Annotated in this window: 173 protein-coding genes, 6 tRNA genes and 5 pseudogenes; 104 read left to right on the top strand and 80 right to left on the bottom strand. The window is 72.7% G+C overall.

Annotated features, from left to right (window positions below; translation table 11 throughout):
* Nucleotides 1-291: 291 nt before the first annotated feature.
* The 3 genes from ABZW32_RS04130 to ABZW32_RS04120 all read left to right on the top strand — a co-directional run bounded on the left by ABZW32_RS04130 (nucleotide 292) and on the right by ABZW32_RS04120 (nucleotide 3,553).
* Nucleotides 292-1,587 (top strand): glutamate-5-semialdehyde dehydrogenase, encoded by a 1,296-nt coding sequence (locus ABZW32_RS04130; protein ID WP_356210837.1) that lies wholly within the window; start codon nucleotides 292-294, stop codon nucleotides 1,585-1,587.
* A 77-nt stretch (nucleotides 1,588-1,664) separates the two neighbouring features.
* Nucleotides 1,665-2,204, top strand: coding sequence for a hypothetical protein (locus ABZW32_RS04125; RefSeq protein WP_356210834.1), 540 nt, complete (start codon nucleotides 1,665-1,667; stop codon nucleotides 2,202-2,204).
* A 68-nt stretch (nucleotides 2,205-2,272) separates the two neighbouring features.
* Nucleotides 2,273-3,553, top strand: coding sequence for a hypothetical protein (locus ABZW32_RS04120; RefSeq protein ID WP_356210832.1), 1,281 nt, complete (start codon nucleotides 2,273-2,275; stop codon nucleotides 3,551-3,553).
* Here ABZW32_RS04120 and ABZW32_RS04115 read toward each other — a convergent pair.
* Nucleotides 3,537-4,640: a M48 family metallopeptidase gene (locus tag ABZW32_RS04115; protein ID WP_356210830.1), complete on the bottom strand. Its 1,104-nt coding sequence runs from the start codon at nucleotides 4,638-4,640 to the stop codon at nucleotides 3,537-3,539. The two genes, ABZW32_RS04120 and ABZW32_RS04115, sit on opposite strands and share 17 nt — an antisense overlap.
* A 139-nt stretch (nucleotides 4,641-4,779) precedes the next feature.
* Between ABZW32_RS04115 and ABZW32_RS04110 the strand changes: the two genes are divergently transcribed.
* From ABZW32_RS04110 to ABZW32_RS04045, 14 genes and pseudogenes are all read left to right on the top strand, one after another.
* Nucleotides 4,780-4,947, top strand: coding sequence for a hypothetical protein (locus tag ABZW32_RS04110; protein ID WP_356210828.1), 168 nt, complete (start codon nucleotides 4,780-4,782; stop codon nucleotides 4,945-4,947).
* Between the two features lie 62 nt (nucleotides 4,948-5,009).
* Nucleotides 5,010-5,627 carry a nicotinate-nucleotide adenylyltransferase gene (gene nadD, locus ABZW32_RS04105; RefSeq protein ID WP_030229675.1) on the top strand — a complete coding sequence of 206 codons (618 nt, stop codon included), beginning with the start codon at nucleotides 5,010-5,012 and terminating at the stop codon, nucleotides 5,625-5,627.
* Between the two features lie 24 nt (nucleotides 5,628-5,651).
* Nucleotides 5,652-7,385 carry an LCP family protein gene (locus ABZW32_RS04100; protein ID WP_356210825.1) on the top strand — a complete coding sequence of 578 codons (1,734 nt, stop codon included), beginning with the start codon at nucleotides 5,652-5,654 and terminating at the stop codon, nucleotides 7,383-7,385.
* A 141-nt stretch (nucleotides 7,386-7,526) separates the two neighbouring features.
* The gene (gene rsfS, locus ABZW32_RS04095; RefSeq protein ID WP_030008628.1) at nucleotides 7,527-7,973 is read left to right on the top strand and encodes a ribosome silencing factor; all 447 of its coding nucleotides are present in this window, start codon (nucleotides 7,527-7,529) and stop codon (nucleotides 7,971-7,973) included.
* Complete coding sequence (locus ABZW32_RS04090; protein ID WP_356210867.1) at nucleotides 7,970-8,626, top strand: histidine phosphatase family protein; 657 nt, start codon at nucleotides 7,970-7,972, stop codon at nucleotides 8,624-8,626. The genes rsfS and ABZW32_RS04090 overlap by 4 nt, the downstream gene beginning before the upstream one ends.
* A 113-nt stretch (nucleotides 8,627-8,739) precedes the next feature.
* Nucleotides 8,740-8,812, top strand: a tRNA-Ala gene (locus ABZW32_RS04085).
* A 144-nt stretch (nucleotides 8,813-8,956) separates the two neighbouring features.
* Nucleotides 8,957-9,190 carry a hypothetical protein gene (locus ABZW32_RS04080; RefSeq protein ID WP_030229679.1) on the top strand — a complete coding sequence of 78 codons (234 nt, stop codon included), beginning with the start codon at nucleotides 8,957-8,959 and terminating at the stop codon, nucleotides 9,188-9,190.
* A 146-nt stretch (nucleotides 9,191-9,336) separates the two neighbouring features.
* Nucleotides 9,337-9,409: transfer RNA gene (locus ABZW32_RS04075), tRNA-Ala, on the top strand.
* 258 nt (nucleotides 9,410-9,667) lie between these two features.
* The gene (gene leuS, locus ABZW32_RS04070; protein WP_356210822.1) at nucleotides 9,668-12,541 is read left to right on the top strand and encodes a leucine--tRNA ligase; all 2,874 of its coding nucleotides are present in this window, start codon (nucleotides 9,668-9,670) and stop codon (nucleotides 12,539-12,541) included.
* Between the two features lie 122 nt (nucleotides 12,542-12,663).
* Nucleotides 12,664-13,395, top strand: a complete 732-nt coding sequence (locus ABZW32_RS04065) for a hypothetical protein (RefSeq protein ID WP_356210819.1) — start codon at nucleotides 12,664-12,666, stop codon at nucleotides 13,393-13,395.
* 61 nt (nucleotides 13,396-13,456) lie between these two features.
* Complete coding sequence (locus ABZW32_RS04060; RefSeq protein WP_356210816.1) at nucleotides 13,457-14,302, top strand: DegV family protein; 846 nt, start codon at nucleotides 13,457-13,459, stop codon at nucleotides 14,300-14,302.
* A 734-nt stretch (nucleotides 14,303-15,036) separates the two neighbouring features.
* Entirely contained in the window at nucleotides 15,037-15,873 is an 837-nt protein-coding gene (locus tag ABZW32_RS04055; RefSeq protein WP_356210814.1) for a ComEA family DNA-binding protein, read from the top strand.
* 26 nt (nucleotides 15,874-15,899) lie between these two features.
* A pseudogene (locus ABZW32_RS04050) lies at nucleotides 15,900-18,278 on the top strand (ComEC/Rec2 family competence protein); the annotation flags it as partial.
* A 157-nt stretch (nucleotides 18,279-18,435) separates the two neighbouring features.
* Nucleotides 18,436-19,296, top strand: coding sequence for a YceI family protein (locus tag ABZW32_RS04045; RefSeq protein ID WP_356210864.1), 861 nt, complete (start codon nucleotides 18,436-18,438; stop codon nucleotides 19,294-19,296).
* Between the two features lie 8 nt (nucleotides 19,297-19,304).
* Here the strand turns inward: ABZW32_RS04045 and ABZW32_RS04040 are convergent, their stop codons facing one another.
* On the bottom strand, nucleotides 19,305-19,547 hold the full coding sequence (locus tag ABZW32_RS04040) for a hypothetical protein (protein ID WP_356210812.1): 243 nt from the start codon (nucleotides 19,545-19,547) through the stop codon (nucleotides 19,305-19,307).
* A gap of 61 nt (nucleotides 19,548-19,608) precedes the next feature.
* On the opposite strand from ABZW32_RS04040, the gene holA reads away from it, so the two are divergent.
* Nucleotides 19,609-20,601 carry a DNA polymerase III subunit delta gene (holA, locus tag ABZW32_RS04035; RefSeq protein ID WP_356210810.1) on the top strand — a complete coding sequence of 331 codons (993 nt, stop codon included), beginning with the start codon at nucleotides 19,609-19,611 and terminating at the stop codon, nucleotides 20,599-20,601.
* 298 nt (nucleotides 20,602-20,899) lie between these two features.
* Here the strand turns inward: holA and ABZW32_RS04030 are convergent, their stop codons facing one another.
* Both ABZW32_RS04030 and rpsT read right to left on the bottom strand, forming a co-directional pair.
* Nucleotides 20,900-21,700, bottom strand: a complete 801-nt coding sequence (locus tag ABZW32_RS04030; RefSeq protein ID WP_356210808.1) for a hypothetical protein — start codon at nucleotides 21,698-21,700, stop codon at nucleotides 20,900-20,902.
* A 265-nt stretch (nucleotides 21,701-21,965) separates the two neighbouring features.
* A complete protein-coding gene (gene rpsT / locus ABZW32_RS04025; protein WP_052871690.1) occupies nucleotides 21,966-22,232 on the bottom strand; it encodes a 30S ribosomal protein S20 in 267 nt (88 codons plus the stop codon).
* A 250-nt stretch (nucleotides 22,233-22,482) separates the two neighbouring features.
* Here rpsT and lepA point away from each other — a divergent pair, with 250 nt between their 5' ends.
* From lepA to ABZW32_RS04005, 4 genes are all read left to right on the top strand, one after another.
* On the top strand, nucleotides 22,483-24,348 hold the full coding sequence (gene lepA / locus ABZW32_RS04020; protein WP_356210805.1) for a translation elongation factor 4: 1,866 nt from the start codon (nucleotides 22,483-22,485) through the stop codon (nucleotides 24,346-24,348).
* Nucleotides 24,349-24,638: 290 nt separating this feature from the next.
* Nucleotides 24,639-26,531 carry an AMP-dependent synthetase/ligase gene (locus ABZW32_RS04015; protein ID WP_356210802.1) on the top strand — a complete coding sequence of 631 codons (1,893 nt, stop codon included), beginning with the start codon at nucleotides 24,639-24,641 and terminating at the stop codon, nucleotides 26,529-26,531.
* A 56-nt stretch (nucleotides 26,532-26,587) separates the two neighbouring features.
* Nucleotides 26,588-27,820, top strand: a complete 1,233-nt coding sequence (hemW, locus tag ABZW32_RS04010) for a radical SAM family heme chaperone HemW (RefSeq protein ID WP_356210800.1) — start codon at nucleotides 26,588-26,590, stop codon at nucleotides 27,818-27,820.
* 124 nt (nucleotides 27,821-27,944) lie between these two features.
* Nucleotides 27,945-28,475: a Uma2 family endonuclease gene (locus ABZW32_RS04005; RefSeq protein WP_356210797.1), complete on the top strand. Its 531-nt coding sequence runs from the start codon at nucleotides 27,945-27,947 to the stop codon at nucleotides 28,473-28,475.
* Between the two features lie 5 nt (nucleotides 28,476-28,480).
* Here ABZW32_RS04005 and ABZW32_RS04000 read toward each other — a convergent pair whose 3' ends face one another.
* Nucleotides 28,481-29,281 (bottom strand): DUF3097 domain-containing protein, encoded by an 801-nt coding sequence (locus ABZW32_RS04000; protein WP_356210795.1) that lies wholly within the window; start codon nucleotides 29,279-29,281, stop codon nucleotides 28,481-28,483.
* A 28-nt stretch (nucleotides 29,282-29,309) separates the two neighbouring features.
* A complete protein-coding gene (locus tag ABZW32_RS03995; RefSeq protein ID WP_356210792.1) occupies nucleotides 29,310-30,041 on the bottom strand; it encodes an MBL fold metallo-hydrolase in 732 nt (243 codons plus the stop codon).
* 199 nt (nucleotides 30,042-30,240) lie between these two features.
* Between ABZW32_RS03995 and hrcA the strand changes: the two genes are divergently transcribed.
* The 13 genes and pseudogenes from hrcA (at nucleotide 30,241) to ABZW32_RS03930 (ending at nucleotide 41,935) form a co-directional block, all read left to right on the top strand.
* Entirely contained in the window at nucleotides 30,241-31,257 is a 1,017-nt protein-coding gene (gene hrcA, locus ABZW32_RS03990) for a heat-inducible transcriptional repressor HrcA (RefSeq protein WP_030226948.1), read from the top strand.
* Entirely contained in the window at nucleotides 31,258-32,397 is a 1,140-nt protein-coding gene (dnaJ, locus tag ABZW32_RS03985) for a molecular chaperone DnaJ (protein ID WP_356210790.1), read from the top strand. It abuts the gene before it with no gap.
* A gap of 145 nt (nucleotides 32,398-32,542) precedes the next feature.
* Entirely contained in the window at nucleotides 32,543-33,634 is a 1,092-nt protein-coding gene (locus ABZW32_RS03980; RefSeq protein WP_356210787.1) for a nitronate monooxygenase, read from the top strand.
* A complete protein-coding gene (locus ABZW32_RS03975) occupies nucleotides 33,631-34,374 on the top strand; it encodes a 16S rRNA (uracil(1498)-N(3))-methyltransferase (protein WP_356210785.1) in 744 nt (247 codons plus the stop codon). The genes ABZW32_RS03980 and ABZW32_RS03975 overlap by 4 nt, the downstream gene beginning before the upstream one ends.
* Nucleotides 34,375-34,557: 183 nt before the next feature.
* Nucleotides 34,558-34,917, top strand: a complete 360-nt coding sequence (locus ABZW32_RS03970; RefSeq protein WP_356210783.1) for a histidine triad nucleotide-binding protein — start codon at nucleotides 34,558-34,560, stop codon at nucleotides 34,915-34,917.
* 3 nt (nucleotides 34,918-34,920) lie between these two features.
* Complete coding sequence (locus ABZW32_RS03965) at nucleotides 34,921-35,826, top strand: ribonuclease Z (RefSeq protein WP_356210781.1); 906 nt, start codon at nucleotides 34,921-34,923, stop codon at nucleotides 35,824-35,826.
* Nucleotides 35,827-36,021: 195 nt separating this feature from the next.
* Complete coding sequence (locus ABZW32_RS03960; protein WP_356210779.1) at nucleotides 36,022-37,122, top strand: PfkB family carbohydrate kinase; 1,101 nt, start codon at nucleotides 36,022-36,024, stop codon at nucleotides 37,120-37,122.
* Nucleotides 37,123-37,247: 125 nt separating this feature from the next.
* The gene (locus ABZW32_RS03955; protein ID WP_356210776.1) at nucleotides 37,248-38,285 is read left to right on the top strand and encodes a PhoH family protein; all 1,038 of its coding nucleotides are present in this window, start codon (nucleotides 37,248-37,250) and stop codon (nucleotides 38,283-38,285) included.
* 13 nt (nucleotides 38,286-38,298) lie between these two features.
* A complete protein-coding gene (ybeY, locus tag ABZW32_RS03950; RefSeq protein ID WP_356210774.1) occupies nucleotides 38,299-38,796 on the top strand; it encodes an rRNA maturation RNase YbeY in 498 nt (165 codons plus the stop codon).
* The gene (locus tag ABZW32_RS03945) at nucleotides 38,793-40,100 is read left to right on the top strand and encodes a hemolysin family protein (RefSeq protein ID WP_356210771.1); all 1,308 of its coding nucleotides are present in this window, start codon (nucleotides 38,793-38,795) and stop codon (nucleotides 40,098-40,100) included. The genes ybeY and ABZW32_RS03945 overlap by 4 nt, the downstream gene beginning before the upstream one ends.
* A complete protein-coding gene (locus ABZW32_RS03940) occupies nucleotides 40,097-40,450 on the top strand; it encodes an MmcQ/YjbR family DNA-binding protein (protein WP_356210768.1) in 354 nt (117 codons plus the stop codon). Before ABZW32_RS03945 ends, ABZW32_RS03940 begins: the two co-directional genes overlap by 4 nt.
* Nucleotides 40,451-40,507: 57 nt before the next feature.
* Nucleotides 40,508-40,873 (top strand): cytidine deaminase, encoded by a 366-nt coding sequence (locus ABZW32_RS03935; protein WP_356210766.1) that lies wholly within the window; start codon nucleotides 40,508-40,510, stop codon nucleotides 40,871-40,873.
* Between the two features lie 55 nt (nucleotides 40,874-40,928).
* A pseudogene (locus ABZW32_RS03930) lies at nucleotides 40,929-41,935 on the top strand (aminoglycoside phosphotransferase family protein).
* Here the strand turns inward: ABZW32_RS03930 and ABZW32_RS03925 are convergent.
* On the bottom strand, nucleotides 41,916-43,289 hold the full coding sequence (locus ABZW32_RS03925; protein ID WP_356210763.1) for an MFS transporter: 1,374 nt from the start codon (nucleotides 43,287-43,289) through the stop codon (nucleotides 41,916-41,918). The pseudogene ABZW32_RS03930 and the gene ABZW32_RS03925 sit on opposite strands and share 20 nt — an antisense overlap.
* A gap of 19 nt (nucleotides 43,290-43,308) precedes the next feature.
* On the opposite strand from ABZW32_RS03925, the gene ABZW32_RS03920 reads away from it, so the two are divergent.
* From ABZW32_RS03920 to era, 3 genes are all read left to right on the top strand, one after another.
* Complete coding sequence (locus tag ABZW32_RS03920) at nucleotides 43,309-44,382, top strand: helix-turn-helix domain-containing protein (protein ID WP_356210760.1); 1,074 nt, start codon at nucleotides 43,309-43,311, stop codon at nucleotides 44,380-44,382.
* 120 nt (nucleotides 44,383-44,502) lie between these two features.
* On the top strand, nucleotides 44,503-45,786 hold the full coding sequence (locus ABZW32_RS03915; RefSeq protein ID WP_356210862.1) for a beta-xylosidase: 1,284 nt from the start codon (nucleotides 44,503-44,505) through the stop codon (nucleotides 45,784-45,786).
* A gap of 935 nt (nucleotides 45,787-46,721) precedes the next feature.
* Nucleotides 46,722-47,663, top strand: a complete 942-nt coding sequence (gene era, locus ABZW32_RS03910; RefSeq protein WP_030226987.1) for a GTPase Era — start codon at nucleotides 46,722-46,724, stop codon at nucleotides 47,661-47,663.
* A gap of 15 nt (nucleotides 47,664-47,678) precedes the next feature.
* Here era and ABZW32_RS03905 read toward each other — a convergent pair whose 3' ends face one another.
* The 4 genes from ABZW32_RS03905 to ABZW32_RS03890 form a co-directional block, all read right to left on the bottom strand.
* Nucleotides 47,679-48,356: a class I SAM-dependent methyltransferase gene (locus ABZW32_RS03905; protein WP_356210758.1), complete on the bottom strand. Its 678-nt coding sequence runs from the start codon at nucleotides 48,354-48,356 to the stop codon at nucleotides 47,679-47,681.
* Nucleotides 48,357-48,530: 174 nt separating this feature from the next.
* Nucleotides 48,531-49,349 carry a GNAT family N-acetyltransferase gene (locus tag ABZW32_RS03900; RefSeq protein WP_356210756.1) on the bottom strand — a complete coding sequence of 273 codons (819 nt, stop codon included), beginning with the start codon at nucleotides 49,347-49,349 and terminating at the stop codon, nucleotides 48,531-48,533.
* Nucleotides 49,350-49,428: 79 nt separating this feature from the next.
* Nucleotides 49,429-49,701, bottom strand: coding sequence for a protealysin inhibitor emfourin (locus ABZW32_RS03895; protein ID WP_266838926.1), 273 nt, complete (start codon nucleotides 49,699-49,701; stop codon nucleotides 49,429-49,431).
* Between the two features lie 28 nt (nucleotides 49,702-49,729).
* Entirely contained in the window at nucleotides 49,730-50,809 is a 1,080-nt protein-coding gene (locus ABZW32_RS03890; protein WP_356210859.1) for a M4 family metallopeptidase, read from the bottom strand.
* A 365-nt stretch (nucleotides 50,810-51,174) separates the two neighbouring features.
* Here ABZW32_RS03890 and leuA point away from each other — a divergent pair, with 365 nt between their 5' ends.
* On the top strand, nucleotides 51,175-52,938 hold the full coding sequence (gene leuA, locus ABZW32_RS03885; protein WP_356210753.1) for a 2-isopropylmalate synthase: 1,764 nt from the start codon (nucleotides 51,175-51,177) through the stop codon (nucleotides 52,936-52,938).
* Between the two features lie 87 nt (nucleotides 52,939-53,025).
* On the opposite strand, the gene ABZW32_RS03880 is transcribed toward leuA, so the two are convergent.
* Complete coding sequence (locus ABZW32_RS03880) at nucleotides 53,026-53,784, bottom strand: SDR family NAD(P)-dependent oxidoreductase (protein ID WP_356210750.1); 759 nt, start codon at nucleotides 53,782-53,784, stop codon at nucleotides 53,026-53,028.
* Nucleotides 53,785-53,964: 180 nt separating this feature from the next.
* On the opposite strand from ABZW32_RS03880, the gene ABZW32_RS03875 reads away from it, so the two are divergent.
* The 5 genes from ABZW32_RS03875 (at nucleotide 53,965) to ABZW32_RS03855 (ending at nucleotide 58,980) form a co-directional block, all read left to right on the top strand.
* Nucleotides 53,965-54,660 carry a TerB family tellurite resistance protein gene (locus ABZW32_RS03875; RefSeq protein WP_356210748.1) on the top strand — a complete coding sequence of 232 codons (696 nt, stop codon included), beginning with the start codon at nucleotides 53,965-53,967 and terminating at the stop codon, nucleotides 54,658-54,660.
* A gap of 607 nt (nucleotides 54,661-55,267) precedes the next feature.
* A complete protein-coding gene (locus ABZW32_RS03870) occupies nucleotides 55,268-56,755 on the top strand; it encodes a nucleobase:cation symporter-2 family protein (protein WP_356210745.1) in 1,488 nt (495 codons plus the stop codon).
* A gap of 94 nt (nucleotides 56,756-56,849) precedes the next feature.
* The gene (recO, locus tag ABZW32_RS03865) at nucleotides 56,850-57,596 is read left to right on the top strand and encodes a DNA repair protein RecO (protein ID WP_030227013.1); all 747 of its coding nucleotides are present in this window, start codon (nucleotides 56,850-56,852) and stop codon (nucleotides 57,594-57,596) included.
* An 11-nt stretch (nucleotides 57,597-57,607) separates the two neighbouring features.
* Complete coding sequence (locus ABZW32_RS03860) at nucleotides 57,608-58,429, top strand: isoprenyl transferase (RefSeq protein ID WP_356210742.1); 822 nt, start codon at nucleotides 57,608-57,610, stop codon at nucleotides 58,427-58,429.
* A gap of 23 nt (nucleotides 58,430-58,452) precedes the next feature.
* The gene (locus ABZW32_RS03855) at nucleotides 58,453-58,980 is read left to right on the top strand and encodes a YcxB family protein (RefSeq protein ID WP_356210739.1); all 528 of its coding nucleotides are present in this window, start codon (nucleotides 58,453-58,455) and stop codon (nucleotides 58,978-58,980) included.
* Here the strand turns inward: ABZW32_RS03855 and ABZW32_RS03850 are convergent.
* Genes ABZW32_RS03850 through ABZW32_RS03835 form a run of 4 tightly spaced genes read right to left on the bottom strand, consistent with a single transcriptional unit; the run spans nucleotide 58,977 to nucleotide 62,133 of the window.
* Nucleotides 58,977-59,417 (bottom strand): transcriptional repressor, encoded by a 441-nt coding sequence (locus tag ABZW32_RS03850; RefSeq protein ID WP_356210737.1) that lies wholly within the window; start codon nucleotides 59,415-59,417, stop codon nucleotides 58,977-58,979. The two genes, ABZW32_RS03855 and ABZW32_RS03850, sit on opposite strands and share 4 nt — an antisense overlap.
* A 51-nt stretch (nucleotides 59,418-59,468) precedes the next feature.
* Nucleotides 59,469-60,332 (bottom strand): metal ABC transporter permease, encoded by an 864-nt coding sequence (locus ABZW32_RS03845; protein ID WP_356210735.1) that lies wholly within the window; start codon nucleotides 60,330-60,332, stop codon nucleotides 59,469-59,471.
* Nucleotides 60,332-61,123, bottom strand: coding sequence for a metal ABC transporter ATP-binding protein (locus ABZW32_RS03840; protein ID WP_356210733.1), 792 nt, complete (start codon nucleotides 61,121-61,123; stop codon nucleotides 60,332-60,334). The genes ABZW32_RS03845 and ABZW32_RS03840 overlap by 1 nt, the downstream gene beginning before the upstream one ends.
* A 23-nt stretch (nucleotides 61,124-61,146) precedes the next feature.
* Entirely contained in the window at nucleotides 61,147-62,133 is a 987-nt protein-coding gene (locus tag ABZW32_RS03835; RefSeq protein ID WP_356210730.1) for a metal ABC transporter substrate-binding protein, read from the bottom strand.
* A gap of 154 nt (nucleotides 62,134-62,287) precedes the next feature.
* On the opposite strand from ABZW32_RS03835, the gene ABZW32_RS03830 reads away from it, so the two are divergent.
* Nucleotides 62,288-63,670 carry a glycine--tRNA ligase gene (locus tag ABZW32_RS03830; RefSeq protein ID WP_356210728.1) on the top strand — a complete coding sequence of 461 codons (1,383 nt, stop codon included), beginning with the start codon at nucleotides 62,288-62,290 and terminating at the stop codon, nucleotides 63,668-63,670.
* Between the two features lie 81 nt (nucleotides 63,671-63,751).
* Here ABZW32_RS03830 and ABZW32_RS03825 read toward each other — a convergent pair whose 3' ends face one another.
* From ABZW32_RS03825 to ABZW32_RS03810, 4 genes are all read right to left on the bottom strand, one after another.
* Entirely contained in the window at nucleotides 63,752-64,492 is a 741-nt protein-coding gene (locus ABZW32_RS03825; RefSeq protein WP_356210725.1) for a VC0807 family protein, read from the bottom strand.
* 157 nt (nucleotides 64,493-64,649) lie between these two features.
* Complete coding sequence (locus ABZW32_RS03820; protein WP_356210722.1) at nucleotides 64,650-65,243, bottom strand: TetR family transcriptional regulator; 594 nt, start codon at nucleotides 65,241-65,243, stop codon at nucleotides 64,650-64,652.
* 21 nt (nucleotides 65,244-65,264) lie between these two features.
* Entirely contained in the window at nucleotides 65,265-66,317 is a 1,053-nt protein-coding gene (locus ABZW32_RS03815) for an aldo/keto reductase (protein ID WP_356210720.1), read from the bottom strand.
* 91 nt (nucleotides 66,318-66,408) lie between these two features.
* Nucleotides 66,409-67,857: an MFS transporter gene (locus tag ABZW32_RS03810; protein WP_356210718.1), complete on the bottom strand. Its 1,449-nt coding sequence runs from the start codon at nucleotides 67,855-67,857 to the stop codon at nucleotides 66,409-66,411.
* A gap of 52 nt (nucleotides 67,858-67,909) precedes the next feature.
* On the opposite strand from ABZW32_RS03810, the gene dusB reads away from it, so the two are divergent.
* The 4 genes from dusB (at nucleotide 67,910) to ABZW32_RS03790 (ending at nucleotide 74,123) form a co-directional block, all read left to right on the top strand.
* A complete protein-coding gene (gene dusB / locus ABZW32_RS03805) occupies nucleotides 67,910-69,052 on the top strand; it encodes a tRNA dihydrouridine synthase DusB (protein ID WP_356210715.1) in 1,143 nt (380 codons plus the stop codon).
* Nucleotides 69,053-69,418: 366 nt separating this feature from the next.
* Nucleotides 69,419-72,127 (top strand): pyruvate, phosphate dikinase, encoded by a 2,709-nt coding sequence (ppdK, locus tag ABZW32_RS03800; RefSeq protein WP_356210713.1) that lies wholly within the window; start codon nucleotides 69,419-69,421, stop codon nucleotides 72,125-72,127.
* 423 nt (nucleotides 72,128-72,550) lie between these two features.
* A complete protein-coding gene (locus tag ABZW32_RS03795) occupies nucleotides 72,551-73,579 on the top strand; it encodes a winged helix-turn-helix domain-containing protein (RefSeq protein ID WP_356210710.1) in 1,029 nt (342 codons plus the stop codon).
* A gap of 139 nt (nucleotides 73,580-73,718) precedes the next feature.
* A complete protein-coding gene (locus ABZW32_RS03790; RefSeq protein ID WP_356210707.1) occupies nucleotides 73,719-74,123 on the top strand; it encodes a VOC family protein in 405 nt (134 codons plus the stop codon).
* 6 nt (nucleotides 74,124-74,129) lie between these two features.
* Here ABZW32_RS03790 and nirD read toward each other — a convergent pair whose 3' ends face one another.
* The 3 genes and pseudogenes from nirD to ABZW32_RS03775 all read right to left on the bottom strand — a co-directional run.
* A complete protein-coding gene (gene nirD / locus ABZW32_RS03785) occupies nucleotides 74,130-74,462 on the bottom strand; it encodes a nitrite reductase small subunit NirD (protein WP_356210705.1) in 333 nt (110 codons plus the stop codon).
* Nucleotides 74,459-76,984, bottom strand: coding sequence for a nitrite reductase large subunit NirB (gene nirB, locus ABZW32_RS03780; RefSeq protein ID WP_356210703.1), 2,526 nt, complete (start codon nucleotides 76,982-76,984; stop codon nucleotides 74,459-74,461). Before nirB ends, nirD begins: the two co-directional genes overlap by 4 nt.
* Nucleotide 76,985: 1 nt before the next feature.
* Nucleotides 76,986-77,114 (bottom strand): annotated as a pseudogene (locus ABZW32_RS03775) (NAD(P)/FAD-dependent oxidoreductase); the annotation flags it as partial.
* Nucleotides 77,115-77,379: 265 nt separating this feature from the next.
* Here ABZW32_RS03775 and ABZW32_RS03770 point away from each other — a divergent pair.
* Together ABZW32_RS03770 and ABZW32_RS03765 are read left to right on the top strand one after the other, a co-directional pair.
* On the top strand, nucleotides 77,380-78,675 hold the full coding sequence (locus ABZW32_RS03770) for a ferredoxin reductase family protein (RefSeq protein ID WP_356210701.1): 1,296 nt from the start codon (nucleotides 77,380-77,382) through the stop codon (nucleotides 78,673-78,675).
* Between the two features lie 448 nt (nucleotides 78,676-79,123).
* Complete coding sequence (locus ABZW32_RS03765) at nucleotides 79,124-79,900, top strand: TSUP family transporter (RefSeq protein ID WP_356210699.1); 777 nt, start codon at nucleotides 79,124-79,126, stop codon at nucleotides 79,898-79,900.
* 10 nt (nucleotides 79,901-79,910) lie between these two features.
* On the opposite strand, the gene ABZW32_RS03760 is transcribed toward ABZW32_RS03765, so the two are convergent.
* The 4 genes from ABZW32_RS03760 to ABZW32_RS03745 all read right to left on the bottom strand — a co-directional run bounded on the left by ABZW32_RS03760 (nucleotide 79,911) and on the right by ABZW32_RS03745 (nucleotide 83,525).
* The gene (locus ABZW32_RS03760) at nucleotides 79,911-80,579 is read right to left on the bottom strand and encodes a class F sortase (protein WP_356210697.1); all 669 of its coding nucleotides are present in this window, start codon (nucleotides 80,577-80,579) and stop codon (nucleotides 79,911-79,913) included.
* Nucleotides 80,580-80,736: 157 nt separating this feature from the next.
* Nucleotides 80,737-81,279 carry a hypothetical protein gene (locus tag ABZW32_RS03755; RefSeq protein ID WP_356210694.1) on the bottom strand — a complete coding sequence of 181 codons (543 nt, stop codon included), beginning with the start codon at nucleotides 81,277-81,279 and terminating at the stop codon, nucleotides 80,737-80,739.
* A 177-nt stretch (nucleotides 81,280-81,456) separates the two neighbouring features.
* Nucleotides 81,457-82,824, bottom strand: a complete 1,368-nt coding sequence (locus ABZW32_RS03750; protein ID WP_356210692.1) for a HAMP domain-containing sensor histidine kinase — start codon at nucleotides 82,822-82,824, stop codon at nucleotides 81,457-81,459.
* Nucleotides 82,821-83,525: a hypothetical protein gene (locus ABZW32_RS03745; protein ID WP_356210691.1), complete on the bottom strand. Its 705-nt coding sequence runs from the start codon at nucleotides 83,523-83,525 to the stop codon at nucleotides 82,821-82,823. The genes ABZW32_RS03750 and ABZW32_RS03745 overlap by 4 nt, the downstream gene beginning before the upstream one ends.
* Nucleotides 83,526-83,694: 169 nt before the next feature.
* On the opposite strand from ABZW32_RS03745, the gene ABZW32_RS03740 reads away from it, so the two are divergent.
* Entirely contained in the window at nucleotides 83,695-84,144 is a 450-nt protein-coding gene (locus ABZW32_RS03740; protein ID WP_356210689.1) for a gamma-glutamylcyclotransferase family protein, read from the top strand.
* A gap of 30 nt (nucleotides 84,145-84,174) precedes the next feature.
* Here ABZW32_RS03740 and dnaG read toward each other — a convergent pair whose 3' ends face one another.
* From dnaG to ABZW32_RS03720, 4 genes are all read right to left on the bottom strand, one after another.
* Entirely contained in the window at nucleotides 84,175-86,082 is a 1,908-nt protein-coding gene (gene dnaG, locus ABZW32_RS03735; protein WP_356210686.1) for a DNA primase, read from the bottom strand.
* Nucleotides 86,083-86,116: 34 nt separating this feature from the next.
* A complete protein-coding gene (locus ABZW32_RS03730) occupies nucleotides 86,117-87,391 on the bottom strand; it encodes an FAD-dependent oxidoreductase (RefSeq protein WP_356210684.1) in 1,275 nt (424 codons plus the stop codon).
* 93 nt (nucleotides 87,392-87,484) lie between these two features.
* Nucleotides 87,485-88,810 carry a deoxyguanosinetriphosphate triphosphohydrolase gene (locus ABZW32_RS03725; RefSeq protein WP_356210681.1) on the bottom strand — a complete coding sequence of 442 codons (1,326 nt, stop codon included), beginning with the start codon at nucleotides 88,808-88,810 and terminating at the stop codon, nucleotides 87,485-87,487.
* Between the two features lie 56 nt (nucleotides 88,811-88,866).
* Nucleotides 88,867-89,601, bottom strand: a complete 735-nt coding sequence (locus ABZW32_RS03720) for a sirohydrochlorin chelatase (RefSeq protein ID WP_356210678.1) — start codon at nucleotides 89,599-89,601, stop codon at nucleotides 88,867-88,869.
* A gap of 562 nt (nucleotides 89,602-90,163) precedes the next feature.
* Here ABZW32_RS03720 and ABZW32_RS03715 point away from each other — a divergent pair.
* The 5 genes and pseudogenes from ABZW32_RS03715 to ABZW32_RS03695 all read left to right on the top strand — a co-directional run bounded on the left by ABZW32_RS03715 (nucleotide 90,164) and on the right by ABZW32_RS03695 (nucleotide 93,410).
* The gene (locus tag ABZW32_RS03715) at nucleotides 90,164-90,850 is read left to right on the top strand and encodes an ElyC/SanA/YdcF family protein (RefSeq protein ID WP_356210857.1); all 687 of its coding nucleotides are present in this window, start codon (nucleotides 90,164-90,166) and stop codon (nucleotides 90,848-90,850) included.
* A 61-nt stretch (nucleotides 90,851-90,911) separates the two neighbouring features.
* Nucleotides 90,912-91,682, top strand: a complete 771-nt coding sequence (locus ABZW32_RS03710; protein ID WP_356210676.1) for a glucose 1-dehydrogenase — start codon at nucleotides 90,912-90,914, stop codon at nucleotides 91,680-91,682.
* Nucleotides 91,683-91,752: 70 nt separating this feature from the next.
* Complete coding sequence (locus ABZW32_RS03705) at nucleotides 91,753-92,106, top strand: hypothetical protein (protein ID WP_356210674.1); 354 nt, start codon at nucleotides 91,753-91,755, stop codon at nucleotides 92,104-92,106.
* Between the two features lie 45 nt (nucleotides 92,107-92,151).
* Nucleotides 92,152-92,387, top strand: a pseudogene (locus tag ABZW32_RS03700) (nitrite reductase); the annotation flags it as partial.
* Between the two features lie 333 nt (nucleotides 92,388-92,720).
* Entirely contained in the window at nucleotides 92,721-93,410 is a 690-nt protein-coding gene (locus ABZW32_RS03695; protein ID WP_356210855.1) for a DUF6445 family protein, read from the top strand.
* Here the strand turns inward: ABZW32_RS03695 and ABZW32_RS03690 are convergent.
* Nucleotides 93,407-94,051 carry a hypothetical protein gene (locus tag ABZW32_RS03690; protein ID WP_356210671.1) on the bottom strand — a complete coding sequence of 215 codons (645 nt, stop codon included), beginning with the start codon at nucleotides 94,049-94,051 and terminating at the stop codon, nucleotides 93,407-93,409. The genes ABZW32_RS03695 and ABZW32_RS03690 overlap by 4 nt on opposite strands.
* A 301-nt stretch (nucleotides 94,052-94,352) precedes the next feature.
* Between ABZW32_RS03690 and ABZW32_RS03685 the strand changes: the two genes are divergently transcribed.
* On the top strand, nucleotides 94,353-95,408 hold the full coding sequence (locus ABZW32_RS03685; protein WP_356210852.1) for an RNA polymerase sigma factor: 1,056 nt from the start codon (nucleotides 94,353-94,355) through the stop codon (nucleotides 95,406-95,408).
* A 63-nt stretch (nucleotides 95,409-95,471) separates the two neighbouring features.
* On the opposite strand, the gene ABZW32_RS03680 is transcribed toward ABZW32_RS03685, so the two are convergent.
* From ABZW32_RS03680 to ABZW32_RS03665, 4 genes are all read right to left on the bottom strand, one after another.
* A complete protein-coding gene (locus ABZW32_RS03680) occupies nucleotides 95,472-97,394 on the bottom strand; it encodes an ABC transporter ATP-binding protein (protein ID WP_356210668.1) in 1,923 nt (640 codons plus the stop codon).
* Nucleotides 97,391-99,124 (bottom strand): ABC transporter ATP-binding protein, encoded by a 1,734-nt coding sequence (locus ABZW32_RS03675; RefSeq protein WP_356210666.1) that lies wholly within the window; start codon nucleotides 99,122-99,124, stop codon nucleotides 97,391-97,393. Before ABZW32_RS03675 ends, ABZW32_RS03680 begins: the two co-directional genes overlap by 4 nt.
* Before the next feature lie 231 nt (nucleotides 99,125-99,355).
* Complete coding sequence (locus ABZW32_RS03670) at nucleotides 99,356-100,801, bottom strand: FGGY family carbohydrate kinase (RefSeq protein ID WP_356210663.1); 1,446 nt, start codon at nucleotides 100,799-100,801, stop codon at nucleotides 99,356-99,358.
* A 52-nt stretch (nucleotides 100,802-100,853) separates the two neighbouring features.
* A complete protein-coding gene (locus ABZW32_RS03665; RefSeq protein ID WP_356210660.1) occupies nucleotides 100,854-101,156 on the bottom strand; it encodes a YtxH domain-containing protein in 303 nt (100 codons plus the stop codon).
* Nucleotides 101,157-101,301: 145 nt separating this feature from the next.
* On the opposite strand from ABZW32_RS03665, the gene ABZW32_RS03660 reads away from it, so the two are divergent.
* From ABZW32_RS03660 to ABZW32_RS03650, 3 genes are all read left to right on the top strand, one after another.
* Nucleotides 101,302-101,374: transfer RNA gene (locus ABZW32_RS03660), tRNA-Asn, on the top strand.
* Nucleotides 101,375-101,379: 5 nt separating this feature from the next.
* A tRNA-Asn gene (locus ABZW32_RS03655) sits at nucleotides 101,380-101,452 on the top strand.
* A 184-nt stretch (nucleotides 101,453-101,636) separates the two neighbouring features.
* Nucleotides 101,637-101,710, top strand: a tRNA-Ile gene (locus tag ABZW32_RS03650).
* An 88-nt stretch (nucleotides 101,711-101,798) separates the two neighbouring features.
* Here ABZW32_RS03650 and ABZW32_RS03645 read toward each other — a convergent pair.
* Nucleotides 101,799-102,104 carry a hypothetical protein gene (locus ABZW32_RS03645; RefSeq protein WP_356210658.1) on the bottom strand — a complete coding sequence of 102 codons (306 nt, stop codon included), beginning with the start codon at nucleotides 102,102-102,104 and terminating at the stop codon, nucleotides 101,799-101,801.
* A gap of 269 nt (nucleotides 102,105-102,373) precedes the next feature.
* On the opposite strand from ABZW32_RS03645, the gene ABZW32_RS03640 reads away from it, so the two are divergent.
* A complete protein-coding gene (locus ABZW32_RS03640; protein WP_356210656.1) occupies nucleotides 102,374-103,360 on the top strand; it encodes a helix-turn-helix transcriptional regulator in 987 nt (328 codons plus the stop codon).
* Between the two features lie 88 nt (nucleotides 103,361-103,448).
* On the opposite strand, the gene ABZW32_RS03635 is transcribed toward ABZW32_RS03640, so the two are convergent.
* Nucleotides 103,449-104,663: a glutamate--cysteine ligase gene (locus ABZW32_RS03635; RefSeq protein ID WP_356210653.1), complete on the bottom strand. Its 1,215-nt coding sequence runs from the start codon at nucleotides 104,661-104,663 to the stop codon at nucleotides 103,449-103,451.
* Nucleotides 104,664-104,876: 213 nt separating this feature from the next.
* On the opposite strand from ABZW32_RS03635, the gene ABZW32_RS03630 reads away from it, so the two are divergent.
* Both ABZW32_RS03630 and ABZW32_RS03625 read left to right on the top strand, forming a co-directional pair.
* Complete coding sequence (locus tag ABZW32_RS03630) at nucleotides 104,877-106,130, top strand: MFS transporter (protein ID WP_356210651.1); 1,254 nt, start codon at nucleotides 104,877-104,879, stop codon at nucleotides 106,128-106,130.
* Between the two features lie 214 nt (nucleotides 106,131-106,344).
* Complete coding sequence (locus tag ABZW32_RS03625; RefSeq protein WP_356210648.1) at nucleotides 106,345-107,412, top strand: esterase-like activity of phytase family protein; 1,068 nt, start codon at nucleotides 106,345-106,347, stop codon at nucleotides 107,410-107,412.
* Here the strand turns inward: ABZW32_RS03625 and ABZW32_RS03620 are convergent.
* Together ABZW32_RS03620 and ABZW32_RS03615 are read right to left on the bottom strand one after the other, a co-directional pair.
* A complete protein-coding gene (locus tag ABZW32_RS03620) occupies nucleotides 107,409-108,761 on the bottom strand; it encodes a carboxyl transferase domain-containing protein (protein ID WP_356210646.1) in 1,353 nt (450 codons plus the stop codon). The genes ABZW32_RS03625 and ABZW32_RS03620 overlap by 4 nt on opposite strands.
* A gap of 17 nt (nucleotides 108,762-108,778) precedes the next feature.
* Entirely contained in the window at nucleotides 108,779-109,468 is a 690-nt protein-coding gene (locus ABZW32_RS03615) for a LysE family transporter (RefSeq protein WP_356210644.1), read from the bottom strand.
* A gap of 70 nt (nucleotides 109,469-109,538) precedes the next feature.
* Here ABZW32_RS03615 and ABZW32_RS03610 point away from each other — a divergent pair, with 70 nt between their 5' ends.
* Both ABZW32_RS03610 and ABZW32_RS03605 read left to right on the top strand, forming a co-directional pair.
* Complete coding sequence (locus tag ABZW32_RS03610) at nucleotides 109,539-109,979, top strand: Lrp/AsnC family transcriptional regulator (protein ID WP_356210642.1); 441 nt, start codon at nucleotides 109,539-109,541, stop codon at nucleotides 109,977-109,979.
* Nucleotides 109,980-110,173: 194 nt separating this feature from the next.
* Entirely contained in the window at nucleotides 110,174-111,283 is a 1,110-nt protein-coding gene (locus ABZW32_RS03605) for a CorA family divalent cation transporter (protein WP_356210640.1), read from the top strand.
* Here ABZW32_RS03605 and ABZW32_RS03600 read toward each other — a convergent pair.
* Both ABZW32_RS03600 and ABZW32_RS03595 read right to left on the bottom strand, forming a co-directional pair.
* Nucleotides 111,280-112,896 carry a GAF domain-containing protein gene (locus ABZW32_RS03600; RefSeq protein WP_356210637.1) on the bottom strand — a complete coding sequence of 539 codons (1,617 nt, stop codon included), beginning with the start codon at nucleotides 112,894-112,896 and terminating at the stop codon, nucleotides 111,280-111,282. The two genes, ABZW32_RS03605 and ABZW32_RS03600, sit on opposite strands and share 4 nt — an antisense overlap.
* A complete protein-coding gene (locus ABZW32_RS03595) occupies nucleotides 112,893-113,930 on the bottom strand; it encodes a rod shape-determining protein (RefSeq protein ID WP_356210634.1) in 1,038 nt (345 codons plus the stop codon). The genes ABZW32_RS03600 and ABZW32_RS03595 overlap by 4 nt, the downstream gene beginning before the upstream one ends.
* Nucleotides 113,931-114,151: 221 nt before the next feature.
* Between ABZW32_RS03595 and ABZW32_RS03590 the strand changes: the two genes are divergently transcribed.
* On the top strand, nucleotides 114,152-114,850 hold the full coding sequence (locus ABZW32_RS03590) for a triacylglycerol lipase (protein ID WP_356210631.1): 699 nt from the start codon (nucleotides 114,152-114,154) through the stop codon (nucleotides 114,848-114,850).
* Nucleotides 114,851-114,881: 31 nt separating this feature from the next.
* Here ABZW32_RS03590 and ABZW32_RS03585 read toward each other — a convergent pair whose 3' ends face one another.
* A complete protein-coding gene (locus ABZW32_RS03585) occupies nucleotides 114,882-115,475 on the bottom strand; it encodes a hypothetical protein (RefSeq protein WP_356210628.1) in 594 nt (197 codons plus the stop codon).
* Between the two features lie 78 nt (nucleotides 115,476-115,553).
* On the opposite strand from ABZW32_RS03585, the gene ABZW32_RS03580 reads away from it, so the two are divergent.
* Nucleotides 115,554-116,270, top strand: a complete 717-nt coding sequence (locus ABZW32_RS03580; RefSeq protein ID WP_356210626.1) for a hypothetical protein — start codon at nucleotides 115,554-115,556, stop codon at nucleotides 116,268-116,270.
* 32 nt (nucleotides 116,271-116,302) lie between these two features.
* Here ABZW32_RS03580 and ABZW32_RS03575 read toward each other — a convergent pair whose 3' ends face one another.
* Nucleotides 116,303-116,725: a MarR family transcriptional regulator gene (locus ABZW32_RS03575; protein ID WP_356210624.1), complete on the bottom strand. Its 423-nt coding sequence runs from the start codon at nucleotides 116,723-116,725 to the stop codon at nucleotides 116,303-116,305.
* A 108-nt stretch (nucleotides 116,726-116,833) separates the two neighbouring features.
* Here ABZW32_RS03575 and ABZW32_RS03570 point away from each other — a divergent pair, with 108 nt between their 5' ends.
* The 3 genes from ABZW32_RS03570 to ABZW32_RS03560 all read left to right on the top strand — a co-directional run bounded on the left by ABZW32_RS03570 (nucleotide 116,834) and on the right by ABZW32_RS03560 (nucleotide 119,461).
* A complete protein-coding gene (locus ABZW32_RS03570; RefSeq protein WP_356210622.1) occupies nucleotides 116,834-117,856 on the top strand; it encodes an NADP-dependent oxidoreductase in 1,023 nt (340 codons plus the stop codon).
* Between the two features lie 64 nt (nucleotides 117,857-117,920).
* Nucleotides 117,921-118,346 (top strand): organic hydroperoxide resistance protein, encoded by a 426-nt coding sequence (locus ABZW32_RS03565; protein ID WP_356210619.1) that lies wholly within the window; start codon nucleotides 117,921-117,923, stop codon nucleotides 118,344-118,346.
* A gap of 86 nt (nucleotides 118,347-118,432) precedes the next feature.
* A complete protein-coding gene (locus tag ABZW32_RS03560) occupies nucleotides 118,433-119,461 on the top strand; it encodes an EI24 domain-containing protein (protein ID WP_356210616.1) in 1,029 nt (342 codons plus the stop codon).
* Nucleotides 119,462-119,478: 17 nt separating this feature from the next.
* On the opposite strand, the gene ABZW32_RS03555 is transcribed toward ABZW32_RS03560, so the two are convergent.
* The gene (locus tag ABZW32_RS03555; RefSeq protein ID WP_356210613.1) at nucleotides 119,479-120,378 is read right to left on the bottom strand and encodes an NAD(P)-binding domain-containing protein; all 900 of its coding nucleotides are present in this window, start codon (nucleotides 120,376-120,378) and stop codon (nucleotides 119,479-119,481) included.
* A 147-nt stretch (nucleotides 120,379-120,525) separates the two neighbouring features.
* On the opposite strand from ABZW32_RS03555, the gene ABZW32_RS03550 reads away from it, so the two are divergent.
* Nucleotides 120,526-120,813, top strand: a complete 288-nt coding sequence (locus ABZW32_RS03550; RefSeq protein ID WP_356210610.1) for a helix-turn-helix domain-containing protein — start codon at nucleotides 120,526-120,528, stop codon at nucleotides 120,811-120,813.
* Nucleotides 120,814-120,820: 7 nt separating this feature from the next.
* Here ABZW32_RS03550 and ABZW32_RS03545 read toward each other — a convergent pair whose 3' ends face one another.
* The 3 genes from ABZW32_RS03545 to ABZW32_RS03535 form a co-directional block, all read right to left on the bottom strand.
* Nucleotides 120,821-121,537, bottom strand: a complete 717-nt coding sequence (locus ABZW32_RS03545) for a carbon-nitrogen hydrolase family protein (protein WP_356210608.1) — start codon at nucleotides 121,535-121,537, stop codon at nucleotides 120,821-120,823.
* 32 nt (nucleotides 121,538-121,569) lie between these two features.
* The gene (locus ABZW32_RS03540; RefSeq protein ID WP_356210606.1) at nucleotides 121,570-122,766 is read right to left on the bottom strand and encodes a low temperature requirement protein A; all 1,197 of its coding nucleotides are present in this window, start codon (nucleotides 122,764-122,766) and stop codon (nucleotides 121,570-121,572) included.
* Nucleotides 122,767-122,829: 63 nt separating this feature from the next.
* Complete coding sequence (locus tag ABZW32_RS03535; RefSeq protein ID WP_356210603.1) at nucleotides 122,830-123,405, bottom strand: TetR/AcrR family transcriptional regulator; 576 nt, start codon at nucleotides 123,403-123,405, stop codon at nucleotides 122,830-122,832.
* Nucleotides 123,406-123,546: 141 nt separating this feature from the next.
* Here ABZW32_RS03535 and ABZW32_RS03530 point away from each other — a divergent pair, with 141 nt between their 5' ends.
* Entirely contained in the window at nucleotides 123,547-125,997 is a 2,451-nt protein-coding gene (locus ABZW32_RS03530; protein ID WP_356210600.1) for a glycoside hydrolase family 3 C-terminal domain-containing protein, read from the top strand.
* A gap of 180 nt (nucleotides 125,998-126,177) precedes the next feature.
* Here the strand turns inward: ABZW32_RS03530 and ABZW32_RS03525 are convergent, their stop codons facing one another.
* The gene (locus tag ABZW32_RS03525) at nucleotides 126,178-127,077 is read right to left on the bottom strand and encodes an SGNH/GDSL hydrolase family protein (RefSeq protein ID WP_356210597.1); all 900 of its coding nucleotides are present in this window, start codon (nucleotides 127,075-127,077) and stop codon (nucleotides 126,178-126,180) included.
* A 250-nt stretch (nucleotides 127,078-127,327) separates the two neighbouring features.
* On the opposite strand from ABZW32_RS03525, the gene ABZW32_RS03520 reads away from it, so the two are divergent.
* Nucleotides 127,328-127,822: a DUF3145 domain-containing protein gene (locus ABZW32_RS03520; protein WP_030160508.1), complete on the top strand. Its 495-nt coding sequence runs from the start codon at nucleotides 127,328-127,330 to the stop codon at nucleotides 127,820-127,822.
* 79 nt (nucleotides 127,823-127,901) lie between these two features.
* Here ABZW32_RS03520 and fabF read toward each other — a convergent pair whose 3' ends face one another.
* The 5 genes from fabF to ABZW32_RS03495 all read right to left on the bottom strand — a co-directional run bounded on the left by fabF (nucleotide 127,902) and on the right by ABZW32_RS03495 (nucleotide 132,797).
* On the bottom strand, nucleotides 127,902-129,170 hold the full coding sequence (gene fabF / locus ABZW32_RS03515; RefSeq protein WP_356210595.1) for a beta-ketoacyl-ACP synthase II: 1,269 nt from the start codon (nucleotides 129,168-129,170) through the stop codon (nucleotides 127,902-127,904).
* Between the two features lie 79 nt (nucleotides 129,171-129,249).
* Nucleotides 129,250-129,498, bottom strand: a complete 249-nt coding sequence (locus ABZW32_RS03510; RefSeq protein ID WP_150519766.1) for an acyl carrier protein — start codon at nucleotides 129,496-129,498, stop codon at nucleotides 129,250-129,252.
* Between the two features lie 57 nt (nucleotides 129,499-129,555).
* A complete protein-coding gene (locus ABZW32_RS03505) occupies nucleotides 129,556-130,560 on the bottom strand; it encodes a ketoacyl-ACP synthase III (RefSeq protein ID WP_356210592.1) in 1,005 nt (334 codons plus the stop codon).
* A gap of 18 nt (nucleotides 130,561-130,578) precedes the next feature.
* Nucleotides 130,579-131,496, bottom strand: coding sequence for an ACP S-malonyltransferase (locus ABZW32_RS03500; RefSeq protein ID WP_356210589.1), 918 nt, complete (start codon nucleotides 131,494-131,496; stop codon nucleotides 130,579-130,581).
* 89 nt (nucleotides 131,497-131,585) lie between these two features.
* Nucleotides 131,586-132,797, bottom strand: a complete 1,212-nt coding sequence (locus ABZW32_RS03495; RefSeq protein WP_356210586.1) for a helix-turn-helix domain-containing protein — start codon at nucleotides 132,795-132,797, stop codon at nucleotides 131,586-131,588.
* A gap of 81 nt (nucleotides 132,798-132,878) precedes the next feature.
* Here ABZW32_RS03495 and ABZW32_RS03490 point away from each other — a divergent pair, with 81 nt between their 5' ends.
* Complete coding sequence (locus ABZW32_RS03490) at nucleotides 132,879-133,538, top strand: pirin family protein (protein WP_356210583.1); 660 nt, start codon at nucleotides 132,879-132,881, stop codon at nucleotides 133,536-133,538.
* Between the two features lie 192 nt (nucleotides 133,539-133,730).
* On the opposite strand, the gene ABZW32_RS03485 is transcribed toward ABZW32_RS03490, so the two are convergent.
* A complete protein-coding gene (locus ABZW32_RS03485) occupies nucleotides 133,731-134,552 on the bottom strand; it encodes a serine hydrolase domain-containing protein (protein WP_356210850.1) in 822 nt (273 codons plus the stop codon).
* Nucleotides 134,553-134,631: 79 nt separating this feature from the next.
* On the opposite strand from ABZW32_RS03485, the gene ABZW32_RS03480 reads away from it, so the two are divergent.
* Together ABZW32_RS03480 and ABZW32_RS03475 are read left to right on the top strand one after the other, a co-directional pair.
* Nucleotides 134,632-135,039: a MerR family transcriptional regulator gene (locus ABZW32_RS03480; RefSeq protein WP_356210580.1), complete on the top strand. Its 408-nt coding sequence runs from the start codon at nucleotides 134,632-134,634 to the stop codon at nucleotides 135,037-135,039.
* Nucleotides 135,036-136,058, top strand: coding sequence for an aldo/keto reductase (locus ABZW32_RS03475; RefSeq protein ID WP_356210578.1), 1,023 nt, complete (start codon nucleotides 135,036-135,038; stop codon nucleotides 136,056-136,058). The genes ABZW32_RS03480 and ABZW32_RS03475 overlap by 4 nt, the downstream gene beginning before the upstream one ends.
* 80 nt (nucleotides 136,059-136,138) lie before the next feature.
* On the opposite strand, the gene ABZW32_RS03470 is transcribed toward ABZW32_RS03475, so the two are convergent.
* The 3 genes from ABZW32_RS03470 to ABZW32_RS03460 form a co-directional block, all read right to left on the bottom strand.
* Nucleotides 136,139-136,996, bottom strand: coding sequence for a DUF4429 domain-containing protein (locus ABZW32_RS03470; RefSeq protein ID WP_356210575.1), 858 nt, complete (start codon nucleotides 136,994-136,996; stop codon nucleotides 136,139-136,141).
* A 95-nt stretch (nucleotides 136,997-137,091) separates the two neighbouring features.
* Complete coding sequence (locus ABZW32_RS03465; RefSeq protein ID WP_356210848.1) at nucleotides 137,092-138,261, bottom strand: alpha/beta hydrolase; 1,170 nt, start codon at nucleotides 138,259-138,261, stop codon at nucleotides 137,092-137,094.
* 211 nt (nucleotides 138,262-138,472) lie between these two features.
* Nucleotides 138,473-139,177, bottom strand: coding sequence for a TetR family transcriptional regulator (locus tag ABZW32_RS03460; RefSeq protein WP_356210573.1), 705 nt, complete (start codon nucleotides 139,175-139,177; stop codon nucleotides 138,473-138,475).
* A 117-nt stretch (nucleotides 139,178-139,294) separates the two neighbouring features.
* On the opposite strand from ABZW32_RS03460, the gene ABZW32_RS03455 reads away from it, so the two are divergent.
* Nucleotides 139,295-140,887 carry an MFS transporter gene (locus ABZW32_RS03455; RefSeq protein ID WP_356210572.1) on the top strand — a complete coding sequence of 531 codons (1,593 nt, stop codon included), beginning with the start codon at nucleotides 139,295-139,297 and terminating at the stop codon, nucleotides 140,885-140,887.
* A gap of 199 nt (nucleotides 140,888-141,086) precedes the next feature.
* A complete protein-coding gene (locus ABZW32_RS03450; RefSeq protein WP_356210569.1) occupies nucleotides 141,087-141,467 on the top strand; it encodes a peptidase inhibitor family I36 protein in 381 nt (126 codons plus the stop codon).
* Here the strand turns inward: ABZW32_RS03450 and ABZW32_RS03445 are convergent.
* Both ABZW32_RS03445 and aceE read right to left on the bottom strand, forming a co-directional pair.
* Entirely contained in the window at nucleotides 141,448-142,296 is an 849-nt protein-coding gene (locus ABZW32_RS03445; RefSeq protein WP_356210567.1) for a potassium channel family protein, read from the bottom strand. The genes ABZW32_RS03450 and ABZW32_RS03445 overlap by 20 nt on opposite strands.
* A gap of 122 nt (nucleotides 142,297-142,418) precedes the next feature.
* Entirely contained in the window at nucleotides 142,419-145,151 is a 2,733-nt protein-coding gene (gene aceE / locus ABZW32_RS03440) for a pyruvate dehydrogenase (acetyl-transferring), homodimeric type (protein ID WP_356210565.1), read from the bottom strand.
* 437 nt (nucleotides 145,152-145,588) lie between these two features.
* Here aceE and ABZW32_RS03435 point away from each other — a divergent pair, with 437 nt between their 5' ends.
* The 6 genes from ABZW32_RS03435 (at nucleotide 145,589) to ABZW32_RS03410 (ending at nucleotide 150,086) form a co-directional block, all read left to right on the top strand.
* Nucleotides 145,589-146,014: a DUF3052 domain-containing protein gene (locus tag ABZW32_RS03435; protein ID WP_030009300.1), complete on the top strand. Its 426-nt coding sequence runs from the start codon at nucleotides 145,589-145,591 to the stop codon at nucleotides 146,012-146,014.
* A gap of 151 nt (nucleotides 146,015-146,165) precedes the next feature.
* A complete protein-coding gene (locus ABZW32_RS03430) occupies nucleotides 146,166-146,624 on the top strand; it encodes a peroxiredoxin (RefSeq protein ID WP_356210562.1) in 459 nt (152 codons plus the stop codon).
* A gap of 129 nt (nucleotides 146,625-146,753) precedes the next feature.
* Entirely contained in the window at nucleotides 146,754-147,329 is a 576-nt protein-coding gene (locus ABZW32_RS03425) for a TerD family protein (RefSeq protein ID WP_030160471.1), read from the top strand.
* 135 nt (nucleotides 147,330-147,464) lie between these two features.
* On the top strand, nucleotides 147,465-148,040 hold the full coding sequence (locus ABZW32_RS03420) for a TerD family protein (protein ID WP_030227215.1): 576 nt from the start codon (nucleotides 147,465-147,467) through the stop codon (nucleotides 148,038-148,040).
* A gap of 25 nt (nucleotides 148,041-148,065) precedes the next feature.
* Complete coding sequence (locus ABZW32_RS03415) at nucleotides 148,066-149,202, top strand: DUF475 domain-containing protein (protein WP_356210558.1); 1,137 nt, start codon at nucleotides 148,066-148,068, stop codon at nucleotides 149,200-149,202.
* Nucleotides 149,203-149,345: 143 nt separating this feature from the next.
* The gene (locus tag ABZW32_RS03410; protein ID WP_356210556.1) at nucleotides 149,346-150,086 is read left to right on the top strand and encodes a Tellurium resistance; all 741 of its coding nucleotides are present in this window, start codon (nucleotides 149,346-149,348) and stop codon (nucleotides 150,084-150,086) included.
* A 28-nt stretch (nucleotides 150,087-150,114) separates the two neighbouring features.
* Here the strand turns inward: ABZW32_RS03410 and ABZW32_RS03405 are convergent, their stop codons facing one another.
* Nucleotides 150,115-150,948, bottom strand: a complete 834-nt coding sequence (locus ABZW32_RS03405; RefSeq protein WP_356210554.1) for a TerD family protein — start codon at nucleotides 150,946-150,948, stop codon at nucleotides 150,115-150,117.
* Between the two features lie 194 nt (nucleotides 150,949-151,142).
* Here ABZW32_RS03405 and ABZW32_RS03400 point away from each other — a divergent pair, with 194 nt between their 5' ends.
* The 4 genes from ABZW32_RS03400 (at nucleotide 151,143) to ABZW32_RS03385 (ending at nucleotide 156,422) form a co-directional block, all read left to right on the top strand.
* Nucleotides 151,143-152,318, top strand: coding sequence for an HpcH/HpaI aldolase/citrate lyase family protein (locus ABZW32_RS03400; RefSeq protein ID WP_356210846.1), 1,176 nt, complete (start codon nucleotides 151,143-151,145; stop codon nucleotides 152,316-152,318).
* A gap of 86 nt (nucleotides 152,319-152,404) precedes the next feature.
* Complete coding sequence (locus tag ABZW32_RS03395; protein ID WP_356210844.1) at nucleotides 152,405-154,948, top strand: phosphoribosyltransferase; 2,544 nt, start codon at nucleotides 152,405-152,407, stop codon at nucleotides 154,946-154,948.
* Nucleotides 154,945-155,766 (top strand): HAD family hydrolase, encoded by an 822-nt coding sequence (locus ABZW32_RS03390; protein ID WP_356210552.1) that lies wholly within the window; start codon nucleotides 154,945-154,947, stop codon nucleotides 155,764-155,766. The genes ABZW32_RS03395 and ABZW32_RS03390 overlap by 4 nt, the downstream gene beginning before the upstream one ends.
* Entirely contained in the window at nucleotides 155,763-156,422 is a 660-nt protein-coding gene (locus tag ABZW32_RS03385) for a class I SAM-dependent methyltransferase (protein WP_356210551.1), read from the top strand. Before ABZW32_RS03390 ends, ABZW32_RS03385 begins: the two co-directional genes overlap by 4 nt.
* 33 nt (nucleotides 156,423-156,455) lie before the next feature.
* On the opposite strand, the gene ABZW32_RS03380 is transcribed toward ABZW32_RS03385, so the two are convergent.
* The 3 genes from ABZW32_RS03380 to ABZW32_RS03370 form a co-directional block, all read right to left on the bottom strand.
* The gene (locus ABZW32_RS03380; RefSeq protein WP_356210549.1) at nucleotides 156,456-156,680 is read right to left on the bottom strand and encodes a zinc ribbon domain-containing protein; all 225 of its coding nucleotides are present in this window, start codon (nucleotides 156,678-156,680) and stop codon (nucleotides 156,456-156,458) included.
* Nucleotides 156,681-156,689: 9 nt separating this feature from the next.
* On the bottom strand, nucleotides 156,690-157,238 hold the full coding sequence (locus ABZW32_RS03375) for a DUF4383 domain-containing protein (protein ID WP_356210546.1): 549 nt from the start codon (nucleotides 157,236-157,238) through the stop codon (nucleotides 156,690-156,692).
* 404 nt (nucleotides 157,239-157,642) lie between these two features.
* Entirely contained in the window at nucleotides 157,643-158,887 is a 1,245-nt protein-coding gene (locus tag ABZW32_RS03370) for a hypothetical protein (protein WP_356210544.1), read from the bottom strand.
* Between the two features lie 105 nt (nucleotides 158,888-158,992).
* Between ABZW32_RS03370 and ABZW32_RS03365 the strand changes: the two genes are divergently transcribed.
* Nucleotides 158,993-159,067: transfer RNA gene (locus ABZW32_RS03365), tRNA-Val, on the top strand.
* 427 nt (nucleotides 159,068-159,494) lie between these two features.
* Here the strand turns inward: ABZW32_RS03365 and ABZW32_RS03360 are convergent.
* The 3 genes from ABZW32_RS03360 to ABZW32_RS03350 all read right to left on the bottom strand — a co-directional run bounded on the left by ABZW32_RS03360 (nucleotide 159,495) and on the right by ABZW32_RS03350 (nucleotide 160,857).
* Complete coding sequence (locus tag ABZW32_RS03360; protein ID WP_356210841.1) at nucleotides 159,495-159,809, bottom strand: hypothetical protein; 315 nt, start codon at nucleotides 159,807-159,809, stop codon at nucleotides 159,495-159,497.
* Nucleotides 159,810-159,988: 179 nt separating this feature from the next.
* A complete protein-coding gene (locus ABZW32_RS03355; RefSeq protein ID WP_356210542.1) occupies nucleotides 159,989-160,255 on the bottom strand; it encodes a hypothetical protein in 267 nt (88 codons plus the stop codon).
* Between the two features lie 278 nt (nucleotides 160,256-160,533).
* Nucleotides 160,534-160,857 (bottom strand): DUF6415 family natural product biosynthesis protein, encoded by a 324-nt coding sequence (locus tag ABZW32_RS03350; RefSeq protein WP_356210539.1) that lies wholly within the window; start codon nucleotides 160,855-160,857, stop codon nucleotides 160,534-160,536.
* Here ABZW32_RS03350 and ABZW32_RS03345 point away from each other — a divergent pair.
* The 5 genes from ABZW32_RS03345 to ABZW32_RS03325 all read left to right on the top strand — a co-directional run bounded on the left by ABZW32_RS03345 (nucleotide 160,812) and on the right by ABZW32_RS03325 (nucleotide 163,510).
* Nucleotides 160,812-161,411: a helix-turn-helix transcriptional regulator gene (locus ABZW32_RS03345; RefSeq protein ID WP_356210536.1), complete on the top strand. Its 600-nt coding sequence runs from the start codon at nucleotides 160,812-160,814 to the stop codon at nucleotides 161,409-161,411. The two genes, ABZW32_RS03350 and ABZW32_RS03345, sit on opposite strands and share 46 nt — an antisense overlap.
* A gap of 168 nt (nucleotides 161,412-161,579) precedes the next feature.
* The gene (locus ABZW32_RS03340) at nucleotides 161,580-162,215 is read left to right on the top strand and encodes a hypothetical protein (RefSeq protein ID WP_356210533.1); all 636 of its coding nucleotides are present in this window, start codon (nucleotides 161,580-161,582) and stop codon (nucleotides 162,213-162,215) included.
* The gene (locus tag ABZW32_RS03335; RefSeq protein WP_356210531.1) at nucleotides 162,181-162,627 is read left to right on the top strand and encodes a GNAT family N-acetyltransferase; all 447 of its coding nucleotides are present in this window, start codon (nucleotides 162,181-162,183) and stop codon (nucleotides 162,625-162,627) included. The genes ABZW32_RS03340 and ABZW32_RS03335 overlap by 35 nt, the downstream gene beginning before the upstream one ends.
* A gap of 62 nt (nucleotides 162,628-162,689) precedes the next feature.
* Nucleotides 162,690-163,070, top strand: a complete 381-nt coding sequence (locus ABZW32_RS03330) for a DUF6221 family protein (RefSeq protein WP_356210528.1) — start codon at nucleotides 162,690-162,692, stop codon at nucleotides 163,068-163,070.
* A 149-nt stretch (nucleotides 163,071-163,219) separates the two neighbouring features.
* Entirely contained in the window at nucleotides 163,220-163,510 is a 291-nt protein-coding gene (locus ABZW32_RS03325; protein WP_356210525.1) for a hypothetical protein, read from the top strand.
* Between the two features lie 246 nt (nucleotides 163,511-163,756).
* On the opposite strand, the gene ABZW32_RS03320 is transcribed toward ABZW32_RS03325, so the two are convergent.
* On the bottom strand, nucleotides 163,757-164,158 hold the full coding sequence (locus ABZW32_RS03320) for a hypothetical protein (RefSeq protein WP_356210522.1): 402 nt from the start codon (nucleotides 164,156-164,158) through the stop codon (nucleotides 163,757-163,759).
* Between the two features lie 364 nt (nucleotides 164,159-164,522).
* Between ABZW32_RS03320 and ABZW32_RS03315 the strand changes: the two genes are divergently transcribed.
* On the top strand, nucleotides 164,523-165,176 hold the full coding sequence (locus tag ABZW32_RS03315; protein ID WP_356210519.1) for a hypothetical protein: 654 nt from the start codon (nucleotides 164,523-164,525) through the stop codon (nucleotides 165,174-165,176).
* Nucleotides 165,177-165,183: 7 nt separating this feature from the next.
* The gene (locus ABZW32_RS03310; protein ID WP_280917534.1) at nucleotides 165,184-165,408 is read left to right on the top strand and encodes a DUF2277 domain-containing protein; all 225 of its coding nucleotides are present in this window, start codon (nucleotides 165,184-165,186) and stop codon (nucleotides 165,406-165,408) included.
* A 25-nt stretch (nucleotides 165,409-165,433) separates the two neighbouring features.
* On the opposite strand, the gene ABZW32_RS03305 is transcribed toward ABZW32_RS03310, so the two are convergent.
* The 5 genes from ABZW32_RS03305 to ABZW32_RS03285 form a co-directional block, all read right to left on the bottom strand.
* Nucleotides 165,434-165,928 (bottom strand): hypothetical protein, encoded by a 495-nt coding sequence (locus tag ABZW32_RS03305; protein WP_356210516.1) that lies wholly within the window; start codon nucleotides 165,926-165,928, stop codon nucleotides 165,434-165,436.
* Between the two features lie 150 nt (nucleotides 165,929-166,078).
* Complete coding sequence (locus ABZW32_RS03300) at nucleotides 166,079-167,089, bottom strand: sigma-70 family RNA polymerase sigma factor (RefSeq protein WP_356210513.1); 1,011 nt, start codon at nucleotides 167,087-167,089, stop codon at nucleotides 166,079-166,081.
* A gap of 9 nt (nucleotides 167,090-167,098) precedes the next feature.
* Complete coding sequence (locus ABZW32_RS03295) at nucleotides 167,099-167,710, bottom strand: VTT domain-containing protein (RefSeq protein WP_356210510.1); 612 nt, start codon at nucleotides 167,708-167,710, stop codon at nucleotides 167,099-167,101.
* 146 nt (nucleotides 167,711-167,856) lie between these two features.
* A complete protein-coding gene (locus tag ABZW32_RS03290; RefSeq protein ID WP_356210507.1) occupies nucleotides 167,857-169,539 on the bottom strand; it encodes an alkaline phosphatase D family protein in 1,683 nt (560 codons plus the stop codon).
* A gap of 97 nt (nucleotides 169,540-169,636) precedes the next feature.
* Nucleotides 169,637-170,311, bottom strand: coding sequence for an HNH endonuclease family protein (locus ABZW32_RS03285; RefSeq protein WP_356210504.1), 675 nt, complete (start codon nucleotides 170,309-170,311; stop codon nucleotides 169,637-169,639).
* A gap of 486 nt (nucleotides 170,312-170,797) precedes the next feature.
* Here ABZW32_RS03285 and ABZW32_RS03280 point away from each other — a divergent pair, with 486 nt between their 5' ends.
* Together ABZW32_RS03280 and ABZW32_RS03275 are read left to right on the top strand one after the other, a co-directional pair.
* Nucleotides 170,798-171,379 carry a TMEM165/GDT1 family protein gene (locus ABZW32_RS03280; RefSeq protein WP_356210501.1) on the top strand — a complete coding sequence of 194 codons (582 nt, stop codon included), beginning with the start codon at nucleotides 170,798-170,800 and terminating at the stop codon, nucleotides 171,377-171,379.
* 162 nt (nucleotides 171,380-171,541) lie between these two features.
* A complete protein-coding gene (locus tag ABZW32_RS03275) occupies nucleotides 171,542-172,063 on the top strand; it encodes a DinB family protein (RefSeq protein ID WP_356210839.1) in 522 nt (173 codons plus the stop codon).
* Nucleotides 172,064-172,543: 480 nt separating this feature from the next.
* On the opposite strand, the gene ABZW32_RS03270 is transcribed toward ABZW32_RS03275, so the two are convergent.
* The gene (locus tag ABZW32_RS03270) at nucleotides 172,544-173,227 is read right to left on the bottom strand and encodes an HAD-IA family hydrolase (protein WP_356210499.1); all 684 of its coding nucleotides are present in this window, start codon (nucleotides 173,225-173,227) and stop codon (nucleotides 172,544-172,546) included.
* 132 nt (nucleotides 173,228-173,359) lie between these two features.
* Nucleotides 173,360-174,238, bottom strand: coding sequence for a peptidoglycan-binding domain-containing protein (locus ABZW32_RS03265; protein ID WP_356210496.1), 879 nt, complete (start codon nucleotides 174,236-174,238; stop codon nucleotides 173,360-173,362).
* A gap of 930 nt (nucleotides 174,239-175,168) precedes the next feature.
* Here ABZW32_RS03265 and ABZW32_RS03260 point away from each other — a divergent pair.
* A complete protein-coding gene (locus tag ABZW32_RS03260; RefSeq protein ID WP_356210494.1) occupies nucleotides 175,169-177,220 on the top strand; it encodes an MDR family MFS transporter in 2,052 nt (683 codons plus the stop codon).
* A 46-nt stretch (nucleotides 177,221-177,266) separates the two neighbouring features.
* Here the strand turns inward: ABZW32_RS03260 and ABZW32_RS03255 are convergent, their stop codons facing one another.
* Nucleotides 177,267-177,782, bottom strand: coding sequence for a GNAT family N-acetyltransferase (locus ABZW32_RS03255; RefSeq protein WP_356210492.1), 516 nt, complete (start codon nucleotides 177,780-177,782; stop codon nucleotides 177,267-177,269).
* 121 nt (nucleotides 177,783-177,903) lie between these two features.
* Here ABZW32_RS03255 and ABZW32_RS03250 point away from each other — a divergent pair, with 121 nt between their 5' ends.
* Nucleotides 177,904-178,299 carry a nuclear transport factor 2 family protein gene (locus ABZW32_RS03250; RefSeq protein WP_356210489.1) on the top strand — a complete coding sequence of 132 codons (396 nt, stop codon included), beginning with the start codon at nucleotides 177,904-177,906 and terminating at the stop codon, nucleotides 178,297-178,299.
* Nucleotides 178,300-178,470: 171 nt separating this feature from the next.
* Here ABZW32_RS03250 and ABZW32_RS03245 read toward each other — a convergent pair whose 3' ends face one another.
* Entirely contained in the window at nucleotides 178,471-178,836 is a 366-nt protein-coding gene (locus tag ABZW32_RS03245) for an antibiotic biosynthesis monooxygenase (RefSeq protein ID WP_356210486.1), read from the bottom strand.
* Nucleotides 178,837-179,069: 233 nt separating this feature from the next.
* Here ABZW32_RS03245 and ABZW32_RS03240 point away from each other — a divergent pair, with 233 nt between their 5' ends.
* The gene (locus ABZW32_RS03240) at nucleotides 179,070-181,130 is read left to right on the top strand and encodes a bifunctional glycosyltransferase 87/phosphatase PAP2 family protein (protein ID WP_356210483.1); all 2,061 of its coding nucleotides are present in this window, start codon (nucleotides 179,070-179,072) and stop codon (nucleotides 181,128-181,130) included.
* On the opposite strand, the gene ABZW32_RS03235 is transcribed toward ABZW32_RS03240, so the two are convergent.
* Nucleotides 181,098-182,102 carry a helix-turn-helix domain-containing protein gene (locus tag ABZW32_RS03235; protein WP_356210481.1) on the bottom strand — a complete coding sequence of 335 codons (1,005 nt, stop codon included), beginning with the start codon at nucleotides 182,100-182,102 and terminating at the stop codon, nucleotides 181,098-181,100. The genes ABZW32_RS03240 and ABZW32_RS03235 overlap by 33 nt on opposite strands.
* A 110-nt stretch (nucleotides 182,103-182,212) precedes the next feature.
* Between ABZW32_RS03235 and ABZW32_RS03230 the strand changes: the two genes are divergently transcribed.
* Nucleotides 182,213-182,740 (top strand): PaaI family thioesterase, encoded by a 528-nt coding sequence (locus ABZW32_RS03230; protein WP_356210479.1) that lies wholly within the window; start codon nucleotides 182,213-182,215, stop codon nucleotides 182,738-182,740.
* Between the two features lie 313 nt (nucleotides 182,741-183,053).
* Here ABZW32_RS03230 and ABZW32_RS03225 read toward each other — a convergent pair whose 3' ends face one another.
* Nucleotides 183,054-184,298, bottom strand: a complete 1,245-nt coding sequence (locus ABZW32_RS03225) for a cytochrome P450 (protein WP_356210476.1) — start codon at nucleotides 184,296-184,298, stop codon at nucleotides 183,054-183,056.
* Nucleotides 184,299-184,578: 280 nt separating this feature from the next.
* Between ABZW32_RS03225 and ABZW32_RS03220 the strand changes: the two genes are divergently transcribed.
* On the top strand, nucleotides 184,579-185,748 hold the full coding sequence (locus ABZW32_RS03220) for a steroid 3-ketoacyl-CoA thiolase (RefSeq protein ID WP_030227290.1): 1,170 nt from the start codon (nucleotides 184,579-184,581) through the stop codon (nucleotides 185,746-185,748).
* A gap of 138 nt (nucleotides 185,749-185,886) precedes the next feature.
* On the opposite strand, the pseudogene ABZW32_RS03215 reads toward ABZW32_RS03220, so the two are convergent.
* Nucleotides 185,887-185,973 (bottom strand): annotated as a pseudogene (locus tag ABZW32_RS03215) (lytic transglycosylase domain-containing protein); the annotation flags it as partial.

The raw sequence follows: 185,973 nt of genomic DNA, 5'->3' as shown, positions 1-185,973 counted from the left end.
GATTGCCCTGCGGGCAATCCAGCCCCGCCGGGCGGAAATCCAGCCCCGCCGGCGTTTGAGGCGCGGGGGTCCGGGGGCGGAGCCCCCGAAGGGTCCGGGCGGAGCCCGGGGAACGGTGGAAGGGCGGGTAGGGGACCCAGCCCCGCGCAGCGGCAACGCACCCGCACCCGACGGCCGACCCCCGGCCACGGACACCACCCCCGCCCCGACACACGGAGCCCGCCAGGGCGCCCCGTCTCGGGGGATGGAACCGCGGCCGCGCCCCGCCGCCCGGGGACTACCCTGGGCCGCATGACCTCGCTCGACGACGCCACCGCCACCGCGACCGCCACCTCCCCCGTCCTCGCCACCGCGCGAGCGGCCCGCACCGCCGCCGCGGCGATCGCCCCACTCCCGCGGTCCGCCAAGGACGCGGCCCTGCTGGCGATCGCGGACGCGCTGGAGGCCCGTACGGCCGAGATCGTCACCGCCAACGCCGTCGACACCGACAAGGCCCGCGCCGCCGGCACCAGTGAGACCGTCATCGACCGCCTCACCCTCACCCCCGAGCGCGTCGCCGCCATCGCCTCCGACGTCCGCGACGTCGCGGCCCTCCCCGACCCCGTCGGCGAGGTCGTCCGCGGCTCGACCCTCCCCAACGGCATCGACCTCCGCCAGATCCGCGTCCCCCTCGGCGTCGTCGGCATCATCTACGAGGCCCGCCCCAACGTCACCGTCGACGCCGCCGCCCTCTGCCTGAAGTCCGGCAACGCCGTGCTCCTGCGCGGCAGTTCCTCCGCGTACGCCTCCAACGTGGCCCTGGTCGGCATCCTCCGCGACGCGATCGAGAGCGCCGGCCTGCCCGCCGACGCGATCCAGCTCGTCCCCGGCGAGTCCCGCGACTCCGTCCGCGAGCTGATGCGCGCCCGCGGCCTCGTCGACGTGCTCATCCCGCGCGGCGGCGCCTCCCTCATCAAGACCGTCGTCGAGGAGTCCACCGTTCCGGTCATCGAGACCGGTACCGGAAACTGCCACGTCTACGTCGACGCCCAGGCCGACCTCGCCATGGCCGTGGACATCCTCGTCAACTCCAAGGCCCAGCGGCCCTCCGTCTGCAACTCGGCCGAGACCCTCCTCGTGCACCGCGACATCGCCGCGGCCTTCCTCCCGCTCGCGCTGGACGCCCTCGCGGACGCCGGGGTGACCGTGCACGGAGACGCCGAGGTGCTCTCGTACGCGGAGGAGTCCAAGGTCACCGCCCTCCCCGCGACCGACGAGGACTGGGCCGAGGAGTACCTGTCCTACGACATCGCCGCCGCCGTCGTGGACTCCCTCGACGACGCCGTCGCCCACATCCGCCGCTGGACCTCCGGCCACACCGAGGCGATCGTCACCACCTCGCAGGCCGCCGCGCGCCGCTTCACCCAGCTGGTCGACTCCACCACGGTCGCCGTGAACGCCTCCACCCGCTTCACCGACGGTGGTCAGTTCGGTTTCGGCGCCGAGATCGGCATCTCCACCCAGAAGCTGCACGCCCGGGGCCCGATGGGTCTCCCGGAGCTCACCTCCACCAAGTACATCGTCACCGGCGACGGTCACGTCAGGTAACCGGCCCCCCAACGCGGTGTGGCCGGATTCCGGCTTACACCCTGCCCAAAGCAGCCCCCCAGGTCTACGCTGGTCCCGTGCCGGACGACGTGGGGGGCAAGCCGTTCCCGGACGACGGGGAGCCCGACGACGACCGCGGAGGCGCGGATCAGGACTTCGCCTCCGTGGTGTTCGACGAGGACTTCGTCCGGAACGCCGAGATCCATGAACCGAGCGCGGCCGAGCGCCAGCGCGCCGCCGACCGGGCGCGCGCCGATGCCGAGGCCGCCCGCGTCGCCGGAGGCTGGGCCGGCGAGGACGACTACGGCCATCCCGACGGGTACGGGATCGACGACCCCGGATGGGAGCCCGGCCACTACGGCTACGGCTACGCGGAAGGCCCGTACGGGGCCTACGGCGGCAGCCTGCGCCCCTACCGCGGCCGGTCGCCCTGGCTGCGCCCCGTCGCCTGGGTGCTCGCCGTCGTGATGGGGCTCGGCATGGTCGCCCTGGCCTTCAGCGCGGTCTACCGCAGCGCCGCCGGCGAGGCGGACCCCGCACCCGCCCCCGCCAGTACGCCGCTCGGGGAAGTCACCGGGGTCGGCGCGTTTACGTACCCCGTCGGCCGCCAACCCTGAAGGTACGACCCCGCTCGCCCGTTCCGGAGCTGGGGGCTTCTCTGTAGCGGGGACAGCGGGGAGAAGCGATGGCCGTTCCAGGAGATCCACCAGGCGGCACCCCCGAGGGCATCGGCGAGGGTGACGACGAACTGCGCCCGGACGAGTACCGGTCGGTGGTGTTCGACGAGGACTTCGTCCGCGCTGCCCGGCTCCAGGAGTTCTCCGCCCGGGAACGCATGGGCGAGCACGCCCGGGCCGTCCGCAGCCGGTCCATCTGGTCCGGCGCCGGCTCCGGACACGGCAACGGCACCCCGGGACGCGGCGCCCGGCAGGGCATGCTGCTCGTGCTGCTCATCGCCACGGCCTTCGCGGTCGCCGTCTACATGGGCCTGCGCAACCCCTACGTCCCCCCGGCGGGTGGCAACACCGAGCCGCTGAGCAGTACCGTCGTCCCCCTGGCACCGGCCGCGGCCGTACCGGGGGGCCTGCCCGCGGACCTCTACGCGAACGGCCCCGCGGCCGAGTACCGGGTCGGGGCGGCCGGGATCACCATGCCGGCCGCGCGCCGCACCCACCACTTCACCGAGAGCCAGGTCGTCGCCGCCCTGTCCATCGCCAAGGACTACCTGGTGCAGTCCTCGCTCGACCCGGACGTGCTCGCCGGCAACGCCTCCCGGCCCGTGCGGGTCCTGCTGGACCCCGGCCAGCTCGCGCAGTTCGACGAGAGCATGGCCTCGCCCTCCGGCGACGGCCGGCACGCCGTCACCGGCTGGCTGGTGCGCTTCGACCCGCACACGGCCGTCGTGGCCGACTCCCGCGTCCGGGTCAACGGCACCCTCGCCTACGAGGAGGTGGGCCCGGAGGTGCTGGAGGTCACCAGCGACCACACTTTCGTGTACGCCGTCCGCCCGGCCACCGGCCCGCCGACCGCCGCCGACGGAGCCTCGCTGTTCACCGTCCGCCGCGAGTTGCGGATGCGCTTCGACCGGGAGGACCTCACGACGGGCCGGACCGAGCTGGTGTCGGCGTACGTGATGGCCGGGCCGCAGGACTGCGCCACCGAGCCCGCGGAGGGCTTCCGCCCGCTGCCGGCCGGAGCCGGTCCCACCACCGTGGGCCCGCCCGCGAGCGACCCGTACGCCAGCGGCCACCCGAGGCGGACCGCCGGGCTCTGCGGCGTCCTGGCCCAGCCCCCGGCGAGCCCGGACCCGGCGACCCGTGATCCCGGGTCCCAGGACCCGACGACCCAGGCCCCCGCGGCGCCGACGAACCAGGCCCCCGCGAGCCCGGCCGCGCTGCGCCCCGCGCCCGAGACCAGGGACCCGGCGCCGCCGGGGGAGGCGGCCTCCGTCAGCCCTGGTCCGTAGCCCCGCCGGAGCCCTTGGCGTCCTTGCCCCCGGAGTCGCCGGATCCGGCGGTCCCGCCGCCCCCCGAGGCCCCGGTGAACCGGTCGCGCAGCTTGCCGCCGAGGTCGCCCGCGCCGCCCGCTATGTCGCCGACCAGCTTCATCAGCGGATCCTTGCTGCCGCGCACGGAGTCCGCGTAGTGGGAGGCGGACTGGCGGAAGGAATCGGTCACCGAGGTGTCCTTGTCCTCCTCGCGCCGCGGGTAGTGGCCGTCCATGATCCGCTGGTAGTCCCGGTTCTGGGACCACTTCTTCAGCTCGGCCGCCCGGACCGTGGTGAAGGGGTGCGTCCGCGGCAGCATGTTGAGGATCTTCAGGACGGAGTCGCGCAGGTCCCCGCCCGCCTCGTACTCCTCCGCCTGGGCGAGGAAGGCGTCCACGTTCATCTCGTGCAGGTGGTTCCCGCCGGCGAGCTTCATCAGACCCCGCATCGAGGCGTTGAGGTCCTGCCCCACCAGCAGTCCGGCCCGGTCCGCCGACAGCTCCGACTTGCGGAACCACTCCCGCAGCGCGGTCACGATCGCCGTGATCGCGACGGTCCCCAGCGGGATCCACGCCACCTTCAGGGCCAGGTTCGTCAGGAACAGCAGGACCGTGCGGTACACGGCGTGCCCGGACAGTGCGTGGCCCACCTCGTGGCCGATCACCGCCCGCATCTCCTCCTCGTCGAGCAGCTCCACGAGCGCCGTCGTCACGACGATGATCGGCTCGTCCAGCCCGATGCACATGGCGTTGGGCCGGGGGTCCTGCTGCACGTACATCAGCGGGACCTGCTCCAGGTCCAGGATGTAACAGGCGTCGCGCAGCATCTCGTGCAGGTGGGGGAACTGGGTCTCGCCCACGCGCACCGAGTCCGACAGGAACAGCAGGCGCAGGCTGCGCTCCGGGAGCAGTCCGCTCAGGGCCTTGAACACCGTGTCGAAACCGCTCAGCCTGCGCAGCGCCACCAGTGCCGAGCGGTCCGCGGGGTGCTCGTACGCCCGCGAGGAAATGCCCGGGAACCTCCTGCGGTTGCGTGCCGGTCCCTTGTCGAATCCGATGTCCGTCATAGCGCCCTCCCCCTCGATCGGCCCTGCTGCCTCACGTCCATACTCTCCAACGCCTGAGTCGGCGTGAGGGTGCCCCGGGCCCCCGCATACGATGTGAGCGAAGTCTCCGCCCGCTCCCGACTCGATAGGTACTTGCCTGATGAGCCTTGCCACCACCGCCCACAACCTGGTCGTTCTCGCTGCGGAGGGCGGCGAGCAGCACGGCGGCAACCACGACAGCCTGAGCCCCTACCTGACCGGCGGCGGCGCGTTCTTCATCCTGCTGCTGATGCTGTGGGTGACCACCCGCCTCAACCGCGACCGCTAGACCCGGCTCGGTTCCGGTCCGGCCGCCGTGGACGTGCCACCGGGCCAGTAGGCTCTGCGCTCATGGGAGAGCAGGAAGTGCCTACGGGCCCGGTCAAGCGCCGGCTCGGCGTCATGGGCGGGACGTTCGACCCGATCCACCACGGACACCTGGTGGCCGCCAGTGAAGTGGCCGCCCTTTTCCACCTCGACGAGGTGGTCTTCGTGCCGACGGGCGAGCCGTGGCAGAAGTCGCAGCGGGCCGTGTCCCCCGCGGAGGACCGCTACCTGATGACGGTCATCGCGACGGCCTCGAACCCGCAGTTCTCGGTGAGCCGCATCGACATCGACCGCGGCGGTCCGACGTACACGATCGACACCCTGCGGGACCTGAGCGCGCTCAACGCGGACGCCGACCTCTTCTTCATCACCGGCGCCGACGCCCTCGCTCAGATCCTGACTTGGCGCAACGCCGACGAGCTGTTCTCGCTCGCCCACTTCATCGGAGTGACCCGGCCCGGCCACGTGCTCACCGACGACGGCCTGCCCGAGGGCGGGGTCTCGCTGGTCGAGGTACCCGCGCTGGCGATCTCCTCCACCGACTGCCGCGCGCGCGTCGCGCAGGGCGATCCCGTCTGGTACCTGGTGCCGGACGGTGTGGTGCGCTACATCGACAAGCGTGAGCTGTACCGGGGAGCCTGAGCTTCCGGAGAGAGGGGCCCCGCGGTGAACGACCCACAGGAGCCGTACGACCCGTACGCCGGCCGACAGCAGCTCATCGGCTACGACCCCTACGGCAGACCGGTATACGACCAGGTACCCGCGCAGTCCGTCCAGCCGGCCCCGCCGCGGTACGAGCAGCAGTACGAGCAGGCGTACGGGCAGACGTACGACCCCTCGTACGGGCAGTCGTACGACCAGGGGGTGCAGGGACAGCAGCAGTATCACGTGCCGCAACAGGAGTACCCCCAGTCTCCCCAGCCCCAGTCTCAGCCCCAGGCAGCCCCGCCCCAGGACCCCTCCTTCGGGTACGACACCCGGCAGGACCGGCAGTGGATCCCGCAGCAGCACACCGAGCCGGGCGCCCAGCAGGCCCAGCAGACCCACCAGGCTCCCCAGGCCCAAGGGCGCCCCGAGCCGCAGTCCGTGCCCGCGCCGCGCCGGGAGGCCGCCGCGGGCCCGGACCCGGAGCCCGCCGCCGGCTACCGCACCGAGCAGTTCGCCTTCATCGACCAGCAGGACGAGGAGTCCGAGGACGTCATCGACTGGCTCGCCTTCACGGAGAGCCGCACCGAGCGCCGCGAGGAGGCCCGCCGCCGCGGCCGCAACCGGGTGGTCGCGCTGATCGTCGTCCTGGCCCTCTTCGCCGTCTGCGGCCTCGGCTACCTCTGGTACGCGGGCAAACTGCCCTTCCTCGACGGCCCCGGGAAGAAGAAGGCCGCCGCGGCCGCCACCGGGGCGCAGAAGCGCGACATGATCGTCGTCCACCTGCGCAACACCAAGCGTGGCGGCAGCTCGACCGTCCTCCTCGTGGACAACGTCACCGCGAAGCAGGGCTCCACCGTCCTGCTCCCCAACACCCTCGGCGTGGCCAAGGAGGACGGCACCGCAACCTCCCTCGGCAAGTCGGTCGAGGACGGCAGCCTCGGCACCCGCGAGGCCCTCGACACCGTGCTCGGCACCCACATCGGCGGCACCTGGCGCCTGGACACGCCCTTCCTGGAACGCCTCGTCGATCTGGTCGGCGGCATCGAGGTGGACACGGACACCCCGGTCCCGGCAGACGACCAGGCCAAGGCACCCGCCGTGGGCCAGGGCCCCAAACAGTCCCTGACCGGCGCGATGGCCGTCGCGTACGCCACCCACCGGGCCCAGGGCGAGCCGGAGGCCAAGCAGCTGGAGCGCACCGGCAAGGTGCTGTACGCCGTCCTGCGCAAGATCCCCGGCGACCCGAAGGCGGCGGCCACGACCGTCGAGAGCATGGGCCAGATCCTGGACCCGGGACTGGACGCGCAGAGCCTCGGCGCCCTGCTGTCGCGCATCGGCGAGCACGCCAAGGTGGGCGCCTACCGCACCGAGGTGCTCTCGGTGAAGCCGGACGGAGGCCTCACCGACGACGCCAACAAGCGGGTCGTCAAGGAGCTCCTCGGCGGCTCCTTCACGGCCGCCCAGCCCGGCGCCGCCCCCCGAGTGGGCCTCAAGGACGCCACCGGTGACGAGAAGGCGCAGGTCGCGGCGAAGGCGGCCCTGCTCAACGGCGGCTACGCCTTCGTGGACGGCGGCAAGGCCGACCGGACGGCTCCCGCCTCGCAGGTCACCTACCAGGACGACGCGCAGCGGGACCGGGCCGTCGGCGTCGCCAAGACGCTGGGGCTGCCGGAGACGGCGGTGAAGAAGGCCGAGAACGCGGTAAACGCGGACATCGTGGTGACGCTGGGCAAGGACTACAAGCCGTCCTGAGCCCGCCCGACGCGGCCGTGGTACCGCCCCTGCCCCGGCCCTGACCTGGTGCTCCGCCCGCGCGGAACGTGACGCGCGGGCGGTGTCGGCGGTACATGAGACCCTTGTAAGGATCTGCCCGCCAACCCGAAAGCATGGCCAGTGACCGCCACGGACCGCTCCATCGAGCTCATCACCGCCGCCGCCCAGGCCGCGGCCGACCGGCTCGCGCACGACATCATCGCGTACGACGTCAGCGACGTGCTGTCGATCACCGATGCCTTCCTGCTCGCCTCCGCGCCCAACGACCGCCAGGTCAAGTCGATCGTGGACGAGATCGAGGAGCGGCTGCTCAAGGAGCTCGGCGCCAAGCCGGTGCGCCGCGAAGGCGACCGCGACGCCCGCTGGATCCTGCTCGACTACGTCGACATCGTCGTGCACGTCCAGCACAGCGAGGAGCGCGTCTTCTACGCGCTGGAGCGCCTGTGGAAGGACTGCCCCGAGATCGAGCTCCCCGAGGACGCCAAGCTCACCATCGGCAAGGCCGAGGAGCACGCCAAGCTGCGCGAGGCGGCGGGCGACGACGAGCTGGACGGTGATCTGTTCTGAGCACGGCCGAAGCGGGCAGGTCCGGCAGGAAGATCGTCCTCTGGCGGCACGGCCAGACCTCGTGGAACCTGGAGCGCCGCTTCCAGGGCTCCACGGACATCGAGCTGACCGAGACCGGTGTGGCGCAGGCGCGCCGCGCCGCCCGGCTGCTCGCCTCCCTGCGGCCCGACGCCATCGTGGCCTCCGACCTGAGCCGGGCCTCCGCCACGGCGGCCGAGCTGGCCGCCGTCACGGGCCTGCCGGTGGAGCACGACCAGGCGCTGCGCGAGACGTACGCTGGCGAGTGGCAGGGGCTCACCCACGAGGAGATCCTCGACAAGTACGGCGAGCAGTACGCCGCGTGGAAGCGCGGCGAGCCCGTCCGCCGGGGCGGCGGCGAGCTGGAGACCGAGGTGGCCGACCGCGCCGCCCCGGTGGTCCTGCGTCACGCCGATCAACTCCCGGAGGGCGGCACCCTCGTCGTCGTCAGCCACGGCGGCACCATCCGTACGACGATCGGCCGTCTGCTGGGCCTGGAGGCGCACTACTGGGAGGGCCTCGGCGGGCTCTCCAACTGCTGCTGGTCCGTCCTCGGCGAGGGCGCGCGCGGCTGGCGCCTGATGGAGCACAACGCCGGCACGCTGCCGGAGCCGGTCCTCGGCGACGACGACTGAGGGCCGCCGGGGGGCGCCTCGGACCCGGATTTCACTTTCCGGCTGGTCACAGGCTAGAGTTCTTCTTGTTCGCAGCGAAGAACACCGGAAACGGGGGAAGCGCAGCGGAGAGCGGGGCTATAGCTCAGTTGGTAGAGCGCCTGCATGGCATGCAGGAGGTCAGGAGTTCAATTCTCCTTAGCTCCACAGTGAAGGATCCCGTCCCCAACAGGGGGCGGGATCCTTGCGTTTGTTCCCTTTGCGCTTGCTGACCCGGCCGGTACGGGCATGGCAGAATCGGACGGCCGGAGGGGGACACGACGGCCCGACGCGGGAGGGAGTCGCTGACGGATGGGTGCACACCGGCGGCGGTGCGACTGGTGCGACAACGGCACGCCGATCGTGCGGGACATGGACCCGGTCAATCCCGACTACCAGTACTGGTGCGAGGAATGCGCGCGGGCGCTGATCATAAAAGGCGACCCGATCGAGACGTACCGGGAGCTGGAGGGCGAGCCGATCTACGGCCGGCTGCTCGACGAGCACTGCACGCTGAAGCGGTTCTACCAGTTCGCGCGCGCGTGACACGGTAAGTCAGGATGATCCGGATCAAATCGGACATGGCTCGGGTTCCACGGAAACCGATTTTTGGACCAGGGCCATGACCGTGTAATGTTTGGGACGTCGCCAAGGGGAACCGGAAACGGGAAGCCGGGCGGCAGGCAAGACAAGGGGCTATAGCTCAGTTGGTAGAGCGCCTGCATGGCATGCAGGAGGTCAGGAGTTCAATTCTCCTTAGCTCCACAGTGAGGAAGCGGGTCACCCGGATCGGGTGGCCCGCTTCTCGTTGTGCCCGTTGTGCGGAACGGCAGAGCGTCCGCGGGAGGCGCTGCGGTACCCTGACGCCATGCGTGCCGTACGCCTTCTGCTTACCGAGCCGCGCTGATCAGTACCGACCCCTTCGAGCGAGTCGGCATCGGCGCGGCGTCCCCTCCTGTGCGAGGGGTTTTTTCGTTTGGGCGGGCAGAGACGGCAGAGACGATCGATGGAGCTTCAGGAATCATGAGCGAGACGAACACCCCGGCCCCCGAGGCGGCCGAGGCGCACCGTTACACGGCTGCCATGGCCGCCGACATCGAGGCACGCTGGCAGGACGTATGGGACGCGGAAGGCACCTACGAGGCGCCGAACCCGACCGGCGACCTGGCCGGTGACCCGGCGGTCGTCGCGCGCCCCAAGAAGTTCATCATGGACATGTTCCCGTACCCCTCCGGTGCGGGCCTGCACGTCGGCCACCCGCTCGGGTACATCGCCACCGACGTCTTCGCGCGCCACCAGCGGATGTCCGGCCACAACGTCCTGCACACCCTGGGCTTCGACGCCTTCGGCCTGCCGGCCGAGCAGTACGCCGTGCAGACCGGCACGCACCCGCGGGTCTCGACCGAGGCGAACATCGAGAACATGAAGGTCCAGCTGCGCCGGCTGGGCCTGGGCCACGACAAGCGCCGGTCGTTCGCGACGATCGACCCCGAGTACTACAAGTGGACCCAGTGGATCTTCCTGCAGATCTACAACTCCTACTACGACACCGACGCGAAGAAGGCCCGGCCGATCTCCGAGCTGGTCGCCGCCTTCGAGAACGGCACCCGTGAGGTCCCCGGCGGCCGCGCCTGGGCGGGTCTGACCGCCGGCGAGCGCGCCGACGTCCTGAACGGCTTCCGGCTGGCCTACGCCTCCGACGCGCCCGTCAACTGGTGCCCCGGGCTGGGCACCGTACTGGCCAACGAGGAGGTCACCGCGGACGGCCGGTCCGAGCGCGGCAACTTCCCAGTCTTCAAGGCCAAGCTGAGCCAGTGGAACATGCGGATCACGGCGTACGCCGACCGCCTGCTGGACGACCTGGACGCGCTGGACTGGCCCGAGGCCATCAAGCTGCAGCAGCGCAACTGGATCGGGCGCAGCGAGGGCGCGCGCGTCGACTTCGCCGTCGGCGACGCCGGTGCGATCACCGTGTTCACGACCCGCCCCGACACCCTGTTCGGCGCGACGTACATGGTGCTGGCGCCCGAGCACGAGCTGGTCTCCTCGATCGTCCCGGCGGCCTGGCCCGAGGGCACGCACCCCGTGTGGACCGGCGGCCACGCCACCCCGGCCGGGGCCGTCGACGCGTACCGCAAGCAGGCGGCGTCGAAGTCCGACGTCGAGCGGCAGGCCGAGGCCAAGGACAAGACCGGTGTCTTCACCGGCGCGTACGCGACCAACCCGGTCAGCGGCGAGCAGGTCCCGGTCTTCATCGCCGACTACGTGCTGATGGGCTACGGCACCGGCGCGATCATGGCCGTTCCGGCGCACGACAGCCGCGACTTCGAGTTCGCGCGCGCCTTCGAGCTGCCGATCCGCTGCGTCGTCGAGCCCACCGACGGCCGGGGCACCGACCCGGCCGAGTGGGACGAGGCGTTCGTCTCCTACGACGCGAAGCTGGTGAACTCGGCGGGCGAGGGCATCTCCCTGGACGGCCTGGGCGTCGTCGAGGCGAAGGCCGCGATCACCGACTGGCTGGCGGAGCGCTCCATCGGCGAGGGCACCGTCAACTTCCGCCTGCGCGACTGGCTGTTCAGCCGCCAGCGCTACTGGGGCGAGCCCTTCCCGATCGTCTACGACGAGGACGGCGTCGCGCACCCGCTGCCCGAGTCGATGCTGCCGCTGGAGCTGCCGGAGGTCGAGGACTACTCGCCGCGCACCTTCGAGCCCGACGACGCCGCGTCCCAGCCGGAGACGCCGCTGTCGCGCAACGAGGCGTGGGTCCACGTGGACCTGGACCTGGGCGACGGCGCGGGCGTCAAGCGCTACCGGCGCGAGACCAACACCATGCCGAACTGGGCCGGCTCCTGCTGGTACGAGCTGCGCTACCTGGACCCGAACAACGCGTCGGCGCTGGTGGACCCGGAGATCGAGCAGTACTGGATGGGGCCGCGCGAGGGCGCGCCGCACGGTGGCGTCGACCTGTACGTCGGCGGTGCCGAGCACGCGGTGCTGCACCTGCTGTACGCGCGGTTCTGGTCCAAGGTCCTGTTCGACCTGGGCCACGTCTCCTCGGCCGAGCCGTTCCACAAGCTGTTCAACCAGGGCATGATCCAGGCCTACGCCTACACGGACGCGCGCGGCGTGTACGTGCCGGCGGCCGAGGTCGAGGAGCGCGACGGCGGCTACTTCTACCAGGGCGAGCCCGTCAGGCGCGAGCACGGCAAGATGGGCAAGTCCCTGAAGAACGCCGTCACGCCCGACGAGATCTGCGAGGAGTACGGCGCGGACACCCTGCGCCTGTACGAGATGGCGATGGGCCCGCTCGACGTCTCGCGCCCGTGGGACACGCGCGCCGTGGTCGGCCAGTACCGGCTGCTGCAGCGCCTGTGGCGCAACGTCGTCGACGAGGAGAGCGGCGCGGTCACCGTCGTGGACGCCGAGCCGGGCGAGGACACCCTGCGCGCCCTGCACAAGGCGATCGACGGAGTCGGCGGCGACATGGCGGGCCTGCGGTTCAACACCGCCATCGCCAAGATCACCGAGCTGAACAACACCCTGACGAAGGCGGGCCGGCCGCTGGAGCGCTCGGTCGCCGAGCGGCTGGTGCTGCTGGTCGCCCCGCTGGCGCCGCACATCGCGGAGGAGCTGTGGCGCCGGCTGGGCCACACCGACTCGGTGGTCCACCAGGACTTCCCGGTCGCGGACCCGGCGTACGTCGTGGACGAGACCGTCACCTGCGTGGTGCAGGTCAAGGGCAAGGTCAAGGCGCGTCTGGAGGTGCCGCCGGCCATCTCGGACGCCGACCTGGAGCAGCTGGCGGTCACGGACGCGGCCGTCGTGGCGGCCCTGGGCGGCGCCGAGATCCGCAAGGTGATCGTGCGCGCGCCGAAGCTGGTGAACATCGTCATCTGAGCCGAGTGGACCCCCGGCATGGGGGAGATCCCGTACGGGCAGGTTGGGGGTTCGTTTGGAACCCCCGACCTGCCCGTGGCGTTTACGGTGGAAGGGGAAGCACGCGGCGGAAGGGAACCCTCATGGAGGCGGGCGCTTTGATCATCTTTGCCCTGTTGGTGCTGTTCGCCTTTCTGGGGCTGGGCGTGTGGGCCACCGTGAAGGTGGTCGGCGCGGCGAAGCGCGGCGTGGACCGGACGATCACCCAGGCCCGCCGCACCGTCGAGGACACCACCCTGAAGGCCAAGAGCCTCGGTCAGGTCGGGGTCCCGGGGGCCCTGGCGCAGCTGCGGCTGGACCTGCGGACCTCGATGCGGGCCACGCAGCAGGCGCTGTACCAGGGGGTGCAGACGGACAGCTCGCTGAAGGAGTCGATCGGGCTCTTCGAACGGCTGAGCGCGCACGGCCACGAGCTCGACGAGGAGCTGAAGCGGCTGGAGCAGGAGCCGGACCGGCGGAGGATCGCCGACGGCCTTCCCGATCTGCGGGAACGCACCGCGAAGATCAAACAGGCCTCGGACTCGCTGCGGTGGGCCGCGCGGGACCGGGCCCGCCGGTTCGCGGAGGACGACCTCACGGCCCTGTCGGAGCAGATCGAGATGGAGTCGGGGGCGCTGCGGGACTGGTCCCGGGAGTCGGTGGACGACCTGGCGGCAGCGGCGGAGGCCGCGGCGCAAGCCGGCGGGACCGCCGGAGGAGCTGCTGCCGGTGGCGGTGCCCCGGCCGCCGGGCCGCGCCCGGCGGCGCTGAACCCCTCCACCCCGGCGACGCACTACCCCTGGCAGAAGACGCCCAGGCCGGAGGCCACCACCTGAAGGGAGGGGCGGGCGAGGGCCGGGCTGCCGGATGCACCGCTGTGGCGGTAACCTCCGGCTCATGTCCCGCCATGTCGCGATCGTCACCGATTCCACGGCCTATCTGCCCCCACCGGCGATGGCGCGGCACGGAATCACCGCAGTCCCCCTGACCGTGGTCCTGGGGGACGAGGCCCTCGAAGAGGGCACGGAGATCTCGGCCCGCAGCCTCGCCGTGGCCCTCCAGAAGCGCCGGCCGGTGACCACCTCCCGCCCGGGCCCGGAGGAGTTCGTACGGGCCTACCGGGCGGCCGCGGACGCCGGTGCGACGGGCATCGTGAGCCTGCACCTGTCCGCCGAGTTCTCGGGCACCTACGACGCCGCCGTGGTCGCGGCCAGGACGGCCCCCGTTCCGGTCCGCGTCGTCGACACCGGGATGGTCGCGATGGCCCTCGGCTTCTGCGCCCTCGCCGCGGCGGAGGCGGCCGACGCGGGGGGTTCCGTCGACGAGGCCGTGGCCGCGGCCGAGAAGAGGGCCGGGGAGATGGCGGCCTACTTCTACGTGGACACCCTCGACTACCTGCGCCGGGGCGGCCGGATCGGGGCCGCGCAGGCCCTCCTCGGGTCGGCGCTGGCCGTCAAGCCGCTGCTGACGCTGGACGGCGGGCGGATCGAGATGCTGGAGAAGGTGCGGACGGCCTCCAAGGCCATCGCACGCCTGGAGGAGCTGGCGGTCGAGCGGGCCGGGACGCGCAGCGTCGACGTCGCCGTGCACCACCTCGCGGCCCCGGAGCGGGCCGAGAAGCTCGCCCAGCGGCTCCGCGAGCGCATTCCGGGCCTGGTCGAGCTGCACGTCAGCGAGGTCGGAGCGGTGATCGGCGCGCACACCGGGCCGGGGCTGCTGGCGGCGGTCGTATCGCCCCGCTGATCACCGGAACGGGTGGCGCAGTTTTCCACAACGGGCGCTCCGTCCACCGGAATCGGTGGCTCCGAACGGCGATCGGGGATCGGTCCTAGCGTCGTGGCATGACTCTTCGCATGCGTGCCCCGCGCGGTTCCGGGGCTTCTGAAGTGGTGGTCGGTCACGACGCTGCCCTGCGGGGCGGGGGTGGCACGGATGGCACGGGTGGTGCTCGTGGCGGGGGTGCCGGGCCCGGGCGGGGCCGTGGCTCCGACGGCCGGTTCCGCGACCGGCGCCGGGTCCGGTCGCGGAACCGGCCGGACCCCGAGGTGGTCCGGCGCCGGGCGCGGGCCGTACTGGCGGGCGCCGCGCCGCCGACGGGGCGGGGGATGGGGGCGGAGCCGTCTCTGGAGCCGGGGGCGGCGTCGGGGGTCGGGGTGCTGCCGGAGCCGGAGCCGGAGCCGGAGCCGGAGTCGGGGCTCGGAGTGGAGCCGCCGCCGGGGCTCGGGGCCGGAGGGCTGCCGGAGCCGGAGCTGCGCATGCGGGTGGGGCCGTCTCGGGCGTCGGGGGCCGGGGCCGGGGTGGAGGGGCGGGGGTGGGTGGCCGGTCCGCCGGCGGACGCGGAGCCGTGGCTGGGTGCCTATCCCCGGGCCTGGCCCGAGGTGGCGGGGCCGGAGGGGTCGGTGGAGCCCGTCGCGCCGCTGGTCGGGGCTGTGGGGCCCGGGGGGACCGGTGCGGCCGGGGTACCGGGGGTGCCTCGGGTGCGCAGAGTTCCTCTCGCGGCCGCGGGGCGGTCGGTGCCCGGGGCGCCCGTCGGGCGGGGGATGCCCGGGAGGCTGGACGGGGCGGTCGGGCCCGCGGAGCCGGCCGTCGGGGCGGCGGAGGGGCTCGGCACCCCGGCCGGGCCCCGGGGGGCCGTCGCGGGGGCCCGGTGGCCGGCGGTGCGGGAGCGGATGCCGGTGTGGGTGCAGGCCCGGTGCGGGATGGAGCCGCGTACGGTGGCCGCCGTCGCCGTCGTGCTGGTCGCGGCGCTCGGATTCGCCGCCCAGCAGTACTGGTCCGGGCGCCCGCGGCCGGTGACGGCCCCCTCGGTGCTCGCCCCGCCGTCCGTACCGTCCTTGCCGTCCTCTCCGCCCTCGGCCGCGGGGGCCCCGGCCGTCGGCGCGGGGGCGCGGATCGTGGTGGACGTCGGCGGTGGGGTCCGGGAACCGGGGGTGCGGCGGCTGCCCGGCGGCTCGCGGGTGGAGGACGCACTGGCCGCGGCCGGCGGAGTGGTGCCCGGCACCGACACCACCGGGCTCAACCGCGCCCGGATCCTGGTGGACGGCGAGCAGGTGCTGGTGGGGGCCACCGCGCAGCCGGGTCAGGGCGGCCCGGGAAGTGCGGGGGGCGCCGGACCGGGCCCCGGACCGCTGAGCCTGGCCAGTGCCACCGTCGAGCAGTTGGACGGGCTGCCCGGGGTCGGCCCCGTGCTCGCCCGGCACATCGTCGACTTCCGCACCGCCCGGGGCGGCTTCCGCACCGTCGAGGACCTCCGGCAGGTCGACGGCATCGGCGAGCACCGGTTCGCCGACCTGCGCGAGCTGGTGCGGCCGTGAGCACCCCGGAGCGGGCTGGTGCAGCCGTGAGCGGCCCGGAGCGGCGTGGGGCCGCGGCGGTGGACCTGCGGCTGGCGGGGCCGGCGGTGGCCGCCTGGGGAGCGATCGCCCTCGCGCTCGGGCTGCCCGGGGCGTGGACCGCCGCCGGGGCGGGGCTCGCGGTGGCCGTGGCGGGGGTGCTGCTGCTGGCGGCCTCCCGCCGGCCGCAGCCGCTGTGGCGGGTCGGTACGGCCGCGGCCGCCGCGCTGCTGTGCGCGGCCGCCGGGGCGGGGGTGGCCGGGCTGGAACGGGCCGAGGCGCGGGCGGGGCCCGTGGCCGGGCTGGCCCGGGAGCACGCCCGGGTCCTCGTGGAGCTCACCGTCGGCTCGGACCCCCGCGCCACCCTGGGCGGGAGCGGGCCGCCCGGGGTGGTCCTGGACGCGGTGGTGACCCGGGTGACCGGGCCCGACGGGGTGACGACCCGGGTCGGGACGCCGGTGCGGGTACTGGCCGGGCACCCGGGATGGGCCGCGCTGCAACCCTCGACCCGGGTGACGGTGGCCGCCCGGCTGGCCCCGGCGCGGGACGGGGAGCGGGCCGTGGCGCTGCTGCGACCGGCCGTCGCCGCCCCGCCCTCGGTGAGCGGTGGTCCCGGTGCGGCGCAGCGCCTCGCGGGGAGTCTGCGGGCCGGGCTGCGGGAGGCCACCGAAGGGCTTCCCGCCGACGCGCGGGCCCTGCTGCCGGGGCTGGTGGTCGGCGACACCTCCCGGGTGCCGCCCGACCTGCACGCGGCGTTCGAAGCCACCGATCTGCTGCACCTGCTGGCCGTCTCCGGGTCCAACCTGACCGTGGTGCTGTACCTGCTCATCGGGTCCCCGGCCCGCGCGCAGCAGGCCGAGCGGAGCGGGCTCGCGCCACGGCTGGGGCTGTCGCTGCGGACCACGGCCCTGGGCGGGGCCGCGCTGACGTCGGCGTTCGTGGTGGTGTGCCGGCCCGAGCCGAGCGTGCTGAGGGCCGCCGCCTGCGGGGCGGTGACCCTGCTCGCCCTCGCCACCGGACGGCGCAGGTCCCTGATCCCGGCGCTGGCCGCGGCCGTGGTGCTGCTGGTGCTGTACGACCCGTGGCTGGCGCGCAGCTACGGTTTCCTGCTCTCGGTGCTCGCCACCGGGGCGCTGCTCACCCTCGGGCCGAGGTGGGGCGAGGCCCTGCGACGGCGGGGGATGCGGCCGAGGCTCGCCGACGCCCTCGGAGCCGCCGCCGCGGCGCAGGCGGTGTGCGCGCCGGTGGTGGTCGTGCTCTCCGCCCGGGTGAGCCTCGTCGCGGTGCCCTGCAACCTGTTGGCGGAGCTGGCGGCGGGGCCGGCCACGGTGCTCGGCTTCGCGGTCCTCGCCGTGGCCCCGCTGTCCCTGCCCGCGGCGAAGGCGCTCGCCTGGTGCGCGGGGGTCCCGGCGGGGTGGATCGCGGGCGTGGCGCGGGCGGGGTCCCGGCTGCCGGGGGCGGAGCTGCCCTGGCCCGGCGGGCTCGGCGGGGGGCTGCTCCTGGGCGTCGTCACGGCGGCGGTCGTCGGGCTCGGAGCCCGCTACGGACGACGGCGCGGGGTCCGGGCCGGCCTGGTGGTGCTGCTGCTGGTCGCGGTGGTGCGGCCGCCGCTGCCGACCCGGGTGCTGACCGGCTGGCCGCCGCCGGACTGGACCTACGTGCAGTGCGCGGTGGGGCAGGGGGACGCCGCCGTCCTCTCCGCCGGTCCGGGTACGGCCGTCGTCGTGGACGCCGGTCCGGAGCCCGGCCCGGTGGACTCCTGTCTGCGGGCCCTGGGTGTGAGACGCGTCCCACTGCTCCTGCTGACGCACTTTCACGCCGACCACGTGGGAGGGCTTTCCGGAGTGCTGCGGGGCCGCTCCGTCGGTGTGATCGAAACCACCGCCCTGCAGGAGCCGGCCGCACAGGCGGCCGTGGTCCGGCGCACCGCGGCGGCCGCCCGGGTACCCGTCGTCGCGACGGCGGCGGGGGAGCGGCGCAGGGCCGGGCCGCTGGAATGGCAGGTGTTGTGGCCGTCGGCTTCCGGACCGCCCCCGGACGGCCCCAACGACGCGAGCGTGGTCCTGCTGGTGCGCACGTCGGGCCTGACGCTGCTGCTGCCGGGAGACCTCGAACCACCCGCCCAGCAGGCCCTCTTGAGGGCGCACCCGGAACTGGGCCCGGTGGACGTGCTCAAGGTGGCCCACCACGGCTCGGCGCACCAGGACCCCGGTCTGCAGGACCGGATCCGGCCACGACTCGCGATCGTCCCCGTCGGCGCGGGCAACCGCTACGGACACCCCGCACCGGGTACGCTCGCGCAACTGAGGGCCCGTGGGACGACCGTGCTGCGCACCGATCGGGACGGCTCCGTGGCCGTCGCCGGAAGCGGCTCGGGGATGCGAGCGTTTCCGGCCGGACGGCGCCGGAACCGGCGTGGTCATACCGGGCGCGACCGCTCTGTTTGCCCACAACCCGACAGCATGATCGAATGCGTCTTCGCCAGAACGGTCCAAGTCCACACAGCACGGGGGTGCATCAGCCATGTTCGGTCGCAGACGGGGGATGGAGACAGCCGGGAGCGCCGGCTCACACACATCCGCGACCCTTTCACTGCCGCCCACGGCGCGGTTGTTGAGCTGCAGGGTCCTCGACACGGTCCACCAGCCCATCCGCCAGGCCAAGTTCGAGGTCACCGACCCGATCGGTCGACGGGTCGTCGGTGGGGAGACGGATCCCTACGGCGGGTTCGCGGCGGCCGTGCCGGAGGGGGAGTACCGGCTCTCGGTCACCGCGGAGGGGTACGCGCCGTTCCACGGCGCCACGCTGGTGGGGGACCCGGCGCAGCCCGGTACCGCGGAGATCATCCTGGACGCGGTGGAGCCGCCGCTGCTGCCGCAGCCCGGCCACTGGGAGCTCGACCCGACGCACTCCTCGATCGGTTTCACGGCCCGGCACATCGGCTTCGCGAGGATCCACGGCCGGTTCACCACCTTCGCCGGCGCGGTGCGGATAGCCGAGCGCATGGAGGACTCCTCCATGCACGTCATCATCGACGCGGCGAGCATCGACACGGGTCTGCGGATGCGGGACGACCACCTGCGCTCCGCCGACTTCCTCGACGCCGCCCGGTACCCGACGGTCGAGTTCTACAGCGAGCGGTTCATCCACCGCAGCGGCAGCCGCTGGGCGGTCGCGGGAGCCCTGACGCTGCACGGTGTCAGCCGCTCCGTGACCCTCGACACCCAATACCTGGGCAACGGCACGGGACTGGAGGGCGAACCGCGCGCGGCCTGCCGTGCCACGGCCGAACTGCACCGCGAGGACTTCAGCCTGAACTGGCAGTCGATCCTGGCGCAGGGGATCGCGGCGATCGGCTCCAGCGTGGAAGTGGAGCTGGACGTGCAGATCGTCCACAAGGCGTAGGGCCCGTCCTACGGGGCTTCCAGCCAGCCCTCGTACTCGGCGGCGAGCTCGTCGAGCGAGGCCGCCTCCAGCCGTTCCTGCGGGTCCTCGACGACCACCAGCCACTGGGCGTCCTCGGCGTCGTCCTCGCCGGCGAGGGCGTCGCGGACCAGTTGGGGCTCCTCGGGCAGGCCGAAGCGGTCGACGGCCTCCTGGGCCACCTCCTCGGCGGAGTCGCGGTCGGGCAGGACCAGTACGTGTCGCTCGTTCACCCGACCATTCTCGGGCACCGGGCGCGGGGCACTGTCGGTGCGGCGTGGGATGCTGGGGGCGATGGCCACCAGGAAGAACTCCACCGACGAACCGCTTGCCCCGCTCACCCTCGCGGTGGGGCAGGAGGACCTGCTCCTCGACCGCGCCGTGCGGGACGTCGTGACGGCGGCCCGCACGGCCGACGCCGACACCGATGTGCGGGACCTCACGTCCGATCAGCTCCAGCCCGGCACGCTGGCGGAGCTGACGAGCCCCTCGCTGTTCTCCGAGCGCAAGGTCCTGATCGTCCGCAACGCGCAGGACCTGGGCGCGGACACGGTGAAGGAGGTCAAGGCCTACCTCGCCGCGCCGTACGAGGAGATCGCCCTGGTCCTCCTGCACGCCGGCGGGGTCAAGGGCAAGGGCCTGCTGGACGCGGCCCGCAAGGCCGGGGCCCGGGAGATCGCCTGCCCGAAGATGACGAAGGCGGCGGACCGGCTGTCGTTCGTGCGGGGCGAGTTCCGCGCGCTTGGGCGCTCCGCGACCCCGGAGGCCTGCCAGACCCTGGTCGACGCGATCGGCAGCGACCTGCGGGAGCTGGCGAGCGCCGCCGCGCAGCTGTGCGCGGACGTCGAGGGCACCATCGACGAGGCGGTGGTCGGCCGCTACTACACGGGCCGGGCCGAGGCCTCCAGCTTCACGGTCGCCGACCGTGCGGTCGAGGGGAGGGCCGCCGAGGCCCTGGAGGCCCTGCGCTGGTCGCTGTCCACGGGAGTGGCTCCGGTGCTGATCACCAGCGCGCTGGCCCAGGCGGTCCGGGCGATCGGGAAGCTCGCCTCCGCCCCGCGCGGTGCCCGTCCGGGCGACCTCGCGCGGGACCTGGGCATGCCGCCGTGGAAGATCGACCGGGTCCGCCAGCAGATGCGGGGCTGGTCGGCGGACGCCGTCTCGGACGCCCTGCGCGCCGTGGCCGCGGCCGACGCGGGGGTCAAGGGCGGCGGGGACGACCCCGAGTACGCCCTGGAGAAGGCCGTCGTGGCCGTGGCCCGCGCCGCCCGCCCCCAACGCCGCTAGCCCGAACCCCTCGGCCGCAGCCCCGCCGCTCGGCCCCGGCCAGACCGACCCAGCCAAGCCGGGCCGCCCAAGCCGGGTTGAGCCGTGCCGTGCCAAGCCGCCGAGCCCCGAGCCGGGCTGAGCTGTGCCGCGCCGAGCCGGGCCGCCCGAGCCGGGCCAAGCCGCCGAGCCCCGAGCCGGGCTGGGCTGGGCCGCGCCGAGCCGGGCCGAGCTGCGTCGGGCCGAGCGGTGCCGCGCCGGGCAGGGCCGCGCAAGCCGGGTTGAGCCGAGCCGCCCGGGCCGGGCATGGTCGGTGGTGTCAGGAGTGGGCGGGGCGGCGGCCGGTCAGTTTCTGCCAGACGTCGCACTGTGCCTCCCATGCGGCGACGGCCCGCAGCAGGCGGGGGTCCGCCCGCTGGGTCTCGCCGAGGGCCGTGGCCTCCAGGTGGGCCTGCTCCCGCTGTGCGGCCGTGTCGGACTCCAGTTGCCGGAGCTCGGTGTCGATCTCGGCGGTGCGTTCCCGCGCCGACTCCCGGAAGGCCCTGTCCGCCAGCACCTGGTTGTGGATCCGGTCGCGGAAGTGCCGGACCGCCGTCTCGCGGTGGTCGGCCCGCGGGAACGTCGCGGTGCGATGGGTGCCGTCCTGCCGGGTGACGTGCAGGAAGAGGTGCTCGCGGGCGTCCGAGAAGCCGATGGCGAGGTCGGTCAGCGGCAGCGTCTCGTCGATCCCGGCGGGAGCCTCCTCCCCTTCGGGGGCCTCCTTCATGAACACCAGTACGTGCTCGTGCAGCCGCAGCTGCCCCACGCGGGGCCCCACGGCAGCGCCCCAACCCGGCCGCAGCAACCGCTGCCGCTCCGCCTCCAGCGTCCGGGCCCGCTGCCGGCCCCGCTGCTCGATCTCCTCGACGTGTTCCCGCGCCCGCGCCAGGTGCCGCCGCTGCTCGCCCTCCACGGCCCGCCGGTTCACGCGGGTGCGGTGCAGGGCCTCCCGCTGGTCGCGGTGCGCGGCGGCGAAGGCGTAGCGCCATTCGCTCGCGCGGCACGGGTACAGGCGCAGCCGCCGCAGCGCCCAGAACGCTCCGAATCCCAGGACCACGAGCACGATGAGCACGGCGTTCAAGGTCCGCCCTTCTCCCGGGGGCCAGGTCGCCAGCAGTGTCCCAGAGGGCCGGAGCGCGGTGAAGGGGGTCGGGCGGAAATGCCGACGGCCCACCCGGTGGGGCCGGGCGGGCCGTTCGTCACCCGGTCGGTGACCGGGGGTGGTGCTGTGAAGATGCTTGCGCCGCACCCGCGTGGCGAACGCAGGCCGCGTGCGGCGCGGTGTGCCGGTGAGGGAGCGGGAGAGAGGGCCCGCTGGGTCCCTACCGGCGATTCACATCAGGAGCTCAGCCCTGGAGGGAGGCAACCTTGGAGGCCAGCGCCGACTTCTTGTTGGCGGCGGCGTTCTTGTGGATGACACCCTTCGAGACAGCCTTGTCGAGCGCACGCGCGGCGGCACGGGAAGCCACGGTGGCCTTCTCGACGTCACCGGCGACGACGGCCTCGCGGGCCTTGCGGATCGCGGTCTTGAGCGAGGACTTGACGGCCTTGTTGCGCAGGCGCGCCTTCTCGTTCGTCTTGTTCCGCTTGATCTGGGACTTGATGTTCGCCACGAAAGAGCCTTTTCAGGTTCAGAGTTTGATCTTCGGATTGTGTCCCGACAGCTGAGAGGGCATACGAGACACAGCTGCCCAGGCTACCAGGCGCGCTCCGACCGGCCCAAACCGAGCGCACTGCCCCGTCCATGGGACCATGGGAGCCTGCGTACAGATCCGACATCGCGCCGACGAAGCCGAAGGCGACGAGATCCGACCTTCGCGGAAGAGACCGCTTCCGACCGCGCCCCGAGAATCAGGACACTGCGTGCCCGCGATCCCCAGCCACGTGCCCGAGCCGAGCCGTACCGACCCGGCGCTGATCCGCAACTTCTGCATCATCGCGCACATCGACCACGGCAAGTCGACGCTCGCCGACCGGATGCTCCAGCTCACCGGTGTCGTCGACCAGCGGCAGATGCGCGCTCAGTACCTCGACCGCATGGACATCGAGCGTGAGCGCGGCATCACGATCAAGTCGCAGGCGGTCCGTCTGCCCTGGGCTCCCACCGAGGGTGCGGGCAAGGGCAGCACGCACATCCTGAACATGATCGACACCCCCGGTCACGTCGACTTCACCTACGAGGTCTCGCGCTCCCTCGCGGCCTGCGAGGGCACGGTCCTGCTGGTGGACGCCGCCCAGGGCATCGAGGCCCAGACCCTCGCCAACCTGTACCTGGCGATGGAGAACGACCTCGCGATCGTCCCGGTCCTCAACAAGATCGACCTGCCGGCGGCCCAGCCGGAGAAGTTCGCCGAGGAGCTCGCGAACCTGGTCGGCTGCCAGCCCGAGGACGTCCTGCGGGTCTCGGCGAAGACCGGTCTCGGCGTCGACGCCCTGCTCGACAAGGTCGTCGCCACCGTCCCGGCCCCGGTCGGCGTCAAGGACGCCCCGGCCCGCGCGATGATCTTCGACTCGGTCTACGACTCGTACCGCGGCGTCGTGACCTACGTCCGTGTCGTCGACGGCCAGCTCAACAAGCGCGAGCGCATCCGGATGATGTCCACCGGCGCCACGCACGAGCTGCTGGAGATCGGCGTCTCCTCCCCGGAGATGACCCCCTCCGACGGCCTCGGCGTCGGCGAGGTGGGTTACCTCATCACCGGCGTGAAGGACGTCCGCCAGTCCAAGGTCGGTGACACCATCACCAGCCTGCACAACGGCGCGACCGAGGCCCTCGGCGGCTACAAGGACCCGCGGCCGATGGTCTTCTCCGGCCTCTACCCGCTCGACGGCTCGGACTACCCGGACCTGCGCGAGGCGCTGGACAAGCTCCAGCTCAACGACGCCGCGCTGGTCTACGAGCCCGAGACCTCGGCGGCCCTCGGCTTCGGCTTCCGCGTCGGCTTCCTCGGCCTGCTCCACCTGGACGTGGTCCGCGAGCGCCTGGAGCGCGAGTTCGGCCTCGACCTGATCGCGACCGCGCCCAACGTGGTCTACCGGGTGGTCATGGAGGACGGCAAGGAAGTCACCGTCACCAACCCGAGCGAGTTCCCCGAGGGCAAGATCTCGGACGTGTTCGAGCCCGTCGTGCGCGCCACGATCCTCGCGCCCAGCGAGTTCATCGGCGCGATCATGGAGCTCTGCCAGACCCGCCGCGGCACCCTGCTCGGCATGGACTACCTCTCCGAGGACCGGGTCGAGATCCGCTACACCCTCCCCCTCGCGGAGATCGTCTTCGACTTCTTCGACCAGCTGAAGTCCAAGACGCGCGGCTACGCCTCGCTGGACTACGAGCCCACCGGCGAGCAGTCCTCCAGCCTGGTCAAGGTCGACATCCTGCTGCACGGCGACAAGGTCGACGCCTTCTCCGCCGTCACGCACAAGGACGCCGCCTACGCCTACGGCGTGCGCCTCGTCGCCAAGCTGCGCGAGCTCATCCCGCGGCAGGCGTTCGAGGTGCCGATCCAGGCGGCCATCGGCTCGCGCGTCATCGCCCGCGAGACCATCCGCGCCATCCGCAAGGACGTCCTCGCCAAGTGCTACGGCGGTGACATCTCCCGTAAGCGGAAGCTGCTGGAGAAGCAGAAGGAAGGCAAGAAGCGGATGAAGATGGTCGGCTCCGTGGAGGTCCCGCAGGAGGCCTTCATCGCCGTCCTCTCCAGCGACGAGTCCGGCGGCAAGAAGAAGTAACCGGCCGGTAACCGACAGCGGTCGGCGGCGGCCGTGCCAAGCGGTCGCCAAGGGCGGGTCAAGAACCACCCTCGCCCCAAGTCGGACGAATGGGCCCACATGCGCACGCATGGGGGCCCTTTTCGTTATGAAGCGGCCGCTCGGAGGCTCTTACGCGCCGGGCGCACGGCCTCTACGCTGATCACTGCTCGATGGTTACTCGCCAGTTTCAAAAGCTGCCAGCACCACCCGCCCGTCCCAAAGCGCCCCCACGCCCACGCCCTGCCGCGTGGACCGGTCCGGAGGATGTCGTGAGCGACACACAGACCTTGATCGAGAACCGCCCGCCCACCGTGGCGGCCCTCTTCCTTGACCGCGTCGCCGCCACACCGAACGCGGAGGCCTACCGCTTCCCGGTGCCCGCCGCCGGCCCCGAGGGCGGTCCGGACGACTGGAAGTCGCTGAGCTGGGGACAGGCGGCCGAGCGGGTCTTCGCCATCGCGGCGGGCCTGATCTCCCTGGGCCTGCGCCCGGAGGAGCGGGTCGCGCTCGCCTCCAACACCCGGGTCGAGTGGATCCTGTCCGACCTCGGTGTGATGTGCGCGGGCGGCGCGGTCACCACGATCTACCCCAGCACCAACGCCGAGGAGTCCTCGTACATCCTCGCGGACTCCGAGAGCCGGGTGCTGATCGCCGAGGACGCCAAGCAGCTCGCCAAGGCCCGCGAGCGCCGTGCCGGCCTGCCGAACCTCGCCCACGTGGTGGTCCTGGAGGCGGCCGACGCCGTAGGCGCCGACGGCGACCCCGAGGGCTGGGTCCTCTCCCTCGCCGACCTGGAGGCGCTCGGCAACGAGCACCTGGCCAAGCACCCCGAGGCGGTCAAGGAGCGGATCGCGGCCATCACCGCCGACCAGCTCGCCACCCTCATCTACACCTCCGGCACCACCGGCCGCCCCAAGGGCGTCCGCCTGCCGCACGACAACTGGTCGTACATGGCCAAGGCCACCGTGGCCACGGGCATGATCCACTCGGACGACGTCCAGTACCTGTGGCTGCCGCTGGCCCACGTCTTCGGCAAGGTGCTGACCTCCGGGCAGATCGAGGTCGGGCACGTCACCGCGGTCGACGGCCGGATCGACAAGATCATCGAGAACCTGCCGGTGGTCCAGCCGACGTACATGGCGGCCGTGCCGCGCATCTTCGAGAAGGTCTACAACGGCGTGGCCGCCAAGGCGCGGGCCGGCGGAGGGGCCAAGTACAAGATCTTCCGGTGGTCGGTCGGCGTCGCCCGCGAGTACGCCAAGGTCACCCAGGACAACTTCCGCCGCACGGGCCAGGCCACCGCCCCCTTCGGCCTCGCCACCAAGCACAAGATCGCCGACGCGCTCGTCTACTCCAAGCTCCGCGAGGCCTTCGGCGGCAAGCTGCGCGCCGCCGTCTCCGGCGCCTCCGCGCTCGCCCCCGAGATCGGCTACTTCTTCTCCGGCGCGGGCATCCACATCCTGGAGGGCTACGGCCTGACGGAGTCCAGCGCGGCCTCCTTCGTCAACCCCGGCGAGGCCTACCGCACCGGCACCGTCGGCAAGCCACTGCCCGGCACCGAGGTCCGCATCGCCGACGACGGCGAGGTCCTGCTGCGCGGCCCCGGCATCATGCAGGGCTACCACGGGCAGCCCGACAAGACCGCCGAGGTGCTGGAGAGCGACGGCTGGCTGCACACCGGCGACATCGGCGAGCTGTCCCCCGACGGGTACCTGCGCATCACCGACCGCAAGAAGGACCTGATCAAGACCTCGGGCGGCAAGTACGTCGCCCCGGCGGAGATCGAGGGCCACTTCAAGGCGATCTGCCCGTACGTGTCGACCGTCGTCGTGCACGGCGCCGACCGGAACTTCTGCTCGGCCCTGATCGCCCTCGACGAGCCGGCGATCCTCGGCTGGGCCGCCGAGAACGGCCTGGAGGGCAGGACGTACGCCGAGGTCCTGGCCGCGGCGGAGACCGACCGCCTGATCGAGACCTACGTCCAGACCCTGAACGAGGGCCTCCAGCGCTGGCAGACGATCAAGAAGTTCCGGATCCTCCCGCGCGACCTGGACGTCGAGCACGGCGATCTGACGCCCAGCCTCAAGCTGAAGCGCCCGGTCGTCGAGCGTGAGTTCAAGCACCTCATCGACGAGATGTACGCGGGCTCCCGGGAGGCCTGACCGGCGCCCCGCCCGACGCGGGAAACGACCTTGGGGCAGTGCGGGACAATGGGCCCATGCCTTCCGCACTGCCCGACGGTGAACCCATGCCCGAAGACGGCTCGCTGCCGTCGCACGCCCTGGCGGGTGCCGGGGACCGGCCCCTCGGGTTCTACCTGCACGTCCCGTACTGCGCCACGCGCTGCGGGTACTGCGACTTCAACACGTACACGGCCACCGAGCTGCGGGGGACCGGCGGGGTGCTCGCCTCCCGGGAGAACTACGCCGACACCCTGATCGACGAGGTCCGCCTGGCCCGCAAGGTGCTCGGGGACGACCCCCGGGCCGTGCGGACCGTCTTCGTCGGCGGCGGCACGCCCACCCTGCTGCCCGCCCGGGACCTCGTCCGCATGCTCGCCGCGATCCGCGACGAGTTCGGGCTGGCCGAGGACGCCGAGATCACCACCGAGGCCAACCCGGAGTCCGTGGACCCGCGCTACCTCGCCGAGCTCCGCGAGGGCGGCTTCAACCGGATCTCCTTCGGCATGCAGAGCGCGAAGCAGCACGTCCTGAAGGTGCTCGACCGCACCCACACCCCCGGCCGCCCCGAGGCCTGCGTCGCGGAGGCCCGCGCGGCGGGCTTCGAGCACGTCAACCTGGACCTGATCTACGGCACGCCGGGGGAGACGGACCAGGACTGGCGCGACTCCCTGGCCGCGGCCATCGGCGCCGGACCCGACCACGTCAGCGCCTACGCCCTGATCGTCGAGGAGGGCACGCAGCTGGCCCGCCGGATCCGCCGCGGCGAGGTCCCGATGACCGACGACGACGTCCACGCCGACCGCTACCTGATCGCGGACTCCGTCATGGCGGAGGCCGGGTACTCCTGGTACGAGGTGTCGAACTGGGCCACGACCGAAGCCGGCCGCTGCCTGCACAACGAGCTGTACTGGCGCGGGGCCGACTGGTGGGGCGCGGGCCCCGGCGCCCACTCGCACGTCGGCGGGGTGCGGTGGTGGAACGTGAAGCACCCCGGCGCCTACGCGGCGGCCCTGGCGGAGGGCCGCTCCCCCGGCGCGGGGCGCGAGCTGCTGTCCGCGGAGGACCGGCGCGTGGAGCGGATCCTGCTGGAGCTGCGCCTCGTCGACGGCGTCCCGCTGTCCCTGCTGGCCCCGGCGGGCCTGGCGGCCGCCGGGAAGGCACTGGCGGACGGGCTGCTGGAAGCCGGCCCGTACGAGGCCGGTCGCGCGGTGCTGACCCTGCGCGGGCGGCTGCTGGCCGACGCGGTGGTGCGGGACCTGGTGGACTGATCACTCCCCGGAGTGAATCGCTGCGGATCCGGGCGGGAGCGGCCTAGCCTGTGAGTAGCTTTCTGTCGCAACCCCGGCGGCAGAAGTGGAGGGCACGGAGATGACCGCTGTGGACGATCGCCGGATGACCGAGTACTTCGAGAGCTTCGAGGCTCCCGAGGGGGTCAAGGTCGAGCTCCTCAGGGGGGAAATCGTGATGATGGCGGGGCCTGACGTGGTCCACAACCTGATCGTCATGTTCGTGCAGCGGCAGATCCCCACGGATCGCTGGTACCCGCTCCAGACGCAGGACGTGGATATCCCGGCGGAATCGTCTGAGCCGCAGCCGGACCTCGTCGTCCTGCCGATCGAGGCAGCGCCGGAGTCCGGTCGTCTCTTGCCTGCGGGCGCCTTGGCAATGGTGGTCGAGGTCGTCTCCAAGACCAGCAAGTTGCGCGATCACGTGACGAAGCGCTCCATCTACGCGGCTGGCCGCATCCCCACCTACCTGATCATCGACCCTTTCCAGGCCAAGTGTGTGGTGCTTACTGAACCCTTCGGCGTTGGGGACGAGGCCAACTACCGCAACGAGTGGACCGGCAAGTTCGGTGAGCCGGTCCCGCTCGACGACCTCGGGGTCACGCTCGACACCACCGAGTTCGGAACTCTCCAGTAGCCCGTTCAGGGTCCCGTGACGAAGTCGATCAGCTCCTCCACCCGCCCCAGCAGCGTCGGCTCCAGGTCCCGGTAGGACGAGACGCGGGACAGGACGTGCTGCCACGCGGCCCCGGTGTTCTCCGGCCAGCCCAGGGCCCGGCAGACGCCCGTCTTCCAGTCCTGGCCGCGCGGCACCTCGGGCCACGCCCGGATGCCCAGCGCGGACGGCTTCACCGCCTGCCACACGTCCACGTACGGGTGACCCACCACCAGCACGTCCGGGGAGGTCACCGACGCCGCGATCCGGGACTCCTTCGACCCCGGCACCAGGTGGTCCACCAGGACGCCGAGGCGGGCGTCCGGCCCCGGGGCGAACTCCGCCACCACGGCCACGAGGTCGTCGATCCCCTCCAGGTACTCCACCACCACGCCCTCGATGCGCAGGTCGTCACCCCAGACCCGCTCCACCAGCTCGGCGTCGTGGCGGCCCTCCACGTAGATCCGTCCGGCCCGCGCCACCCGGGCCCGCGCCCCCGGGACGGCCAGCGAGCCCGAGGCCGTACGGGCGGGCGCGGCGGGCGCCCTCGACGGGCGGACCAGGGTCACCACGGCGCCGTCCAGCACGAAGCCGCGCGGTTCCAGGGGGAAGACCCGGCGCTTGCCGAAGCGGTCCTCCAGGGTCACCGTGCCCGCCTCGCACGCCACCACCGCGCCGCAGAAGTCGGTGCCCGCCACCTCGACCACCAGATCGGGGTCCGCGGCCACCTCCGGCACGGCCTTGGCACGCTTCCACTGCGGGGTCAGGTCGGGGGAGTACTCGCGCATCCGGCCGACACTAGGAGAGCCGCCGCCGTCAGCTCCGCGACACGCCGAACAGGTCCGCCAGTGTGTCGCGTTGGGCACGCACGAAGCCGGCCCCGACCACCGCACCGTGACCCGGCACGTACAGCGCGTCGTCACCGCCCAGCGCGAGCAGGCGGTCCAGGGCGGCGGGCCACTGCCCGGGCACCGCGTCCGAGCCGGCCTGCGGCTCGCCCGACTCCTCCACCAGGTCCCCGCAGAACACCACCTCCCGCTCGCCCGGCACCAGGACCGTCAGATCGTGCTGCGAGTGCGCGGGCCCGACGTTGGCCAGCAGTACCTGTACGCCGCCCAGCTCCAGCGTCCACTCGCCCGACACCAGGTGCTCCGGCGCCCGCAGCAGGCCCGCCGCCTCGGCCGCCTCCGCCCCGTCCAGGCCGTGGCCGACCGCGCTCGCGCGCAGCTCCTCACGGCCGCCGGGGGTCGCCAGGAGCCGGTCGAGGCCGACCGCACCGTAGAACCGGGCGCCCTCGAAGGCCGGGCCGCCCAGCACGTGGTCGAAATGTCCGTGCGTGAATGCGATATGGGTCACGCGCCGACCCGTCAGCCGCTCCGCCTCGGCCCGCACCACGGCGCCCTCGCGCACACAGGATCCGGGGTCGATCAGGAGCACCGACTCGTCCCCCACCACCAGTCCCACCGTGCAGTCCCACACCGGGAGCCGCCGCCGGCCGGTCCGTCCGGTCAGCCGTTCCCAGCCCGCCTCTTCCCAACGTACGTCCATGGGGCGACGCTACCCTGGCGGGCCGCCCTTGCCCCCGGCGTACCACCCGGCCGTACACTGACCGGGGGATCTCTGGCACTCGGGCGCCCGGAGTGCCAAACGAGGCCCGGGGGCGGACGCCGGCGGGCCGGCCGGCCGACCCCCAGGACCGACCGACCGACGACCGACCGACGACCGACCGCATCCGGAGGTGTGCGCGATGCTCAGTGAACGCAGGCTCGAAGTGCTGCGCGCCATCGTCCAGGACTACGTCGGGACGGAGGAGCCGGTCGGTTCCAAGGCCCTCACCGAGCGCCACCGCCTCGGCGTCTCGCCCGCCACCGTGCGCAACGACATGGCCGTGCTGGAGGAGGAGGGCTACATCGCGCAGCCCCACACCAGCGCCGGCCGGATCCCCACCGACAAGGGCTACCGCCTCTTCGTCGACAAGCTGGCGGGGGTCAAGCCGCTGTCGACGCCCGAGCGGCGGGCCATCCAGAACTTCCTCGACGGCGCCGTCGACCTCGACGACGTGGTCGGCCGCACGGTGCGGCTGCTCGCGCAGCTCACCCGGCAGGTCGCCGTCGTCCAGTACCCCTCGCTGACCCGCTCCACCGTCCGCCACGTCGAGCTGCTGTCGCTGGCCCCGGCCCGGCTGATGCTCGTACTGATCACGGACACCGGGCGGGTCGAGCAGCGGCTCGTCGACACCCAGACGCCCTTCGGCGAGACCTCGCTCGCCGACCTGCGGGCGCGGCTGAACAGCCGGGTCGTCGGCCGTCGGTTCACCGACGTGCCGCAGCTCGTGCAGGACCTTCCGGAGTCGTTCGAGATCGACGACCGGGCGACCGTCAAGGCCGTCCTGGCGACCCTTCTCGAAACGCTGGCCGAGGAGGCGGAGGAGCGGCTGATGATCGGCGGCACCGCCAACCTCACTCGCTTCGGACATGATTTCCCCCTGACGATCAGGCCGGTGCTCGAAGCACTCGAGGAGCACGTCGTGCTCCTCAAGCTGCTGGGCGAGGCCGGGGAGTCGGGGATGGCCGTACGGATCGGGCACGAGAACGCCTACGAGGGACTCAACTCCACGTCGGTCGTGTCCGTCGGCTACGGTTCGGGCGGCGAAGCAGTCGCCAAACTCGGCGTGGTCGGACCGACCCGCATGGACTACCCCGGAACGATGGGAGCGGTACGCGCAGTGGCACGTTACGTCGGACAGATCCTGGCGGAGTCGTAAGTGGCCACGGACTACTACGCCGTACTCGGCGTGCGCCGCGACGCATCCCAGGACGAGATCAAGAAGGCATTCCGGCGGCTCGCGCGCGAGCTGCACCCGGACGTCAATCCCGATCCCAAGACGCAAGAGCGCTTCAAGGAGATCAACGCCGCCTACGAGGTCCTCTCGGACCCGCAGAAGAAGCAGGTCTACGACCTCGGCGGCGACCCGCTGTCCTCCTCGGGCGGGGGCGGCGGCGCGGGCGGCTTCGGCGCGGGTGGCTTCGGCAACTTCTCGGACATCATGGACGCCTTCTTCGGCCAGTCCCAGCAGCGCGGCCCGCGCTCGCGGACCCGCCGGGGCCAGGACGCCATGATCCGCCTCGACCTGGAACTGGACGAGGCCGCCTTCGGCACGACCAAGGACATCCAGGTCGACACGGCCGTCGTCTGCACCACCTGCTCGGGCGAGGGCGCCGCCCCCGGCACCTCCGCGCAGACCTGTGACATGTGCCGCGGCCGCGGTGAGGTCTCGCAGGTCACCCGGTCCTTCCTGGGCCAGGTCATGACCTCGCGGCCCTGCCCGCAGTGCCAGGGCTTCGGCACCGTGGTCCCGACCCCGTGCCCCGAGTGCGCGGGCGACGGCCGGGTCCGCTCCCGCCGCAGCCTGACGGTCAAGATCCCCGCCGGTGTCGAGAACGGCACCCGCATCCAGCTCGCGGGCGAGGGCGAGGTCGGCCCCGGCGGCGGCCCCGCCGGCGACCTGTACGTGGAGATCCACGAGCTGCCGCACCCGACCTTCCAGCGGCGCGGGGACGACCTGCACTGCACGGTCACCATCCCCATGACGGCGGCGGCCCTGGGCACCAAGTGCCCGCTGGAGACGCTGGACGGCATGGAGGAGATCGACATCCGGCCCGGCACCCAGTCCGGCCAGGCGATCCCGCTGCACGGGCGCGGCGTCACGCACCTGCGCGGCGGCGGGCGCGGCGACCTGATCGTCCACGTCGAGGTCACCACCCCCGGCAAGCTGGACCCCCAGCAGGAGGACCTGCTGCGCCAGCTCGCGAAGCTGCGCGGCGAGGAGCGCCCGATGGGCCAGTTCGCCCCCGGCCAGCAGGGGCTGTTCAGCCGCCTGAAGGACGCGTTCAACGGCCGCTGACCGGCCCGCGACAGCACGCAGGAGCCCGGCCCGGGGACACCCCGGACCGGGCTCCGCGCTTTCCCCGCGGTGGAAGGGAAGTGGACTATGCCAGGCGAATTGCCGTGATTCGGCGCGGTGCGCCGGACGTGGCACGATGCAGTCCATGTCCTCCGCGCCGAACGGTCTCCCCCGGTACCCGATCGTGCAGGCTCCCATGGCGGGCGGCGCCTCCTGCCCGCCGCTCGCCGCCGCCGTGTGCGAGGCCGGCGGGCTCGGTTTCCTGGCCGGCGGCTACAAGACCGCCGACGGCATGTACCAGGAGATCAAGCAGCTCCGCGGGCTCACCCGGCGTCCCTTCGGAGTGAGCCTCTTCCTGCCGCAGACCGGATACGTCGACCCGGCCGCCGTCGAGGCCTACCGCGGCCAGCTGGCCGGCGAGGCGAGCTGGTACGAGGTCTCGCTCGCGGAAGAGGACATCATCGGCACCTGCGACGACGGCTACGAGGCCAAGCTGGCGATCCTGCTGGAGGACCCGGTCCCGGTCGTCTCCTTCGTCTTCGGCTGCCCGGCGCCCACCGTGATCGCGCGCCTGCGCGCCGTCGGTACGCACACCGTCGTCACCGTGACCTCGGTCGACGAGGCCCGCGCCGCCCAGGAGGCGGGCGCCGACGCCCTGTGCGTCCAGGGGGTCGAGGCCGGCGGACACCAGGGCACCTTCCGCGACGACCCGCAGACCGACGGCACGGCGGCCGTCGGCCTGCTCGCCCTGGTGGCGCAGGTGCGCGAGGCCGTGGCCCTGCCGATCACCGCGGCCGGCGGGCTGATGCGCGGGGCGCAGATCGCGGCGGTGCTCGCGGCGGGCGCGGAGGCGGCGCAGCTCGGCACGGCCTTCCTGGTGTGTCCGGAGTCCGGGGCGCACCCCCTGCACAAGAAGGCGCTGACGGACCCGCTGTTCGGCCACACGGAACTGACCCGGGCCTTCTCCGGCCGTCCCGCCCGGGGCCTGGTCAACCGCTTCGTGCGGGAGCACGGGCCGTACGCCCCTTCCGCGTACCCCCAGATCCACCACATGACCTCGGGGCTGCGCAAGGCCGCCGCCGCGGCCGGGGACCCGCAGGGCATGTCCCTGTGGGCCGGGCAGGGGCACCGGCTGGCGCGGGCGCTGCCCGCCGGGGAGCTGGTGGAGGTGCTGGCGGCCGAACTGGCCCAGGCGCAGAGTGCGTTGAAGGTGTTGCAGATGAGGAGAGCGTCATGACGGCCCCCGTGTTCGTGGTCGAAGAGGTCCCCGCGGGGCCGGAGTTCGTGCTGGACGGCCCCGAGGGGCGGCACGCGGTGTCGGTGAAGCGGCTCGAACCGGGCGAGGAACTCGTCCTCACGGACGGCCGCGGCCGCTGGGCCGACGCCGTGGTGAAGGCGGCCGAGGGCAAGGACCGGCTGGTCGTCTCCGTCTCGGGGGTCGCGCAGGAGCCCGAACCCGCCGTGCGGATCACGGTGGTGCAGGCACTGCCCAAGGGTGACCGGGGCGAGGTCGCCGTCGAGACGATGACGGAGACCGGCGTCGACGCCATCGTGCCGTGGCAGGCCTCGCGGTGCATCACCCAGTGGCGGGGCGAGCGCGGGGCGAAGTCCCTGGCCAAGTGGCGTGCCACCGCACGGGAGTCGGGCAAGCAGTCGCGCCGGGTGCGGTTCCCCGAGGTGGCCGAGGCGCTGTCCACCAAGCAGGTGGCCGCGCTGCTGGCGGAGGCCGACCTGGCGATGGTGCTCCACGAGGACCGCGAGGCCGCCTCCGAGGCCCTGGCGACGGCGGAGCTGCCGGAGTCCGGCTCGGTGGTGCTGGTGGTCGGCCCCGAGGGAGGGGTGTCCCCGGAGGAACTCGCGGCCTTCGCGCAGGCGGGCGCCCGCCCGTACCGGCTCGGCCGCTCCGTGCTGCGCACGTCCACGGCGGGCACGGCGGCGACCGCGGTCCTGCTGGCGCGCACGGGGCGCTGGGCGTAGGGCGTAGGGCGGGTGCCGCCGGACCCGGCCGGGTCCTGCCGGGCCCCGCCCGGGGTCGCCGGACCCGGCCGGGGTCCTGCCGGACCCCGGCCCGGGGTCGCCGGGCGGGGTGCCGGGCGATCCGTGGCCGGGGCGCGGGCGGTTACGATGCCCCGACCGATCCACCTCACGGGAGGCGCAGCCATGGCCGGGGAACCGCAGGCGGACTGCCTGTTCTGCAAGATCGTCGCGGGGAGCATCCCGGCGACCGTGGTCCGCGAGACCGAGACGACCGTCGCCTTCCGGGACATCAACCCGCAGGCGCCGACGCACGTCCTGGTCATCCCGAAGGTCCACTACCCCGACGCCGCCTCCCTCGCGGCGGCCGAGCCGGGCGTCGCCGCCGACGTGCTGTGCGAGGCCGGGCGGATCGCCTCGGACGAGAAGGTCGACGGCCACGGCTACCGGATCGTCTTCAACACCGGCGCCGGCGCCGGCCAGACCGTCTTCCACGCGCACGCCCACGTCCTGGGCGGCCGCGGCCTCCAGTGGCCCCCCGGATAGACCGTGTCCGTACGAGAGTTCGTGGTCCTGGGCACCGCCAGCCAGGTTCCCACCCGTCAGCGCAACCACAACGGCTACCTGCTGCGCTGGGACGGCGAGGGCATCCTCTTCGACCCGGGCGAGGGCACGCAGCGCCAGATGCTGCGGGCCGGGGTCGCCGCGCACGACATCAACCGGATCTGCGTCACGCACTTCCACGGCGACCACAGCCTCGGGCTGGCCGGGGTGATCCAGCGGATCAACCTCGACCAGGTCCCGCACCCGGTGACCGCGCACTACCCGGCCTCGGGGCAGAAGTTCTTCGACCGGCTCCGGTACGCGACCGCCTACCGGGAGACCGTACGGCTCCGGGAGGAGCCGGTGGAGCGCGACGGGACGCTGGCGGGCGGGCCCCCGTACGTCCTGGAGGCCCGGCGGCTCTCGCACCCGGTGGAGTCCTTCGGCTACCGGGTTACCGAGCCGGACGGGCGCCGGATGGTGCCGGAGCTGCTCGCGCGGCACGGGATCAAGGGGCCCGACGTGGGCCGGATCCAGCGCGAGGGACGCCTCGGCGCGGTCACCCTCGACGAGGTCAGCGAGCACCGGGCGGGGCAGCGGTTCGCCTTCGTCATGGACACCCGGCTGTGTTCCGGGGTGGAGGAGCTGGCCGAGGGCTGCGACATGCTGGTCATCGAGTCGACCTTCCTCGACGCCGACGTCCGGCTGGCCACCGACCACGGGCACCTGACCGCCGGCCAGGCGGCGGGGGTGGCGCGGGACGCGGGTGTGCGGCACCTGGTGCTGACGCACTTCTCCCAGCGGTACTCCGACCCGTCGGAGTTCGAACGCGAGGCCCGCGCGGCGGGCTTCGAGGGGGAGCTGACGATCGCGGCGGACCTGGTGCGGGTCCCGGTGCCGAAGCGCCCCTGAGCCCTGTCGTCAAAGGGCCCCGACACCGGTGCTCAGGTGGAGCGGGAGGTTCCGGGGCGGGGAGAAGAGCGTTCTGTGGGTGAGGTGCGTCACACTGGGTTTCGGCCCTGCCCGTCACGGGCAGGGCTGGCAGCTTTCCACCCGTGAACCCGCAAGCAGAAACGACACTTCAGACACCTCAACGGGGAGCACACCGTGACCAGTCGGGACAGCCGCACCAACCGCCCGGGCAAGCTGGATCCTCTGGGGCCCTTGCGCGACCCCCAAGAGCCGGGCTGCGACGTCTTCCTGACCGGCACGGTCTTCCTCGACATCATCTTCACCGGACTCGACTCGGCACCCGTGCGCGGCACGGAGTCCTGGGCGCGCGGCATGGGCTCCAGCCCCGGCGGCGTGGCCAACATGGCCACCGCCCTGGCCCGGCTCGGCCTGCGCACCTCGCTGGCCGCCGCGTTCGGCGACGACCACTACGGCGAGTACTGCTGGGACGCCCTCGAACAGGGCGAGGGCATCGACCTGGCGATGTCGCGGACCGTACCCGGCTGGCACAGCCCCGTCACGGTCTCGATGGCCTACGAGGGCGAGCGCACGATGGTCTCCCACGGCCACGAGGCCCCGCCCCCCACCGGCCCCGGGCCCTTCCCCTGGTGTCCCCCGAAGGCCCGCGCGGCGGTGGCCTCGCTGGCGGCGGGCCCCGGCGAGGGATGGGTCGCCGAAGCGGCCCGCCGCGGCTCGCGGATCTTCGCGGACGTGGGCTGGGACGACACCGGCCGCTGGGACCTGGGGGCCCTGCCCGACCTCTCCCACTGCGAGGCCTTCCTGCCCAACGCGGGCGAGGCGATGCGCTACACCCGCACCGAGTGTCCGCGCGCCGCGGCCCGGGCCCTGGCGGAGAGGGTGCCGGTCGCGGTGGTGACCATGGGGGCAGAGGGCTCGTACGCGGTGGACAGCCGCACCGGGGAGACGGCCGAGGTCCCCGCGATCACGGTCGACGCCCTGGACCCGACGGGAGCCGGGGACGTGTACGTCGCCGGGTTCGTCACCGGCAGCCTGGCGGGCTGGCCGCTGGCGGACCGGCTCGCCTTCGCCGGACTGACCGCCGCCCTCTCGGTACAGGAGTTCGGAGGCTCCCTCTCGGCCCCGGGATGGCCCGAGGTGGCCCACTGGTGGCGCACCGCCCCGGAGCCCCTGCGAGGCCGCTACGGCTTCCTCGACGCCCTCGTGCCGCCGGGCGCCAGCCCGTCCCCGCGCCGCCGGGCCGTGCCCACGATCGGCTTCCGCCACCCGGTCCAGTAGCCGCCGCGGCCGGACCGGAAAACCCCTCGGGGATGCCCGGGGGTGGACGTACCCTTGGTACTCCGGAGGTCGACGATCGGCGCGGCCCCTCAGCGGGAGGTATGCGCAGGCCACAGTGCCGGCCCATGACTCAGACACCGACAGCCCAGACCCCCGCGCCGGGCCAGGCGCGAGCCCACTTCACCGTACCGGCGACGCACCCGATGGTGACGGTGCTCGGCTCGGGCGACGCGCTGCTGCGCGTGATCGAGAAGGCTTTCCCGAAGGCCGACATCCATGTTCGGGGCAATCAGGTCAGCGCGATCGGACCGGCGGTGGAAGTAGCCCTGATCCAGCGCCTGTTCGACGAGATGATGCTCGTGCTGCGCACCGGGCAGTCGATGACGGAGGACGCAGTGGAACGCTCGATCGCCATGCTCAAGGCGAACGGCACCGGTGGCGGCGAGGCGGAGACCCCGGCCGAGGTGCTCACCCAGAACATCCTCTCCAGCCGGGGGCGCACCATCCGCCCCAAGACCCTCAATCAGAAGCGGTACGTCGACGCGATCGACAAGAACACGATCGTCTTCGGCATCGGCCCCGCCGGTACCGGCAAGACCTACCTCGCCATGGCGAAGGCGGTCCAGGCCCTGCAGTCCAAGCAGGTCAGCCGGATCATCCTGACCCGCCCCGCCGTCGAGGCGGGCGAGCGCCTCGGCTTCCTCCCGGGCACCCTCTTCGACAAGATCGACCCGTACCTGCGTCCGCTCTACGACGCCCTGCACGACATGATCGACCCGGACTCGATCCCCCGCCTCATGGCCGCGGGCACCATCGAGGTGGCGCCCCTGGCATACATGAGGGGCCGCACCCTTAATGAGGCCTTCGTCGTGCTCGACGAGGCGCAGAACACCACCACCGAGCAGATGAAGATGTTCCTCACCCGGCTCGGCTTCGATTCCAAGATCGTGATCACGGGTGACGTCACGCAGGTCGACCTGCCCGGCGGGGCCCGGAGCGGGCTGCGGCAGGTGCAGGACATCCTGGAGGGGGTGCCGGACATCCACTTCTCGCGGCTCACGTCCGAGGATGTCGTCCGCCACAAGCTGGTCGGCCGTATCGTCGACGCGTACGAGAAGTACGACGACGCCCATCCGGCCCCGAACGGCCACCAGCGGAAGTAGAGCTCAGCGCACCATGTCGATCGACGTCAACAACGAGTCCGGAACCGAGGTCGACGAGCAGGCGATCCTCGACATCGCCCGCTACGCGCTCACCCGGATGAGGATCCACCCGCTGTCCGAGCTCTCCGTCATCGTCATCGACGAGGACGCGATGGAGCAGCTCCACATCCAGTGGATGGACCTGCCCGGTCCGACCGACGTCATGTCCTTCCCGATGGACGAGCTCCGTCCGCCGTCGAAGGACGACGAGGAGCCCCCGCAGGGGCTCCTCGGTGACATCGTGCTGTGCCCCGAGGTCGCGAAGAAGCAGGGCGAGGACGCCCCGACGCAGCACTCCATGGACGAGGAGCTCCAGCTCCTGACCGTCCACGGGGTGCTGCACCTGCTCGGCTACGACCACGAGGAGCCGGACGAGAAGGCCGAGATGTTCGGCCTCCAGGCGGCCATCGTCGACGGCTGGCGCGGTGAGCGCGGCATGACCGGTCCCTCGCCGGCGCCCACCGTCTCGTGACCGCCCCCCAGCTGATCACCGGCGCGGTCCTGCTGGTCGTGGTGGCCTGGTTCGCGGCGTGCGCGGAGTCCGGCATCGCCCGCATCTCCGCCTTCCGCGCCGAACAGGCCGTACGGGAGGGCCGGCGCGGGAGCGCCAAGCTCGCCCAGGTGGCCGGGGACCCGACCCGCTACCTGAACGTGGCGCTGCTGGTCCGGGTGACCTGCGAGATGGCGGCGGGCGTGCTCGTCACGTACGTGTGCCTCGACGCGTTCGGGGAGAACTGGACCGCGCTGCTCGTGGCCATCGGGGTGATGGTCCTCGTGTCCTTCGTGGCGGTGGGGGTGTCCCCGCGCACCATCGGCCGCCAGCACCCGCTGAACACGGCGACCGCCGCGGCCTACGTGCTGGTGCCGCTGGCCCGGGTGATGGGTCCGATCCCGCAGTTGCTGATCCTCATCGGCAACGCGCTCACGCCGGGGAAGGGCTTCCGCAAGGGGCCGTTCGCCTCCGAGGCCGAGCTGCGCGCGATGGTGGACCTCGCGGAGAAGGAGTCGCTGATCCAGGACGAGGAGCGCCGGATGGTGCACCAGGTCTTCGAGCTGGGCGACACCCTCGTGCGCGAGGTGATGGTGCCGCGCACCGATCTGGTGTGCATCGAGCGGTACAAGACGATCCGTCAGGCGACCACGCTCGCCCTGCGGTCGGGCTTCTCGCGGATCCCGGTCACGGGGGAGAACGAGGACGACATCGTCGGCATCGTGTACCTGAAGGACCTCGTCCGCCGGACGCACATCAGCCGTGACGCGGAGAGCGACCTGGTCTCCACGGCGATGCGGCCGGCGGTGTTCGTGCCGGACACGAAGAACGCGGGGGACCTGCTGCGCGAGATGCAGTCGGTGCGCAACCACGTGGCCGTGGTCATCGACGAGTACGGCGGCACCGCGGGCATCGTGACCATCGAGGACATCCTGGAGGAGATCGTCGGTGAGATCACCGACGAGTACGACCGGGAGATCGCGCCCGTGGAGGAGCTGGGCGACGACCGCTACCGGGTCACGGCCCGGCTCGACATCACCGACCTCGGAGAGCTTTTCGGGGTGGAGGCCTTCGACGACGAGGACGTGGAGACGGTCGGCGGGCTGCTGGCGAAGGCGCTGGGGCGGGTTCCGATCGCCGGTGCGTCGTCGGTGGTGGAGCTGCCGGACGGGCGCCCGCTGCGGATGACGGCGGAGTCCCCGGCCGGTCGGCGCAACAAGATCGTGACGGTGCTGGTGGAGCCGGTGCAGCCGGTGGCGGCGGCCGACGAGGAGGAGGGCGGATGACCCCGGCGGAGCTGCGTGCCTTGTGTCTGGAGTTCAACGCGGCGGTCGAGGAGTTCCCCTTCACGCCGGAGACCTCGGTGTTCAAGGTGCTGGGGAAGGTGTTCGCGCTCTCGGCGCTGGACGCCGAGCCGTTGAAGGTCAACCTCAAGTGCGATCCGGAGGAGGCCCTTCGGCTGCGCGCGGAGCATGCGGCGATCGCCCCGGGCTGGCACATGAACAAGCGGCACTGGAACACGCTGACCGTCGCGGAGCTGCCGGACGTGCTGGTGCGGGAGCTGGTCGAGGACTCGTACGACCTGGTCGTGGCGGGTCTGCCGAAGGCGGAGCGGCTGCGGCTCGACCGGCCCTGAGGCGCCTCGGCGGGGTCGTCTCACGGTGGCACCGGGGTGCTCCCTATGCTTTCGACCATGAGCGAGAGCACCGTGGGCACCGGGATCGACCCCGAGGACAGCAAGATCATCACGCTGGCGCGCAGCGCCCGGGCCCGCAACGGGGTCCCGGAGGGTGCGGCGGTCCGCGACGAGACCGGCCGTACGTACGTCGCCGGCACCGTGGAGCTGGAGTCCCTGAAGCTGAGCGCCCTGCAGACGGCGGTCGCCATGGCGGTGGCCAGCGGCGCCCGGTCCCTGGAGGCGGCGGCCGTGGTGAGCGCGGCCGACGCGCCCGCCGAAGCCGACCGCGCCGCGGTCCGCGACCTCGGCGGTCCCGCCACCCCCGTCCTGCTGGCCGGCCCGGACGGCACCCTGAAGTCGACCACGCCCGCCGGGGCCTGACCGCCCACCGGTAATCCGGTGGCCCGGCCCCCGCGGCCGGTGGTGGGATGGCCCGATGGGCGAGGACGTGCGCGAGGCGGTGGACCGGGACGGCCATCCCCGGGGGGTGACCCCCTGGGACCGGGCCCCGTGGCGCGCCGCCGCCCTCGCGTGGGCCGGGGACGCGCTGGCCGCGCACGGCCTGCGGGCGACGGGGGAGCGGCGGGTCCGGCTGCGGCCGTGGTCCGTGCTGGTCCGGATCGCGGTCGAGGCGGTGCCCCCGTCTGGTTCAAGGCGAACCCGCCCGCCAGTGCCTTCGAGGCCGGGCTGACCGAGGCCCTCTCCCGCTGGGCCCCCGCACACGGGCTGCGGCCCCTGGTGGTGGACCCCGCCCGGGGCTGGTCGCTGCTGCCGGACGGCGGACCGCTCTTCCGGGACGTGCTGGACGGCGGCCCCGCCGACCCGCGGGCCTGGGAGGCCCCGCTGGCCCGGTACGCCGAACTCCAGCGGGACCTGACGCCGCGCACCGCGGAGATCGAGGCGCTCGGCGTACCCGCCGCCCGGACCGCCGCACTTCCGGAGGTCTTCGACCGGCTGGTCGCCGCGAACACCGCCCTGGACGAGGACGACCGCCGGGCACTGCGGGACCTGCGGCCCCGGCTCGCCGCCTGGTGCGCCGAGCTCGCCGGCGCGGGCGTCGCGGACTCCCTCGACCACGCGGACCTGCACGAGGGGCAGTTCTTCGCCCCGGCGCCGGGCCGGTTCACCTTCTTCGACTGGGGCGACGCCTCCGTCACCCACCCGTTCTGCGGGCTGCTCGTCCCCCTGCGGGTGGCGCGGGCGCGCTACGGGTCCGGGGTGCTGCCCCGGCTGCGGGACGCCTACCTGGAGCCCTGGGGAGGCGCCGGGGCCGACGCGGCCGGCCTGCGCCGCGCGGCGAGCCTGGCCCTGCGGCTCGGGGCCATCGGGCGGGCCGGGTCCTGGGTCCGGCTCTTCCCCGGGGGCCCGGCCGCCGGGGCCAGCTCGGGGGCCGCCGACAGCGCCCGCTGGCTGCGCGAACTGCTCAACGAGCCACTGCTGTAGCGGCCGGGGCGGTGGTCGCGGTGGTCGCGGCGGGGCGGCGGATGACCATGGCCATCAGGGCGGCCATCGCGCACAGGCCGCCCGCCGCGTACCAGACGAGGTCGTAGGAGCCGAAGGCGTCGCGGGCCACGCCGCCGAGGAAGGCCACCAGCGCCGCGCCCACCTGGTGGGAGGCCAGCACCCAGCCGAAGACGATCGCGCTGTCCTCCCCGTAGTGCTCGCGGCACAGGGCGATGGTGGGCGGGACGGTGGCCACCCAGTCCAGGCCGTAGAAGACGATGAAGAACACCATCGGCGGGTGCACGGACGGCGCCAGCAGCACGGGCAGGAACAGCAGGGACACCCCGCGCAGGGCGTAGTACACGGCCAGCAGGCGGCGGGGTGCGAAGCGGTCGGTGAACCAGCCGGAGGCGATGGTGCCGAGGACGTCGAACACGCCGATCACCGCCAGCAGTCCGGCGGCGGCCGTCACGGGCATCCCGTGGTCGTGGGCGGCGGGCACGAAGTGGGTCTTGACCAGGCCGTTGGTGGAGGCGCCGCAGATCGCGAAGGTGCCCGCGAGCAGCCAGAACGGTCCCGTTCGGGCCGCCTTGAGGAGCACGCCGACGGCCCGCCGCGCCGCGCCGGGGACCGGCGCGGGCTTGTCGGCGTAGGCGCCGCCGTAGGGGGCGAGGCCCACGTCGGCGGGGTGGTCGCGCAGCAGCAGCCAGACGAAGGGGACGACGGACAGGGCCGCGAGGGACACCGTCACGGCGGCCGGGCGCCAGCCGTGGTGCTCCACGAGCCAGGACAGCAGCGGCAGGAAGATCAGCTGTCCGGAGGCGCCCGCTGCGGTCAGGATGCCGGTGACCAGGCCGCGCCGGGCGGTGAACCAGCGGTTGGTCACCGTCGCCGCGAAGGCCAGGGCCATCGAGCCGCTGCCCAGCCCCACGAGCACGCCCCAGTACAGGACCAGCTGCCAGGGCGCGGTCATCCACACGGTGGCCAGGGAGCCGCCGGCTATGACGGTCAGGGCGAGGGCGACGACCCGGCGGATGCCGAAACGGTCCATCAGGGCGGCGGCGAAGGGCGCGGTGAGCCCGTAGAGCGCGAGGTTGACGGAGACCGCGAAGCCGATCGTGCCGCGCGACCAGTCGAACTCCGCGTGCAACGGCTCGATGAGCAGTCCGGGGAGGGAGGCGAAGGCGGCCGCGCCGATGATCGTCACGAAGGCGACGGCCGCGGCGAACCAGGCGCGGTGGATGCGTCCGGCCCGGCGGGGAGCGGGCGTGCGGGTCGTGGAGGGGGGTGCTGTCTGCGTCACGTCGACAGCTTCCGGCCTGCGGGACCCCGGCGACAGTGGCCTGACCGACATGGTTCGCTACGATCGGGCCATGGCCACGGAACGCAGCCCCCGGACCCACCGCGTCGTCGTCCTCGCGCTCGCCGGGCTGCTGCCCTTCGAGCTCGGCATTCCGCACCGGATCTTCGGCCGGGCCTGGGACCCGGCGGGACGGCCCCTGTACACGGTCCTGACCTGCGGGACCGCTCCCGGGCCGGTGCGCACGGACGCCGATTTCGCCATCCACGTGGAACACGGCCCGGAGCTGCTGGCGACGGCCGACACGGTCGTGGTGCCCGCCTCGCACGAGCTGGGGCCGGTGCACTCCGAGGGCCGGCTGACCGAGGAGCTCGCCGCCGCCCTCGCGCACGTCCGGCCCGGCACCCGGATGGTGTCCATCTGTACGGGGGGCTACGTCCTGGCCGCCGCCGGTTACCTGGACGGCCGCCCGGCCACCACCCACTGGGCCTGGGCCGAGCACTTCCAGCGGACGTTCCCGCGGGTGCGGGTGGACGCGGGCGTGCTCTACACCGACGACGGGGACGTGCTGACCTCGGCCGGGGTCGCCGCGGGCATCGACCTGTGCCTGCACATCGTGCGCCGCGACCACGGCGCGGCCGTCGCCAACGACACCGCCCGGCGGACCGTCGTGCCGCCCCACCGGGAGGGCGGACAGGCGCAGTTCGTCGCCCGCCCCGTGCCCGAGCCGCAGCGGGCCAGCACCTCGGCGGCGCGCGCCTGGGTGCTGGACCGGCTGCACGAACCGCTGCGGCTCGGCGACCTCGCCCGGCAGGAGGCCATGTCGGTACGGACCTTCACGCGCCGCTTCCGCGAGGAGTCCGGGGTCAGCCCCGGCGAGTGGATCACCGCCCAGCGGGTGGAGCGGGCCCGGCGGCTGCTGGAGCGCACCGAGCTGCCGATGGAGGCGGTGGCGCGGGAGACGGGCTTCGGCACGGCCCAGTCGCTGCGCAAGCACGTCCAGGCGGCGCTGGGGGTGAGCCCGACGGCCTACCGGCGCACCTTCCGGGCGGCGGAGGCGGCCCCGCGGGCGCCCGGGAAGGCGGCGGCGCCCGACACGGTGCCATATCCTGATGGGCCATCAGTTCGTGCCGGGTCCGTGCATTGACTTCTCCCGCCGCCCGCTCGTGAATGTCCCCCTGTCGGGGCGACGGAACGGGGCGACGGAACGCGGGGGGCTCAGGTGCGAACACGCGCGCGCAGCAGGGGATGGCGGGCGGCCGTCGGCATGGCCGTGCTCGCGGCCGCGAGCGGGGGAGCGCTGGGCGGTCCGGCTGCCGCCGTGGAGGAAACGCCCCCGGGGCAGGTGGAGTTCCCCGCGCACTGCCTGCCGCCCCAGGAAGCCGGTCTGCCGCCCGCCGACGGCCCCACCACGGCCCGGATCACCGTCGACAACCCCGCCCCGCGCGTCGGCGACATCGTGACCGTCACCTACCGGGTGGCCCGGTCCCCGGCCGTGAACCCGCTGCCCGCACCCCTGCCCGCCGACGTCCTCACCCCGGCCGGGACGGTCCTGCTCGGCGGCGCGCAGAGCGGCGAGGTCACCGTGGTCGGCGCCAAGCGCAACGAGCCCGTGCAGATGGGGGCCGCCCTGCCCGCCGTCACCATGACCGGCACCTTCACCGTCACCTCCCCGGGCGCGATCACCCTCGCCCCCGGCACCTACACCCTCCACACCGGCCACCTCCTCGACCTGGACACGGTCTGCGGCGTCACCGGCGCACCCGTCTCGGAGCGCCTCACCGCCACCGCACTGCCCACCGCCAACCTGCGCCGCGTCCTGCTGGGCTCCGGCTACGGAGCCCCGGGCGCCCGGGTCACCGTCACCGGGGCGGGCTTCGCCCCGGGCACCGCCGTGACCGTGACGGGCCGCGCGGGCACCGCCGAGACCGCCGACCGGGTGGCGGCCACCGCGGACGCGCGCGGGGAGGTCACCGCGCTGCTGCCCGTCACGGACCGGGCCACGACGGCGGTGGTGGCGTACGAGGGCGCGGCCTGGTCGGCGGGGCGGGGCACGGGCCCGGCCGCGTACACGGTGGTCGAGCCGGCCGTGACACCGCCCGGCACCCAGCGGCTGACGGCGACCGTCGAGCCGGGCAGCCTCGCCATGACCCAGACGGGTGACGCGGTGACCCTCGGCGCGGTCCCGTACGGGGACGGCGGCGCGGCCCCCGGCCGGATCGGCACGGTCACCGTCAAGGACGCCCGGGGCGGCCCGGCGGGGTGGTCGCTGGTCGGCCGGGTCGGCGACTTCGCGGGCCCCGGCGGCCTGCGCATCCCGGGCGGCTCCCTCTCCTGGACCCCCTCCTGCACGGCCGCGCCGGGCAGCCCCAGCCCCTGCGCGCCGGGCAGCCCGGGCCCGGTCGGCCCGGACGGCGCGGTGCTGGCGTCCACCGCCGACGCCCCCCTGACCGGGGGCACCTTCACCATCGACGCCACCGTCGCCCTGCGGGTCCCCGCCTACACCCCGCCGGGGGCGTACACGGCGGTGCTGACCCTGACCCTGTCGTGATCCGGACCGCGGCCGCCGTCCTGGCCGCGGCGGCGCTCGCCCTGTTCGCGCTGCTGGGGCCCGCCCGGTCGGCGGCCGCCGCCGACAACGGGCAGTGGTCCGTGCTGCCCGCTGCCACCGCCGTCGGGCAGCGCCCGTACTTCTACCTCGCCGCGCCCCCCGGCGGAACCGTCCGGGACACCGTCACCATCGCCAACCGCACCGACCGGCCGCGCACCTTCCGGCTCTACGCCGCCGACGCCCACAACACCGCCCGCGACGGCGGTTTCGCCCTGCGAGGCCCCGACGAGCCGCGCGGCGCCCCCGCGGAGTGGGTGCGGCTGGAGCGGGACCGGGTCACCGTGCCGGCCCGGGGGACGGTGGACGTTGGCTTCGAGCTGAGCGTCCCCGACCGGGCCGAGCCCGGGGACCACCCGGGCGCCCTCGTGGCCCTGGAGGACGCGCCGGCCGCCACCGCGGGCACCGCGGCGGGCATCGGGATCCGGCAGGCCGTCGGGGCCCGGCTCTACCTGCGGGTCGCGGGGCCCACCGCGCCCGCCCTCGCGGTGGAGGACGTACGGGCCGTCGCCCCCGCGGGCGGCGCGGGCACGGAGGTCTCGTACACCCTGCGCAACCTCGGCAACGTCACCCTGCGGCCCCGCGCCGTCCTCACCGCCACCGGGACCCTCGGCCGCCCCCTGCTGCACCGCGCGCTCACGGGCCTGCCCGCCGAGCTGCTGCCCGGTCAGCAGGCCCGCCTCACCACCCGCTGGGACGGACCGCCGCCCCTGGAGTGGACCCGGCTGACGGTGCGCGCCGAAGCCTCCGGGGTGAGCGCCACCGGCGGCGCCGACCACGCCGCGCACCCCCTGCTCGCCCCCGTTCTGGCACTCGCCCTGACCCTCGCGGCGGCGGCCTGGTCGGCGCTGGGAGCGGCATCGGGGAGAATGGCCCGTATGAGCGATCGTTCCCCCGAGCCCACCGCCCCGCACCGCGCGGGCTTCGCCTGTTTCGTCGGCCGCCCCAACGCGGGCAAGTCGACCCTGACCAACGCGCTCGTGGGCACCAAGGTCGCGATCACCTCCAACCGGCCGCAGACCACCCGGCACACCGTCCGCGGCATCGTGCACCGCCCCGACGCCCAGCTGGTCCTGGTCGACACCCCCGGGCTGCACAAGCCGCGCACCCTGCTCGGCGAGCGGCTGAACGACGTCGTGCGCACCACGTGGGCCGAGGTCGACGTCATCGGCTTCTGCCTGCCCGCCGACCAGAAGCTCGGTCCCGGCGACAAGTTCATCGCCAAGGAACTCGCGGCGATCAAGAAGACCCCCAAGATCGCCATCGTGACCAAGACCGACCTGGTCGAGTCGAAGGCCCTCGCCGAGCAGCTCCTGGCCATCCACCAGCTCGGCGCGGAACTCGGCATCGAGTGGGCCGAGATCGTCCCCGTCTCGGCGGTCGGCGACAACCAGGTCCAGCTGCTGGCCGACCTGATCGCCCCGCTGCTGCCCGAGAGCCCCCCGCTCTACCCGGAGGGCGACCTCACCGACGAGCCCGAGATGGTGATGGTCGCGGAGCTGATCCGCGAGGCCGCCCTCGAAGGCGTGCGCGACGAGCTCCCGCACTCCATCGCGGTCGTCGTCGAGGAGATGATCCCGCGCGAGAACCGGCCCGCGGACCGGCCGCTGCTCGACATCCACGCCAACGTCTACATCGAGCGCCCCAGCCAGAAGGGCATCATCATCGGCCCCAAGGGCTCGCGCCTGAAGGAGGTCGGCATGAAGTCGCGCAAGCACATCGAGGCGCTGCTCGGCACCCCGGTCTTCCTCGACCTGCACGTGAAGGTCGCCAAGGACTGGCAGCGCGACCCCAAGCAGCTGCGCAAGCTCGGTTTCTAGCGGCCCGGGCCCGGCCTAGGCCAGGCGCCGGACCTTCACCGCGTTGTCCGTACGGGTCCGGGGCGTGCCGTCCGGCATGTTCTGGACCCGTTCGTGTTCCTCGGCCAGCAGCACCTCCCAGGCCCCCTCGGGCAGCTCCAGCTCCGCCACGACCCGGTCGGGGGTGGGGAAGCGGACCGCGCGCTGGAGCGGGTCCATGGCCGAGGTGTCCTGCCAGGGCGCCCAGCCCGCGTGGCCGGCCACCAGCAGCACCCCGCCGGGGGCCACGGCCGCGGCGGCCGTCCGCAGGATCCGCTCGCGCGGGAACTCCCCGAAGGTGTGCAGGAAGCAGGCGGAGACCAGGTCGAACTCCCCGGCGGGGAAGGACTCGGCCAGGTCGTGCCGCTCCCACCGCACCCGGTCGGCGACCCCGGCCCCGGCGGCGTGCTCGGCCGCCCGCTCCAGGGCCACGCCGGAGATGTCGGTCCCCGTCACCCGCCAGCCGCGCCGGGCCAGCCAGATCGCGTCGCCGCCCTCGCCGCAGCCCAGGTCCAGGGCCCGGCCGGCGGCCAGGTCCGCGGCCTCCCGGACCAGGACGGCGTTGGCGGCGCCGCTCCAGACCCGCTCGCGTTCGCGGTAGCGGCCGTCCCAGTACGCCCGGCCGGAGCCGCTCTCGGGGGTGTGCTGACGGTCGTGCGGCTGGTGGTCGGCCACGGGGCCTCCTCGGTGGTGCCGGCAGGGACACCGGCGATGCTGCGTCCGGCGGGGCCCTGCGGCAAACATCGTTGCCGTTCCGGCAAAAAGACGGCTGCTCCCGCCCGTCGCCCCGCTGACAGGCCGCCCCGTCGCCCCGCTGCCCGTCGCCCCGCCGCTCAGGCGTCCCGCCGTTCAGGCGTCCCGCGCCGCAGGCTCCGCGATCAGGGCCGTGCCCACGCGGCGGAAGCCGGCGCGGCCGTAGATCCGGGCCACGTCCTCGTCGCCGGCCGACAGGAACACGGTCCGGGCACCCCGCTCCAGCGCGTGCGCGACCAGGGCCGCCGTCACCGCGAGGGCCAGCCCCTGGCGGCGGGCGGCGGGCAGCGTGCCGACGCCGACGACCTCGGCGACCCCGCCGACCGGGTTGTACTGGCCGGAGCAGAGCACCACCCCGTCGCGTACCGCCGCGGCCATGCCGGTGCGGCCGTCCGCGAGCATGCCCGAGACGCGGGCCCGGCGGGCCTCGGTCCCCGGGTCCTCCAGCGCCGCCGCCAGCTCGGCGGTCCCGGCCTCGCCCGTGGCCGTCCCCGGAGCGGCGAAGGCCAGCGCGGGCACGGTCACCGCGGCCCTCAGCAGCGGGTCGTCGGCGTCCAGCAGCCGTACCTCCGGGTGCGGAGGCAGGGGTTGCGCAGCCGCGTCCAGCACCATCAGCGGGTGCGCGTGGACGTGCAGCCCGGCCGCTTCCACGGCGGCCCGCAAGGAGGGACTGGTTTCGGCCACCCATTCGAACGCCTCGGGCACTCCCAGCTCCCGCTGCCTCTCCAGCACCTTCCGTACGTCCCCGGCGCGCACGCCGGCGGGGCCGCCGAGTGCGGGCCGCGCGTAGTAGGGCCAGCCCTCGCCCTCCTGGACGAAGAGGGTCAGCGGACCGAAGTCCTCACCCCGCGCGCCGCCCACACGGGGGACGGTGTCGTAGTACCGCTCCAGGGCAGCCAAGATCGTTTCGCTCATCCGGCCATCCAAGCAAAGCCGCCCCGCCCGGTCACCCGCTTTCCGGAGCCCCTCGGTCACCCGCTTTCCGGAGCCCCGTTCAGGCACCCTCCTTCAGCAGCCGCGAGATCAGGCTCCGCTGGGCGTCCGAGAGGTGCGGGTCCTGGCAGGACACCGTCCGCCCGTCCACCGTGATCCGGTACGAGAACCCGTCCCGCACCCCTCCCGCACCCCGGCCGGCCGCCGGGTCGGGCCTCAGTGCCAGCAGGGCCAGTGCCCGCAGCTCGTCCTCGTCGGGCCGGCCCGAGGTGTCCACCTCGGCCCGGCGCTCGATCCCCGCGAAACCGCCCGTCCGCACCACTTCGATCCGCATGCGGCCCTTCATACCCCAGGAGGGCCCGCTACCCCAGGCCGACGGCCGCCCACGCCTTCTGGAGGGCCTGGTGCTCGGCGCCGCCCTCCCCGTAGCGGGCGACGGCCGCCGCCGTGGAGAGCCGGGCGAAGGCCGCGAAGTCCGCCCGCGCCTCCAGCTGCCCGCCCGTGAGGGCGTCGTACCAGATCTGCCCGGCCCGCTCCCAGGCCTTGCCGCCGAGCTCGCTCGCCACGATGTAGAAGGCGTGGTTGGGGATGCCGGAGTTGATGTGGACCCCGCCGTTGTCGCGCGAGGTGGTGACGTAGCCGTCCATCGTGGCCGGCTGCGGGTCCTTGCCGAGCTCGTCGTCGTCGTACGCCGTGCCGGGCGCCTTCATCGAACGCAGCGCGACCCCGGTCACGTTCGGGCCGAGCAGCCCGGCACCGATCAGCCAGTCCGCCTCGTCGGCGTTCTGGCCGAGGGAGTACTGCTTGATCAGGGAGCCGAACACGTCGGACATCGACTCGTTGAGGGCCCCGGACTGGCCGTGGTAGTCGAGGTTGGCCGTGTACTGGGTGACCCCGTGGGTCAGCTCGTGCCCGATGACGTCCACGGACACGGTGAAGTCCAGGAAGAGGTCGCCGTCACCGTCGCCGAAGACCATCTGCTGCCCGTCCCAGAAGGCGTTGTTGTAGTCCTGGCCGTAATGCACGCTCGCGTCCAGGGGGAGCCCCGAGCCGTCGATCGAGCGCCGCCCGTACCCCTTGAGGAAGAGGTCGTACGTGGCGCCCAGCCCGGCGTACGCGCGGTTCACGGTGGCGTCCTTGCTCGGCTCGGCCCCCTCCCCGCGGACCTTCTTCCCGGGCAGCCGGGTGCGGTGCTGGGAGTCGTAGATCGTCCGGTGGGGCCCGTCCGCCGCGGGCGCTTCCGGCGCGGGCGGGGCGATCCCCCGGACGGCGCTGATCCGGCGCCGGGTCCGCAGGGAGGCGTCCAGCTCCAGGGTGCGCTGCGCGGCGTCGGCGCGGGCGGAGTCCGCGGACCGGGCGGCCCGGTCGAGCAGGTGCGGCGGCACGACGGTGCAGAAGACGGGGTGGAGGCGGGCGTGGTCAGGGGTGTGGGAGGCGTCCATGCCGGAAATGTGGCAGTGGGTCACCTCGATGTCACTAGCAGCGACCATGATTCATTCGACTGTCTGAAAGCCGTCATGCCGCGTTGACGGATTCGCCGGACCTCACCGGAGAGACCGAGACGTAACCCACAAAAGGTGCAAAACGGACGTGGGGGTCTTGCATACTGAAACAGGTCCTCGCGATACGGCGCGGCTCGGCTAGGCTCGGCCCATCATGCGTTTCGGGCTGCTTCTCCTTAGCTGCCGCGGCGAGGGTCTGTAGTCGTAGGCCGACCCCCTCCCCGCGGAGTTTGGTGTTGCGGTTTTCACTACCGCCGTCGGCCGTCCCAGCGAACTACACGCGGACACGCGAGGAGCCCAACGCCATGAGCCAGCAGCCTTTTGTCGGTCGCCCCACGCCCATCACCAGCGCGACCCACACCCAGAAGCCCTCCGGGATGCCGATCCACAAGTACGGCCGGTACGAGCAGGTGGACATCCCCGACCGCACCTGGCCGGACGCCCGCGTCACCAAGGCCCCCCGCTGGCTCTCCACCGACCTGCGCGACGGCAACCAGTCGCTGATCGACCCGATGACCCCCGCCCGCAAGCGCGAGATGTTCGACCTGCTGGTGCGCATGGGCTACAAGGAGATCGAGGTCGGCTTCCCCTCCTCCGGCGAGACCGACTTCGCCTTCGTCCGCTCCATCATCGAAGAGGGCGCGATCCCGGACGACGTCACCATCTCCGTACTGACCCAGGCCCGCGAGGACCTGATCGAGCGGACCGTGGAGTCCCTGGTCGGCGCCAAGCGCGCCACCGTGCACCTGTACAACGCCACCGCCCCCACCTTCCGCCGGGTCGTCTTCCGCGGCTCGAAGGAGCAGATCAAGCAGATCGCCGTCGACGGCACCCGCCTGGTCATGGAGTACGCCGAGAAGCTGCTGGGCCCGGAGACCACCTTCGGCTACCAGTACAGCCCGGAGATCTTCACCGACACCGAGCTGGACTTCGCCCTGGAGGTCTGCGAGGCCGTCTGCGACGTCTGGCAGCCGGCCGAGGGCCGCGAGATCATCCTGAACCTGCCCGCCACCGTGGAGCGCTCGACGCCCTCCACCCACGCGGACCGCTTCGAGTGGATGGCCCGCAACCTGACCCGCCGCGAGCACGTCTGCATCTCCGTGCACCCGCACAACGACCGCGGCACCGCCGTCGCCGCCGCCGAGCTGGCCCTGATGGCCGGCGCCGACCGCGTCGAGGGCTGCCTGTTCGGGCAGGGCGAGCGCACCGGCAACGTCGACCTGATCACGCTGGGCATGAACCTGTTCTCCCAGGGCATCGACCCGCAGATCGACTTCTCGCAGATCGACGAGATCCGTCGCACCAGCGAGTACTGCAACCAGATGGAGGTCCACCCGCGCCACCCCTACGCGGGCGACCTGGTCTACACCGCCTTCTCCGGCTCCCACCAGGACGCCATCAAGAAGGGCTTCGACGCCATGGAGGCCGACGCGGCCGCCCGGGGCAAGACCGTCGACGACATCGAGTGGGCGGTCCCGTACCTGCCGATCGACCCGAAGGACGTCGGCCGCTCCTACGAGGCGGTCATCCGCGTCAACTCGCAGTCCGGCAAGGGCGGCATCGCCTACGTCCTGAAGAACGACCACAAGCTGGACCTGCCGCGCCGCATGCAGATCGAGTTCTCGCGGATCATCCAGGCCAAGACCGACGCCGAGGGCGGCGAGGTCACGCCGAAGGCGATCTGGGACGTCTTCTCCGACGAGTACCTGCCCAACCCCGAGAACCCGTGGGGCCGCATCCAGCTGCGCTCCGGCTCGACCGCCACCGACAAGGACGGCACGGACACGCTGACCGTCGAGGCGGTCGTGGACGGCGTGGAGACGGTCCTGAACGGCACCGGCAACGGTCCGATCTCGGCCTTCTTCGACGCGCTGGCCGGCATCGGCGTCGACGCCCGCCTGCTGGACTACACCGAGCACACGATGAGCGAGGGCGCCTCCGCCGTGGCCGCCTCGTACATCGAGTGCGCGATCGACGGCCGCGTCCTGTGGGGCATCGGCATCGACGCCAACACCACCCGCGCCTCCCTGAAGGCGGTCATCTCCGCCGTCAACCGCGCGGGCCGCTGACGCCCGTACGACCCCCGTACGAGAACCCCGCCCCCCGCCGCACGGCAGGGGGAGGGGTTCCGCCGTTCCGGGGAGCCGTACGGGCCCTCAGCGGGCCAGGTAGCCGCCGTCGACCGGGAGCACCGCGCCCGTGACGAAGGACGCCGCGTCCGAGGCGAGGAAAGCGATGACCCGGGCCACCTCCTCCGGCTCGCCGAGCCGGCCCATCGGATGGGCGGCGGTCACCTCGGCCAGGTACTCCGGCCCGCCCGGCTCGTCCGCCAGCGCGATCACCCGCTCCGTGCGGATGGTTCCGGGCGCCACCGCGTTGACGCGGATCCCGTGCGCGGCCCACTCCACCGCCAGGTGCTTGGTCAGCCCGGAGGCCACGAACTTCGCGGGCCCGTAAGCCGCCTGGCGCGCTTGTCCGGCGACGCCCGAGATCGAGGACACGCACACCAGCGCCCCGCCGGGACGGGTCTGCGCGGTCATCGCCTCGATCGCGTACTTGCAGGTCAGGAACATTCCCCGGCCGTCGACGGCCATCACGTGGTCCCAGTCCTCGGGACTGGTCTCGCGTACGTCCGAAAGGGGGAGCACCCCGGCGTTCGCCACGGCGACGTCGAGGCGGCCGTAGGCGCCGACCGCCGCCGCGACCATCGCGCGGTTGGCCCCGGGATCGGACACGTCACCGGTGACGACGGTGATGCTCCGGCCCTCACCGGCCAGTTCCGCGCGCAGGGCCTCCAGGCCGTCGGCGTTGACGTCGGCGGCGGTCAGCCGGGCCCCCGAGCGGGCCAGCAGCAGGGACGTGGCCCGGCCGATGCCGCTCGCGGCACCGGTGACCAGACAGGACTTCTCGTTCATGGCGCCGAGGGTAGGGACTGCGCGAAGGCGCCGGGGGGCGCACACGGCGACGGGGGCGCAACTCGGCCAACTGCGCGCCCCCGCCCGATGTTGTCTTGTCACACGACTGACGCATCCTCACCGATGTGGCTAACATCACGCCAACCCGGCGATGCTGCCGGAAGGTGACGGAGGTGCGACGTGCTGCCAGTTCGGGGTGGGGACGGCCGGAAGCTGACGGCCTGGGGCATCCGTACCACCTGGAGCACCGTGGGCGACGGGGAGTTCTTCTGCCCCGGCTGCGGCGGTGACCGCAACTACCGCCGGCGCACCGGGCGCCGCCGCTTCACCGTGCTCGGAGTGCCGCTGCTGCCGCGCGGGGACGCGGGCCCCGTCGTCGAGTGCCAGGCCTGCCGGGACCGCTTCGACACCGAGGTGCTCGACCACCTCACCACCACCCGCTTCTCCGCGCTGCTGCGCGACGCCGCGCACACGGTCGCCCTCGCGGTGCTGGCGGCCGGCGGCACCTCCTCGCGCAGCGCGCTGGAGGCCGCCGTGGCGGCCGTACGGGCCGCCGGGTTCCAGGACTGCACGGAGGAGCAGCTGGAGTCCATGGTGGAGGCCCTGGCCACCGACGAGGGCCGGCTCGGGCTCTACGAAGGGCCCGAGTGCTGCGGGGCCGCCCTGTCGATAGAGCTCCACGAGGCGCTGGAACCACTGGCTCCGCACCTGGCCGGACCGGGCCGCGCATCGATCCTGCTCCAGGGCGCCCGGATCGCCCTCGCGGACGGGCCGTACATCCCCGCCGAGCGCGAGGTGCTGGCCACCGTCGGTGCCGCGCTGCGCATGGACGCGCAGGAGGTGGCCCGGCTGCTGTCGGCGGTGCGGGCGCCGTAGTCGACGCGCGTACGCCGACCAGGGCCCGGCCGGGGGCAGACCCGGCCGGGCCCCGGTGCGTTCCGGGGCCTGCGCAGGGCCCCGCAGGGGGCCCGCAGCGGGCTCCGGCGGCCCCGGAGGACGTAACGATCCGGCCTCACGGGGGTGAACCGGGGCCCCACGGGATCCGTGCCACGGGGTGGAGGTGCTCCCTCCTCATCCGGCCATCCAGCATGCGGACGGCCGAAATCATGCGCTCCCCTTTGCCACGCGGAAGCCCCTCGCCGACGTCCGGGCACGTCAGAGCCCGTGCGCTTCGCTGCCGCACAGCCGCGGCGGGGTCTTTCGGAGCCCGGGGCCATACCCCCGTCGCCGTGCTCGCACCACTGGTGGAACCTCCAGATCGGATGTCCCGGGACGTCAACACTTTGTAGAAGTCGACGATATGTGTGAGCACTTCCACAGGCGTTCAATTCCGGTCACACGACGAGACACCGCCGGAAACACAGCGGGGCTTCGATCTCCGTGTTCCCCCTGAAACCCCGGCGGACCAACGGGTTAGCGACCCACTCCGACCAGGGACAACCAGCTTCCTCTCAATTACCTACCTTTGAAGGGCAAGGCAGAGATGGCACGTGTCGCCGCCCGGCTTTCCGCCAACGGAGAGCAGAGCTCGCACCCGGTCGACGAGGTGCTCCCCCTCCCCAAGCTCGCGCTGTACGGATTCCAGCACGTACTCGCCTTCTACGCCGGTGCGGTGATCGTCCCGATCATCGTCGGCAGCGCGCTCAAGCTGAGCCCGGAACAGCTCGTCTACCTGATCAACGCGGACCTCTTCACCTGCGGTATCGCCTCGATCATCCAGGCATGGGGCATCGGCAGGGTCGGCGCGCGGCTCCCGCTGATCCAGGGCGTGACCTTCACGGCGGTCTCGCCGATGATCGCCATCGGTCTCGGCGCCGGCGGCGGGACCGCGGCCCTGCTGGTCATCTACGGCGCGGTCATCACGGCCGGTCTGGCCACCTTCGCCTTCGCCTGGCTGCCCGCCAAGGCGTTCCGCGCGGTCATGCGGCTCTTCCCGCCGGTGGTCACCGGCACGGTCATCACGGTCCTCGGCATCGTCCTGATCCCGGTCGGCCTCAAGGACGCGGCCGGCGGCGCCCCGACGATCGCCGACGGCGGCGTCCCGACGCAGCTGGCCTACGCCGGCGGCACCATGCTCTTCATCCTCGTCCTGATGAAGTTCGGCGGACCGTTCCTGCGCAGCATCGGCATCCTGCTCGGCCTGGTCGGCGGTACCTTGGCGGCCTTCCTGCTCGGCGACGCGAAGTTCGCCGGCGTCGGCCAGTCCGACTGGATCGGCGTCACCACGCCCTTCCACTTCGGCGCCCCGAAGTTCGAATGGTTCCCGATCCTCCTCATGCTGATCGTCATGCTGATCACCATGGTCGAGACCACCGGTGACACGTACGCGGTCGGCGACATCGTCGGCAAGGAGGTCGACAGCGAGACCGTGGCCCGCGCCCTGCGCGCCGACGGCGCCGCCACCGCCCTCGGCGGCATCCTGAACTCCTTCCCGTACGTGGCCTTCGCCGAGAACGTCGGCCTGGTGCGGATGACCAAGGTCAAGAGCCGCTTCGTGGTCGTGGCAGCCGGCGCCTTCATGATCGTGCTCGGCCTGATCCCCAAGGCCGCCGCGATCGTCGCCTCCGTCCCGCCGGGCGTCCTCGGCGGCGCCGCCACCGTGATGTTCGGCATGGTCGCCCTGGCCGGTATCCAGACCCTCGCCAAGGTGGACCTGAAGGAGGAGAAGAACGCCCTGATCGTCGGTGTCTCGCTGGCCTTCGCGCTCTTCCCCGCCACGGTTCCGGCCTACTTCGACAAGCACGTCAGCCCGGACGTCTCCTCGCTCCTCAACAGCGGTGTCACCCTCGGTGCCACGGCGGCGATCCTCCTCAACCTGGTCTTCAACGGTCTGGCCGGGGACGACGCCCCGTCCGCCCCGCAGACCGAGCCGGCCACCCCGCCGGTCGAGCTGCCCGCCCAGCCGGTGGCGGCGCCGGCCGGGGCGGAGAAGTCCGTGAAGGCCGACGAGGCCGGGACCACCGCCCCCTGATCCTCCCAAGGGGTGCCGCCCCCGCCCGGACCACGGTCCCGGCGGGGGCGAGCGCTGTCCCCGTACGGGGCCCCGCACAGGTGACAATGGGCGCATGAGCCTGTTCCGCGACGACGGCATCGTGCTGCGCACCCAGAAGCTGGGTGAGGCGGACCGCATCATCACGCTGCTCACCCGCGGTCACGGCCGCGTACGGGCCGTCGCCCGCGGGGTGCGCCGTACGAAGTCCAAGTTCGGCGCCGGGCTGGAACCTTTCTCCCACGCCGACGTGCAGTTCTTCGCCCGCGGCAGCGAGCTGATCGGCCGCAGCCTGCCGCTGTGCACCCAGACCGAGATCATCGCCCCCTACGGCAACGGCATCGTCACCGACTACGCCCGCTACACCGCCGGCACCGCGATGCTGGAGACCGCCGAACGCTTCACCGAGAACGAGGGCGAACCCTCCGTCCAGCAGTACCTGCTGCTGGTCGGCGCCCTGCGCACGCTCGCGCGCGGCGAACACGAACCCCACCTCATCCTCGACGCCTTCCTGCTGCGCTCCCTCGCCGTCAACGGCTACGCGCCCAGCTTCGAGGACTGCGCGAAATGCGGGATCCACGGCCCCAACCGGCACTTCTCCGTAGCCGCGGGCGGGGTCATATGCGCAGACTGCCGCGTCCCCGGCTCCGTCGTACCCTCGTCGGAGGCCATCGCACTGCTCAGCGCACTGCTGACGGGCGACTGGAAACACGCGGACGCCTGCGAGGCGCGCCACGTGCGGGAGGGCAGCGGGCTGGTCTCGGCCTATTTGCACTGGCATCTGGAACGCGGGCTACGCTCCCTGCGTTACGTCGAGAAATAGGAGCTGGGCACATGGCACGACGCGGGATTCTGGGGCGCTCTCGCCGCGAGTACAAGGTTCCCGAGCCGCACCCGTCCGGTGCGCGTCCGCCGAAGATCCCCGGCGAGCTGGTCCCGAACCACGTCGCCGTCGTCATGGACGGCAACGGCCGCTGGGCCAAGGAGCGCGGCCTGCCGCGCACCGAGGGCCACAAGGTGGGCGAGGGCGTCGTGCTCGACGTGCTCAAGGGCTGCCTGGAGATGGGCGTCAAGAACCTGTCCCTGTACGCCTTCTCGACGGAGAACTGGAAGCGCTCGCCCGACGAGGTCCGCTTCCTGATGAACTTCAACCGCGACGTCATCCGCCGCCGCCGCGACGAGATGAACGAGCTCGGCATCCGGATCCGCTGGGTCGGCCGCATGCCGAAGATGTGGAAGTCCGTTGTCCAGGAGCTCCAGATCGCCCAGGAGCAGACCGTCGACAACGACGCGATGACCCTGTACTTCTGCGTGAACTACGGCGGCCGCGCGGAGATCGCCGACGCGGCGCAGGCGATCGCCCGTGACGTGGCCGCCGGCCGGCTGGACCCGTCGAAGGTCAACGAGAAGACCTTCGCGAAGTACATCTACTACCCGGACATGCCGGACGTGGACCTGTTCCTGCGTCCCAGCGGCGAGCAGCGCACCTCCAACTACCTGCTCTGGCAGAGCGCGTACGCCGAGATGGTCTTCCAGGACGTGCTGTGGCCGGACTTCGACCGCCGCAACCTCTGGGCGGCCTGCCTGGAGTACGCCCAGCGCGACCGCCGCTTCGGCGGCGCCGTCCCGAACCAGGCCGAGGGCTCCGCGAGCTGACCCCTCCGTTAGGCTCCGCCGCCATGGACATGACCGAACGGGCGGCGGAGCTCTACTACGACACGACCCGCCGCGACGTGTGGGAACTGCTGCGCTGGCGCGCCCTGAAGGCGCCCGGAGGCCGCAGGCAGCTGCTGCTGTGGCTGGTGGTGCTCCCGCTGGCGCCGCTGCCGCTGATCACGGCCCGGCACGGCTGGGCGGTGGACCCGGCCGCCCTGGCCTCCACCCTCGGGCTGGGGATGGCGCTCGGCACCCTCTGCCTCTGGCTGGAGCGGTGGCGCGCGGCGCGCCGGATGTACCGCTGGGCCGCCGAGTACCCCGAGTACAAGATGGTGGTCACCGAGCTCGGCACGCAGAACCACCGCCCCGACGGGACGGCGGTGGCCTACGGGTGGGACGAGTACACGGGCTGGGCCGAGACCGGGGGCCTGTTCGTCTTCGTGTTCCGCAACGGGGACCTGGGCTGGGTGCCGAAGCGCTGCGCCCTGACCCCCGAGGATCTCGACCGGATCCGATCGTTCTTCGACCGGAACCTGACCCGTTTGGGCTAGGACCGCGACTGGCCGGCCGCCGCGCAGTCGGCGCAGGTGCCGAAGATCTCGACGGTGTGGGCCACGTTCACGTAGCCGTGTTCGGCCGCGATGGCGTCCGCCCACTTCTCGACGGCGGGGCCCTCGACCTCCACCGCCTTGCCGCACTTGCGGCAGACCAGGTGGTGGTGGTGCTCGCCGGTGGAGCAGCGCCGGTACACGGATTCGCCGTCGCTGGTGCGCAGCACGTCGACCTCGCCCGCGTCGGCCAGGGACTGCAGGGTGCGGTACACGGTGGTCAGGCCCACGGAGTCGCCGCGGTGCTTGAGCATGTCGTGCAGCTCCTGGGCGCTGCGGAACTCGTCCACCTCGTCCAGCGCCGCCGCCACTGCGGCCCGCTGCCGGGTGGACCGTCCTCGTACTGGCGCGGTATTCGTCTCGCCAGGCGCAGTCGCCACCGGTTCCTCCTCGTTTCGGCCTCGGCCCATTGTGCCAGGCGGCCGTCCCTCTCAGACTGTCACGTCATTCCGCGTACAGACCTCCTCCGCCGCGCGGGCGGACGCCGCGCGGCGCCGGGCCAGGGGCGCCGAGACGGCCGTCAGGGCCATGAACACCGCGATGGCGAGCAGCACGATCGCGGCGCCGGACGGCGCGTTGAGGTAGTACGTGGCGGTCGTGCCGACCAGGGACACGGTGACGCTGATGCCGATGGCCAGCCCCAGCGTGGCGGCGAAGCCCCGGGTGATCCGCTGCGCGGCCGCGACCGGGATCACCATCATGGCGCTGACCAGCAGCAGTCCCACGATGCGCATGGCGACGGTGACGGTGACGGCGGCGGTGACCGCGATCAGCAGGTTCAGCAGGCGCACCGGCAGGCCCGTGACCTTGGCGAACTCCTCGTCCTGGCAGACGGCGAAGAGCTGACGGCGCAGGCCGAGGGCCACGGCGAGGACGAAGGCGGCGAGCAGCGCCATCGCGGTGACGTCCTCGGGCGCGACGGCGGTGATCGAGCCGAACATGGGGCCCAGGAGCTTGGAGGTGGAGCTGCCGCCGAGGTTCACGATCATCACGCCGCCCGCGAGGCCGCCGTAGAACAGCAGCGACAGGGCGACGTCCCCGCTGGTCCTGCCGCGGGAACGGATCATCTCCATCGCGACGGCGCCGACGACGGCCACGAGGGTGGCCATCCACACCGGGCTGGTGTTGGTGACCAGGCCGAGCGCGACACCGGTCATCGCGACGTGGCCGAGACCGTCGCCCATGATCGCCTGGCGGCGCTGGACCAGGTACGTGCCGATCGCCGGCGCCGTCACGCCGACCAGCGCGGCGGCGATCAGCGCGCGCACCATGAAGGGGTCGTTGAGGAAGCCCATCAGCTCAGCAGTCCCGTCCGCAGGGGTTCGGCGTCGTGCGCCGAGTGGGGGTGTACGTGGTCGTGGCCCGGCAGGGCGTGCTGCCCCACGGCCTCGGGGGGCGGGCCGTCGTGCGTGACGCAGCCGTCGCGCAGTACGACCGCCCGGTCGATCAGGGGTTCCAGGGGGCCCAGCTCGTGCAGGACCAGCAGGACGGTGGTCCCGGCCTCGACCTGCCGGCGTACGGCCTTGGCCAGGACCTCCTGGTTGCCCAGGTCCACGCCGGCCATCGGCTCGTCCATGATCAGGAGTTCGGGTTCGGCGGCGAGCGCCCTGGCTATGAGCACGCGCTGGTGCTGGCCGCCGGAGAGGGCGTTGACCGAGGCGTCGGCGTGGCCCTCCATGTCCACCAGGGACAGGGCGTGCTCGACGGCGGCCTTGTCGGCCTTGCGCAGCATCCCGAAGCGGGTGCGGGTCAGCCGGCCGGAGGTGACGACCTCGCGGACGGTGGCGGGCACGCCTCCGGCGGCGGTGGTGCGCTGGGGGACGTAGCCGATCCGCGACCACTGGCGGAAGCGCTTGAGGTCGGTGCCGAAGAGGGACAGCTCGCCGGCGGTCAGGGGGACCTGGCCGACGACGGCGCGGACGGCCGTGGACTTGCCGGAGCCGTTGGCGCCGAGCAGGGCGACGACCTCACCGCGGCGCACGGTGAGGTCGACCCCGCGCAGCACGGGGCGCGAGCCGAGCGAGGCCGTGGCCCCGCGCAGGGATATGACGGTCCGGTCCGGGTCGTCTTGCCGAGTGGACTGCATGGTGCGCGCCTCCGTTACTGCCATTACTTGCTCCCGAGTGCCTTCTGGAGGTTCTTCAGGTTGGAGCGCATGACCTCGAAGTAGTCGGCGCCCTGGGACGAGTCGGTGATGCCTTCGAGGGGGTCCAGGACATCGGTCTTGAGGCCGGTGTCCCGGGCGAGGGCCTTGGCCGTCTTGTCGCTGGCCAGGGCCTCGAAGAACACGGTCGTCACATTGTCCTTCTTCGCGACGTCCTGGAGTTCCTTCATCCGGGCCGGGCTGGGCTCGGCCTCGGGGTCGACGCCGGCGATGCCCTCCTGGTCCAGGCCGTAGCGCTCGGCGAGGTAGCCGAAGGCGGAGTGCGTGGTGATGAAGGTCTTGGTGGCCGTGTTCTGCAGGCCGTCCTTGAACTCGGTGTCCAGGGCGCCCAGCTTGGCGACGAGTTCGGCGGCGTTCTTGCGGTAGTCGGCCGCGTGGGAGGGGTCGGCCTTCTCCAGCGCGGCGCCGACGCCCTTGGCGATCTCCGCGTACTTGACGGGGTCCAGCCACACGTGGGGGTCGGTGCCGGCCTCGCCGTGGTCGTGCCCGTCGCCCTCGGCCGCGTGGTCGTGATCGTGGTCGTGGTCGTGGCCCTCGTGCCCGGCGGCGGAGTGGGTCTCCAGCTTGGTGAGGGTGGCGGCGTCGACGACGTTCTTCACGCCGGACAGCTCGATGGCCTTGTCCACGGCGGGCTGGAGGGTCTTGAGGTAGAGCACCACGTCGGCGTCGCCCAGCTGCGAGGTCTGCCGGGGGGTGATCTCCAGGTCGTGCGGTTCGACGCCCGGCTTGGTGAGGCCCGTGACCTTCACGTGGTCCTGGCCGATCTGCTCGGCGAGGAACTGCAGCGGGTAGAACGACGCCGTCACACCCAGTCTGCCGCCCTTGGCGTCACCGGTCTCGGAGTTGCCTCCGGAGCAGGCGGTGAGGGCCGTCGCGGCCAGGGCGACGGCACCGGTGAGGGCGGCGGTGGGTATGAGGCGTCGTACGTTCATGACATCCATTTTCATCAAAGATGGAAACGATTGTCAAAAACCCAGGTGAGCGGACTGTCGTCGTCCGTAGAAGGGGTCCCCGATTTGATAGGCGGGGTGCGGGCGCCGGTAACCTAAAGACTTCGCCGTTCGTCCTCGTAATGAAGAGAGCACCGTGGCCGCCGACAAGATCGAAACCATCGTCAGCCTGAGCAAGCGCCGTGGCTTCGTTTTCCCGTGCAGTGACATCTACGGCGGCTCCAGGGCTGCCTGGGACTACGGCCCGCTCGGTGTCGAGCTCAAGGAGAACATCAAGCGCCAGTGGTGGAAGGCCATGGTCACCGGGCGTGAGGACGTCGTCGGCCTCGACTCTTCCGTGATCCTGGCCCCCGAGGTGTGGGTGGCCTCCGGCCACGTCGCGACCTTCTCGGACCCGCTCACCGAGTGCACCTCCTGCCACAAGCGCCAGCGTGCCGACCACCTGGAAGAGGCGTACGAGGCCAAGCACGGCCGCCTGCCCGCCAACGGCCTTGCCGACATCAACTGCCCCAACTGCGGTGTGAAGGGCCAGTTCACCGAGCCCAAGCAGTTCTCCGGCATGCTGGAGACCCACCTCGGCCCGACCCAGGACACCGGCTCCAAGGCGTACCTGCGCCCGGAGACCGCCCAGGGCATCTTCACCAACTTCGCCCACGTGCAGACGACTTCGCGCAAGAAGCCCCCGTTCGGCATCGCGCAGATGGGCAAGTCCTTCCGCAACGAGATCACGCCGGGCAACTTCATCTTCCGCACGCGCGAGTTCGAGCAGATGGAGATGGAGTTCTTCGTCAAGCCGGGCGAGGACGAGCAGTGGCAGGAGTACTGGATGCAGGAGCGGTGGAACTGGTACCGCGACCTCGGCATCCGCGAGGAGAACATCCGCTGGTACGACCACCCGAAGGAGAAGCTCTCCCACTACTCGAAGCGCACCGCCGACATCGAGTACCGCTTCAACTTCGGTGGCAACGAGTTCTCCGAGCTGGAGGGCGTGGCCAACCGCACCGACTTCGACCTCAAGGCGCACTCCGCCGCCTCCGGCCAGGACCTGACGTACTTCGACCAGGAGGCCGGCGAGCGTTACACGCCGTACGTCATCGAGCCGGCGGCCGGTGTGAACCGCGCCATGCTCGCCTTCATGCTCGACGCGTACAACGAGGACGAGGCCCCCAACGCCAAGGGCGTCATGGAGAAGCGCACCGTCATGCGCCTCGACCCGCGCCTGGCGCCCATCAAGGTCGCCGTCCTGCCGCTGTCCCGCAACCCGCAGCTGTCGCCGAAGGCCAAGGGCCTGGCCGCCGACCTGCGCAAGAACTGGAACATCGAGTTCGACGACGCCGGTGCCATCGGCCGCCGCTACCGTCGCCAGGACGAGATCGGTACGCCGTTCTGCGTCACCGTCGACTTCGACACCCTGGACGACAACGCGGTGACCGTGCGCGAGCGCGACACCATGAAGCAGGAGCGCGTCTCCCTGGACCAGATCCAGAGCTACCTCGGCAGCCGCCTGCTCGGCTGCTAGGTCCCGACGCGAGAAAGCCGGTGGCCCGGTGCGCGATCCGCGCACCGGGCCACCGGCTTTCGTGTGCTCCCGCGCGGCGGGTCAGGCCGCGGGGCTCCCTCCGGCCGTCCGCACGGCCGTCGCCCCGGCCCCGGCCTCGGCCGCCGCCTCGGCGGCACGGCGCTCGCCCTCGGCCTGGGAGCGCTTGCCGTAGCGGGCCGTCCACAGCGCCAGGCCGCCCAGGGTCCCGTAGATCATGAACGGGCTGATCGTCACCATGGTCGAGGTGCTCAGGACGAAGGCCAGGGCGACCCGGACCAGGGCCTCGGTGACGTAGGCCACGCCCCAGACCAGGGTCATGCGGCGCATCGTGGTGCGGAAACCCTCGTACTGCCACAGGCCGTTCCACCAGGCGGTGCTCTCCGGGGTGCCGTCCGTGGCGAACTTGCGGCCGAAGTAGAACATCAGCGGGCGCGCCGTGGCCAGGGTCACCAGGCAGAGCAGCCCGAACAGGCCCGTCACGCCCGAGTCCTTGATCAGCAGTGCCCGCGCCGAGTGGGCGCCGACGAGCGAGACGACGGCCGTGATCACCAGGAATACCAGGGTGATCAGGGCGAATTCGTCGAACTTGCGCCGCCAGGCCACGACGATGGCGGTGTCGAGAACCGGCCAGGCGCCACTGACGAGCAGAGCCGCGAACTCGCTCCAGCCGTGGTCGTCGGTGAGTGTGTTGTAGGTGAGGATCGGTGCGACCACGTTGAGAGCGATCGTCAGGATCCAGCTGGCGGCGGCGGCCGCGCCCGAGCGCGCGGGAGGTGCGGGGCGTGAGACGTCGGTGGACAAGGTTCCCCCTGGAACGTACCTGGTGAAGTGTGCGGTAAGGGGACCGTAAAGACATGGCGGGGGCATGTACAAGCGGACTGACGCCAAATGATCACCAAGCTGTCCGGAGGGTCTCATTCCGGATAGTGGGGCTCATCCCGGATGGCACAGTCCCAGGTCAGGCGCGCAGACCCCGGATGATGAGCGAGGTGACAGCCTCGAACTCGGGCACGATCGTCGGCGAGATCCAGTCGGCCGCGTACTGCGGATCGTGGAAGCGCCCGGTGGCGTCGAAGACGGCGCGGGCGGCCGCGGGGACGTCGGGCGCGGCCAGGGTCCCGGCCGCGACGCCCTCGGCGATGATCCGCGCCAGCTGGTCGATGAGCTGGGTCAGGTGGGTGTCGACCACCCCGCTGTTCTCGGCGAGCAGCACGGTGTAGGTGGCGAACAGCTCGGGATCCGCCCCGGCCTTCTGCCGCTTGGCCTCGAAGAGCGCTCCGAGCCATGCCTCCAGCTTGGAGGGGGCCGCCTCGGCCGGAGCCGAGGCGATGCGCTCCAGTGCGACCACGCTCTTGGCGAGCCAGCGGTCCGTGACGGCCTCGCGCAGTGCCGCCTTCGACGGGAAGTGCCGGTACACGCTGCCGTGGCTGACGCCCAGGGCGCGGGCCACGTCCACCACGGTCGCCTTGCCCGGGCCGAAGCGCCGCAGCACCTCCTCGGTCGTTTCGAGGATGCGCTCGGGGGTCAGGGGCTCGGCGGCAGCGGAGGGCATGGGTACGACCGTACCGCCCGCTCAGTGTTCGCTGTCCAGGTGGGCCATCTGGGCTGCCGGGTAGCGGTCGCCGGCCGCCGCTCCCGCCGGGACCGCCGCTTCGATGGCCGCGAGGTCCGCCGGGGTCAGCTCCACCCGCATGGCACCGAGTGCCTCGGCCAGCCGGTCCCGGCGCCGGGCCCCGACCAGCGGCACGATGTCGACGCCCTGGAGCGGGCCCTGGGCGAGCACCCAGGCGATGGCGGTCTGGGCGACGCTCACGCCCTTCTCCGCGGCCACCTTGCGCAGTGCCTCGACCAGATCGAGGTTGCGCTGGAGGTTCTCGCCCTGGAAGCGGGGGCTCATCCCGCGGAAGTCGCCCGGGGCCAGCTCGCGGTCGCGGGAGAAGTGGCCGCTGATCAGGCCGCGGGAGAGCACCCCGTACGCCGTGACCCCGATGCCGAGCTCTCTGGCGGTCGGCAGGATCTCCTCCTCGATGCCGCGGGAGATCAGGGAGTACTCGATCTGGAGGTCGGAGATCGGGGCCACGGCGGCGGCCCGGCGCAGGGTGTCGGCGCCGACCTCGGAGAGGCCGATGTGCCGCACGTGCCCCGCCTGCACGGCCTCGGCGATGGCCCCGACGGTCTCCTCGATCGGGACGTCCGGGTCGACGCGGGCGATCCGGTAGATGTCGATGTGGTCCCGGCCGAGCCGCTGCAGGGAGTAGGCCAGGAAGTTCTTCACGGCCGCGGGCCGGCCGTCGTACCCGGCGAAGCCGCCCTCGACGGTGCGCAGGGCTCCGAACTTGACGCTGGTCAGCGCCGCCTCGCGGGCGGCCGCGGGGGCGGTGCGCAGGGCTTCGTTGATCAGCAGCTCGTTGTGGCCCATGCCGTAGAAGTCGCCGGTGTCGAGCAGCGTGTTCATCCCGGCGGGGGCCGCCTCCAGGAAGGCGTGGACGGTCGCGAGGGACTCGGAGCGGTCGGCCTCGCCGTAGAGGGCGGACATGCCCATGCAGCCCAGTCCCAGGGGGAAGACGGTGGGGCCCGTGGCGCCGAGCGTGCGGGGGGTGGCGGTGGTGTTCTCGTGTGTCGTCATGGAACAACCATGGCATGACGGGTGACAGATTTCAATATCTGTCACCCGTCGGCATGAAGCGGCCGCGGTCCCGCTCCGGTCCTGTGGCCCGTCAGGCCACGGGGGGAGCGGCGGCCGCCGCCGGGCTGAGGGCCGGTTCGAGCTCGCGGGCCGTGCGCCGGGCCGTCGCGTCGGCCCAGGCGCCGGTCGTCGCCGCGCCCACCAGCAGGACCAGCAGCCCGCAGGCCGTGATGATCCACCAGGCGGGCCGGGTGGCCGCCGCGAAGTCCCCGCCGCCCGCCGTCCCGGCCGCCAGCACCGCGCCGATCACCGCGACGCCCAGCGCCCCGCCGGTCTGCCGGCTGGTGGAGGCCACGGCGGCCGCGACCCCCGCCTGGGCGCGCGGCATCCCGGAGATCGCCGTATTGGTGATCGGGGCGTTGACCAGGCCGAAGCCGATGCCGAAGAGCACGTACCCGGCGAACATCAGCGGGGTGGAGCCCTCCGCCGAGAACATCGCGAACAGCAGCCCGCTCGCCCCCATCGCCACCCCCGCGATCAGCAGCGGGAGCCGCGGCCCCCGGGTGGCGACCAGCCGGCCGGCCAGCGGCGCGCACAGGAACGCCGGCACGGCCATCGGCAGCATGTAGAGCCCGGCGTCGAGGGCGCCCAGCCCCCGTACGTCCTGGAGGTAGAGGGTGTTCAGGAAGAGGAACCCGGACAGCGCGGCGAAGGCGCTCACCGCCATCACCGTCGCGCCGCTGAACGGAGCGCTCCGGAAGAACCGGGGGTCGATCAGCGGCTCCGCGCGCCGGGGCTCGTAGACGATCAGCGCGATCAGCGCCGCCACGGTGGCCAGGGCGCAGCCGACGATGACCGGGGAGGTCCAGCCGGCCGCCGGGCCCTCGATGATCCCGTACGTCATCGCGCCGAGCAGGACCATGACCAGCAGCTGGCCCACCGGATCGGACCGGCGGGGGTGCTCGGCCCGGGACTCGGGGAGGTAGCGCAGGGTCAGGGCGAGGGCGAAGAGCCCGACGGGCAGGTTCACCCAGAAGATCGACCGCCAGCCGACGGAGTCCACCAGCAGGCCGCCGATCAGGGGCCCGGCGGCCATGGAGATGCCCACCACCGCGCCCCAGACGCCGATGGCGCGGGCGCGTTCCTTCGGGTCCGTGAACGTGTTGGTGATGATCGACATGGCGACCGGATTGAGCATCGAGCCGCCGACGGCCTGGACCATCCGGAAGGCGATCAGCCATTCGAGGGTGGGGGCGAGCGAGCAGAGCGCCGAGCCCGCGGTGAAGAGCACCAGGCCCGCCGCGAAGACCTTGCGGCGCCCGATCCGGTCGGCCGTGGACCCGGCCAGTATCAGCAGCGAGGCCAGGACCAGGGTGTACGCGTCGATCGTCCACTGCATGCCCGAGACCGAGGCGTGCAGTTCGTGGCGCATCGAAGGGAGCGCGACGTTCAGGACGGTGTTGTCGAGACTGACGATGAGCAGGCTCATGCAGCAGATCGCCAGGACGAGCACGCGCCGCCGATGACTCATGTGATGCATGCCGCCGATAGTACGTCTAACTAACAACAGGGGCATGCGCGACAATGGGGGGATGACCACGCTCCCCCCGCCGCTCGCGATCGGCCCGCACACCGTGCAGCCCCCGGTGGTGCTCGCGCCGATGGCCGGCATCACCAATGCCCCGTTCCGCACCCTCTGTCGCGAGTTCTCGGGCGGCAAGGGGCTGTTCGTGAGCGAGATGATCACGACCCGCGCCCTGGTCGAGCGCAACGAGAAGACCATGCAGCTGATCCACTTCGACGCGACGGAAAAACCGCGCTCGATTCAGCTGTACGGGGTGGACCCGGTGACGGTCGGCAAGGCCGTCCGGATGATCGTCGAAGAGGACCGCGCCGACCACATCGACCTCAACTTCGGCTGCCCGGTCCCCAAGGTCACCCGCAAGGGCGGCGGCTCGGCCCTGCCCTACAAGCGCAACCTGCTGCGCGCGATCCTGCGCGAGGCCGTCGCGGGCGCGGGCGACCTGCCGGTGACGATGAAGATGCGCAAGGGCATCAACGACGACCACCTCACCTACCTCGACGCCGGCCGGATCGCCGTCGAGGAGGGGGTCACCGCCATCGCCCTGCACGGCCGCACCACCGCCCAGCACTACGGCGGGACGGCCGACTGGGAGGCCATCGCGCGCCTCAAGGAGCACGTGCCGGAGATCCCGGTGCTCGGCAACGGCGACATCTGGTGTGCGGAGGACGCCCTGCGCATGGTCCGCGAGACCGGCTGCGACGGCGTGGTGGTGGGGCGCGGCTGCCTCGGGCGGCCGTGGCTGTTCAACGACCTGGTGGCGGCCTTCGAGGGCAGGCCCGAGGACTTCCACAAGCCCGTGCTGCGCGAGGTCGCGGCCACGATGGTCCGGCACGCGCAGCTGCTGGGGGAGTGGATCGGCGACGAGGCGCGCGGGGTGATCGACTTCCGTAAGCACGTGGCCTGGTACCTCAAGGGCTTCGCGGTGGGGTCCGAGATGCGGGGGAAGCTGGCGGTCACGTCCTCCCTGGCCGAACTGGACGCTCATCTGAGCGAGCTCGATCTGGATCAGCCGTGGCCCGAGAGCGCGGACGGTCCGCGCGGCCGGACGTCCGGAAACAACCGGGTTGTCCTGCCCGAGGGCTGGTTGAACGATCCGTACGACTGCGCCGGCGTGAGCGAGGACGCCGAGCTGGACACCTCCGGAGGCTGACAAATCGCCCTCCGTGCGGCGTGATATACGCCACGCATGGGAGGGGTTTCGCTCAGATGAGCACATAAGTCACGGGTAAGACTTTCAAAGGGTGGCACTGGGTGCCACCCTTTGTGCGTTCAAGTCTTGAACGCAAATGTATCGATGATCGCTCATCCGAGCGTGATCAGGCCTCAAAGCCCCCCTCTCCCTTCGGGTTCTGAACGCGGTGACGGGGTTTTCCTTACCCGTGAGTTACTTTCGATCTGGTGGCGCACGGGTGGTTACAGCCGCATGACGGCCAAGTGGACGTACCCAGAAGCCTTCGATCTGGGTATGTTCCTGGCCGTCAGGGCAGCCACCCGAGTCCTCGAGGAGTCGAGACCCGTGTCGGAAAACAAAGATCAGAAGTTCGTCTACGACTTCACCGAGGGCAACCGGGACCTCAAGGACCTTCTCGGCGGCAAGGGAGCCAACCTCGCCGAGATGACCAACCTTGGTCTCCCCGTGCCCCCCGGCTTCACCATCACCACCGAGGCCTGCAAGGTCTACCTGGAGAGCGGCTCGGCCCCGGCCGAGCTGCGCGACGAGGTCGGCGCGCACCTCGCCGCCCTCGAAGCGAAGATGGGCAAGAAGCTCGGTCAGTCGGACGACCCGCTGCTGGTCTCCGTCCGCTCCGGAGCCAAGTTCTCCATGCCGGGCATGATGGACACGGTCCTCAACATCGGCCTCTCGGACGAGTCCGTGGTCGGCCTCGCCGCCCAGGCCGACAACGAGCGCTTCGCGTGGGACTCGTACCGCCGTCTTATCCAGATGTTCGGCAAGACCGTCCTCGGCGTCGAGGGCGAGCTCTTCGAGGACGCCCTCGACGAGGCCAAGGCCGCCAAGAAGGTCACCGTCGACACCGACCTCGACGCCGCCGACCTCAAGAAGCTGGTCAAGGCCTTCAAGAAGATCGTCTCGAAGGAGGCCGGCCGCGAGTTCCCGCAGGACGCCCGCGAGCAGCTCGACCTCGCCGTCGAGGCCGTCTTCAACTCCTGGAACACCGACCGCGCCAAGCTCTACCGCCGCCAGGAGCGCATCCCGAGCGACCTGGGCACCGCGGTCAACATCTGCTCGATGGTCTTCGGCAACCTCGGCCCCGACTCCGGCACCGGCGTCGCCTTCACCCGTGACCCGGCCAGCGGCCACGCGGGCGTCTACGGCGACTACCTGCAGAACGCCCAGGGCGAGGACGTCGTCGCGGGCATCCGCAACACCGTCCCGCTCGCGGACCTGGAGGCCATCGACAAGGCCTCGTACGACCAGCTCATGGCAATCATGACGAAGCTGGAGACCCACTACAAGGACCTCTGCGACATCGAGTTCACCATCGAGCGCGGTCAGCTGTGGATGCTCCAGACCCGGGTCGGCAAGCGCACCGCCGGTGCCGCCTTCCGCATCGCCACGCAGCTCGTGGACCAGGGCCTGATCGACGAGGCCGAGGCGCTCCAGCGCGTCAGCGGCCACCAGCTGGCCCAGCTGATGTTCCCGCGCTTCGATGAGAGCGCGAAGACCACCCTGCTGGGCCGCGGCATCGCCGCCTCCCCGGGCGCGGCGGTCGGCAAGGCCGTCTTCGACTCGTACACGGCCGTCAAGTGGTCCCGTTCCGGCGAGAAGGTCATCCTGATCCGCCGCGAGACCAACCCCGACGACCTCGACGGCATGATCGCCTCCGAGGGCATCCTGACCTCGCGCGGCGGCAAGACCTCGCACGCCGCCGTCGTCGCCCGCGGCATGGGCAAGACCTGCGTCTGCGGCGCCGAGGAGCTCGACGTCGACACCAAGCGCCGCCGCATGACGGTCGGCGAGACGGTCATCGAAGAGGGCGACGTCGTCTCCATCGACGGCTCCACCGGCAAGGTCTACCTCGGTGAGGTACCCGTCGTACCGTCCCCGGTCGTGGAGTACTTCGAGGGCCGCATGCACGCCGGCGCCGACGACGCCGACGAGCTGGTCGCCGCCGTGCACCGGATCATGGCCTACGCGGACCGCGTGCGCCGCCTGCGGGTGCGCGCCAACGCCGACAACGCGGAGGACGCGCTGCGCGCCCGCCGCTTCGGCGCCCAGGGCATCGGCCTGTGCCGCACCGAGCACATGTTCCTCGGCGAGCGCCGCGAGATGGTCGAGCGCCTGATCCTCGCGGACACCGACGAGGAGCGCGAGGGCGCCCTGTCGGCCCTGCTGCCGCTGCAGAAGAAGGACTTCACCGAGCTGTTCGAGGCGATGGACGGACTGCCCGTCACCGTCCGGCTGCTCGACCCGCCGCTGCACGAGTTCCTGCCCGACATCACCGAGCTGTCGGTCCGCGTCGCCCTCGCCGAGTCCCGCAAGGACGCCAACGAGAACGACCTGCGCCTGCTCCAGGCCGTGCACAAGCTGCACGAGCAGAACCCGATGCTGGGTCTGCGCGGCGTCCGCCTCGGCCTGGTCATCCCCGGTCTGTTCGCCATGCAGGTCCGGGCGATCGCCGAGGCCGCGGCCGAGCGCAAGAACGCCAAGGGCGACCCGCGCGTAGAGATCATGATCCCGCTCGTGGGCACCGTCCAGGAGCTGGAGATCGTCCGCGACGAGGCCGACGGGGTCATCGCCGAGGTCGAGGCCGCCACCGGCACCAGCCTCAAGCTGTCGATCGGCACGATGATCGAGCTGCCGCGCGCAGCCCTGACCGCCGGCCAGATCGCCGAGGCCGCGCAGTTCTTCTCCTTCGGTACGAACGACCTGACCCAGACGGTGTGGGGCTTCTCCCGCGACGACGTCGAGGCCAGCTTCTTCACCGCGTACCTGGAGAAGGGCATCTTCGGGGTCTCGCCCTTCGAGACCATCGACAGGGACGGCGTCGGCTCGCTCGTGCGCCACGCGGTCCAGCAGGGCCGGGCCACCCGCCCCGACCTCAAGCTCGGCGTCTGCGGTGAGCACGGCGGCGACCCGGAGTCGGTGCACTTCTTCCACGAGGTGGGCCTCGACTACGTCTCCTGCTCGCCCTTCCGGATCCCGGTGGCGCGCCTGGAGGCCGGCCGCGCCGCCGCCGAGGCGAAGGGCTCCGACAGCCGCTGAGCCCCGCCGGGAGCGGCCTCTGCCGCTCCCCCCTGACCGCGCCCGCCCCCGGTGGCCTGACCTCCGGGGGCGGGCGCGCCTTCATTTCGAAGGCGGCGGCGGAGCCGGGTATCGCCGCATATTCAACGAAGTCTTTACGGCGCCAGGCGGTGGACGGATCCCCACCCGTCCACCGCCTGCCGCCTATCTGCCAGGCACGTCGGCGCTTCCCTGTGCGACCGACCGCCAGGCCCCGCAAAGCCCCCCACGGCCTTCACGGAGCGTTTCGGTCGCACCGGAGTGTGCCTGGCGGAGTACAGGATTTCGCTTGTCACGCCCCTGCCGAAAGGGGTTTCAACTGTGGCCGAAAGGGCGTGGTGACCACGTGTGACGGCATGCATACTCATAGGGCGGGGGGATTGCGGTTGCACAGCTGGGGGTTCGGTGCTTCGTATCCATTTCACTGGAGTGGACCTGGCACGCGTACGGATGGCAGGACGTCCCGATGCGTTGTGGGAAACGATTCTGAGTTTTCACCGCTTAAGAGACCGGCGCGATGTCCGGTTGTTCGGTGAATGGCGTACGGAAACCCGTAGCCGGTTGAATGGTGAAACAAGGCTGCTGGGTGCGCTCATACCCGCGCGCGGCTATTTCCCGGATTTCCTGACCCCCGCCGAGGGGCAGTACGGATGGGACGTGGGCCTCGACGCCCTGCGCGGGCTCCGGCCCGAACGGCTGCGGCGCGAGCTGTCCCTCGTGGGCGCGGGCGCCGGGACGGGCTTCGGGGCGGCCTTCGGGACCCCTACGCCGGCCCGGTTGCGGGAGTTCATCGACGGCGGCACCAAGCACCTGCCCCGGCTCCTGGGCGAGCTGCGGGGCTACCACCGCGCGGCCGTGGAGCCGTACTGGACCCACATCCAGGCCCAGATCGAGGCGGAGCGCGCGGCGCGCGGCCGGGCGCTGCTGGACGGCGGCGCGGACGAGCTGCTCGCCTCGCTGCCGCCGATGCTGCGCTGGCGGGCCCCGGTGCTGGAGTGCGAGTACCCGGTGGACCGGGACGTACGGCTGCGGGGGCGCGGGCTGCTGCTCCAGCCCTCCTTCTTCTGCCGGCGCACCGCGGTGACCCTGCACGACCCGGAGCTGCCGCCCGTGCTCGTCTACCCGGCCGCGGCCCAGCTGGCCTCCTCGACGGCCGGCGGCGAGGCCGCCCGACCCGCGGAGGAACAGCGTCAGCGGACCCTGGGCAAGCTGGTGGGCCACACCCGCTCCGTGGTGCTGCGGGCCATCGGCGACGGGGCGACCACCAGCGAACTGGCCCGTCGGGCCGGGGTCTCCCTGGCGTCGGCGAGCCAGCACGCCTGCGTGATGCGAGAAGCCGGCCTGGTGACCACCCTGCGCCACGGCAACGCCGTCCTGCACACCGTCACCCCCCTGGGCGCGGCCCTCCTCAAGGGGGGAGCCGTGGTGTCCTGAACCGGTGCACACGCCTCTGACCTGCGGTTTCGTGGCGCTGCAAAGAAACTTCGAAAAAGTTTCCCGCGGAGCGATGAGTTCTCCGGAGGCCCGCGGTCTACCTCTCGAAAGCACCACACGAGAGAAGAGGGACACCGAGATGGCCACCATGATCTTCGTCAACCTGCCCGTCAGCGACCTGGAGGCCACCAAGGCGTTCTGGGGCAAGCTCGGTTACTCCTTCAACGCGCAGTTCACCGACGAGAACTGCGCGTCCATGCCCATCACCGAGAGCATCGTCGCGATGTTCCTCACCGAGGCCCGCTACAAGGACTTCACCCACAAGGCCATCGCCGACGCCACCACCACCTCCGAGGTGCTGCTCTGCCTGAGCGCCGAGAGCCGCACCGCGGTCGACGCGCTGGTGGACGGGGCCCTGGCGGCCGGGGCCACCGAGCCCCGGCCCGCCCAGGACCACGGCGTCATGTACGGCCGGGCCTTCGACGACCTCGACGGCCACACCTGGGAGATCATGTGGATGGACCCCTCGATCGTCCAGGGCTGACCCGCGCTACGAGGCCGCGGCGGTCCGCACCGGGTACGTCCGGACCGCCACCTCCTCGTCGTCCAGGCAGCGCCCCGACTCCAGGTCGAAACGCTGCTTGAGCAGCGGCGAGGCCACGAACGGCCGGCCCGCCGCCCAGCCCAGGAGTCCGCGCGACAGGACGTGCGCGCCGGTGAAGGGGTCCTGGTTGCCGATCGCGTACGGGCGCCCGGCGCGGTCGAGGAACACGGCGGCCTGGCTCCCGTCGGGCAGCAGGGCGGCGACCCCCCGCCCCGGGATGAGCGAGGACAGCTCGCACACCGTCAGCCAGCCTTCCGCGACCCGCAGTTCCACACTCATCGGACGGGACCTCCCACGGTCAGGACGGCCAGGTCGGGCTTGACCTGGTCGCGTTCGGGCACGAACTTCACGGTCGGGTCGGGGGTGCCGGGAGCGTTGACGAAGGACACGAACCGGCGCATCCGCTCCGGGTCCCGCAGGGTCTCGGCCCACTCGTCGCGGTAGTGCGCGACGTGGTCGGCCATCAGCGCCTCCAGTTCCGCGCACAGTCCGAGCGAGTCGTGCACGATCACGTCCCGCAGGTGGTCCAGGCCCCCCTCCAGCCGGTCCAGCCAGGTCGACGTGCGCTCCAGCCGGTCCGCGGTGCGGATGTAGAACATCAGGAACCGGTCGATGAGCCGGACCAGTTCGGCGTCCGACAGGTCCTGGGCCAGGAGGTCGGCGTGGCGCGGGACGGCCCCGCCGTTGCCGCCGACGTAGAGGTTCCAGCCGTTCGCCGTCGCGATGATCCCGAAGTCCTTGCTCTGGGCCTCGGCGCACTCGCGGGTGCAGCCCGAGACGGCCGACTTCAGCTTGTGCGGGGCGCGCAGGCCCCGGTAGCGCAGCTCCAGGTCGATGGCCATGCGGACGCTGTCCTGGACCCCGTAGCGGCACCAGGTCTGCCCCACGCAGGACTTCACCGTCCGCAGGGCCTTGCCGTAGGCGTGGCCGGATTCGAATCCGGCGTCGACCAGGCGCGCCCAGATGCGGGGGAGCTGGTCCACGCTCGCGCCGAAGAGGTCGATGCGCTGGCCTCCGGTGATCTTCGTGTAGAGGCCGAAGTCGCGGGCCACCTCGCCGATCACGATCAGCCTGTCGGGGGTGATCTCCCCGCCGGGGATGCGCGGGACGACCGAGTAAGAGCCGTTGCGCTGCAGGTTCGCGAGGAAGTGGTCGTTGGTGTCCTGGAGGGCGGCCTGCTCCCCGTCCAGGACGTAGCCGCTCGCCCCCAGGGTGGGGGCGAGGGAGGCGATGACCGAGCCGACGGCCGGCTTGCACACCTCGCAGCCCTCGCCGCCCCGGGCCTCCTCGCGGCCGTGACCGTCGAGGATCTTCCGGTACGAGGTGAGGCGGCGGGTGCGGACGATCTCGTAGAGCTCGGCGCGGGTGTACGGGAAGCAGCCGCACAGCCCCTTGTCGGCGGCGGCCGGCAGCAGTTGGCCGATCACCTTCAGGCAGCCTCCGCAGCCCGTGCCGGCCTTGGTGCACTTCTTGACCTCGGGCAGGGTCGCACAGGCGGTGATCGCCTTCTTGGTGACGTTGTGGCAGGAGCAGATCACCGCGGTGTCCGGGAGCGAGGCCGGGCCCAGCCGGGTCGCGGGGCCGAGCCCGGCGGGCAGCACCAGCTGCTCCGGGGCGACGGGCGGGACGCTGCCGGTGAGCGGGCGCAGCAGCCCGTACGCGTCGGCGTCGCCGACCAGCACCCCGCCGAGCAGGACCCCGTCCGGGGAGACGACCAGCTTCTTGTAGACGCCGTTGCGCGCGTCGGACCAGACCACGTCCAGGCTGTCGGGCGAGGCTCCGTGCGCGTCGCCGAAGGAGGCCACGTCCACGCCGAGCAGCTTCAGCTTGGTGGACAGGTCGGCCCCGGTGAACTCCCGCTCGCGGCCGAGCAGGTCCTCGGCGGCCGTCTCGGCCATCTCGTAGCCCGGTGCGACCAGGCCGTACACCCGGCCGTCGCAGGCCAGGGCGCATTCTCCGATGGCGTAGACCCGCGGGTCGGAGGTGCGGCAGCGGGAGTCGACCGCGATCCCGCCGCGTTCGCCGACGTCCAGACCGCAGTCGCGGGCGAGCCCGTCGCGGGGGCGGACCCCGGCGGAGAAGACGACGAGCTCGGTGTCGACGGTGGAGCCGTCCGAGAGGCGCATCCCGGTGACCGCGCCGTCCTCGCCCGTCAGCACCTCCTGGGTGCCGACGCCGGTGTGCACGGTCAGTCCCATGGACTCGACGGTCCGCAGCAGGGCGGCGCCGCCGCCCTCGTCCACCTGGACGGGCATCAGCCGGGGCGCGAACTCCACGACGCGGGTGGCGAGTCCGAGGCCCTTGAGGGCCCCGGCCGCCTCCAGGCCGAGCAGGCCGCCGCCGACGACGGCGCCGGCGGTGCGCGTCCTGGCGTACTCCTCGATCGCGAGGAGGTCCTCGATCGTGCGGTACACGAAGCAGCCCGGGGCGTCCTTGCCGGGGACGGGCGGCACGAAGGGGAAGCTGCCGGTCGCCAGGACCAGGGCGTCGTACGGGAACACGCGCCCGGAGCGGGAGGTGACGGTACGGGCGTCCCGGTCGATGCCCTCGGCGGGGTCGTCGAGGTGCAGCGCGATGCCGTGCCGCTCCATGAACCCGTCCGGGACCAGGGACAGGTCCTCGGGGGTGCTGCCGGAGAAGTACGAGGTCAGGTGTACGCGGTCGTAGGCGGGCCGGGGCTCCTCGCAGAGCACGGTGATCCGGTGCGTGGCGGTGGCGCCGCGTTCGGCGAGGGCCTCCAGGTAGCGCTGGCCGACCATGCCGTGGCCGATCAGCACGATCGCGGGCAGGGGCTCGGTCATGTCAGTGGCCTCCGTCGTCGGTGAGCAGGTGGAACAGGTCGTCCGGCGATGCGTCGCCCTCCCGGCCGCGGGCGAGGGCGCCCACGGCGCAGAGCCCGCCCGGCAGCACCCCGCCGACGAGGCGGTGGCCGTCGGCGAGTTCGACCCCGGTGACCCGCCGGGCGGCGCCACCCAGCCGGGCGGCGGGGGCGTCCGGGAGCCCGCCGCCGATCACCGCCACACGCTGTTGCGAGGTCATGGCACGAGCGTGCGGGCCCGCTGTTTCCCCGCCGCATCACCCCTGTTACCCGGGCGGAACGCCGACCTCAGCGCCGGGATTAAGGGCCGGTGAGGCCTTCCTCAAGGCGCCCTTAAAGACCACCGGGAGGGCTCCGGAGGCCCTTAGCGTGGGCGCCATGCGAGATGTGGCGGTGCGGGTCAAGGGCGGGATGCTGGGCGGCGCGGGGCTGGTGGTCCTGCTCTGGGCCGCCCAGGTGCGGCCCTCGGCCCGGCTCGACGCGCTCTTCGCCACCGCCGCGCACCTGACCGGGCTGCTCGCCGGGTACGGGATCCTCGTGCTGCTGTTCCTGATGGCCCGGGTGCCCGCCGTGGAGCACGGCGTCGGCGGCGACCGGCTCGCCCGCTGGCACGCGCTGGGCGGCCGCCACGTGCTCCTCCTCTGCCTCGCGCACGGGATCCTGGCCCTGCTCGGCTACGCCGTGCACGAGGGGGCGGACGTGCTCTCCGCCGGCCGCGGGCTGCTCGGCTACCCCGCGCTGGCGGCCGCCGCGGCCGGGACCGTTCTCCTGGCCGCGGTCGGCGCGACCTCCGCCCGCGCCGTACGCCGCCGCCTCGCGCACGAAACCTGGCGCGGGGTGCACCTGGTCGTGTACCTCGCCGCCGCCCTGGCCTTCGGGCACCAGCTCGCCGGGCCCGATCTGGCGGTGGCCGCCTGGTTCTGGGCCCTGGCCCACTCCCTCGTCGGCGTGCTGCTGGTCTGGTACCGGGCCGTCGTGCCCGTACGGCAGGCCCTGCGGCACGCGCTGCGCGTCGCCGAGGTGCGCGCGGAGGGTCCCGGGGTGGTCTCCGTCGTCGTGCACGGGCGGGACCTCGCGGAGCTGCGGGCCGAGCCGGGACAGTTCCTGCGCTGGCGGTTCCTGCGGCGGGGGCTCTGGTACACGGCGCTGCCCTTCTCGTTGTCCGCGCCGGTCAGCGGCGCCACCCTGCGGATCACCGTCAAGGGGCTCGGCGGGCACTCGCGGCGGATCCGCCGGCTGCGCCCCGGTACGCGGGTCCTCGCCACGGGGCCGTTCGGGGCGCTCACCGCCGCCCGGCGGACGCGGTCCAAGGTGCTGCTGATCGCGGGCGGGGTCGGGATCACCCCGCTGCGGGCCCTGTTCGAGACGCTGCCCGGCGGGCCGGGGGACATCACCCTGCTCTACCGGGCCGGGGCCGAGGAGCAGCTCGTGCTGCGGGACGAGCTGGAGGTCATCGCGGCCCGGCGGCGGGCCGGGCTGCACTACCTGCTCGGACCGTCCGACGGCGCCTACGACCCCCTGGCTCCGAGGGCGCTGACCGCGCTCGTCCCGGACCTGGTGGAGCACGACGTGTACCTGTGCGGGCCGCCCGGGATGGCGGAGGCGACGCGCCGCGCGCTGTTGCGGGCCGGGGTGCCGGCCGGGCGCGTCCACAGCGAGTGCTTCAGCTTCTGACCCGGCGGCGGACGGCTCCCGGCTGCCCGCCCCGGGATTCCGCCCCCGGCTTCCCCCGCATCCCGCGGCTTCCCCCGGCTTTCCGCCGCCGCGTTCCCGATCCGCTTCCGAGAGGTTTCCCGCGCCATGCGCCACCCCCTGCACGTTGCCGTGCCCGTGTCCCACCCGGCCGCCGCCGCCCCCCGCGCCGCCGTCCGGCACCGCAAGCCGCGCCGGGGCTCCGTCCCGCCGGCCGTGTTGGCCGGGCTGGTCCGGGTAGCGCCCGCCCGGCGGCTCGCGGCCGGGCTGGGGCTGGCCGGCGTACTGGTCGCGACCGCGCTGACGGCATGGGTGGAACCTGCTGCTCCGGTGGCTCCGGACCGGGTGCCGGCCGGGCGAAGCTCAACCTTTGCGCAAGTTTCCCGGGATTGATGGAACGTGCATCGAACCAGTCCCTAGGGTCGGGTCCGTGCCTGACATATCAATCACCATGATCATCGTGCTGTGCGTGGCCGCAGCCGCCGCCGGCTGGATCGACGCGGTGGTGGGCGGCGGCGGACTGCTGCTCCTGCCCGCCCTGCTGCTCGGCCTGCCGCACGCCCACCCCGCCACCGTGCTCGGCACCAACAAGGCGGTGGCCATCGTCGGCACCACCGGAGCGGCCGTCACCTACGCGCGCAAGGCCCCGGTCGACGTGAAGCTCGCCGTCCGGATCGGTCTGGCCGCCCTCGCCGGATCGATGGGGGGCGCGGCCCTCGCGGGCGGGATCAGCAAGGACGCGCTGCGTCCGCTGATCATGGGGGTGCTCGTGGTGGTGGCCGCCGTGGTGATCTTCAAGCCCGGTTTCGGCGCCGCCCCCTCCGCCGAGCCCGTCTCCCGGCAACGGGTGCTGCTGGCGATCGGCCTGGCCGGCCTGGGCATCGGCTTCTACGACGGCCTGATCGGGCCCGGCACCGGCACCTTCCTGGTGCTGGCCCTGACCGCCCTGCTCCACCTCGACCTGGTGACCGCCTCCGCCACCGCCAAGATCGTCAACGTGTGCACCAACGCCGGGGCGCTCGCGATGTTCGCGTACCAGGGGATGGTGCTGTGGCAGCTGGCCGCGCTGATGGCGGCCTTCAACCTGGCCGGGGGGATGATCGGCGCCGGGATGGCGCTCAAGAAGGGCAGCGGTTTCGTCCGCGGCGTCCTGCTGACGGTGGTGGGCGCGCTGGTGATCAAGCTGGGCTTCGAACAGTGGGGATGACCGGCGGAGGTCAGTACGTACCGGTGAGGTGCGCGAAGACCACCACGTTGCCCTGGTAGCCCGTGCGCGGCGAGAAACCGCCGCCGCAGGTGATCACCCGCAGCTCCGCGCGCGGCGAGGGGCCGTAGACGCGCGCGTCCGGGAACGCCTTGGCGTCGTAGACCTCGACCGCGTGGACCGTGAAGACGGCCGTGCGTCCGTCCGCGCGGGCCACCTCGATCAGGGCTCCCCGGCGTAGCGCGCCCAGGTGGTAGAAGACTGCCGGGCCGCTGGCGTCGTCGACGTGTCCCGCGATGAGGGCCGTGCCCGTCGCGCCGGGAGTGGTCCCGTCCCGGTACCAGCCCGCGAGGTCGCGGCGGGTCGGCGGGGGCACTTCGAGACCGCCGGCCTGGTCGAGGCCGAGTCCGGTCAGCGGGGCGTCGACGCGGATGGACGGGATCCGGATCCGGGTGGGCGGGGAGCCGGTGAGCGGGGCGATGGCCCCCGGGTAGCGGTCCTGTGCGCTCAGCGCCTCGGCGGGGGAGGGCAGCGGGGGCCCGACGGGCTCACGGGAGCCGCTGGTCACGAGCCAGATGCCGATGCAGGCGGCGATCGCGACCAGCCCGGCGGGACCGCGCCGTCCGGTCGGGCCCGGGCCGGCCGCGGGGCGCCCGCGCGGGCGCCGGAAGCCGCCGTGCATGCGAACCCCCTCGTCGTGCCGTGCCGTTCGTGCCGTTCCGTGGGCTGCCGTTCGCAGGACTGGCCGTCGCCCGGCCCCGCGAACGGGGGGACCTCGCGGGGCGGGCGACGGGGGGCGGTACCGGTCGGACCACGGCCGGGGCCGCGGTGGGCGCCCGTCAGCTCCGCGTGCCGCTCGCCCGGCGACGCAGGAGCCAGGTACCGCCGACGGCGGCCGCGGCCAGGGCGACCGCTCCCGCCGTGATCTTGGCGGGGTCGGTGGTGGTGGTCGTGCCACCGCCCACCCCGGTCTGCACGTGGCCCTGCGGGCCGTGCTCGGTGACCACCAGGTCGCCGGTGGCGAACTTGCCGTTCGCGCAGGTCGCGCCGATGCCGTAGGTGCCCGGCCGGAGGCCGTGGTCGACCCGGAACTGTCCCTCGACCACTTCCTTGTGCGTGCCGGGGGCCAGCTTGAAGCGCCCTCCGCCGACGGTGCTGGCGTCACCCTCGGCGAGGCTGCCGGAGCCGCAGGCCTTGGTGTTCACGGTGACCGTGGCGCCCGGGACGGCGGACTTCGGCCAGACCTCCAGCACGGCGAAGTCCCCGGGCGCGAATCCGGCCATGCCGAGGTCCGCGGCGGCCACCGCTCCGGCGACCGGGCCGGCGAAGGCGACGGCGGTCAGCGCGGTGGCGGTGAGCACGTGGGCGGTGCTGCGGCGCATGGGTACTCCTGGGGACACGGGGTCGTGTTCCGAGGAAAACCGGCCGGTCCGGGGCGCGCCTGCTGAAGCATCGTCAGATTTCCCGCCAGGTGACCCGCGGGACGGGATCCGCGCACGTCAGACCCCTTGGAAGGGCATCAGGGTGCCCCCACCCCGTCCGGGTGACGAGCCCCTTCCTCACACCCGCGGAAGGGTCACCGTGGCTGCCGCGCCCGAGGGGTCCCGGTTCGACAGGGTCACGGCGGCGCCGATCACCTGGGCCTGGCCGAAGGCGATGGTCAGGCCGAGCCCCGTGCCCTGGCCGCGCTCCGCCGCGCCCGTCTTGAACCGCTGCGGGCCCTCCCGCAGCAGGCTCTCGGGGAAGCCCGGCCCGTGGTCCCGTACGGTCACCGAGGCCCCGGACACCGTCACCGTGATCGGCCCGGCTCCGTGCCGGCGGGCGTTGAGCAGCAGGTTCGTCAGGATCCGCTCCAGGCGCCGGGCGTCCGTCCGCACCAGCGCGCCGCCGCCGCGTCCGTCCTCCGTGTCCTGTGTGCCCGTCGCGTCCGTCGCGTCTCTCGCGTCTCTCGTGTCTCTCGTGTCCTTCGTGTCCTCCTCGTCCTCCGTGGCCGACAGCCGTGCGCTCACGCCCGAGCGCCGCGTGATCGAGGCGACCAGCGGCCCCAGCCGGTGCTCCTCCAGCTGCGCCTCCTCCCGGTTCGCGTCGAGCCGGGCCACCTCCAGCAGGTCCTCCGTCAGCGTCCGCAGCGCTCCCACCCGGTCGCGCACCAGCTCCGTCGGCCGTCCGGGAGGCAGCAGCTCGGCCGCCGTGTGCAGACCCGTCAGCGGGGTGCGCAGTTCGTGCGCCACGTCCGCCGTGAACCGCTGCTCCGCCTCCAGTCGCCGCTGCAGGCTCGCCGCCATCGTGTCGACCGCCGAGGACAGCTCGGCGACCTCGTCGCGGCTCCCCGGGACCCCCGAGGCCCCGATCCGCGCGTCCAGGTCGCCCGCGCTGATCCGCCGGGCCGTCTCCGCGGCCGACCGCAGGTCCTTGCTGAGCCGACTGGCCAGCAGCGCCCCGCCCACCGCGGAGAGCGCCACCACCCCGGTCCCGGACGCGATCAGCTGCCCGTCCAGCTCCGCCAGTTCGGCCTGCTCGGCGGTGAGCGCCTGCCGCACCGACAGCACCCGGCCGCCGCCCACCGGCCGCGCCGCCCACACGGCCGGGTGCGGACCGGACAGGTCGAGATAGGTGGTCCGGCGCCCGGCCAGGGCCGCCTCGCGCAGCGCCGTCGGCATGTCGGGGCAGTCGATCCGGGCGTGGGCCTCCCCGACCTTGTCGAAGTCGAGCCGGCCGGTCAGTTCGTAGACCTGCCGTACGCGGATCAGCTGCTCGGTGGCGCTCTTGCGGGCCGCGTCGGCCACCTGGCCCACCCGCGCCTGGTGGATCAGGACGCCGATGGTGGCCGCGGCCAGCGAGCAGCCGACGGCCAGCAGCACGGCGATCTTCCAGCGCAGTCCCGCGGCCCGCAGCAGCCGCCGGCCGCGGGCCGGCAGGACCCTCACCGCGGGGCCCGTCCGTCCGTGCCGGCGCGCTCCGAGGGTCCGGGGGCCTCGGGGCCGCGGCTCGGGCCGGACTTGTTGAAGCGCCGCTCGTCGCTGACCACCGTCATCCGCTCGCCGTCCCAGCGGTAGCGCACGGCCTGCTCGGATCCGTCGTCGGCGGCGATCCGGATCAGCAGGTCCTGGCCCAGGGACTCGACGGCCATCCGCCGCCCGACGGTGAACAGGATGGGGACGATCCGCTCGCCCCGGGCGGTGTAGACGCTCAGCGCGGTCCGCCCGGTCTCGGTGTCGGCGGCGATGAGGAGGTCCTGCTTCCCGTCGCCGGTCACGTCGAGTAGGACGGCCGGGCGGACCCCGGCCCGCCCCGGAGCGTCGATCCTCCCCTTGGCCAGGAACGGCTTCATCCGCTTGTCCGCCCGTACGACGTCCAGCTCGTTCACCGCCGCGAGGCCCTCCGGACCCACCTCGGGCGCGCCCGTCAGGGGTGCCGGGGGCGGCTGCCGGGTACCCGTCGCGACACCCGCGGCCGCGGGCGAGCCCTCGGCCCAGGCCGGCCAGAGCGTCCGCGGCAGCGGCTGGAGGGAGACGGGGGCCACGGGCTCGCCGACGGCCAGTCCGCCGGGTGCGGCGCACCCGCCCAGGGCGAGCGCGGTGGCGGACAGCAGCAGGACGGCCGTGGTGCGGCGGGGTGATCGCGTCATGGGGAGGGAACCGTCGGAGGTGGGGAGGGGGCGGCTTCGACCGTAGTCGGCGACCGTCACGGGGGCCGGGAGATCGTGTAACAGCGGTGCGTACGGTGGTGGTCCGCGCACAGGTCGGGACCTTCGGCCCGGAGCGCGGACTGCCCAGTGTCAGTCGAGGGAGGGCCTTGTGACATCGGTCGATCGGCCGGAATCCGGCGTACTGCCGTTCTTCGTGTACGGGACGCTACGGCCGGGAGAGGTCAACCACGAGCTGTTCCTGCGGGGCCGCACGGCGGCCGAGGAGCCCGCCCGGCTGCCGGACGCGGCGCTCTACGAGGGGCCCGGCTACCCGTACGCCGTCGAGCGACCGGGCTCCGCCATAACCGGGGAGCTGATCACCCCGGTGCCGGGCGCGTACGGGGAACTGCTGGCCGCGCTGGACCTGCTGGAGGAGTACGCGGGCCCGGGCCGCCCCGGGAACGTCTACGACCGGGTCGCCCGCGCGGCCGTCCGCCCCGACGGCACCCGCGTCCGCGCCTGGGTCTACCTGGCGGCGGCCCCGCTGGCCCGGCGCCTCGCCGCGTCGGGCACCGAGATCCCGGGCGGCGACTGGTTCCGCCGAGGCGACCGGGTGTAGCCGCCGGGACGGCCCGGCCGCCGGCTCGGCTCAGAGCCCTTCGGCCCCGCGGTTGCGCAGACGCTGCCCGTACTGCTGCAGGACCCACAGTTCCTGCTGGACCGCCGCGTGCTGCTCCGGCGGGGCCTGCGGGCTCAGGCGGGTCATCGTGCCCTGGATCTCCAGGACGCGGCGGTCCACGGCGCGCAGCCGGACCTGGACCAGCTGGACCCCCGCGTAGATCTCGTCCACCGTCTTGGCGTGGATGGCCTCCACCGCCAGCTCCGTGACCATCGCGCGGACGGTGTCGTTCGGCGCGGCCTCGCGGACCCGGACCAGGTAGTCCTCCGTGCCCTGGGCGGCGCCCCCGGCGTCCTGGATGGCCTGGCGGACCGCGGCGTAGGGCGGGGCCGTGAACTCGTCGATCCCGTACGCGTCGAAGGCGGGGGAGACCAGCGCGGGGCGCTGGAGCGCCAGCTTGAGCAGCTCGCGCTCCGTGCGGTGGGCGGGGCTGCGCAGGTTCAGCGCGGGACCGCCCCGGTCCGCGGCGGGCGGCTGCGCGGGCGGAGCCTCCTGGGGAGGCCGCCCGCCACCGCGGCCCTGCTGCGGCTGGTTGCCGCGCTCACGGGCCCAGCGCGCCAGCTGCGCGACCCGCTTGACGACGAACTGCTCGTCGAGGATGCCCAGCATGCCCGCCAGCTGGACGGCCGACTCGTGCTGGATCGAGAGGTCCTTGATGCTCGCGACGACCGGAGCGGCCTCGGCCAGCGCGGCCGCGCGGCCGGCCGGGTTCTCCAGGTTGTGCCGGCCGACGATGTGCCGCAGGGCGAACTCGAACAGCGGGGTGCGGGAGTCCACCAGCCCGGACACGGCGGCGTCGCCCTGCGCGAGCCGCAGGTCACAGGGGTCCATCCCGCCCGGGGCGATGGTGATGGAGGTCTCCGCGGCGAACTTCTGGTCGTCCTCGAACGCCCGCAGGGCCGCCTTCTGCCCGGCCGCGTCACCGTCGAAGGTGAAGATCACCTCGGCGGTCGCGTTGTCCATCAGCAGCCGGCGCAGGATCTTGATGTGGTCCCCGCCGAAGGCCGTGCCACAGGTGGCGATGGCGGTGGTGACCCCGGCCAGGTGGCAGGCCATGACGTCGGTGTAGCCCTCGACGACCACGGCCCGGGAGGTCTTGGCGATCTCCTTCTTGGCCAGGTCGATGCCGTACAGCACCTGGGACTTCTTGTAGATCGCCGTCTCGGGGGTGTTCAGGTACTTCGGGCCGTTGTCGTCGTCGCGCAGCTTGCGCGCGCCGAAGCCGACGACCTCGCCGCTGATGTCGCGGATCGGCCACATGAGCCGGCCGCGGAACCGGTCGATGGGCTTGCCGCTGCGGCTGTCCTGGGCCAGTCCGGAGAGGATCAGCTCCTTGTCGCTGAAGCCCTTGCCGCGCAGGAACCGGGTCAGGTGGTCCCAGCCGGCCGGGCTGTAGCCCACCCCGAAGTGCTCGGCCGCCGCCTGGTCGAAGCCGCGCTCCGCCAGGAACCGGCGGCCGATCTCCGCCTCGGCCCCGCCGAGCTGCTCCGCGTAGAAGAGGGCGGCGGCCTTGTGGGCCTCGACCAGGCGGATGCGCTCGCCCCGGCCGCTGGTGCCGGCGGTGTAGCCGCCCTCCTCGTACCGCAGGGTGATGCCGGCCTGGCCGGCCAGCCGCTCGACCGCCTCCGAGAAGGAGAGGTGGTCGATCTTCATGATGAAGTCGAGGGTGTCCCCGCCGGCCTGGCAGCCGAAGCAGTGGTAGAAGCCCTTGCTGGGGCTGACCTGGAAGGACGGGGACTTCTCGTCGTGGAAGGGGCACAGGCCCTTGAGGTTGCCGCCGCCGGCGTTGCGCAGCTGGAGGTACTCGGAGACCACGGCGTCGATCGGGACCGCGTCCCGTACCGCCTTCACGTCGTCGTCGTTGATCCGTCCTGCCACGCGTGAAGTCTACGGCCGGGCGCGGACAAACCCGTCAGGCCCCCTGCTCCTTCAGCAGCGAGGGAAGCGGAATCTCCGGGTCCGTGAGCCGGTCGGCCTGCACCGGGCGTCCCGACCTGATCAGGGCCTGGATCTGCTCGGCGACGTCCCACACGTTCACGTTCATGCCGGCCAGCACCCGGCCCTCGGAGAGCCAGAAGGCGATGAACTCCCGCTTGCCCACGTCCCCGCGGATCAGCACCTGGTCGTAGCTCCCGGCCGGGGCGTACCCCGAGTACTCCAGGCCCACGTCGTACTGGTCGGAGAAGAAGTACGGCACCCGGTCGTAGCTGACCTCCTGGCCCAGCATGGCCCGCGCGGCGGCGGGGCCGCCGTTGAGCGCGTTGGCCCAGTGCTCCACCCGCAGCCGGGACCCGATCCACGGGTGGTGCGCGGCGGCCACGTCCCCGGCCGCGTAGATGTCCGGATCGGAGGTGCGCAGCGACTCGTCGACCGCGATCCCGCCGCCGTGCTCCCGGTCGACCAGGGCCAGGCCGGAGGTCTCGGCGAGCGCGGTCCGCGGCGCGGCGCCGATCGCCGCGAGCACCGCGTGCGCCGGGTGCTCCTCGCCGTCCTCCGTCCGCGCGGCCAGCACCATGCCGTCCTGGCCGACGATCTCGGTGAGCCGCGCCCCGAAGTGGAAGCGGACCCCGTGCTCGGCGTGCAGGTCGGTGAAGAGCCGGCCGACCTCCGGGCCCAGCACCGCGTGCAGCGGGGTGGCCAGAGGCTCGACGACGGTGACCTCGGCCCCGTACTCGCGGGCCGCCGCGGCGACCTCCAGGCCGATCCACCCGGCACCCGCGATCAGCAGGTGGCCGTTGTCCCGGCCCAGGGCGGCCAGGACGCCCCGCAGCCGCTCGGCGTGCGCGAGGCGCCGCAGGTGGTGCACGCCGGCCAGGCCCGTCCCCGGGACGTCCAGGCGGCGCGGTTCGGCGCCGGTGGCCAGCAGGAGCTTGTCGTAGTGCAGCAGGGTGCCGTCGCCCAGGCGCACCGTCTTGGCGGCCCGGTCCAGGTGGACGGCGGGCTGGCCAAGGTGCAGTTCGATCTCGGCGGTCGCGTACCAGGACGGCTCGTGGACGAAGACGCTGTCGCGGTCCTCCTTGCCCACCAGGTAGCCCTTGGACAGCGGTGGCCGCTCGTACGGATGCTCGCGCTCGTCCCCGATCAGGATCACCCGCCCCGTGAACCCCTCCGCCCTCAGCGTCTCGGCGGCTTTCGCCCCGGCGAGCCCTCCGCCGACGATGATGAACGTCTGGTGTGCGTCGACCACCTGATGCCTCCTCATAACCTCTTCGTCATATGCGACCACATGCGAGCGTCCCGCACCGAGCCTGCCGCGTGAAGGGGGAATGGCCCGATCGGCTCACCCCCCGGTGCGCTGCCCGCGTCTGGTGAGGCGTGCGTGCAGGGAGCGGGCGGAGGCGTCGGTCAGGCACGCGATCTGGTCGATCACCGCGCGCTTGCGGGCCCTGTCGTCCGGGGCGGCGTCGAAGATCGCCCGGAACTGGGGGTCGAGCCCCTCGGGTGCGCGGGCGCTGAGCGCCTCGGCGAGTTCGGCCAGGACGATGCGCTGGTCCGCGCGCAGTCGCTCCTGCTCGTCGCGCTGTATCACGTACAGGTCGGCGACGGCCTTGAGGACGGCGCATTCGTTGCGTGCCGCGCGCGGCACCACCAGCTCGGCGCCGTAGCGGCTGAGGCGCCCGGAGCCGTACGCCTCACGGGTGGCGCCCTCTGCGGCCAGGCAGAAGCGGCCGACCAGCTGGCTGGTGGCGTCCTTCAGCCGGGCCTGGGCCACGGCCGAGCCGTCGTAGCCGTGTGGCCACCAGTCCTCCTCCATCAAACGGTCGAGCGCCTCGCGCAGTTCCTCGGGTTCGGTGTCGGCCGGGACGTAGCGGCCGATGGCCACCTGCCAGATGGCGTCCCGCTCGGGCTCGGCGAACAGGAGGTTGGGGTCGAGGTGTCCGGCGTGCAGGCCGTCCTCGAAGTCGTGCACCGAGTACGCGACGTCGTCCGACCAGTCCATGACCTGGGCCTCGAAGCACTTGCGGTCGGCGGGCGCGCCGCGGCGCAGCCACTCGAAGACCGGCAGGTCGTCCTCGTAGGCGCCGAACTTCACCGAGCCGGGGTCGGTGGGGTGGTTCCCGCGGGCCCAGGGGTACTTGGTGGCGGCGTCCAGGCAGGCGCGGGTGAGGTTGAGGCCGACGCTGACGGGTTGCCCGCCCGCAGGGTCCGGCACGAACCGCTTGGGCTCCAGCCGGGTCAGCAGGCGCAGCGACTGGGCGTTGCCCTCGAAGCCGCCGCAGTCCTTGGCGAACTCGTTGAGCGCCTCCTCGCCGTTGTGCCCGAAGGGCGGGTGGCCCATGTCGTGGGAGAGGCAGGCCGCCTCGACGAGGTCGGGGTCACAGCCCAGGGCGGCGCCGAGCTCCCGGCCGATCTGCGCGCACTCCAGGGAGTGGGTCAGCCGGGTACGGGGGCTCGCGTCCCACTCGTAGGAACGGGTTCCCGGGGTGACCACCTGGGTCTTCCCGGCGAGCCGGCGCAGGGCGGCCGAGTGCAGCACGCGCGCGCGGTCGCGCTGGAAGGCGGTGCGGCCGGGGCGCTTGTCCGGCTCGGGGGCCCAGCGCTCGGTGGCGGCCGTGTCGTAGGACTCGTAGGACTCGTAGGCGGGGGCGTGCGGGGTGCCTTCCATGCTCAGACGTTAACCGGAGTCACCGACATTCCGAGCAATCCGAACGAACACCGCCTTTATGCGGTGGCCAGTTCGCGCCGGTCGGCCTCGCGGGCGAGGGCCTCGTCGTAGCGCTGGAGGACCAGCCTGGCCAGCGCCGGATGGGCGCCGAGCGGGGCGGACGCCGGACCGGGCGCGGCGGCGGCGCTCGCGGAGGCGAACCGGCCCGGGGCGGCGAAGTACGAGGCCACCGCGATCCGGTGGTGGCCCCGGGCGGTCAGCGCGCGGACGACCTCGCGGACGTCGGGTGTGGCGGAGGTGTTGGCGGAGGCGTAGGCGGGCACCACGGGTATCCCGCCGAGCCGCTCGGACAGCTGGGCGGCGGTGCGCCGGGTGTCGGCGGCGGATTCGGGGTCGCGGGATCCGGCGGCGGCCAGCACGACGGCCGCGCCGTCGGGCCGGCCCGGGTTCCAGCCGGCCTCCAGGAGACGCTCGAACAGGGCCTCGACGAGCAGCGGGTGCGGCCCCAGCGGCGCGGCGACGCGGACCCACAGGTGGGCGGCCCGGGCGGCGGAGGCGGGGAGGTCCCGTTTGACGTGCGTGCCGCGCCCGAGCAGCAGCGGCACGAGCACCGCCTCCCCGGACAGTGCGCGCAGGGTGTCGCCGAGCAGGGGCCGGTTCAGCTCGATGTGGCCGAGGCGGACGTCGAGGCGGGGGCGGAGCTCGCGGACCCGTTCGAGGAGGGCGAGGACGGTGTGCGGGGCGCGCGGGTCGCGGCTGCCGTGGGCCACGGCGACGAGGGTGGGCTGCATGGGTGGGCTCCGTGGTGCCGGGCGCGTGGCGGGCGCAGTCCGCTGAGCTGGCTGCCGAGCTGGTCGGTGATCCGGGACAGCAGCTCGGCCGCGCTGCCGAAGGGGAGGGGAAGGGTTTCGGGAGGGTGCACCGGCTCCGTCATGAACCGATACTGCGCGCCGGAGGTTGCGTGGGCGTTGCGCCGGGGTGACGGGTCGTTTCGGCGCGCTCACTCGCTCATTCGTACGGGTGAAAGCGGGGGCGGGCGGAACTGGCGGGGAGGGGCGGTTCGTCAATCCGTGCGAACGAGGTGTGGAGAGAGGGGGATCGGTCATGGGGAAGCCGGAGCAGGTCACGGGCATGGACGCGGCAGTGGATGCGGACGCGGGCGCGGGCGTGGACGCGGGTGCGGAGGCGGGCGCCGGCATGGGCGCGGGCGGGAACGCGAGCACGGAGACGGGGACGGAGACGGGGACAGGGCCGGGGGCTGGGCCGGGTGCGCATTCGGGTGTGGTGAAGGACGGGGTGGCGGTTGCCGGGCCGCAGCGCGGTGCGGGGTCCGGGGGGTCGCGGGCGGGATGGCTGCGGACGGTGCGGTCGCGGGCGGGATGGCCGCGGACGGTGCGGGCGAGGCGGCGGGCGGTGCGGGTCGTGATGGGGCTGTGCGTGCTGGCGCTGCTGCCCTCGACGTGGACCCACGTGAGCGCGGCCGACCGGCTGCGGACCACCGCCCGGGCGCCCGTGGCGGAGGTCGCCGTGGTGTTCGGGGCCGGGCTGTGGAACGGCCGCCCGACCCCGTACCTGGCCAACCGGCTCGACGTGGCCGTGGAGCTGTACCGCACCGGCAAGGTCAAGGTGGTCCTGGTCACCGGGGACAACAGTCGCCGCGAGTACGACGAGCCCGATGCGATGCGGACCTACCTCACCGCCCACGGGGTCCCCGACGGGCGGGTGGTCAGTGACTACGCCGGCTTCGACACCTGGGACTCCTGCGTGCGCGCCCGGGAGATCTTCGGGGTGCACCGGGCGGTCCTGGTCAGCCAGGGGTTCCACATACACCGGGCCGTGGCCCTGTGCCAGGCCGCGGGCGTGGACGCGTACGGGGTCGGGGTCGACGACGCGCACGACGCCACCTGGTACTACGGCGGGGCCCGCGAGGTGTTCGCCGCGGGCAAGGCGGCGCTGGACGCGGTCCTCCGGCCGGATCCGACGTTCCTCGGGCCCAAGGAGGAGGGGGTGTCGCGGGCCCTGGGCGCTCTGGCAGACTGACGCCACGATCGGCGTATGCCGATTAGTCATATACCTATCTGTCTGGCAGGGGCGTGGAACCGTGGCTGTTGTGGATCTGAGCGGCAAGGTCGTCGTCATCACCGGTGGGGCCCGGGGGCTCGGCGCGGCGGCCGCGCAGGCCGTCGTGGACGGCGGCGGCCGGGTGCTGATCACCGACGTGCTGGAGGCGGAGGGCGCCGAGACCGCGGCGAAGCTCGGCGACGCGGCCCGCTTCCTGCGGCACGACGTGACCAGCGAGGACGACTGGCGGGCGGCCCTGGAGCACGCGGTCGCCGAGTTCGGCCGGATCGACGGGCTCGTCAACAACGCCGGCATCTCCACGGGCCAGTTCCTGGAGCACGAGAGCGTCGAGCACTTCCGCCGGGTCGTCGAGATCAACCTGGTCGGCGTGTTCATCGGGATCAAGGCGGCGATCCCGCTGCTCCGGGCGAACGGCGGTGGCTCCATCGTCAACATCTCCTCCGCGGCCGGACTCACCGGACTCGCGCTCACCGCCGGGTACGGGGCCTCGAAGTGGGGTGTGCGCGGCCTGTCGAAGATCGGCGCGGTCGAGCTCGCCGAGGCGGGGATCCGGGTGAACTCGGTGCACCCGGGCATGACGCTGACCCCGATGACGGCCCCGGTCGGCATCCAGGCCGGCGAGGGCAACTACCCCGGCGCCCCCCTGGGCCGGGTCGGTGTCCCCGAGGAGATCGCCGCCGCCGTCGCCTTCCTGCTCTCGGACGCCGCCGGATACGTGACGGGCGCCGAGCTGGCGGTGGACGGCGGCTGGACGGCCGGCCTGACGGTGAAGTACCTGACGGGCCAGTGACCCCGCGGCCCGGCGCCGCCCGGCGGGAAAGCGCGTGCCCCCGCCGGGGCGCCGGGGTACCGTCCGGCCCGTGGAACAGGAAGCACCCCTCGTACGGGAAGTCCTCCCCGCCCTGACGGCCGAACTCGTCCGTCTCCTGGAGGAGGAGGGCGAACGGGACCTCGCCATCTGCGCCCACGACCTCCGCGTGGTCGGGGCGTGCGGCTGCGCGGACGACTTCTGCCAGAGCATCGTCACCGGCACGCACGTGCAGGGCACCCCCTACGGCCCCGGCTTCCGCAACGTGCCCCTGCTCCCTGACCGGGGCATGCTGATCCTTGACGTCCTCCACGGCCGGATCGAGTACGTCGAGGTCCTGGACCGGCCCGAGTACCGCCTGCCGTCCCCGCCGGACGGTGCTGAGGGGGAGAACCCCGGTCCTTGATGCGGGCGTGCGACCCGTGTAACACCCCCGGCGCAGGCCGGCCGCATGCCCACGCCGGAAGCCGCTTCCGCCGCTCCCGCCACGCACTGCCCGTACGGCGCGCTCCGGTCGAGGAGCGGGCCTACTTCCCCGTCAACCCGGGCACGCAGTACGGCAGGGGCCGCACCGCCCACGCCGTGCTCTCCTCCCGGGTGCGCCCGACCGAACCGCTCGTCCGCACCCACGCCGGGCGGCTCGTCCCGGCCGCCTGGGAGGAGGCCCTCGACGCCGTCGCCGCGGGCTGGCCAACGAGTAGGCGTACGCGCGCGGCAACGTGGGCGGAGGAGACCGGCACCACCACCAGCCCGAGGGCCGCGCCCTGCTGTGCCGCCGCGCCCCACCCCGCTGCCCGGGGTCCGCGGCGACCTGGAGGTGCTGCGCCTCGGGGTGAGCGACGGCACCCCGCTCGCGGTGACCTCCCGCCGGGGACGGGCGGTGGCTCCGGCCCGCGTCGCCGACACCGGCGCGCCGTGTCCGGGAGACCGGTCCGTCCGACCGTGCCGAGACCATCTCTTGCCGCAGTCTTGGCCGACGCTTTGGCGCGGGGTCAAGAGCCCCGAACTACCGTTCCCGCCATGGTATTCCGCCCCCAGCAGCCTCCGGTCTCCCGCGCCCTCCCGGTGCTTCCGTACCGCAAGCCGACCCGCGGCCGCGACTACTGGGTCCTGGACGACGTACTGCCCGACGTGGACGCCGTCCGGGCCCGTTGCCTGGCCAAGGAGGACTGGGTCCAGGGCGCCCCGCACAAGCCCGAGCCCTGGCCGGGGCTGCGGGCCATGCCCGGCCTGGAGCCGCCCGAACTGGCCCGCGTGGAGAGGCTGGTGCGCCAGGCGACCGGCGCCCGGCGGATCTGGCCCGAGAACCCGGAGGGCGCCGGCACCTTCAACCACAACTGCGTCCAGGTCGTCGGCGAGGGCGAGTGCGAGCCCCGCCCGCACACCGACTCCCGCACCCTGTGCCGCTACGCCGCCGTGCTCTACCTCAGCCCCGGCACCCCGAAGGACTGCGGCACCAGCTTCTACCGCCAGAGCCTTCCCGGCGGCGTCCTCGGCGGCAACCAGGTCCTCGCCCCGCACAACAACCTGGTCGACGCCCTGGGCACCCGCTTCGTCCCCGAGGACTCCTTCACCGAGGACGTCCGCGTACCGCACCGCTACAACCGGCTCCTGCTCTACTCCGCCAACCTGATCCACAGCGCGACCGGTTACTGGGGCACGACCCTGGAGGACAAGCGGATGACGGCCGTCTTCTTCTGGATGGCCTAAAGCCCCTCCCCGGCCCGCCCCTCCCCGGCCCGCCCCCCGTCGCCCGGTTCCCGCCCGTCCGTCGGGGCGGCCGGCGGCAGGGCGCTGTCGTACAGCACGAGTTCACGCAGCTCGCACCCGATCTCGTACCCGGCCGCCACCAGTTCCGCGATCAGCGTGTCGCAGGCCGCCGCCGCCCGCGAGGCGCTGCCGCGCACCCGCTGGGTCACGTACCGCTCCTGCTCCGGGCCCGCGCCGCCGGACCCCGGCCGGCCGCCGCAGGCCGTCCACGACAGACGGGCCCCGTGCGGGAGCACCAGCGCTTCCAGTGCCCCGTGGTCGTACCCGGGCGGCAGCAGCAGCCGCAGGTGGTGCTCGTGGTAGCCCCCGCCCGGGCCCGCCGGTTCCGTGCTCCAGGGCACCGTCTCCACCTTGACCCGGACCGGGTCGAAGCCCGCCGCCCGCAGCTGCGGCACCAGCCTCTCGTGACCCGTGCGGTCCGGCAGCGTCAGCATCGACCGGGAGCGGGTCCGGCCCCGTACCGGCGTGATGTGCGTGACCTTCAACTCCCGTGCCCCGGCCCATGATTCGAGCCGGGCCAGCTCCGCCGCGTCCGGACACAGGACCGTCACGTGGGTTTCGTAGGTTCCGTACGAAGACATGATGTCGATCATCTCGGACATGCGTCCGATCCGCATCGGGGTTCCCGGCGGGGGGTAACCATCCGGTCACGCACCGGACTCAGAAAGTGCTCGCACGCCCCTCGTGGCGGCGATGTGTCGTACCCCACACTGAGGTGCGGTGCTTGAGTCCTCGCCAGCCCTGGAGGTCGCCCCCGTGCAGACCCAGACCCTGACCGTGAACGCGAGCCGGCCCGTCGACGACACCGCCGAAGCCAGCGGCACGGCCCGGACCGCCGCCGCTCCCGAGGCCCGAAGGGCGGACGAGGCCGTGGACGAGGCCGTGGACGAAGCGGCGGATCCGGCGGCCGAGGCGGCCGAGGACGGAGCGGCCGAGGACGGAGCGGCCGACGAGGGGCCCGAGGTCCTGGAACTGATCGAGCACGCACCCCCGCCGCGGGCCCGCGGCGCGGAGGGCGGCGGGGCCGGACCCTCCGCGGACCTCTTCCGGCAGTACCTGCGCGAGATCGGCAGGATCCCGCTGCTCACCGCCGCGGAGGAGGTCGACCTCGCACGGCGGGTGGAAGCCGGCCTCTTCGCCGAGGAGAAGCTCGGCGGCGCCGCCGACCTCGACTCCCAGCTCGCCGTGGACCTCGACAGGCTCGTCGTGATGGGCCGGATGGCCAAGCGCCGGCTGATCGAATCGAACCTGCGCCTGGTCGTCTCCGTCGCCAAGCGCTACGTCGGACGCGGCCTCACCATGCTCGACCTGGTCCAGGAGGGAAACCTCGGACTGATCCGGGCCGTCGAGAAGTTCGACTACGCCCGCGGCTACAAGTTCTCCACCTACGCCACATGGTGGATCCGGCAGGCGATGTCACGGGCCCTCGCCGACCAGGCCCGCACCATCCGCGTGCCCGTCCACGTCGTCGAGCTGATCAACCGCGTCGTGCGCGTCCAGCGCCGCATGCTCCAGGAGCGCGGCTACGAACCCACCGCCGAAGAGGTCGCCGTCCACCTGGAGCTGACCCCCGAGCGGGTGCTGGAGGTGCTCCGCCTCGCGCAGGAGCCGGTCTCCCTGCACGCGCCGGTCGGCGAGGAGGACGACGTGGCCCTCGGCGACCTCATCGAGGACGGCGACGCGGCCTCCCCCGTGGAGTCCGCCGCGTTCTTCCTGTTGCGCGAGCACCTGGAAGCCGTGCTGTCGACCCTCGGGGAGCGCGAGCGCAAGGTGGTCCAGCTCCGCTACGGGCTCGCCGACGGGCGGCCGCGCACCCTGGAGGAGATCGGCCGGATCTTCGGCGTGACCCGCGAGCGGATCCGCCAGATCGAGTCCAAGACCCTCAACAAACTGCGCGACCACGCCTTCGCCGACCAGCTGCGCGGCTACCTGGACTGACCGGCCCGCCCGGACGCGCGAAAGGGGGCGCCCCGAGGGGCGCCCCCTTGTGCCGTGCCGCGGCTAGTCGACCTCGGCGACCGCCTGCGCGAACTGCGCCGCGTACAGGCGCGCGTACGCGCCGTCCGAGGCGAGCAGTTCCTCGTGCGTGCCCTGCTCCACGATCGAGCCGTTCTCCATCACCAGGATCACGTCCGCGTCGCGGATCGTGGACAGCCGGTGCGCGATCACGAAGGACGTACGGCCGTGCGCCAGGCGCGCCATCGCCTTCTGGATCAGCACCTCGGTACGGGTGTCCACCGAGCTCGTCGCCTCGTCGAGCACCAGGATCACCGGGTCCGACAGGAACGCCCGCGCGATCGTGATCAGCTGCTTCTCGCCCGCGCTGACGCCCGCGCCCTCGTCGTCCAGCACGGTGTCGTAGCCGTCCGGCAGGGTACGGACGAAGCGGTCGGCGTGCGCCGCCCGCGCGGCCTCCTCGATCTCCGCACGGGTGACCTCGCGCGAGGCGCCGTAGGCGATGTTTTCCGCGATGGTGCCGCCGAACAGCCAGGTGTCCTGGAGCACCATGCCGATCCCGGACCGCAGTTCCTCGCGGGTCATCTTCGCGATGTCCACCCCGTCGAGGGCGATCTCGCCGCCGGTGACCTCGTAGAACCGCATCAGCAGATTGACCAGCGTGGTCTTGCCGGCGCCCGTCGGACCGACGATCGCGACCGTCTGGCCCGGCTCCACGCTGAGCGAGAGGTTCTCGATGAGCGGCTTGTCGGGCTCGTAGCGGAAGGCCACCTTGTCGAGGGTGACCCGGCCGCGCAGCTGCTCCGGACGCTCCGGAACCTCCACGTCGGGCTCCTGCTCCTGCGCGTCCAGCAGCTCGTACACCCGCTCCGCCGAAGCGACGCCCGACTGCACCAGGTTCGCCATCGAGGCCACCTGCGTCAGCGGCATCGAGAACTGGCGCGAGTACTGGATGAAGGCCTGCACGTCACCGATCGACAGGGTGCCCGAAGCCACCCGCAGACCGCCGACCACGGCTATCAGCACGTAGTTGATGTTCGAGATGAAGAACATCACCGGCTGCATGATGCCGCTGACCAGCTGCGCCTTGAAGGAGGCCCGGTAGAGCTCCTCGTTCTGCTCGGCGAAGACCGCCGCCGACTCCTTCTGCCGCCCGAAGACCTTCACCAGCGTGTGGCCGGAGTACATCTCCTCGATGTGGGCGTTCAGCGCGCCGGTGCTCTTCCACTGCGCCACGAACTGCGGCTGCGACTTCTTGCCGATCTTCGCCGCGACGAAGATCGAGACCGGTACGGTCAGCAGCGCGACCAGCGCCAGCAGCGGCGAGATCCAGAACATCATCGTCAGCACGCCGACGATCGTCAGCAGCGAGTTCAGCAGCTGACCCATCGTCTGCTGCAGGGTCTGCCCGACGTTGTCGATGTCGTTCGTCGCCCGGCTGAGCACCTCGCCGCGCTGCTGCTGGTCGAAGTACGACAGCGGCAGCCGCGACAGCTTCGCCTGGAGCTCCTCGCGCATCCGGTACACGGTGCCGTTCATGACGTGGTTCGACAGCCGCGTCGCGACCAGCATGAGCAGCCCCGCCAGCGTGAACACCACCAGCGCCCAGATCGCCACGACCCCGACGGCACCGAAGTCGATGCCCTCGCCCGGGGTGAAGTCGGTGCCGGACAGCATGTCCGCCATCCCGCCCTGACCCCTGGCGCGCAGACCCTCCAGGGCCTGCTCCTTGGATATGCCGGCCGGCATCTGCCGGCCGACGATCCCGGCGAACACCAGGTCGGTGGCCTCGCCGAGGATCTTCGGTCCGACCACCGCGCAGGCCACGCTCGCGAACACGGCCGCGACCATGCCCCAGAGCTTGGCCCGGTCCTGCGCCAGCTGCCGCAGCAGCCGCTTGCCCGACCCCTTGAAGTCCATGGACCTCTGGGCCGGGCCCATCATCATCCGTCCTCCGGGCCCGCTCATGCGGCCTCCGCCTCCGTCAGCTGGGAGAGCACGATCTCCCGGTAGGTCTCATTGCCGGCCATCAGCTCGTGGTGGCGGCCCTCGCCGACCACCTGGCCCTCGTCGAGGACGATGATCCGGTCGGCGTCGCGGATCGTGGAGACCCGCTGCGCCACGATGACCACCGTCGCCTCCTCGGTCTCGCGGGCGAGCGCCGAGCGCAGCGCCGCGTCCGTCGCGTAGTCCAGGGCGGAGAAGGAGTCGTCGAAGAGGTAGATCTCGGGCCGTTGCACCAGGGTGCGGGCGATCGCCAGGCGCTGGCGCTGGCCGCCGGAGACGTTCGTTCCGCCCTGGGTGATGGGCGCGTCGAGCCCGCCCTGCAGCTCGGAGACGAACTCCCTGGCCTGGGCCACCTCCAGGGCGTGCCACAGCTCCTCGTCGCTGGCGTCCGGGCGCCCGTAGCGGAGGTTGGAGGCGACCGTTCCGGAGAACAGGTACGGCTTCTGCGGGACCATGCCGACCGTCTTGGCCAGCAGCTCCGGGTCGAGCCGGCGCACGTCCTCCCCGTCGACCAGCACGTCGCCGCCGGTCGCGTCGAAGAGCCGGGGGACCAGGCCGAGCAGCGTGGACTTGCCGCTGCCGGTGGAGCCGATCACCGCCGTGGTCTCGCCGGGGCGGGCCACCAGGTCCACCCCGCGCAGCACCGGCGCCTCGGCGCCCGGGTAGCGGAAGTCGGCGCCGCGCAGCTCCAGCTGCCCGCGCCGCAGGAGCTTGCGGACCGGCTCGGCCGGCGGGACCACGCTGGACTCGGTGTCCAGGACCTCCTGGATGCGCTCGGCGCAGACCTCGGCACGCGGCACCATCATGAACATGAAGGTGGCCATCATCACGGACATGACGATCTGCATCAGGTAGGCCAGGAAGGCCGTCAGCTGGCCGATCTCCATGCCGTTGCCGTCCACGCGCATCGCGCCGAACCAGATGACGGCCACGCTGGAGATGTTCACGACGACGATGACGGTCGGGAACATCAGCGCCAGCAGCTTGCCCGAGGCGAGCGAGACGCCGGTCAGGTCGGAGTTCGCGGTGCGGAACCGCTCCTCCTCGTAGCCGTCGCGGACGAACGCGCGGATCACGCGGTTGCCGGTGATCTGCTCGCGCAGCACCCGGTTCACGGTGTCGAGGCGGTCCTGCATCTGGCGGAACAGCGGACGGGTCTTGAGGACGATCGCACCGACCGCGAGACCGAGCACGGGCACCACCGCGAGGAGCACGCCCGACAGCTTCACGTCGAGGGAGAGCGCCATGGCGATGCCGCCGATGCACATGATCGGCGCCGAGACCATCAGCGTGAAGGTCATCAGCGCCAGCATCTGGACCTGCTGGACGTCGTTCGTCGTCCGGGTGATCAGCGAGGGTGCGCCGAACTGGCCCAGTTCGCGGGCGGAGAAGCTCTGCACCCGGTCGAAGACGGCGGCGCGGACGTCCCGGCCGAGGGCGGCCGCGGTGCGGGCGCCGTAGTAGACGGCGCCGATGTTGCACACGAGCTGGACGAGGGAGACGCCGAGCATCAGGGCGCCGGAGCGCAGGATGTAACCGGTGTCGCCGTTGACGACACCTCTGTCGATGATGTCCGCGTTGAGGGTGGGCAGGTAGAGGCTCGCGCTGGTCTGCAGCAGTTGCAGCAGCACCAGTACGGTGATCGGTTTCCGGTACGGGCCCAGGTAGGTCCGCAAAAGTCGTATGAGCACGCGCAGGCTCCGGTCGGCATGATCGAGGGGGTTCGGTCCATCTTGTGTCAACCGAAGGGGTGATCCCCACCCGTTTTCGCAAAGCCCGGTCAAAAGGAGTAGGCCACCGCGCACCCCGCGACCTACGCCGCGCCGGGTCCGGGGAAGGGACCCGGCGCGGGGCCGACGGCGCGGCCGAGGCGCTCGTCCGGCGTGCGTCCGGCGCTCGTCCGGCCCGTGCCCGGCCCGCGGCTAGCCCTGGAAGGCGCCCGGGTGGAGCTGCTCGCGCGTCGTCGCGTACTGCTGGCGCACCGCCTGCCAGGCCGCGAGCTCCTCGCCCGGCTCGAAGACCTGCGCCGCCGCGGGCGGCCAGACCGGCGGGGTGTGCGGGGCCAGCGTGCCCTGTCGCACCCCGAGCGCCCAGGCCGCCTGACGTGCGGCGCCGAGCGCCGCGTAGTCCGCGGGCGCGGGGACGACGACCTGCGTGCCGAACAGCCCCGGGGCCGCGGCCTGTACGGCGGGCAGTTCGGCCGCCGCGCCCAGCAGGAACACCCGCCGGATCGGCACCCCCCGGTGGCGCAGCACGTCGAGGGCGTCCACCAGCCCGCAGAGCATGCCCTCGAAGGCCGCCCGCGCGAGGTGTTCGGGCTTCATCGAGTCCCGGCGCAGCCCCGACAGGGTGCCCGTGCTGTGCGGGAGGTTGGGGGTGCGCTCCCCCTCCAGGTACGGCAGGAGCACGAGTCCGTGTGCACCGGGGGTCGACTTGAGCGCGAGCGCGCTGAGGCCCTCCAGGTCGGTGCCCAGCATCTCGGCGGTGCCGCGCAGGGCCCGCACCGCGTTCGAGGTGTTCACCACCGGCAGGTGCATGCCACCCGCGTCGGCCAGGGAGGTGATCAGCCCGCTCGGCTCCATCAGCGCCTCGTGGTGGACCGCCATCACCGAGCCCGACGCGCCCAGCGAGACCACCGCGTCACCGGGCCCGAGGCCCAGGCCGAGTGCGGCGGCCGTGGTCTCCCCGGTCCCGGCCGATATCAGCAGTCCCTCGGGGGTCGTCCCGGCGGCGTCGGCGGGTCCGAGCACCTCGGGCAGCAGCGCCTGGTGCCCGAGCGCGAGCTCGACCAGGTCGGGACGGTAGGAACCGGTGGCCGCCGACCAGTACCCGGTCCCGGACGCCCCGGCCCGGTCGGTGGTGCGGCGGGCGGGGCGGCCGAGCAGCTGCCAGACGAGCCAGTCGTGCGGGGACATCACCACCGCCACCCGGCGTGCGGCCTCCGGCTCGGTACGGGCCAGCCAGGCGAGCTTCGTGATCGGCTGGGCGGAGTGCGGGACGGAGCCGACGGCCGAGACCCAGGCCTGCCGGCCGCCCAGCGCCTCGACGAGGTCGGCGGCGGCGACCTGGCCGCGCTTGTCGTTGCCGACCAGGGCGGGCCGGACGAGCGCGCCCTGCGCGTCCAGCGGCAGGACGCCGTGCTGCTGCGCGGAGACCCCTATGGCCTGGACGCCCTCCAGCAGTCCGCCGCCGGCGGCTTCGCCGAGGGAGAGCAGCCAGGCCTGCGGGTCGGTTTCGTGGGGGACCGTCTCACCGGCGGGCTGCGGATGGGGCGCGTAGCCCTGGCGCAGCACGGCGCCCGTGTCGGTGTCACAGACCACGATGCGAGTGAAGGTGGAAGAGCTGTCCAGCCCGGCGACTATCCCCATGCGGAGAATTCTGCCGCACGCCGGGCCGGACTCGACGCGTCCGGGACGGCCCTCAGGTGTTGCTGGTGCCCCACTCGTCCTCGGAGCCGGCGCCGCCCCGGCCGCGCAGGACGCGGACCCGCACGGAGAGGGACTCCGGCACGGCGCCGCCCACCTTGTCGCCCACGACGGTGAACGCCTTGCCCGCGAAGGCGCGCCCGCTGTGGCCGGCCGTCTCGGCGGCGTTGCGGACCGCCGGGTTCTGCACGAACCCCCGGACCGACTTCTTCATCTGCTCGTACCGCTCCCGTCCGGCCCGGGTCCCGAGCACGTACCCGAGGGCCAGTCCGACCACGAACGTGACCTTGTACCGCATGCCTGTCACCCTTCGTCGTGTGGTGCCCGGCCGGCCGTCGATACCGATTGGCGGAGCACCCCCCTGCTTGCGCTAATCTATGACTCGCAACGGGCACTCGCCCCCCGGCAAGGCCGGAGGTGGGCTGTTCGATGCACCGCAGCAATCCCCTGTAGCTCAATTGGCAGAGCAGCCGGCTGTTAACCGGCAGGTTACTGGTTCGAGTCCAGTCGGGGGAGCGCGGTCCCCTGTAGCTCAATTGGCAGAGCAGCCGGCTGTTAACCGGCAGGTTACTGGTTCGAGTCCAGTCGGGGGAGCAGGAGAGAAGAGGACCCCGGGTGGGTCCTCTTTCTTTTTGCCCTGAACGGGGAACCGGGCAGCACTCGGCGCGGTCTCCCTGGGCAGGCGAAGCCGATCATGCGAGGCATCCGAAGCAGGAGATCGTATGAGCGGCTATGCTGCGGCAGACGGCGCGCACACATGTACGCGCCACGCCGTAAAGGGGCGGTAGCTCAGCCGGTTAGAGCAGCGGACTCATAATCCGTCGGCCGTGGGTTCGAGTCCCACCCGCCCCACCTCTGCACACACGGCATGCAGAAACGATAAGGCGGCCCCTTGGGGCCGCCTTTCGTGTGTGTCGGGGGTGGCCCGGGGCCGCGGGGGTCAGTCCCAGCCGATGACGGCCTTGTCCGCGGGTGCCGAGTCCCAGCCGATGACCTGGGGGGCGGCCGGGCCCGCGGCGCGGACCGAGTCCCACCCGATGACGGCCTTGTCGGCGGGCGCCGAGTCCCACCCGATGACGGCCTTGTCGGCGGGCGCCGAGTCCCAGCCGATGACCGCCGGAGCGGCGGCGCGGACCGAGTCCCAGCCGATCACCTGGGGGGCGGTGGTGGCCGCGACCGCGAGGGCGGTGAAGGAGAACACGGTGGTGAGGCCGGCGGCAGCGATCAGGCGAGCGGTGCGAGACATGGAATCCCCCTGGAAACACGAGCGGACGAGACGGGGCGCGCTGCTCCGGTCCGGCCTTTCGGCCCTGGCCTGGGGTGGGGCTCCGTGCCCCGCCGTCCCGGTGAACACCATCCTGCTGGCCGTCGGGGGAGTGCAGAAGGGGAAGCGGGTGGCACCAAAGTGCCCTGTCACCTTGGTGCCGTCCGTAGGTTTGATCAAGCCACCTTTAGGATCATGAGATCGGCGGGCCGTAGCCCGTCCACAGGGGATTCATGCCGGGGGGCTGAAGCATGCTCGAAGCGCTGGGACTGGACTCGCACGTGGAGCGCGTCTACCGCGAGATGCTCGCGGATCCGACCGGGGGAGTGGCCGAACTCGGCGCCCGGCTCGGGCTGACGGAGGAACAGGTGCGCGACGGGCTCGACCGGCTCGTCGACCTCGACCTGCTCACTCCCTCGCGGGAGAACGCCGGCGGACTGCGGGCCGTCAGCCCCGAGGCGGGGCTGGAGCAGATCCTGCGCCGCCAGGAGGAAGACCTGATCCGCCGCCAGCAGGAGCTGGCGCTCAGCAAGGCGGCCGCGGCCCGCGCCGTCGCCGAGTTCGCGACCCTGCGGCCGAACACGGAGACCGACGGCGCCGAGCGGCTCGTCGGGCTCGACGCCATCCAGTCCCGGCTGGAAGTGCTCGCCAAGGGACTCGTCCGGGAATGCATGGCGATCATGCCCGGCGGCGCGCAGTCCCAGGCGAGCCTGGACGCCTCGCGGCCCCTGGACGAGGACGCGCTCGACCGGAAGGTCGCCATGCGGGTGGTCTACCAGGACAGCGCCCGCAACGATCCGGCCACTCTCGCCTACGCGCAGTGGACCACCGAGCGGGGTGGCCAGGTGCGCACCAGCCCGGTCCTGCCGCCCCGTCTGGTGATCTTCGACCGGGCCACCGCCGTGGTCCCCATCGACCCCGAGAACTCCAGGCTCGGCGCGCTGTGCACCACGGCCCCCGGCATCGTCGCCTCGCTCGTCACCCTCTTCGAGCAGACCTGGGGGACGGCCGTACCCCTCGGCGCCGCACGTGAGCAGGCCGGGGAGGACGGGATCACCGCGGCCGAGCGGGAACTGCTGAAGCTGCTGGCCTCCGGGATGACCGACGAGGCCGCCGGCAAGCGCCTCGGGGTCTCCCTGCGCACCGTGCGCCGCCAGATGTCGGGGCTGATGGAACGCCTCGACGCGACGAGCCGCTTCGAGGCCGGTCTCCGGGCCGCCCAGCGGGGCTGGCTCTGAGAGGGGCCCCGGCCCGTGGGCGACGAGGCCGCGGGTGCCCGTCCCGCACACCCGCGGCCGCGTGCCCCCGGCCCGGGGTCCAGGCCGTCTAGAAGTTCTCCGTCTCCTCCACCAGGTGGCGCAGTACGTCGGTCAGGTCGTGCCGGCGCGCGAACGCCGCGCGCTGGCGGGCCGCGCCCGAGCCGTCGCGCAGCAGACCGCCGAGGGTCTTCGCCGCGTGGTCGAGGTCACCGGCCGCGGCCAGTTCCGGGGCGACCAGGTCGAGCAGGGCCTCCGCGAGATCGGCCGCCGGGAGCTCGGCGCCGGTGTACGGGTCCAGGCCGAAGCCCTCCAGCCCGTCGTGCGCCGCCCGCCAGCGCGCGAGACGCAGTACGTCGTCCCGTACGGGCGGATCGGGCCGCTGCTCCGCGAGCTCGCGCAGGGCCGTCGCCACCAGGGCGCGGCCCAGTTCGGCCTGGAGGACGGCCGTGTCGATGTCGGGGGACATGTCGGGTGCCCGGATTTCGAGCGTGGGCCAGTTCCCGGACGGGCGCAGGTCCCAATAGACCATCTTCGTGTCCAGGGCCGCCCCCGAGCCGAGCAGGGTCTGCACCGAGCGCCGGAAGTGGGCCGTGGACGTGAAGTGCGGGGGCGGGCCCGCGGAGGGCCAGCCCGACCAGGCCATTGCCCGCCAGCTGGAGTGGCCGGTGTCGCGGCCGCCCCAGAAGGGGGAGTTGGCGGCCAGCGCGATCAGCGTGGGCAGCCATGGTCTGACCCGGTTGGACACGGCCACCGCCGTGTCCACGTCGAGGGTGCCGATGTGGATGTGGCGTCCGCAGCTGACCAGGGTGTCGGTCAGGGCGCCGAACCGGCGGTGCTGCTCGCGTTGGCGCGGCTCGTCGTCGGTCAGGTGCAGTGGCCCCTCCACTGCCATGACGGGTGAGGGGGCGGCCAGCAGCCGGCAGCCGTGCGCGCGGGCCGCCGCGGCGAGGGTGCGCCGCAGACCGGCGAGCTCCGCGCGCAGGGCGGCCGCCGAGTCGGCGACCGGGGTGGCGAGCTCCACCTGGTACCGGGTCCCCTCGGGGTGCACCTGTTGGGGGAGTCCGGCGGCGGTGGCGAGGACGAGCGGTGCCGCGGGGACCACCCGCAGGGTATGGGCGTCGACGAGCAGGAACTCCTCCTCGACCCCCAGGGTGAGGGGGGTGGTGACACCGCTCGCGACGCGCAGATTTCTGCCTGCGGAGCCCGGGGCGCCGGTGGCGCCGGTGAGGCCGGTGCGGTCGGTGTCACTGGTGCTCGTGGTGCTGTTGCCAGGTTCGATCACTACGCCTCCCTGGACATACGAACTTTCATCATGAGCCGAACGGGAGGCCGGAGGGCTACGCCGATTCGGTCAAATGTCCGGTGATAGTGGCGGGTTAGCGGCAAGGCCGGCCCCGCCCTGGGGCCGCGGATCCGGGTGGGGAGGACGTTGCGGGTGTGTGAAGGACCACCCGCGCTCCAGGGCCGCCCGACACGGCGGTGGTTATCATCCGCTGTGACCGGTACCGCCTCCCCGCCCCGCCCCCGACGGCGCATATTCGCCGACCTGACTCCGCTGCGCACCTCCGCCCACTACCGGCGGCTGTGGGTCGGCGGCACCATCTCCTGGATGGGTCAGGCGATGACCGCCCTGGCCATCTCGCTCCAGGTCTACGAGATCACCGGGTCCAGCTTCTCGGTCGGACTGGTCGGCCTCTTCTCGCTCGTCCCGCTCGTCGCCTTCGGCCTCTACGGCGGGGCCATCGCCGACACCGTGGACCGGCGCAAGCTCGGCCTCCACAGCCAGATCGGACTCACCGTCCTGTCCGCCGGCCTGGCCGCCGCGGCCCTGCTCGACTACCACCGGGTCTGGCTGCTGTACACCGTCGTCGCCCTCCAGGCCGTCTGCGGGGCGCTGAACGGGCCGGCCCGCTCGGCCATGATCCCGAAGCTGCTGCCGCCCGAGCAGCTCCCCGCCGCGAACGCGCTGGGTTCCGTCACCATGACCTCCGGCACCATGCTCGGCCCGGTGCTGGGCGGCCTGATCGTCGGCTGGTGGGGCTACCAGGCGGCGTACCTGATCGACGTGGTGACCTTCGTCGCCGCCCTGTACGCCATGTGGCGGCTGCCCGCGATGCTGCCGGAGGGGCGCAAGGGGCGGGCCTCGGTGATGGACGGGCTGCGCTTCCTCGGGACCACGCCCAACATCCGGATGACCTTCTTCTCCGACATGGCCGCGATGATCTTCGCGCAGCCGAAGGCGCTGTTCCCGGCCATCGCCGTCCTCTGGTACGGCGGCGACGCCAAGACCGTCGGCCTGCTGGTCGCCGCCCCCGCCGTGGGCGCGCTGCTGGGCGGGCTGTTCTCCGGCTGGCAGGGACGGATCCAGCGGCACGGGCTGGCGATCCTGCTGTCCGTCGCCCTGTGGGGGCTGGCCATCGCCGTGTTCGGGCTGACCCGCAACCTGTGGCTGGGGCTGTTCTTCCTCGCGCTGGCCGGGTGCGCCGACACCATCTCGATGGTGTTCCGCTCGACGATGATGCAGACCGCGACCCCGGACGGGATGCGGGGCCGGCTCCAGGGCGTGTTCATCGTGGTAGTCGCGGGCGGGCCCCGGCTCGGGGACTTCCTCGCCGGAACCGTCGCGGACCTGACCTCTCCGGCCGTCGCCATCACCGGCGGGGGCCTGGCCTGCGTGCTGGTTCTGGGTCTGCTCGCCGCGCGCTGGCGCGCCTTCGCCCGCTACGACGCCCGCTCCCCGCAGCCCTGAGCGGGCGGCGGGGCCGACGCCGGGGCGGGCCCGGGGCGACGCCGGGGTTCGGGGCGGGCCCGGGCCGACGCCGCGGGTGTGACGGGGAGTTGGCGGGTCCGTTGCCGCGTCGTTGCCGGGCCTTCCGATTCCTTTCGATCAGACATATGACAGTTCGGTACTCCCTCGCCCGTGCCGACGCGGGCGATCCGGCCGAACCAGGAGGAAGGCCTCCATGCGCCTTCGCACGCTCGTCACCACCGCCGTGGCCACCGCCGCCCTCACCGCGGCGCTCACGCCCCACGCCCTCGCGGCCCCCCGCGCCGACGACCGGGCCTGCTCGCCCCACATGACGGTCCGCGGGTTCTCCGACTCCCTCGACAAGACCCTCCTCGACGGCAGGCTCGTCGGCGGCATCTCCGGTCTCTCCCTCGACCGGGACGGCAAGGTCGCCGCCGTGTCCGACCGGTCGGCCCTCTACACGCTGGACGTGGCCCGCGGGGACACGCCCACCGCCCGCGCCACGCGCCGGCTCCCCCTCACCGACGGCGCGGGAGCGGTCACCGACTCCGAGGGGGTGGTCGTCGACCGCGACGGCACCTACCTGGTCACCGACGAGACCACCCCCGCGATCCGCCGCTACGACCGCACCGGCCGGGTGCTCTCCGTCCTCCCGGTCCCGCCCGCCTTCCGGATCGCGCCGCAGGGACGCGCCACGGTCAACCAGACCTTCGAGTCCCTCACCCTGCTGCCCGGCGGACACACCCTGGTCGCGGGCCTGGAGGGGCCGCTCGCCGGGGACGGCAAGGACGCCCGGGGGCGCACCCTCCAGCGGATCCAGACCTGGGAGCGGCGCGGGAACGGGGAGTTCGTCCTGGGCCGCCAGTACGCGTATCCCGTCGACGCGGGCCACGGCCTCGTCGAGCTCGCGCCGACCGGGGACGGACGGCTGATCGTGCTGGAGCGGGGCTTCACGCAGCAGTTCGCCATCACCGCGCGGCTGTACGTGGCCGATCCGCTGGGCGCCGACGACACCTCGCGGACGCAGACGCTGACCGAGGGCCACGGCCTGCGGCCCGCCCGCAAGACGCCGATCGGCGACTTCAACGACTGCCCGACGCTCGGCGCCCCGTCGAAGCTGCCGCAGAACCACCCCCTCGTCGACAACATCGAGGGCATGGTCGCCACCGGAATCGACGGATCCGGGCGGGTGCGGCTGCTGCTGGCCAGCGACGACAACGAGTTCCCGCAGCAGATCACCCGGCTGTACCGGGTGGACGTGAAGCTGCCGCGCCGCGTCTAGACGCCGGCCGCCGGGGCCACCACGCCCCGCGCCACCCCCAGGGCGACCAGGTCCTGGGGGCGGATGCGGAGCTGGTCCGCCGTCGCGGGGGCCTCCGCGGACGGGCGCTTGAGGATGGCCGCCGCCAGCTCCGGGGCGATGACGGAGAAGTAGCTGTCGGGGGTGACCCAGGTGTTCCCCGGGGCGGCCAGGGCCAGCGCCCCGCCCGAGCCGCCCTCGCCGATGAGCAGGGTGGTCACCGGGACCGTCGCCGCCGCGAGCGCCGCGAAGGTGTCGGCGATGGCGGGGCCGGCGCCCGCGTGTTCGGCGGCGGCGTCGTTGGCCGCTCCCGGGGTGTCCACCAGGGTGAGCACCGGGATCCCCAGCCGGTCCGCGAGGCGGATCACGCGGGCCGCCGTACGGTAGCCCGCCGGGCGGGTGGCGGTGCCGCACTGGGCCGCGTACGCCACGGCCCGGCCCCCGCGCAGCCCGATCCCGCACAGCACGCCGGGGTCGGCGCCGCCGGAGCGGTCCCCGTGCAGGGGCAGGCGCAGCTCGAAGTACGCCTCCAGGTACGCCCGCGCGCGCGGGCGGTCCGGGTGCCGGGCCTGCCGTACGGCGTCCCAGCCGGTCTCCGGGGGCGCTACGCCGGCCAGCGCGGCCGGGGGCTCGACGGGCGCGGTGGCGCGGGGCGCGGCCAGTACGCGCAGCCAGTTCCCGAGGACGGCCGGGAGCTCCCCGGGCGGCACGACGGCGTCCACGTGCCCGGCGGCGTACTGCCCCTCGGCGGTGTAGGCCGCCGGATCGGCGTCCGCCGGCCGCACCCGGGACCCGGCGAAGCCGACCTGCGCCCCGGGCAGCGCGAGCACCACGTCGGCCCCCGCACCGAGGGTGGCCCAGCCGCCGCCGGTGGTGGGGTCGCGCAGCACCGCGATCTGCGGGAGGCCGGCGGCGCGGGTCAGCACGCACTGCCGGGCCACGCGCTGGAGTTGCGTCAGCGCGAGCATGCCCTCCTGCATGCGGGAGCCGCCGGTCGCGATCAGGGACACCAGGGGCAGGCGGTGCGCGCGGGCGTGGGCGTAGGCGGCTTCGAGGCGGTCCCCGGTGCGTTCGCCGAGCGATCCGCCGAGGAAGCCGAACTCGAAGGCGATCAGAGCGGCTTCGCGGCCCCCGACGCGGGCGGTGCCGGTGACGACGGACTCCTGCTCGCCGGTACGGGCCGTGGCGCGGGCGCGCGAGGCGTCGTAGCCGGTCCAGCCGAGGGGGCCGTCGTCGGCGGACTCCCTCGGGGGCACGGGGAGTTCGGTGAAGGTGCCGGGGTCGGCGAGGGCGGCGATGGCGGCGCGGGCGGAGAGGCGGGTCGTCGTCACGGATTCACCCTATGGGGTCATGTCAGGTCGGGCAGGGGGAAGGCGATCTTCAGGGCGTAGGCCGCGACGAGGCCGTATCCGAGGCGGAAGGTCCAGGCGCGGGCGGCGGGGGAGATCCTGCGGCCGGCGAAGGCGCCGAGGGCGACGAGGGTCTGCTGCCACAGGAGGGAGGCGGCGGCGACGCCGACGAGGAAGGCGCCGGCGGTGGCGTGGGTGGTGAGGGCGGAGGCCTGGGCGGTGGTGAGGGCGGCGAAGTAGAGGGCGGTGGTGGGGTTCACGGCGGTGAGACCGACGTACCGGCCGAACGCCCTGACGGCCCCGGCCCCTGCCCCGGCGACGCCCCCCGGGTCCCGGGCCTCGTGCGGTGGGGGCGGGGCCGATGGGGCGGCGGGGGCTGGAAGGGCGGCGGGGGCTGGACGGGCGGAACGGTGGAGGGCGTGGACGGCGATGGACAGGAGGACCGCGGCCGCGACGAGGCGGATCCAGGCCTCGACGGGCGAGACCCTGGAGGCCACCCACGGTCCCACCGCGGTGGCCAGGGCCGCGTAGCCCAGGTCGACCGCCGCGATGCCGGCCGCCGCGGCCACCGCAGTGCGGCGGTGGCGCATCGCCTCCTGGAGCAGCAGCACGCTCATCGCGCCCATCGGCATCGCCACGCCCAGGCCCGCGACCGCGCCCGACAGCGCGGGGGAGAAGAGTTCGCTCATGGAGGGGAGGGTGGGGTGCGGGGGCACCCGGTGGGCGGCCCGTATCGGCTCCGGCTGCGAGAATCGCGGTATGGACCGCCTCGACAGGGAAATCCTCGGCATCCTGCAGCAGGATGCGCGGATCTCGTACCGCGACCTCGGCGTCCGCGTCGGGCTCAGTGCCAACGCCACCGCCGACCGGGTGCGCCGGATGCGGCGGGACGGGGTGATCCGCGGGTTCACCGTCATCGTGGATCCGGCCGCCGACACCCGGGGCGGGCTCGTGGTCTTCATCGACCTCGTGCTGCGGCAGGACACGACCAACGAGGAGTTCGAGCAGCGGGTCGCCACCCTCGCGGGGATCACCGAGGTGGTGCACGTGACGGGGGAGTACGACTACCTCGTACGGGCGCGGGCCGCGGACCCCGCCGCGCTCGACGTGCTGCTGCGCCGGCTCAAGCGGGAGGCCGGGGTGGCGCAGTCCAGTACCCGGATCGCGTTGCGGGCCGCCACCAGGCACCCGGCCGGGTGATGTCGCCCGGATGTCCGCGACCCGGCGGCCAGGACCACGGCCCCGCCCGGGTCGGGCGGTAGCGTGCCGGTGGACGCCGGACGTCCGGGGCCGGGCAGTCCCGCGCCCGCGTCCGGGGAGCGGGGGGACGGCAAGCGGGGAGCCGGGTCGTACCCGCCTGCCCGGCGGCGCACTGTCATCCTCGGTGAGGGGCGATGAACGTATCGGTGGTGTCGATGCCGGAGGGCGTCGTCACGCGCACGGACCTGTCCGCGGCCCGGGAGCGGCTGGCGGCTTCCGACTTCGTGATCGTGGACATCGACCTGGGCGAGGAGCCCGAGCCCGACGAGGAGCCCGGGCCCGAGGAGGGGCCCGCACCCGGCGGGGAGCCCGGGCCCGAGGAGGAGCCGCTCTTCCGCGGACTCGGACTGGACGACGAGGTCTGGGAGTGGCTCGGCAGACCGCGCGAACCCGTGCGGGTGGAGTACCGCGGGGACATCGTCGGGTGCGTCGTGCCGGTGGTCGACGGCAGCCGGATCGTCCACGTCCACCTGCTCGCCAGCGAGCGCCATCTCGTCACGGTGCACCACGGGCCCGTCGAGGTGATCGAGACCTTCGTCGAACGGTTGCCGCAGGACAGGCCCGCCGACGCGGCGGCCACGGTGTTCCTCTTCCTGCACGACGTGCTGGAGGGGTTCCGCCGGGCCGCCTCCCAGGCCCTGCTGGAGGTCGAGGACATCGAGGAGGCGATGTTCGAGCAGTGGGAGCCGCGGGACGTCCACCGCCTGGCCCAGGTGCGCCGGCGTGCGGCCCAGCTGCACCGCGCGTTCCGTCCCTACGCCGCGGTCGCGCAGGAGTTCCTCGCGCGCCGGGGGTTGGCGAACCGCGACATCCCCGAGGAGCGGCGGGCGTTGCACCGCCTGCACGAGAGCACCGTGCGGCTGGTGGTGCTGGAGATCGAGTCCCTGCGGGACGAGACCCGGCGGGCCGCCGACAGCTACGCCTCCCTGGTCGCCGACCGGCAGAACCTCGTGATCAACCGACTCGCCATCGTCTCCGTGATCTTCCTGCCGCTGTCGTTCCTGACCGGCTTCTTCGGCATGAACTTCGGCTTCATGAGCACCCTCATGTCGAGCGAGAAGGCCTTCCTCGCGCTCGGCATCGGCATGCAGGTGTGCGCCCTGTTCGTGGCCCTCTACTTCGTGCTGTACCGCACGCACTGGCGCCAGCTCCGGGGCGGCGCGCCGGACGACGACGACGCCGACCGGCGTCGGCGCCGGCGGCTGCTGCGGGCAAGGCGCCGCCCCGACGGCGAAGGGTCCTAGAGCGCCGACTCCCACCGCAGCGTCGTCCCCCGGGCGCCCGCCTCCGTACGGCCGTCGTCCGTGACCGTCAGGCGGACCCGGGTCCGGGTCGCGTCCACCCGGACCTGGATGGAGGTGACCCCCGAGCGCCGGTGGGCCGCGGCCAGGGCCCCGCGCAGGGCGGAGAGCAGCTCGCCCGCCACCGGGTCCGGGACCAGCGCGTCCACCGCCCCCGTGAAGTGCACCGACGGCTGGAAGCCCAGGGGCACCGCCGCCCCGCCGGTCTCGCGCAGGACCCGGCCCCGGAAGGTCGCGGGGGCGTCGCTCGGGGGCTGCTGGAGGGCGAAGATGGCCGTGCGGACCTCCTGGATGGTGGAGTCCAGTTCGTCCACGGCCCGGCTCAGTTCCTCTCCGACCGTGTCCCCCGACGGGGCGTTCGAGGAGCGCCGCCGGGTGCTCTCCAGCATCATCTCCGTGGCGAACAGCCGCTGCACCACGAGGTCGTGGAGGTCGCGGGCGATCCGGTCCCGGTCCTCGTACACCGCGAGCTGTTCGCGGTCGTGCTGGGCGTCGGCCAGGACCAGGGCCAGCGCCGCCTGCGAGGCGAACTGCGAGGCCAGCAGCCGGTCCACCGCGTCGTACGCCGGCCCGCCCCGGGCCCGCGGCAGGGCGAGGGTGCCGATCAGCTGGCCGCCGCTCTGGAGCGGCAGCATCATGCTGGGGCCGAAGCGTTCCCGTACGTGGGTGGTCATCCGGGGATCGGTCGCGGAGTCCTCGATGAAGACCGGCTCCCCGCCCAGGAGCTGCTCCAGCACCGCCGATCCGGGGGCGATGGCCGTGCCGACCAGGTCGCCGGGATCCCCGTGCGTGGAGGCGGCGACGATCTCCATGCCGCCCTCCGGAGTGGGCTGGAGCACCACCCCGGCCGCGGCGTCCGCGAGCAGCCGGGCGCGTTCGGCCACGCACATCAGGGCGTCGGCCGCCGGGCGCCCCGCCAGCAGGGTGGTGGTCACGGCCGCGGCGCCCTCGATCCAGCGCTCCCGGCGGCGGGCGGTCTCGTAGAGGCGGGCGTTGCCGATCGCTATGCCCGCCTGTGAGGCCAGGACCCGGACCAGCGCGAGGTCCTCCTCGGTGAAGGGGCCGCCGCCGGCCTTCTCGGTGAGGTAGAGGTTGCCGAACACCTCGGTGTGCACCCGGATGGGTACGCCGAGGAAGCTGCGCATGGGCGGGTGGCCGGGCGGGAAGCCGGCCGAGCGGGGGTCCTTCGTCAGGTCGTCCAGCATCAGCGGTCGCGGGTCGTCGACGAGCGCGCCGAGCACACCGGCGCGCCCGTCGGGCAGGCGGGCTACGGCGGCCCGTTCGGCCTCGCTCATCCCGGCGGTGAACAGCCGGGTCGGCCGGACGCGCTCGGGGTCGACGACCCCGAGCGCGCCGTACCGTGCCGCGCACAGTTCGGCGGCGGACTCCACGATGTGCTGGAGGGTGGTCCGCAGCTCCTGCTCGGAGCCGACGTTGAGGACCGCCTCCAGGAGCACGGGCAGGCTGGACGGCTCGTCCGGTGCCGGTGTCGCCTCCTGCGCCGGTGTTGGCGCCGCGGCCGGGCGGGGTTCCGGATCGTGTGTGTCCGGCGTCATTCGGACAGCGGGTTGAGGACCATGGGGGCGATCTTTCCTTCGAGCATCGCGCCGAGACCCATCACGGCGCACACGTCGGGCCGTTCCGCGATGGCCACGGGCATTCCGGTCGCGTCCCGCAGCATCTGGTCCAGGCCCGGCAGCAGGGCGCTGCCTCCCACCATCATGATCCCCCGGTCCGTCAGGTCCGCGACCAGGTCGGGCGGGCACTCCCGGAGGATCTTGCCGATGCCGTCCAGGACGGCGGTCAGGGGGGTGTGGATGGCGTCCCGGACGGCCGCGGTGTCCACGTGGACGGAGCGGGCGAGTCCGGTGGCCACGTCGCGGCCGTGGATGAGGGTGGAGGCCGGGCCCTCGGCGGTGATGCCGTTGCCGTGCAGGGCCAGTTGCAGGGGGCGCACCGCCTGGCTCGGCAGCATCAGCGCGTGCGCGTGCCGCAGGTGCTGGACCACGGCGTGGTCGATGGCCTCGCCGCCGACGGGGATCCGCTCGGCGGTGACGATCGAGCCGAGGGAGAGGACCGCCACCTGGGTGGCCGCCGCCCCGCACACCATGATCATCGTCGCGGTCGGCTGCTCCACGGGCAGGCCGCAGCCGACGGCCGCCGCGATCAGGGTGTCGACCAGCTCGACGCGGCGGGCGCCGAGTCCGACGAGGGTCTCGACGGTCGCCCGCTGGGCGAGCGGATCGGCGTCGTGCGGGGTGCAGGCGGCGGCCCGCAGCCGTGGCTTGCGGCGCAGGGCGCGCCGCAGCTTCTCGCCGAGGAGGTGACGCAGCATCCGCTGGGCCATCTCGATGTCGACGACGGTGCCACCGGAGACGGGCCGTACGACCCGGATGTAGTCGGGCGTGCGGCCCGTCATCCGCTCGGCGAAGGAGCCGACGGCGATGAGTGCGCCGGTCCTCGTGTTCACCGCGGCGACGCTGGGCTCGTCGACGACCAGTCCGGCTCCCTTGACGTAGACGCGGGTCCTGGCGGCCCCCAGGTCGACGGCGACGTGGCAGCGGCGCAGCTGCTCAAGACTGACGGTCACGGCAGATCCTCCCGAGTGCGCTGACGCAAGAAGACCGACGATCGCCGGTCGCAATTCATATCTTCTCGGGTAAATGGGTCAACCCGCCCGTTGAAATGCTCCGGGTGGGGTGGGGCGCATGCGTCCCGGGGTGCTGCACGGGGGTGGATTTCTGTACCGACAGGCACCACCATGCGCGCACCGCCCGCGCTACCGACGCGTAACAAGGTAAAGGGGACCCGATGCTGACGACCCGCCAGGCGATCCTGGCCCTCCCGGCCCTCTGTCTCGCCCTCCTCGCGCCCGCCCCGGCCCACGCGCAGGACGCCCCGGCCGTCCGCGCCGCACCGCGCGTTCCGGTGGTCTTCGTCCACGGCTACAACGCCGACCCCGGTATCTGGGGCGCCCTGCGCGAGGACCTGCGCGCCGACGGGTACGCGGACTCGGAGCTCTTCTCCTGGGGTTACGACACCCACCAGTCGGTCAACGAGGTGCTCTCCGGACGGCTCGCCGCCTACGTCGACCAGGTCCGCCGGCAGACCGGCGCCGCCCGGGTGGACATCGTCGGCCACTCCTTCGGATCGCTCGTCAGCCGCTGGTACGTCAAGTTCGGCGGCGGAGCCGCGGCCGTGGACCACTGGGTCTCCCTGGCCGGCCCCAACCACGGCACCTCCACCGCCTGGGCGTGCGCCCTGTGGGACCAGGCGTGCCGGGACATGACCCCCGGGTCGTACGTGGTGAAGAACCTGGCCTCGGGGGACGAGACCCCGGGCGCGGTGAAGTACGCGACGTTCTGGTCGGCGTGCGACGAGGTGGTCAACCCGGACGACAGCGTCCCGCTCGCCGGGGCCCTCAACACGCCGGTCGGCTGCCTGAAGCACAACGACCTGCTCGGCGACGAGGCCACCTCGGCCGGCGTCCGGGCCTTCCTCCGCTCCTAGCTCCCGCGGCCCTGCGGCCGGTCCGGTCCGGTCAGGCGGCCGGTCCTTCGGGCCGTGCCGCGTCCCCGGGCTGCACCCGCTGGAGCAGGCCGTACGTGAACTCCGCGACCAGCGGCCGCCCGGACGCGGTGAACGCCAGGCGCCAGCGGGTCGGCGCGGTGCCCTCCATCGGCCGGGCCGGGGGGAAGGCCCGTGCCACCTCGTCCACCGTCGCCGACCAGGGCCGCAGGTCCTCGGCAGCCCTGAGGGCGGGGCCCGGTGCACCCGGGGCACGGACCAGCCACTCGTTCCAGACCGCCCCGTCCGGGGCGGCCAGCACCTCGAAGCGCAGCCGAGGCCAGAGCGGCACCGGCCACAGCAGCGCCTCGCACTCCAGATCCCCGATCCGGCGCCGCTCGGCGGACTCCGGCGGTCCCAGCACCGACCGGTAGCGGGCCAGGGCCCCGCGGGAGCGCGGCGACCGGACCATCGCCTGCCAGCGCCGGTTGGCCTCCCGCTGTTCGGCGAGCGTGGCACCGAGGCGCAGCCGGGCCTCCTCGGCCAGGTCCGGCTGGAAGTCCGCCATCCGCCGCAGCAGCACCAGCTGGAAGGCGGTGGGACCGAAGGAGTGCGGGGTCGCGGTCATGGAGGCAACGATTCCACACAGGATCCTTACGTTCCCGGAATGCCGTTGTTGCCGAGAGCGGCATAGCCTGCGGGCGCCATGAACTACTGCCCCGCCTGCCACAGACACCTCAATGGCGCGCTCGCCTGCGCCGGGTGCGGAACTCCGGCCGAGTACCTGACGGTCGCCCCGCAGCCCGGCCCCGCGGTGCCGCCGGCCCCGCAGCCCGCCCTGGCGGAGGTGTTCGCCGACTCCCTCGTGGTGCTCTCGACGCCGCACGAGGGGCGCGCGGGCACCCGCCGCAAGGCCGTCACCCAGCGCAGGCGCCGCCGGACCGTGCTGACGGTCGGCCTCGGGCTGCTGCTGGCGACCGGGGGCTCCATGGCGGTGGCCCGGATCGTGACGGGCGACGAGGGCGTCGACCGGGCCGCCGAGGTGGTGCTGACGGACGACGGCCCGAAGGATCCGGATCCGCTGCCCAGCCTGGGGGGCGGGCCCGCCGCGCCGTCGGCCCTGCCTTCGGCGAAGGCCGCCGCGGGGGTGGCGAAGTCGGCCGGGGCCGGCGGTGGACCGAGCGGGTCCGCGCAGCCTTCGGCGGGAGCGAGCGCCTCCGCCACCGGGACGGCGGGGCCGTCGCAGGGTGCTCCCGGCGGCGGGGCGTCCGTACGGCCGTCGACGTCGGGCCGGCCCGGGCCCGGTCCCACCGGCACGGCGAAGCCCGGGAAGCCCCCGAAGCCGTCGGCGACGAAGCCCGCGCCGACGCCCACGCCGGCGCCGACCAAGAGCTGCGTGTTCTGGATCTTCGGCTGCTCCTGAGCGGTGCTCCGGGATCGGTGATCCGGGGCCGCTCAGGCCAGCATCCGCCTGAGCAGGTCCCGCAGGGCCGTGCGCTCCTCGGCGGAGAGCCCGGCGAGCGGTTCGCGCGCGAAGTCCAGGGACTCGCGCAGCCGCTCCGCGGTCTGGAGCCCCTCATCGGTGGGGGCGGCCAGCTTCACCCGGCGGTCGGCCGGGTCCGGGCGGCGTTCGACCAGGCCGCGGGTCTCCAGCCGGTCGACGATGCCGGTCACGTTCGAGGGCTCGCAGCGCAGCTTCTGCGCGATGCGGCGCATGGGGAGCGGCTCCAGGGACAGCAGCGTCAGCACCCTGGCCTGGGCGCCGGTGAGCTGGTGGCTGGCGGCCGCGTCCTCGTATTCCGTGTGGTAGCGGGCCACGACATCGCCGATGAGCTCGACGACCTCGACGGTCACTGGGTCTGCGCGACGACTGGGCATGACTCCAGCGTACCCATTTACTTGACAACATGAAATATCCAGGAGCATGGTTGTTTCACGTTGTGAAGTATTCCTTCGCGCCAGCACCGCTTCCCCCAGGAGTTCCGCATGTCTCAGATCCCCGCCGTCAGCCGCGAGTGGCACCTCGTCCGCCGTCCGCAGGGGTGGCCGGTCGCCGAGGACTTCGCCCTGCGCGAGGCGCCCGTCTCCGCCGAGCCCGCCCCCGGCCGGATCCTGGTCCGCAACCTCCACATGTCCGTGGACCCGTACATGCGCGGCCGGATGAACGACACCAAGTCCTACATCCCGCCCTTCCGGCTCGACGAGCCGATGGAGGGCGGCGCGGTCGGCGAGGTCGTCGCCTCCGCCGCCGAGGGCTTCGCGGTGGGCGACCACGTCCTGCACGGCCTGGGCTGGCGCGAGTACGCCGACCTCGACGCGAAGCAGGCCGTCAAGGTCGACGCCGCCCTCGCTCCGCTCTCCGCCTACCTCGGCGTCCTCGGCATGCCGGGCCTGACCGCCTACGCCGGCCTCTTCGAGGTGGCCTCCTTCAAGGAGGGCGACGCCGTCTTCGTCTCGGGCGCGGCGGGTGCCGTCGGCGGCCTCGTCGGCCAGTTCGCGAAGATCAAGGGCGCCTCCCGGGTGATCGGCTCCGCCGGCTCGGACGAGAAGGTGACGCTGCTCACGCAGAAGTACGGCTTCGACGCCGCCTTCAACTACAAGAACGGCCCCGTCGCCGAGCAGCTGCGCGCCGCCGCGCCCGAGGGCATCGACGTCTACTTCGACAACGTCGGCGGGGACCACCTGGAGGCCGCCATCTCCGCCCTGAACGTGCACGGCCGCGCCACCCTGTGCGGGGCCATCGCGGGCTACAACGACACCGAGCCGGCCCCGGGCCCGCGCAACCTCATGATGGTGATCGGCAAGCGCCTGCGCCTCCAGGGCATCCTGGTCGGCGACCACTACGGGCTCCAGGAGCAGTTCGTCAAGGACGTGGCCGGATGGCTGGCCTCCGGAGAGCTGCGTTACGACGAGACGGTCGTCGAGGGCGTCGAGAACGCGGCCGGCGCCTTCCTCGGAATGCTGCGCGGAGAGAACACCGGAAAGATGATCGTTTCTTTCACCGGTTAGGCTCACTCCACACCGTCGCGATCGTGGGCGCGCATCGCGGCGATTCATCTGGAGGATCCACTTCATGTCCATCACGCAGTCCGACGTCGCGTACACCGCTGTCGCCACCGCCGAGAACGGCCGTGACGGCCGCGTCGCCACCAACGACGGGCAGCTCGACGTCGTCGTGAACCCGCCGAAGGAGCTCGGCGGCAGCGGCGCCGGCACCAACCCGGAGCAGCTGTTCGCCGCCGGCTACAGCGCCTGCTTCCAGGGTGCCCTCAGCGTCGCGGCCCGCAACGAGAACGTCGACGTCGCCGGCTCCACCGTGACCGCCGAGGTCGGCATCGGCAAGAACGACGAGGGCTTCGGCATCATCGTCAAGATCACGGCCTCGATCCCGACCGTCGACGCCGCCACCGCCAAGGACCTGGTCGAGAAGGCCCACCAGATCTGCCCGTACTCCAAGGCGACCCGCGGCAACATCTCGGTCGAGCTGAACGTCGCCTGACCGCACGCCGCATCCGCGTCCTGACGGAACGCGAGTGGAGGCCGCATCCCCTCGGGGGTGCGGCCTCCGCCGTTTAAACTGCCCCCATGCGTGATCTTGCGGGGGGATTCCGGTACTTGCTCACCGGACAGAGATGGGTGTTCCGGAACGGCCGATGGCTGGGCTTCGGCCTGCTGCCGGGCCTGGTCTCGCTGCTGCTCTACGCCGCGGCCCTGACCGGTCTCTTCTACGGCGCCGATGACTTCACCACCTGGGCCACGCCCTTCGCCTCGGACTGGTCCTCGCCCTGGCTCGGCCTCTTCCGCGGCTTCCTGACCGCACTGGTCGTCTCCCTCGGGCTGTTCCTCACGGTGATCACCTTCACCGCCGTGACCCTGCTCGTCGGCCAGCCCTTCTACGAGTCCCTCTCGGAGCAGGTCGACCGCACCGAGGGCGGTGAGGTCCCCGAGTCGGGGCGCTCGTTCTGGGAGGACCTGTGGATCTCCGCCCGGGACAGCCTGCGGCTGCTGGTGCGGGTGCTGCTCTACGGGATCCTGCTGTTCGCCCTCGGCCTCATCCCGGTCGTCGGCCAGACCGTCGTCCCGGTGATCGGCTTCCTCGTCTCCGGGTTCTTCCTCACCCAGGAGCTCACCTCCGTCGCCCTCCAGCGGCGCCGGGTCGACCTCGACGAGCAGCTGGCCCTGCTGCGCGGACGGCGTGCGCTGGCGCTCGGCTTCGGGGTGCCGCTGGTGCTGGTGTTCCTGGTCCCGCTGGTCGCGGTCTTCCTGATGCCGGGTGCCGTGGCGGGGGCGACCCTGATGGCGCGCGAGCTGACCGGCGAGGACGAGGAGCCGTCCGGCGAGCAGGAGGGTGAGGGGCCCCACTCCGCGCAGCCCGCCGCCCCGGCCTGGACCCCGGCTCCGGGGCAGCCGCAGGGGTACCCGCAGCCGCAGGGTTACCCGCAGCCGCAGGGCTATCCGCAGGCCCCGGGGCACCCGCAGGCGCAGGCTTATCCGCAGGCCCAGGGCTATCCGCAGGCGCAGGCGTACCCCCAGCCTCAGGGTTACCCGCAGGCCCAGGCGTACCCCCAGGCCCCGGCCCCCGGGTTCGGGCCGCCTCCGCCCTCGTACCCGTAGGACCGCCGCGGCCGGGGCTACGCGGCGCCGCGCCGCAGCAGGGTGATCGCCCCGACGGTGTCCTCCGCGCCGTGCCGGGCCGGGTCGGCCTCCAGCCGCTCCCGCATCAGGTCCAGGTACGGGGAGATCAGCTCGGTGCTGACCCCCTGGTCCGCGGCGGTGCGCAGGAGGGTGCCGCTCGCCGCGACCTGCATGGCCAGGTTGGACACCACCCCGGTGGTGAAGTCCCGCGAGGTCAGCCGCTCGGCGGCGTTCCCGACGAAGAAGCCCATCGCGCCCAGCCACTCGGACAGCAGCGGGGACAGGTCCCCCGGCGCGATGTCCTCGCCCTCGATCAGGGCGTAGGCGTGCGAGATCCCCGCGAAGAGTCCCGTCATCGCGCTGAGCAGCGCCACGTCGTGCAGGGCCGCGTGGCCGGGGTCCTCACCGACGAAACGGGCGGCGGCCGGGGCCTCCAGGACCTCCCGGTGGGCTTCGAAGAGGGCGCGGGAGCCGCTGTAGAAGACGTAGGCGCCGGATCCGGGGGTGCCGATCATCGTCGGGGTGCCCATGATCCCGGCGTCCACGAAGCGGGCGCCGCGCTCCTCGGCCCAGCGGGCCCGGTCCCGGCCCTCGGCGGGGGTGCCGGTGGTGAGGTTGACCAGGTCCTTGCCGGTCAGGTCGACCCCGTCCAGCACCGCCGCGATGCTCGCGTCGTCCAGCAGGCAGAGCACGACGAGACCGTTCGCCGCGACGGCCGCGGCGGGGTCAGCGGCGACCCGGGCGCCGTGCGGGGTCAGGGCCCCGGCCTTGGCGGCGGTGCGGTTCCAGACGGTCACGGGGTGCCCGGCGGTGAGCCAGCGGCGGGCCAGGGCGGCGCCCATGTCGCCGAGTCCGAGGAGGGTGAGCGGACGCTTCGTCACATGTGTGTCGGTCATGCCGTTTAGCCTGGTGGCGGGCGCCGTGGCGCTCAAGTACGCACTTCGGGGTGGGTGGTTACCCCGAGGTGAGCGAGCAGGTGGGAGGGGTGTGGGGTGGCGGTGGCGCGAAGGCCCGGGGCGGACCACTGTGGGATCGCGGCGGCGATGTCCGTGATCGACGGGAAGTGGAAGGTCTCCGTCCTGTGGGAGTTGGAGCGTTCCCCGCGCCGCCGCTTCGGGGAGCTGCGCCGGCTGGTCCCGGGGGTGTCGGAGAAGGTGCTCACCGCGCAGCTGCGCGAACTGGAGGAGGACGGCATCGTCCACCGCGAGGTCTACGACGAGGTCCCGCCGCGCGTGGAGTACTCCCTGACCCCCCTCGGCCAGGAGCTGGGCACCGCCCTGGAGTCGCTGGGGGAATGGGGCGCCAAGCACCTCCTCCCCGAATCCGCCTGAATGGGGGTCAGCCGGCGGTGACCTCGACCGTCACCACGCCCGGGGTGTCGGCGCCGGCCTCGGCGAGCAGTTCCCCGCCCGGGGCCCACACCGCCGAGCGGCCGCATCCCGTCCAGGGGCCCGCCCGGCCGACGTGGTTGGCGAGGACCGTGTACAGGCCGTTCTCCCGCGCGATCCCCGGATGGACGGTGGCCCGCTCGGCGATCCCGTCGCCCGTGCCGTACAGGGAACTCGCCAGGTGCACCCGGCAGCCGTCGGCGGCCGCGCGGCCGGTCAGTTCGGGGAAGTGGTTGTCGAAGCAGACGGCGAGGGAGAAGCGGATCCCGCCGAGCTCGAAGCGCCCGTCCTGCGTGCCCGCGACGAAGACGCCCTGCTCGTGACGGTACAGGTGCTGTTTGGCGTACGTCGTCACGTGCGCGCCGTCCGCGTCGTACACCAGGGTCGCGATGGCGGGCCGCGGGCCGTCGGTGCGCAGGGCGACGTTGACGGCGGTCGCGATCCGCGCCGAGCGCAGCGCGTCGAGGCGGGGGTCGTCGGGTCCGTCCACCCACAGCTCCGGGTTCCCGGCCAGCGCCTCCAGCTCGTACCCGGTGAGCGTGAACTCCGGGAAGACCACCAGCGCGGCGCCCTCGTCGCGGGCGGCCGCGGCCAGCTCGGCGGCCAGGGCGGCGTTGGCGGGGACGTCGGCGGGGACGCAGCAGAACTGCGCGGCGGCGATCTTCACGTGCTTCAGGATGTCAGTCGGCCGGACCCGGCTCAGGGGGAGGGGTCGGCCCCCGGATCCCGCAGCCGCCCTTCGGGTGCCGGGCCGCCCGGGAGGCGGCCGTCCCGGCGTACGAGGGCCAGCTCGGTCAGGTTCAGGGCCGTCACCAGGAGGGACAGCAGAGCCAGTGCCCCCAGCGAGGGCAGCAGGGCCGCCGCCGGGAGCACGGCCAGGACGGCCGCGGCGGCCCCCAGCCGGGTCACCGACCACGAGCGGAACAGGTGCCAGCGGGTGTACCCGAAGGTGGCCAGGAAGAGCGCGCAGCCCCCGTACAGCAGGGCGGCGACGCCCAGCGGGAGCCGTTCGCCGGGACGGGCCACCGCCTCGGCCATGCCGACGGCCACCGCGATGACCGAGGCGATCAGCGAGAGGTGCCCGTACGAGAGGACCTGCCGGGCCACGTCCGCCCGTACGGCGGCGGTCTCCAGGCCGTGGCGGACGGCGTCCGCGGCCAGGTGGAAGTACACCCACCACAGTCCGCAGACCAGGGTGAAGGCCACCGCGACGGCGGTCAGGGAACCCGCACCCAGCTCGGGGGAGGTGGCCACCGGCGCCCCGACGGCCACGATCGACTCGCCCAGGGCGATCATCACGAACAGCCCGAACCGTTCGGCGAGGTGCCCCGACTCGAAGGTGAGCCGGACCATGGCCCGGCGGGTCAGCCGGGGCGCGGCCAGGTCCACGGCCGCGGCCAGCGCCCACAGCCAGGTCCGGGTCCCGCCGTCGAGGAAGGCCCCGGCCAGCAGCAGCGGACCGCTGATCAGCACCGACAGGGTCACCGGGGTCGGGGTCAGCCGGCGGGAGCGGCCGTGTGCCAGGGCGGCGAGGACCACGCGGGCGCAGAAGTAGGCGCCGGCGAAGAGCGCTCCGCGGTCCCCGAAGGCGCCGGGCAGGGCCAGGGCCATCATCAGGCCGCACAGGCCGGCGGCGAACAGGCCGAGCCGGTTCAGCGGCCGGTCCGCGTCGTGGGTGTTGGCGTGGACGGTGTTGCCGACCCACACCCAGTAGACGGGCACGAAGACGATCAGGGCCCGGCCGGTGCCGGCCCAGCCGTGGTCGTGGTGGAGCAGCGCGGAGACCTGGGTCACCGCGAACACCAGCACCAGGTCGAAGAACAGCTCCGACCAGGCCACCTTCTTCTCCGGCCCTTGAGCCTGCTCCCGCTCCTGCTCCTGTTTCTCCAACCCCACGGCATGTCCCCCCAGTTCCCCCGGCCGGTGTCGGGGGACAGGATGCCCGGCGCGCCGTGCGGCCTAGACGGCGGGGCCGCGCAGGAGGGTGAGGAAGGAGCGGAACGCACCGGGCATGTCGACCGATTCCGGGGCGAGCAGCCACTGGTACTGGAGGCCGTCCATCACCGCCGTCAGCAGCGGAGCGGCCTGTTCCGGGGTGAGGCCCGAGGGGAGGCGCTCGCCGAACTCGGCGCGCAGCACGGCGGTCATCTCCCCGCGCACCTGGGCGTAGCGCTCGGTGAAGAACTCCCGGGCCGGATGGCCGTCGGTGACGCTCTCGCCGAGCAGCGCCGAGAAGGTCTGCACGATGCCGGGCCGCATGGCGTTGTACTCCACCAGCGAGGCCAGCAGGTCCAGGCGCCAGGTGTCCGCGGCGGCGCGCGAGCCGCCGCCCGTGTCCCAGCGGTCGCGCTCCTCCAGGACGGCCACGAGCAGGGCCTCCTTGGTGGGGAAGTAGTGCAGCAGCCCCTGCTGGGTGAGGCCCACGCGTTCGGCGACGGAGCCCAGGGAGGCTCCCCGGTAGCCGCGCTCCGCGATCACCTCGACCGCCGCGCGGACGATCTCGCCGCGCCGCTCCTCGCTCTTCGCCCTGGCCATCGCCCGGCACCCCTTCCATTCGTACCCGCAAGAAGGACCGTACGACATAGGGATATCACGAAAAGATTACAACACCTACCGATCTACAGGGAGGAGGTCCACGATGGGGGCACCACACCGCACTCACGAGGAGGCACGGCCGTGACCGATGCCGATCAGGCCCGCGACCGCATCCGCGAAGACGCCGTGGAAACGGCGCTGGGCAAGCTGGATCTCGACACCAAGACCCGCCTCCTGGCCGGCCAGGACATGTGGTCCCTGCCGGCCGTCCCCGAGATCGGGCTCCGCTCCCTGGTCATGTCCGACGGGCCCGTCGGCGTGCGGGGCGTGCGCTGGACCGCGGACGACCCGTCCGTCGCCCTGCCCTCCCCGACCGCACTCGCCGCCGCCTGGGACCCGGCCCTCGCCCGCCGGGCCGGCCGGCTCCTCGCCCAGGAGGCCCGCCGCAAGGGCGTCCACGTCCTCCTGGCCCCCACCGTCAACCTGCACCGCTCCCCGCTCGGCGGCCGCCACTTCGAGTGCTACTCCGAGGACCCCTGTCTGACCGGCGCCATCGGCAGCGGCTACGTCAACGGCGTCCAGGACGGCGGCGTCGGCACCACCGTCAAGCACTTCGTCGGCAATGACGCCGAGACGGAACGCTTCACCGTCGATTGCGTCATCGCCCCGCGCCCGCTGCGCGAGCTGTACCTGGCCCCCTTCGAGGCGATCGTGACCAACGCCCACCCCTGGGGCATCATGACCGCCTACAACCGGGTCAACGGCACCACCATGACCGAGCACCGGTACCTGGTGAACGAGGTCCTGCGCGCCCAGTGGGGCTTCGACGGATGCAACGTCTCGGATTGGATGGCCGCCCGCTCCACCACCGGGGACATCCTCGGCGGCATGGACGTGGCCATGCCCGGCCCGCAGACCGTCTACGGCCCCGCCCTCGCCGCCGCCGTCCGGGCCGGGGAGGTCCCCGAGTCCGAAGTCGACGCGGCCGTGCGCAACGTGCTGCGCCTCGCCGCCCGCGTCGGCCTCCTGGAGGGCGCGCCCGCCGTGGTCGCCGAGCCGCCGGCCCCCCTCGACGGGCAGGCCCTGGCCCGCGAGCTGGCCGTGCGCGGGTTCGTCCTCGTGCGCAACGAAGCCGGCGCCCTGCCGCTCGACGCGGGTACGGGCCGCACCGTCGCCCTCAGCGGCGCCGCCGCCCGCGACGCCCGCGTCCTCGGTGGCGGGTCCGCCACCGTCTTCCCGGAGCGGGTGCTCTCCCCGCTCGACGGGCTCACGGCCGCGCTCCCCGACGGAGCCCTGACCTACACCGTCGGCGCCGACCCGAGCGAGGAACTCGTCCCCGCCGACCAGGGCTTCACCCTGCGCGCCGTCTGCCGCGACGCCTCCGGGACCGTCCTCGGCGAGGGCGGCCTGCCCAGTGGCCAGGTCCAGTGGATCGGCGACGACCTGCCCGGCGGCGCCTCGTACGGGACGATGGCGAGCATCGAGGTCACCGGCACCTTCGTGCCGCGCGAGAGCGGCGAACACGCCTTCGGCACCCGGGGGCTGGGCGCCTTCGGCCTCGCCGTCGGCGGACGGGTCCTGTGGGAGGGGGTCCAGGAGCTCGGCGACGAGGCCGACCCCTTCGAGGCGTTCTTCGGCGCCCCCAGCGAACGCGCCCGCCTGACCCTCTCCGAAGGGGAGCCCGTCGAGGTCTCGCTCACCTACCGGGTCCCCGACATGAGCGCGATGCCGCTCAAGGCGGTCATGTTCTCCCTGCTCCACCTCGGCCCCCGGCGCGACCCCGACGCGCTGATCGCCGAGGCCGTCTCGGCCGCCCGGGCCGCCGACACCGCCGTCGTGGTCGTCGCCACCACCGAGCGGGTGGAGTCCGAGGGGTTCGACCGCCGGGACCTCGTCCTGCCGGGCCGCCAGGACGACCTCGTGCGGGCCGTGGCCGCCGCCAACCCGAACACCGTGGTCGTCGTCAACGCCGGTTCCCCGGTGGAACTCCCGTGGCGCGAGGACGTCGCCGCCGTCCTGCTGACCTGGTTCCCCGGGCAGGAGGGCGGGGCCGCGGTGGCCGACGTCCTCCTCGGGCACGCCGAGCCGGGCGGGCGCCTGCCCACCACCTGGCCCGCCACCCTCGCCGACGCACCCGTCACCGACGTGCTCCCCGTCGCAGGGCGCCTGGAGTACCGCGAGGGACTCGACATCGGCTACCGGGCGTACGAGCGGCACGGCGTGACCCCCGCCTACCCCTTCGGGCACGGCCTCGGCTACACCCACTGGGCCTACGAGTCCCTGGAGGCCACCGCCGACCGGGTCAGGGTCCGCCTGACCAACACCGGCGGCCGGCCGGGCCGCGAGGTGGTCCAGATCTACCTGGCGCCCGTCGCCGACGCCGTGGAACGACCCGTCCGCTGGTTGGCCGCCTTCGCGGGGGTCGGGGCGGGCCCCGGCGAGAGCGTCGAGGTGGAGATCCCGCTGCCCGCCCGCGCCTTCGAGATCTGGGACGAGGCCGCGCACGGCTGGCGGCGGATCGGCGGCACGTACGAGGTGTGCGCGAGCCACTCGTACGCCGACACGCGGCTGACCGTCACCCTCGACCTGTGAACGGCTGACCGCCGGCGCCGACCCGTGAACGGCCGCCCGGCGCACCCGCTCGGCCGGTGCGCGGCGGGCACCGACCGGCGCGACACGCCGTAGGGTCGAAATGGCCGGAAAACAACCATGAATCCGGCCGGTGAACCGGACCGGGGGCGGGCCCTGACACCCGCCCCCGGTCCTTCCGCGTCAACGCGGGGGCTGCGCCGCCGTCACCTGACGGTGGGCCAGTTCCGCGAGCCGGGCCTGTCCGTCCCGGCCCGGGTGGAACCAGTCCCAGCGGCTGAGCTGCTCCGCGGAGAAGGGGTACTGGAACACCGCGCCGCCGTCGTAGCGGCACAGCCGGTCCTTCGCGCAGACCTCGCGCAGCACCTCGTTGTACTCGACCACCCGCGCCCGCACCTTCTCCCGGCGGGCCGTCGCGCTCTCCGCCCCCGACAGCGGTTCGGCGAGCATGGACTGACAGATCCCCAGCTTCCAGACCTGCCGCACCATCGGGCTGTCCTTGCCCTGCTCCCACAGCCGCTGGAGGTCCGGCACGGAGGAGACGTAGACCTGGGAGGCCGGCGAGGCGGCCCGCAGTCCGCTCAGGGCCTGCTCGAAACCGGCCCGGAAGTCCGCCACCGAGGTCATCGACGAAGCCGTGGGCCGGCAGGCGTCGTTCGAGCCCACCATCACCGTGACCAGGTCGGGCTTGTGCTCCGCGGCCGCGGCCAGCTGCCCCGGCAGGTCCGCCATCCGCGCTCCGGTCACCGCGAGGTTCCAGCTGCGCGCGGGCACTCCGTCCGCACCGAGCAGCCGGGTGGCGAGCGACTGCACCGCGGGGTCGGCGCCCGTGGCCCAGGAGACCTCCGGGCAGTCGGCCAGCACCGAACAGGCGTCGAACCCGCGGGTGATGGAGTCCCCGACGGCCGCGATCGACGCGGGCGCGGTGTTCCAGCGCGGCCCCGCCGCCCCCGCGCCCCGCTCGCCCTCCGGCTTCGCGCCCCCGGAGTCACAGCCGGTGGCCGTCGCGGCCAGGACGGCCACCGCCACGCCCGCCGCCGCGACGGTCCGGCGCACGCTGCGGCGCGGAGCGGTGGTGCGCATCGCCTGGTCCCTCCCTCGTCGCCCCACGTCCTTCCGGGGGCGTCCTGCTGAGTGAATGCTCCGCGTTTACGGGCCTCGGAGCGACCGTACGTCACACCATGACCCCCGGCGCACGGTAGCTTTTTCCCGTGGCGTTTCGGCCGCAGGTGCCGCAGCGCAATGTCAAATAATTTCCGTTACATTACATCACGTCACATACTGTCCGTTTTCTGGAGTTTATTCCCGACCTCGTCCCACACTGGAGGTCCCGGTGACGACACGTGGAGTTCTGTACGTGCATTCCGCACCGCGCGCGCTCTGCCCGCACGTGGAATGGGCTGTGGCGGGCGTGCTCGGGGTGCGGGTGAACCTCGACTGGATCAGGCAGCCCGCCTCCCCCGGTACCTGGAGAGCCGAGTTCTCCTGGCAGGCCGAGGCGGGTACCGCCTCGAAACTCGCCTCCGCCCTGCGCGGATGGCACCTGCTCCGCTTCGAAGTGACCGCCGAACCCTGTCCGACCGCCGAGGGCGAGCGCTACAGCTCCACCCCGGAGCTCGGCATCTTCCACGCCGTCACCGGCATGCACGGCGACATCCTGATCCCCGAGGACCGGCTGCGGGCCGCGCTCGCCCGGTCGGCGCGCGGCGAGACCGACCTGGAGGCGGAGATCGCCAAACTGCTCGGCAAACCCTGGGACGACGAGCTGGAGCCCTTCCGCTACGCGGGCGAGGGCGCCCCGGTCCGCTGGCTCCACCAGGTCGTCTGAGCCCCGGCCGGTCGTCTCGGCCCCGGCCACGAGAAAGGCCCACCCGGTGTCCGGGTGGGCCTTTCTCGTGGTGCCGGTCCTACTGGACGCTGCGGAACGCCAGCGTCACGTTGTGGCCACCGAAGCCGAAGGAGTTGTTGATCGCGGAGATCGGGCCGTCGGCCGGCAGCTTGCGGGGCTCGCCGCGCACGATGTCCGCGTCGATGTCGTCGTCGAGGTCCTCGACGTTGATCGTCGGCGGGGCGATGCGGTGGTACAGCGCCAGTACGGTCGCGACGGTCTCGATACCGCCCGCGCCGCCCAGCAGGTGACCGGTCATCGACTTGGTCGCGGAGATCGCGATGTGGTCGAGGTCGTCGCCCAGGACCTTGCGCAGGGCCTTCAGCTCGGCCGTGTCACCCTGCGGGGTCGACGTGGCGTGCGCGTTCAGGTGGACCAGTTCGGCCGGGTCCAGGCCGGTGTTGTCGAGCAGGTTCTGCACGGCGGCCGCGACACCGCGGCCCGTCGGCTCCGGCTGCGCGATGTGGTGGCTGTCCGCGGACAGGCCCTGGCCCAGCACCTCGCAGTAGACCCGGGCGCCGCGCGCGGCGGCGTGCTCGGCGGACTCCAGCACCACGACGCCCGCGCCCTCGCCGAGCACGAAGCCGTCACGGCCCTTGTCGTACGGGCGGGAGGCCTGCGTCGGGTTCTCGTTGTTCTTGGACATCGCCATCATGTTGGCGAACGCCGCGATCGGCAGCGGGTGGATGGCCGCCTCGGTACCGCCGGCGACGACCACGTCGGCACGGCCGGTACGGATCATCTCGACGGCGTAGCCGATGGCCTCGGCGCCCGACGCGCACGCGCTGACCGGCGTGTGCACACCGGCGCGGGCGTTGACCTCGAGACCGACGTTGGCCGAGGGGCCGTTCGGCATGAGCATGGGGACGGTGTGCGGGGAGACCCGGCGCACACCCTTTTCCTTCAGTACGTCGTACTGGTCGAGCAGGGTCGTGACACCACCGATGCCGGAGGCGATCACGGTGCCCAGACGCTCGGGGACGATGGACCCGTCCTCGCCGGCCGGGGCGGTGTAACCCGCGTCGGCCCAGGCCTCGCGGGCCGCGATGACGGCGAACTGCGCCGAGCGGTCGAGCTTGCGGGCCAGCGGGCGGGGGAGTACCTCGCTCGGGTCCACGGCGGCCCGGGCGGCGATCTGAACCGGCAGTTCGGCGAAGCGCTCGCCCTCCAGGGGCGAGACGCCGGACCGGCCGGCGAGCAGACCTTCCCAGGTCGAAGCGCTGTCGCCACCCAGCGGAGTGGTTGCGCCGATACCGGTGACGACCACGGTGCGATTGGTCGGGCTCACAGGAATTCTTTCTCCACGTCTAAGGGGGTGCTGAATTGTCACGGCGCCACCGCCAGGTGGCGACAAACGCTCGTCAGGCTCAGGCCTGGTGCTTCAGGATGTAGTCCGCGGCGTCGCCGACCGTCTTGAGGTTCTTGACGTCCTCGTCCGGGATCTTCACCTCGAAGCGCTCTTCGGCGGCGACGACGACCTCGACCATGGACAGCGAGTCGACGTCCAGGTCGTCGGTGAAGGACTTGTCCAGCTGGACGTCCTCCTGCGGGATGCCGGCGATCTCGTTGACGATCTCCGCGAGACCTTCGAGGATCTCTTCCTGCGTGGCGGCCATGTGGCGCTCCTTCTGTAGCTGAGTGGGTTGATCAGGGCGGGAAGTGGATCCCGGGCCCTAGGGGAGGGTAACGACCGTCGCGGCGTAGACGAGCCCCGCCCCGAAGCCGATGACGAGCGCGGTGTCGCCGCTCTTCGCCGCTCCGGTCGCCAGGAGCCGCTCCATGGCGAGCGGGATCGAGGCGGCCGACGTGTTGCCGGTGGTTTCCACGTCGCGGGCGACCGTGACGTGTTCCGGCAGCTTCAGAGTCTTCACCATCGAGTCGATGATCCGCATGTTCGCCTGGTGCGGGATGAAGACGTCCAGGTCCTCCGCGGTGATCCCGGCCGCGTCGAGCGCCTGCTGGGCCACCTTGGCCATCTCGAAGACGGCCCAGCGGAAGACCGCCTGACCTTCCTGGGTGATGGCCGGAAACTTCTCTCCGCCGTCCTTGCCGAGGTACTCGTCCCACGGCACGGTCTGCTTGATCGTCTCGGACTTGTCGCCCTCGGAACCCCAGACCGTGGGGCCGATGGCGGGCTCGTCCGAAGGGCCGACGATCACGGCGCCGGCACCGTCGCCGAACAGGAAGGCCGTCGCGCGGTCCTCCAGGTCGGTCAGGTCCGACAGCCGCTCGACACCGATGACGAGGACGTACTGCGCCGACCCCTCGACCACCAGGCCCTTGGCGAGCGTCAGACCGTAGCCGAAACCGGCACAGCCCGCCGAGATGTCGAACGCCGCGGGCTTGCCCGCGCCGATCCGGTGCGCGATCTCCGTCGCGACGGCGGGGGTCTGCTTGAAGTGCGAGACCGTGGAGACGATCACCGCACCGATCTGCTCCGGGGAGATCCCGGCGTCGGCGAGCGCCTTGCCGGAGGCCTCCACGGACATCGCGGCGACCGTCTCCTGGTCCGAGGCCCAGTGCCGGGTCGCGATGCCGGAGCGGGAGCGGATCCACTCGTCGGACGAGTCGATCGTCTCCAGGATGACCTCGTTGGGCACCACCCGGGTCGGGCGGTAGCCGCCCACGCCGAGGATGCGGGCGTACGGGGAGCCCTTGGCCGGCTTGATCTTCGACATGCTTGTGGGCTCCTTCTCTCAGGCCGCCTGCGCTGCGATGAGCGCGGCGGCCTTGTCGAGATCGTCCGGGGTCTTCAGGGCCACGCTCGGAACGCCCTTCAGCGCGCGCTTGGCCAGACCCGTCAGGGTGCCGCCGGGAGAGAGCTCGATGATCCCGGTGACGCCCAGCTCGGCGAACGTTTCCATGCACAGGTCCCAGCGGACCGGGTTCGCGACCTGGCCGACCAGGCGGGCGACGACGTCGGCGCCCTTGTCGACGACGAGGCCGTCCCGGTTCGAGACGTACTTCACCGTCGGGTCGGCCGGCGTGAGGGCCTCGGTGGCCTTCTGCAGCGCGGCCACCGCGGGCGTCATGTGGTGCGTGTGGAAGGCGCCCGCGACCTTGAGGGCGACGACCTTCATGGAGCCTTCGGGCTTCTCGGCCTCCAGAGCGGCGATCTGCTCCATGGTGCCGGCGGCCACGATCTGGCCCGCCCCGTTGATGTTGGCCGGGGTCAGCCCCAGCTTCTCCAGGTGTGCGACGACCACGTCCTGGTCGCCGCCCAGGACCGCGGCCATGCCGGTCTCGGTGACGGCGGCGGCGTCGGCCATGCCCAGACCGCGGGTGCGGACGAAGGAGAGCGCCTCGTCCTCGGTCAGCACGCCGGCGTAGGCGGCGGCGGTGATCTCACCGACGCTGTGCCCGGCGACGGCGCCGAAGGCAGAGGGGGAACCGAGGGCGGAAGCGGACAGCAGACCCGCCGCGACCAGCAGCGGCTGGGCCACGGCCGTGTCGCGGATCTCGTCCGCGTCGGCGTTCGTGCCGTAGTGGGCAAGGTCGAGCCCGATGGCGTCCGACCACCCCGCGACGCGTTCGGCGGCGCCGGGGAGTTCGAGCCAGGGAGACAGGAAGCCGGGCGTCTGAGCGCCTTGGCCGGGAGCGACGAGTACGAGCACCCTCACACTCTCTCTTGTGGACGGTCCCCGCCGCCCGTGGGGACAGGGACGAAGAACCGTCGGGCTAATTGTTGATGTCCGACAAAAGTCTAGGACTGCGGATCTCCGTCGGCCAGACGTCCGAGGATCAGGGCGATCCGCAACGTGAACGCCGAACGAACGTCGGAGGGTGACCATCCGGTGACGTCGGTCACACGTCGGAGCCGGTAGCGCACCGTGTTGGGGTGCACGAACAGCATCCGAGCGGCCCCTTCCAGGCTGCTCGCCTGCTCCAGGTAGACGCTCAGCGTCTCCAGCAGCGCCGACCCCGCCTCCTCCAGCGGTCTGTAGATCTCCTCCACCAGCTGCTCCCTGGCCGAGGGATCGGAGGCGATCGCGCGCTCCGGCAGCAGATCGTCCGCCAGCACCGGACGCGGCGCGTCCTGCCAGGCGGTGCAGGCCTTGAGGCCGGCCGCCGCCGCCTGCGCCGACTTCGTCGCGTTCAGCAGGTCGGGCACCACCGGACCGGCCACCACCGGGCCGGCCGCGAACGGTCCGATCAGGGATTTCGCCACCTGCATCGGGTTGTCGCTGCCGCCCGCGATCACCACGAGCCGGTCGCCGAGCACACCGGTGAGCACCTGGAGCTTGTGGTGGCGGGCAGCGCGCCGGATCGCCTCGACCGTCAGCTCGCTGTCCCCGTCCGGCGCGGTGCCCAGCACCACGCAGACGTGCTCCGGCGAATTCCAGCCAAGGGCCGCCGCCCGCGACAGCGCGCCCTCGTCGGCCTCGCCCGACAGCACGGCGTTGACGACCAGGGACTCCAGCCGGGCGTCCCACGCCCCCCGCGCCTCGGCCGCCTGGGCGTACACCTGGGCGGTCGCGAAGGCGATCTCCCGGGCGTACACCAGCAGCGCCTCGCGCAGGATCGACTCGTCGCCCGGGGCCGCGACCTCGTCGATCGCGGCCTCCATGACCTCGATCGTCGTACGGACCATCTCGACGGTCTGGCGCAGGGTGATCGCCCGGGTCAGCTCGCGCGGAGCCGTCCCGAAGACGTCGGTGGAGATGGCCTGCGGGGTCTCCGGGTGCCGGAACCACTCCGTGAACGCGGCGATGCCGGCCTGCGCCACCAGGCCGATCCACGACCGGTTCTCCGGCGGCATCGCCCGGTACCACGGCAGGGTCTCGTCCATCCGCGCGATGGCGTTGGCGGCGAGCCGGCCGGAGGACTTCTCCAGTCGGCGCAGCGTCGCGCTGTGGGGGTGGGACGGATGCGCGGGAAGGGTTTCGGGGGACTGCTCACGTTCGGGTTGGGGCACGGGACAAGACTGCCTTATCAGCGCCCCGGCGCGGACGCGGGTCCGCGGCGGGCCTCCGGACGGGGGGCTACGGTGGCCCACATGATTGATGTACGCCGTGCTGCGGACCGGTACGAGGGAGGGGACGCGGCTGCCGGGATCAGCACCCGCCACGCCTTCTCCTTCGGGTCCTTCTACGACCCGGACAACATCCGCTTCGGCCCGGTGCTGGCCTGCAACGAGGAGCGCCTCGCACCCGGTTCGGGCTTCGACGAGCACCCGCACAGCCACACCGAGATCGTCACCTGGGTGGTGGAGGGCGAACTCACCCACCGGGACAGCACCACCGGCGACACCGGCGTGGTCCGCCCCGGCGACGTCCAGCGGCTGGGCGCGGGCGCCGGGGCCCGGCACGTCGAGCGCAACGACGGCGCGGCCCCGCTGCGGTTCGTGCAGATGTGGCTCGCGCCGCTGACGGCGGGCGGGGAGCCCGCGTACGAGGTCGTACGCGGCCTCGCGGACGGCGCCCCGTACGAGGTCCCGTCGGCCGGAGCGGTGCTGCACGTGCGGCGGCCGGGCGCGGGCGAGCGGGTCCCCGTACCGGAGGCGCAGCGGGTCTACCTGCACGTGGTGCGCGGGGACCTGCGGCTCGACGGGGCGGAGCTGGGTCCCGGGGACTCGGCGCGGATCACCGGCGAGAAGGGCCTGGAGATCACCGCCGGGTCCCCGGGGGAGCTGCTGATCTGGGAGCTCCCGGCCTAGGCCGTCTCTTTCGGATCTTGCCGGTTAAGCCCGCGTCGTCCGGTGCCGTGCATCGCAAGGCGGAGAGGCTCCCGATTACTGGACGTCCTCGGGTGCCTCGACAACGCGGCGAGGTGCGGTGCCGGGCGGCAGGGGGCACCTCCCAGCCCCCTGGGGCTGGGGGAGGGTCAGGCAAGATCCGGAAGAGACGGCCTAGCGGGCCGAGCGCAGCTCCGCGAGGACCGCGTCGGTGAAGGGGGTCCACGCCTGGACGGCCCAGGGGCCGAAGGCCCGGTCGGTCAGGGCCACGCAGGCGGCGCGGGCGTCGGGGTCCACCCACAGGAAGGTGCCGGACTGGCCGAAGTGCCCGAAGGTGCGCGGGGAGGAGGTGGTGCCCGTCCAGTGCGGGGACTTGCCGTCGCGGATCTCCAGGCCGAGGCCCCAGTCGTTGGGCGACTGGTGTCCGTAGCCAGGCAGGACGCCCTTGAGGCCCGGGTGCACCACGGAGGTGGCCTCGGCGACCGTGCGGACGTCCAGCAGGCGGGGCGCCTGGAGCTCGGCTGCGAAGCGCGCCAGGTCGGACACGGTGGAGACGCCGTCCTTGGCGGGCGAGCCCTCCAGGGTGGTCGAGGTCATGCCCAGCGGCTCGAAGACGGCCTGGTGCAGGTACTCCGCGAAGGGGATCCCGGTGGCCTTGGCCAGATGGTCGCCGAGCACCTCGAAACCGGCGTTCGAGTACAGTCGCCGCTCCCCGGGCGGGGCCATCGCGCGGTGCTCGTCGAAGGCCAGTCCGCTGGTGTGCGCGAGCAGGTGACGGACCGTCGAGCCCTCGGGGCCCGCCGGTTCGTCCAGCTCCACGGCCCCCTCCTCGTACGCGACGAGGGCGGCGTACGCGGCGAGCGGCTTGGTGACCGAGGCCAGCGGGAAACGGTGGTCCAGCGGCCCGTGGGAGCCGGCCAGGCTCCCGTCGGCGCGGACCACGGCGGCCGCGGCGGTCGGCACCGGCCAGGTCTCGATGGCCCGCAGGCTGTCCAGGGTGTTGACGGGATCCAGGCTCTCCATGCGGCCGAGCCTACTTGCTTGGAGTGCACTCCAGGGTTTTAGCGTTGAGGCCATGAGCCAGAGCCTGACGCAGACGCGGTACACGATCAGCGAGGTCGAGGCCCGGACGGGGCTGACCCAGCACACGCTGCGCTGGTACGAGCGCATCGGGCTGATGCCGCACGTGGACCGCTCCCACTCGGGACAGCGGCGGTTCACCGACAAGGACCTCGGCTGGCTGGCCTTCGTGGGCAAGCTGCGCGCGACCGGGATGTCGGTGGCGGACATGGTCCGCTACGCCGAACTCGTCCGGGAGGGCGAGCACACCGTCGACGAGCGCCGCGCCCTGCTGGAGCACACGCGCCGGGAGGTGCGGGCACGCCTCGCGGAGTTGACCGACGCGCTGGGCGTACTGGACTGCAAGATCGAGATGTATGCGATGAACACGATGAACACGGCCACGGGGAAGGCACAGTCATGACGGAGCGCACCACCATCGAGCGGGCCGAACTGGGCAAGGGCGGACCGGTCGTCGGCGTCCAGGGCCTCGGCTGCATGGGCATGAGCGAGTTCTACGGGGACACGGACGAGGCGGCGGCCCGGGCGACCCTGGACGCGGCGCTGGCCGCCGGGGTCACCCTCTTCGACACGGCGGACGCCTACGGGTACGGGGCGAACGAGGAGTTCCTGGCGCCCTTCGTGGCCGCCCACCGGGACGAGATCACCCTCGCCACCAAGTTCGCCCTGGAGCGCCGCACCGACGACCCGGCGTACCGGGGCATCCGCAACGACCGCGCGTACGTCCGCCGGGCCGTCGAGGACAGTCTGCGGCGGCTCGGGGTGGACGTGATCGACCTCTACTACATGCACCGCCGGGACCCGGCCGTGCCCTTCGCCGAGTCGGTGGGCACCATGGCCGAGCTGGTGCGCGAGGGGAAGGTGCGCCACCTCGGCCTCAGCGAGGTCACGGGGGCCGAGCTGCGGGAGGCGTACGCGGTGCACCCGATCGCGGCGCTGCAGTCGGAGTGGTCCCTGTTCAGCCGGGACGTGGAGCGCAGCGCGGTGGGCGCGGCGGCGGAACTGGGCGTGGCCTTCGTCCCGTACTCCCCGCTCGGACGGGGCTTCCTGACGGGCGCCTTCACGGACGCGGCGGCGGACCTTTCGGCCGCGGACTTCCGTCGGTACCAGCCCCGCTTCACCGGGGACAACGCGAAGGCCAACGCGGCGCTGCTGGATCCGATCCGGGAGATCGCGGCCGCGCACGGGGCCTCCCCGGCGCAGATCGCGCTGGCCTGGGTGCAGCAGCGGGCGGCCGTGCACGGCCTGACGGTGGTCCCGATCCCGGGCACCCGCAAGCCGGAGCGGGTCGCGGAGAACACCGCGGCGACCCGGATCACGCTGACCGCGCAGGAGCTCGCCCTGCTGGAGCCGATCGCCGGCCGGGTCGCGGGGGACCGCTACCCGGACATGACCTTCAGCTCGGCGGCGCGCGAGGAGTAGGCGCGAGGAGCAGGACCGGGCCGCGGCCCGCCGCCGACCGGCGGTCGCGGGCTACGCGTCCGCGGCGAGGCGCGCGCGGGCTACGCGTCCGCGGCGAGGCGGTCGCGCAGGGCGGCGTACTCGGAGTCGGTCAGCAGGCCCGCCCCGTAGAGCTCGCCCAGGTGCTGGAGGCGGCCGTCCTCGCCGGAGCGGGCGCGCGGCAGGGAGGCCACGGGGGTGCGGGCGCGCAGGGCCGCGAGGACGGCCGCGGCGAAGGGCAGCGATTCGTGGACGGCCCCGTACCCGACCCCGAACACGGCGGCGGCCAGGTCGTGGTCGGCGCGGGGGTCCCCGACCCCGGGGGCGCCTTCGCGGGGCAGCAGGCGCAGGTACCCGGCGCCGGGGCGTTCCGGGGAGACCCACTCGACGCCGGACAGGGAGGTCAGGGCGAAGCGCTGGTCGCCCGAGCGCCACTTGGTGCTGGAGGCGCCGGTGCGCGACCAGTGGAAGGTGACCGCCGAGCCGTCGAAGCCCACCCGGGCGTCGTACGCCTTCAGCTGGAGGGGCGGCTGCGGGACCTCGACCAGGAAACGGTCGGCGGGCTCGTCGGCCCCCGGCCCGAGCCGGCCGCGCAGGGCCTCGGCGAAGGCCTCGGCATCGGCCGCCCGGTCCGCGGGGAGCGTGAGCCGGTAGGGGTCGCAGACCTCCTTGAGCTGCCCGGCGGCAGCCTCCATCAGCGGATCGGCTCCCGGACGCGGTACGGCGCGCAGCACCACCGCGTCGCGCCGGCCACCCGCGGACACCTCGACGCTCGCCCCGGACAACGCTTCCAGGGGGATCCTGCGCTCACCCAGCGCGTTCCAGAGCCGTGGAGTTCGCATCCCCCGTGCGAAGCGGATGAGCACCGAGTCCGAGTCGAACTCCCAGACGGCATGATTTCCGGCCAGTACGTCACCCATGCGGCACATCGTAAAGGGAGGCGCCCCCGTGCGTCCCCCCGGTCGGCAGGGACGTTTTTTCCGTTCGCTACGCCCGCCGGGCGAGGAGGGGGTCCTCAGGACCCTTCCGGGCCGGAAATTCCTCGTCGGCAGTCGTCGGCGCCGCTCGCACATGCGACGGAAGCGAAGGTGCCGGTTCCGATCTTGGCGAAATTGTCCAGAGAGGACGTCCCTGGCTCGAAATAGCCCGTGTGGCTCCTGGCCCCGGCCGAGGACAGCAGCCGGGCGCCGAAGTCCGGGGAGACCGGGTCCGCCCCGTGGCCCAGGCCGCCGACCTCCAGGTGCGGTACGTCGGCGATCCAGTCGCCCTCGTCGCGCATCGCCCAGACCCGCGCGGAGGTGTGCAGATCGGCGGCGTTCTCGGCGCGCATACCGGGGCTTCCCGCCACCACGAGGTCGGTCACCCGGTCCGGCAGCCGGTGCGCGGCCACCCCGCACACCACCGATCCGTAGCTGTGGCAGAACAGGGCCACGCTGGCGTTCCCGGGCAGGGCCGCAGTCAGCGCCTCCAGCCGCGTGGCGCCCTGGACGGCGAGCCGGCCGGTCGCGGCGTCCACGCCGAGGCCGGTGGGCGCGGTGTAGCCCGCCCAGGCGATGACGGCGTTCTGCTCGCCGGGCCGGGCCGCGCGCTCGGCCTCGTAGAGGGACTGGGCCATGCCGACGGGGGCGGTGAGGCGGCGCGTGGAGCGCTCGAAGGTGACCGCGTCGGTGTCGACGCCGGGGACGATCACCGAGACCCGGCGCGCGGCCCGCAGGTCACCGAAGACCTCGGCGGCGAGTCCGGCCCCGGTGGGGTCGAAGACGAAGATCTGCCGGCCGGGCTCGGCCAGCGATTCGAAGCGGTGGGCCCGGCGCACGGCGGTCGAACGGTCGGCCGGGGTCAGGGCCACGTCCCGGCCGCGGGCCTCCTCGACCCGCGCGGCCTGCACGAGGGAGTTGTGGTTGGCCCGGTAGCGGGTCTCGGCCGGGACCCCGTTGAGGTTCCCGACCACGAGCGGGAAGCCGTCGGCGAGGCGGGCCCGCTGGGCGGCGTCGAGGTCGGCGAAGAAGCGGGCCACCGTCCGCACGGGGGCGTCGGCGGCCGGTACGGCCCGGCCGTCGATCCGGGCCGCGGACCACGCGGCGAGCGCGGCCGCCCGAGGCGCGGTGCCCGCCTCGGGCGGGTGCACCGCGGTCCAGCCGGTGGTCGCCAGCATGAGGAAGACGACGGCGAGCGCGAGCATCATGCGCAGAGCGGCCGGACGCGCGAGGGCGTCGGCGTTGTCGTCGGCTTCGACGGCGGGAGGGGCGTGGCGGCCGGGCAGGTTCACTGGAGCCAGCGTAGGAGACCACTGGAGCCGACGGTGCTCCGGGTGACAGGTCTCACGGCCGGCCGTGGGACGCACCGCCCGTCCGGTTACGGTGAGTTGCGGTCCGGACCCCCGGCGCGGCGGTGCCTCAGACCCCGGTGGCGGAGCCGGCGGCGGCGGTCCGGGAGGCCGCCGGAGGCCGCTGCCAGTGGGCCGACAGGGCCGGACGGATCTGATCCAGATAGGCCTCGGTCATCCGCCGGATCGCCGCCACGCTGGTGTCCTCGCCCTGCCCCCACAGCCGCCCGGTGACGCGCATCACGCCGCAGAAGGCGGCCACCGCCACCCGGGGCCGCGGGTCGGCGTCGAGGTCCAGCCCCTCGCGGTCGGCGATCAGCCGGGCGATCCGCTCCTCCAGCTCGGTGGAGCGCCGCAGGTGCACGGCGAGCAGGGCCGGCGTGGACTCGATCAGCTGGTATCCCCGCATGTAGAGGTCCACGGGGACCACCTCGGAGATGGCCTCCTCGACCGTGTCCCAGGCGTCGAGCACCGCGCCGCGCATGGCCTCCACGGGGCCCTCGGAGGCCGGCCGGGCCCGCAGCGCGGCGACGAAGTGCGACTCGACCAGGTCCTGGACGGCGAAGGCGACCTCCTCCTTGTTGGCGAAGTAGCGGAAGAACGTGCGCTGGGAGACCTCCACGGCGTCGGTGATCTCGTCCACCGTGGTCCGGTCGTAGCCCTGGGAGACGAACAGGAGCAGGGCGGCGCGCAGCAGTGCGTCCCGGGTGCGCCGCTTCTTGCGTTCGCGCAGACCGGTCGCCGGGGCGTCCGGTGCCGGCCGCAGGTCGGTCATCACCGAGGGGTCCTTTCTGACGCTGAGTGAGCGGTCAGGGTACCTGTGACCGACCTGACAGCGACTGTCTCGTTGAGCCGTTTGTGAAGTGTCAGTCGCTGTCACTAGCCTGTCCGCATGACGAGCCAGATCACCCTCGCCAAGGAATCGGACACCGCGCCCGGCCGCACGGGATGGCGCGGCCACCCGTGGCTCACCCTGTTCGCCGTGGCCATCGGGGTCATGATGGTCACGCTCGACGGCACGATCGTCGCCGTCGCCAACCCCGCCATCCAGAAGGACCTCGGCGCCACCCTCGCCGAGGTGCAGTGGATCACCAACGGCTACCTGCTGGCCCTCGCGGTCTCGCTGATCACCGCCGGCAAGCTCGGCGACCGCTTCGGACACCGCCAGACCTTCCTCATAGGCATCGCCGGCTTCGCGCTCTCCTCGGCCGCGATCGGCCTCTCCACCGGCGTCGGCCTGGTCATCGGCTTCCGCGTCGCCCAGGGCGTCTTCGGCGCCCTGCTGATGCCCGCGGCCCTCGGTCTGCTGCGCGCCACCTTCCCCGCCGAGAAGCTCAACATGGCCATCGGCATCTGGGGCATGGTCATCGGCGCCTCGACGGCCGCCGGGCCCATCGTCGGGGGCCTGCTCGTCGAGCACGTCAGCTGGCAGTCCGTCTTCTTCATCAACGTGCCCGTCGGCGTCGTGGCCCTGCTCTTCGGCCTGGTCATCCTGCTCGACCACCGCGCCGAGAACGCCCCGCGCTCCTTCGACCTCGTCGGCATCGTGCTGCTGTCGGTGGCGATGTTCTCCCTGATCTGGGCCCTGATCAAGGCCGCCGAGTGGGGCTGGGGCGACACCCGGACCCTGCTGTTCCTCGGCGGGTCGGCCCTGTGCTTCGTGCTCTTCGCCGTCTGGGAGTCCAAGGTCTCCGAGCCGCTGATCCCGCTCGGGATGTTCCGCTCGCTGCCGCTGTCCGCGGGCACCGTGCTGATGGTCCTGATGGCCTTCGCCTTCATGGGCGGGCTCTTCTTCGTCACCTTCTACCTGCAGAACGTGCACGGCATGAGCCCCGTCGACAGCGGTCTGCACCTGCTGCCGCTCACCGGCATGATGATCATCGGCTCGCCGCTGGCCGGCGCGGCCATCACCAAGGTCGGCCCGCGCGTCCCGCTCGTCGCCGGCATGGTCGCCACCGCCGTCGCCTGCTTCGGGATGGCCCGGCTCACCCCGGACACCGCGACCCTCACCATGTCGCTCTGGTTCGCCCTCCTCGGCCTCGGCCTCGCGCCCGTCATGGTCGGCGCCACCGAGGTCATCGTCGGCAACGCCCCGCTGGAGCTCTCGGGCGTGGCCGGCGGGCTCCAGCAGGCCGCCATGCAGGTCGGCGGAAGCCTGGGCACCGCCGTCCTCGGAGCGGTCATGGCGGCCAAGGTCAGTGACACGTTCGGGGACAACTGGACGCGGGCGCAGCTGCCCCCGCTCACCCCGGAGCAGCTCGACCTCGCCGGGAAGGGGGTCCAGGTCGGCATCGCCCCGGTGCCGCCCGGCGCCCCCGAGCCGGTGGCCCGGGCCATCGCCTCGGTCGCCCACGACACCTTCGTGTCCGGCATGAGCACCGCCTTCACCGTGGCGGGCGTCGTCGCGGTCCTCGCCGCGATCGTGGCCTGCTTCACCAAGCGCGGGGCGAACGCCGGCGCCGGAGCGGGCGCGGCCCACATCTGAGCCGCCCGCCCGGCCGTTACCGCCGGGTCAACCCCACTCGCCCCACAGCCCCGCCGGACGGTTCCGGCGGGGCTGTCGCCTATCAGGGTGGACCGCTCCCCAGCCCCTTCCGCTCGACCGTCGCCGCAGGTCAGCGTGGTGCCACGGAGCCTTCGGAAACCGTCCGGGGCCCGGCCGTCAACAAGGAGACGATTCCGTCATGCGTACGTGGACCACCGCTCGCGCCACCACCCTCGCCGCCGCCCTCCTGGCCGCCACCGCCTTCGTCCCCGGCACCGCCACCGGCGCCCACGCGGCGGCCGCGCCGTCCTGCGCCTCCGGCGAGCTGTGCCTGTGGGCCAAGCCGGACTTCAAGGGCACCAAGCAGACCTACGACCTCAGCACCCTCTCCATCAACAGCTGCACCGCGCTGCCCGCCGGGAACTACCAGTCGCTCATCAACCGGACCGGGCGCCCCGTGACCACGTACCAGTCGGACGTGTGCGCGGAGACCGGCGAGTTCCAGACCTATCCCGGCGACGGGGTGCTGCTGCCCCAGTCCCCGTACCAGGTACGGGCGTTCAAGGTGTGGGAGACGTAACCTCCGGCCGGCCGGCGCAGGACGGGGGAGCGCCGGCGGCGGCCCGGGCGGGCATCGCGCCCGGGCCGTCGCCGTCGCCGCCCCCGTCCCCGCCCCCGTCCGCGTCGCCGCCGCCCAGCCGGGCGACCTCGGCCCGCAGCGCCCTTACCTCGTCCTGGAGTTCGCGCAGGGCCGCCAGCTGCAGCCGCTCCACCTGGTCGTCCCGCTCGAAACGGGCGATGAACCAGGCGGCGATGTTCGCCGTCACCACACCGAGCAGGGCGATCCCGGACAGCATCAGCCCCACCGCGATCAGCCGGCCCAGACCCGTGGTGGGGGAGTGGTCCCCGTACCCGACCGTCGTCATCGTGGTGAAGGACCACCACACCGCGTCGCCCAGGTTCTTGATGTTCCCGCGCGGGGCGTCCCGCTCCACGCTCAGCACCGCCAGCGAGCCGAACATCAGCAGCCCCACCACGGCCCCGGCCACGTACGTCGTCAGCCGCACCTGCGGGGCCATCCGGGCCCGCCGGCCCACCAGCATCAGCGTCGCGACCAGCCGCAGCAGCCGCAGCGGCTGCACCAGCGGCAGCACCACCGCGGCCAGGTCCAGCCAGTGCGTCCGCACGAACACCCGCCGGTCCGTCGCCAGACCCAGCCGCACCATGTAGTCCACCGCGAACGCCGCCCACACCACCCACTCCGCGTGGGTACAGGCCCGGTGCACCCCCTCGCCCGCGTCGGGGGCCACGATCGGCACGGCGTAGGCGACGGCGAAGGCCACGGCGAGCACCAGCAGCGGGACCTGCGTACGGCGCTCCCACCGTGCCTGGCGGGAGGGTTGCTTCATGCCCAGCATCGTAAAGAACGGGTAAGGGGCGCCGGGACAGGTGTCCCGGCGCCCCCTCGTGAGAGTGACCGCCGCGCCCCGGTGAGGGCTGCGCGTCGGTGAGCGCTACGCCCCGGTGGGCGCTACGCGTCGCCGCCCGCCGCGCCGGGGTCGGCCGCCGTGACGTCCAGCAGCTGGTACCGGTCGATCGCCTGCTTCAGCACCGAGCGGTCGATCTTCCCCTCGCGGGCCAGCTCGGTGAGCGTCGCCAGGACCACCGACTGGGCGTCGATGTGGAAGAAGCGCCGCGCCGCGCCGCGCGTGTCGGCGAAACCGAAGCCGTCCGCGCCCAGCGAGGTGTACGCCCCGGGGATCCAGCGCGCGATCTGGTCCGGCACCGAGCGCATCCAGTCCGAGACCGCCACGAACGGCCCCTCCGCGCCCGACAGCTTCCGCGTCACGTAGGGGACGCGCTGCTCCTCCTCCGGGTGGAGCAGGTTGTGCTCGTCGACCTCGACGGCCTCGCGGCGCAGCTCGTTCCAGGAGGTCGCCGACCACACGTCCGCCCGCACGTTCCAGTCGGCCGCCAGGATCCGCTGCGCCTCCAGCGCCCACGGCACCGCCACGCCCGAGGCCAGGATCTGCGCCCCGATCGTGCCGGCCGTGCCCGTGGAGATCCGGTGGATGCCCTTGAGGATGCCGTCCACGTCCACGTCGGCCGGCTCGGCCGGGTGCTGGATCGGCTCGTTGTAGACCGTCAGGTAGTAGAAGACGTCCTCGGCGTCGGGGCCGTACATCCGCCGCAGACCGTCCTTGACGATGTGCGCGATCTCGTAGCCGTAGGCCGGGTCGTACGCCACGCAGCCCGGGTTGGTCGACGCCAGCAGCTGGGAGTGACCGTCGGCGTGCTGGAGGCCCTCACCCGTGAGGGTGGTCCGGCCGGCGGTCGCGCCGAGGACGAAACCGCGCGCCAGCTGGTCGGCCATCTGCCAGAACTGGTCACCCGTGCGCTGGAAACCGAACATCGAGTAGAAGACGTAGACCGGGATCAGCGGCTCGCCGTGCGTCGCGTACGCCGAACCCGCGGCGATCAGCGAGGCCGTGCAGCCCGCCTCGGAGATGCCGTCGTGCAGCATCTGGCCGGTCGGGGACTCCTTGTACGCGAGCAGCAGGTCGCGGTCGACCGCCTCGTACTGCTGGCCCAGCGGGTTGTAGATCTTGGCGCTCGGGAAGAACGCGTCCATGCCGAAGGTGCGGTACTCGTCGGGGGCGATCAGCACGAAGCGCCTGCCGATCTCCTTGTCCCGCATCAGGTCCTTCAGGATGCGCACGAACGCCATGGTGGTGGCGATCGACTGGTGCCCCGAGCCCTTCCTCGCGGCCGCGTACGTCGAGTCGTCCGGCAGTTGCAGCGGCTTGGCGCGCACCACGCGGGTGGGCACGTAGCCGCCCAGCGCGCTGCGGCGGTCGTGCATGTACTGGATCTCGGGCGAGTTGCGGCCCGGGTGGTAGTACGGCGGGGCGCCGCCCTCCAGCTGCGCGTCGGTGACCGGGATGTGCAGGCGGTCGCGGAAGCGCTTGAGGTCGTCGACCGTCAGCTTCTTCATCTGGTGCGTGGCGTTGCGGCCCTCGAAGTTCGGGCCCAGCGTCCAGCCCTTGACCGTCTGCGCCAGGATCACCGTCGGCTGGCCCTTGTGGGCCTTGGCCGCCGCGTAGGCCGCGTAGACCTTCTTGTGGTCGTGACCGCCGCGGCCCAGGTGCTGGATCTGCTGGTCGCTCATGTTCTCGACCATCGCGCGCAGCCGCTGGTCGCCGCCGAAGAAGTGCTCGCGGACGTAGGCGCCGGACTCGGTGGCGTACGTCTGGAACTGCCCGTCCGGGGTGGCGTTCATCTTGTTGACCAGGATGCCGTCGCGGTCCTGGGCCAGCAGCGGGTCCCAGGAGCGGTCCCAGATCAGCTTGATGACGTTCCAGCCGGCCCCGCGGAACTGGGACTCCAGCTCCTGGATGATCTTTCCGTTGCCGCGCACCGGGCCGTCGAGGCGCTGGAGGTTGCAGTTCACCACGAACGTCAGGTTGTCCAGGCCCTCGCGCGCGGCGATGGACAGCTGGCCCAGCGACTCCGGCTCGTCCATCTCGCCGTCGCCCAGGTACGCCCAGACGTGTGACTTGGAGGTGTCCGCGATGCCGCGCGCCTCCATGTACCGGTTCATCCGCGCCTGGTAGATCGCGCCGAGGGGGCCGAGGCCCATCGAGACGGTCGGGAACTCCCAGAAGTCCGGCATCAGCCGCGGGTGCGGGTAGCTGGACAGCCCGTACGGGGCCTTCGACTTCTCCTGCCGGAACGCGTCGAGCTGCTGCTCGGAGAGCCGGTCCAGGAGGTAGGCGCGGGCGTAGATGCCGGGCGAGGCGTGGCCCTGGAAGAAGATCTGGTCGCCGCCGTCGCCCTCGTCCTTGCCGCGGAAGAAGTGGTTGAAGCCCACGTCGTAGAGGGAGGCGGAGGAGGCGAAGGTCGCGATGTGGCCGCCGACACCGATGCCGGGACGCTGGGCGCGCGAGACCATGACGGCGGCGTTCCAGCGGGTGGCGTTGAGGACCTTGCGCTCGATCTCCTCGTTGCCGGGGAAGAACGGCTCGTCCTTGGTGGCGATCGTGTTGACGTAGTCCGAGCTGCGCATCTCGGGCACGGCCACGCGCTTCTCGCGGGCCCGCTCGATCAGCCTCAGCATCAGGTAGCGGGCACGTTCACGGCCCCGCTCGTCGATGGCGGCGTCCAGGGAGTCGAGCCACTCCTGCGTCTCCTCCGGATCGAAGTCCGGGACCTGGCTCGGCAGGCCGCCAATGATGATCGGGTTGCGATCGGATGCGGAAGCCACGCTGTTCCTTCGCTGTCGGGGGAGTCGTGCCTTGGGTCGCCGCCTCCCATGGTCTTACGCCCGGCCGAAATCTTCACCTCTACCACTGGGTAACACCTGGAGCGGGGGAGGAGCGTCCACCCGGCAGGGCCGGGGGCCGGGCCAAATCGCAACCTTACGCCCAAGACGATCAGCGGGTTCGTAAGGCCGTTCGTCCCTCAAACAGGTAGGAAAGTCCTCATGCGATGCCGAATGAGCTGGAATGGTGTGGGATGAATCACGGGCGGTGCACCGGGGAAGCCTGAAAGTTGCGGCGAGACGGCCGCAATCGTCACCGTTTCGACGGTCCCGGCGGCCGGGTACTTGCGCGATCCGCCGCTCCCGTGTGGACTACGCCCAATGCTGCGCGTACGCGCGCCGCCGAAAGACATTCACCGAACATGAGCAGGAGGCACCCCGTGAGCGCGACCGCGGACCACGCGGAGAGCCTGGCCGCCCGGCTGGGTTTCCAGTCCGAACAGGTGGTCCAGGAGATCGGCTACGACGACGACGTCGATCAGGAATTCCGTGACGCCGTCGAGAAGCTCGTCAGCGAGCTCGCCGACGAGGACTACGACGACGTCGCCGACGCGGTGCTGTTGTGGTTCCGCGACGAGGACGGCGATCTGACGGACGCCCTGGTCGATGCGACCGAGCTGGTCGAGGACGGCGCACTGATCCTGCTGCTGACCCCCAAGACGGGCCGCGACGGCTACGTCGAGGCCAGCGACATCAGCGAGGCCGCCGAGACGGCCGGTCTCTCGCTTGCCAAGGGCCTGCCCGTCGGCAAGGAGTGGACCTCCACCAAGCTGGTGACGCCGAAGGCCGCCAAGGCCAAGCGCTGAGCCGTACCCCGCACCCCAGCGGACGCACACCCCGCCGACCCGGACCACCCGCGGTCGGCGGGGTGTGCGCGTTCCGCGCCCCGGTGCCCGCCTAGGCTGGTCTCACCCGAACAGCCCCCTGCGGGAACGCAGGAACGAAGGGATGCGAATCATGGCGATCGAGGTCGGAAACAAGGCCCCGGACTTCGAGCTCAAGGACAACCACGGCGCCACCGTGCGGCTCTCCGACTTCCGGGGGGAGAAGGCCGTGGTGCTGCTCTTCTACCCGTTCGCCTTCACCGGCGTGTGCACCGGTGAGCTGTGCGAGCTGCGCGACCAGCTGCCCCGTTTCCAGAACGACGAGGTGCAGCTCCTGGCCGTGTCCAACGACTCCGTGCCGACCCTGCGGGTCTTCGCGGAGCAGGAGGGCCTGGACTACCCGCTGCTGTCCGACTTCTGGCCGCACGGCGAGACCTCCCGCGCCTACGGCGTCTTCGACGAGGACAAGGGCTGCGCGGTCCGCGGCACCTTCGTCATCGACAAGGAGGGCGTCGTGCGCTGGACCGTCGTCAACGGGCTGCCCGACGCGCGTGACCTGAACGAGTACATCAAGGCCCTCGACAGCCTCTGAGGTCCCGCGGCGGGCCCGCCGCGGGAAAACAGCCTGCGGGCGGGAACCCGTCACTAGGATCGAAGCGTTGATCCGGGTAGCAACCGCACGACGGGGCTCCCGCCCCACACACATACCAATGGAGGACCCGTGGGAGTCAGCCTCAGCAAGGGCGGCAACGTCTCGCTGACCAAGGCCGCGCCTAACCTGACGGCGGTCATCGTCGGTCTGGGCTGGGACGCTCGCACCACCACCGGTGTCGACTTCGACCTCGACGCCAGCGCGATCCTGACCAACGACCAGGGCAAGGTCGCCAACGACTCGAACTTCGTGTTCTTCAACAACCTGAAGAGCCCGGACGGCTCGGTGGAGCACACCGGTGACAACACCACCGGTGAGGGCGAGGGCGACGACGAGGCCATCAAGGTCAACCTCGCCGGCGTCCCGGCCGATGTCGCCAAGATCGTCTTCCCCGTCTCGATCTACGAGGCCGAGAGCCGCCAGCAGAGCTTCGGCCAGGTGCGCAACGCCTACATCCGCGTCGTGAACCAGGCCGACAACAGCGAGCTGGCCCGCTACGACCTCTCCGAGGACGCCTCGACCGAGACCGCCATGGTCTTCGGCGAGCTGTACCGCAACGGCGCGGAGTGGAAGTTCCGTGCCATCGGCCAGGGCTACGCCTCGGGCCTGCGCGGCATCGCGCAGGACTTCGGCGTCAACGTCTGATCCCGATACCGGGCCGAGCCCGAAGAAGTTCTTCCGTCCGGCGCCGTGCACCCGTGTGTACGGCGCCGGTCCGGCTTTGCCACCATGTGCAGGTGGCCGTGCCACACCACCACGTCGTCCGGGGAGGACCACATCATGGGCGTCACACTCGCCAAGGGGGGCAACGTCTCCCTGTCCAAGGCAGCACCCAACCTCACCCGGGTCCTGGTCGGTCTCGGATGGGACGCGCGCTCGACGACGGGGGCGGACTTCGACCTCGACGCCAGCGCGCTGCTGTGCAACAGCGGCCGGGTGCTCGGGGACGAGTACTTCGTCTTCTACAACAACCTCAAGAGCCCCGAGGGCTCCGTCGAACACACCGGGGACAACCTCACCGGCGAGGGTGAAGGCGACGACGAGTCGATCATCATCGACCTCACCAAGGTCCCGGCCCAGGTCGACAAGATCGTCTTTCCGGTCTCGATCCACGAGGCGGACACCCGCCGGCAGAGCTTCGGTCAGGTCAGCAACGCCTTCATCCGTGTGGTGAACATGGCGGACGACCAGGAACTCGCCCGCTACGACCTGACCGAGGACGCCTCCAGCGAAACGGCGATGATCTTCGGCGAGGTCTATCGGTACGGCGGGGAATGGAAGTTCCGTGCGGTAGGTCAGGGGTACGCGTCGGGCCTGCGGGGCATCGCTCTAGACTTCGGGGTCAACGTTTCGTAAAGCCGTACAAGACGATGGGGTGCCAGTGGTTCTCAAAACCTTCGGCTGGTCGTTCGCAGTCACTGCGCTCGGTCTGGCCGCTGCGGTGTTCTACGGGGGATGGCCCGCTTTTGGGATCGTGGCGATCCTGTCGATCCTGGAGATCTCGCTCTCCTTCGACAATGCGGTGGTCAACGCCGGAATCCTGAAGAAGATGAATGCCTTCTGGCAGAAGATCTTCCTCACCGTCGGTGTCCTCATCGCCGTCTTCGGCATGCGCCTGGTCTTCCCCGTGGTCATCGTGGCGATCAGTGCGAAGATCGGGCCCATCGAGGCCGTCGATCTCGCGATGAACGACAAGGACATGTACCAGCAGCTGGTCACGGACGCTCACCCGTCCATCGCGGCCTTCGGCGGCATGTTCCTTCTGATGATCTTCCTCGACTTCATTTTCGAGGACCGCGACATCAAGTGGCTCGCCTGGCTGGAGCGTCCGCTCGCCAAGCTCGGCAAGATCGACATGCTGTCCGCGTGCATCGCGCTGATCATCCTGGTCATCACCTCGATGACCTTCGCCGCCAACGCCCACCAGCACGGCGGCGTCCACGTGGACAAGGCGCAGACCGTCCTGGTCTCCGGCGTCCTCGGCCTGATCACCTACATGATCGTCGGCGGCCTCTCCGGCTACTTCGAGAACAAGCTGGAGGAAGAGGAGGAAGCCGAACACGAGGCCGAGGAAGAGGCCAAGAAGAGCGGCAAGCCCGTCTCGGCCGTGGTCATGGCCGGCAAGGCCGCGTTCTTCATGTTCCTCTACCTCGAAGTCCTCGACGCCTCCTTCTCCTTCGACGGGGTCATCGGCGCCTTCGCCATCACCAACGACATCGTGCTCATGGCCCTCGGCCTCGGCATCGGTGCCATGTACGTCCGCTCGCTGACGGTCTACCTGGTCCGCCAGGGCACCCTCGACGACTACGTCTACCTGGAGCACGGCGCGCACTACGCGATCGGCGCCCTCGCCGTGATCCTCCTCGTCACCATCCAGTACGAGATCAACGAGATCATCACCGGTCTCGTCGGCGTCGTGCTCATCGCCTGGTCCTTCTGGTCCTCGGTGCGCCGCAACAACCGCCTGGCCGCCGAGGGCGGCGACGGCGAGCCCGCGGAGGTCGGAGCCGGGGTGTGACCCGGCCCTGATTGCGGAACGCTTTCCACAGAACCGTTTCGGTTTCGACGGGGCGGCCGCGCGGATCCATCGGACCGCGTGGCCGCCCCGCCGCACATCCACGGCATCCGGCGCACGCACGGACCGACCTGGGGGGTTGGGACATGGGGTTCTTCGACGGGATCAGGGGCGCGCGCGCCATGGGGTTCGACTCGGGCCAGGCCTCGTCGAACGCCATCGAGCTGACCAGGCGGCATCCGACGGTGTCGCTCACCAAACAGCAGGCGGTCCACGGCAACCTCCGCGTGAACCTCTCCTGGCGGATGCGCACCTCCGACATCGGGGGCCGCTCCGGGCAGAGCGGGCAGCTGCTGCGGCACCCGTTCAAGCTGTTCAAGCCCGACATGGTGCAGGCGCACACCCAGGGCATGGTCAACGTCGACCTGGACATGGGCTGCCTCTACGAGCTGACCGACGGCACCCGGGGCGCGGTGCAGCCCCTGGGCAACCTGCTGGGCGACCTCAACGACCCGCCGTTCGTCAAGCTCAGCGGCGACGACCGCTTCGGCTCGGGCTCCGGGGAGACGCTGTACGTCAACCTCGACCACGCCGAGGAGATCAAACGGCTGCTCGTGTTCGTCTACATCTACGACCAGACGCCGGCCTTCGACCGCACCCACGCCCTGGTCACCCTTTACCCGACCGCCGGGCCGCGGATAGAGATCCCGCTGGACGAGCGGCACCCGCAGGCCCGCTCCTGCGCGGTGGTCTCCCTGGCGAACGTCAAGGGCGAGCTGATCGTCCGCCGCGAGGTCAGGTTCGTCTACGGGTTCCAGGCCGAGCTGGACCGGCTGTACGGGTGGGGCCTGCAGTGGGGGCGGGGCTACAAGAGCACCAAGGCCTGACCGGCCCCGCCCCCGTACGGGGTGCCGCTCAGCGGCGGATGAACTGCGGACCCTGCACCGGCAGCCGGAAGGACGGGTCCCCGCCCGGGGCCGGCACCGGAGCGGGCGCGGGGGCCGGGGACACCGGCTGCGGGTACCCGTAGGCGGGCTGGACGGCCGGCGGGGCCTGCGTGGGCGGAGCGGGCGCCACGGGGACCGGCGGCCGCATGGCGGCGGTCCGGTCGTCGCCGGAGCCGCCTCCCGGCGCCCCGGCGGGCCCGGCGGCCCCGGCGGCCCCGGCGGGCTCCGCCGTCCGGCCGGCGCCGGGCTCGGGGGCGTTCTCGTCGACGGAGATCCCGTGGTCGGTGGCCAGCCCCACGAGCCCGTCGGAGTAGCCCTCGCCCAGGGCGCGGAACTTCCACCCCTCGCCCCGGCGGTACAGCTCCCCGCAGATCAGCGCCGTCTCGGCGCCGGTCTCGGGCCGGACGTCGAAGTGGGCCAGGGGCTCGGGGCCGGCGCCGGCGGTGGCGTCGTAGAGGAGGATCCGCAGGTCCCGGACCCGCCGGAAGGGGACGTCCTCGGCGGAGGCCACCACCAGGATCCGGTCCACCACGGGGGGGACGGCGCGCAGGTCCGCCTGGACCGCGTCCGTCACCCCGTCGCCCAGCTGCTTCTTGCCCAGCCGCCAGACCGCGCCCGAGGGGTGCCGGGGCTGGTTGTAGAACACGAAGTCCTCGTCCGAGCGCACGCGCCCGTCCGCTCCCACGAGCAGCGCGGAGGCGTCCACGTCCGGCACCTCGGTCCCGGTGGTCCAGCGCAGCACCGCCCGGACCGCCACGGCGGTCACCGGAATGTTCGAGCCCTTCTGCATCGCGTGCGTCATGCCCGTCATCCTGCCCTCCCGGACGCGACCGGGACAATGCGGCCCCCCGTAGGGCCTTGTCCGGATCGCGAGAGCTGGGCATGGTGCAAGAGGGTTACCGGAACTTCATGTACTTGAGGAACTCTTGACTCGTGTTCGTACGTACTATTACCGGCCACGCCAGTTGGGCCGCCGAGGCAGTACGGGGGAAGTACATGCGTCACTTCGGGCACATATCGCCCACCGTCCGCAAGGACCTCTTCCACCAGGAGCCGGCCGAGTTCTCCATCGCCTCTCCCGCCCACATCCTGGCGGCCGCCCTCGGGGCGACCCTCTACAGCCCCGCGACCCGGCCGCACCTGGCCGCCGACATCCGCAAGCAGGCGGGCCGCGGAGTCGTCTCCATGGTCCTCTGCCTGGAGGATTCCATCAGCGACTCCGACGTCCTGGGCGGCGAGGAGAACCTCGTCCGACAGTTCGCGGACCTCGACACCGACCCGGCCGGCACCGCGGGGCTCCCGCTCCTCTTCATCCGGGTCCGCACCCCCGAGCAGATACCCGACCTCGTGCGCCGCCTCGGCGGCCCGGTGCGCCACCTGGCCGGATTCGTACTGCCCAAATTCACCGAAAGCCGCGGAACGGCCTTCCTCGACGCCGTCGCCGACGCCGAATCCGCCTCCGGCCTGCCCCGGCTGTACGCCATGCCCGTCCTGGAGACCCCCGACCTCCTCCACCTGGAGACCCGGGTCGATGCCCTCGCCGGCATCTCGCGCACGGTCAACCGCTACCGCGAGCGCGTCCTGGCCCTGCGGCTCGGGGTCACCGACTTCTGCTCCGTGTACGGACTGCGCCGCACCCCCGACATGACCGCCTACGACGTCCAGATCGTGGCCGGGGTGATCGCCGACGTGGTCAACGTCCTCAGCCGCGCCGACGGCACCGGCTTCACCGTGACCGGCCCGGTCTGGGAGTACTTCCGCAGCCAGCAGCGCCTCTTCAAGCCCCAGCTGCGCCGCAGCCCCTTCCTGGAGGAGGGGGTGGAGGAACTGCGCACGGCCCTGATCGAACACGACCTCGACGGGCTGCTCCGCGAGATCGAACTCGACCGGGCCAACGGGCTGCTCGGCAAGACCTGCATCCACCCCGCACACGTCACGCCCGTCCACGCGCTGTCGGTGGTCTCCCACGAGGAGTTCAGCGACGCCCAGGACATCCTGCGCCCCGAGCGCGGCGGCGGCGGGGTCATGCGCTCCGTCTACACGAACAAGATGAACGAGGTGAAGCCCCACCGAGCCTGGGCGGAGCGCACCATGCTGCGTGCCGAGGTCTTCGGTGTGGCGAAGGAAGAGGTCGGCTTCGTCGACCTGCTCACGGCCGGGCTCCAGGTGTGAGCGGGCCGGTGGACGGGGCGGTGGATCGGTCCGTGGAGCAGTACGTGGAGCAGTCCGTGGAGCAGTTCGTGGAGAAGGGGAAGACGATCGACGAGGTCTGGTCGGGAAGCTGGGTCGCGGACCGGCTGGGCGTGCGCCTGCGGGACGGCGGTGACCCGGCCGCGCCACCGCTCGACTCCCTGCTCGGGCTCGCCCTGCGCCGCAACCCCAAGCGGGCCCACCTCCTGGTCTCCCAGGTGCTCGGCAAGCACGTCCCCCAGTCCCCGGCGGTCGTCCACGCCGCCGGCCACGGCCTCGGGCTGCGGGTGAGGGCCCTGCTCGGCGAGGAGGCGGCCGCCTCCGCGGTGGTCCTCGGGTACGCGGAGACCGCGACCGGACTCGGCCACTGCGTCGCCGACGGCCTGGGCGCGGCCCCCTACCTGCACTCCACCCGCCGGCCCGTGCCGGGCGTGGAGCCCGCGGGCGGCTTCGAGGAGGCGCACTCGCACGCCACCTCCCACCTCCTCCTGCCCGAGGACCCCCGGCTGCTGGCGGGCACCGGTCCGCTGGTCCTCGTCGACGACGAGTTCTCCACCGGCAACACGGTCCTGAACACCATCCAGGACCTGCACGCCCGCCATCCGCGCGGCCACTACGTGGTCGTCGCCCTCGTCGACATGCGCTCGGCGGCCGACCGCGACCGGCTGACCGCCTTCGCCGACGGCCTGGGCGCCCGGGTGGACCTGATCGCCCTCGCCTCCGGCACGGTCGACCTCCCGGAGGGGGTCCTCGCCAAGGGGCAGGCCCTCGTGGAGCAGCAGGAGGCGGCGTCCTTCCGGATGTGCGGAGGGGTCCGGCGCCGGACCGGCCCGGGACGCGCCGGCCGGGGTACCGCCCGCCGGGGCACCGAAGGCCCGGCGCTCCCCGCGGCCCCGGTCACCCGCCTCGCGCTCGACTGGCCGGCCGGTGTCCCCGACGGCGGCCGCCACGGCTTCACCCCCGCCCACCGCGACGCGCTGGAGGCGGCGGTTCCGCACCTGGCCCGGCAGCTCGCGGACGCGCTGGGCGAGGACCCCGGGCGGGTCCTCGTACTCGGCAACGAGGAGCTGATGTACGCGCCGCTGCGGCTCGCGCTGGCGCTGGAGGAGTCCGGGGCCGCCGCCGAGGTGCGGTTCTCGACCACGACCCGCTCACCCGTGCTCGCCGTCGACGACCCCGGCTACGCCATCCGCACCCGGCTCGTCTTCCCCGCGCACGACGCCCCGGCCGACGGCCCCGGCGACCGGTACGCCTACAACGTCAAGGGAGCCGGCTTCGACGCCGTCGTCGCCGTCGTGGACTCCGCCGGGGACACCCCCGAGCTGGACAGCGGCCTCCTCGCGGCCCTCGCCCCGCACACCGGGCGGGTCCTGCTGGCCGTCGTACCGGCGTACACGCCCCCCGCCCCCACCCACGCCCCCGGCCCCGGCCACGCCCCCGACCGGCAGGAGCCGATCATGTCCGAGCCCGCCCTGGCCGATCCGCTGCGCGGGCCTGCCTTCTCCTCGTACGCCCCCGAGGACGTCGGCTGGCTGCTCCAGGACCTCTCCGGCTGCGAGCTGGAGGCCCCGACCGAGGAGCGCGAGGAGGCCATCCAGGCCGGCGGCGCCCACTACGCCGAGTCCCTGCCGGTGGAGTACCAGCCCTCCGAGGCCTACCAGGAGCTGTACCGCAGCGCCCTCGGCGCCTCCGCCGCCCGGATCGCGCGCGCGGTCGGGACCGTCACCGAGACGGTGCTCGCCGAGCGCTCCCCGTCCCCCGTACTGGTCTCGCTGGCCCGCGCCGGTACGCCCGTCGGGGTGCTGATGCGCCGCTGGGCCCAGGCCCGGCACGGCCTCGACCTGCCGCACTACGCCGTCTCGATCGTGCGCGGCCGCGGCATCGACACCAACGCCCTGCGCTGGCTGGCCGCCCACCACGACCCGGCGGACGTGGTCTTCGTCGACGGCTGGACGGGCAAGGGCGCCATCACGCGCGAGCTGCGCGAGGCCCTCGCCCCCTTCGAGGGCTTCAACCCCGAGATCGTCGTCCTCGCCGACCCCGGCTCCTGCGTGGAGACGTACGGCACCCGCGAGGACTTCCTGATCCCCTCCGCCTGCCTGAACTCCACCGTCTCCGGACTGGTCTCGCGTACGGTGCTCAGGGCCGACCTGGTCGGCCCCGACGACTTCCACGGCGCGAAGTTCTACCGGGAGCTCGCCGGAGCCGACGTCTCCACCGGCTTCGTCGACACCGTGGCCGCGCACTTCGACGCCGTGGCCGAGGCCGTGGACGAGGAGGTCAAGGAGCTCCTCGCCGCCGACCGGACCCCCACCTGGGTGGGCTGGGCGGCGGTGGAACGGATCAGCGAGGAGTACGGCATCCACGACGTGAACCTGGTCAAGCCCGGCGTCGGCGAGACGACCCGGGTGCTGCTGCGCCGCGTGCCGTGGAAGATCCTGGCCCGGCGCGGGGCCGGCACCGACCTGGACCACGTACGCCTGCTCGCCGCGCAGCGGGGGGTGCCGGTCGAGGAGGTCGACGGGCTGCCCTACACGTGCGTGGGACTCATCCACCCCCGATACACGCGCGGCGCCACCGGCGCCGACGGAAAGGCAGTGGCCGCCCCGTGACCGTCCTCGTAGCCAGTGACCTCGACCGCACGCTCATCTACTCCTCGGCCGCCCTCGGCCTGACCATGCCCGACCCGCAGGCCCCGCGGCTGCTGTGCGTCGAGGTGCACGAGAGCAAGCCGCTGTCCTACATGACGGAGACGGCGGCCGGGCTGCTGGCGCAGCTCACCGCCGACCCGGCGGTGGTCTTCGTGCCCACCACCACCCGGACCCGCAAGCAGTACCAGCGCATCAGCTTCCCCGGCCGTCCGGCCCCGTACGCGATCTGCGCCAACGGCGGCCAGCTGCTGGTGGACGGGGTGGCGGACCGGGACTGGCGGCGCGCGGTCGCGACGCGGCTCGCGCGGGAGTGCGCCCCCTTGGAAGAGGTGCACGCCCACCTGCTGGCCGTGTCCGACCCGGCCTGGCTGCGCAAGGCGCGGGTGGCGGAGGACCTCTTCGCGTACCTGGTCGTCGAGCGCGCGCTGGTCCCCGACGAATGGCTCAAGGCACTGGAGGAGTGGGCGGGCGCGCGCGGCTGGACGGTCTCCCTCCAGGGCCGCAAGATCTACGCCGTCCCGCGTCCGCTGACCAAGAGCGCGGCCATGGCGGAGGTGGCGCGGCGCACCGGCGCCGACACCACGCTCGCCGCCGGCGACTCCCTGCTCGACGCCGACCTGCTGCTCGCCGCGGACCGGGCCTGGCGGCCCGGGCACGGGGAACTCGCCGACGCCGGCTGGACGGCGCCCTCGGTGACGGCCCTGAGCACGGCGGGGGTACTCGCCGGTGAGGAGATCATCCGCGCATTCGGCCGGGCGGTTGCGACACTGACCGCATGACCAAGGGCAACAGCACCAAGATCACCGACGAGCTCTACGCGTACGTCCTCGCGCACAACCCCCCGCTGGACGCGGTCCAGCGGGGGCTGGTCGCGACCACCTGGGAGAAGTTCCCGGACTCGGCCGGCATGCAGTCCGCCGAGGAACAGGGGCCGCTGCTGGCCTTCCTGGTCAGGCTCACCGGCGCCCGCCACATCGTGGAGGTCGGTACCTTCACCGGCTTCTCCGCCCTGTCCATGGCCCAGGCCCTGCCCGCCGACGGCCGCCTGATCGCCTGCGACGTGTCGCAGGAGTGGACGGCGTACGGCCGCGAGGCGTGGGAGGCGGCCGGCGTCGCCGACCGCATCGACCTGCGCATCGCCCCGGCCCTGGACACGCTGCGCGCGATGCCCGAGGAGCCGCACATCGACATGGCGTACGTGGACGCGGACAAGCAGAACCAGATCCTCTACTGGGAGGAGCTCGTGCCGCGGCTGCGCCCAGGCGGGCTGATCGTCACGGACAACACGCTCTTCCACGGGACGGTCCTGGACACGTCGCCGGAGGGCAGGGGCGCGAGCGTCCACGCGTTCAACGAACACGTCGCGGCGGACACCCGCATGGAGTCCGTCCTGCTGGCGATCTCGGACGGCCTGACCCTGTCGCGCAAGCGCTAGCGCCGCCGACGCCGCCCCCGACTTCGCCCCGGATCAGCCGCAACCCCCGCCACCGCAGCAGCCGCCGCCACCGCCCATCGCCGGCGCGGGGGCGGCGGCGGAAGCACCGCGCGTGCCGCCGACCGCGACGGCGGAGAGCAGCTTGACGGTGTCGGCGTGGCCGGCCGGGCAGTCGGCGGGAGCAGAGGACTCGGCCATCGGCCGGCTGACCTCAAAGGTGTCGTCGCAGGTCCGGCAGCGGAATTCGTAACGAGGCATGCACACAGGCTACGCAGCGCGCCGCTCCCCGTGAAGCGGCGCCGCCGCGCTCCGGTGTTCCCGGGCCGCCTGGTCGGGGTGGCGGGCCCGCCAGTACGGGTTGTCGTGCGGCAGGGCGCTGCCCACCCGCCCGTACATCCCGAACCACATCAGCATCACGCCGACGACGAAGCTGAACAGCACGTTCGGGATCCGGAAGGCGAGGAAGTTCAGCCCCGTGTCGAGCAGGGCCAGGTTCACGAAGCCGCTCGCGATGAACGCCAGCCCGAGCCCGATGTTCAGGGTGGAGGCGAAGGTCCCGCCGATCACCATGCCGACGAAGAGCAGCACCCCGATGCAGATCGACAGGATGCTCAGCGCGCCGTTGGTGTTGAGGGCCAGCACCGTGTCGCCGCCGGTGTCGAAGAACCCGATGTGGTGGGTGAGTCCGAGGATCCCGAAGGCGACCAGCAGCAGTCCGGTGAGGCCGGCGCCGACCCGGTAGATCTGGCTGAGCTTGTGGTCGGCGGGCAGGTGATCGTCGAGCTTGGCGTTGACGGGGTGCAGGAGGCGGTGCATCAGGTGGGAGTGCTGTGGCTCGTGTGTCTCGTACGGCTCGTGGGGTACGTAGGGCGCGTAGTTCTCATGAGCCTCGTGACACCCGTAGACCGCGTGAGGACGGTACGGTTCATAGGGCGCCGGAGACTCATGGGCCGTACGAGGCCGGTGGGACGTGTGGGCAGCCATCTCGCCCTCCTCTACTCCGCCCCCCCGCACCTCCAGCATCCGCCGCCGAGGCCCCCCGGACAACCCGTACCGGGCGAAGGCCGACCGGGGGCGGGGGGCGCCGGCCTCGGCCACGCGAGCTCAGGCCGCGCGAGCTCGGCTGCGTCGGCCTCGAACGCGCCGGCCCTGGCTGCGTCGGCCTCGACGACGTCGGCCCTGACCGCGCGCTAGCCCTGACTGCGCTAGCCCTGACCGTCCTAGCCCTGGCCGCGCTCCGCCCGGATCCCGTTGACCACCCGGGTCACGGAGCCCCGTACGTCCTCCATCTCCAGCAGGAACGCCCAATAGTCCGGGTGCCGCCCCTCCAGCCCGGCCAGGGCCCGCTCCACCCGTGCCACCGACTCGTCCAGCGGGCGCGCGTGCCGGGGATCGGGCACGGTCCGGCCCGCCATCGCCAGCCGTTGCGCGTCCCGGATCGCGAACCGGGTCCGCTCCACCTCGGCCTTCGGATCCCGCGCCACCGCCTCCAGCCGCGTGAGCCGGTCCTGCGCGGCCGACACCGCCTCGTCGGTCGCGTCCAGCGAGCTCCGGACCTCCTCCAGGAGCGTCCCTACGTCGGCCCAGCGCTGTTCCTCCCGCGCCCGGCCGGCCTCCCCGAGCCGGTCCTCCGCCCGCGCGACGTCCCGTACCGCCTGGTCGGGGACGTGCTGAAGGTCCTGCCAGCACGCCGCGCTGAACCGGCGCCTCAGCTCACTGAGCACCGGATCCACGCGGTCCGCCCGGTTGCGCAGCGCCTGCGCCCGGGTCCGCAGGCTCACCAACCGGCGGTCGATCTCCGCGGCCCGCTCCGGCAGCCGCGCCACCTCGGCCCGTACCGCTTCCGCCTCCCGCAGGATCCGGTCGGCGCGCTGCACGGTCGCCTGGACCCCGTGGAGGGCCGCGCCCTGGTTCAGCTTGGTCAGCTCGGGCCCCAGCGCGGCCAGCCGGGCCGCCGGCTCGTCGGCCCGTATCCCCTTCGCCCGCGTCACGTCCAGCGCGTCACTCGCCGCCAGCAGCGCGGCCTTCGCCCGCTCCCGCGCCGGCGCGACCCTCGCCAGCTGCGTCTCCGCCTTGTCCAGCAGCGGCTGCAACCCCTGGGCGAACCGCTCCAGCTCCCCCTTGACCCGCACCAGCTCCTCACGGGCCCGGGTCAGCTGCTCCCGCGCCTGCGAGGCGACCGAGCCCTCCAGATCGACCCGGTCCAGGTCGTGCGCGTCGACGGCCTCGATGTACACGTGGCTCACCTGGTCGATGCGCTGCCCCAGCGCCACGAACCCCTCCGCGGCCCGCCGGGCCTCGGGCGAGCCGTCCGCGGCGGCGATGGTCTCCATGGAGATCCGCAGATCCCGCTGCGCGGTGTCCAGCTCGTAGAACGCGGCCGCGGCGGCATCCTTCGCCGCCTGCACATCCGCCCGCCGACTCTCGTCCCGCCCGCCGAACCACCGCCGGGATGCCGTCGTCACAATCCCTCTCCCGTACCGCGTCCGCCATGCCCAGGTCCATTCTCTCCCACGGGAACGGGTTTGCGTGGGGGGTGCGCCCTCCATGTAGGCTGTCCACTCGTCCACGGGTGCGTAGCTCAGGGGTAGAGCGCTGCTCTTACAAAGCAGATGTCGGCGGTTCGAAACCGTCCGCGCCCACCAGTAGGAAGTAGCAGGTGAGAGCCTGTTCTTGGCCCCCCGATCGTGTTCGATCGGGGGGCTTTCCTCGTCTTCGACGCCACATCGCGATGTGAGCAGCCCCCAGTCATCACCCATTCAGGGGGTTACAACTGGCAGATCATCGGGTTAGATCAGATCTGGCATGGACATACCGTGCGCGCCAAACCAGCCAGCGAAAACGGGCTGCGGGGCTCGGTCGAGCAGTGCTCCAGCCGTTCTCCAGAAGAGAGCCGCAGTCGATGGGGGACTGCCAGCCGGGGCCCTGTCGGGACCTGCACCCAGTAGCGGAGCACGATCGTGCGCATCGGTGAGGTGCCACGAGGCGGGGCGATCGTGCCCGCCTGCGGCGTCAAGAACCCGTGCTCCCGAAGCGCGTTAACCCACTGACCGGCCTCCCCCTCCCAACGGGTCACGGTCGGGGACGCAGAGTGCACGGCCGAAGACGCAGGCCTACCGAAGCGTTCCCCAGGGGGCAGATGGGACAGGACCAGAACGCCCCCGGGCCGGAGTCGTTCCCTGATGGCCGGAAGGAGGACGCCCGGGTCCGTGAACCAGTGGGCCCGAAGACGGAGAAGATCGCGTCGTACGTGCTCGTGGTGTGGCACAGGAAGTGCGCGGCGCCGGCGTGATGCACCTCGACCGCAGACCCCCACCGGGCAGCTGCCGCAGCCACCTGAACGCCTGAGACGTCAACGCCAACGGCGTGCACGCCGAGCGAGGACAGGTGGGCGAGCCGATCACCCTTGCCGCAACCGAGTTCCAGCACATCCGCACCGGGGCCGACTTCGAGGAGTGAGGCGCCGGGCCTGTGCCCGTGATGGATCGTCCAGCTGAAGGGCGGCGGTGGACCGTGGCGGCCGGCAGGAGTGAGGCAGGCGTAGCTGTCCCATGTGGACTGGGTGGTCATGGAAGGGGCTCCGCAGAGGAGAAGGAACCCCGCCCGGCCGCGACGCGGCCGGACCGGGCGGCCGGAGTCCGGGGGCTCGGGGTAGTGGTGGACGAACCCCCGAGACGCTCGCACAGGCCGTTGTAGATGGCGGTGTGCAGGATGAGGGCGTGCCAGCCCTCGTCGACGACGCGGGACGGTGCGATACCCCGTGCGCCTGCGGCGGCCGCGGCGACGAACTTGAGGCCCTCGACGACGACCCGCTCCGACATGGTCCAGTCCATGTCGGGGTTGTCCTTGGCGACGGTCGCGGTGACGCCATGAAGTCGTTGGGGCTGAGCAGAGACCGGGCGTCGCGGGCTCCAGGCTCCATGGTGAGGGTCATGGTTCCGCCAGTCTGGGCGGGTGTGGGGGTGGTGCCCCCTTGCTGCTGCACGGCGGAGGGGGCAGGGGCGGAGTGGACATGCTTCTCCCTAGGTTGTGTGGAGGAAGGTGTCGACGACGATGACGGCGAGGATCCCGAGGGCGATCACGACGTACAGGGCCTGTCGCTGCCACTCGCTCACTGGACGCGGCTCGTCTGCTGCTCGACCGCCGTGGCCAGGTTCCGCAGGATCCGGGCCAGGGCGCGCGCGTGGTTCCAGGCCGCGTGGTCGCTGTGCCCCGTCGGGCCGGCGTCGGTGAAGTACGACCACTCGGCCAGGGCCGCGTGGCCGCGCTCCGTCCGCTGGCCGTGCGGGATCGCGGAGACCTGGGCGTGCAAGGCCTGCCCGCTCGCGACCAAGTCGCCGGTGAGGCGGGCGACGCCCTCGGCGTCCGGCTGTTCCGAGTAGGGGGCCAGTGCCTTCCCGAGGAGTTCCTCGATCCGTGTCTCGCCGGGGTTCACGCTGCTGCTCCCTGCGTCGTCAGCGGGTGGCGGCAATCCCAAGTAGGTGCTGGGCAGTTGCCCGCAGGAGTAGCCTGACGTGCGCACACCGTGATGAACATCGTTGGCGTGTCCGCGCGCGTCCGCACCCCTGCGGACACGGAGGAGGAGCCGTGCCCGAATCCTTCGGCGAAGTCCTACGCCGACTTCGAGGTAACCGGTCCGTGCGGGACGTCGCCCGTCTCGCCGCCTGCGGGAAGACGCATGTCAGCGACCTGGAGAACGGCAAACGACAGCCCACACGGGAACTCGCCGCCGCCCTGGATGGAGCCCTCGGCGCCGAAGGGCATCTGGTGGCTCTCGCGGACATCCGCCCGGGTTCTTCCCCGCTCGATCAGGCGGATGCCTTGCAGCAGGGCCTGCACCAGACGTTGACAGCCGGCCCGATGACGGATGCGTCACTCGATGAGTGGGAGTGCACGGTGGCCAGGCACGGACGGGCCACCCGGTACCGGCCGAGGGTGAGCTCCTGCCCGAGCTCCTGGCAGACTTCACGGACTTACGTCTCGTACTGACCCACCGGCATTCGGTGCCCGCGCGGCAGCGTCTGACGATCGCCGTGGCGCAGATGTCGGGGCTGATGGCGCTGACTGCTCAAGCTGGGGGATGGCCGCTCACGAGCCTGGTGGCGTACTGGCCGCGCGGCAGCAGCCGCAGCCGACGACCGGTCGGCCCTCAGCTGGATGTACGCGCAGGAGGCTTACCAGCTGTACTACGGGGGCGACTTGGAGGGAGCCGCCGAACTGGCCGCGCGAGCACAGCACCTCGCGGGTGGCCTGCCGTATGTCGGGCCTGCCCTGGCGGCCCCGTTGGAAGGGCGGGCGCTGGCGCTGTTGGGGCAGCGGGACAACGCGGTGGAGGCGCTCGGGAGGGCGGAGGTTGCCCTGGAGCGGCTGCCCGAGGCGGACCGGACTGCTTCGGCCTTCGGCTACTCGGAGTCGCAGCTCGCCTTCCACTCAGGCAACGCCCTGACCCACCTGGGCGAGATCGAGCGGGCAGCCGACCAGCAGGAGCGCGCTCCGGAGCTGTACCCGCTGCGAGACCACACCGACCGCGCGCTGATCGCCCTTGATCAGGCCATAGGAGCCGCGATCCGCGGCGATGTGGCAGGTGCGGTGGCCCTGGCGACGGCAACGATCGTCGACCTGCCGAACGAGCACCGATCTGCGCTGGTCATCTACCGGGCACGGGAGGTCGCGGCTAGGGTGCCGGAGGCACGGACGGTGCCGGAGGTGCGGGTGCTGCGCGAGGTGTTGGCGCTGTCCCCTGTCGAGAGGGACAGCAGTGCGCATCGAGCAGGCGACGCCGGACGACGTTGACGTCATCTCCGTGATCCTCGGGGAAATCGAGGGCTACTACGGGGGTTCGGCGACGCCTGGTGACCCCGAGCAGATTCGGGCGGCCTTGTTCGGCGAGCGGCCGGCGGCGACAGTGCTCTTGGCCCGCGACGGCGAGCAGGTACTCGGCCTGGCGTCGTACAGCTTCCTGTGGCCGGCGGCCGGTGCGGATACCTCCCTGTTCCTGAAGGAACTGTACGTGCGCGAGCCGGCTCGACGTCGCGGCGTAGCCGGGGCCCTGATGAAGGCACTCAAGGCCGTGGCGGCACAGGTGGGTTGCTCGCGGGTGGAGTGGACAGCCGACGCGGATAACCCGGCGGCTCTCGCCTTCTACCGAGCCCTCGGCGCGGAGCCCCGCAACGGGAAGATCTTCTATCGGGCGGAGCTCCCCTGAGGGCTGTCCCGTAAATAATCTCCGAGACGCCTCGGACCTGGCGCATCATTCAGGATGACCCCATGAGCCAAGACCTTGTGACGTTCCTCCACACACGGCTGGACGAGGAGGCCGACCTGGCCCGACGGTGTGACGGTGACGGCTGCGGGGAGTGGACCGCTGACGGGCACACGGTCGACTTCGCTCAAGGAGAACTCTCCGGCTTCCATCCCACGATCGCCCTGCACGTCGCGCTGCACGACCCCGCTCGCGTCCTGCGGGAGGTCGGGGCCAAGCGACGCATGCTCGCCCGACATGTGCTCAGCCCTGCCACGGGCGACCCCGAACTGCCGTGGGACAACCGCGATGACTGCCAGTACGACGGCGAGACCTGGCCATGCGATGACCTGCTCGACCTCGCATCACCTTACGCCGATCACCCTGACTACCCGCGACGCCCCTGAGGTGGAGATCGTTTACGGGACAGCCCTTAGCCGTGACCTACTCGTGGACGGAAGCTGGCGCTGCATCGTGCTTTGCGCCTTCGAGCTGCTGATACGGATGAGACGCACATGCCTCCCGAGCCGTGTGCGCTGGGCGGCATGATGGCTCCATGACCTCTGATTCCAGCAGTGCCCTCGTTGAGAGCACCCGGCTTACGGCCGTGACCGATGGTGTCGCGCAAGTCTTCACTTGGGAGGCGGACGCGCGGATCGAGGTGCGGGGCCTGGGGGGAGAGGTCGTGATCGAGGCGAACGCCGCAGGTCTCAGGACGCTTGCCGGGCATCTGCTGGTGCTTGCCGCGGAGGGTGTTCCCGATGGGAGTCACCTGCACCTAGAGGACAGCAACGGGCTGGAGGAGGGTTCCCTCAGCCTGGTTCTGGAGCGGTGCGACGAGGAGTGAGGCCACCCCAGCGGCCGTAGTGCAGCTGGGGTGGAGCTGACATTCACGGCTGACATCAACGATGGCGATGACAGTAGCTGTCAGCGTCTCCCCGGAGGGTGCCTGGCCGTGGGAAGTCAGGGCAGGGTGAGTGTCCGGGTGAGCTTGCAAAGCAGATGTCGGCGGTCCGGAACCGTCCGCGCCCATCAGTGCGAAGGCTCCCGACCGATCATGGCTGGGGGCCTTCGGCCGAGGGCGAGTTGTGGCTCAGTCCGGTCGGGTGGGCCGGTGTTTCGAGGTGGTGGTGGCGAGGGTGAGGGCGGTGGTGCCGGCGAGGCTTGCGAGGGTGGTCAGGGATACTCCGATCATGAAGAGGCCGCTCGCGTCGTCCGACCAGTCGTAGTAGGCGGCGGCGGTCAGGCCGGTGGTGGTGCCGAGGATGGCTGCCGCCGTGTGGCCCCGGGATGCCGCCCAGTAGGTCAGGGCCAGGACGGTCAGGCCGAGCCCGATCACCTGCCACGCCTCGTAGGGGCCGGTCTGCGAGCCGTCGGGGTGTACGTCGCGGTGCTGGTCCCAGCCCAGCCAGGCGGCCCATGCCGCGATCGCGGCCGCGGCCTGGAGTGGGATCGACAGTGCGTGGGGAGCGGATATCCGGGGGCCTTTGCGCATGCTCCTACTGTTCCGGGCCGGGTGGGTGGGGGGCAGGGTGCCGGTACTCAAGGTGGAGTGAGTGGGCGTGCTCAGGGGGCGGGGCCGGGGGGTGTGGAGAAGCCCCCCGCCCTGTGGGGTGGGGGGCTCTTCGGGTGTTCGGGTGGCCGCCCGTGTGGGGTTGCGGGCGGGGAGGCGGGGTCAGGCGTTGGGGCGCTTGCCGTGGTTGGCCTTCTTCTTCTTGCGGGCGCGGCGCTTGTTTCCTCGCTTGGCCATGGTGTCTCCCTCATCCCCCGATGTGGACATTTCGGGCGTTCGTCAGTCTAGGTTCCGGGTGGGTTTCCCGCACGGTGGGGCGGGGATCTCATCGCGGGGGGTGATGGGCGTGGCAGGGGCCGAGGTGTGGGTCTGGGGGATCGGGATCGTGGTGGTGGGCTTCGGGGCTGTGTGGGGCGAGTGGCGGCGGAGCCGGGGGTTCGAGGCGCGGCGGGACGCTGAGCGGGCGCGGCTGCTCGCGGGGCTGGGGGCTGGCGGACCCGGGGCCGGTGAGGGGGACGGCCAGGGGGGACCCGGGCTCGTGGACGCCGGGCGGGGCGGGGCGGTCGAGCCGGAGGGCCGGCGCGACGACTTCACCCCGATCCTCGTCGAGTACTACGCATACGGGCTGGCGCAGGCCCGCAGTAGCTTCGTGACCAGCCAGCGGTTCGCGGGCATCGGCGCGGCCGTGCTGCTGTTCGGGGTCGGGCTCGCCGTGTGGAAGGCGGAGAGCGCGGGGGACGCGTACATCGGGGTGGTGACCAGCTCCGTCGGCCTGGTCGTCACCCTCGTCGGCCAGCTGTTCCACCGGCGGGCCGACCTCGCGCTGCGGCACATGACCGCGCAGAGCACCGCCCTGCGCGAGGACCGGAGGGCCGCCGAGAGCACGCGGCAGGCGATCGGCCTGCTGGAGGAGGTGGCCGACCCGGTGCTGCGGGGCCGGCTCCAGGCCGGGCTGATCATGAAGCTTTCCGGGGCCGAGCTGCCGCCCTCCGCGCCATAGTGGAGGTATGTGCCGCTCCATTAAGACCCTGCGCCCGCCCGCCATCCCCGAGAAGGCCACCGAGGAGGAGATCCGCGCCGCCGCGCTCCAGTACGTACGGAAGGTGTCCGGGTTCCGGGCGCCCGCCGCGCACAACCGGGAGGTGTTCGACGCGGCCGTGGACGCCGTCGCGGAGGCGACCAGGCTGCTGCTCGACGGGGTGCGGGTGCGCGGGCAGTCCGCCGCGGTGTAGGGGCCGGCGGCGGCGGGGCGTCGGGTCAGCCGGTCCGGGCCGTGCGGCGGCGCAGGATCCAGACCCCGGCGCCGAGCGCGCCTGCCGCGAGGGTGCCGCCCAGGGCCACCTGCCCGGTGCTCATCGAATCGACGCTGCCGCCGAGTCCGCCGCGCGCGGCGCCGGGGGCGACCTGGAGGGTGACGGTGATGCGGGCACCGCCAGTGCCGCCGCACTCGAAGGTGACGGGGTGGGAGCCGGTGGGGGCGTCGGCGTAGAGGGTGGCGGCACCGGAGAGGGCACCCGGCCTCAGGCTGTCCGGGTTCAGCGGGACGCTGCCGAACGCCCGGGAGGTGGCCCGGCCGGTCTTGGTGCCGCAGCCCTCGACCTTGAGGTCGACCCGCCCGCCCGGGGCGACGGTTCCGGGGGAGACGGTGGCGGAGGGGGCGGCGGAGGCGGGAATGACGGGTGTGACGGCAGCGACGGCGAGTGTCGCGACAGCGACGCCCGCCAGCCGGTACCGGATGCGTGTGGGGGACATGGAGAGAACTCCTCGGGCTCCTCGAAACGGCGCGGCCAGGGCACGGACGTGACGCGGAATCGGATGCGCGCCGTGCTCTGGACGCTAGAAGCCCCGCCGGGACGCGGCGATCGCTGCAGGGTGAACGGGTGACCGACTGCCCCGCCCGGCCTACGCGTCCAGGTGAGGGGGCAGGCCGAAGAGGGGGAACAGCCGCTCGGTGTCGCGGAAGACGCTGATGTCGGTGACCGCCTCCCCCGACACTTCGACGACCTGGAGCGCCCAGGGGTCGAAGCCCGTGCCGTCGGCCCGGCGCCGGTACTGGCCGAAGGCGGGCGAACCGTTCGCCGTGGTCGGCACCAGCCGGGACCCCCGGCAGCCGACGGCCGGACCGGCGAGCCACGCCCGGATCTCGGCGGAGCCCCGCATCCACAGGGTGTGCGGGGCCAGGGACAGGGTGGCGTCCACGTGCAGCAGCATGGAGAGGGCCTCCATGTCGAAGCCGGAGAACGCGGCGGCGTACCGGTCGGCGAGGGCCCGTCGGGTGGCTTCGCCGGCGGGTGCGGCCGGTGCGCCGTCCGTACTTTCGGAGCGCCGGGTGGCCAGCACGGCCCGGGCCCGCTGCAGCGCGCTGTTCACGGAGGCGACGGTGGAGCCCTGGACGTCGGCGACCTCCTGCGCCGAGAAGCCGAGGACCTCGCGCAGGAGCAGGACGGCGCGCTGCCGGGGCGCCAGGTGCTGCAGCGCCGCTACGAAGGCCAGCCGGACGGACTCGCCGGTGGCGGCCGCCTCCGCCGGGTCGACGGCCACGGCCGTGGGGCCCGCGGGGAAGGGTTCGATCCACGCGGAGGAGTCCAGCACGGTGCCCGGCGAGGTGGCGCCGACGGCCGGGCCGCAGAGGTCCATCGGGCGGGCCCGGCGTTCGCGGCCGGCGAGCGCGTCCAGACAGACGTTCGTGGCGATGCGGTAGAGCCACGTCCGCAACGAGGCGCGGCCGTCGAACCGGTCCGCGCCGCGCCAGGCGCGGACCATGGTCTCCTGCACGGCGTCCTCCGCCTCGAACACCGACCCCAGCATCCGGTAGCAGTAGCCGGTCAGTTCCCGCCGGTGCCCTTCGAGCCGGGCCGCCACCGCCTCGTGGCCGGGTGGGGTGCCGGTTCCGGGAACGTGCGGGTCCGTCATGCGTGTCTCCTACGTCGCGGGCGCCGTGGCCTCGGGCGGCCGGCGGACGAGAAAGGCGGCCAGGGAGCCCGCCGCGAACAGGGCGATCAGGGAGACCGCCGTACCGAGCCAGGTGGTGCCCAGCCACTGGGTGCCGAAGTAACCGAGAGACACGCTGTAGCCCGCCCAGGTCATGCCCGCCAGCACCGACCAGGGAAGGAACTCCCTCACCTTGCGCTGGGTCCGGCCGGCGCCCAGCGAGACCACCGAGCGGCCGGCGGGCGCGAAGCGGGCGATCACGACCAGGGCGCCGCCGCCCCGGGAGAGGGCCGTGCCCAGGCGCTCCTGAGCCCGGGTCAGCCGGCGGGAGCGGGCGATGGCCCGGTCCAGGCGGGCCCCGCCGAGCCGGGCCAGCCGGTACGCGGCCAGGTCGCCCAGGACCGAGGCCGTCGTGGCGATGACCAGCAGGGCCCTGATGTCGGGAACCCGGGGCGGAGGACCGGCGGCCGCCGCCGCTGCCGCGGCCGTGATCACCAGCACCCCGCTCGGCAGCACCGGCAGGAACACGTCGAGCAGGATGGACACCGCGACCACGACGTAGATCCATGGGCTCGAGGTCAACGACCCCAGCGTTTCGAGCACAGCGGGACTCCCCAGTCCGAAGCGCCGCGTCGTCGCGGGGAGCGGCAGGGGCGGCTTGACAGCCATACAGCGTACGCCCGGCGGGGGGCCGCACGAGCCCGGGGGCCACCGCGTCCGTCAGGTCCGCCGCCGGGTCCGCCGACGGCCTAGGGCCGGCCGGTGTGCGGTTCGGTGAGCTCCCGGTCCAGGACCGTCACCAGCCGGGCCGTTCCGGCCGCTCCCCGTCGCCCCGGGCGGGCCTGGTCCAGGCGCAGCCGGGCGCTGCGGCCCGCCAGCGCCAGCGTCATGAGCTGGTTGCCGAACCACGGGCCGCCCGTGCGCCGCCAGCTCAGCGGCGGCCGGCCAGTCCGCCCGTGCCGCGAGAAGCCGCGCCCCAGCCACCGGCCCAGCCGCGACCAGCCCAGCCGGAACCCCCACTTGACCGCCGTGTGGATGGAGTTGTGCACCGGTGAGCAGGTCAGCTGGAACACGCGGGCCGTACTGGGTATTCGGGGCTCGGCCACGTACGCGTGGTGGACGTCCCCGGACAGGACCATCACCGTCGCCGGGGCCTTCGGCCCCGTCCCCACCTCCTCGATGAGGTCGCTCAGCGCCTCGAACGACGCGGGGAACGCCGCCCAGTGCTCCAGATCGGCGCGCCGCCGCAGGTCCTCGCCGATGCGTGCCCACCGGGCCCCGCGCTCTCCCCGGCACAGCGCGGCGTTCCACACTTCCGCGTCGTGGATCAGCGGGGGCATCAGCCACGGCAGCGAGGAGCCGATCAGCAGGTGGTCGTAATCCCCGTGCCCGGCGAGGGCGTTCTCCCGCAGCCAGGCCTGTTCGGCCGGGTCGAGCATGGCCCGCCCGTCCTCGGCGAGCACCCGGGCCGCCCGGGTGTCGACCATCAGCAGCCGGGTCCGGCCGAAGTCCCGCCGGTAACTCCAGCGCACCGAAGCCGGATCGGCGTCCGCCCGGGCCGCGAAGGCGCGCAGGGCGTCGGTGCCGTCCGGGTCGGCCCGTACCGCCGCGTACAGGGGGTCCGCCGCGAGTTCGGCGGGGGAGAGGTTGCCCAGGTGTTGGTGCACCCAGTACGACATGAGCCCGCTGAGCACCCGCTCCGGCCACCACGGGGTCGCCCGCATCTCGGCGAGCCAGGCCTCGCTGGTGTTCCAGTCGTCTATGACGTCGTGGTCGTCGAACACGTGCAGGCTGGGGACCGTCGAGAGCAGCCAGCGGATCTCGGGGTCGAGCCAGGACTCGTAGTAGAGCCGGGTGTACTCCTCGTAGTCCGCGACCTGTGCGCCCGGCGCCTCGCGCAGGTCCCGGCGGGCCGCGAGCCACCGCCGGGTCTCCCGCGACAGCTGGTCGGCGTAGACCTGGTCGCCCAGCAGCAGGAGGAGATCGGGCCGGGGTGCTCCGGGATCGGCGGCGAGCCGTGCCGCGAGGGTGTCGAGGGCGTCGGCGCCGTGCGGTCCGCGTCGGCCGGCGGGCGGGGCGGCCTGCCGGCAGGAGCCGAAGGTGACCCGGAGCCCGGGTGCGGGCCGTCCGGGGCGGCCCACCGCCGGGGTGGTGATCGTGCTCGCGGGGAAGCCGTTCCCGGCCGCCGGCCAGACGAGGGCTCCGTCGAGGAGCACCTCGTAGGCCGTGGTCGCGCCGGGGGTCAGGCCGGTGACCGGGACCAGCGCGTAGTGGTGGCCGCAGATCTGGAAGGTGCGGGCGCTGCCGCCGGACCCGTCGGCGCACCGCACCACGGCCGTGCACGGGCGGTCCGCCTCGACCCATATCGTGGCGGCGCCGCCCGTGTCCCAGTCGATGTGGCGCAGCAGTGGCCCAAGACGCAGTCCGGCCATGGAACTCCCCCTCCTCCATACCCCTTTCGATCACGGTACGGGGCGGAGGGCCCGCCCGGCCTCCCCCTGGCGGGGGAGAGCGGGGGTGAATGCCGGGTCAGCAGCCGTTCAGGAGGTTCACCAGGGCCGTCTTCTCCCCGCTGTCCATGCTCAGACCCCAGTACTGCTTCACCTGCACCCACATCCGGGCGTACGTGCAGCGGTACGCGGTGCGCGGGGGCAGCCACTTGCCGGGGTCGAGGTCGCCCTTGGCCTGGTTGACGTTGTCCGTGACGGCGATGAGCTGCGGTCGGGTGAGGTCGTTGGCGAACTGCTGACGGCGGTCGGTGGTCCAGGAGTTGGCGCCCGAGCGCCAGGCCTCGGCGAGCGGGACCATGTGGTCGATGTCCACGTCGGACGCGGCGGTCCAGGTGGCCCCGTCGTACTCCGAGTACCAGCTGCCGCTGACGGCGGCGCAGGCGGAGTCGGTGACGACGTTGACGCCGTCCCGCTTGAGGACCGTCTCGCGGGTGTTACAGGTTCCGGAGACCGTGCTCCAGTGCGGGAACTGGGCGCGGCTGTAGCCGCTGAGGGAGCCTTCCGGCGTGGGCGTCACCGTGGCCAGGTAGCTCCGGGCGGCGGCCGCGCTGATCGGGGTGGGCGGGGAGGCCAGGGCGGTCGGGGCGTTCACGAGCGAGGTGAGCGAGGCGAGGGCGACGGCGGACGCGAGGATGCCCGCGCGGCCTATGCGACGCGCGTAGAAAGAGGGCAGGCGAAGAGAAGCGAGGGCCATGAGGGCTCCCTGGGTGCGGGGGGTGGTGGCCGTTCCGCCCCGGTGGGGCGCGGCCATGCTGGCGGCGCCAGGTGTCGCGGGGACGGGCGCCAGGTGACAGGTTGCCGACATGAGCACGTCACATCAAGACAACCAACGATCCCCGGCCACAGGGAAGTTGGAAATCCGGCCACGTGAGTGACGCGGAACGGAGTGGAGTGGGTCCAAGCTCACATTCCGGGCAGGGGTGGCCGGTGGCCGCCGTCGCGTACCCTGGAGGAGCATGAAGGGGAGTAGCTCTTCGCCGGACCGTCGACATACTGCTGGGTCACCCCAGCCGGCGCCCGGAGGCAGGCCGCGTCAGCGGTCGGCCAGCGAGACCTTCGGCCGCAGTGTCCTGTCCGCGTTTACGCACCTCAGGGCGCCGCCGAGCCGAAGCGACCCCTGCCGCACCTCAGGTCTCTCGGTCCCGATGGCGTCCTGCCCGACCGATCGAGGTCCCACCCCGTGTTCAGCTTCACCATCATGGCCATCGCCTTCGGCGTCGTCTTCCTCGCCGAACTTCCGGACAAGACGGCCCTCGCCGGCCTGATGCTCGGCACCCGCTACCGCGCCTCCTACGTCTTCGCGGGCGTCGCCGCCGCCTTCGCCGTGCACGTCGCGCTCGCCATCGCCGCGGGCAGCGTCCTGACGCTGCTCCCGCACCGGCTGGTCCAGGCCGTCGTGGGCGTCCTCTTCCTCGCCGGAGCGGCCATGCTGCTCCTGAAGAAGGACGACGGGGACGAGGAGGTCAAGGCGCCCGCCGACCAGTCCTTCTGGAAGGTCTCGGGGGCCGGCTTCATGCTGATCCTGGTGGCCGAGTTCGGTGACCTGACCCAGATCATGACCGCCAACCTCGCCGCGCGGTACGACAACCCCGTCTCCGTCGGCCTCGGCGCGGTGCTGGCCCTGTGGGCCGTCGCCGGCATCGGCATCCTCGGCGGTCGCACCCTCATGAAGTACGTGCCGCTGCGGCTCATCACCAAGATCGCGGCCGCCGTCATGGCGGCGCTGGCGGTGTTCTCGCTGTACGAGGCGATCGCGGGCTGAGCGGAGCCCCCTCGCGGCCCGGGAAACCCCTTGTGGGGGCCCGGGGCCGCGGGCACGCTTGAGGGCGTGACCTCCACCGGGCCCACCTCTGCGCCCACCCCCGCGCCCGCTTCCCCGTTGCCGTCCCCCTCCTCGTCCGGCCCGGGTTTCGGCTGGTCCAACATGTTCGTGCGTCCCGATGAGGACGCCCGGTCCGACGGCGGGTTCCGGGGCGAGCGGGCCCTCCTGGCCGGATACCTGCGCGATCAGCGGCTCACCCTGGAGCTGAAGTGCTCCGGCCTCGACGCCGGGGCGATGGCCCGCCGGGCGGTGGAACCCTCGGACCTGTCGCTGCTGGGCCTCGTACGCCACCTCGCGGGCGTGGAGCAGAAGTGGTTCAGGGGGGTCATGGCGGGCGAGGAGGTCCGTCGGCACTACCGCTCGGAGCGGGAGCCGGACGGGGAGTTCAGGGGGGCCGTGGCCGACCCGGCGGTGGTGGCGGAGGCCTGGGCCACCTGGCGGGCGGAGGTCGCCTTCGCGGAGCGGCTCGTCGAGGAGGCACCCGATCTCGGGGCCGTCGGCGACAACGGCGGAACGCCGACGGAACTGCGCGAGGTGCTGGTGCACATGATCGAGGAGTACGCCCGCCACAACGGCCACGCGGACCTGCTGCGCGAGCGGATCGACGGGCGCGTCGGGCAGTAGCGCGGAGTCGTTGTGCCGTGTTGCCGTCGGCTCTTGGGGCGTGTCCCGTTGGGCTGCGTCCGCCTGCGGCGCGTCCCGTTGGGGCGCGGCTGCCTGTGTGGGGGCTCCGTGAGGCGCGGTGCCGTGCGTCGCGTCCGCTCGTGGCGGGGTGCCGTGCGTGGTGTCGGCTCGCGCCGCGGTGCCGTGTGTGGTGTCGGCTCGTGGCGGGGCGCCGTGCGTCGCGTCCGCCCGCGCCGAGGCACCGTGCGTCGCGTCTGCTCGCGCCGCGGTGCCGTGCGTCGCGTCCGCTCGCGCAGAGGGCCTGCGTGTCGCGTCCGCTCGTGGCGGGGCCCTGCGCGGGGTGTCGGCTCGTGGCGAGGCCCTGCACCGGGCGCTCGCGGGTCGGGCGCCTTGGCTTCGGGTGCCCCGGCCGGGTCGCGTGGTCCGGTCTCGGGTTAGGCGCCCCGGCCCCGGCCCCAGGTCAGGTGGTCGGGCCCCGGGTCAGGCGGTCGGGGTGAGGACGAGGCGGATCGTGCCGTCCCCGTCCGCCTCGACGCGGACCGAGGTCAGGTCGGGAACGTGGGCCGTCGGCCCGTACGCCGCGGCGCGCGGGCCGACGCCGATCACGCGCATGCCGGCCGCCAGGCCCGCGGCGATGCCCGCGCCGGAGTCCTCGAAGACCACGCAGTCGGCCGGGTCCATGCCCAGCTCGGCCGCGCCCTTGAGGAAACCCTCGGGGTCGGGCTTGCTGGCCCCGACGGATTCGGCGGTGACGCGGACCCGCGGCATCGGCAGCGCGGCCGCCGTCATCCGGGCCGCGGCCAGGGCGGCGTCGGCGGAGGTGACGAGGGCGTGCGGCAGCCCGGCGATCGACGCCATGAACTCCTCGGCGCCCCCGACGGGGACCACGCCGTCGGTGTCGGCCGTCTCGCGGGCGAGCATCACCTTGTTCTCCGCGTGATTGAGCTCCATCGGGCGCTCGGGCAGCAGGACGGCCATCGTGGCGTAGCCCTGGCGGCCGTGGACCACCTTGAGCGCCTCCTGCGGGTCCAGCCCGTGGGACACCGCCCACTCGCGCCAGCAGCGCTCGACCACCGCGTCCGAGTTGACGATGGTGCCGTCCATGTCCAGGAGCAGCGCCCGGGTGGTGAGGACGACGGGGGTGGTGGTCGTGCTGGCCGGCATCGGAAGGCTCCAGACGGGGCGGGAAAAGAGAACAAGTGGTTCCGTCCACCGGTCAGGGAGTGCGGACGGAACCACTTTGTTCCTACACGATACAAAACGAGGGAGGGTGTGCGCCACCGCCCGCGGAGTGACCTATCCCTCCAGGGCGCGCCGCGTCGCCGGACCGTAGACGCCCGACGGATCGCCCCGGACGTCGTTGTAGAACTGGAAGTCGTCCACGGCCCGCTCGACGGAACGCCCGTAGCGGCCGTCGAAGCGGCCCCGGTACAGGCCCTGGTCCGCCAGGAGCCGCTGGAGCTTCTCCACCTCGGGGCCGGAGTCCCCCGAACGCAGGGTCACCGGCTTGGCCGCGGGCGACGGGGTGGTGGGGGCGACGGGGCGGCCGGTGGTCGCCGACGGGGCCGGGGCCGCGGAGGACGAGCGGGACGCGGTGGGGCTCGCCGCGGAGGCGGACGGGGACGCGGAGCGCGACGCGGAGGTGCTTGTGCTGGGCGAGGCCGACGCGGAGGGTGACGGCGTCTCCCCGGTGGGCCCGTCCGACGGGCCCACCGGAGCGACGCTGATGGCGGGCGCCGACGGACCGGGGTCCAGCAGGACGGCGTCGCCCTTCCCGGAGCCCGTGAAGACCCCGAGCGACAGTGCCACCGCGCCGACGGCCAGGACGCCCCCACCGGCGATCAGCGGCACCAGCAGCCGGTTCCGCCGCGCGGAGCCGGCGCGGCGCGGGTGCGGGGCGACGGGGCTCAGCTGCATCGTCTGCTCGGCCGGGGCCGGTACGGGTATGCCGTAGGCGGGCGTGTGCGGCTCCGGAGCCGCAGGGGGCCCTGCCGGCACCGCCGCCAAGAGCTCGGTCGCCGCCTCCGCCCGCGGGGTCGGCGGTCCGCCGACGAAACCGGCACCGTCCGACGCGGAGGTGTCCGGGCCCGCCACGCCCGGCCGGCCGGAATCCGCGTGCCCGGCCCCGTACGCCACGGCGCCCGCGCCGGTCCCGGCGGGGGGCTGCGGCCACACGGCGTGCGCGTCCCGGGGGCCGGGTACGTACGGTCCTCCGAGCCCTTGCGCCGGGGGCGCCGGGACCTGCGGGTACGGGCCGTCCGATCCGGGCGGGGTCTGGGCGTACCGGCCGTCCGATCCGGGCGGGGTCTGGGCGTACGGCGCGTCCGTCCCGGGCGGGGTCTGCGCGTACGGTGCGTCGGTCCCAGGCGGGGTCTGCGCGTACGGCGCGCCGCGGCCGGGCGCAGAGCCAAGGCCAGGCCCAGGCCCCGCGCCCAGGCCAAGGCCAGGCCCCGGACCAGGGCCGGTGTCAATGCCCGGCCCAGGGCCCGGACCCGTGCCAGGCCCCGGCCCCGCGCCATGGCCGGGCGCAGCCTCAAGGCCAGGCCCAGGGCCCGTGCCCAGGCCAAGGCCAAGCCCCGGACCAGGGCCGGAGCCAAGGCCAGGCCCCGGACCCGTGCCGTGGCCAGGCCGCGGACCCGTGCCGTGGCCAGGCCGCGGACCCGTGCCGTGGCCAGGCCGCGGACCCGTGCCGTGGCCAGGCCGCGGACCCGTGCCATGGCCAGGCCCCGGACCCGCGCCAGGCCGCGGACCCGCGCCAGGGCCCGGACCCGTGCCAGGCCCCGCGCCCGTGCCAAGGTCAGGCCCCGTGCCAAGGTCAGGCCCCGGACCAGGGTCGGGGCTCGGCTCCGGGGGTGTTGGGGTCGGGGTCGGTCGGGGGGCGTAGGGGCGGATGCGGAGCGGGTCGAAGGATCCGTTCGGCATGCATGTGCATTCGGCGCGTACGGCGCCGCAATTCGGACAGCGCTCAGCGCTCACTGCTACCCCTCCCGTGGCCACTGCCAGCGATTATGCAGACCTCTCAGGTCCCGCCCAACCCGCCCGACAGGCCATAACCGGACACACCGCTCAGGATGGATGGTGCCGATCCTGCCTGAGGAGGACCCGATGGCCCAGGATGTCACCGCTTCCACCGTGGAACCCGGTCCCGGCGCCGAGCACGCCTCCCGGGAGGTGCTCGTCTCGATCGGAGCCCTCCTGCTGGGCCTGTTGATCGCCGCCCTCGACCAGACCATCGTCTCCACCGCGCTGCCCACCATCGTCAGCGAACTGGGCGGGATGGAGCACCTGTCCTGGGTGGTCACCGCCTACATACTGGCCTCCACCGCGGCCACCCCGCTGTGGGGCAAGCTCGGCGACCAGTACGGGCGCAAGAAGCTCTTCCAGTACGCCATCGTGCTCTTCCTGATCGGCTCCGCGCTCTGCGGCCTCGCCCAGAACATGCCCCAGCTCATCGGATTCCGCGCCCTCCAGGGCCTCGGCGGCGGCGGGCTGATAGTGCTCTCGATGGCGATCGTCGGCGACATCGTCCCGCCGCGCGAACGCGGCAAGTACCAGGGCCTCTTCGGTGCCGTCTTCGGGGCGACCAGTGTCCTCGGGCCGCTGCTGGGCGGCCTGTTCGTGGACCACCTGACCTGGCGGTGGGTCTTCTACATCAACCTCCCCATCGGGCTGGTCGCCCTCGTCGTGATCGCCGCGGTCCTGCGGATCCCGGCCCGTTCCTCGAAGCACACCATCGACTACCTCGGCACCGGGCTCATCGCCTCCGTCGCGACCTGCCTCGTGCTGGTCGCCTCCCTCGGCGGCACCACCTGGGCCTGGGCGTCGAGCCAGATCATCGGACTCGCCGCCCTCGGCGCGGTGCTCCTCGTCGCCTTCGTCCTCGTCGAGCGGCGGGCCGCCGAACCCGTGCTGCCGCTGAAGCTGTTCCGCATCCGCACCTTCACCCTCTGCTCGGTGATCAGCTTCGTCGTCGGCTTCGCGATGTTCGGCGCGATGGTCTACCTGCCGACCTTCCTCCAGATCGTGCGGGGCGTCTCGCCGACCATGTCGGGCGTCCACATGCTGCCGATGGTCTTCGGCCTCCTGATCGCCTCCACCGTCTCCGGTCAGATCGTCAGCCGCACCGGGCGGTGGAAGGTCTTCCCGATCGCGGGCACCGGCGTCACGGCCGTCGGACTGCTGCTCCTGCACCAGCTGGAACGCACCAGCTCCGACTGGCAGATGGGCGCCTCCTTCTTCGTCTTCGGCGCGGGCCTGGGTCTGGTCATGCAGGTCCTCGTCCTCGTGGTGCAGAACGCGGTCAGTTACGCCGACCTCGGCGTCGCCACCTCCGGTGCCACGTTCTTCCGCTCCATCGGCGCCTCCTTCGGCGTCGCCATCTTCGGCACGATCTTCACCAACCGGCTCGGCGACCAGCTCTCCGCCGCCCTCGCAGGCGTCCCCCTGCCCTCCGGCCTGAGCGTGCAGCAGCTGGAGGCGGACCCGCGGGCCATCGGCACGCTCCCGGCGAACCTGCGGCCCACCGTGCTCGACGCCTACTCCACGGCCATCACCGACGTCTTCCTCTACGCCGTGCCCGTGGTGCTGGTCGCCTTCGTCATCTCCTGGTTCCTGAAGGAGGACAAGCTCCGCGGCTCCGTCACCGCACCCGATGTGACGGAGACCCTCGCCTCCAACCCCGTCGAGCGCTCCTCGCGCGACGAAGTGGCCCGAGCGCTGTGCGTGCTCGGCAGCCGTGAGGGCCGCCGCCACGTCTACGAGAAGATCACCGACAAGGCGGGCTACGACCTGCTCCCCGCCACCAGCTGGCTGCTGCTGCGGATCAACAAGTACGGCTCCGCGGACCCGGCCGAGCTGGCGGAACGCACCGGGATCCCCCTCAAGGCCATCACCGACGCCGGCCGCCAGAGCGAGGAACGCCGGCTCGCGGTCCGCGAGGGCGTCTCACTGGTCCTGACCGACCGGGGGCGGGAGGCCGCCGCCCGGCTCGCGGCCGCCCGGCAGGAGTCCCTCGCCGAACTGCTGGGCGACTGGTGGGGGCCCGAGCGGCCGACCGACCTGACCGAACTCGTCGCGGAGATCAACCGGGAGCTGTGCGGTTCCGACGCCGAGGAGCCCTACGACACCCTCCCGCGCCGGGACCACGCCGCCCCCTGAGCACGCCGCTCCCTGACGGCCGGTCCGTGCCCGCGCCGGCGGCGGCTCACCCCAGGGACTTCTCGAACCAGTGCTGGGCGTACGGGCCGGAGTTGTAGGCCGGTATCTCGCGGTACCCGTGACGCGCGTACAGGGCGCGGGCCTCCACCAGGTCGCTGCGGGTGTCCAGGCGCATCCGCCCCGCGCCCAGCGCACGGGCGGCCCCCTCCAGCGCGTCGAGCAGGACCGTCCCGCCGCCGGTGCCGCGGGCGCGGGGGTCGACGTAGATCCGGGTGAGCTCGGCGGTGGCCGGGTCGAGGAGGCGTATGCCGCCGCAGGCCAGGGGCCGCCCGTCGAGCCGGCCGACCACGAACTGCCCCGTGGGCGGCACGAGGTCGTCGGCCGGATCGTCCGCCAGCCCCTCGTCGACCTCGGCCTCGGTGGCGGGCCGATTCCAGTACCGTCCGGCGACCTCCGCGTAGTAGGCGCGGCGCAGGGCGGTGGCGTCCGGCGTGCCGAAGGGCTCCGTCACGGCCTCCCATCCCGTGGGGGCCGTCGCGTCGGTGATCAGGTTCTTGTCCATGGCGTCAGTGTGGAGCGTCTCCCGTCCGCCCCGCGTGGAATATCCACAGCCACGGGCCGATGATGAGGAAAGGTGTAAATAGGACTGGTGGGGGGTCGCGTCAACGGAGGATGTGAACGGTATGTCGGAGCACCCGGACTGTGCCCTGATCCGCCGCGGCTACGAGGCCTTCGGCAAGGGCGACATGGACACCCTGGGCACACTGATGACGGCCGACGTCATCCACCACATGCCCGGCAGCAGCCCACTGGCGGGGCACCACAAGGGCCGCGAAGCCGTCCTCGACCTCTACCGGCGGCTCGGCGAGGAGACCGGCGGCACCTTCCGGGTCCGCCTGGAACGGGTCCTGGTGGACGGCCGGGGCCACGCGATGGCCTTCCACACCGCCATGGGCGACCGCGGCGACCGGGGCATCGAGATCCACGAAGGCCTCTTCTTCACCATCGTCGGCGGCAAGATCACCGACATCGACCAGTGCACCCAGGACATCGACGAGAGCGACGCCTTCTGGAGCTGAGCCCGCGCGGACGGATCCCGCGAGGACGGACCCGCGAGGACGGACCCGCGAGGACGGATCCCGCGCAGACGGATCCCGCGCAGACGGATCCCGCCGGGCACGCGCGGGGCCCGGAGCGACACACCGCCCCGGGCCCCGTGCACCTCAGTGCCCGCCCACGTCAGCAGCGGTTCACGCCTGCTTCGGACCCGCCTGCTGCACGACCTCGAACGACCACACCTGGGACCCGGAAGCCGCGGGCTTGGGCCGCTCGCCACCGGCTGCTGCGGCGCCACCGCCGGCCCCTGCGCCCGCCCCCGCGCCGCCCTGGTGCGCGGCCTTCATCGGCCCCTCCATCCAGGCCTGGAAGTCCTCCTCTGAACGCCACCGCGTGTACACGAGGTACTGGTCGGTGCCCTCGACCGGCCGGAGCAGCTCGAACCACTCGAAACCGTCCGAACCCTCGACGACCCCCGCCCGCGAGGCGAACCGCTGCTCCAGGACTTCCCGCTGGTCGGCGGGGACGGTCAGTACGTTGATCTTTACCACGCTGGGCACATGACACCTCTCGGGAAACACGGGCCGGGCACCGCGCCCGGCCTTGACCACGTGCGAGAAGTCTCCTACATCCCTCCCGGTCCGGGAGGCGCTCGCCCCTCGGGATGCCACGGCACGCCGCCCCGGAGAACCCGTGGGGGATATCGTCGTGCCCGGCAGGGATCCGGTGCATCGGACGCGGCAGCCGGGCGAAGTCGAGGTTGCGGTCGACAGGGGCGGGAGGACGGCGAGGCGTGGCTGACGCGGCGGAACACGGCGGGGCCGATGGACATGCCGGTGTCATAGGCGGTGACGGCAGACTCGGGGCCGCGCGCCTCCTGCTGTGGGCGCTGGCGGCCGTGCTCGGCGTCAGGCAGGCCGCCGCCGTACTGAGCGTGCCGCCCGGCGAGTGGCTCAGCGGTCTGCACCTGCCCGGCGCCCCCGGCGGCCTGCCCGGCTCGCTCTACGACGCCGGCCGGTTCACCGGCACCCCCTTCGCCGGGCTCGTCCTCAAGCCGCTGGTCGGCCTGGCCACGCCCTCCCTGGAAGTGGCCTGGACCGGCGTCACCCTGCTGTCCGTCGCCGCGATCGGACTGGTCGCCGCACGCGGCCTGCCCGACCCCGTGCCCCGGCGCACCGCCCTGCTGGCCGCGCCCGTGCTGGTCGCGCTGATGATGGTCTCGCTGCCCGTCCGCGAGGCCGCCTCGCCCGGTCAGGCCGCCGTGCTGCCCGTGCTGCTGGTGCTGCTCGCGTTCTTCCGGGTGCCCGGCGAGCGCCCCGCCGGGTTCCTCGTCGGACTCGCCGCGGCCCTCCAGCCGGCCCTGCTGCTGTTCGCCCCGCTGCTGTGGCTGACCGGACGCCGCCCCACCGCCAAGGCCGCCGCGCTGACCTTCGCCGGCGCCACCGCGCTGTCCTGGGCGTCACTGCCGCGCGACTCGTGGACGTACTGGGTCGAGCACCTCGCCGGCTCCGGCCTCGGCGGCGCCCCCGACGGCCCCGCCAACCAGTCCGTCCACGGCGCCCTGCTGCGCCTGGGCCTCGGCGGCCCCGCCGAGATCCTCCTCTACGCCGCCCTCGCCACCGCGATCGCCTGCGTCGGCCTGCGCCGCGCGGCCCGCTACGCCCGTGACGGCCAGCTGCTGCTCGCCGTCGCCGTCACCGGCTGCGTCGCCGTCGCCGTGTCCCCGGACGGGTGGCGCCACCAGATGCTGTGGGTGCTGCTCGCGGTGGCCGGCAAGGTGGGCGTGCGGGCCGCCGACCGGCGGGTGTGGCCGGTGGCGGTGGTGCTCGCGATGACCCTGCCGAGCGCCGTGCTGCTGCCCAACATGGCCGCGCTGGCCCCCGTACGGGACAACGTGCCGCTCCTCGCGGCCCTGGCGGCGGCCTGCTCCGTGCCGTTCCTGCCGCGTTCGTCCCCGTACTGGCGCGAGCCCGTGCCCACGCTCTACGGGCGGCCCGCCGCCACGCGTTTCCCGCGCGTCCCGCTGATGCCGTTCTGGCGCAAGGCGCTCTCCCGCCCCAACCTGCTGCTGGAGTTGCTGCTGATACGGGTCGGCTACTCGATCTACTCGCACATCCGGGCCGCCGCCCCCGCGAGCCGATCCGTCGCCGAGGCCAACGGCAGCCGGATCCACGCGATCGAGCAGGCGCTCGGCATGGACATCGAACACGCCGTCAACCGGGCCGTGGTGGACACGCCCTGGCTGGAGGCGTTCTTCAACTTCTACTACACCTCCTTCCACTTCGTGGTGCCGCTGGCCGTCCTCGCCGTGCTGTACCGGCGCAGCCCGGGGGACTACCGCTGGGCGCGCGCCTCGCTGGGCCTCGCCACCGTGATCGCCCTGGCCGGCTTCTGGCTGTACCCGCTCGCCCCGCCGCGGCTCATGCCGGACCTCGGTTTCGTCGACACCGTGCACGGCGTGCAGGACCTGGCGAACCCCTCGTACGGGGCGATGACCGCGATCTCCAACCAGTACGCGGCGATGCCGTCGCTGCACTTCGGCTGGTCGCTGTGGTGCGGGACGGTGATCGTGGTGCTCGCGCCCAAGGGCCGGCAGAAGCTGCTCGGCGCGCTGCACCCGCTGATCACGGTCTGCGCGATCGTGGCCACCGCGAACCACTGGGTCCTGGACGCGGTCGGCGGCGCGCTGGTCGTCGGTGCCGGGTTCGGGCTGGTCCACGTGCTGTCCGGGCCGCGCGGCCTCCGGGTCAGCCTGCCCGGACAGCGCGCGGCGGCGGCAGCCGCCGGGGAGAGCGGAGCGGAGCCGGAAGCCGGCCCGAACCTACGGGCCCCCGCCCGTTCGGGGCGCGCCTGAGGCCGGGCCCCGCCCCGGCCCGACCCGCCCCGGCCCGCCCCCCGAACGGCGGCGCAGCAGCGCGCGCAGCGGGCCGGGGCTCTCGTACCCGACCCGCCGGGCCACCGCCGCGAGCGGCAGCGCGGTGGTGCGCAGCAGGTGTTCGGCCTGTTCCACCCGCAGGTCCTGGACCAGGCGGATCGGGGAGCAGCCGAGGGTGCGGGCCATCGTGCGCTGCAGGGTGCGCTCGCTGACGCCCAGGTCGCGGGCGGCTTCCGCGATGGACAGGGGTTCCGCGATCCGGGCCCGCGCCCACTGCTCGAAGGCGGCGACCAGCGGGTCGTGACGGGCCATCGCGCCGGGGATCGCGTACGCGGCCTGCGAGGCCCGGTCGTCCACGACCAGGTAGTGCCGCACGAGGTCGGCCAGGGCCGGACTGCGCATGCCGACGACGGACAGCGCCAGGTCGAGGTGGCCGAACGCGGCGCCCGCCGTGGTGACCCCGTCCGAGGTGGTGACCATCCGGGCCTCCTCCAGCGTCACCCGGCGGTAGCGGTCGCGGAACACGGGGGCGAGCCACCAGCTCGTGGTGGCCCGCAGTCCGTCCAGCACCCCGGACTCCGCGAGCAGGAACGTTCCCGTACAGGAGGAGGCGAGCGGGGTGCGGCGCTCGCGGGCCTCGGCGAGGAGCCGGCGCGCGGAGCGGTGGGCGGGCGAGGCCACCGTCTCCAGCAGGGCGGCGGGGCGGCGCTCCATGAGGGCGGGCAGCACGAGGAGCCCGGCGCCCTGCGCCGCGGAGGCGGGTTCGGCGTCGATCCGGTGCCCGAGCCCCGTACGGACCCGTCGGCGCACGCCGACGGTGTGGATCTCGAAGGCCGGGGGCGCGGCTCCGGCGAGTTGCCCGCGCAGGGCGTTTGCGCAGTGCAGTACGTCCAGGACGGCCGAGATCCCGGAGTCGAAGACCCCGTCGAGGGCCAGTACGGCGATTTTCACGGGGGTCAGCCTACGGTCGCCGGGCCCGGACGCGTGCTGTCGGAAGTGATGCGGATGCTGCCGGATCCGTCACTCGTGTGCGCGGCGGGGCGGTGCCTAGGGTCGGTGCCATGACCACGTACGAGAACCCCACCGCCGAGGACACCCGCGCCCGCTCCCGCACCCACACCTGGCGGCCGCGGCCCGAACCCACCCCGGAGATCCTGGGCATGAGCGGTCTGGACGTGCTGACGGCGGCCCTGAAGGGCACGCTGCCCGCGGCCTCGATGATGAGCACCCTGGGCTTCCGCCTGACCGACGTCGGGGAGGGTTTCGCCGTCTTCGAGGGGGACCCGGGCGACCACCTGCTGAACCCGATGGGCACGGTCCACGGCGGGTTCCTCGCCACCCTGCTGGACTCGGCGCTCGGCTCCGCGGTGATGACGCGGCTCCCGGCCGGTACCGCGTACACCACGGTCCAGCTGGGCGTTCACCTGATCCGTCCGGTGCTGGCGGACACCCCGCCGCTGCGCTGCGAGGGGACCGCCCTGCACGTCGGCCGGACGACGGCCACCGCCGAGGCGCGCGTCGTGGGGACCCTCGACGGCAAGCTCTACGCGCACGGTACGACGACCTGCGCGATCCTGCGCACGGCCTGAGCCCGGCCCCCGCGAAGGCCCCCGCGGGCGACGGACCGGACCCGGTCCCCCGCGCGGGCCCGGCCGGCGAGCGGCGCCCGCAACGGCCCGAAGCCGCGCGCCCGCAACGCCCCGAAGCCGCGCCCCCGCAACGGGCCGAAGGGGCGCCGGGGCAGTGGTGCCCCGGCGCCCCTTCGGTGGATCGCCGCGTCCTGTCAGGATCGGGCAGTCGCGGGGATCCCGCCACTCGGGCGCGGTGTCCCGCACCGCGAGCGGCGGACGGCGGGGGCCGGGGCGTGGAAGGTGGACGGCCCCCGCCGCCCCGGTCCGCGGGTCAACGGGAGCTGACCCGGAGCTCCTTGATGCCGTTGAGCCAGGCCGCGCGCAGCCGGCGCGGGCCGTCTGCGGCCAGGCGCAGATCGGGGAGGGCGTCGGCCAGGGCGTTGAAGATCAGGTCGATCTCCATCACGGCGAGGGACTTGCCGAGGCAGAAGTGCGGGCCGCCGCCGCCGAAGCCGAGGTGGGGGTTCGGGTCGCGGGTGATGTCGAAGACCTCGGGGTTCTCGAAGACCTCGGGGTCGTGGTTGGCGGAGGAGTAGAACATCCCCACCCGGTCGCCCGCCTTGATCTTCTGGCCGCCCAGCTCGGTGTCCCGGGTGGCGGTGCGCTGGAAGGAGACCACGGGGGTGGCCCAGCGCACGATCTCCTCCGCGGCCGTCGCCGGCCGGGTGGCCTTGTACAGCTCCCACTGTTCGGGGTGGGTGAGGAAGGCGTGCATGCCGTGGCTGATGGCGTTGCGGGTGGTCTCGTTGCCGGCGACCGCCAGCAGCAGCACGAAGAAGCCGAACTCGTCGGAGCGCAGGTTGCCCTCGCCCTCGGCCGCCACGAGCTGGGTGACGATGTCGTTGGCCGGGCACTCCTTGCGCGCGGCGGCCAGGTTCATCGCGTAGCCGATGAGTTCCACGGCCGCGTTGGAGCCGACCTCCTCGGTGATCGCGTACTCGGGGTCGTCGTAGGCGACCATCCTGTTCGACCACTCGAAGATCCTCGCGCGGTCCTCCTGGGGGACGCCGATCAGCTCGGCGATCGCCTGGAGGGGGAGTTCGCAGGCCACTTGGGTGACGAAGTCGAAGCTTCCGTCGGCCGAGGCGGCCACCGCCTCCTCGGCGATCTTCCGGGCCCGGTCGCGCAGGGCCGTCTCCAGTCCGCGGATGGCCCGGGGGGTGAAGCCCCGCTGCACGATCTGGCGTACGCGGGTGTGTTCCGGCGGGTCCATGTTCAGCATGATCAGGCGCTGGGCATCGATCTGCTCGCGCTGGATGTGCTCGTTGAAGCGGATGATCGCCGTATTGGTGGTGGAGGAGAACAGCTCCGGGTGCGTGGAGACGTACTTGACGTCCGCGTGCCGGGTGACGGCCCAGTAGCCCTCGTCGTCGAAGCCGGTGACGCCCCGCCGTTGCGGGCACCACCACACCGGCGCGGTCCGCCGCAGCTGAGCGAACTCCGGCAGGGGGACGCGGTCGTGGAGGATGTCGGGGTCGGTGGCGTCGAAGCCGTCGGGCAGCGCGGGGCAGGGCATCGGGCGACTCCAAGGTCTGACGAGGGTCTGACGGCCCATCAGAAGTTGGCTCGAAGGTAGTAACGAGTTCTAGAAGTCACAAGGCCTCTCGCGCCACCTGTTGCGTGTGGAATCCGTGTAAGGCGCGTGCACGACCCTTGCGTGCCGGGGGTTCGGGTCATAAGACTGCGGGGGAGAACTAGAACGCGTACTAGTTCAGGCGGGGCGCCGGGACGGCCCGCCGCGCCGGCGCTGTACAGGACGTACAGGACGTACAGGACGTGCAGGAGAGGACGAGCTCATGGCCGCGGAACCCGTCATCGTCGAAGCCGTACGCACCCCCATCGGGAAACGCGGGGGAGCCCTGGCCAACCTCCATCCGGCCTACCTCCTCGGCGAGACCTACCGCGAGCTCCTGGCCCGTACCGCGATCCAGCCCGACTGCGTCGAGCAGATCGTCGGCGGCACCGTCACCCACGCCGGCGAGCAGTCGATGAACCCGGCCCGCAACGCCTGGCTCGCCATGGGCCTGCCCTACGAGACCGCCGCGACCACCGTCGACTGCCAGTGCGGCAGCTCCCAGCAGGCCAACCACATGGTCGCCAACATGATCTCCGGCGGGGTCATGGACATCGGCATAGCCTGCGGGGTCGAGGCCATGAGCCGGGTCCCGCTGGGCTCCGGATCCAAGCACGGTCCGGGCAAGCCCTTCCCCGACGAGTGGAACGTCGACCTCCCGAACCAGTTCGAGGCCGCCGAGCGGATCGCCCGTCGCCGCGGGCTGACCCGCGAGGACGTCGACCGTCTCGGCGTCCTCTCCCAGGAACGGGCCGCCACCGCCTGGGCCGAGGAGCGCTTCAAGCGCGAGACCTTCGCCGTCCAGGTGCCGACCACCGAGGCCGAGCAGGCGGCCGGGCAGGGCATGTGGCGGCTGGTGGACCGGGACGAGGGGCTGCGCGACACCAGCATGGAGGGCCTGGCCCGGCTCAAGCCGGTCATGCCCACCGCCGTGCACACCGCCGGGAACTCCTCGCAGATCTCCGACGGCGCCGCCGCCGTGATGTGGGCCTCGCGCAAGATGGCCCGCGCCCTCAAGCTGAAGCCGCGCGCCCGGATCGTGGCCCAGACCCTGGTCGGCGCCGATCCGCACTACCACCTGGACGGGCCGATCGACGCGACGCGGGCCGTGCTGGGCAAGGCCGGGATGTCCCTGCGGGACATCGACCTCGTCGAGATCAACGAGGCCTTCGCCTCCGTCGTCCTCAGTTGGGCCCAGGTCTTCGACCAGGACCTGGAGAAGGTCAACGTCAACGGCGGCGGCATCGCGCTGGGCCACCCCGTCGGCGCCACCGGCGCCCGGCTGATCACCACCGCGCTGCACGAGCTGGAGCGGCGCGACAAGGAGTTCGCCCTGATCACCATGTGCGCGGGAGGCGCGCTGGCGACCGGGACGATCATCCAGCGCCTGTGAGCCCCGCGGGCGCCCGCTGACCCCCTGGGATGGGACGCGGAAGGCCCCGGCGGCCGGACCTGGGGAGGCCGGCCACCGGGGCCTTCGTGTGTCCGGGGTGCGCTGTGCGCGGTCCGCCGGTGGTTCGGTACCGGTGGTTTAGTACCAGTGGTTGTTCTGCCAGAAGTTCCAGGCGCCGACGGGGCTGCCGTAGCGGGAGTTCATGTAGTCCAGGCCCCACTTGAT

It is taken from the genome of Streptomyces sp. NPDC004667, assembly GCF_040609475.1.
In the GTDB taxonomy this organism is placed as follows: domain Bacteria; phylum Actinomycetota; class Actinomycetes; order Streptomycetales; family Streptomycetaceae; genus Streptomyces.
The sequence above is the reverse complement of the archived record's forward strand: the minus strand, read 5'-3'. Positions and strand labels throughout refer to the sequence as shown.

Excerpts from the sequence above, each read along its gene's own strand:
- ABZW32_RS04130 (WP_356210837.1), top strand. The coding sequence starts at position 292 with ATGACCTCGCTCGACGACGCCACCGCCACCGCGACCGCCACCTCCCCC.
- ABZW32_RS04120 (WP_356210832.1), top strand. The coding sequence starts at position 2,273 with ATGGCCGTTCCAGGAGATCCACCAGGCGGCACCCCCGAGGGCATCGGC.
- ABZW32_RS04115 (WP_356210830.1), bottom strand. The coding sequence starts at position 4,640 with ATGACGGACATCGGATTCGACAAGGGACCGGCACGCAACCGCAGGAGG.
- ABZW32_RS04110 (WP_356210828.1), top strand. The coding sequence starts at position 4,780 with ATGAGCCTTGCCACCACCGCCCACAACCTGGTCGTTCTCGCTGCGGAG.
- nadD (WP_030229675.1), top strand. The coding sequence starts at position 5,010 with ATGGGAGAGCAGGAAGTGCCTACGGGCCCGGTCAAGCGCCGGCTCGGC.
- ABZW32_RS04080 (WP_030229679.1), top strand. The coding sequence starts at position 8,957 with ATGGGTGCACACCGGCGGCGGTGCGACTGGTGCGACAACGGCACGCCG.
- leuS (WP_356210822.1), top strand. The coding sequence starts at position 9,668 with ATGAGCGAGACGAACACCCCGGCCCCCGAGGCGGCCGAGGCGCACCGT.
- ABZW32_RS04065 (WP_356210819.1), top strand. The coding sequence starts at position 12,664 with ATGGAGGCGGGCGCTTTGATCATCTTTGCCCTGTTGGTGCTGTTCGCC.
- ABZW32_RS04060 (WP_356210816.1), top strand. The coding sequence starts at position 13,457 with ATGTCCCGCCATGTCGCGATCGTCACCGATTCCACGGCCTATCTGCCC.
- ABZW32_RS04045 (WP_356210864.1), top strand. The coding sequence starts at position 18,436 with ATGGAGACAGCCGGGAGCGCCGGCTCACACACATCCGCGACCCTTTCA.
- holA (WP_356210810.1), top strand. The coding sequence starts at position 19,609 with ATGGCCACCAGGAAGAACTCCACCGACGAACCGCTTGCCCCGCTCACC.
- hemW (WP_356210800.1), top strand. The coding sequence starts at position 26,588 with ATGCCTTCCGCACTGCCCGACGGTGAACCCATGCCCGAAGACGGCTCG.
- ABZW32_RS04005 (WP_356210797.1), top strand. The coding sequence starts at position 27,945 with ATGACCGAGTACTTCGAGAGCTTCGAGGCTCCCGAGGGGGTCAAGGTC.
- ABZW32_RS04000 (WP_356210795.1), bottom strand. The coding sequence starts at position 29,281 with ATGCGCGAGTACTCCCCCGACCTGACCCCGCAGTGGAAGCGTGCCAAG.
- ABZW32_RS03995 (WP_356210792.1), bottom strand. The coding sequence starts at position 30,041 with ATGGACGTACGTTGGGAAGAGGCGGGCTGGGAACGGCTGACCGGACGG.
- hrcA (WP_030226948.1), top strand. The coding sequence starts at position 30,241 with ATGCTCAGTGAACGCAGGCTCGAAGTGCTGCGCGCCATCGTCCAGGAC.
- ABZW32_RS03980 (WP_356210787.1), top strand. The coding sequence starts at position 32,543 with ATGTCCTCCGCGCCGAACGGTCTCCCCCGGTACCCGATCGTGCAGGCT.
- ABZW32_RS03975 (WP_356210785.1), top strand. The coding sequence starts at position 33,631 with ATGACGGCCCCCGTGTTCGTGGTCGAAGAGGTCCCCGCGGGGCCGGAG.
- ABZW32_RS03970 (WP_356210783.1), top strand. The coding sequence starts at position 34,558 with ATGGCCGGGGAACCGCAGGCGGACTGCCTGTTCTGCAAGATCGTCGCG.
- ABZW32_RS03955 (WP_356210776.1), top strand. The coding sequence starts at position 37,248 with ATGACTCAGACACCGACAGCCCAGACCCCCGCGCCGGGCCAGGCGCGA.
- ybeY (WP_356210774.1), top strand. The coding sequence starts at position 38,299 with ATGTCGATCGACGTCAACAACGAGTCCGGAACCGAGGTCGACGAGCAG.
- ABZW32_RS03940 (WP_356210768.1), top strand. The coding sequence starts at position 40,097 with ATGACCCCGGCGGAGCTGCGTGCCTTGTGTCTGGAGTTCAACGCGGCG.
- ABZW32_RS03935 (WP_356210766.1), top strand. The coding sequence starts at position 40,508 with ATGAGCGAGAGCACCGTGGGCACCGGGATCGACCCCGAGGACAGCAAG.
- ABZW32_RS03925 (WP_356210763.1), bottom strand. The coding sequence starts at position 43,289 with ATGTCGGTCAGGCCACTGTCGCCGGGGTCCCGCAGGCCGGAAGCTGTC.
- ABZW32_RS03920 (WP_356210760.1), top strand. The coding sequence starts at position 43,309 with ATGGCCACGGAACGCAGCCCCCGGACCCACCGCGTCGTCGTCCTCGCG.
- ABZW32_RS03915 (WP_356210862.1), top strand. The coding sequence starts at position 44,503 with ATGGCCGTGCTCGCGGCCGCGAGCGGGGGAGCGCTGGGCGGTCCGGCT.
- era (WP_030226987.1), top strand. The coding sequence starts at position 46,722 with ATGAGCGATCGTTCCCCCGAGCCCACCGCCCCGCACCGCGCGGGCTTC.
- ABZW32_RS03900 (WP_356210756.1), bottom strand. The coding sequence starts at position 49,349 with ATGAGCGAAACGATCTTGGCTGCCCTGGAGCGGTACTACGACACCGTC.
- ABZW32_RS03895 (WP_266838926.1), bottom strand. The coding sequence starts at position 49,701 with ATGCGGATCGAAGTGGTGCGGACGGGCGGTTTCGCGGGGATCGAGCGC.
- ABZW32_RS03890 (WP_356210859.1), bottom strand. The coding sequence starts at position 50,809 with ATGGACGCCTCCCACACCCCTGACCACGCCCGCCTCCACCCCGTCTTC.
- leuA (WP_356210753.1), top strand. The coding sequence starts at position 51,175 with ATGAGCCAGCAGCCTTTTGTCGGTCGCCCCACGCCCATCACCAGCGCG.
- ABZW32_RS03880 (WP_356210750.1), bottom strand. The coding sequence starts at position 53,784 with ATGAACGAGAAGTCCTGTCTGGTCACCGGTGCCGCGAGCGGCATCGGC.
- ABZW32_RS03870 (WP_356210745.1), top strand. The coding sequence starts at position 55,268 with ATGGCACGTGTCGCCGCCCGGCTTTCCGCCAACGGAGAGCAGAGCTCG.
- recO (WP_030227013.1), top strand. The coding sequence starts at position 56,850 with ATGAGCCTGTTCCGCGACGACGGCATCGTGCTGCGCACCCAGAAGCTG.
- ABZW32_RS03860 (WP_356210742.1), top strand. The coding sequence starts at position 57,608 with ATGGCACGACGCGGGATTCTGGGGCGCTCTCGCCGCGAGTACAAGGTT.
- ABZW32_RS03855 (WP_356210739.1), top strand. The coding sequence starts at position 58,453 with ATGGACATGACCGAACGGGCGGCGGAGCTCTACTACGACACGACCCGC.
- ABZW32_RS03845 (WP_356210735.1), bottom strand. The coding sequence starts at position 60,332 with ATGGGCTTCCTCAACGACCCCTTCATGGTGCGCGCGCTGATCGCCGCC.
- ABZW32_RS03840 (WP_356210733.1), bottom strand. The coding sequence starts at position 61,123 with ATGCAGTCCACTCGGCAAGACGACCCGGACCGGACCGTCATATCCCTG.
- ABZW32_RS03835 (WP_356210730.1), bottom strand. The coding sequence starts at position 62,133 with ATGAACGTACGACGCCTCATACCCACCGCCGCCCTCACCGGTGCCGTC.
- ABZW32_RS03820 (WP_356210722.1), bottom strand. The coding sequence starts at position 65,243 with ATGCCCTCCGCTGCCGCCGAGCCCCTGACCCCCGAGCGCATCCTCGAA.
- ABZW32_RS03815 (WP_356210720.1), bottom strand. The coding sequence starts at position 66,317 with ATGACGACACACGAGAACACCACCGCCACCCCCCGCACGCTCGGCGCC.
- ABZW32_RS03810 (WP_356210718.1), bottom strand. The coding sequence starts at position 67,857 with ATGCATCACATGAGTCATCGGCGGCGCGTGCTCGTCCTGGCGATCTGC.
- dusB (WP_356210715.1), top strand. The coding sequence starts at position 67,910 with ATGACCACGCTCCCCCCGCCGCTCGCGATCGGCCCGCACACCGTGCAG.
- ABZW32_RS03790 (WP_356210707.1), top strand. The coding sequence starts at position 73,719 with ATGGCCACCATGATCTTCGTCAACCTGCCCGTCAGCGACCTGGAGGCC.
- nirD (WP_356210705.1), bottom strand. The coding sequence starts at position 74,462 with ATGAGTGTGGAACTGCGGGTCGCGGAAGGCTGGCTGACGGTGTGCGAG.
- nirB (WP_356210703.1), bottom strand. The coding sequence starts at position 76,984 with ATGACCGAGCCCCTGCCCGCGATCGTGCTGATCGGCCACGGCATGGTC.
- ABZW32_RS03770 (WP_356210701.1), top strand. The coding sequence starts at position 77,380 with ATGCGAGATGTGGCGGTGCGGGTCAAGGGCGGGATGCTGGGCGGCGCG.
- ABZW32_RS03760 (WP_356210697.1), bottom strand. The coding sequence starts at position 80,579 with ATGCACGGCGGCTTCCGGCGCCCGCGCGGGCGCCCCGCGGCCGGCCCG.
- ABZW32_RS03755 (WP_356210694.1), bottom strand. The coding sequence starts at position 81,279 with ATGCGCCGCAGCACCGCCCACGTGCTCACCGCCACCGCGCTGACCGCC.
- ABZW32_RS03745 (WP_356210691.1), bottom strand. The coding sequence starts at position 83,525 with ATGACGCGATCACCCCGCCGCACCACGGCCGTCCTGCTGCTGTCCGCC.
- ABZW32_RS03725 (WP_356210681.1), bottom strand. The coding sequence starts at position 88,810 with ATGGAAGGCACCCCGCACGCCCCCGCCTACGAGTCCTACGAGTCCTAC.
- ABZW32_RS03720 (WP_356210678.1), bottom strand. The coding sequence starts at position 89,601 with ATGCAGCCCACCCTCGTCGCCGTGGCCCACGGCAGCCGCGACCCGCGC.
- ABZW32_RS03695 (WP_356210855.1), top strand. The coding sequence starts at position 92,721 with ATGGTATTCCGCCCCCAGCAGCCTCCGGTCTCCCGCGCCCTCCCGGTG.
- ABZW32_RS03690 (WP_356210671.1), bottom strand. The coding sequence starts at position 94,051 with ATGTCTTCGTACGGAACCTACGAAACCCACGTGACGGTCCTGTGTCCG.
- ABZW32_RS03680 (WP_356210668.1), bottom strand. The coding sequence starts at position 97,394 with ATGAGCGGGCCCGGAGGACGGATGATGATGGGCCCGGCCCAGAGGTCC.
- ABZW32_RS03670 (WP_356210663.1), bottom strand. The coding sequence starts at position 100,801 with ATGGGGATAGTCGCCGGGCTGGACAGCTCTTCCACCTTCACTCGCATC.
- ABZW32_RS03665 (WP_356210660.1), bottom strand. The coding sequence starts at position 101,156 with ATGCGGTACAAGGTCACGTTCGTGGTCGGACTGGCCCTCGGGTACGTG.
- ABZW32_RS03645 (WP_356210658.1), bottom strand. The coding sequence starts at position 102,104 with ATGTCTCGCACCGCTCGCCTGATCGCTGCCGCCGGCCTCACCACCGTG.
- ABZW32_RS03640 (WP_356210656.1), top strand. The coding sequence starts at position 102,374 with ATGCTCGAAGCGCTGGGACTGGACTCGCACGTGGAGCGCGTCTACCGC.
- ABZW32_RS03625 (WP_356210648.1), top strand. The coding sequence starts at position 106,345 with ATGCGCCTTCGCACGCTCGTCACCACCGCCGTGGCCACCGCCGCCCTC.
- ABZW32_RS03615 (WP_356210644.1), bottom strand. The coding sequence starts at position 109,468 with ATGAGCGAACTCTTCTCCCCCGCGCTGTCGGGCGCGGTCGCGGGCCTG.
- ABZW32_RS03610 (WP_356210642.1), top strand. The coding sequence starts at position 109,539 with ATGGACCGCCTCGACAGGGAAATCCTCGGCATCCTGCAGCAGGATGCG.
- ABZW32_RS03605 (WP_356210640.1), top strand. The coding sequence starts at position 110,174 with ATGAACGTATCGGTGGTGTCGATGCCGGAGGGCGTCGTCACGCGCACG.
- ABZW32_RS03600 (WP_356210637.1), bottom strand. The coding sequence starts at position 112,896 with ATGACGCCGGACACACACGATCCGGAACCCCGCCCGGCCGCGGCGCCA.
- ABZW32_RS03590 (WP_356210631.1), top strand. The coding sequence starts at position 114,152 with ATGCTGACGACCCGCCAGGCGATCCTGGCCCTCCCGGCCCTCTGTCTC.
- ABZW32_RS03585 (WP_356210628.1), bottom strand. The coding sequence starts at position 115,475 with ATGACCGCGACCCCGCACTCCTTCGGTCCCACCGCCTTCCAGCTGGTG.
- ABZW32_RS03580 (WP_356210626.1), top strand. The coding sequence starts at position 115,554 with ATGAACTACTGCCCCGCCTGCCACAGACACCTCAATGGCGCGCTCGCC.
- ABZW32_RS03575 (WP_356210624.1), bottom strand. The coding sequence starts at position 116,725 with ATGCCCAGTCGTCGCGCAGACCCAGTGACCGTCGAGGTCGTCGAGCTC.
- ABZW32_RS03570 (WP_356210622.1), top strand. The coding sequence starts at position 116,834 with ATGTCTCAGATCCCCGCCGTCAGCCGCGAGTGGCACCTCGTCCGCCGT.
- ABZW32_RS03565 (WP_356210619.1), top strand. The coding sequence starts at position 117,921 with ATGTCCATCACGCAGTCCGACGTCGCGTACACCGCTGTCGCCACCGCC.
- ABZW32_RS03560 (WP_356210616.1), top strand. The coding sequence starts at position 118,433 with ATGCGTGATCTTGCGGGGGGATTCCGGTACTTGCTCACCGGACAGAGA.
- ABZW32_RS03555 (WP_356210613.1), bottom strand. The coding sequence starts at position 120,378 with ATGACCGACACACATGTGACGAAGCGTCCGCTCACCCTCCTCGGACTC.
- ABZW32_RS03550 (WP_356210610.1), top strand. The coding sequence starts at position 120,526 with ATGTCCGTGATCGACGGGAAGTGGAAGGTCTCCGTCCTGTGGGAGTTG.
- ABZW32_RS03535 (WP_356210603.1), bottom strand. The coding sequence starts at position 123,405 with ATGGCCAGGGCGAAGAGCGAGGAGCGGCGCGGCGAGATCGTCCGCGCG.
- ABZW32_RS03525 (WP_356210597.1), bottom strand. The coding sequence starts at position 127,077 with ATGCGCACCACCGCTCCGCGCCGCAGCGTGCGCCGGACCGTCGCGGCG.
- ABZW32_RS03510 (WP_150519766.1), bottom strand. The coding sequence starts at position 129,498 with ATGGCCGCCACGCAGGAAGAGATCCTCGAAGGTCTCGCGGAGATCGTC.
- ABZW32_RS03505 (WP_356210592.1), bottom strand. The coding sequence starts at position 130,560 with ATGTCGAAGATCAAGCCGGCCAAGGGCTCCCCGTACGCCCGCATCCTC.
- ABZW32_RS03490 (WP_356210583.1), top strand. The coding sequence starts at position 132,879 with ATGATTGATGTACGCCGTGCTGCGGACCGGTACGAGGGAGGGGACGCG.
- ABZW32_RS03480 (WP_356210580.1), top strand. The coding sequence starts at position 134,632 with ATGAGCCAGAGCCTGACGCAGACGCGGTACACGATCAGCGAGGTCGAG.
- ABZW32_RS03475 (WP_356210578.1), top strand. The coding sequence starts at position 135,036 with ATGACGGAGCGCACCACCATCGAGCGGGCCGAACTGGGCAAGGGCGGA.
- ABZW32_RS03470 (WP_356210575.1), bottom strand. The coding sequence starts at position 136,996 with ATGGGTGACGTACTGGCCGGAAATCATGCCGTCTGGGAGTTCGACTCG.
- ABZW32_RS03465 (WP_356210848.1), bottom strand. The coding sequence starts at position 138,261 with ATGATGCTCGCGCTCGCCGTCGTCTTCCTCATGCTGGCGACCACCGGC.
- ABZW32_RS03460 (WP_356210573.1), bottom strand. The coding sequence starts at position 139,177 with ATGACCGACCTGCGGCCGGCACCGGACGCCCCGGCGACCGGTCTGCGC.
- ABZW32_RS03455 (WP_356210572.1), top strand. The coding sequence starts at position 139,295 with ATGACGAGCCAGATCACCCTCGCCAAGGAATCGGACACCGCGCCCGGC.
- ABZW32_RS03450 (WP_356210569.1), top strand. The coding sequence starts at position 141,087 with ATGCGTACGTGGACCACCGCTCGCGCCACCACCCTCGCCGCCGCCCTC.
- ABZW32_RS03445 (WP_356210567.1), bottom strand. The coding sequence starts at position 142,296 with ATGAAGCAACCCTCCCGCCAGGCACGGTGGGAGCGCCGTACGCAGGTC.
- ABZW32_RS03430 (WP_356210562.1), top strand. The coding sequence starts at position 146,166 with ATGGCGATCGAGGTCGGAAACAAGGCCCCGGACTTCGAGCTCAAGGAC.
- ABZW32_RS03420 (WP_030227215.1), top strand. The coding sequence starts at position 147,465 with ATGGGCGTCACACTCGCCAAGGGGGGCAACGTCTCCCTGTCCAAGGCA.
- ABZW32_RS03410 (WP_356210556.1), top strand. The coding sequence starts at position 149,346 with ATGGGGTTCTTCGACGGGATCAGGGGCGCGCGCGCCATGGGGTTCGAC.
- ABZW32_RS03405 (WP_356210554.1), bottom strand. The coding sequence starts at position 150,948 with ATGACGCACGCGATGCAGAAGGGCTCGAACATTCCGGTGACCGCCGTG.
- ABZW32_RS03400 (WP_356210846.1), top strand. The coding sequence starts at position 151,143 with ATGCGTCACTTCGGGCACATATCGCCCACCGTCCGCAAGGACCTCTTC.
- ABZW32_RS03385 (WP_356210551.1), top strand. The coding sequence starts at position 155,763 with ATGACCAAGGGCAACAGCACCAAGATCACCGACGAGCTCTACGCGTAC.
- ABZW32_RS03380 (WP_356210549.1), bottom strand. The coding sequence starts at position 156,680 with ATGCCTCGTTACGAATTCCGCTGCCGGACCTGCGACGACACCTTTGAG.
- ABZW32_RS03375 (WP_356210546.1), bottom strand. The coding sequence starts at position 157,238 with ATGCACCGCCTCCTGCACCCCGTCAACGCCAAGCTCGACGATCACCTG.
- ABZW32_RS03355 (WP_356210542.1), bottom strand. The coding sequence starts at position 160,255 with ATGGACTGGACCATGTCGGAGCGGGTCGTCGTCGAGGGCCTCAAGTTC.
- ABZW32_RS03340 (WP_356210533.1), top strand. The coding sequence starts at position 161,580 with ATGTACGCGCAGGAGGCTTACCAGCTGTACTACGGGGGCGACTTGGAG.
- ABZW32_RS03330 (WP_356210528.1), top strand. The coding sequence starts at position 162,690 with ATGAGCCAAGACCTTGTGACGTTCCTCCACACACGGCTGGACGAGGAG.
- ABZW32_RS03325 (WP_356210525.1), top strand. The coding sequence starts at position 163,220 with ATGACCTCTGATTCCAGCAGTGCCCTCGTTGAGAGCACCCGGCTTACG.
- ABZW32_RS03320 (WP_356210522.1), bottom strand. The coding sequence starts at position 164,158 with ATGCGCAAAGGCCCCCGGATATCCGCTCCCCACGCACTGTCGATCCCA.
- ABZW32_RS03310 (WP_280917534.1), top strand. The coding sequence starts at position 165,184 with ATGTGCCGCTCCATTAAGACCCTGCGCCCGCCCGCCATCCCCGAGAAG.
- ABZW32_RS03305 (WP_356210516.1), bottom strand. The coding sequence starts at position 165,928 with ATGTCCCCCACACGCATCCGGTACCGGCTGGCGGGCGTCGCTGTCGCG.
- ABZW32_RS03300 (WP_356210513.1), bottom strand. The coding sequence starts at position 167,089 with ATGACGGACCCGCACGTTCCCGGAACCGGCACCCCACCCGGCCACGAG.
- ABZW32_RS03290 (WP_356210507.1), bottom strand. The coding sequence starts at position 169,539 with ATGGCCGGACTGCGTCTTGGGCCACTGCTGCGCCACATCGACTGGGAC.
- ABZW32_RS03285 (WP_356210504.1), bottom strand. The coding sequence starts at position 170,311 with ATGGCCCTCGCTTCTCTTCGCCTGCCCTCTTTCTACGCGCGTCGCATA.
- ABZW32_RS03275 (WP_356210839.1), top strand. The coding sequence starts at position 171,542 with ATGTTCGTGCGTCCCGATGAGGACGCCCGGTCCGACGGCGGGTTCCGG.
- ABZW32_RS03270 (WP_356210499.1), bottom strand. The coding sequence starts at position 173,227 with ATGCCGGCCAGCACGACCACCACCCCCGTCGTCCTCACCACCCGGGCG.
- ABZW32_RS03260 (WP_356210494.1), top strand. The coding sequence starts at position 175,169 with ATGGCCCAGGATGTCACCGCTTCCACCGTGGAACCCGGTCCCGGCGCC.
- ABZW32_RS03255 (WP_356210492.1), bottom strand. The coding sequence starts at position 177,782 with ATGGACAAGAACCTGATCACCGACGCGACGGCCCCCACGGGATGGGAG.
- ABZW32_RS03250 (WP_356210489.1), top strand. The coding sequence starts at position 177,904 with ATGTCGGAGCACCCGGACTGTGCCCTGATCCGCCGCGGCTACGAGGCC.
- ABZW32_RS03230 (WP_356210479.1), top strand. The coding sequence starts at position 182,213 with ATGACCACGTACGAGAACCCCACCGCCGAGGACACCCGCGCCCGCTCC.
- ABZW32_RS03225 (WP_356210476.1), bottom strand. The coding sequence starts at position 184,298 with ATGCCCTGCCCCGCGCTGCCCGACGGCTTCGACGCCACCGACCCCGAC.
- ABZW32_RS03220 (WP_030227290.1), top strand. The coding sequence starts at position 184,579 with ATGGCCGCGGAACCCGTCATCGTCGAAGCCGTACGCACCCCCATCGGG.